This window comes from Phaeocystidibacter marisrubri (genome assembly GCF_008933165.1).
In the GTDB taxonomy this organism is placed as follows: domain Bacteria; phylum Bacteroidota; class Bacteroidia; order Flavobacteriales; family Schleiferiaceae; genus Phaeocystidibacter; species Phaeocystidibacter marisrubri.
In genome coordinates this window covers 230,686-461,371 of sequence record NZ_WBVQ01000001.1, presented here as the reverse complement: position 1 = coordinate 461,371, position 230,686 = coordinate 230,686, and the positions used below count along the sequence as shown (strand labels likewise).

The 230,686-nt window shown below is 44.7% G+C and carries 198 protein-coding genes, 5 tRNA genes and 1 other RNA gene (2 of these 204 running past the window's edge); 117 read left to right on the top strand and 87 right to left on the bottom strand.

Annotated elements, in window-relative coordinates; translation table 11 throughout:
• The 24 genes from nusG to secDF form a co-directional block, all read right to left on the bottom strand.
• Positions 1-27, bottom strand: the 5' end (the start) of a protein-coding gene (gene nusG, locus F8C82_RS02030) for a transcription termination/antitermination protein NusG (protein ID WP_151691767.1). It extends 522 nt beyond the left edge of the window; only the first 27 of its 549 coding nucleotides appear in the window; the start codon lies at positions 25-27; its stop codon lies off the left edge, out of view.
• Positions 28-47: 20 nt separating this feature from the next.
• Positions 48-239: a preprotein translocase subunit SecE gene (gene secE, locus F8C82_RS02025; protein ID WP_151691766.1), complete on the bottom strand. Its 192-nt coding sequence runs from the start codon at positions 237-239 to the stop codon at positions 48-50.
• 18 nt (positions 240-257) lie between these two features.
• Positions 258-330 (bottom strand) — tRNA-Trp (locus F8C82_RS02020).
• 63 nt (positions 331-393) lie between these two features.
• Positions 394-1,581 (bottom strand): elongation factor Tu, encoded by a 1,188-nt coding sequence (tuf, locus tag F8C82_RS02015; RefSeq protein WP_151691765.1) that lies wholly within the window; start codon positions 1,579-1,581, stop codon positions 394-396.
• 53 nt (positions 1,582-1,634) lie between these two features.
• A tRNA-Thr gene (locus F8C82_RS02010) sits at positions 1,635-1,706 on the bottom strand.
• A gap of 27 nt (positions 1,707-1,733) precedes the next feature.
• Positions 1,734-1,806, bottom strand: a tRNA-Gly gene (locus F8C82_RS02005).
• Between the two features lie 69 nt (positions 1,807-1,875).
• Positions 1,876-1,956, bottom strand: a tRNA-Tyr gene (locus F8C82_RS02000).
• A gap of 49 nt (positions 1,957-2,005) precedes the next feature.
• Positions 2,006-2,078: transfer RNA gene (locus F8C82_RS01995), tRNA-Thr, on the bottom strand.
• A 266-nt stretch (positions 2,079-2,344) separates the two neighbouring features.
• Positions 2,345-2,644 carry a ribosome hibernation-promoting factor, HPF/YfiA family gene (hpf, locus tag F8C82_RS01990; RefSeq protein ID WP_151691764.1) on the bottom strand — a complete coding sequence of 100 codons (300 nt, stop codon included), beginning with the start codon at positions 2,642-2,644 and terminating at the stop codon, positions 2,345-2,347.
• A 12-nt stretch (positions 2,645-2,656) separates the two neighbouring features.
• Complete coding sequence (locus F8C82_RS01985) at positions 2,657-3,541, bottom strand: tyrosine-type recombinase/integrase (RefSeq protein ID WP_151691763.1); 885 nt, start codon at positions 3,539-3,541, stop codon at positions 2,657-2,659.
• A 63-nt stretch (positions 3,542-3,604) separates the two neighbouring features.
• The gene (rpsU, locus tag F8C82_RS01980; protein ID WP_151691762.1) at positions 3,605-3,799 is read right to left on the bottom strand and encodes a 30S ribosomal protein S21; all 195 of its coding nucleotides are present in this window, start codon (positions 3,797-3,799) and stop codon (positions 3,605-3,607) included.
• 63 nt (positions 3,800-3,862) lie between these two features.
• Positions 3,863-4,918 (bottom strand): hypothetical protein, encoded by a 1,056-nt coding sequence (locus F8C82_RS01975; RefSeq protein WP_151691761.1) that lies wholly within the window; start codon positions 4,916-4,918, stop codon positions 3,863-3,865.
• A gap of 78 nt (positions 4,919-4,996) precedes the next feature.
• Positions 4,997-6,808 (bottom strand): amino acid carrier protein, encoded by a 1,812-nt coding sequence (locus F8C82_RS01970; protein WP_151691760.1) that lies wholly within the window; start codon positions 6,806-6,808, stop codon positions 4,997-4,999.
• A gap of 328 nt (positions 6,809-7,136) precedes the next feature.
• Complete coding sequence (locus F8C82_RS01960) at positions 7,137-8,324, bottom strand: DUF2851 family protein (protein WP_170266120.1); 1,188 nt, start codon at positions 8,322-8,324, stop codon at positions 7,137-7,139.
• Between the two features lie 142 nt (positions 8,325-8,466).
• Positions 8,467-9,441, bottom strand: a complete 975-nt coding sequence (locus tag F8C82_RS01955) for a T9SS type B sorting domain-containing protein (protein WP_151691757.1) — start codon at positions 9,439-9,441, stop codon at positions 8,467-8,469.
• 110 nt (positions 9,442-9,551) lie between these two features.
• The gene (locus F8C82_RS01950; RefSeq protein WP_151691756.1) at positions 9,552-10,211 is read right to left on the bottom strand and encodes a hypothetical protein; all 660 of its coding nucleotides are present in this window, start codon (positions 10,209-10,211) and stop codon (positions 9,552-9,554) included.
• Positions 10,212-10,519: 308 nt separating this feature from the next.
• Positions 10,520-11,338 (bottom strand): orotidine-5'-phosphate decarboxylase, encoded by an 819-nt coding sequence (gene pyrF / locus F8C82_RS01945; protein WP_151691755.1) that lies wholly within the window; start codon positions 11,336-11,338, stop codon positions 10,520-10,522.
• Entirely contained in the window at positions 11,338-12,423 is a 1,086-nt protein-coding gene (prfA, locus tag F8C82_RS01940; protein ID WP_151691754.1) for a peptide chain release factor 1, read from the bottom strand. Before prfA ends, pyrF begins: the two co-directional genes overlap by 1 nt.
• The gene (locus tag F8C82_RS01935) at positions 12,420-13,595 is read right to left on the bottom strand and encodes an AIR synthase related protein (RefSeq protein ID WP_151691753.1); all 1,176 of its coding nucleotides are present in this window, start codon (positions 13,593-13,595) and stop codon (positions 12,420-12,422) included. The genes prfA and F8C82_RS01935 overlap by 4 nt, the downstream gene beginning before the upstream one ends.
• Before the next feature lie 59 nt (positions 13,596-13,654).
• Positions 13,655-16,174, bottom strand: a complete 2,520-nt coding sequence (locus F8C82_RS01930) for an OmpA family protein (RefSeq protein WP_151691752.1) — start codon at positions 16,172-16,174, stop codon at positions 13,655-13,657.
• Positions 16,175-16,297: 123 nt separating this feature from the next.
• A complete protein-coding gene (locus F8C82_RS01925) occupies positions 16,298-18,487 on the bottom strand; it encodes a glutamine synthetase III family protein (protein ID WP_151691751.1) in 2,190 nt (729 codons plus the stop codon).
• Positions 18,488-18,651: 164 nt separating this feature from the next.
• The gene (locus F8C82_RS01920; RefSeq protein ID WP_151691750.1) at positions 18,652-19,593 is read right to left on the bottom strand and encodes a calcium/sodium antiporter; all 942 of its coding nucleotides are present in this window, start codon (positions 19,591-19,593) and stop codon (positions 18,652-18,654) included.
• Positions 19,594-19,866 (bottom strand): Sec-independent protein translocase subunit TatA/TatB, encoded by a 273-nt coding sequence (locus F8C82_RS01915; protein WP_151691749.1) that lies wholly within the window; start codon positions 19,864-19,866, stop codon positions 19,594-19,596.
• 109 nt (positions 19,867-19,975) lie between these two features.
• Positions 19,976-23,077 (bottom strand): protein translocase subunit SecDF, encoded by a 3,102-nt coding sequence (gene secDF / locus F8C82_RS01910; protein ID WP_151691748.1) that lies wholly within the window; start codon positions 23,075-23,077, stop codon positions 19,976-19,978.
• A 146-nt stretch (positions 23,078-23,223) separates the two neighbouring features.
• On the opposite strand from secDF, the gene F8C82_RS01905 reads away from it, so the two are divergent.
• Both F8C82_RS01905 and F8C82_RS01900 read left to right on the top strand, forming a co-directional pair.
• Positions 23,224-25,932: a T9SS type A sorting domain-containing protein gene (locus F8C82_RS01905; protein WP_151691747.1), complete on the top strand. Its 2,709-nt coding sequence runs from the start codon at positions 23,224-23,226 to the stop codon at positions 25,930-25,932.
• Positions 25,929-26,345 (top strand): thiol-disulfide oxidoreductase DCC family protein, encoded by a 417-nt coding sequence (locus F8C82_RS01900; RefSeq protein ID WP_151691746.1) that lies wholly within the window; start codon positions 25,929-25,931, stop codon positions 26,343-26,345. The genes F8C82_RS01905 and F8C82_RS01900 overlap by 4 nt, the downstream gene beginning before the upstream one ends.
• A 48-nt stretch (positions 26,346-26,393) precedes the next feature.
• Here F8C82_RS01900 and mdh read toward each other — a convergent pair whose 3' ends face one another.
• From mdh to F8C82_RS01880, 4 genes are all read right to left on the bottom strand, one after another.
• The gene (gene mdh, locus F8C82_RS01895) at positions 26,394-27,320 is read right to left on the bottom strand and encodes a malate dehydrogenase (RefSeq protein WP_151691745.1); all 927 of its coding nucleotides are present in this window, start codon (positions 27,318-27,320) and stop codon (positions 26,394-26,396) included.
• Between the two features lie 241 nt (positions 27,321-27,561).
• Entirely contained in the window at positions 27,562-29,502 is a 1,941-nt protein-coding gene (gene gyrB / locus F8C82_RS01890) for a DNA topoisomerase (ATP-hydrolyzing) subunit B (RefSeq protein WP_151691744.1), read from the bottom strand.
• Positions 29,503-29,658: 156 nt separating this feature from the next.
• A complete protein-coding gene (locus F8C82_RS01885) occupies positions 29,659-31,380 on the bottom strand; it encodes a TonB-dependent receptor (protein ID WP_151691743.1) in 1,722 nt (573 codons plus the stop codon).
• Complete coding sequence (locus F8C82_RS01880; RefSeq protein ID WP_151691742.1) at positions 31,377-34,466, bottom strand: tetratricopeptide repeat protein; 3,090 nt, start codon at positions 34,464-34,466, stop codon at positions 31,377-31,379. The genes F8C82_RS01885 and F8C82_RS01880 overlap by 4 nt, the downstream gene beginning before the upstream one ends.
• A gap of 190 nt (positions 34,467-34,656) precedes the next feature.
• Between F8C82_RS01880 and F8C82_RS01875 the strand changes: the two genes are divergently transcribed.
• Together F8C82_RS01875 and F8C82_RS01870 are read left to right on the top strand one after the other, a co-directional pair.
• Positions 34,657-35,343 carry a cell division ATP-binding protein FtsE gene (locus tag F8C82_RS01875; protein ID WP_151691741.1) on the top strand — a complete coding sequence of 229 codons (687 nt, stop codon included), beginning with the start codon at positions 34,657-34,659 and terminating at the stop codon, positions 35,341-35,343.
• Between the two features lie 2 nt (positions 35,344-35,345).
• Entirely contained in the window at positions 35,346-36,260 is a 915-nt protein-coding gene (locus tag F8C82_RS01870; protein ID WP_151691740.1) for a glycosyltransferase, read from the top strand.
• Here the strand turns inward: F8C82_RS01870 and F8C82_RS01865 are convergent.
• Positions 36,203-37,321 carry a glycosyltransferase gene (locus F8C82_RS01865; RefSeq protein WP_170266119.1) on the bottom strand — a complete coding sequence of 373 codons (1,119 nt, stop codon included), beginning with the start codon at positions 37,319-37,321 and terminating at the stop codon, positions 36,203-36,205. The genes F8C82_RS01870 and F8C82_RS01865 overlap by 58 nt on opposite strands.
• A gap of 269 nt (positions 37,322-37,590) precedes the next feature.
• Between F8C82_RS01865 and F8C82_RS01860 the strand changes: the two genes are divergently transcribed.
• Positions 37,591-38,796 carry an S-adenosylmethionine:tRNA ribosyltransferase-isomerase gene (locus F8C82_RS01860; RefSeq protein WP_151691738.1) on the top strand — a complete coding sequence of 402 codons (1,206 nt, stop codon included), beginning with the start codon at positions 37,591-37,593 and terminating at the stop codon, positions 38,794-38,796.
• Positions 38,765-39,937 (top strand): hypothetical protein, encoded by a 1,173-nt coding sequence (locus F8C82_RS01855; protein WP_151691737.1) that lies wholly within the window; start codon positions 38,765-38,767, stop codon positions 39,935-39,937. Before F8C82_RS01860 ends, F8C82_RS01855 begins: the two co-directional genes overlap by 32 nt.
• Here F8C82_RS01855 and F8C82_RS01850 read toward each other — a convergent pair.
• Positions 39,913-40,692 (bottom strand): phosphatase PAP2 family protein, encoded by a 780-nt coding sequence (locus tag F8C82_RS01850; RefSeq protein WP_151691736.1) that lies wholly within the window; start codon positions 40,690-40,692, stop codon positions 39,913-39,915. The genes F8C82_RS01855 and F8C82_RS01850 overlap by 25 nt on opposite strands.
• Positions 40,693-40,695: 3 nt before the next feature.
• On the opposite strand from F8C82_RS01850, the gene F8C82_RS01845 reads away from it, so the two are divergent.
• Entirely contained in the window at positions 40,696-41,712 is a 1,017-nt protein-coding gene (locus F8C82_RS01845; protein WP_151691735.1) for an endonuclease/exonuclease/phosphatase family protein, read from the top strand.
• 68 nt (positions 41,713-41,780) lie between these two features.
• Positions 41,781-42,740, top strand: coding sequence for a hypothetical protein (locus tag F8C82_RS01840; RefSeq protein ID WP_151691734.1), 960 nt, complete (start codon positions 41,781-41,783; stop codon positions 42,738-42,740).
• 69 nt (positions 42,741-42,809) lie between these two features.
• Here the strand turns inward: F8C82_RS01840 and F8C82_RS01835 are convergent, their stop codons facing one another.
• The 6 genes from F8C82_RS01835 to rlmH form a co-directional block, all read right to left on the bottom strand.
• Entirely contained in the window at positions 42,810-43,199 is a 390-nt protein-coding gene (locus tag F8C82_RS01835) for a hypothetical protein (RefSeq protein ID WP_151691733.1), read from the bottom strand.
• Positions 43,200-43,309: 110 nt separating this feature from the next.
• Entirely contained in the window at positions 43,310-45,076 is a 1,767-nt protein-coding gene (gene yidC, locus F8C82_RS01830) for a membrane protein insertase YidC (RefSeq protein WP_151691732.1), read from the bottom strand.
• A 9-nt stretch (positions 45,077-45,085) separates the two neighbouring features.
• The gene (locus F8C82_RS01825) at positions 45,086-46,705 is read right to left on the bottom strand and encodes a CTP synthase (protein ID WP_151692900.1); all 1,620 of its coding nucleotides are present in this window, start codon (positions 46,703-46,705) and stop codon (positions 45,086-45,088) included.
• 81 nt (positions 46,706-46,786) lie between these two features.
• The gene (locus F8C82_RS01820) at positions 46,787-49,114 is read right to left on the bottom strand and encodes a TonB-dependent receptor (RefSeq protein WP_170266118.1); all 2,328 of its coding nucleotides are present in this window, start codon (positions 49,112-49,114) and stop codon (positions 46,787-46,789) included.
• Between the two features lie 79 nt (positions 49,115-49,193).
• Complete coding sequence (holA, locus tag F8C82_RS01815; protein ID WP_151691730.1) at positions 49,194-50,192, bottom strand: DNA polymerase III subunit delta; 999 nt, start codon at positions 50,190-50,192, stop codon at positions 49,194-49,196.
• A gap of 47 nt (positions 50,193-50,239) precedes the next feature.
• Complete coding sequence (gene rlmH / locus F8C82_RS01810) at positions 50,240-50,713, bottom strand: 23S rRNA (pseudouridine(1915)-N(3))-methyltransferase RlmH (protein ID WP_151691729.1); 474 nt, start codon at positions 50,711-50,713, stop codon at positions 50,240-50,242.
• Positions 50,714-50,776: 63 nt separating this feature from the next.
• Here rlmH and nadC point away from each other — a divergent pair, with 63 nt between their 5' ends.
• Entirely contained in the window at positions 50,777-51,628 is an 852-nt protein-coding gene (gene nadC / locus F8C82_RS01805; RefSeq protein WP_151691728.1) for a carboxylating nicotinate-nucleotide diphosphorylase, read from the top strand.
• Positions 51,625-52,566 (top strand): YihY/virulence factor BrkB family protein, encoded by a 942-nt coding sequence (locus F8C82_RS01800; protein ID WP_151691727.1) that lies wholly within the window; start codon positions 51,625-51,627, stop codon positions 52,564-52,566. The genes nadC and F8C82_RS01800 overlap by 4 nt, the downstream gene beginning before the upstream one ends.
• 54 nt (positions 52,567-52,620) lie before the next feature.
• On the opposite strand, the gene F8C82_RS01795 is transcribed toward F8C82_RS01800, so the two are convergent.
• On the bottom strand, positions 52,621-53,529 hold the full coding sequence (locus tag F8C82_RS01795) for a DUF6263 family protein (RefSeq protein WP_151691726.1): 909 nt from the start codon (positions 53,527-53,529) through the stop codon (positions 52,621-52,623).
• Between the two features lie 150 nt (positions 53,530-53,679).
• Here F8C82_RS01795 and F8C82_RS01790 point away from each other — a divergent pair, with 150 nt between their 5' ends.
• A complete protein-coding gene (locus F8C82_RS01790; protein ID WP_151691725.1) occupies positions 53,680-54,123 on the top strand; it encodes a DUF2147 domain-containing protein in 444 nt (147 codons plus the stop codon).
• On the opposite strand, the gene F8C82_RS01785 is transcribed toward F8C82_RS01790, so the two are convergent.
• From F8C82_RS01785 to F8C82_RS01775, 3 genes are all read right to left on the bottom strand, one after another.
• Positions 54,124-56,565, bottom strand: coding sequence for a LamG-like jellyroll fold domain-containing protein (locus F8C82_RS01785; protein ID WP_151691724.1), 2,442 nt, complete (start codon positions 56,563-56,565; stop codon positions 54,124-54,126). It lies immediately after the preceding gene.
• Between the two features lie 119 nt (positions 56,566-56,684).
• Entirely contained in the window at positions 56,685-58,154 is a 1,470-nt protein-coding gene (locus F8C82_RS01780; RefSeq protein WP_151691723.1) for a lipopolysaccharide biosynthesis protein, read from the bottom strand.
• A 12-nt stretch (positions 58,155-58,166) separates the two neighbouring features.
• Positions 58,167-59,003, bottom strand: a complete 837-nt coding sequence (locus tag F8C82_RS01775) for a sulfotransferase family protein (protein WP_170266117.1) — start codon at positions 59,001-59,003, stop codon at positions 58,167-58,169.
• Positions 59,004-59,107: 104 nt separating this feature from the next.
• Between F8C82_RS01775 and F8C82_RS01770 the strand changes: the two genes are divergently transcribed.
• Both F8C82_RS01770 and F8C82_RS01765 read left to right on the top strand, forming a co-directional pair.
• The gene (locus F8C82_RS01770) at positions 59,108-61,576 is read left to right on the top strand and encodes a hypothetical protein (protein WP_151691721.1); all 2,469 of its coding nucleotides are present in this window, start codon (positions 59,108-59,110) and stop codon (positions 61,574-61,576) included.
• Positions 61,577-61,578: 2 nt separating this feature from the next.
• Entirely contained in the window at positions 61,579-62,508 is a 930-nt protein-coding gene (locus tag F8C82_RS01765) for a glycosyltransferase family 2 protein (RefSeq protein WP_151691720.1), read from the top strand.
• On the opposite strand, the gene F8C82_RS01760 is transcribed toward F8C82_RS01765, so the two are convergent.
• The 6 genes from F8C82_RS01760 to rpmH form a co-directional block, all read right to left on the bottom strand.
• Complete coding sequence (locus F8C82_RS01760; RefSeq protein ID WP_151691719.1) at positions 62,496-63,401, bottom strand: hypothetical protein; 906 nt, start codon at positions 63,399-63,401, stop codon at positions 62,496-62,498. The genes F8C82_RS01765 and F8C82_RS01760 overlap by 13 nt on opposite strands.
• Positions 63,402-63,416: 15 nt before the next feature.
• The gene (locus tag F8C82_RS01755; RefSeq protein ID WP_151691718.1) at positions 63,417-64,310 is read right to left on the bottom strand and encodes a sulfotransferase domain-containing protein; all 894 of its coding nucleotides are present in this window, start codon (positions 64,308-64,310) and stop codon (positions 63,417-63,419) included.
• 171 nt (positions 64,311-64,481) lie between these two features.
• Positions 64,482-65,531, bottom strand: a complete 1,050-nt coding sequence (locus F8C82_RS01750) for a class I SAM-dependent methyltransferase (RefSeq protein WP_151691717.1) — start codon at positions 65,529-65,531, stop codon at positions 64,482-64,484.
• 64 nt (positions 65,532-65,595) lie between these two features.
• Positions 65,596-65,847: a DUF4834 family protein gene (locus F8C82_RS01745; RefSeq protein ID WP_151691716.1), complete on the bottom strand. Its 252-nt coding sequence runs from the start codon at positions 65,845-65,847 to the stop codon at positions 65,596-65,598.
• Between the two features lie 3 nt (positions 65,848-65,850).
• Entirely contained in the window at positions 65,851-68,700 is a 2,850-nt protein-coding gene (gene carB / locus F8C82_RS01740) for a carbamoyl-phosphate synthase large subunit (RefSeq protein ID WP_151691715.1), read from the bottom strand.
• A 108-nt stretch (positions 68,701-68,808) separates the two neighbouring features.
• Positions 68,809-68,967, bottom strand: coding sequence for a 50S ribosomal protein L34 (rpmH, locus tag F8C82_RS01735; RefSeq protein WP_151691714.1), 159 nt, complete (start codon positions 68,965-68,967; stop codon positions 68,809-68,811).
• A gap of 234 nt (positions 68,968-69,201) precedes the next feature.
• Here rpmH and F8C82_RS01730 point away from each other — a divergent pair, with 234 nt between their 5' ends.
• The 8 genes from F8C82_RS01730 to F8C82_RS01695 all read left to right on the top strand — a co-directional run bounded on the left by F8C82_RS01730 (position 69,202) and on the right by F8C82_RS01695 (position 77,210).
• On the top strand, positions 69,202-69,990 hold the full coding sequence (locus F8C82_RS01730; protein WP_170266116.1) for an SDR family NAD(P)-dependent oxidoreductase: 789 nt from the start codon (positions 69,202-69,204) through the stop codon (positions 69,988-69,990).
• 3 nt (positions 69,991-69,993) lie between these two features.
• A complete protein-coding gene (locus F8C82_RS01725; protein ID WP_151691712.1) occupies positions 69,994-70,827 on the top strand; it encodes a 2OG-Fe(II) oxygenase in 834 nt (277 codons plus the stop codon).
• Between the two features lie 78 nt (positions 70,828-70,905).
• Complete coding sequence (locus tag F8C82_RS01720) at positions 70,906-72,096, top strand: Kelch repeat-containing protein (RefSeq protein WP_151691711.1); 1,191 nt, start codon at positions 70,906-70,908, stop codon at positions 72,094-72,096.
• 33 nt (positions 72,097-72,129) lie between these two features.
• Entirely contained in the window at positions 72,130-73,044 is a 915-nt protein-coding gene (locus tag F8C82_RS01715; RefSeq protein ID WP_151691710.1) for a hypothetical protein, read from the top strand.
• Between the two features lie 67 nt (positions 73,045-73,111).
• The gene (locus F8C82_RS01710) at positions 73,112-73,528 is read left to right on the top strand and encodes a DUF1801 domain-containing protein (protein ID WP_151691709.1); all 417 of its coding nucleotides are present in this window, start codon (positions 73,112-73,114) and stop codon (positions 73,526-73,528) included.
• A 128-nt stretch (positions 73,529-73,656) separates the two neighbouring features.
• Complete coding sequence (locus F8C82_RS01705) at positions 73,657-74,328, top strand: hypothetical protein (protein WP_151691708.1); 672 nt, start codon at positions 73,657-73,659, stop codon at positions 74,326-74,328.
• A gap of 63 nt (positions 74,329-74,391) precedes the next feature.
• Complete coding sequence (locus F8C82_RS01700; protein ID WP_151691707.1) at positions 74,392-76,212, top strand: ABC transporter ATP-binding protein; 1,821 nt, start codon at positions 74,392-74,394, stop codon at positions 76,210-76,212.
• Positions 76,212-77,210, top strand: coding sequence for a glutaminyl-peptide cyclotransferase (locus F8C82_RS01695; protein ID WP_151691706.1), 999 nt, complete (start codon positions 76,212-76,214; stop codon positions 77,208-77,210). Before F8C82_RS01700 ends, F8C82_RS01695 begins: the two co-directional genes overlap by 1 nt.
• Here F8C82_RS01695 and F8C82_RS01690 read toward each other — a convergent pair whose 3' ends face one another.
• The 4 genes from F8C82_RS01690 to F8C82_RS01675 form a co-directional block, all read right to left on the bottom strand.
• Positions 77,211-77,522 carry an FtsB family cell division protein gene (locus tag F8C82_RS01690; RefSeq protein ID WP_151691705.1) on the bottom strand — a complete coding sequence of 104 codons (312 nt, stop codon included), beginning with the start codon at positions 77,520-77,522 and terminating at the stop codon, positions 77,211-77,213.
• Between the two features lie 466 nt (positions 77,523-77,988).
• A complete protein-coding gene (locus tag F8C82_RS01685) occupies positions 77,989-78,552 on the bottom strand; it encodes a hypothetical protein (RefSeq protein ID WP_151691704.1) in 564 nt (187 codons plus the stop codon).
• Between the two features lie 58 nt (positions 78,553-78,610).
• Entirely contained in the window at positions 78,611-78,898 is a 288-nt protein-coding gene (locus F8C82_RS01680; RefSeq protein WP_151691703.1) for a hypothetical protein, read from the bottom strand.
• Between the two features lie 6 nt (positions 78,899-78,904).
• Positions 78,905-79,558, bottom strand: a complete 654-nt coding sequence (locus F8C82_RS01675) for a hypothetical protein (RefSeq protein WP_151691702.1) — start codon at positions 79,556-79,558, stop codon at positions 78,905-78,907.
• Between the two features lie 189 nt (positions 79,559-79,747).
• On the opposite strand from F8C82_RS01675, the gene F8C82_RS01670 reads away from it, so the two are divergent.
• Together F8C82_RS01670 and scpA are read left to right on the top strand one after the other, a co-directional pair.
• Positions 79,748-81,133, top strand: coding sequence for a methylmalonyl-CoA mutase family protein (locus F8C82_RS01670; protein ID WP_170266115.1), 1,386 nt, complete (start codon positions 79,748-79,750; stop codon positions 81,131-81,133).
• A gap of 2 nt (positions 81,134-81,135) precedes the next feature.
• On the top strand, positions 81,136-83,268 hold the full coding sequence (scpA, locus tag F8C82_RS01665) for a methylmalonyl-CoA mutase (protein ID WP_151691700.1): 2,133 nt from the start codon (positions 81,136-81,138) through the stop codon (positions 83,266-83,268).
• A gap of 76 nt (positions 83,269-83,344) precedes the next feature.
• On the opposite strand, the gene F8C82_RS01660 is transcribed toward scpA, so the two are convergent.
• Positions 83,345-84,805: an arylsulfatase gene (locus tag F8C82_RS01660; protein ID WP_223279410.1), complete on the bottom strand. Its 1,461-nt coding sequence runs from the start codon at positions 84,803-84,805 to the stop codon at positions 83,345-83,347.
• Between the two features lie 194 nt (positions 84,806-84,999).
• On the opposite strand from F8C82_RS01660, the gene F8C82_RS01655 reads away from it, so the two are divergent.
• Together F8C82_RS01655 and meaB are read left to right on the top strand one after the other, a co-directional pair.
• Positions 85,000-85,326, top strand: coding sequence for a YbaB/EbfC family nucleoid-associated protein (locus F8C82_RS01655; protein ID WP_151691699.1), 327 nt, complete (start codon positions 85,000-85,002; stop codon positions 85,324-85,326).
• 7 nt (positions 85,327-85,333) lie between these two features.
• The gene (gene meaB, locus F8C82_RS01650) at positions 85,334-86,398 is read left to right on the top strand and encodes a methylmalonyl Co-A mutase-associated GTPase MeaB (RefSeq protein ID WP_151691698.1); all 1,065 of its coding nucleotides are present in this window, start codon (positions 85,334-85,336) and stop codon (positions 86,396-86,398) included.
• Here meaB and F8C82_RS01645 read toward each other — a convergent pair.
• Positions 86,395-86,916, bottom strand: a complete 522-nt coding sequence (locus F8C82_RS01645) for a DUF7935 family protein (RefSeq protein ID WP_151691697.1) — start codon at positions 86,914-86,916, stop codon at positions 86,395-86,397. The two genes, meaB and F8C82_RS01645, sit on opposite strands and share 4 nt — an antisense overlap.
• 107 nt (positions 86,917-87,023) lie before the next feature.
• On the opposite strand from F8C82_RS01645, the gene F8C82_RS01640 reads away from it, so the two are divergent.
• The 5 genes from F8C82_RS01640 to F8C82_RS01620 all read left to right on the top strand — a co-directional run bounded on the left by F8C82_RS01640 (position 87,024) and on the right by F8C82_RS01620 (position 92,513).
• A complete protein-coding gene (locus F8C82_RS01640; protein ID WP_151691696.1) occupies positions 87,024-88,223 on the top strand; it encodes a pyridoxal phosphate-dependent aminotransferase in 1,200 nt (399 codons plus the stop codon).
• A gap of 4 nt (positions 88,224-88,227) precedes the next feature.
• Entirely contained in the window at positions 88,228-90,060 is a 1,833-nt protein-coding gene (locus F8C82_RS01635) for a TrkH family potassium uptake protein (protein WP_151691695.1), read from the top strand.
• A gap of 103 nt (positions 90,061-90,163) precedes the next feature.
• Entirely contained in the window at positions 90,164-90,889 is a 726-nt protein-coding gene (gene ubiE / locus F8C82_RS01630) for a bifunctional demethylmenaquinone methyltransferase/2-methoxy-6-polyprenyl-1,4-benzoquinol methylase UbiE (RefSeq protein WP_151691694.1), read from the top strand.
• A gap of 24 nt (positions 90,890-90,913) precedes the next feature.
• Positions 90,914-91,612: a type IX secretion/gliding motility protein PorT/SprT gene (gene porT, locus F8C82_RS01625; RefSeq protein ID WP_151691693.1), complete on the top strand. Its 699-nt coding sequence runs from the start codon at positions 90,914-90,916 to the stop codon at positions 91,610-91,612.
• A 1-nt stretch (position 91,613) separates the two neighbouring features.
• Positions 91,614-92,513 carry a DMT family transporter gene (locus tag F8C82_RS01620; RefSeq protein ID WP_223279409.1) on the top strand — a complete coding sequence of 300 codons (900 nt, stop codon included), beginning with the start codon at positions 91,614-91,616 and terminating at the stop codon, positions 92,511-92,513.
• Here F8C82_RS01620 and F8C82_RS01615 read toward each other — a convergent pair.
• A complete protein-coding gene (locus F8C82_RS01615; protein WP_151691692.1) occupies positions 92,500-93,234 on the bottom strand; it encodes a TrmH family RNA methyltransferase in 735 nt (244 codons plus the stop codon). The two genes, F8C82_RS01620 and F8C82_RS01615, sit on opposite strands and share 14 nt — an antisense overlap.
• Positions 93,235-93,264: 30 nt before the next feature.
• Here F8C82_RS01615 and tamL point away from each other — a divergent pair, with 30 nt between their 5' ends.
• From tamL to rpe, 8 genes are all read left to right on the top strand, one after another.
• Positions 93,265-95,565: a translocation and assembly module lipoprotein TamL gene (gene tamL / locus F8C82_RS01610; protein ID WP_151691691.1), complete on the top strand. Its 2,301-nt coding sequence runs from the start codon at positions 93,265-93,267 to the stop codon at positions 95,563-95,565.
• Positions 95,566-95,725: 160 nt separating this feature from the next.
• Positions 95,726-96,784: a class I fructose-bisphosphate aldolase gene (locus F8C82_RS01605; protein ID WP_151691690.1), complete on the top strand. Its 1,059-nt coding sequence runs from the start codon at positions 95,726-95,728 to the stop codon at positions 96,782-96,784.
• Between the two features lie 19 nt (positions 96,785-96,803).
• On the top strand, positions 96,804-97,652 hold the full coding sequence (gene accD, locus F8C82_RS01600; protein ID WP_151691689.1) for an acetyl-CoA carboxylase, carboxyltransferase subunit beta: 849 nt from the start codon (positions 96,804-96,806) through the stop codon (positions 97,650-97,652).
• 84 nt (positions 97,653-97,736) lie between these two features.
• Positions 97,737-98,006, top strand: coding sequence for a 30S ribosomal protein S15 (rpsO, locus tag F8C82_RS01595; RefSeq protein ID WP_151691688.1), 270 nt, complete (start codon positions 97,737-97,739; stop codon positions 98,004-98,006).
• Positions 98,007-98,091: 85 nt separating this feature from the next.
• On the top strand, positions 98,092-100,227 hold the full coding sequence (locus F8C82_RS01590; protein ID WP_151691687.1) for a polyribonucleotide nucleotidyltransferase: 2,136 nt from the start codon (positions 98,092-98,094) through the stop codon (positions 100,225-100,227).
• A 53-nt stretch (positions 100,228-100,280) separates the two neighbouring features.
• The gene (locus F8C82_RS01585; protein ID WP_151691686.1) at positions 100,281-101,144 is read left to right on the top strand and encodes a sigma-70 family RNA polymerase sigma factor; all 864 of its coding nucleotides are present in this window, start codon (positions 100,281-100,283) and stop codon (positions 101,142-101,144) included.
• A gap of 143 nt (positions 101,145-101,287) precedes the next feature.
• Positions 101,288-102,667 (top strand): MBL fold metallo-hydrolase RNA specificity domain-containing protein, encoded by a 1,380-nt coding sequence (locus F8C82_RS01580; RefSeq protein WP_151691685.1) that lies wholly within the window; start codon positions 101,288-101,290, stop codon positions 102,665-102,667.
• An 88-nt stretch (positions 102,668-102,755) separates the two neighbouring features.
• Positions 102,756-103,403 carry a ribulose-phosphate 3-epimerase gene (gene rpe / locus F8C82_RS01575; RefSeq protein ID WP_151691684.1) on the top strand — a complete coding sequence of 216 codons (648 nt, stop codon included), beginning with the start codon at positions 102,756-102,758 and terminating at the stop codon, positions 103,401-103,403.
• A gap of 64 nt (positions 103,404-103,467) precedes the next feature.
• Here the strand turns inward: rpe and F8C82_RS01570 are convergent, their stop codons facing one another.
• The gene (locus F8C82_RS01570) at positions 103,468-104,700 is read right to left on the bottom strand and encodes an NAD(P)-dependent oxidoreductase (protein ID WP_308419984.1); all 1,233 of its coding nucleotides are present in this window, start codon (positions 104,698-104,700) and stop codon (positions 103,468-103,470) included.
• A 176-nt stretch (positions 104,701-104,876) separates the two neighbouring features.
• Here F8C82_RS01570 and ssrA point away from each other — a divergent pair.
• Positions 104,877-105,275, top strand: a transfer-messenger RNA (tmRNA) gene (gene ssrA, locus F8C82_RS01565).
• Between the two features lie 247 nt (positions 105,276-105,522).
• On the opposite strand, the gene rsgA is transcribed toward ssrA, so the two are convergent.
• Positions 105,523-106,599 (bottom strand): ribosome small subunit-dependent GTPase A, encoded by a 1,077-nt coding sequence (gene rsgA, locus F8C82_RS01560; protein WP_151691683.1) that lies wholly within the window; start codon positions 106,597-106,599, stop codon positions 105,523-105,525.
• Between the two features lie 399 nt (positions 106,600-106,998).
• Between rsgA and F8C82_RS01555 the strand changes: the two genes are divergently transcribed.
• Complete coding sequence (locus F8C82_RS01555; RefSeq protein WP_151691682.1) at positions 106,999-108,354, top strand: T9SS type A sorting domain-containing protein; 1,356 nt, start codon at positions 106,999-107,001, stop codon at positions 108,352-108,354.
• A 55-nt stretch (positions 108,355-108,409) separates the two neighbouring features.
• On the opposite strand, the gene F8C82_RS01550 is transcribed toward F8C82_RS01555, so the two are convergent.
• The 3 genes from F8C82_RS01550 to F8C82_RS01540 form a co-directional block, all read right to left on the bottom strand.
• Positions 108,410-109,060, bottom strand: a complete 651-nt coding sequence (locus F8C82_RS01550; RefSeq protein ID WP_151691681.1) for a response regulator — start codon at positions 109,058-109,060, stop codon at positions 108,410-108,412.
• On the bottom strand, positions 109,057-110,874 hold the full coding sequence (locus tag F8C82_RS01545; protein WP_151691680.1) for a tetratricopeptide repeat-containing sensor histidine kinase: 1,818 nt from the start codon (positions 110,872-110,874) through the stop codon (positions 109,057-109,059). The genes F8C82_RS01550 and F8C82_RS01545 overlap by 4 nt, the downstream gene beginning before the upstream one ends.
• A 278-nt stretch (positions 110,875-111,152) precedes the next feature.
• Positions 111,153-111,959, bottom strand: a complete 807-nt coding sequence (locus tag F8C82_RS01540) for an alpha/beta hydrolase (RefSeq protein WP_151691679.1) — start codon at positions 111,957-111,959, stop codon at positions 111,153-111,155.
• A gap of 76 nt (positions 111,960-112,035) precedes the next feature.
• Here F8C82_RS01540 and F8C82_RS01535 point away from each other — a divergent pair, with 76 nt between their 5' ends.
• Entirely contained in the window at positions 112,036-112,581 is a 546-nt protein-coding gene (locus F8C82_RS01535; RefSeq protein WP_151691678.1) for a lysozyme inhibitor LprI family protein, read from the top strand.
• 34 nt (positions 112,582-112,615) lie between these two features.
• A complete protein-coding gene (locus tag F8C82_RS01530; RefSeq protein WP_151691677.1) occupies positions 112,616-113,410 on the top strand; it encodes a cation transporter in 795 nt (264 codons plus the stop codon).
• Positions 113,411-113,483: 73 nt separating this feature from the next.
• Here the strand turns inward: F8C82_RS01530 and F8C82_RS01525 are convergent, their stop codons facing one another.
• The 5 genes from F8C82_RS01525 to F8C82_RS01505 all read right to left on the bottom strand — a co-directional run bounded on the left by F8C82_RS01525 (position 113,484) and on the right by F8C82_RS01505 (position 118,176).
• The gene (locus F8C82_RS01525; protein WP_151691676.1) at positions 113,484-115,535 is read right to left on the bottom strand and encodes a sensor histidine kinase; all 2,052 of its coding nucleotides are present in this window, start codon (positions 115,533-115,535) and stop codon (positions 113,484-113,486) included.
• A gap of 63 nt (positions 115,536-115,598) precedes the next feature.
• Positions 115,599-116,261, bottom strand: coding sequence for a DUF6089 family protein (locus F8C82_RS01520; protein ID WP_151691675.1), 663 nt, complete (start codon positions 116,259-116,261; stop codon positions 115,599-115,601).
• Positions 116,262-116,310: 49 nt separating this feature from the next.
• A complete protein-coding gene (locus F8C82_RS01515; protein WP_151691674.1) occupies positions 116,311-116,997 on the bottom strand; it encodes an outer membrane beta-barrel protein in 687 nt (228 codons plus the stop codon).
• The gene (locus F8C82_RS01510; RefSeq protein ID WP_151691673.1) at positions 116,964-117,722 is read right to left on the bottom strand and encodes a YaaA family protein; all 759 of its coding nucleotides are present in this window, start codon (positions 117,720-117,722) and stop codon (positions 116,964-116,966) included. The genes F8C82_RS01515 and F8C82_RS01510 overlap by 34 nt, the downstream gene beginning before the upstream one ends.
• Positions 117,723-117,807: 85 nt before the next feature.
• On the bottom strand, positions 117,808-118,176 hold the full coding sequence (locus tag F8C82_RS01505; RefSeq protein WP_151691672.1) for a toxin-antitoxin system YwqK family antitoxin: 369 nt from the start codon (positions 118,174-118,176) through the stop codon (positions 117,808-117,810).
• Positions 118,177-118,358: 182 nt separating this feature from the next.
• On the opposite strand from F8C82_RS01505, the gene F8C82_RS01500 reads away from it, so the two are divergent.
• From F8C82_RS01500 to F8C82_RS01450, 11 genes are all read left to right on the top strand, one after another.
• Positions 118,359-119,759: a CsgG/HfaB family protein gene (locus F8C82_RS01500; RefSeq protein WP_151691671.1), complete on the top strand. Its 1,401-nt coding sequence runs from the start codon at positions 118,359-118,361 to the stop codon at positions 119,757-119,759.
• On the top strand, positions 119,759-121,120 hold the full coding sequence (locus F8C82_RS01495; RefSeq protein WP_151691670.1) for an LPP20 family lipoprotein: 1,362 nt from the start codon (positions 119,759-119,761) through the stop codon (positions 121,118-121,120). The genes F8C82_RS01500 and F8C82_RS01495 overlap by 1 nt, the downstream gene beginning before the upstream one ends.
• A gap of 79 nt (positions 121,121-121,199) precedes the next feature.
• Positions 121,200-121,658: a MarR family winged helix-turn-helix transcriptional regulator gene (locus tag F8C82_RS01490; RefSeq protein WP_151691669.1), complete on the top strand. Its 459-nt coding sequence runs from the start codon at positions 121,200-121,202 to the stop codon at positions 121,656-121,658.
• A complete protein-coding gene (locus F8C82_RS01485; protein ID WP_151691668.1) occupies positions 121,639-124,044 on the top strand; it encodes a 3-hydroxyacyl-CoA dehydrogenase/enoyl-CoA hydratase family protein in 2,406 nt (801 codons plus the stop codon). The genes F8C82_RS01490 and F8C82_RS01485 overlap by 20 nt, the downstream gene beginning before the upstream one ends.
• 13 nt (positions 124,045-124,057) lie before the next feature.
• Positions 124,058-125,236: an acetyl-CoA C-acyltransferase gene (locus tag F8C82_RS01480; RefSeq protein WP_151691667.1), complete on the top strand. Its 1,179-nt coding sequence runs from the start codon at positions 124,058-124,060 to the stop codon at positions 125,234-125,236.
• A 16-nt stretch (positions 125,237-125,252) separates the two neighbouring features.
• Complete coding sequence (locus tag F8C82_RS01475) at positions 125,253-127,046, top strand: acyl-CoA dehydrogenase family protein (protein WP_151691666.1); 1,794 nt, start codon at positions 125,253-125,255, stop codon at positions 127,044-127,046.
• Between the two features lie 144 nt (positions 127,047-127,190).
• Positions 127,191-129,227, top strand: a complete 2,037-nt coding sequence (locus F8C82_RS01470; protein ID WP_151691665.1) for a M3 family metallopeptidase — start codon at positions 127,191-127,193, stop codon at positions 129,225-129,227.
• A 34-nt stretch (positions 129,228-129,261) separates the two neighbouring features.
• Entirely contained in the window at positions 129,262-130,029 is a 768-nt protein-coding gene (rsmA, locus tag F8C82_RS01465) for a 16S rRNA (adenine(1518)-N(6)/adenine(1519)-N(6))-dimethyltransferase RsmA (protein ID WP_151691664.1), read from the top strand.
• Positions 130,026-131,378, top strand: coding sequence for a magnesium transporter (gene mgtE, locus F8C82_RS01460; protein WP_151691663.1), 1,353 nt, complete (start codon positions 130,026-130,028; stop codon positions 131,376-131,378). The genes rsmA and mgtE overlap by 4 nt, the downstream gene beginning before the upstream one ends.
• 11 nt (positions 131,379-131,389) lie before the next feature.
• Positions 131,390-132,232: a hypothetical protein gene (locus F8C82_RS01455; RefSeq protein WP_151691662.1), complete on the top strand. Its 843-nt coding sequence runs from the start codon at positions 131,390-131,392 to the stop codon at positions 132,230-132,232.
• The gene (locus F8C82_RS01450; protein WP_151691661.1) at positions 132,229-133,161 is read left to right on the top strand and encodes an NAD(P)-dependent oxidoreductase; all 933 of its coding nucleotides are present in this window, start codon (positions 132,229-132,231) and stop codon (positions 133,159-133,161) included. Before F8C82_RS01455 ends, F8C82_RS01450 begins: the two co-directional genes overlap by 4 nt.
• A 228-nt stretch (positions 133,162-133,389) precedes the next feature.
• On the opposite strand, the gene F8C82_RS01445 is transcribed toward F8C82_RS01450, so the two are convergent.
• The 4 genes from F8C82_RS01445 to lysA all read right to left on the bottom strand — a co-directional run bounded on the left by F8C82_RS01445 (position 133,390) and on the right by lysA (position 138,277).
• The gene (locus tag F8C82_RS01445; protein ID WP_151691660.1) at positions 133,390-135,201 is read right to left on the bottom strand and encodes a GNAT family N-acyltransferase; all 1,812 of its coding nucleotides are present in this window, start codon (positions 135,199-135,201) and stop codon (positions 133,390-133,392) included.
• 78 nt (positions 135,202-135,279) lie between these two features.
• A complete protein-coding gene (locus F8C82_RS01440; protein WP_151691659.1) occupies positions 135,280-136,551 on the bottom strand; it encodes an aspartate kinase in 1,272 nt (423 codons plus the stop codon).
• Complete coding sequence (locus tag F8C82_RS01435; RefSeq protein ID WP_151691658.1) at positions 136,548-137,057, bottom strand: GNAT family N-acetyltransferase; 510 nt, start codon at positions 137,055-137,057, stop codon at positions 136,548-136,550. The genes F8C82_RS01440 and F8C82_RS01435 overlap by 4 nt, the downstream gene beginning before the upstream one ends.
• A complete protein-coding gene (gene lysA, locus F8C82_RS01430; RefSeq protein WP_151691657.1) occupies positions 137,033-138,277 on the bottom strand; it encodes a diaminopimelate decarboxylase in 1,245 nt (414 codons plus the stop codon). The genes F8C82_RS01435 and lysA overlap by 25 nt, the downstream gene beginning before the upstream one ends.
• Positions 138,278-138,446: 169 nt before the next feature.
• Here lysA and F8C82_RS01425 point away from each other — a divergent pair, with 169 nt between their 5' ends.
• The 4 genes from F8C82_RS01425 to F8C82_RS01410 all read left to right on the top strand — a co-directional run bounded on the left by F8C82_RS01425 (position 138,447) and on the right by F8C82_RS01410 (position 144,090).
• Positions 138,447-138,758 (top strand): hypothetical protein, encoded by a 312-nt coding sequence (locus tag F8C82_RS01425; RefSeq protein ID WP_151691656.1) that lies wholly within the window; start codon positions 138,447-138,449, stop codon positions 138,756-138,758.
• A 57-nt stretch (positions 138,759-138,815) separates the two neighbouring features.
• Positions 138,816-139,823, top strand: a complete 1,008-nt coding sequence (fbp, locus tag F8C82_RS01420) for a class 1 fructose-bisphosphatase (protein WP_151691655.1) — start codon at positions 138,816-138,818, stop codon at positions 139,821-139,823.
• Positions 139,824-139,830: 7 nt separating this feature from the next.
• Positions 139,831-143,178, top strand: coding sequence for a transcription-repair coupling factor (gene mfd / locus F8C82_RS01415; protein WP_151691654.1), 3,348 nt, complete (start codon positions 139,831-139,833; stop codon positions 143,176-143,178).
• A gap of 522 nt (positions 143,179-143,700) precedes the next feature.
• Positions 143,701-144,090, top strand: a complete 390-nt coding sequence (locus F8C82_RS01410) for a hypothetical protein (protein WP_151691653.1) — start codon at positions 143,701-143,703, stop codon at positions 144,088-144,090.
• Positions 144,091-144,109: 19 nt separating this feature from the next.
• Here the strand turns inward: F8C82_RS01410 and F8C82_RS01405 are convergent, their stop codons facing one another.
• Positions 144,110-146,080, bottom strand: a complete 1,971-nt coding sequence (locus F8C82_RS01405) for a tetratricopeptide repeat protein (RefSeq protein ID WP_151691652.1) — start codon at positions 146,078-146,080, stop codon at positions 144,110-144,112.
• 35 nt (positions 146,081-146,115) lie between these two features.
• On the opposite strand from F8C82_RS01405, the gene F8C82_RS01400 reads away from it, so the two are divergent.
• The 24 genes from F8C82_RS01400 to F8C82_RS01285 all read left to right on the top strand — a co-directional run bounded on the left by F8C82_RS01400 (position 146,116) and on the right by F8C82_RS01285 (position 168,590).
• Positions 146,116-146,844, top strand: coding sequence for a LytR/AlgR family response regulator transcription factor (locus F8C82_RS01400; RefSeq protein ID WP_151691651.1), 729 nt, complete (start codon positions 146,116-146,118; stop codon positions 146,842-146,844).
• Between the two features lie 82 nt (positions 146,845-146,926).
• Positions 146,927-147,772 carry a hypothetical protein gene (locus F8C82_RS01395; protein WP_151691650.1) on the top strand — a complete coding sequence of 282 codons (846 nt, stop codon included), beginning with the start codon at positions 146,927-146,929 and terminating at the stop codon, positions 147,770-147,772.
• Positions 147,772-150,450, top strand: coding sequence for a hypothetical protein (locus tag F8C82_RS01390; RefSeq protein ID WP_151691649.1), 2,679 nt, complete (start codon positions 147,772-147,774; stop codon positions 150,448-150,450). Before F8C82_RS01395 ends, F8C82_RS01390 begins: the two co-directional genes overlap by 1 nt.
• 20 nt (positions 150,451-150,470) lie before the next feature.
• On the top strand, positions 150,471-150,806 hold the full coding sequence (locus F8C82_RS01385) for an HNH endonuclease signature motif containing protein (protein ID WP_151691648.1): 336 nt from the start codon (positions 150,471-150,473) through the stop codon (positions 150,804-150,806).
• 23 nt (positions 150,807-150,829) lie between these two features.
• Entirely contained in the window at positions 150,830-151,033 is a 204-nt protein-coding gene (locus F8C82_RS01380) for a hypothetical protein (RefSeq protein WP_151691647.1), read from the top strand.
• 9 nt (positions 151,034-151,042) lie between these two features.
• A complete protein-coding gene (locus F8C82_RS01375; protein ID WP_151691646.1) occupies positions 151,043-152,236 on the top strand; it encodes a hypothetical protein in 1,194 nt (397 codons plus the stop codon).
• A gap of 1 nt (position 152,237) precedes the next feature.
• Positions 152,238-152,465, top strand: a complete 228-nt coding sequence (locus F8C82_RS14980) for a DUF3761 domain-containing protein (RefSeq protein ID WP_151691645.1) — start codon at positions 152,238-152,240, stop codon at positions 152,463-152,465.
• Complete coding sequence (locus tag F8C82_RS01365) at positions 152,389-153,540, top strand: type I restriction endonuclease (protein WP_308419986.1); 1,152 nt, start codon at positions 152,389-152,391, stop codon at positions 153,538-153,540. Before F8C82_RS14980 ends, F8C82_RS01365 begins: the two co-directional genes overlap by 77 nt.
• Before the next feature lie 96 nt (positions 153,541-153,636).
• Positions 153,637-154,689, top strand: a complete 1,053-nt coding sequence (locus tag F8C82_RS01360) for a hypothetical protein (RefSeq protein ID WP_151691643.1) — start codon at positions 153,637-153,639, stop codon at positions 154,687-154,689.
• Positions 154,690-154,705: 16 nt separating this feature from the next.
• A complete protein-coding gene (locus tag F8C82_RS01355) occupies positions 154,706-155,098 on the top strand; it encodes a hypothetical protein (RefSeq protein ID WP_151691642.1) in 393 nt (130 codons plus the stop codon).
• Positions 155,099-155,107: 9 nt separating this feature from the next.
• Positions 155,108-156,382 (top strand): ABC transporter permease, encoded by a 1,275-nt coding sequence (locus tag F8C82_RS01350; RefSeq protein ID WP_151691641.1) that lies wholly within the window; start codon positions 155,108-155,110, stop codon positions 156,380-156,382.
• On the top strand, positions 156,375-157,292 hold the full coding sequence (locus F8C82_RS01345; RefSeq protein ID WP_151691640.1) for a hypothetical protein: 918 nt from the start codon (positions 156,375-156,377) through the stop codon (positions 157,290-157,292). The genes F8C82_RS01350 and F8C82_RS01345 overlap by 8 nt, the downstream gene beginning before the upstream one ends.
• Positions 157,293-157,432: 140 nt before the next feature.
• Positions 157,433-158,011, top strand: coding sequence for a DinB family protein (locus tag F8C82_RS01340; protein WP_151691639.1), 579 nt, complete (start codon positions 157,433-157,435; stop codon positions 158,009-158,011).
• 66 nt (positions 158,012-158,077) lie between these two features.
• Positions 158,078-159,001: an ABC transporter ATP-binding protein gene (locus F8C82_RS01335; RefSeq protein WP_151691638.1), complete on the top strand. Its 924-nt coding sequence runs from the start codon at positions 158,078-158,080 to the stop codon at positions 158,999-159,001.
• Positions 158,998-160,302, top strand: a complete 1,305-nt coding sequence (locus tag F8C82_RS01330; RefSeq protein WP_151691637.1) for an ABC transporter permease — start codon at positions 158,998-159,000, stop codon at positions 160,300-160,302. The genes F8C82_RS01335 and F8C82_RS01330 overlap by 4 nt, the downstream gene beginning before the upstream one ends.
• Positions 160,303-160,308: 6 nt before the next feature.
• On the top strand, positions 160,309-161,202 hold the full coding sequence (locus F8C82_RS01325; RefSeq protein WP_151691636.1) for a mechanosensitive ion channel family protein: 894 nt from the start codon (positions 160,309-160,311) through the stop codon (positions 161,200-161,202).
• Entirely contained in the window at positions 161,199-162,116 is a 918-nt protein-coding gene (locus F8C82_RS01320) for a Ppx/GppA phosphatase family protein (RefSeq protein ID WP_151691635.1), read from the top strand. Before F8C82_RS01325 ends, F8C82_RS01320 begins: the two co-directional genes overlap by 4 nt.
• 1 nt (position 162,117) lies before the next feature.
• Positions 162,118-163,281 carry a sigma-54-dependent transcriptional regulator gene (locus F8C82_RS01315; protein WP_151691634.1) on the top strand — a complete coding sequence of 388 codons (1,164 nt, stop codon included), beginning with the start codon at positions 162,118-162,120 and terminating at the stop codon, positions 163,279-163,281.
• 170 nt (positions 163,282-163,451) lie between these two features.
• A complete protein-coding gene (locus tag F8C82_RS01310; protein WP_151691633.1) occupies positions 163,452-164,090 on the top strand; it encodes a porin family protein in 639 nt (212 codons plus the stop codon).
• Between the two features lie 114 nt (positions 164,091-164,204).
• The gene (locus F8C82_RS01305) at positions 164,205-164,438 is read left to right on the top strand and encodes a hypothetical protein (protein ID WP_188477451.1); all 234 of its coding nucleotides are present in this window, start codon (positions 164,205-164,207) and stop codon (positions 164,436-164,438) included.
• A 94-nt stretch (positions 164,439-164,532) separates the two neighbouring features.
• A complete protein-coding gene (locus F8C82_RS01300; RefSeq protein WP_229732424.1) occupies positions 164,533-165,819 on the top strand; it encodes an MATE family efflux transporter in 1,287 nt (428 codons plus the stop codon).
• 121 nt (positions 165,820-165,940) lie between these two features.
• Positions 165,941-166,354, top strand: a complete 414-nt coding sequence (locus F8C82_RS01295) for a nuclear transport factor 2 family protein (RefSeq protein ID WP_170266113.1) — start codon at positions 165,941-165,943, stop codon at positions 166,352-166,354.
• A gap of 87 nt (positions 166,355-166,441) precedes the next feature.
• Positions 166,442-167,464, top strand: a complete 1,023-nt coding sequence (locus tag F8C82_RS01290; protein ID WP_151691629.1) for a glycosyltransferase family 4 protein — start codon at positions 166,442-166,444, stop codon at positions 167,462-167,464.
• Positions 167,465-167,501: 37 nt separating this feature from the next.
• Entirely contained in the window at positions 167,502-168,590 is a 1,089-nt protein-coding gene (locus tag F8C82_RS01285; protein ID WP_151691628.1) for a DUF1972 domain-containing protein, read from the top strand.
• A 1-nt stretch (position 168,591) separates the two neighbouring features.
• Here the strand turns inward: F8C82_RS01285 and F8C82_RS01280 are convergent, their stop codons facing one another.
• From F8C82_RS01280 to F8C82_RS01270, 3 genes are all read right to left on the bottom strand, one after another.
• The gene (locus F8C82_RS01280; protein WP_151691627.1) at positions 168,592-169,212 is read right to left on the bottom strand and encodes a 2OG-Fe(II) oxygenase; all 621 of its coding nucleotides are present in this window, start codon (positions 169,210-169,212) and stop codon (positions 168,592-168,594) included.
• Positions 169,213-169,277: 65 nt separating this feature from the next.
• Positions 169,278-170,636, bottom strand: a complete 1,359-nt coding sequence (locus tag F8C82_RS01275; RefSeq protein WP_151691626.1) for an exopolysaccharide biosynthesis polyprenyl glycosylphosphotransferase — start codon at positions 170,634-170,636, stop codon at positions 169,278-169,280.
• A gap of 7 nt (positions 170,637-170,643) precedes the next feature.
• Positions 170,644-173,040: a M1 family aminopeptidase gene (locus F8C82_RS01270; RefSeq protein WP_170266112.1), complete on the bottom strand. Its 2,397-nt coding sequence runs from the start codon at positions 173,038-173,040 to the stop codon at positions 170,644-170,646.
• A 79-nt stretch (positions 173,041-173,119) separates the two neighbouring features.
• On the opposite strand from F8C82_RS01270, the gene recG reads away from it, so the two are divergent.
• From recG to F8C82_RS01230, 8 genes are all read left to right on the top strand, one after another.
• On the top strand, positions 173,120-175,225 hold the full coding sequence (recG, locus tag F8C82_RS01265) for an ATP-dependent DNA helicase RecG (RefSeq protein WP_151691624.1): 2,106 nt from the start codon (positions 173,120-173,122) through the stop codon (positions 175,223-175,225).
• Between the two features lie 75 nt (positions 175,226-175,300).
• On the top strand, positions 175,301-176,185 hold the full coding sequence (locus tag F8C82_RS01260; protein WP_151691623.1) for a C1 family peptidase: 885 nt from the start codon (positions 175,301-175,303) through the stop codon (positions 176,183-176,185).
• 93 nt (positions 176,186-176,278) lie between these two features.
• A complete protein-coding gene (locus F8C82_RS01255) occupies positions 176,279-176,920 on the top strand; it encodes a YqaA family protein (RefSeq protein WP_151691622.1) in 642 nt (213 codons plus the stop codon).
• Between the two features lie 92 nt (positions 176,921-177,012).
• Positions 177,013-179,451: a phenylalanine--tRNA ligase subunit beta gene (pheT, locus tag F8C82_RS01250; RefSeq protein ID WP_151691621.1), complete on the top strand. Its 2,439-nt coding sequence runs from the start codon at positions 177,013-177,015 to the stop codon at positions 179,449-179,451.
• Between the two features lie 4 nt (positions 179,452-179,455).
• Positions 179,456-180,358, top strand: coding sequence for a histone deacetylase family protein (locus F8C82_RS01245; protein WP_151691620.1), 903 nt, complete (start codon positions 179,456-179,458; stop codon positions 180,356-180,358).
• Positions 180,359-180,405: 47 nt separating this feature from the next.
• Positions 180,406-183,519, top strand: coding sequence for a sensor histidine kinase (locus F8C82_RS01240; RefSeq protein WP_170266111.1), 3,114 nt, complete (start codon positions 180,406-180,408; stop codon positions 183,517-183,519).
• Between the two features lie 20 nt (positions 183,520-183,539).
• Positions 183,540-184,268 carry a LytR/AlgR family response regulator transcription factor gene (locus tag F8C82_RS01235; protein WP_151691618.1) on the top strand — a complete coding sequence of 243 codons (729 nt, stop codon included), beginning with the start codon at positions 183,540-183,542 and terminating at the stop codon, positions 184,266-184,268.
• 715 nt (positions 184,269-184,983) lie between these two features.
• Positions 184,984-185,256: a hypothetical protein gene (locus F8C82_RS01230; RefSeq protein WP_151691617.1), complete on the top strand. Its 273-nt coding sequence runs from the start codon at positions 184,984-184,986 to the stop codon at positions 185,254-185,256.
• Positions 185,257-185,662: 406 nt separating this feature from the next.
• Here F8C82_RS01230 and purL read toward each other — a convergent pair whose 3' ends face one another.
• Positions 185,663-187,897: a phosphoribosylformylglycinamidine synthase subunit PurL gene (gene purL, locus F8C82_RS01225; RefSeq protein ID WP_151692897.1), complete on the bottom strand. Its 2,235-nt coding sequence runs from the start codon at positions 187,895-187,897 to the stop codon at positions 185,663-185,665.
• A gap of 119 nt (positions 187,898-188,016) precedes the next feature.
• Between purL and F8C82_RS01220 the strand changes: the two genes are divergently transcribed.
• From F8C82_RS01220 to F8C82_RS01210, 3 genes are read left to right on the top strand one after another with little or no spacing between them, the layout of a single operon-like run.
• Positions 188,017-189,657: an amidohydrolase gene (locus F8C82_RS01220; protein WP_151691616.1), complete on the top strand. Its 1,641-nt coding sequence runs from the start codon at positions 188,017-188,019 to the stop codon at positions 189,655-189,657.
• Positions 189,658-189,691: 34 nt separating this feature from the next.
• Positions 189,692-191,473, top strand: coding sequence for an AMP-dependent synthetase/ligase (locus F8C82_RS01215; RefSeq protein WP_151691615.1), 1,782 nt, complete (start codon positions 189,692-189,694; stop codon positions 191,471-191,473).
• Positions 191,474-191,483: 10 nt separating this feature from the next.
• Positions 191,484-191,924: a copper resistance protein NlpE N-terminal domain-containing protein gene (locus F8C82_RS01210; RefSeq protein ID WP_170266110.1), complete on the top strand. Its 441-nt coding sequence runs from the start codon at positions 191,484-191,486 to the stop codon at positions 191,922-191,924.
• A 2-nt stretch (positions 191,925-191,926) separates the two neighbouring features.
• Here the strand turns inward: F8C82_RS01210 and F8C82_RS01205 are convergent, their stop codons facing one another.
• The 4 genes from F8C82_RS01205 to F8C82_RS01190 are packed head-to-tail and all read right to left on the bottom strand — an operon-like array spanning position 191,927 to position 196,729.
• Entirely contained in the window at positions 191,927-192,994 is a 1,068-nt protein-coding gene (locus F8C82_RS01205; protein ID WP_151691613.1) for a cytochrome-c peroxidase, read from the bottom strand.
• 57 nt (positions 192,995-193,051) lie between these two features.
• Complete coding sequence (locus F8C82_RS01200; RefSeq protein WP_151691612.1) at positions 193,052-194,098, bottom strand: RluA family pseudouridine synthase; 1,047 nt, start codon at positions 194,096-194,098, stop codon at positions 193,052-193,054.
• The gene (locus F8C82_RS01195) at positions 194,098-195,900 is read right to left on the bottom strand and encodes a T9SS type A sorting domain-containing protein (protein WP_170266109.1); all 1,803 of its coding nucleotides are present in this window, start codon (positions 195,898-195,900) and stop codon (positions 194,098-194,100) included. The genes F8C82_RS01200 and F8C82_RS01195 overlap by 1 nt, the downstream gene beginning before the upstream one ends.
• Positions 195,890-196,729: a PASTA domain-containing protein gene (locus F8C82_RS01190; protein WP_151691610.1), complete on the bottom strand. Its 840-nt coding sequence runs from the start codon at positions 196,727-196,729 to the stop codon at positions 195,890-195,892. Before F8C82_RS01190 ends, F8C82_RS01195 begins: the two co-directional genes overlap by 11 nt.
• A 120-nt stretch (positions 196,730-196,849) precedes the next feature.
• Here F8C82_RS01190 and F8C82_RS01185 point away from each other — a divergent pair, with 120 nt between their 5' ends.
• Both F8C82_RS01185 and coaD read left to right on the top strand, forming a co-directional pair.
• Positions 196,850-197,845, top strand: coding sequence for a D-alanine--D-alanine ligase (locus F8C82_RS01185; protein ID WP_151691609.1), 996 nt, complete (start codon positions 196,850-196,852; stop codon positions 197,843-197,845).
• A gap of 2 nt (positions 197,846-197,847) precedes the next feature.
• Positions 197,848-198,312 carry a pantetheine-phosphate adenylyltransferase gene (gene coaD / locus F8C82_RS01180; RefSeq protein ID WP_151691608.1) on the top strand — a complete coding sequence of 155 codons (465 nt, stop codon included), beginning with the start codon at positions 197,848-197,850 and terminating at the stop codon, positions 198,310-198,312.
• On the opposite strand, the gene F8C82_RS01175 is transcribed toward coaD, so the two are convergent.
• Positions 198,277-198,888 carry an NUDIX hydrolase gene (locus tag F8C82_RS01175; RefSeq protein WP_170266108.1) on the bottom strand — a complete coding sequence of 204 codons (612 nt, stop codon included), beginning with the start codon at positions 198,886-198,888 and terminating at the stop codon, positions 198,277-198,279. The genes coaD and F8C82_RS01175 overlap by 36 nt on opposite strands.
• Positions 198,889-198,895: 7 nt before the next feature.
• Between F8C82_RS01175 and pyrE the strand changes: the two genes are divergently transcribed.
• Both pyrE and F8C82_RS01165 read left to right on the top strand, forming a co-directional pair.
• Entirely contained in the window at positions 198,896-199,537 is a 642-nt protein-coding gene (gene pyrE / locus F8C82_RS01170; protein ID WP_151691606.1) for an orotate phosphoribosyltransferase, read from the top strand.
• A 4-nt stretch (positions 199,538-199,541) separates the two neighbouring features.
• Positions 199,542-199,934 (top strand): SRPBCC family protein, encoded by a 393-nt coding sequence (locus tag F8C82_RS01165; protein ID WP_151691605.1) that lies wholly within the window; start codon positions 199,542-199,544, stop codon positions 199,932-199,934.
• Here the strand turns inward: F8C82_RS01165 and F8C82_RS01160 are convergent.
• Positions 199,931-200,665 carry a biotin--[acetyl-CoA-carboxylase] ligase gene (locus tag F8C82_RS01160; RefSeq protein ID WP_170266107.1) on the bottom strand — a complete coding sequence of 245 codons (735 nt, stop codon included), beginning with the start codon at positions 200,663-200,665 and terminating at the stop codon, positions 199,931-199,933. The two genes, F8C82_RS01165 and F8C82_RS01160, sit on opposite strands and share 4 nt — an antisense overlap.
• A gap of 81 nt (positions 200,666-200,746) precedes the next feature.
• Here F8C82_RS01160 and rsfS point away from each other — a divergent pair, with 81 nt between their 5' ends.
• The 6 genes from rsfS to F8C82_RS01130 all read left to right on the top strand — a co-directional run bounded on the left by rsfS (position 200,747) and on the right by F8C82_RS01130 (position 205,846).
• On the top strand, positions 200,747-201,112 hold the full coding sequence (gene rsfS / locus F8C82_RS01155) for a ribosome silencing factor (protein ID WP_151691603.1): 366 nt from the start codon (positions 200,747-200,749) through the stop codon (positions 201,110-201,112).
• A gap of 2 nt (positions 201,113-201,114) precedes the next feature.
• Positions 201,115-203,277: an ATP-dependent zinc metalloprotease FtsH gene (ftsH, locus tag F8C82_RS01150; RefSeq protein ID WP_151691602.1), complete on the top strand. Its 2,163-nt coding sequence runs from the start codon at positions 201,115-201,117 to the stop codon at positions 203,275-203,277.
• A gap of 70 nt (positions 203,278-203,347) precedes the next feature.
• The gene (locus tag F8C82_RS01145) at positions 203,348-203,983 is read left to right on the top strand and encodes an LUD domain-containing protein (protein WP_151691601.1); all 636 of its coding nucleotides are present in this window, start codon (positions 203,348-203,350) and stop codon (positions 203,981-203,983) included.
• Complete coding sequence (locus F8C82_RS01140) at positions 203,980-204,786, top strand: phosphatidate cytidylyltransferase (protein ID WP_151691600.1); 807 nt, start codon at positions 203,980-203,982, stop codon at positions 204,784-204,786. The genes F8C82_RS01145 and F8C82_RS01140 overlap by 4 nt, the downstream gene beginning before the upstream one ends.
• Before the next feature lie 8 nt (positions 204,787-204,794).
• Positions 204,795-205,445 carry a phosphatidylserine decarboxylase family protein gene (locus F8C82_RS01135; RefSeq protein ID WP_151691599.1) on the top strand — a complete coding sequence of 217 codons (651 nt, stop codon included), beginning with the start codon at positions 204,795-204,797 and terminating at the stop codon, positions 205,443-205,445.
• Positions 205,446-205,534: 89 nt separating this feature from the next.
• Positions 205,535-205,846, top strand: coding sequence for an acyl-CoA-binding protein (locus F8C82_RS01130; protein WP_151691598.1), 312 nt, complete (start codon positions 205,535-205,537; stop codon positions 205,844-205,846).
• A 13-nt stretch (positions 205,847-205,859) separates the two neighbouring features.
• On the opposite strand, the gene cmk is transcribed toward F8C82_RS01130, so the two are convergent.
• The 5 genes from cmk to F8C82_RS01105 all read right to left on the bottom strand — a co-directional run bounded on the left by cmk (position 205,860) and on the right by F8C82_RS01105 (position 211,827).
• Positions 205,860-206,564, bottom strand: a complete 705-nt coding sequence (gene cmk, locus F8C82_RS01125) for a (d)CMP kinase (protein WP_151691597.1) — start codon at positions 206,562-206,564, stop codon at positions 205,860-205,862.
• A complete protein-coding gene (gene porQ / locus F8C82_RS01120; RefSeq protein ID WP_151691596.1) occupies positions 206,564-207,598 on the bottom strand; it encodes a type IX secretion system protein PorQ in 1,035 nt (344 codons plus the stop codon). The genes cmk and porQ overlap by 1 nt, the downstream gene beginning before the upstream one ends.
• 47 nt (positions 207,599-207,645) lie before the next feature.
• On the bottom strand, positions 207,646-210,114 hold the full coding sequence (gene lon / locus F8C82_RS01115) for an endopeptidase La (RefSeq protein WP_223279408.1): 2,469 nt from the start codon (positions 210,112-210,114) through the stop codon (positions 207,646-207,648).
• 178 nt (positions 210,115-210,292) lie between these two features.
• Positions 210,293-211,471 (bottom strand): GlmU family protein, encoded by a 1,179-nt coding sequence (locus tag F8C82_RS01110; RefSeq protein WP_151691594.1) that lies wholly within the window; start codon positions 211,469-211,471, stop codon positions 210,293-210,295.
• A 104-nt stretch (positions 211,472-211,575) separates the two neighbouring features.
• A complete protein-coding gene (locus F8C82_RS01105) occupies positions 211,576-211,827 on the bottom strand; it encodes a type B 50S ribosomal protein L31 (protein WP_151691593.1) in 252 nt (83 codons plus the stop codon).
• A 147-nt stretch (positions 211,828-211,974) separates the two neighbouring features.
• Here F8C82_RS01105 and F8C82_RS01100 point away from each other — a divergent pair, with 147 nt between their 5' ends.
• Complete coding sequence (locus tag F8C82_RS01100) at positions 211,975-213,438, top strand: right-handed parallel beta-helix repeat-containing protein (RefSeq protein WP_151691592.1); 1,464 nt, start codon at positions 211,975-211,977, stop codon at positions 213,436-213,438.
• On the opposite strand, the gene F8C82_RS01095 is transcribed toward F8C82_RS01100, so the two are convergent.
• A complete protein-coding gene (locus F8C82_RS01095) occupies positions 213,435-214,478 on the bottom strand; it encodes an acyl-CoA reductase (RefSeq protein ID WP_151691591.1) in 1,044 nt (347 codons plus the stop codon). The genes F8C82_RS01100 and F8C82_RS01095 overlap by 4 nt on opposite strands.
• 45 nt (positions 214,479-214,523) lie before the next feature.
• Here F8C82_RS01095 and F8C82_RS01090 point away from each other — a divergent pair, with 45 nt between their 5' ends.
• The 9 genes from F8C82_RS01090 to F8C82_RS01050 all read left to right on the top strand — a co-directional run bounded on the left by F8C82_RS01090 (position 214,524) and on the right by F8C82_RS01050 (position 222,141).
• A complete protein-coding gene (locus F8C82_RS01090; protein ID WP_151691590.1) occupies positions 214,524-214,871 on the top strand; it encodes a 4Fe-4S binding protein in 348 nt (115 codons plus the stop codon).
• 99 nt (positions 214,872-214,970) lie between these two features.
• Positions 214,971-215,882 (top strand): hypothetical protein, encoded by a 912-nt coding sequence (locus F8C82_RS01085; RefSeq protein ID WP_151691589.1) that lies wholly within the window; start codon positions 214,971-214,973, stop codon positions 215,880-215,882.
• 87 nt (positions 215,883-215,969) lie between these two features.
• Positions 215,970-217,037, top strand: coding sequence for a 3-phosphoserine/phosphohydroxythreonine transaminase (gene serC / locus F8C82_RS01080; protein ID WP_151691588.1), 1,068 nt, complete (start codon positions 215,970-215,972; stop codon positions 217,035-217,037).
• Between the two features lie 18 nt (positions 217,038-217,055).
• A complete protein-coding gene (locus tag F8C82_RS01075) occupies positions 217,056-218,009 on the top strand; it encodes a D-2-hydroxyacid dehydrogenase (protein WP_151691587.1) in 954 nt (317 codons plus the stop codon).
• A gap of 106 nt (positions 218,010-218,115) precedes the next feature.
• The gene (locus F8C82_RS01070) at positions 218,116-219,042 is read left to right on the top strand and encodes an energy transducer TonB (RefSeq protein ID WP_170266106.1); all 927 of its coding nucleotides are present in this window, start codon (positions 218,116-218,118) and stop codon (positions 219,040-219,042) included.
• A 97-nt stretch (positions 219,043-219,139) separates the two neighbouring features.
• Positions 219,140-219,814, top strand: a complete 675-nt coding sequence (locus F8C82_RS01065; RefSeq protein WP_151691585.1) for a DUF1361 domain-containing protein — start codon at positions 219,140-219,142, stop codon at positions 219,812-219,814.
• A 56-nt stretch (positions 219,815-219,870) separates the two neighbouring features.
• Positions 219,871-220,248: a hypothetical protein gene (locus tag F8C82_RS01060; RefSeq protein WP_151691584.1), complete on the top strand. Its 378-nt coding sequence runs from the start codon at positions 219,871-219,873 to the stop codon at positions 220,246-220,248.
• A gap of 53 nt (positions 220,249-220,301) precedes the next feature.
• Positions 220,302-221,138 (top strand): HAEPLYID family protein, encoded by an 837-nt coding sequence (locus tag F8C82_RS01055; protein ID WP_151691583.1) that lies wholly within the window; start codon positions 220,302-220,304, stop codon positions 221,136-221,138.
• A 76-nt stretch (positions 221,139-221,214) separates the two neighbouring features.
• Positions 221,215-222,141, top strand: a complete 927-nt coding sequence (locus F8C82_RS01050; protein ID WP_151691582.1) for an NAD(P)/FAD-dependent oxidoreductase — start codon at positions 221,215-221,217, stop codon at positions 222,139-222,141.
• Here the strand turns inward: F8C82_RS01050 and F8C82_RS01045 are convergent.
• Both F8C82_RS01045 and F8C82_RS01040 read right to left on the bottom strand, forming a co-directional pair.
• Positions 222,134-222,820, bottom strand: a complete 687-nt coding sequence (locus F8C82_RS01045) for a LytR/AlgR family response regulator transcription factor (protein ID WP_151691581.1) — start codon at positions 222,818-222,820, stop codon at positions 222,134-222,136. The two genes, F8C82_RS01050 and F8C82_RS01045, sit on opposite strands and share 8 nt — an antisense overlap.
• A complete protein-coding gene (locus tag F8C82_RS01040) occupies positions 222,817-223,851 on the bottom strand; it encodes a sensor histidine kinase (protein WP_151691580.1) in 1,035 nt (344 codons plus the stop codon). Before F8C82_RS01040 ends, F8C82_RS01045 begins: the two co-directional genes overlap by 4 nt.
• Positions 223,852-223,944: 93 nt before the next feature.
• On the opposite strand from F8C82_RS01040, the gene F8C82_RS01035 reads away from it, so the two are divergent.
• From F8C82_RS01035 to F8C82_RS01020, 4 genes are all read left to right on the top strand, one after another.
• Positions 223,945-226,431, top strand: a complete 2,487-nt coding sequence (locus F8C82_RS01035; RefSeq protein ID WP_223279407.1) for an outer membrane beta-barrel family protein — start codon at positions 223,945-223,947, stop codon at positions 226,429-226,431.
• 19 nt (positions 226,432-226,450) lie between these two features.
• Positions 226,451-226,954 carry a hypothetical protein gene (locus tag F8C82_RS01030; protein WP_151691579.1) on the top strand — a complete coding sequence of 168 codons (504 nt, stop codon included), beginning with the start codon at positions 226,451-226,453 and terminating at the stop codon, positions 226,952-226,954.
• 147 nt (positions 226,955-227,101) lie between these two features.
• Complete coding sequence (locus tag F8C82_RS01025) at positions 227,102-228,328, top strand: DUF1015 domain-containing protein (protein ID WP_151691578.1); 1,227 nt, start codon at positions 227,102-227,104, stop codon at positions 228,326-228,328.
• A gap of 7 nt (positions 228,329-228,335) precedes the next feature.
• Complete coding sequence (locus F8C82_RS01020; protein WP_151691577.1) at positions 228,336-229,001, top strand: YggS family pyridoxal phosphate-dependent enzyme; 666 nt, start codon at positions 228,336-228,338, stop codon at positions 228,999-229,001.
• Here F8C82_RS01020 and F8C82_RS01015 read toward each other — a convergent pair.
• Positions 228,995-229,645: a hypothetical protein gene (locus F8C82_RS01015; protein ID WP_151691576.1), complete on the bottom strand. Its 651-nt coding sequence runs from the start codon at positions 229,643-229,645 to the stop codon at positions 228,995-228,997. The two genes, F8C82_RS01020 and F8C82_RS01015, sit on opposite strands and share 7 nt — an antisense overlap.
• Positions 229,646-229,784: 139 nt before the next feature.
• Between F8C82_RS01015 and F8C82_RS01010 the strand changes: the two genes are divergently transcribed.
• Positions 229,785-230,686 carry the 5' portion of an exonuclease domain-containing protein gene (locus F8C82_RS01010; RefSeq protein ID WP_151691575.1) on the top strand. The gene runs 436 nt beyond the window's last position, so the window shows 902 of its 1,338 coding nt (coding positions 1-902); the start codon lies at positions 229,785-229,787; the stop codon falls past the right edge of the window.

Sequence of the window (230,686 nt, the reverse complement as noted above, 5' to 3'; positions counted from 1 at the left end):
TACGTACCACTTTTTACCGTCACTCATAGTAGTTAGCGCCTGGGATATTAAAAGAGACCTCTAACGAACGAAAGGACTCCTTGAATCGCTTCATCCATTCCAAAAACAAGAAGGGCAAAAATGATGGATGCAATAACCACCAACACTGTGCTCTTTTGCAAATCACTCATGGTAGGCCATGTTGCCTTTTGAGCGAATTCCTCATATGAGGTCTGTAGGTATCCTTTGATCTTATTCATTGTGCTTATGCTAGCTTGCACGGGTGGAGAGACTCGAACTCCCAACTTGCGGTTTTGGAGACCGCTGCTCTGCCAATTGAACTACACCCGTATTACGGCGGAAAGGTATCCCGTATTTCTACGGAACACCTTTGCCGAAAATCTATCTATCGAATTACTCGAGGATTTCAGTAACCTGACCTGCACCAACTGTACGGCCACCTTCGCGAATCGCGAAACGAAGACCTTTGTTGATTGCAACTGGAGCGATAAGGTCTACAGTGATAGTAAGGTTATCACCAGGCATTACCATTTCTACTCCATCAGGAAGGTGAATCTCACCAGTAACGTCAGTAGTACGCAAGTAGAACTGAGGACGGTACTTGTTGTGGAAAGGAGTGTGGCGACCACCTTCTTCTTTCTTCAAGATATAAACCTCAGCCTTAAATTTGTTGTGTGGAGTGATTGAAGCAGGCTTACAAATCACCATACCACGACGGATATCTTTCTTCTCAATACCGCGAAGTAGGATACCTACGTTATCACCAGCTTCACCTGTGTCAAGGATCTTACGGAACATCTCAACACCAGTGATAGTTGAAGTCAACTTCTCGTCACCGAAACCGATGATTTCTACTGGATCACCTGTGTTAGCAATACCAGTCTCAATACGACCAGTAGCTACTGTACCACGACCAGTGATTGAGAATACGTCCTCGATAGGCATCAAGAATGGCTTATCCTTGTCGCGCTCTGGCTCTTGGATGTATTCGTCAACAGCTTCCATCAACTTCATAACGGTATCAACCCACTTACCTTCACCGTTCAATGCACCAAGTGCAGAACCTGAAATAACTGGAGCGTTGTCTCCGTCATACTCGTAGAAAGAAAGTAGATCGCGTACTTCCATCTCAACTAGTTCAAGTAGCTCTTCGTCGTCTACCATGTCAACTTTGTTCAAGAAGACAACGATACGAGGAATACCTACCTGACGTCCAAGAAGGATGTGCTCACGAGTTTGTGGCATAGGACCGTCAGTAGCAGCAACTACCAAGATAGCACCGTCCATCTGAGCAGCACCTGTTACCATGTTCTTAACGTAGTCAGCGTGACCTGGACAGTCAACGTGAGCATAGTGACGGTTAGCCGTCTCGTACTCTACGTGTGACGTGTTGATCGTGATACCACGTTCTTTTTCTTCTGGTGCGTTATCGATTGAATCGAAATCGCGCTTTTGGCCAAAACCTGCTTCTGCCAATACTGTAGTAATAGCAGCAGTCAAAGTAGTTTTACCGTGGTCAACGTGACCAATCGTTCCAATGTTCAAGTGCGGCTTGGAACGTACAAAATTCTCCTTTGCCATGATGAGTCGTCTTTTTATTAAATGAACCCGAAAGACTTAAAAAACAATCTTAGAGCCAATGAGGGGAATTGAACCCCTGACCTTTTCCTTACCAAGGAAACGCTCTACCCCTGAGCTACATCGGCTTACCCGGCGCCCCCAGGGAAGCCCAGAGCGGAAGACGGGATTCGAACCCGCGGCCCTCAGCTTGGAAGGCTGATGCTCTACCAACTGAGCTACTTCCGCATAACCAACACAGTAAGGTTCAACCAAACATACCCGTTCCCGAGCGCTTAATCAAACCTCAATGCCTTGTGGGGAGAGCAGGATTCGAACCTGCGAAGGTTTCCCAACGGATTTACAGTCCGTCCTCGTTGGCCGCTTGAGTATCTCCCCATTCCAAAATTCAATACATAAAGAACTTTCCAGTTTCCCGGAAAATTTGAGCCTGTAGACGGACTCGAACCGCCGACCGGCTGATTACAAATCAGCTGCTCTACCAACTGAGCTATACAGGCTTGTCGTTTTCGGCGTAATGCCGCATTATTCCTAAGAACACGCCGTCATTTCTTTCGGCTTTTTCTAAGGGACTGCAAATGTATGAAAGATTCCTATTCGTACAAGTGTAGTCCGATATTTTTTTCTTCGAATCTAACTTGATCACTCTTTAAAAGAACACCGCATCATTCCCGAAGCGGGGGCAAAAATACACTTTTGTTTGTTCCCTCAAAATAGTTGCAAAAAAAATCCCCCAAAAAATGGGGGATTGTAGTGTTGATAGGCCTTAGACGCCTCTGAGCTTGGCTTTGTGCTTGTCCAATTGTCGCCTTAATGCATCTGCAGCTAGGTCTGTAGCTTCTTCAAATGAAGTGCATTCCTTCTTGACCATCAGGTCGTTACCCGGCACGTTCACACGTACTTCAACAATCTTGTTCTCACGCGTGTGATTGTTATCCACTTTTAGAAATACTTCTCCATCTATAATGCGATCGTAAAATTGATCCAACTTGTCCATTCGTTGCTGAATGAAGTCTACCAATTTTTGATCCACCTTGAAGTTGACAGATTGAACTTGAACTTTCATGTGCGTCGCTTTTTAAGATTCCCTATCCCGTGGGTGAGAATCGTTATACACTGATTTAATTTGATCTATGGAACTGTGGGTATACACCTGCGTAGCGGCTAAACTGCTGTGGCCTAATAATTCTTTAATTGTTTGCAGGTCTGCGCCCATGTTTAAGAGATGTGTGGCAAATGTGTGCCGTAATACATGTGGGCTCTTTTTTTCTACTGAGCTTACCTTACTAATATAGTGCACTACCCGATTATAAACAAACTTTGGATCGAGCATTTTGCCGCGATTTGACTGGAATATATAGGAATTTTCGCCGCTGTCATTTTGACGATATACCTCCATACTATGCAACCAATTATCATTCACAGGGATATACCTCTCTTTGTTCCGCTTTCCAATAACCTTGATGACTTTCCTGCCCCAATCAATATCCCCCCATTTCAATCCAATTAATTCGGATCTACGCATGCCGGTCATATAAAAGGTGAGCATCATCAGTCTATCCCTAACGCCATCCTCCTCTTCTTCATATATGGTGGGGTCAAGAATTTTCTCCATGTCGTTCTCAGGTACCGCACGAACAATTCGCTTGGGAACTTTCATGCTCTTGATGGGTTGCATCGGAGATTTCTCTATCTCTGAAATCCGCAAGAGAAATTTGTAAAAGGAACGCAAACTGGAAAGTTTACGATTGATGGACTTGGCTTCCATCCCCTCTTCACTCATGTCCATCATCCAATCTCGTATCATGGAGGTTTTCGACTGAGCAATGTCGTCTAGATCATACTGAAACCGACACCAGGCTTCAAACTGTTCTAAATCATTTGAATAGGCCGTGAGTGTATGAGAAGAAGATCGCTTCTCTACTTCTAAGTATTCTATAAATGCACGTGTGGATGGACTCATAAATAAAAAGGTCGTCCTAATTTAAGCATTAGGACGACCTTCTATATAGTGAGACGGAGAATATTATTCTTCGTCGTTTGTACGTAACTGTTGTACGTAAGCCGCTTTAATCATCTGAGCGCGACGTGCTACGGATGGCTTGGTGAATTGCTGACGGCCGCGGAGCTGACGCATGGTACCTGTGCGGTCAAATTTACGCTTGTAACGCTTTAACGCGCGATCAATGCTCTCTCCTTCTTTTACTTGTACTACTAACATGTGCGTGACACCTCCTCTCTTTAGGGCGACAAAAGTAGATGTAATTATCTAAACTGGCAATGTTTATTTGAAATATTGAGAGACCCTGCCAATGTCTCGATCTGTCCACCCTTCTAGCCCCTTCAAATCTACCACGCTTTGAATGGGACGAACACGTGTCCTATAATACTCCACTGACCTAGCCCTATCCCAACCGATATAGGGATGTCGTGCCAAGTCCTTTATTTCTTCAACGTTCAAATCTCTCTTCTCTACCTCCTCTAATTCCAATTGAAAGGAGGAAAGACTATGAACCGTGGAACTGTCCAATCCTGCTTCATACAATTGCTCTAACTTCACATACCCTCCCAAGCGTTGACCATATCGCTTCCACTTCATCACTTCCCAAGGAGATGCGATTTGCGCATGAACCATTCGTGTGCTGTCAAGTTGATTTACCCGAATGATAACTACAGTGGTAGACTTTTCAAACTGAAGCTGCCCCTTCCATTGATCGAACCAAAGCGAGTCGGGCCGTATCCATGCCACAAATTCCGATGATGTAGATATTTCTCTTCCTGACGACACTATCCTCATCCATCTCTCTTTTGCCCAAGGAGACAAACCGGTTCTTTCCAGCAAACTATCGGTGACATGATTGACAGCTATCGGAAATGTAGGGTGTGAAGCAAACGGACTCTCCCGACTCATTTCCTGATAATGGGTTTTCTCCACTTTCATCATTCGAGAACTTATTATCACTTGCCACACACTATCACCCACCCTCAATCTCTGTAAATCTGATGACTGCCGTATTGCTCCACCTGCTGCAAAATACCTCGACAAGCGCGTGGAATCTTGTGCGGACATCCCCAGTTTTCTCCAAGCCCGAAGTGAAGTGGTATCTGAATAGAAAGGTTGAATGTCCTTCAGTGAATCTAAAAGCGCTAATTCTCTCACATGCTTCACTTTCAAAATGGAGTCTAGCACGCTTTGATAATCAACCGTTTCAAGATCTGAAGTTCGATGCACCGAAAACCAATAATATCCCAGCCAAAATAAAATAGGAAAGCCAAAGGCAAAGATTAACCTCTTGCGTTCTGATTTCTTGATATGGAAGTATAAAAAAAAGCGCCACATACCGCTAAGGTGATGTGACGCTTTGTATCAAGCCGTTAAGTAGACGTTTACAATCGACTGCAAACGGTTCTTATCAAATTACGCTTTTACTTTATCAGGGGTTCTAAACAGTTTGCCCGCTTTCAAATCCTTGATATACTGAGCGAGGTCGTTCTTCACTTCACCCGACATAATCAACAAGCCTGTAATATTCGGGAATGCCATAGCCAAGTTCATCATATCCGAGAAATCAATTACAGCTCCAAGTCCAACAGTAGAACCAATCACTACAAAAACAAGGAAAAGAAGTTTGTAGGTGATCTCCATTTTCTTGGTCTCTCCAAAGATGAAGGTCCATGCTTTCAATCCGTAGTACGACCACGAGATCATAGTAGAGAAGGCAAATAGGAAAATGGCAATTACAAGTACAAACGGGAACCAATCAATCACAGTCGCAAACGCATCTGAAGTCAACTGAGCTCCTCCAATTCCTTGTACCATGTGCATATCTGTGAAGATGAGTACCAATGCTGTTAGTGTACACACTACAACCGTGTCGATAAATGGCTCTAGCAACGCAACAAAACCTTCCGCCACTGGATGTTTGGTCTTTGCAGCTGAGTGTGCAATAGCCGCAGATCCAACACCCGCTTCGTTAGAGAAAGCCGCACGTCTAAACCCTTGGATCAATACCCCGATGAAACCACCTTTGAGTGCATCTGCATCAAAAGCTCCATCGATGATAGCACCAAATGCTGCTCCAAGATGATCGATGTGAGAGAACACAACCACTAAAGCTGCGATGATATAGATGACCGCCATCAAAGGAACGATCTTCTCAGTAACTCGGGCAATACTCTTAATACCTCCAATAATTACGATGCCGACAAGGATTGCAAGGATAATTCCGAAGTAAAACCCCTTGCCCGCCAATTCTGGAAACTGTCCAGCCAACTGCTCATAAGCCTGGTTAGCTTGAAACATATTCCCTCCGCCGAAAGAGGCTCCAATGGCTAGAATGGCAAACATACCTGCTAACACCTTTCCTAGCGCGCCAAGATTCTTTCCTTCTAAACCTCTTCTCAGATAGTGCATTGGACCACCAGAAACAGAACCGTCTTCGTTAATGGTTCTGTACTTAACACCGAGAGTACATTCAACGAACTTGGAAGACATTCCTAGAAGACCAGCGACTATCATCCAAAAAGTAGCACCTGGACCACCTACCGAAATGGCTACCGCTACCCCTGCAATGTTCCCTAATCCAACAGTGGCAGAAACAGCTGTGGCCAAGGCTTGGAAATGCGTAACCTCACCGGGCGCATTCGGCTCATCGTATTTACCTCTGGCCAATTGAATGGCATGCTTAAACCCTCTTACGTTGATAAACTTCATCCTCAGGGTGAAAAACAATGCACCCAATACCAACCAAACTACAATAAAAGGGATGCTTTTGGTTTGAATATCACCGTTGGCATGACGTGCTGGTTCTCCGTTATCGTCATAAATGACATTGTCATACAAGCCCAAGGCTGCAAATGGATCCCCCAACAATACAGAACCTACCCCTCCAACAATGGGAGTAAAGGCTCCATTAAATTTTTCGGCTATTGACTCACTGGGAATTTCGAACTCTTGCGAAACTTCATTTCCCTCTGCATCTACTACTCGAATTGAATGACCAACTCCTTCTGTTAACTTAAATGCTTGTTTGGCTTCTGTGCTTGTATTCTGATCTGACCAATAATACGTGTAAGGGGCTACGCCTCCCGCAACATGAACAGTAGCATGTGCGTCATTGATTTCTCCAGATTCGGAATTGTGGATTTCAATATTATCAATCTTTAAAGGAGTTTGACCATAGGCCACTCCTGCAATCGCCACACTGAGGATAGTGAGTAATTTCTTCATAGAGTAAATTTTCGGTAGGAAGGGATGCTTTTTGATCATCCAATAATCCAATTATCAGATAACTAAATCCTTCAATTGTCCCCAAAACTAGTGATACGATGCTCTCGAGCCAAATTATAGGTCGAAGATGGACGCACGCTTTTGAGAGACTTCATCTTTCAATCGTAAAATAAAAGCCAAGATTAAGTAGACAATCAGAGGAGATCCCAGTGTAATAAAGGAGGTGTAAATAAAGAAAATGCGAATCCTAGAGGGTCGTATTCCCAAGCGTTCCCCCATTCGGTGGCAAACTTCGAAGCCTCTTCTCTCAAATTCTCCTTTCAACCTTTCAATCATACTTTATCTTTTTGAGATGATATCTACCTATCGCACAATTTACACATTTTTTGTACCTACAATACGCTTCTGACAATTCAATAATGGCTTGAGAATCATTTGCCGTAACTACCACTATGCCTTTCGCAACGAATTGATCGACGATTTTGTTTTGATCAGGCTTCAATTCGTTCCAACTGAAAGTATCTTCCTCCCATCCTCCGAGCTGTCCTATTACTTTGGCGAGGGGATACATATTAATCAGCCAAGTATTTCGAATTTGAACACCGGGAACCACACCACCGTATTCTTCATCCCAAACCTCCTCTGGTCGATTCACGATATCCACTAGGTGTACTTTCTTTAGATAGAATCGAACATAAATCCAACGCGCCCATTGCACCACCCTCACTCTCGGAAAGGAAGTGGGACGCATTTTTCCATATTTCCACCACGAACCATCCAATGGCTGTACTCCCCACAAGTTGAACCAATGAAACTCATCAAAAGGTTCAAGTCCGCTCATACTCAACAACCATTTGGAAAATTCTGTCCATGTCCATTCTTTCCGAAACACCTTGTACCATGGAACCTGATTGGCCAATTGCCGCATCGGTTCGGAATTGAGTGGCTTACCAAAGGCATCGGCGCTAACAACAATCTCGGCGAGCATGATATCGCCAAACTTGGATTCCAAAATCTCCTGTCCTAACTCTTCCTTGCGACGATACCGCCTCTTTGCCAAGGTTTCCAACCATTCCTCTACCGTCTGCTTTGGGGTTTCAGGTAAAACGTCTTCACAGGGTATTCGGCCTTTTACACTCACCCATCTTTCATATTCAAACTGAAAAAGCGACAAGACTTCAGAGTTGAGAATTACCGTAGGAACCCTATAAGGCTCCGATGCAGATCGATAAAGCGGCTCGTCGTCTTCACATACCACGTGAAGGATCACATTGGAATAAGCCGAGTCGGTTTGGTGACCGTGTTTTGACCAATCTGATGAGCGCAGGTGCATTTCCACATTCCCCACCCAAGTGGTTCCATTGATGCGAACCACCGCATTGGAAAAATCTGGACCACTAGCATCGTTCCACTTCCCTTGATCAATAACCATAACATCCTCCCCTGTAGTAGATTGGAGTCTCTTCTGAATGAAGTGTCCGGTGTACCAGATGAACTGAATATACTCTTCTAACATGCACTCAATCTCCCAAATAGAAGAGTCAATAGACGCAAACAATCGTATACAAACGAATGCAAATGGTACGGGCATAAAAACGGAAAGCGACTAACCAAGTTAGCCGCTTTCTCCCCCTAAATAGATCCGATCAGGTCTCAAGTCATCGGATCACAGTTATCGGTCCACCGAACTCCTTCTTGTGATTATACGTTGTATAAGCGCTGGCTCTAAACGTATACACTCCAGGTGCTACGGTATTTCCCTGATAGGTTCCATCCCATCCGGAAGGGTTCTCATCATCCCAATGGGCGATAATGGTTCCCCATCTATCATAAATCGTCACTTCATATTTCAGGTAGCCCAAACCTTCGAACTTCCATATGTCATTCAGGCCATCTCCATTTGGAGAAAATGCAGTCGGAGCATGAACTCTAAATTCATCTTCTACCCAAAGTCGGTGATTCAATGTATCGCTACACATTCCTGAAGATGCGATAATTTGTAATTCATTCCAACCCACTTGGCTAAAAGTCATATCCATGCTCAAACCTGACCCCATCCAAAGGGAGTTCAAATACCAATCTACGGTTTCAGATTGATTTCCCATGTATTGGAAATTCACTAAGGAACCTGCAGATAAAGTATCGGACTGTGCATCGGTATCTACTGAAATCACTGGAACGTCTAATACACGAACTAGATGAAACACAGTATCATTTTCACATTCATCATTCAAAGCCACCCTAAAAATGGTGGTATCGCGCTTTGCTACAAACCCAATGGTATTGGTTGAATCTCCACTGTTCCAAATGAACTTACCTGTATTCTTAGAATCAATGGCATTAAGTTCAACAAACTGTCCTCTACAAGCATAGCTTGGCCCCGTAATAAAGGTTGAGTTAGGTTCTGCGATGAACACCTGACCTTTGATGGTATCTCCTACACAACCGTCAGATGAAGTTTCAACTACATAGGTATCGTAAAGTCCCTGTTGACGTGGCCAGTCTACGGTGATATCCGAAGTCCCCTGTCCGTTCAATATCGTCCCCGCACTCACATACCAATGATAGGTAGCGCCCGATGTTGCCGGTACCGCTAGGTTGGAGGGCCCACCCAGTGCACAGATCGTATCCACGATCTGTGCTTGGGCTGTCCCTGCAAAGGCACTGAGTAAAGCGATTATAATATGTAGGCGATATCGACGCACCGAGGTTCGTTCTGAATGTTGTTAACTTCAGTGAAATCCTAGTAGTGGAAGATGCCACCTGTTGTAGGCTTAGCATTGATGGTTACTGTAGCTGGAGTTACGCCAGTCACATCACCTGAACAACCGTTTGCATCACTTACACTTACCACGCTGATGCTCGTTGTACCCGGCGCAAAGGCCGCTACTTTAACGGTTGCATTTGCATTAGAAACTTGATAGTTGTAGGTGTTTGTTCCGTCAGACAATACGATGTCCCAAGGAGCCGTTCCGGTTAACGTAAAGTTCACACTGGATGAGTCATTTTCACAGACTTGATCTCCAGTAAGAGCAATGGTAGGTAGTGGATTAAGGATGATGTCCAAGTAAACGGTGTCACCGTAACATCCATCAGCGCTTTGTTCTATCGCGTAAATTCGAGTAGAGCCATCTGCGCTACCCCAGTCAATTTCAATGGTAGAATTATTTGAGCTCACTGAGTTATCAATGGTACCCAATGGCGTATAACCTGAGGCAAATCCCCAAGCGAAGGTAGAGGTTGGATCTGCTCCTGTAATGCCGTAGGTAACGTCTTGTGATTCTACACACAAAGTGTCGGTGGTCGTTACTTGTGCTGAAGCCGCTACAGAAATTAGCCAAAAGAGACCAACGAAGAAGGCCGTACTTTTCCAGTTCGAGTTGAGAGTAGTCAAAGTTCTCATTGCAGTGATTTTTGGTAGTTTTTCGAATAAAAAATTAGCAGTCCAGGTCTCATTTACGAACTAACTAGTTCTTCGGATTTCATAGGTTAGTATTTATCCGCACCACTAAATTGCTATCCACACCACTGGCAGACAACAAGACCTTTCCTACAAAGCCGACAACATTTGTAAGAATTTCCTGAGGCTGTGATGAATATTCTTACAAACGGCATGACCAAGTACACTTTCTCCTACAACCGCCCAATCACTAGGCATAAAAAAAGGCGGACCCAAACGAGTCCGCCTTTCAATTTATTGTCTGAATTAACTTACGCAAAAGCGCCTGCCATTTCCATTTTCAGCTTCTCTGCTGCTCTACCTGCCGCCTCTGCGAAATCATCACCACTTGAAGCGTAGATAACACCTCTTGAAGCGTTAATTAACAAGCCATATATGCCTTTGACACAGCCCGCTTCCACCACTTCAGCCGCAGAACCTCCTTGTGCTCCAACACCTGGAACTAGGAAGAAGGTTTCTGGATATCTCGATCTGATCTTTGCCAATTCATCTGGACGTGTTGCCCCTACTACAAACATGAGTTCGTCATTGGGAATCCAACTGGCCACAGAGTCCATCACAGACTGACTTACAGCAAGACCATTGCTCAACTCCAACTTTTGAATGTCATCGGCGCCTGGATTTGAAGTCAGGCCAAGTACGATAACCCATTTCCCTTTTCTACCAGAAAAAGGCTGTACAGAGTCCTTGCCCATATAAGGTGCAACGGTAATAGCATCGCAGTTTAAAGTGTCCAAGAAAGCCTTGGCATAACGCGCTGCGGTGTTTCCGATATCCCCGCGTTTTGCATCAGCAATCACCATGTGCTTGGGATAATTCTCTTTGATGTACGACACGGTCTTCTCAAAAGACTTCCAGCCTTCAAGCCCATACGCCTCATAAAACGCCGTATTGGGTTTGTAGGCTACACAATGCGCTGCAGTGGCATCAATAATAGCCTTATTGAAAGCGAAGATGGGATCTTCATTCGAAAGAAGATGTGTAGGAATCTTGTCCAAATCGGTGTCTAATCCTACACAGAGTAAACTTTTTGTCTCTTCAATATGAGCGACAATTTCATTCCTATTCATCATCCGTAGCTTTCCGTTCCTTCTTTTAAGCGCTCTGTATTCTCTGCCATCTTCAGCTCATCCAAAAAGGTTTGAATATCGCCGTTCAATACGTCAGGCAAATTGTGAACGGTAAGACCAATTCGGTGATCGGTTACACGTCCTTGCGGGAAGTTATAGGTTCTGATCTTAGCAGATCGGTCACCTGTTGAAACCAAGGTCTTGCGCTTGGCAGCAATTTCATCATTGTGCTTCTGCAACTCGAGGTCGTAGATTCTTGAGCGCAACACCTTCATGGCTTGCTCCAAGTTCTTGTGTTGGGAACGACCATCTTGACATTCCACCACAATCCCAGTAGGAAGGTGAGTTAGACGAATGGCACTTTCGGTTTTGTTCACGTGTTGACCACCTGCACCACTTGCTCGGAAGGTGTCTCTTCGGATGTCATTAGTATTGATATCGACATCCACTTCCTCTGCTTCAGGCAATACGGCTACAGAGGCCGCTGAAGTGTGTACACGGCCTTGACTTTCTGTAGAAGGGACACGCTGAACGCGGTGAACCCCACTCTCGTATTTCAATGTTCCGTAAACATCTTCGCCGGTAATGGCTACCGCGATTTCTTTGTAACCACCAACAGTGCCTTCATTGGAGTTTACCAACTCCATTTTCCAACCGCGACCTTCCACATAGCGCTGGTACATTCTGAAGAGATCTCCAGCAAACAAACTGGCTTCATCTCCTCCTGTACCCGCTCGGATCTCTAAAACAGCATTCTTGCTGTCTTCCGGATCTTTGGGAATCAACATCCATTTGATGTCTTCTTCAAGCTGCTCAAGCTGTTCTTTCGATTCTTCAAGCTCCATCTGAGCCAGCTCGACAAATTCAGGATCTCCTCCCTCTGCAATTACACTTTGAGCTTCTTCAATCTGCTCGTGTAATTGGATATACTTATCTCTAGCCTCTGCAATGGGCTTCAGCTCTTTGTACTCCTTGTGCAATCGCACATAGCGCTCGTGATCTGAGGCGATATCAGGTTGAACGATCAAATCGTTCACCTCGTCGTATCGCTGACGAATGCCATTTAATCTATCTAATGTGCTCATTTACCGTAGGTAAAAGTTCCATGCTCACTTGTAATGGTAAGGTGAGGTTGTTCCGACTCCTCTACTCTTCCCACAATCTGCGCTTCAATACCGTATTTCTGTGCAATATCGATGATCGCTTGAGCTGCATTCTCATTCATGTAAAGCTCCATCCGGTGCCCCATGTTGAATACTTGATACATCTCTTCCCATGAAGTACCACTCTCCTTTTGAATCAGGCTAAACAGTGGTGGAGTTGGGAAAAGATTGTCCTTGATAATATGCCCACCATTCACGAAATGAAGAATCTTAGTTTGAGCTCCACCTGAACAGTGAATCATTCCGTGAATATCTCCTCTATGGTGGTTCAAAATTTCTTTGATGACAGGCGCGTAACTACGGGTTGGCGAAAGGACCAATTGTCCAGCAGTTCTTCCAGTACCCTCTACTTCTTCAGTAAGAGACACGCTACCGGAGTACACTAGATCAGATGGTACGGCAGGATCAAAACTCTCTGGATATTTCTCTGCTACGAGTTTATTGAAGACGTCGTGACGTGCCGAAGTAAGTCCATTACTTCCCATTCCACCATTGTAGTGATCTTCATAGGTAGCCTGACCATAACTCGATAGGCCAACAATTACATCACCCGGACGAATGTTCGCATTGTCAATCACTTCGTCGCGACGCATTCTAGCGACTACTGTACTATCCACAATGATGGTTCTTACAAGGTCGCCTACATCAGCGGTCTCTCCACCTGTTGATACGATATCAACTCCGTGTTTACGAAAGTCTTCCAACAACTCTTCATTTCCTTGAATGATCGCTGAGATGACTTCACCTGGAATAAGGTTCTTGTTACGACCGATGGTTGAAGAGAGAAGAATATTCTCAGTTGCACCTACACAAAGTAGATCGTCGATGTTCATCACCAACGCATCTTGTGCAATGCCCTTCCAAACAGAAATGTCTCCTGTTTCCTTCCAATATACATAGGCGAGTGACGATTTTGTACCGGCACCATCCGCATGCATAACCAAGCAGTGGTCTTCACTTCCTGTCAAATAATCAGGAATGATCTTACAGAATGCTTTAGGGAATAAACCCTTATCAACATTGGCAATGGCCTTGTGAACTTCTTCTTTACCAGAAGAAACTCCTCTTTCTGCGTAACGTGAACTCTTTTCCATGGGGCAAAAATACAAAAGCGCCCCGCAATGCAGGGCGCTTCCATGATAGTAATATCTGATTATTCGATTTCGATGTAGCGACCTGGCCACAACTGATCTTCATCAACATCAGGATTCAATTCTTCAAGTGTATCGGCATCCATACCGAGTTTCTCTGCAATTTTATCCCAATCGTCTCCTCGTTCACACTGGTAGTGCGTTCTGTCGAACTCACTGTAATCAGCGCCTGGAGTCACTTTCAAAATCATTCCTGGCAATACACGCACTCCGCGCATTCCTCCATTCAACTCTTTAATATCACGAACCGATACATTGTATTCACGAGCAATACGACCGAGTGATTCACGTCCCTGTACTTCGTGTAGCTTAGGCTCAAGAACTACTTCTTCCTCCTCTGCTTCAATCACTTCGCCATCTTCTCCAACTGGAGCTGAAGGAACGTAATCGTCTCTCAACACCTTCATATCGGTACGACGGTTCAATTGATTCGCCTTGTCTTGAATTTCCTTGCTCTGACGCTTAATCCAAGCTTCGGTCAACTCCTGACCATCTTCGAAATCATCGCTGTACAATCCGTCGTATCCTTCTGGAATAGTACGTGGTTCAGTCTCACCTTTACCTACCGCAGTCAAGCGATCTGGAGAAATTCCTTTAGAGATCAAATAGCTCACACAAGTATCTGCACGATGTTTCGAAAGAATTAAGTTCTTATCAGCATCATCGGTGTAATCCGTATGTGAACGAAGTTCGATTGTGATGTTCGGGTTACGGTTCAAGATATCAACCACTGTATCCAATGCAGCTTGAGAAGCTGGAGTCAAGTCCCACTTCGCCGTAGCAAAGAGTACGTTAGGAAGAATAATTGGAACGTCAATCGGCTCAATTTTCGGACTGAGCGCAATATTGTGGATATAGTAATCCCCCTGAGGATCTTTTACTAATTCATGTGCCGCAAGCGGAATATCAACCGTAGTTGTGCTCACTTCTCCAGAGAAGAACTTCGCCTTAGAGTAAGTCAATTTGTAAACTACTCCTTCTTCCAATTGATTGCGGTCGAACATATAGTAACCATCCGCATCGGTATTTACGACAATTGGAGCCTCGCCACCTTCGAGAGTAACGGTAACTTGAGGAACTGGCTTGCCGTCTTTCGAGCTAACAATAGTACCTGAAATCGTGTATTCCAAAGGAACCAAGTACACCTCATAAAGGTCTGTCCCTCCTCTGTGGTCATCGCGCTCTGAGTAGGTAGAAGCCATATAACCATGAGCCGCTTGATCTCCTGGATCGAAGATCAAACCATGATCATCGGCAGGTGAGTTGATAGGCCACTTCATGTTTTCGGCTTCGCCTTCTGGCATACCATCTTCACCCAATTTCACTCTCCAAACATCCAAACCTCCCATACCTGGAAGGCCGTTTGAGGAGAAGTAAAGGTAACCGTCGCCATGAACACGTGGAAAAAGTTCATCACCACCTGTGTTCACAATTGGACCCAAGTTGGTAGGCGTATTCCACTTTCTCTCACGGCGATTGTACGTCGTCATCCAAATATCTCTACTGTCTTCCACAGAACCTGGAAGTGCACCTGCGAAGTAAAGAATGGTATTGTCTTCGCTCAAGCTTGGGTGACCTACTGAATATGTGCTATCTGGAGCTAGAACTACTGGCTCTGCAGGCAACCAGTTGGTACCTGAACGCTTGGCCACATAAATCGCACAACCTAAGTGAGCGCGCTTTTCACGTGGACAACGAGTAAAGTACATCTCCTTCATCATCTTGTCGAAGCAAAGTGCACTCTCGTGATAATCGGTGTTGATAATTTCCTCTTCGCCATCAATCTGAACTGGTGCAGACCAAGAAACTTCTTCTGGAGCGCTGCTTCTGCGACCTCTTGCGCGAGAGGCACGTTGCTGTTCAATCATGAAGATATCGGTAAAACCAGCTTGGCTCCATCCGTCTTCTTCATTTCCAGTAGCTTCTTCGCGGTTTGAAACGAAATAAAGCATTTCCGTTTCTCTCCCCATCTTACCGGCATAGGCTGGAGCAAGCTCCTCATCGCGGGTATTCAAGTCGCGACCCATGTTAGTAACTTGATAACGGGTAGGCGGATTTTCCATCCAATCTACGGCTTGGCGACAAGAACGGATGCCTTGTTCACCGCGCAAATCGGCTGGTACGAGCTGACGATACTCTTCATATTTACCAATGGCGTCTTCATATTCACCTTGGTTTTTGAGCATGTCTGCTTCGCGGAGGACACAAATAGGTCCATAATCTAAACTGAAAGCTCTACTGTACTGTCTTTCTGCAGAACGGTAATCCTGCATGTACTTGTAACATTCTGCAAGTTTGAATGTAATCTCGGCCTTCTCACTCTTGGAGTTAGCCTCAGAATAAGCATCTTTAAACAACTCAGCAGCAATAGCAAACTCGCGAGCATCGTAGTACTCGTCGGCTTCTTTATGCTCGTCTGCCCGTGGGTCTTGATCCTCTCCTGAACCAGTATCCTGAGCCATTACTGGTAGGCTACACATCATAACAAGAGCCAATAGGCTGGCGAATCGCGTGTATTTCATAAAATATAATCTGCGTTCTAGACTGTGCGAAAGTCGCTAAAATAGCCATTTGCGGCTTTAAAAAAAATTCCCCGACCAAGAGATGGACGGGGAATTATCAACTTTCGGAAAAGTCACACCATATTATCGTGTGAAAAGTAGCTCTCTGAACTTAGGCAATGGCCACATTTCATCGTCTACTAACAGCTCCAATTTATCAGCGTGATAGCGGATCGTTTCCATGATTGGCTTAACAGTATCGCAGTAGGCAATAGCCATTTCACGTGTATCAGTAAGGGCATTCGCCTTCTTGCGCGCTTCAATCATCGCTTTCTTTTCAGAAATGATCACCGTCACGTGCTTTGATATCTCAGAAATCATATCCAACTGAGCCTGAGCCATTGATTTGTAAGTCTTCTCGTCGAACAAATCTTTCAAGCGCTGCACACTCTCAATCAAAGTACTTTGGTAGCGAATTGCCGTTGGAATAACGTGGTTACCCGCAATATCACCCAATACTCTAGATTCAATTTGAATTCTCTTTTGGTATTCTTCCAAAAGAATCTCGTGACGAGCTTCTACTTCTACTCGGTTCAATACGCCGTTTTCTTCAAAAATGCGGATAGCTTCTTCGGTTACCATGAAGTCCAACGCACGCGGGGTGTCAGGAACGTTGTTCAAGCCGCGCTTAGCTGCTTCTTCTTTCCATGCATCCCCGTAGCCATCGCCTTCAAAACGAATCTTCTTAGACGCTTTGATGTAGTCTTTCAACACGTTGAAGATGGCATCGTCTTTCTTCATGCCGTTTTTGATCAAGGCATCTACGTCCGACTTAAACTTGCGAAGTTGATCGGCCATGATAGCGTTGAGAACGGTCATAGGCTGCGCACAGTTCGCCTGTGACCCCACAGCGCGGAACTCGAACTTATTACCTGTAAACGCGAACGGTGAAGTACGGTTACGGTCGGTGTTGTCCAATAGGATTTCAGGAATCTTACCTACTACGTTAAGCTTGAGGTCAGTCTTTGCTTGTGGGCTAAGTTTACCAGACTCCAAACGCTCCAATTCGTCCAATACGGCAGAGAGTTGCTCGCCGATAAATACAGATATAATCGCAGGAGGAGCTTCGTTTGCACCCAAGCGGTGATCGTTACCTGCAGACGCGATAGTAGCGCGAAGCATGTCGGCGTGATCGTGAACTGCCTTGATGGTGTTAATAAAGAAGGTAAGGAACTGTAGGTTGCTCTTAGGCGTCTTACCCGGTTGAAGCAAGTTTACCCCCGTATCCGTTGCAAGTGACCAGTTGTTATGCTTTCCTGAACCATTTACTCCCGCAAAAGGCTTTTCGTGAAGAAGTACGCGGAAATTATGGCGACGTGCCACTTTCTCCATCAAGTCCATGAAGAGTGAATTGTGGTCAACGGCCACGTTTGCCTCTTCAAAGATTGGAGCAAATTCATATTGTGAAGGAGCTACTTCATTGTGACGCGTTTTGATAGGAATACCCAAACGCAATGCTTCAAACTCAATTTCTTGCATGAACTGAATCACACGCTCTGGAATACTTCCAAAGTAATGATCATCAAGCTGCTGACCTTTTGCTGGACCGTGACCTAGAAGTGCACGACCTGCCAAAGCCATATCCGGACGTCCGTTAAAGAATGCGCTATCCACCAAGAAGTATTCTTGCTCCCAACCGAGAGTCGCATTTACTTTCTTAACGTTCTTATCGAAGTACTGAGCTACATCTGTAGCTGCTTGATCCACACTTTGAAGAGCTCTTAAGAGAGGAGTCTTAAAATCGAGTGCTTCACCTGTGTATGAAACGAAAATGGTTGGAATACAAAGAGTAGTTCCAATCACAAAAGCAGGAGAAGTAGGATCCCATGCTGTATAACCACGCGCTTCAAATGTGTTGCGGATACCTCCATTTGGGAAGCTCGATGCATCGGGTTCTTGCTGAACCAACATGCCACCGCTAAATTTCTCAATTGCATCTCCATCTTCTGTTGGCTCGAAGAATGAATCGTGCTTTTCTGCTGTACCACCTGTTAGCGGTTGGAACCAGTGTGTATAATGCGTAGCACCCTTGCTAACTGCCCAGGCTTTCATTCCTGCTGCAACTTGATCCGCAACTTCACGGTCAATCTTAGCTCCGAGATCGATGGCTGAACGTACACTTCTGTACGCCTCCTTTGTCATGTAAGCCCTCATGGACTTATCATTAAAGACGTGTGAACCAAAGTAGTCAGAAACACGACCCGCATTTGGTGTAAAGTTCACCGGTTTGCGATTCATAGTTTCCTCAATACAAAAGAAACGAATTGTGGACATGGTAAATTGAGTATTGAATTTTACGCCACAAAGATATTAGAATCATGGGGGTGTAGCCCGAAAAGAATGTAAATTTTTTGCAAACATGTGTTGAAAAGAGGGGGTGACTCAGAAAAATCAACCGTTTTACAGCTAAACACCCTATTGAAAAATGATGATAGTGGTTAATGTGCTATCAAGAGATACACATAGAGGATATACGCGGCGAGCAATAGGATACCCTCTACCCTTCCAATATGCGCTTTTGTGAAGTAGCGCATCAAAGGCCATAGTGCTAAAGCAAAGCCCAACATCCACCACAAATCAAAATCCACTGTATCACTGCTCAGTACAGGAATATCCGTAATAATCGAACTAAAGCCGAGCACCGATAGAATGTTGAAGATATTGGAACCGACCACATTCCCAATCGCCATTTCCTTCTCTCCTTTTTTAGCAGCAATCAGCGAAGCGGCCAATTCTGGAATGCTAGTACCGAAAGCGACTACAGTAAGTGACACCACTCTTTCTTCTATGCCCAAATGCAAGGCCGTCTCCACCGCACCAAGTACCAAGAACTCTGCACCGTAACGGAGGGCAACCACACTGAGAATAAGGAGAAGTATTAATGTCCATATAGATTTTTTCGCCACCGATGGGTCGAGATCTACTTCGGCACTCTTACTCTTCTTGTTGTCGCGAATCTTGAGGATGATGTAGCTGACGAGTCCGGCAACTAAGATGAGACCCTCAACGGATGAAAGAGTTCCATCCAAAATGAAAAAGCCCAAAAGGGCACTTGAAAAAATCATGACCCACCAATCTGATCGGTAGGCCAACCAAGTAACCGGTAGAGAAAAACCAATAGCAGTGATACCGAGGATCAATCCGATGTTGGCAATATTTGAACCAATGACATTTCCCAGGGCAATGTCTGGGTGTCCGGTAAAAGAAGCGCGAACGCTAACGATGAGTTCAGGAGCGCTGGTGGCAAAACTAACGATGGTCAATCCTACTATCAGAGGAGTGATCTTCATCTTTAATGCGATGCCCGAAGCACCGCGAACTAAAAACTCCCCTCCAACTAAAAGGAGAGCCAAGCCCAATAGAATCCAGAGAACGGCCATTTACAATTTGGTTGATCTACGTACAGAATCTGTAAGATCGTCCAACGCCTTTTTTCCTTCAGAAATAGCGTCACGTGCTTCGCGAATGTCATCGTTTGAGTTAGCGCTGTTATTGATATCGCGCTTGATCTCATTCGTAGCATTGCGAACGTACTTCACCCCCTGTCCCAAACCTTTGGCGATTTCAGGAATTTGTTTCGAACCAAAAAACATCACCACTACAAGGAGGATGACCATGATTTCTGGCATGCTGATGAAAAGAAAAGTACCCATGACTTAGTATTGACTATGCAAAAGTAGGAATCTTATTGCCACCCTCCCTACTAAAATGAAAGAAGGTCGCACAATGGCGACCTTCTTCTAATATGCGGTAAAGAAACGATTACTTGTCGTCTTCTTTATCTGATTTCGTTGCATCGAACATCACCGGTGTTGCAACGAACAACGATGAATACGTACCTACAAGAACACCCACGGTAATGGCGAAAATGAATCCGCGAATAGAGTCACCACCGAAGAACAAGATGATCAACAATACAACCATGGTAGTCATGGAAGTGTTCACCGTACGGCTAAGTGTTCCGTTCATTGCAGAGTTCAAGATGCTGCTCATTGCGCGCTTCTTGTGGTAGTGGCCGAAGTACTCACGAACGCGGTCGAATACAACCACGGTATCATTCAATGAGTAACCAATCACTGTAAGGATAGCCGCAACGAATGCTTGATCTACCTCCAACTGGAACGGCAAAACACCGTCGAAAATGGAGAAGATACCGAACACGATAATTACGTCGTGAAGCAATGCTGCAACCGCACCCAAAGAGTATTGCCACTTGCTGAATCGAATGAGGATGTACAAGAAGATGGCAAGTAGGGAGAACAATACCGCCCAGAATGCATCGCGCTCGATGTCATCTGCAATGGTAGGCCCCACCTGACGACTCGCTACGAGACCGATGGCCTCATCACCTTGAGCCATGAATACCTCTTCGCTCACAGGAGTTTTGAAGAATCCTTTCACCCCTTCGTATACTTTGTGCTGAATTTCAGCGTCAACACCTGTTTCAGCAACTTTGTACTTGGTTGTCAAGACAATTTGAGAAGATTCTCCCAAGGTCTTTACAATTGGAGTGTACACTTCCCCATCATCATCAACAAGCTGTGCACCCACACTCTCGCCAATCTCCGTAATATCTACAGGTTGATCAAAGCGAATCGTGTAGCTACGACCACCGACAAAGTCCACACCTTGATTCAATCCTTTCGTAAAGAGTGAACCTAAGGAAATAACGATAAGAATTGCACTGATAACGTAAGCAGTCTTACGCTTTCCAATGATGTCGAAGTTTACATTCTTCATCCATCCATCAGAAAACTTCGTACTGAAAGTAACCTTTGCCTTCTTGCTCAATCTCCATTCGTAAACCAAACGAGTAACGAAAATCGCACAGAACAATGAACTGAGGATACCGATAATCAATGTAGTTGCGAAACCACGGATAGGACCTGTACCGAATACGTAAAGGATAATCGCAGTGATCAAGGTCGTTAAGTTCGCATCGATAATCGCACTATAAGAGTACTTGTAACCATCGCGGATAGCCAATCTAACATCCTTACCGTTTGATAGTTCTTCACGGATACGCTCGTAGATAATTACGTTCGCATCTACCGCCATACCAATGGTTAGAACGATACCTGCCATACCAGGAAGGGTAAGAACGGCCTTCATACTTGCCAACATACCAAAGATGAAGAGCATGTTGAGAATAAGCGAGATATCAGCAACGATACCTGCGAAGTTGTAGTAAAGAATCATGTACAACATCACTACAATAAGAGCGATGAGGAAAGAGTTGAAGGAAGCGCGAATCGCCTCTTCACCGAGGGTTGGTCCAACTACCTCTGATTGAACAATGTGAGTTGGCACTGGAAGCTTACCCGCACGAAGTACGGTAGCAAGGTCTTTTGCTTCTTCTACAGTGAATGAACCAGAAATCTCTGTACGACCACCTGGAATCTCGCTGTTCACACTTGGTGCAGAGTAAACCACTCCGTCCAATGTAATAGCGATATAACCACGCTTACCGTTACCATCAAGTTGAGATGGGTGACCTGGTACATCGAAAATATCTTGCTCTTCCGCCAAGCGACCGGTAAGTTGCTTCCAAAGGTTAGAACCCACGGCGTTCATGGCAATGCTCACATTTGGTCGACCCATTTGGTCAAAGTCCTGACGAGCATCGGTAATCACATCACCTTCCAATTCTGGAGAGTTATCACGGTTACCTGCAAGCGCCACCAAGCCAACAAAGTTTGAACCTTTGGTTGGACGGTTCCATGCCCACTTCACATAGCGGAATTGAGCAGGGAGAAGCGAGCGAATCTCCGGCATACGGAGGTAGCTGTTAATCAAAGCGGTATCCTTCACCTGTGCATAACCGATGAATGGACCTGCTTGCCAACTGTTGTTCTGATCTAGATTTGGCGAGAAGATTGTCCAAATTGGGTTGAACATATTCTGAAGAGAATCCGCCTCAGCCATAGCCGCTGCAGAGTCAACCTCAGTGGTTTCACCTGTTGAATCTTCTTCAATACCTGCGAATTCGGAAGCGTCGAAACCACTATCGGTAGAATCTGAAGCCGATTGTGCTGCTACCGCTTTCTTGAACTCTTCTGGTACTTCAACAATACCGCGAAGACGCTCATTCACGTCAGACAGATAGTTTCCAATTTCATAGGCCTTGTAAGCCTTCCAGAACTCCAATCGCGCCGTTTGTTGAAGGATTTCCTTCACGCGCTCTGGATCTTTCACACCTGGAAGTTCAACCAAAATTCGACCTGAACCTTCCAAACGCTGAACGTTTGGTTGAATCACACCAAATTGGTCAATACGAGCTTTCAAGACTGTATACACCTCGTCTACCGCATCACTTACGTACTGCGAAACGAGTGTTTTAACTTGATCGTTTGTAGCGTTAAACCCAATGCGCTCAGTAATTCTCTGAGTGCCAAAGAAGCCTGGATCCGCGTACTTACGTACTCCTCCTGACTTAGCTAGGATAGCGTCAAATTCTTGGAAAAATAGGTCAACATAAGCATCTTGACTGCTTGTTGATGCTGAATCTGTGCGGGCCAAAGCCTGCATAAACATTGGATCCTGAGTATCATCTGCAAGTAGATGCAAGATGTCGCGAACGGAAACTTCCATGATAACGTTCATACCTCCTCGAAGGTCCAAACCAAGGTTAAGCTCCCGATCCTTCACTTCGGCATATGTATAGGTCATTGACTCAAAGCCAAGACTATATACCTCTTGGGTCAACATAGAATCCAAGTAGTTCTGCTTGCGTTCGGCATCTCCTGCCGCAACTTCAGTTGCGTCGTTCTCCACCTGGTTGGCGAAGTACGTGAAGGAGAGTTCCCACAAACAAACTACAGCGAAGACGATCGCAAATAAGCGGATCACGCCTTTGTTCTGCATGATAGCGTGTTTTTAGCGTAAAGGGTTTTCGAATAACGCGCAAATATATAGAACTTCATTTCATATATCCCAATTTCCGTTTACTCATTCCAACCCCATTGAAATCAACTATTTTTATACATTCACATTGCGATAAAACTTTACACATGAAATATAAGCTACTCACCGCTCTATCTCTGTTGGGCATAACCACGTTTGCCCAGCAAACAACGAAGTTTGAAGAATTCCTTCAGCCCGATGTATTGGTGAATGGCACTACGCTTAAGAATGCCTTTTCAGGAGGCCTTCTATCCCCCCAATTCAACGAGATTGATTTGAACCTAGATGGTCAGATGGATTTGTTGGTATTTGACCGGGATGGTAATGTTCTTCTGCCTTTCGTTGCCACAGGATCTGGTTCGAATACTCATTATAAGTTCGCTCCTGAGTACAGAAAGGCCTTCCCAGAGGTAGTAAACTTTCTCGTAACAGCAGATTTTAACTGCGATGGGAAGATGGATATTTTTACCAGCAGATTGCAAGTGGCTATCGCAGTGTACGAAAATACGAGCACCACAGAATTGTCATTTAATTACGCCTTGGGGAATGATCCGTATTTAATGACGGATTTTATGAACGGAACAGACGGCAACGTCTATGTTTCTTCTATTGATGTTCCAGCTATTGTAGATGTGGACGGTGATGGCGACCTCGATATTTTGTCGTTTGAAACCAATGGTGTCCAAATCTACTTTCACGAAAACGTGAGTCCCAACCACTGTGGACTAGATTACTTGGTTACTCAAGATTGTTGGGGAGGTTTTCGAGAAGATTTAAACAGCAATGCCATTGAACTAGACGCGTGCATTACAGGTGCTGCTCCTCCGCAAGATCAACCAGAAGATGGGATGCACAGCGGTAGCACAATTTTGTCTTTCGACATCGACAACGACGGATTACACGATATGGTTTTGGGTGATGTTTCGTTCTCTACCGCGGTTCTTGCGATGAATGATGGAACTCCAGACAGCGCCTATATGAACTCACAGTCCATTCAATGGGCTCCAGATGGAAGCGTTCCAATTGACGTATTCCGATTCCCTTCTTTCTACTATCTGGATATTGATTTTGATGGGAAAAAGGATTTCATCACCGCTCCTAACGATATCGGCGTAAAGAACTTAAACCAGATTTGGACCTACCACAACAACTCATCTACCGCACAACCAAACTTCACTTTTACCGATAGCTCATTCCTTCAATCTTCTATGATTGATATGGGAGAAGGAGCGCATCCAACGTTTGTAGATTTGAATGGTGACAATGCTCTAGATATCGTGGTTGGAAATCGTGGAGTGTGGCACCCTGGAGGCGACTATGAATCCTCACTTTGGTACTTCAGAAATACTTCGAGTGGTGGTACAATCTCCTTTGAACTTGTCACTAAAAACCTAATATCAACAGCTGGTCTAAGCAATCCAACAGGTTACTACCCTGCTTTTGGAGATTTAGATGGTGATAACGACCAAGACCTCATTGTTGGACTAACAGATGGCACATTGCTCTATTACCTCAACACAGGAAGTATTCTAACCCCACAATTCACCCTACAATCTACTAGCTTCCAGTCCATTGATGTTGGATCTAACGCTGCTCCTGATTTGTTCGACATTGACGGCGACGGTCAGCTTGACTTAGTGATCGGCGAAAAGGATGGGTATATCAATTACTACCACAATTCCAATGGTACGTTTACTTTGGTAACCAATAGGTTTGGTGGCATTAACGCCGATCAAGCGGGCAATTCTCCGGGCTATTCCATGCCTCGTTTCTACGATTTCAACGGGAAGGAACAATTGATGGTCGGCAGTAAATCTTTCGGCATTACTCAATTCGATTCAGCAAGTTCCATTGTGGGCCAGCCAGCCTTTACCCAAGCCACTTTTGGTACGGGAAACACGTCTACCACCGGTTTTGAACTTACCCCGCTAGGCGCAGAGAAAAGAACGGGCAGGAATCAACTTCTATTCACGGCTCAAGAGCTTCAATCCATGGGCTTTACGGTAGGTCAAATCGAAGACATCGCATTCAACGTCTCTACGAATAACACCTCCAACAGCATCACGAATGGGATTATTGTTCGAATGAAAAACTCGTCGATGACAGAGTTAACCGCATTTGAAACCGGACTCACTGAAGTTTATAACGAACAATTACCGGTTTCTCCAGGATGGAACACCATCACCCTTCAAGAGCCTTTTGTATGGGATGGCACTTCAAACCTCGTCGTTGAAATTTGCTTCAGCAAAAACCTCCCCTTGGTAAACAATGATGTAGCTGCAACAGATGTAGGCTTTGGAGCGAATGCCTACGGTGATATTACGGGATACAACAACAACACTTCAAATGGTTGTGCTCAACCTTACAAGGCCGTATCTACACTTCGTCCAAATACGAGAATGACCATTCGCCCGATGACGCCTAGCGCAGGAGAGGTCCTTTCTGGTTGGGGCTATATGAATGCCGATTTTGCGGATCTCGACCTCGACGGTTTTCCTGAGATGTTGATAGGCGTGAACAATGGAGGAGTATTGTTGATGAAAGGGGAAAAGTATGATATCAGCATTCGCGAACCCAATACATTGACTCAGGCATCCATATATCCGAACCCAACAACGGGAAGAATCGTGGTAGACCTAGAGAACATCGATGGAGTTGGCTATCAAATCATTGATTTGAATGGTAAAGTTCACGCGAGAGGTGAATTCTCCCCATCCGGAGAACTAGATCTCTCTTCATGGAACACCGGAGTTTACATCCTTCAGATGGTAATCGACGGTAGCCCCACCTATGCCAAGATCATCTTACAAAAATGACACACGAATGGAAAGAGGCCTCAGGGCCTCTTCTTTTTTACGACGGACACTGTGCTTTGTGCAATGGCGCCGTATCCTTTATTCTCAAGCGCGATGTTCGCGTTCAATTCAAGATGGCTCCTCTTCAGGGAGTTACAGCACAATCATTTCTAAATAAGCACCCAGAATTGGCCGGCTTAGATTCTCTCATTCTATTGCACAATGGGAAGGTTTACACCCAGTCTGATGCCGCACTTCGCTGTGCTAGTATTATTGGAAGAGGTTGGCAGTTGACCAAGATCTTCTACCTCATTCCAAGAGGGTTTCGCAATTGGGTGTATGACGGAATTGCAAAGGTGCGTTACCGTTGGTTTGGCAAGTACGAAGCTTGCCCCCTCCCACCCCCTGAATGGCGTTCTCAATTTTTGCCATAAAAAAACCCCGACGATTAACGCCGGGGTTACTTATCTATTAGGCTCTTTTTAGAGCTCTAGAGCGTTGTTCATGTTGCGAACAGCTTCTGCACTCTTGTCAAAGAGAGCTTGCTCTTCAGCATTCAACTTGTAGTCAACGATTTCTTCCCAACCATTGCGACCAATAACAACAGGTACACCTTGGCAGATATCAGTTTGACCGTATTCACCTTCTAGGTAAACAGAACATGGCATGACCTTCTTTTGGTCGCGCACAATGGCTTCAACCAAAGCGGCACCAGCAGCACCAGGAGCATACCAAGCCGAAGTACCCAAAAGACCTGTAAGTGTAGCACCACCTACCATCGTTTCTTTCGCGACTTTCTCCAATTCTTCAGCAGAAAGGAAGTTAGAAGCTGGGGCACTGTTCTTGGTTGCCAAACGAGTCAATGGAAGCATAGTAGTATCACCGTGACCGGCAATAACAACACCTTGTACATCATTTGGATTGCAGTTCATCGCTTCAGACAAGCGGTACTTGAAGCGTGCGCTATCAAGAATACCACCCATACCGATCACGCGGTTCTTAGGAAGACCCGACGTTTTAACGGCGAGGTAAGTCATCGTATCCATTGGGTTAGAAATAACCACAATGATAGCCTCTGGAGAATGCTTGAGTACATTTTCTGTAACCGACTTAACGATACCTGCGTTAGTACCAATTAGCTCTTCACGCGTCATACCTGGCTTACGAGGAATACCAGAAGTGATCACAACAACAGATGAACCTGCTGTTTTAGAGTAATCGTTTGTAGAACCGATAACAGTAGAATTGAACCCGTTCAAAGTGGCACATTGGTTAAGGTCCATCGCCTTACCTTCTGCAAAACCTTCTTTGATATCGAGCAATACGATTTCATCGGCAAGCTCCTTCATAGCAGCGTATTCAGCAACACTAGCTCCTACGTTTCCAGCTCCGATCACAGAAATCTTCATGGGAAATATGGTATTAAATGAAAATTTGATTTTGGGACTGTAAAGGTACATCACAGATAGGTCTTATAATAGTGAACAGGGCGTTAATCTATCGCAAGTTCCTCTAAATGGGAGTATTGAATGGTGATGTTCACGCTCTTCGCCCTGCTTCTACATCTGAAATACTCCGTTCTCCCTTCGTGCCTATAAAAAAACCCCGACGAAATTCGTCGGGGTTCTTACTCAGCTTCAACGTCTGAAGTTAGACGTCAATTTTTGCATATTTCGCGTTCTTCTCGATGAACTCCCTACGAGGTGGAACATCGTCACCCATAAGCATTGAGAAGATTCGATCTGCTTCGGCAGCGTTTTCGATCGTTACTTGTTTCAACGTTCTGTGTTCTGGATTGAGCGTTGTATCCCACAACTGTGAGGCGTTCATCTCACCCAGACCTTTGTAACGCTGAATAGCTACTCCAGATTCTGAATCGCCACCCAATTCACGCGCTACAACCTCGCGTTGATCTTCGTTCCACGCATACTGCTGTTTATTGCCCTTCTTGAGCAAGTACAACGGTGGTGATGCGATATAAATATATCCGCTTTCAATCAACTCCTTCATATAACGGAAGAAGAAGGTCAAAATCAAAGTAGCAATGTGAGAACCGTCAACGTCGGCATCACACATAATTACAATCTTGTGATAACGGAGTTTTTCTGTATTCAGAGCCTTGCTATCTTCTTCGGTACCCACACTCACCCCAAGGGCCGTGAAGATGTTACGAATTTCTTCGTTTTCGAAGATTTTGTGATGCATGGCCTTCTCTACGTTCAGAATCTTACCACGCAATGGAAGAATTGCTTGGAACTTTCTATCGCGACCTTGTTTTGCCGTTCCACCCGCGGAGTCACCCTCTACTAGGAAGATTTCACATGCAGCTGGATCGGTTTCTGAACAGTCGGATAGTTTACCTGGCAATCCCGTAGAAGACATTACCGTCTTTCTCTGAACCATTTCACGAGCCTTACGTGCCGCAACACGAGCTCTTGCAGCCAAGATCACCTTTTGAACGATCATCTTCGCTTCATTCGGGTTCTCTTCGAGGAAGTTCGTGAGCATTTCACCCACCAACTGATCTACAGCACCACTCACCTCGCTGTTACCCAACTTGGTCTTGGTCTGTCCTTCAAATTGAGGCTCCATCACCTTAACTGAGATCACAGCCGTAAGTCCTTCACGGAAGTCATCACCAGCAACCTCAACCTTCTCTTTGGTTAAGATTCCACTCTCGTCTGCATATTTCTTAAGCGTACGAGTAAGCGCTCTACGGAAACCCGCAAGGTGAGTACCACCTTCATGCGTGTTAATGTTGTTCACATAAGAGTGAATGTTCTCTGCGTAGCTAGTGTTGTAGTGCATCGCCACTTCAACAGGAATATCATTGCGCTCACCTTCCATAAAGATCACGCGAGGCATCATCTTTTCTCTGTTCTGGTCGATAAACTCAACGAACTCTGCCAAGCCTCCTTCAGAGAAGAATCGCTCGGAAGTGAAGTTCCCATCGTCATCTTTTGAACGCTCATCTGTCAACGTGATGCTAATTCCTCTATTGAGGAACGCTAATTCACGCATACGTGCAGCGAGGATATCAAACTGGTATACCGTTTCGTAGAAAATAGACGCATCCGGTTGGAAAGTCACTACAGTACCGCGATAATCGGTCTCTCCAACTTCCTTTACAGGATACTTCGGAACACCAATCGAGTATTCTTGCTCGTATTTCTTTCCATTTCTGTGTACTTCTACCTTGAGATCGGTACTCAATGCATTCACACAAGATACACCCACACCGTGCAAACCACCCGAAACCTTGTAGGAATCTTTGTCGAATTTACCACCGGCGTGAAGCACAGTCATTACTACTTCAAGAGCAGAACGACCTTCTTTCTCGTGCATGTCCACAGGAATACCACGACCATCATCTTTAACAGTGATGGAATTTCCTTCGTGAATCGTAACGAAAATATTGCTGGCGTGCCCTGCCAATGCTTCGTCAATGGAGTTATCCACGACCTCATATACCAAGTGGTGTAGACCTTTAACACCCACATCACCGATATACATAGCAGGACGCTTGCGCACGGCCTCCAGACCTTCTAAGACCTGGATACTCGAGGCGCCGTATTCTTTCTTTTCTTCCATTCGTCTGTACAGTTTTACAAAAAGCCGTAAAACACAAAAATAACCATTACAATGAAGAAGAGGGGTTTACCCCCTCTCCAAAAACCGCGTTTTTCAACATTTTTATCAACACTGAGCTATTTTAAGGCTCTAAGTGTAGGCAGATAGACTTTTCTACTAAAATCGTAGAGCAAGTCCCAAAATAAAGCGTGTACCCTGAGCAGGGTATCCATACCACAGATCGTAATCTTGATTAAGTATGTTGTTGACACTCAAGTACGCACTCAAGAATTTGTTGTAACGGTACTCTGTGTAAAGCCTCCAATCATAGAAGGTAGGCATTTGAGCGGCCTCAAGATCCTCGTTGTCACCAAAACCAATTCTAGGTCCAGTAATCGTAAAGTCTGTTTTCAGTACAATCTTCTCTTTCCAAGTGTAAGCCGCATGAATCCCCCCTTTGAAGTCTGGCAAGTGATAGGCGATCTTCTCCTCTTCTCTTCCGTAGGCAAATACAGATGCATCTGCACTCACTTCAATTCCCGAAGGGTGATGATAGGTCAATTCTACTCGTGGAGAGAATACACTCATATCCGCATATTCAACATTTAAGTAAGGATCGAATCCTGTAAAGTAGGTTGCTGAATCTCTGTAGAAGAGTGCTCGGTTGGAGTAGATATTGTAATCCGCTTGAATGTTGTATCCAAAACGGCGACTAATTCTTCCGCTAAAGCCGAGGTATACCTTATTCACTCCTGTAGGTTGAACGAGGGTTCCTGGGGCGATATAAGGATTGAGAGTACTGATGACGTCGAGGCCATTCAAATCAACATCTCCAACCCATCCACCAAAGATGTTCAACACATCTCTTACCAAAGGCAATTCCGCCTTTAGATCGGGGAAGAAGTACAGTTTATTCACCGCTTGATCTTGGGTGAACTCTACTGAAGTCATGTTGGAACCCACAAACGCTAAGTTCAACCCAACCGTAAAGTAAATACCGTTGGTTTCCTTTCTCACATGTGGCTTGAATCGAATAGCATAGGCAGATGTGGAAGTACTGTCGGCCGCATAATTGAGATAATCTGCACCCACTCCCAAGTAAAGATCTAAGTCGCCTGCGGGAATGGTCCAATCCGACATCGCACTCACGAAGTTCTCACTCGCCCCGTATCGATCGTGTAAAAAGTAGTAACGAGCTCCAATACCTCTAAACGGATCGTTTCCACGGTTGGTGGTTCGCTCATAGCGAGCAGACGCCCCATACTTGTAGTAACGCTGGCGAGAAGGATCAGAATCAGTAAGCGTTTCATTCAAGCCGGCCATCTTCTCAATTCCATAATAACTGATGTCTCTCAAGTTGAGATCGATGTCGGCCTTTAAGCGCCAACGGGTATTTACATTCACTATTCCCGCACGAAGCTGGTTATTCATGGTGTAGTTATCGTTGAACACCGATCGGTCGCGCAAAGCACCGGTTGCAGTACTAAAGTGATCCAGTGCCAAAGACCAAGATGTGCTAACACTTCTAGAATTGGCGAGAATCAAGCTAAACTCTGGAGTAGTGTAGTTCCCCATGCCCAGCTTGACCATGTTCTCAGGCAATCGCTCGATCTTTGTTGTCGTAATTTGAGCGGCTGGAATCGGATCCAATTCCACCTTGGTCTGAACAATCCTGGGAGAGAAATCGTAGTCGACTTCTATTTTTTTAGTAGTTGTATCCTCGTAGTTCGGTTGCTGACTCAGCTTGTTTGCAGAGCGAACAGTGGCTTCATATCGTTCAAATACTTTCACCTCAACGTTGCCCACGCTCTCTTCTCCACCCGTAGGTTGACCTTGGGCGAAGGCCGTAGAACTCAGTACGACCGTCGCTATAACTGATAATCTTGCTGCAATTCTCATTGGTCGTTCATTTCAGGTTCGTCAATATCTTCCACATCGTCCAAGTTGATTTGAATCTCGGTGGTGTCCGTCTTTCCCGCCTCTTTATTAGCTTCCGCTATTTGGATTTTCTCCTTCAGAGCTCTTGCCCTTTGTACCACTTCTTCATTGTACTTCTCATCAATGATGAAGTCGAGCGTATATTGAGCTTGGAAAATATCATCGAGTTTCCAGTAATTCTCTCCCAAGGTGAGCAAGGCTTCATATCTCCACTTTTGATACGAAGGAAGGTTGTCAATCATCCAAAATATCTCTTCGTTCGATTCCTTGTATTGTCCCTCCATAGAGTGCCACAAGGCTACATGGTAACTGGCCTCTGCTCGTGCTTGTCCCGTAGCAGAATCGCGAAGCACCACATAAATTCGACGAGATTCCTCGAATCGATCTAGTTTCCACAACCCTCTCGCTTGGATCAGCAATCCCGCATTTCTATTTTGCTCCGTGAGGTTTGGATCCTTCAAGGTAATTTCAGCATAATTAACCGCTTGGTTCCACAGTTGAAGTTCAGCTGCTGCTTTCATTCGCCCTACACTGGCCGCGCGATAACGATCCGCATTCTGGGCAGATTGAATGACTTGATTATAGTTGGCAATCGCATCATCGTATCGAGCATCTGCCATCGCCAAATGGCCGAGCTGCAACCAAGCAACTTCTGAATAATCGTTCTCTGGTCCGGCAACTACTGCCTCATAGGCCTTTCTGGCCTTGCGGATATCGTTCGCCTTAAGTGCACATTCTGCTAAGTAGTTGTTGGCCTTAATCATGAAGATTCCATCAGGAAAACGCTGCAAGTAAGTTTCAAAGGCTGGAATAGCTTCTTCACAACTACCCAATCCATACTTCTCATAGGCCGAGGTGTATACGGTAGAATCTAGAGATGCTCTCTGAATATCCACAAAAGAAATCGACTCTACCCAATCCAAGTAATCCTCAATCTTACCTGCTCTATCGTACACTACTCGAGCAAAGCTGATTGCCTCACGTGCTTCATCTGTACTTGGATAGCGCTCCACAATTTCCTTGAAGGCATCAATCGACTTGTTGTAATCTCTATTGTTGCGGTGAATAATGGCAATTTGCAACAAGGCTCTTCTGGATTGAACCGAATTCGGATACAACTCCAAGAACTTGTTGAAGACCTCTAATGCCTCACTGTTCTTATCCATTCGAAGCAAGGTTGCTCCTAATTCGTAGCGGGCATCTGCAATTTGATTAGACGAAGGATAGGTGGTGAGCATTCGTCTCAATTCGGCTACCTTCTGTTCGTTCTGCCCATTCAACCCATAAGAAAGTGCTCGCTGGAATGAAGCGTAATCCGACTCCCTTCCTCTTCCAGAAATATACTTGGTATAATTAGGTATAGCCTGTGCGTATCTGCCTTGCATAAAGTACGAATCCCCCAAACGCAGGTTGGCGTCTTGTACTCTCGCGGCATCAGCTCTTCGGTTCTCCACAAATAAGCGGAACGCCGTTGCAGCAGCGTCATATTTCTCCATCATAAAGTGAGAGTAGGCCACATTGTATTGAGAAATCGGGAACTCCGACATTCCATACGCTCCTGTCTGATTTTGAAATACCGTGTATTCATCCAAAGCCGCTTGGTAATCCTTTCTTCGGTAGTGAATCTCGCCCAACCAGAAGTGAGAAAGCGCAGCGGTAGCAGAATTGATAGGGTAACGCAAACTAATCGTAAATGACTCAGCTGCCCTTCCCCACTGCGTTGCATTGTACAACTCCACACCTCGATAATAGGCTACCTTCTGATAGGCTTCACGCATAACCACGCTGCTCAACCCTGTAGCTTCAATGGCTTCCAAGGCATTCTCGTAATCTTTGGTGGTGATGTACAAGTTGGCCAATAACTCATTCACTTCATTCTTGTGAATGGAGTTCGGATACTTCTCTTTGAAATTCGACAGTGCATTGATGGCATTGTCAAATGGATTCGCCAACTCATACGAGAGCTTGGCATAATTGAAGTGAGCTTCCTCTACAATGGCTGGATCGCCTTGAGCTTCCATAGTTGCCTTAAAGGCAGAAAGTGCATTTTGCTTCTGACCTTCTTTTAGGTAACAATCAGCCAAGAGATAAAAGGCCGGTTGAGCCAACTCACGTGAATTGGCCGTTACCTTGTTCAAGCTCTCTAATGCCTCGGCATATCGACCAGCAGCATGTAAACACACCCCTAATTGATAGTGCTCTTTTTGACGCATCGCACCATCTCGCTCACGATACATTTCCAAGTATGGAAGTGCCTCAACGTATTGCTTTCTTCTGAAATACGCCTGAGCAACCAACTTCGCAATTTCCGCACTGCGAGTAGGTGTAGCATGGTCTAGCAGTTGATTACCCACTTCGAAAAGCTGGTCGTCATCTCCTGTTTGATAATAGATTTGAGCAAGGTAATAAGGAACCATCTGCCCAAAAGAAGGATCGTCTTTGAGCCCTTCAAATTCGCGCTTCGCCGTCACATAGTTGCTGTCGGCATAATTTAAGTGTGCATAGTAGTACTTTGCAGAAGGCGCCAGCGAAGAGCTGCCATCCTTGATTTCGCGAAACGCCGCTTTTGCCTCTGGAGATTGTTCCAACATAAAGTGAGAATACCCCTTCTTGAAATAGTACGTGGCTTTATCGTTTGCTCGCATTTCACGAACATCCATCTTATCCAACCACTCCAAAGCATTGCGGTAGCGTTTGCGGTTGAAGAGATAATCCGCGGTTGCCCACAATGCATCATATCGATACGAGCTTGTTGGGTGCTCCGCTAGAAAATCACTCACGCGATCTTCCGCATCTCTATTCATCAACTTTACCGCACACATCGCACGGTGAAAAGCCGCTTTCTCCACAAGGTCTGTTTTTTCATTCGGTGAATGATCAATCACTTCTTCGAAGCGTTCTGCAGCCGCAGCATACATTTGTTGATCATAAAGCACCTTCCCATCATCATACACCTTGGTCAACGACAGCTCCCAATCTGTTAGCTGAGCAAAGGCGGAAACCGTTGCCAACGCTAGGAAACTCAAGGTCCAACACAATTTTTTCATTGAGACGGATTTCGGATTAATGCATCAAAGTTAGCAGACTGAAAGATGCCTTTACAGTCTTTCTCATACAGTTATTCAACGTCAATTGTTAGCAGCTATTCCATTTAGAATCGAAAGGATTGCTCATTTGTTATATCCTATGATGCACTTAAATTCGTTCCTTTGTTACAGACTCACCAAATTGACCGCAATGAGCGACTCATCGATTCTTTCTCTAAATAATGCACAGATTCATCAAGGCGAACACTTGGTGCTACACGACGTGAACATCAATATAGACAAGGGACAATTCGTCTATCTAATTGGTCAAACAGGTGCGGGGAAATCTAGCTTGCTCAAAACCTTGTATGGCGATCTCCCTTTGAAAACGGGAAGCGGCTCTATTGTGGGGATTGATCTTACACAGCTCAAGGAAAAAGAGATTCCAACACTCAGAAGAAAGATCGGTATCGTCTTCCAAGATTTTCAACTTCTCACTGATAGAAGTGTAGACGAAAACCTCAAGTTTGTTTTGAAAGCTACGGGCTGGAAGGACAAAAAGCAGATGGAGAAGCGCATTCAAGAGGTGCTGAGCAAAGTGGGTATGGCCACGAAAGGTCACAAAATGCCTCATCAGATGTCGGGCGGTGAACAACAGCGCGTTGCTATTGCGCGTGCCTTGCTCAACGATCCTGAATTGATTTTGGCCGATGAGCCCACGGGTAACTTAGACCCACGAACATCCGAGGAAATTATGATTCTACTCTCTGAAATTTGTCAGAATGGTAGAGCAATCCTCATGGCTACCCACGATTATTCCCTCATTCTCAAATTCCCTTTCAATACCTGGAAGTGTGAAGACGGAAAGGTGATTGAAACGGTTCAAAGCACCCTGTAAAAGTGATTTCTATTCTCATCCCAACGTACGATGAGGACGTTACCGCTTTGGCGACCGCGCTCTCAAAACAAGCCAAAGCCCTAGACGAGAAGGCAGAAGTTCTGATCTGCGACCAAGCTCCCAACGGTTCGCATCAATTGAGCAACCTCAAGTTGAACGCGCTGAGCAATGTGGAATATCTACTTTGGAATGAGAAATCTGGACGTTCTGCCAATAGAAATTATCTAGCCGAACGCGCTTCAAATGAATGGCTGCTATTCCTAGACAGCGATACGCAGGTGATAAGTGATGACTTTTTAAAATCTTTTGCAGATCGCAAGGAGAAAGGCCACGCGATATGCGGCAAGATGGTTTATTCTGAAGAGGATCCTGGCCCCGAAATGCGCCTGCGTTGGAAATACGGACGAGCACGTGAAATGAAATCGGCCAAGCAGAGAAATGTTCGCCCCTTCAGCTCTTTCCTATCCTATTGCTTCCTCATCCACAAGCGCGATTTTGACAAGGTAAAATTCGACGAACAGATTGTAGAATACGGACACGAAGACACCCTTTTCGGCAAGCGATTGGCTCACGAGTTTATCACGCCTATTCACACCGACATCCCACTTCTACACACTGGACTTATTCCACCATCCAACTTCTTAGACAAAGTTCGACAGTCGGTTCGCAGTTTGAATCAACTTACGGAGAGAGGGTTAGTAGATGAAGACTTCAAGCTCTACCATACGCAACAGCGCTTGGCAAAATACCGATTTGACTATTTGCTGGCTCTATTCTACCGAATCTTCCACAAAGCGATGGAAGCTCAGCTATGTGGCGCCCACCCCTCTTTGATGGTGCTAGACCTCTACAAGCTGTCCTATTTCTGCACGTTCAGAAAAGGGGTGAAAACCTCTTCCAAAACCTTGCGTTCTTGATTCCATGTGAGCTCACTTTGCGCTCGTTTTATGCCTTCCGCATACTTTTCCACTCCGGCGTTCCGCATCTCTTCAATAGCCTCTGCAATTGCACTTGGGCTGGAAGAATCTACCGTAATGCCTACGCGATATTCGTCAACAATGCGCTTCACTTCAACCACCTTAGAGGTAATAACCGGAATTCCGGTATGCAAATAGTCGAAGAGTTTATTGGGTAAGCTGAATTGATAATTGATGGAGGTTGGTTTGTCTAAGCTCAAGCCTACATTAGCAAGAGCGGTGTACCCCAACAATTCCGAATACGGAACCTTTCCAACAAACACCACTTTCTCACGAATACCGCGTTTATCCACTTCCTCTTTCAACTTTGGAACTGCATCGCCATTCCCTACAATGAGGAGTACCACATCCGACAACGACGCCACCGCTTCAAGTGCTTCCTCCATCCCTCTGTCTACATTTATTCCTGCCCCTTGATTGATGACGACAAAAGCACTCTCTGGAATGCCGATAGCCTCTCGAGTGGTTGGAACAACACGTTCGGGGCGCTTACCGATGTTGCGCACAATCGCTGGACTTTCTCCACCGTAGGCCTTCACTAAAAGTGAAGCTATGGACGCATTTACCGTGATGCGAGCCTTGGCCTTTGGATAAAACTTCTGCTCTATCCACTTCCAAGTTTTAATAACCGCCGGTCGGTCTTGAATTTCTGGAACACCCGTAAAGAACTCATGGCTGTCATATACAAATGGCACTGACTTCAGCGAAGCGCACGTTCCGATGGCGAGCAGTGTATCTGCGTCATTCGCCAGGTACATATCGTACTTGTTGAACAGCAAATGCCAAAACAGTCGAAGGTTGTAGCTCGCATAAAAAGCAGCACCTGTGCGAAAGGGAAGAACAAAGCGAATGGTTTTGTAATTGGGATTAAAAGGAACACTCGTCGGCAATTTTCTTCCGATAAAAGTGACTTCAAAACCCAAATTCTGAAGAGTGTCAATGGTACGTTGAACTCTTTGATCTGTAGAAAGGTCGTTCGTTACTGCAATGGCTATTCGCATAGAGCAAAGAACGCAAAACATCCCCAAGTTTCTTATGTCCGAGCATTCTTACGAATTCTTTTGCCTGAAAATGTGATACTTGTAATCACTATTACACCAACCAGCTCTTTGAGCACTAAGGAAGATAAGTATGCTCCTCACAAACGACCCTCTCGTGATCGGAATTAGTCTAGCGATTCTCGGTCTCTCTTTATTAGTAGGATTAACTCCTTTAGCCAAGAGGCCTAGAAAGCAGTAATCGACGTGTATCTTTGCGCCAAACTTTTGGCATGCACCCCAAGGATATACAGATTGAACAATTCACTTACGAGCTTCCAGAAGACCGTATCGCACAGCATCCTTTGGATCGCAGAGATGCTTCCAAGCTGCTGGTATTTAGAAATGGGGAGATTACCGACGAGGTATTTTCTGCCATTCCCGATAGTCTACCCGAAGATAGCTTGCTCGTATTCAATGAAACGAAGGTCATTCGCGCCCGACTCATTTCGCCGAGAGGTGAAGGAATGCGCCCCATTGAAATCTTCTGTTTAGATCCGTTGAATAAAGACATTGAGTCTTCCATGTCGGCCACAGGTGAAGTGAGCTATATCTGCCTCGTTGGCAATGCCAAGAAATGGAAAGATCAAGTTCTCACTTGGAATGATCCATCCGGTCGACCTCTTCTCCATGCTGAAAAACTGGGGAGAGACGGTGCCAATTTCCACATTCGATTCTTTTGGGAGGGCCCTTTGCATTTTGCTGCCATCCTCGAAGAACTGGGACACATTCCACTTCCTCCATACATGCATCGCTCAGAAGAACCTGAGGATGTAAATCGATACCAAACGGTTTACGCCACTCGCGACGGCTCAGTTGCGGCTCCCACTGCTGGACTTCATTTCACCAACAACGTATTGCAACGAATTGAAGAAAAGGGAATTGAATTAGGAAGAGTTATTCTTCACGTAGGCGCTGGGACATTTAAGCCTGTGAGTGCTGATAGAATGGAAGATCACGACATGCATTCGGAGGCCTTTGAAGTTTCAACCAACCTCCTTCGCTCCATCCTCCAATCTCCAAACGTTACTGCTGTTGGAACAACCTCCACCCGCACCTTGGAGTCCTTGTATTGGTTGGGATTGAAAGCGCTAAATGGAGAAGAACTTGACTTCCATCAACTCTTTGTTGACCAATGGGAGCCATACACACACACGGACTTTCCCTCCTCACAAGATGCACTGAGCGCATTGCTGAAGAACGCTACCGAAGCGGGCATTACAACCTTAAGAGGAAGAACCCAAATCATTATTGCTCCGGGCTATACATTTAGAGTCATATCGCAGCTGATCACCAATTTCCATCAACCCGGCAGCACCTTGATCCTTTTGGTAGCCGCTGCATTAGGAGATCGATGGAAAGATGTATATCAACATGCACTTACAAACGACTACAGATTCTTGAGTTATGGCGACAGTTCGCTTCTTTATCTTTCTTAGTCTACTCTCTGTTGCCAGTGCTGCTCAATCTCACAAGGCCTTTGAGCTAACCGATTCACTCCACGAAGCCAGCGGTATGGCAACAGACGGAACCTACGTCTGGTTCATTAATGACAGTGGCAATGCTCCTCTCTTGTTTGAATACAAGGGAGAGACTTATATGGGAGCTTATCCCATAGCCGCCCGAAACAGAGATTGGGAGGCTTTAACGATGGATAGAGAGGGAAACTTATTCCTCTGTGATATCGGTAATAACCGAAACGATGTTCCGCTTCGCGTCATTTACAAGATTGATAGGAACGCGTTGAATCATTCCTTTAAGACACTCTTTCCCGACACCTTTTCCGTTTACATTCCAGTAGGTTTCCCTGTGAGTGAGGCTCATCGCGATTACGATTGGGAAAGCTGTGTTTATCACTCTGGACATCTTCACACCTTTAGCAAGAATAGAAGGGAGCATTTTGATGGAGAAATAGTCCACTTTCAACTGAACCATATCTACCAAAAGAAGGATACCGCTGTTGCGAGAGACACTACCCATTGGGGAACTCTACTTCGTGAATCGTATTGGATTACCGATGCCACGCTCAGCAATGACCGAAGGCACTTATTCTTACTAACCTCCAATGCAGTACTCGCTTTTTTAGACTTCCCAGAGGACCGATTCTTTGAGGGATACCAAATGATCTTTCCCCTAGGAGACCTCTCTCAAAAAGAGGCCATTACCGCTTGGAACGACAGTACTTTACTCATAGCCGATGAAAGACACCCGCTTCTCGGTGGTGGAAATGTGTACACTTTATATGTCAAGAGGGAATTGGAGGAATACGAAGCTATGCGAAGAGCAGAAGTCCACCTCGACTCCAAGGTGATAGACTCAACGCTCACCATCCGTGTTGAGCCGATAGTTACCACGAAAGTGTATGTCACCTTGTATGCGGATAATGGAACGGTCGTGAAGCAGGTTTCACTGGGTGAAGCTCCCTCCAATGAACTATCTGAATTTGTAGTAGATGTAAACGAACTACCCGTTGGACACTATGTACTGAACGTTGCTTGTGGACGAATTCCACACGGATTCTTTCTAAAAAAGCCGTTTGTTTCTAAGACAGAAAATCAGTCGATAGACCAAGACAAGTAAATGCCATTCCCACTTGGCGCAATGGTCAGTTGAGAATCGGTTTTAACGATGGTTCTTCCGATGTACCAGCCCAGAGCGGCTCCAATAAACACATCCGAAGCCCAGTGTTTGTCATCATTCATTCTCGACAAGGCTGTGAGTCCGGCCACCGAATATAACCCCACTTGCAACCAGGGTCGGTCGGAATACGCATGTGCATACACACTAGCCACGGCAAAGGCGGTAGAAGTATGTCCGCTGGGAAAACCATCATTCTCAAAAGTCAATGCATAAGGGCCATACCAGAGATCGTCGCGCCCCGATTCGTAAGGGCGACTTCTGTGGGTAAGCTGCTTCAGCACAAATGTGGCTCCCGCGGTTAACACGTAAGCTTTAGCCGCCTGCAACGAGGTTCTTCGAAGTTTTTCATCCTTAAAAGCCCAACCTGCTCCATAGGCAATCGCGGTTGCCCCCATCGAATAGTAGCCACTTCCGAAAGGTTCAGCTATATATTTGGAGAGATTGTCTGTAGTCGGAGATCGAAAACCTTGAACGCTTTCTCGAATCGCCTCATCTTGCGTGTAAAGAGCCACACCTCCCACAAGCACACCACTCGCCACCCACCAATCTGACGTTTCCCATCGGGTCAAATTCACAACATCTATCGGTGTTTCATACCAACCTCGCCAATAGGTACTATCTGCCTGAGCAAAGGAGGTGTTTGAAAATAGCACTGTGAGAATGGGCAGTGCTAATATGAGATTGCTGAACTTCATGGAATGCTAAGGTATATCATTCTTCTACTTCTTTTCAACCTGGAATTACACGCTCAAGAGCGAAATGACCATCCATTCATTCAACTGGTTTGGTACAACGTTGAGAATGCCTTCGACACGATAGACTCCCCCATCACCCATGATGCGGAATATCTTCCTCAATCGGACAAAAAGTGGACATCCCGGAGATACTGGACCAAGCTCAATCGAATTAGTAAAGTGCTACGCAATGCCACGGGGTGGAATCCTCCCGACATCATTGCATTAGGAGAGGTCGAAAATGCAGACGTACTGTATCATATCTCTACAAGGCCAGCACTGTTAGGTGCCAACTACCGAGTCATTCACTATGAAAGTCCAGATTACCGCGGCATAGATGTCGGCATCCTCTACAATCCCAACGTTATTCAGATGTTCGTTTCGCGGGCTATCCCAATTGATTTCCCCAATCATCCCCAAAAGCGAACTCGAGATCTACTACTAGCATCGGGTACACTTGCCTCAGGCGACACCCTGCATATCATTGCCGCTCACTGGCCCTCTCGAAGAGGCGGCAAAGAACACTCAGAACCCTTCAGAATTCGTGCTGCACAAATTTGTGCCGATGTGGTAGACTCTTTGGCAAGGCACTCCCAGAATCTGAACCTTATCATTACGGGAGACTTTAACGATGGGCCACACGATGCTTCCATCGACACCTTGATCCAGGCACGACGGGTAAAACTGAACAACGCAATGAGAGAGATGCCCTCTACGTTGGGGACCCATCGATATGGAGCTGAGTGGGAGTATCTCGATCAATGGATGTATTCCGAGAATTTGCAAAACGGCCCGATTCAAGTTGATACTACGTATATCTATTACAATCCTAGTATGATAGAACCTGTTACGTCCTTACCAGGCTTCCGACCGAAGCGAAGTTGGAATGGCAATTTCTTTACGAATGGATACTCAGACCACCTGCCTATCGTTCTAATACTCAATGACAGAACGCAGGGAGAAAATAATAGTGTGCATTGAGAAAATCGCCACTATTAAGTGGATGTAAAATTTCTATCTTGCACAATTCAATGACAAACACAAATCGAATGAAACGTCTCAATTGGAAATTGATGTTCGCACTACCACTAGCTATGGCAACATTAGCTAGTTGTGATCCAGATGAGGATAACGGCGTTGATAAATCTTATCCAACCGAAAACATAACCCTGAGCAAGACACAGAACGTGTACGTTGCCGAGCTTACCGCAGTCGATTGTGGTTCATGCACTCCCACTCGTGAAATCATGGAAGTAATGAAGGCTCAAAACCCGGGTAGAATTGTTCCAATTTCACTTCATGCTGACACGCTTTATGTTGAAGCAGCTGATGCAGTAGGAGCGGCTTTGGGTATCGATCAATCCAACCCACAACTTCTCTTCTTAAACCAGGTTCAAGTGGGTGTTGGGGTGAATCCGTTCGAAGAACTGAACGCGATGATTGAAGCGAACCTTCCACCTTCCATCATTGTGGGGCATGCCACTAAAGAAGTAGACTCTGCTTGGTTGGTCTATCCAAAAGTGGAATTCTACACTGACCTACAGGGAGATTACTACATTCAGAGCTACATCTTGATGTCCAATATAGAGGCTAAGCCTTACGGTTCTATCGACTTGACACAAGCGAGTGGCGATCCCAGAATTTCAGCAGGAACCAATGGTGCACCAACAACTTGGACAGCAGACGGTGGTAAAGTTGACAGTGCTACTTTCCTCTTTGGACCTGGTGACATCTACATGCACGAAGATGTACTTCTCGCTGCAGGCGTAAATGACACCAACGTATACGGAATTCCACTAAGCACAATCAGTCCTTTGGGAGCCAAGTACTTCATAGGAGATGTTTTCGGAACAAAGTACACACCAATGGAAATTGTGATCCCGAAACCAGATTTCGATATGCCTGCTTACCTAAATGCTGACTTGAAAGTGGTCACCATTATTTGGGAAAAATTCGCAGGATCTCCAGATGTATATGCGTACATCAACGGATACTATTCGGAGTTTTGACCTTCCAATCGTCCTTATAAAAAAAGCCTCGCAGTTGCGGGGCTTTTTTTATGGGGCAGGGCATCCCTTCTACTCTTCAAACGACACATTCAAATCTCCACTTGCCATGTACTCCACCACCACGGATCGATTCTCCAAATGAGTAGCGAGATCTGACTGCTTCATATGAAGAACTGGTGCTTGAAACCAGTCCATTCGAGTTACACCATGAGCAACCAAAGTTTGGTTCTCGGGATTGATCTCAATGACACCGGAAGCTTCAATAAACTTCAAATTGAAAAAGTTATCTACTCTTCCCCCCTCCTCTAATACAATAATGCCTGAGTCGGTGTGAGACGTTACACTACCCGTCGTGGTAAATTCTACTTTGGGTTGTTCACGCTCCACTGTCACTGTTTGATCTTGTGCGTATGTGAGTCCGCCAAAAAGCACTGCGAAGGTCAATAGTATGCGTTTCATCGTCTGCGAAATTTTGAGATAGTAACGTACAGATTAACAACAAAGTACAAAAAAAGCCCCCTACAGATTGTAGAGGGCTTCATTTTAACAGTGTTGAATGCGAATTCGCATTACTTATTCATGCGACGCATGCGGCGGTTTCCTTCGCCTCCTTGCTGTTCTTCCATCGCCTTGTTCAAGCGCTGTTGGAATTTACTTTGCTTCTTCGGCTTCTCTTTATTCGCTTGGAGCTTAGCGTGAATGGCATCGTCATCAATAAAGGAACGAATGGCAAACTGCTGACCAAAGGTGATGAGGTTGGCTACCAAGTAATAGTACGACAAACCAGCTGGATAATTGTTAAAGAAGAACAACATCACAAATGGCATGAGGTAGATAATTACCTTCATTTGAGGCATTTGGCTATTTGAACCTGTAAGTTGCTGGTTCATGTACGAATACATGAAAGTAGAGATCGCCATCAAAATGGTGAACAAACTCACGTGGTCTCCATAAATTGGAATTTCAAACGGCAAGCGCAAAATTGAATCGTAGCTTGATAAATCCGAAGCCCACAAGAAGCTTTGCTGACGAAGCTCAATGGACGCTGGGAAGAATCGGAACATTGCAATCAAAATAGGCAACTGCAACAACTGAGGGATACAACCACCCAATGGATTTACACCCGCTTTGCGGTAGAGTTCCATAACCGCCTGTTGCTTCTTCATCGGATCTTGATCCTTATACTCTTCGTTGATCTCGTCAATTTCTGGCTTTAGAACTCTCATTTTAGCCATGGAACGATACGAAGTGAAAGTAAATGGCATCAACACCATCTTGATCATCAAAGCCATCAAAAGGATGATGAGGCCATAGTTCAATCCGTAGCCATTCAACCAGTCGAACACCTTCACAACTACGCCACGTGAAATCCAACCAAAGATTCCCCATCCAAAGTCGATGAGTTGATCATACTCTTGGTCGTATTCTTTGAGGATGTGGTACTTATTTGGACCTACGTAGTAATACATAGGAACCTCAAACTTCCCATTTACAGTTTGGATGTGAATGGAAGAGTTCATTTGCTTGGTGTACCCAGGAACGCTCAACATGCGTACGCCCATGGTTGCACTGTCAAATCTACCTTGAGCGGTAAGGATTTGAGAGAAGTACTGTTGAGAATTGGCGATCCAGCGTAGATTCTTGCTAGATTCAACATCATCACCAGACATAGAAAGAGATTCCATGTCTCCATCTTCAATCTCCCAGTAGGAAACACCTGTTTTCTGGTTCTCAAGATCCAGCGACTTCTCGTGTTGGAATGCCGAAACATCCCAATCTAAAGAAAGCGGCTTCGGAGAATCTACTGCACCACTCACTTTGAAGTCCACTTGATACTCATCTGGACGAAGCGACCAAGTCAAGGTTAAGGGTCCATTAGGCGTAGTCGTAGTAAGCGACAGTGATGTAGCTGTGTTCTCCACCACATCAAACCAAGCCGTTCCAGAATTCCAATCGCCCAAAGTGAAATCCATCACTTGATTCTCCTTTACCATGTAAAGAGGCATGGAGTCGTGCGTTTGGTAATCCTTTACAAGAGCTTCAACCACTTGAGCACCTCGATCAGAAATCGTAAAGCTCAATACATTGTTCTCGATAGAATACGTCTGAACTTCTCGCTCAAGTACTGCAGTAGTATCTGGCGTGCGCAAGGTATCAACGGCAATAGCTGTATCGCTTACAACAACACTTTCTTCCGTTAATACTTCGGCAGGCTGCTCTTGAGGAGTTGCGGGAGTCTCATCACTAGAATTGGTGAATGAGAAATACATGAAAATCAAACCAATCAGTACTAGACCAATGATTTGAGTTTTATCAAAGGAGGGTTTGTTCTCCATTACATTTTATTACTGATTCTTCGCATATTCTACAGCAGCGCCAACAAATCCAACAAACAATGGGTGTGGATTTGCCACTGTACTCTTGTATTCTGGGTGGAATTGAACACCAATGAACCAAGGGTGAGAATCGATTTCTACAATTTCAACTAGACCGGTTTCAGGATTGACACCACTTGGGCGTAAACCGGCATTCTTCAAATCTTCGAGGTAAGCATTGTTGAATTCAAAACGATGACGATGACGCTCTGAAATCTGCTTTCTCTTATATACTTGGAATACTTTGCTTCCCTCATCAAGGTCACATGCTTGTGCTCCTAAACGCATGGTTCCCCCCATATCGCTAACCTGCTTTTGCTCTTCCATAAGGTCGATAACAGGGTCAGGAGTATTAGGATTAACTTCTGTTGAGTTAGCCTCAGGCTTGTTCAGCACATTGCGGGCATATTCAATAACGGAAGCTTGCATTCCGAAACAAATCCCAAAGAATGGAATTTCATTCTCTCTTGCATAGCGAACTGCCTCGATCTTCCCCTCAAATCCTCGCTCCCCAAAACCTGGTGCTACAAGAACTCCATCAAGGTCTCGCAACAGTCTCGAAACGTTATCTGGCTCTAAATCCTCACTGTGAATCCAGCGAACATTTACAGTCGTTTCATTGTGTGCTCCCGCATGAACAAGAGCTTCGTAAATAGACTTGTACGAATCCTTCAACTCAACGTATTTCCCGATGAGGCCAATTTCAACCTCGTGCTTCGGGTATTTCAATTTGTAAAGGAAATCTTTCCAACGCGACAAATCAGGCTCTCCCGTAACCGGTAGCTCCAATTTGCGAAGAACAACCTCATCCAGTTTTTCCTTGCGCATCAATACTGGAACCTCATAAATCGTCTCGGCATCGAGAGATTCAATTACGGCTTCTTTCGTCACGTTGCAGAACAGGGCCAACTTGCGACGAATATCGTCTCCTAAATGATGCTCACTTCTACAAACGAGCACATCCGGTTGAACACCGCTCTCTTGAAGCAATTTCACAGAGTGCTGTGTGGGCTTGGTTTTCAATTCACCTGTAGCACCCAACATAGGCACCAAGGTCAAGTGAACCACCAAACAGTCACTTCCCAACTCCCAACGCAACTGACGAACAGTTTCGATGTAAGGCAATGCCTCAATGTCACCCACTGTACCACCAATCTCGGTGATTACAATTTCGAACTCACCCGTATTGCCTAGTTTTTTGATTCGACTTTTTATCTCATCTGTGATGTGAGGAATAACTTGAACCGTTTTGCCCAAGTAATCTCCACGACGCTCTTTGTCAATCACAGATTGATAGATACGACCTGTAGTAACGTTGTTGGCCTGGGAGGTAGGACGGTTTAGGAATCGCTCGTAGTGACCTAAGTCTAGGTCGGTCTCTGCCCCATCGTCCGTAACAAAACACTCACCGTGCTCGTAGGGATTAAGGGTTCCCGGATCAATATTGATGTAGGGATCCAACTTTTGGATGGTTACAGAATAACCTCGCGCTTGAAGCAAGGTGGCTAAGGAAGATGAAATAATTCCTTTACCCAAAGAAGATGTAACCCCTCCGGTTACGAAAATGTACTTAGTGTTGGACTGCCCCATAATCTTGCTCGCTTCAAAAAATCTCGGCAAAAATAGGGAAATGCCTTGGGACCCAAAACCTACTTTGGGTCCTTTCTGACATTAAAAACTGTAAGAGACAATTAACGTAGGCATAAACGGAAGCTGATTCACGCGTTTACGCTCTGCTGTGTCGTAATAAAAGATGTTAGCACGGTTGTAAACATTGGTTGCAGCAAATGAAGCTTCCAATGCTTGGTGATCGCCAAACTTCCATGCTTTCTTAATGGTCACGTCCATTCTGTGGTACGTTGGGAGTCGACTACTGTTGAGATCGCCATACAATGTACCAACGGATCCATTCTCCGTAGTGTACGGATAAGACACATCAGGAGCACCGTCTGGTTGAGTCCATGGCAACTGCTGATAATACCCTGCAATTGGGGTGAAAGGGAAACCTGTACCCAAGTTCCAACGGACATTTACTTCCCAACTCAAATCACTACCAAATCTGTACGTCCCTACGATGTTGGTATTGTGTCTTCTGTCAAAAACAGGATTGTACACTTGTTTACCGTCATCACGGGTAACCTTAGCATAAGAGTAAGTCGCCCAAAGACTCCACTTTCGCGTGTTGTACTTCATCAACACATCAAAGCCGTAGGCGTAACCATGCTCGGTGATATAGCTCTTGCGGTAGTAAGCATCTCTATCGCTGTACGAAGGATCATCTGGGTAAATCTTGTTTCGGTTAACGGTAGTCACCTGACGAAAATCTTTGATGTACCCTTCTAAATCTAAAGTGAGGTTATTCAATAAATCGATTTCGGTACCGAGTACATAGTGATTCGCCGTTTGCAAACGCGTATCGTCTAGTGATTCGTCGTACGAATACGGCTTCTCGTCAGGAGACGACAAGAATCCGTAGAACAAGTTAACCACATCTCTATCACTGGTAGCGGCCAAAAGGTTTTGGGAATACATTCCGGCAGCACCCTTAAATCGCAACCACTCTGTTGCATTGTACTTCATACCGATACGTGGCTCAACTCTAAACTTAGAAAGCGTACTGTAGTAGTGCATGCGCAATCCCGGCTCAATCAAGAATCGCCCCGCCTCGAGTTTGTATTGGAAGTAAGCCCCAATCTCTGACGTGTTTTGTTCCTGAGAAAGCACTCGACCTGCACTGTTGGTGTAAGCAAAGTTTGTATTGTAACCGATTACTTCGAGACCATAACGCAACTCGTCGAAGTCACGCAAGAAATACTTGAAATCGAGTCCGCCATTGAATCCTGAAATGGAACTATTACGCGGACGACCCTCATATTCATTCGATGCAATATCGTAGTTACTAAAGGCAAAATTACCTGAGATAATCACTCGTGAAGAAGGAGGAACAGCAGTGAAGTTGGCACCATAGCCATAGCTATCCCAACCAATGCTTCTATTTCCAGCAAACTGTACATTATCTGAAAAGTTGAAACCGAAAAAGTTCACTTCAGACCCCGTGCTGGTTTGATATGAAAACTTACCATAAACGTCTTCAAACTCAAAAGGAAGTCCGTTGTACTCCGTATTTACATAGGGATAGAACAACTTTGAACTTTCAGAGAGAAAAGACTTTTTGTAACTCACCAATGCCGACATCGGAGAAAAGCCGTTCGAATTTTTCTTGCCGATCGGAACTTCCAATAAGGCCTTCCCCATATAGGTGCTCGCACTTACTTTACCAGCCACTCGCTGACGGTTACCCGCTCTCGTACGAACATCCAAAACAGAACTATTTCTACTCCCATACTCGGCATTGAATCCGGCTGAATACACTTCAGCTGAGCGGAGAATATCTGTGTCAAAAACAGAGAAGAAACCAATACTGTGGAAAGGGTTGTAAAGCACCATCCCGTCCAACAAAGTAAGGTTCTGGATAGGTGCACCTCCTCGAATGTAAAGCTGACCTCCTTGATCACCTGTAGTTACAACCCCTGGCAATACCTGAAGGGCTCTCACCAAATCCGGTTCACCTCCAATAGAGAACTGCTGAATATTCTTCATGGAGAGGTTCGTCACCGCAGTAAGAACTTTCGTTTGGCGAACCTGACGTTCAGCGCTCACTTCTACTGCAGCCAACACCTCTGAAGATTCTTCCAAGTAGAATTGTACTGTATTAATTTTATTCCCACGGACGGTCACTTCGCGGGTTTCCGTTACATATCCAATATAACTCACCTCAAGCGTATAGGTTCCTGGCTCGAGCTCATTAATCTGGAAGTAACCGTCAATATCGGTTACGGCGCCTCCCGGTTTGTCAACAATCTTTACGCCAACAAAAGGAAGCGGAGCTTGTGAAGATTTCTCATAAACATTACCACGAATGGTACCTTGAGCTAGCGCTGCCACTCCGGAGAGCAACATTAAAACTGTGACTAAAAGTCTCGTTTTGGGGTAATTCATCAATACAAGTTTCTTAAGCAGAAGGCTCCAAAAATAGGAAACCATACGAGGCTAACGACAAAATAGGTCAGTAGGTTTGTCAATGAAGAATCTTAAAGAGCAATTCTCTTAAAATATCTTCATGCGAAATATCTCCTCCCCCTAGTCCTTTGGATCTTCCATCAGCTTCTCGGATATAGCCAACAATTCGCAAGCACTTGTTCATGTTGTAGCGCTTGGCGGCCTGCAAGTAGTCCTTTGCGAAGTAGGGATTTACTCGGAGTGCTCCAGCAATCTCTTGTGGGCTTTTCCCTGGGTGGGAGTGAACAATCATCACTTTGGTGAAAAAGCTAAATACCAATGAAATAGTAACCACCAGTGGATTGTCCTTAGGATTTTGTGCAAAGTAGTGCACAATCTTATTGGCCTTGAGGATATCACCTTCACCAAGGGCCTTTTGTAATTCGAAGTTGTTATAATCTTTGCTGATACCGATGTTGCGCTCAATCACATCCGCTGAAATCTCTCCACCTTTCGGCACAACGAGCATCAGTTTCTCAATTTCCTGATTCATCCGCCCCAAGTCGCTCCCCACAAACTCTGTGAGTAAGGCTACGGCCTTAGGTGAAACCTTGTAACCGCCTTCACGAATCATATTGGACACCCAATCTGCAACTTGATTATCGTACAACTTCTTGCTTTCAAAGAGTACGTGACTCTTCGCGAGTACTTTCGCCAAGGCCTTTCTCTTATCTAGCTTTTTGTACTTGTAAGCAATCACCAAAACCGTGCTGGGCTGCGGCTGCTCTGCGTAGGATTTCAAATCCTCTATGTTTCGAATGTGCTGAGCTTCTTTCACCACCACCACCTGCTTGTCCGACATCATGGGAAAGCGCTTGGCCTCTGATATGATATCTTGAGCTGAAACGTCTTTGCCGTAAAGTACACTTTGGTTGAAACCTCTTTCGGATTCGTCAAGTACTTCCTCCTCTATTCTGTCGACAATCGCGTCGATGAAATACGGTTCCTCGCCCATCAAAAAATAGATGGGGCGATAGATCTTCTTATTTAGTTCAGATTGAATTGCCTCAAAGGTCATGGGCCAAAGATAGTGGAAGGATTGACTTTTGTATCAAGATTGAAACCTCAATCGTGATGATAAGGTTCGTTTTTGAAAATCGTGAAAGCACGGTAAATCTGCTCCGTGAAAAAAAGGCGAATCATCTGATGGCTGAACGTCATGTCACTCAAGCTCAACAAGGCATTGGCCCGAGCGTAAACTTCATCTGAAAATCCGAAGGGCCCGCCGACCATAAATACAATCGTAGAAGGACCTGCATTCATCCATTTCTGCAGTTGCTCCGAAAAACCTCTACTCGAATAGCGCTTGCCATTCTCATCTAAGAGCACTAAAAAATCCGAAGGACCAATGGTTTTTAGCAACTCCTGCCCTTCCGCAATATTCTGCTCTGAAGCATTGCGGTTCTTCATCCCCTTTAAATCTGGAATCTCCTGTATAGAGTACTTCGCGTACCTCTTTAGTCGCTTTAGGTAGACTTCAATGCCCTCTTTCAGATAAGATTCAGAAGTTTTTCCCATTACGCGCAATACGATATCCATGAATTTGTCTCTTTGGAATGAAAGTTATGTACTTTGCAATGATAGCGAAAAACCCCTGTTCCAATGAAGCTAAAAGACATTCCACATCTCGAAAGACTTATAGATCAAGCGCTAAGAGAAGATGTTGGCAATGGTGATCACAGCGCTCTGTGCTGTATTCCGAAAGACCATATTGGCAAAGCTCACCTTTTGATAAAAGAAAGTGGAATTGTAGCCGGTGTTGAATTGGCTGAAATGATCCTCCATCAGGTGGATAACTCCATTGTTGTTGAACGCTTCATTGAAGACGGAACAGCAGTTTCACCAGGAGATGTAGTCTTCATCGCCGAAGGCCCCACTGTTTCCCTTTTGGAAGCCGAACGACTCTTGCTCAACTTCATGCAAAGATTGAGTGGAGTTGCCACTAAAACAAACCATTTTGTACGCCTGATCGATGGGACCAAGGCAAAGGTGCTCGACACGCGAAAAACAACTCCGGGACTTCGTTATCTCGAAAAATGGGCTGTTGTTCAGGGCGGTGGAACGAATCACCGGATGGGGTTGTTTGATATGATTATGTTGAAAGACAATCACATCGACTTTGCCGGTGGGATTCCCGAGGCGGTAAAAAGTGCCACTGACTATTTGAAGGCAAAGAATTTGAGCATTCCTATTGAAGTGGAAACGCGAAATATGGATGAAGTTCGACAAGTTTTGGCTTGTTCGGGAGTGCAACGCGTTATGCTCGACAACTTTTCTACGGAGCTCACACGAGAGGCCGTGGCTTTAATTGACGGTAGATTAGAAGTAGAGAGTTCTGGAGGAATCAATGAAAACACCATTCGTTCCTATGCAGAATGCGGAGTTGACTTTATTTCTGTAGGTGCATTAACACATAGTGTATACGGACTAGACATGAGCTTTAAAGCTATATGAGCACACTCGATCAAATAAAGGAATATGGCCTTTCCATTTGGCAGGGGATCATTCAGCAATCCAAGCGAATCATCCTTCCATTTTTTGATGGGCTAAGCCTATTTGACGTAAGTAGCTTCTTCTTTAAAGGTCTATTTGAAGGGGTGATTACAACGCGAGCAGGTTCTACTTCATGGAGCTTCTTTCTCGCGATGTTTCCGGCTATCATCTTTATCTTCAACCTCATTCCATACATTCCTATCGACGGAATGAACGAGGAAATCTTCCTCATCCTAAAAGAGGTGTTACCGCCAACTACCTACGAATTGGTAAGTAGCACCATAGAAGACATCCTCACCCATCGAAGAGCCGACCTCCTTTCCTACACCTTCATCGCAACGATTTTCTTTGCGACAAATGGAACCATGTCGCTCATATCCAACTTTAACATCTCCTTCCACCAACTGGAATCACGCGCCTTTTGGCAGCAATACCTAGTTGCTCTTGGACTAACCGTTGTATTGGGATTGTTGATTATCATTGGAGTTGCAGCCGTTCTATTCAGTACGAACTTCACCGAGTGGATGGTGGCTAAGGAATACCTCCCCGAGCGTTTCACCGACCTCATTCAAATCGGTCGTTATCTCATCTTGATGGTCGTTATGTTCCTAGCCATCTCAATGATCTTCTACTATGGACCGTCCAAAAAGAGAGAATGGCGATTGTTTTCACCTGGCGCCATCATGGCTACAGTTTTGATCATCCTTTCCTCTTTCGCCTTCTCCTTCTATGTAGACAACTTTTCCAATTACAACCGACTCTACGGTTCCATTGGTGCTTTGCTCGTAATTATGTTGTGGATCTACATCAACTCCATCGGACTCATTGTGGGATTCGAATTGAACGCAAGTATTGCGGGAGCAAAAAAGCGAAGGAACAGGCTGGATACTCTGGAATAAAAAAATCCCGACTCGATGAGTCGGGATTTTATTTTGCTTCCAAAAATGGAGGACTTACTCTACCGTAGTACTCATTTTATATCCACCACCAATCTTCATTTCCATGTTGTTGGCGCCCATATTGATTTGAGAAGTGAAGTCCATAGTTCCCTCTGACGATTGAATCCAGCCCGTAGCTTTATCAATGGTCATGGTTCCATTCATGGTTCCACTGATTTCAACTCCCGGCATACCACCTTCAGCCACTTCAGCCACACCTTCTGATGAAAGTACAACTGTCGTTTCAGTAATTTCTTTTACAGTGTAATTGGTTACCACATTCAACGGCATAACGCTTTGCATTGCTACATCCGTCACCCAAGTTGAGCCTACTTCAACGGCTTCTTCTGGGTAGGACATGTTGTTCAAGCCAAATTGAGATTGAATCTGATCACCGGTCATTTGATTCATCATCATTGCCTTAATCATTGGAGCTTGAGCAGAATCTGCATAGCCCATTTTGTCAATCATATTGTCAACGAATGATTCCATGTTCGCGATGCCTACAAGGTTTCCGCGATCGGTCAATTCCATTTCAATCTCAGAACCCACCATAGAGTGATAGGTCTTTTCTTCATTAGACAACTCATGATCCACATTATCACTATCGTAGTTCACATTCATGGTGTCCATTGACATATCCATTTGAACTCTACCGATGGTCATTTTCATCAATTGGTTCCCCTCTTCTGTGGGAGCCATTCCTTCAATACCCAAGGCGAATTCCATTTGAGTATTCATCTCCTTCACCTCATTGTTCATAAGGTTGGTGATTGCTACTTTCATGTCTAATTCCGAGGTAGTTGTTGCCTTGTAATTCTCGTTGAGATTAAGGCGAAGGGTAGTAGGTTCTTGCGAACAAGAACTCAAAAATAGCATGGCGCCTACAGCAGGAACCCATGCGAGTGCAGATCTTAGAGTCATCAATGTTGTAATTAGTTATTCTGGCATGGCGAAGATAGGGTTGAGAAGTGAAAGTCTTCAAAAACCGTATTTTTTCTTGCTCTTCCACTTTTCAATTCCCTTTTAGAACTTCTACCTTAGAGAACATCATTTAAAACTGAATATTGCACTATGAAGTATGCCCTAACACTGGTTGCAAGTTTATTTATTAGCCTCTCAGCACTTGCACAAAACCCAGACGCCATTTTAGGTGTGTGGCTCAATGAACCTGGAGATGCCAAGGTTGAAATCTACAAGCAAAATGGCAAGTATTTCGGAAAGATCATTTGGTTGAAAAACGACAAAGAAGAAGACGGTTCTTCTCCCAATAGAGATAACAACAACCCGGACGAAAGCCTTCGCAACCGACGAGTAATCGGAATTAACATCCTCAAAAATCTCGTTTGGGATGCCGACGATCAAGAGTACGACGACGGTGAAATTTACGATCCGCGTTCTGGAAGTACCTATTCACTTTATGGCTATATCCAAAACGACGGAAAGCTTTTCCTAAAGGGCTACATTGGGTTTAGCTTGATTGGTAGAAGTACCATCTGGACGCGATCTAGCAAGTAATTACCTCAACAAGGTTACATATCCTGAACGGGTAAAGGTCTCGTCGATGTACGACTTTCCCGTCAGGATATACGAATAGACACCTAGCGGAGAACCATCCGCATTCCAGTAATCGCCATTGGTTGTTGTCTCAAACACTACGTTCCCCCAGCGGTCAACAATCACCAACCGGAATTCAGCTACACCTTCAAACCTGAATTCAAATACGTCATTGAGTCCATCTCCATTAGGGGTGAACGCCGTTGGGAAATAAACGATGGGTTCACAGATTACTTCGTCTACAAAGAAATCAACATTATAGGAACCACATGGCGTTGTTCCTGTTGCTGTATAAATTCCTGGCGTAGTAACGGTTGTAGATTCCCCCACATCACCGTTAGACCACGTAATGTTATTGATGTAGAGATCGTCAATGACTCCGCGCACAGTCAAATCCACCGATTCATTCCGACACAAGTTAACCGACACATCGGGAGCATTGGTCAACCCAGTAAGCTCAAATACATAAGCGGTATCGTAATCAAAACAGCCTCCATTGAAAGCTTGCACCCAGTATGTTCCTCCACTGGTTACTGTAATGGAGGTTCCAGATTGGCCGTTGGACCAATAGGCACTGTCCATTCCAGCAGCGGCCACCGACAAGACAACACTACCTCCTGTACAGAAGGTACTGGTATCCGTAACGGAAGCAGTAATGCTCGTTGTAGTTAGGGTAAGTGAATCAGCCATAGAGCAAGAGTTCCATTCAAAGGTCACCCAATAGGTTCCCGGTTGGGAAGCCGTGATGGAATTTGCGGAACTCCCAGTGCTCCAAGTGATATTTTGAGCTGAGTTGGGTATGGATAAAGTAATGGCATCACCAATACATATCGTGGTATCATTTCCCAATGAGAAATTCTGACTTTGAGCAGATGCAACATAAATCGAATCGTAATACCAACACGAATTAGACTGCCCTGTGTAGGCATAGTACCAACCCGGCTGACTCACCGTTCGTGTTACTCCGCTCACCCCATCAGTCCAATACACAGTATCAATAGGCGGTCGATTCACATAGGGATAGACCGAAATTGAACCTATGTTCCCGCACATAAACGCCGAATCTGGCAAAGCATTCCCATCAAGGACAGTATCTCTAAAAACCTCAAAGGTGTCGGTTACGGTTTTACAATTGGTTGTAAGTGTCAGCCAATGCCTTCCTGGTCCCGGGTTCTGAATTCTCCGTGTAGTTTGTCCCGTACTCCAGAGGAAGGTTCCCCCCACCACCGGAGGTGCAGTGAGCATACTTGAATCACAGGCCGGATAAGGCCCCAACTCCAAATCGGCAAACTGGCCTGGATCGAATAGAAACTCACGATAGATATCGGAAAAGTACAGGGTTTGAGTAACGGCAGTGGTAGACCATGTTCCCATATTCGCCGGTGCCCTGGAATAGATAGAGGACATAGGAGGATTGATATACACCTGTCCAGAGATATTAGGCTGCGCCGGATTGGTAGCGATAAACCGACCAAAGTGACCAATGGTATCACACAATGAGCCAATACCTTGATCTTGATCTGGATGAGCACCAATGAAGTAAGCATGTACGCCGTCAGGCGCTCCCGTATTATTAGAAACGGTTAGTGAAACGCCACTTGGCGAAGTCATGGTAACTGTTCCGATCCCATAAAAGTAAACACTAGTATCACCCAGCGGAGCGGCTGAAATCCCTTTAGAAAATCCCGACCCCGCGGTGTACGTCAAGTCGTTATTGTTAGGAGATAAATCTGGAATAGTAGTGGATGTGCCATCCATTCTCCAATACGCTTCAAGTCCTATTTCGTTGCCTCGAAGCTTCTGACACATGAGTTGTCGGATTTCTGCAAGCGTAAGGGTGCGTGACCAAACAGACATTTCATCCAACTGACCATTCAAGTAATTGGTAGCCTGTTGATTTACCATCATCCCCACTCCCACAGTTCCTGTAGCTGGACGGTGATAAGTAGAAGGTCCTGTTCCACTCGTTGCAGTTGTTAGACTTCTTCCATTCAAATAGATTGAACCCGTGGTTGGCCCCGTCATATTCACAGCTACATGTACCCATTTCCCAATAACTCCTGGAGCTGCTGCGGTGATGGTCCTTCTACCAAAGGAGGTGAATCCATTGTTGTTTCCTGTTGAAACCGTTATCTCACCGCTTGAGTTATAAGCAATTCGTATCCCAGAATATCCACCAGAAATCACACTGGAACAAAAGATGGGGTTATTTGAACTCGAGAAGGCATTGAGCTTCATCCAAAATGAAACGGTGAAAGGATAATTCAAATTGGAAAGAGAGCTACCTGTGCTTTGAGGGTAAGACGAGGAGGTTCCTGTTCCCACCAAAGCATCTCCACTGGAAGATTGTCCAAATAGCAGCAGAGAGAAGCAAACAAAAATTGTTGTGAAAAGGGTCTTCAAGACACAGTCGTTTAGAGAGATAACGTATGTAAGATAAAAAACGATGGGTAGAATTATTCACGTTCAACGAGAATTCATCTCCCCCATTATTCTTCCAGCTTATTCGATGAGTAACAGTACTAGTTAAAAAGTTTTCCGAGGAGAGGTAGCTTCTGTAACATGACTGAAAACTCTTGAAGCGGACTAAAGAATTTCAAGTACAACAGCGTTGCTATGAGTATCACCACATCTTTAAGGATGGTTGTGGTGTAAGTAATGGGAAATGGGACTAGTGCAATCGCGAGAATTACAGCACCAAACAGCAGAAGTGGTACATGTCTCTTCTCAAAGCCGTGAATTTTAAATTTCATGTAAACGAAAACACTTCGCACCACATTACTCAAAACAAGTGTCATCGCAAGCGCGAGTGCAATTCCCACTAAACCATATTCATCGATGAGGAAATACGCCAATGCGATCTGGAACACCAAATTCCCTATTCCGAAATACAAGTTGAATTGATAAAAATCGGAATTAGAAATGATGTTGGCATTCACTCCAGAGATGTAATCAAACAGCTTACCCAAGCCCATTATGAGGATCAGAGTCTTTGCGATGTAGTAACTATCGTCCTTGAAAAAATTCAAGAGAATATCAATGTTCACCAAAATCAAACTGAGAATAAAAACACCCAGGAAGAATTGGGAAAGACTTGATTTCTTGTACACTCCTTCCACTTTATCCATTTCATGATTTCCCATCATCATGGAAACCGTGGATGTAGTGGCGTTCATCACTGCGCGACCGGGCATCTCAACCACAGAATAAATGTTCTTCGCAAAGGCAAAAATCGCCACGATCTCAAGTCCAAATGCCCCCCCAACTATAGCAGTCATAATCTGACTCTGTGCAGTAGAACTCACGTTGGTAAGACCTATCACTCTTCCAAATTTCACGAACTCACGCTTCTCTTCTTTCGCAAACACATCGGTATTCAACTCCACCTTCTCCTTGCGAAGGATATAGAACAGTAGAATACCGAAGTTTAGAACATAGACACCAATCATTACCGATAGAAAGACCGGCATACTGAAGCCATAAAAGTACTGAGATAGCAAAACCGCAGTGGAAGAAAGTCGCAGTGTGATATTATTCACCCAAAGTGGAATATGTGATTGATGACGTGCCGTTGCTATCGACTGTCCCAAATCGAACATAAACACAGCTCCAATCATAATCACAAACAAGTGGTAGTAACTCAGAAAGAGGTCACTGTCCTTTGTGAAGTTGGCAATTTCCTGTGGGAAGATGAGTAAGAGGCCAAATCCTAGAATGGCGTTCAAGGTCATTCGCTTGAACACGAACCCGAGCAAGGCTTCCGCTTTAGTGGTGAACCTAGGCAGCAAGCGGGTGATAATTCGCGTATTCCCAAATTGAATCAAGGGAACAATCATCATGGAATAGCCATAATACAGCTCAATCAATCCCCAATACTCTTTGGTATCGATAAAGATGAGTGGAAAGAGAATCCCCTTATTCACAAGGCCAATTACTTGACCCAGCTGAAGACCAATGAGGTTGAGGACACTCTGTTTTCTGATTTTACCCATGAAGTGGACGAATCAATCCCATAATTGTAAAGGCAAATAGGGAATGAGCTGTTGCAACTCCTCTCTGTCCGCCCTCTTTTCCGATTTCAACGTTGCTAACAAAGCACGCTCTGCATCGGTCATTTCAGGAAGTACATCTGAATTGAACTTCATATAAAGAGGAAGGAGTAGTTTTTGAACTCCATGAGGAATGTAACGCTGAACCTTCAATCCAAATTGGTGCAAGCCACCTGATTTTATCTTAACCGTCTTGTTGCGATGTTCAAAGTCGAAGTTGGAATAAAAATCCGAATCGATGTCTAAGAAGTTAGAAATATCAGAGAGAACGGCTTCTTTATTGCGCATCAAATCTTCAAAGAGATACACGCGTACTCGCTCATGTCCCCATTGTTCTAGCCACTTCGACAAATGCAATGAGTAGTCGGCCAAACGATGCCAATCCTCTTTTTTACAGTAATCTTCAAATGTGGTTTGCTTCCCGTTCAAACGATAGCGAATCATGCGGTAGTGAGAGAACATTTGCATGCTGGGCTCTCGAAGCAAGAAAATCATTTTGGGTTGAGTGGGAAGATTCATCAATTCCGTTCGAGCATTGTCGCAGTACAGATAATGCGCCGTTGCTTCAAACGCCTTTTGATGAGCTGAAGCTGCTTGGAAATACTTCGCATAAACAGAAACGTCGTCCTTTGAACAGTGTGGGCCGGGTCCAAAATTATTCTTGGCATCGGAGTAAAAGAAGGTCTCTTTAACGGGAGAGCCATATACCTCCGGATGCGCAGCTAGCCAGAAGTACAGCGAGCTCGTTCCACACTTTGGAGCACCTCCAATGATAAATTCAGGCAGTTTCAAAATTGACGATTCTGTAGTTATTGATGTTCTCTAAGAGTACTGCAAGAAAAGAATTATCCGTACTATTGTTCACAATGTTATCGAACAAAATAAACGCCTAGTTTATGCAGACCGTATTCAAGACGTGGATTCTCCCGATTCTTGCTCTTATCCTATTGAATGTCATCTACTTCTACCCTGCTCTCACTGGAAAAGTACTGAGTCAGGATGATGAAATGCTCGGACTCGCAAAGCGACATGAAATTTCTGAATATCGCGAGGCCCACGGTGAAGAACCACTTTGGACCAATGCCATGTTCAGCGGCATGCCAACATTTCAGATCACTACTAACTATCCGAACAACGGTATTACCTACCTGAAACAAGTGATTTCACTTCTCGGGAAACCTAGCCGTATCTACATCTTCGCATCGATGATGATCATGTTCTTCATCATGCTGCGAGCATTGAGCGTCCGACCATGGATTGCCGTCGCCGGATCTCTGGCCTTTGCCTTTTCTGCATTCTTCGTGATTTCCTTTGCCGCTGGTCACATTGCCAAGGTACACGCAGCAGCATATATCGCTCCACTGGTAGCGGGTGTGATACTCACGCTTCGTGGAAAATGGAAACTGGGATTAATCCTAACCCTGATTGGTGCTGGCCTTTCCATTCAAACCAACCACTTCCAGATTACCTATTACTCAGCATTTATCTTGGCAGCCATTGTCATTACGGAAGGGGTTTACGCCGTAAAAAATGGGGTGATTGGCACCTTTGCCAAGCGCCTCGGTTTGGTGATGATTGCTGGATTGATTGCGATTGGACCCAATATTGGCAACTTGTGGAGCACGTACACGTACACACAAGAATCCATGCGCGGTGGACATTCAGCCTTGAATGAAAACAGCGGAGATTCAGAAGCCAAAGGCCTCGATTTTGAATATGCCATGAGTTGGTCCTATAGTCCGCTTGAAACCATGGGATTATTCATCCCTAACATTATGGGTGGAGGTGCAAAGCAATCCTATGAAGGCACAGACACCTACGATTTCCTCTACCGAAACTTTAGTCAGCAAGCTCGCGGCGACCAAGCCGTTGAAATGTCGAACCGCTACGCCGGAAGCGTGATGTACTGGGGCGAACAGAGCTTGGTAAACGGTGCCTATTACGTGGGTGCTGTATTGTTCTTCTTGATTGTGTTTGGATTTCAAGCCATGGAAGATCGATTGAAATGGGCTCTCCTTGGTGTGACTGTCATCAGTGTATTCATGGCATGGGGGCATCACTTTGAATCCTTCAACCGAATTCTGTTCAACCACCTTCCATTGTACGACAAGTTCCGCGTTCCTTCCATGGCACTTCTCATTGTGTTCTTTACCATTCCACTGGTAGCATCTTTGGGTTTAGAGCGACTCTTCTCTGGAAAGTTGAGCAGTGAACAATCGACCAAACTTCTGAAGAGATCTCTTTACATAACGGGTGGAATAGCCGTATTCTTCGCAGTCATTGGACCTGCCTTCTTCTCTTTTGAAGGAGCAAATGATGGCCGATTTGCGCAACAACTGGACATGTCGAAAGTAATTGGAGATAGACAGGCATTGATGCGCAGTTCTGCGTTTACTTCCCTACTCTTCATCGCAGCGACCTTTGCCGCTCTCTGGTTCTATGTTAAAGGAAGCCTTAAGCCTACCTATGCGCTGCTAGCCATTGTAGCATTGGTTGTGGTAGATTTATGGAAATTCGACAAAGATCAGTTGGGTAAAGAAGAGTGGTTGCCAGAACGAGAGTTTGCTCAAACATTCGCTCCATCTGCTGCCGATCAAATGATTTTGAAAGACAAGGATATTCACTACCGCGTGTTCAACACCACGGCGGGATTGACTTCCGACAGCTACACTTCTTACTATCACAAGTCGATTGGTGGTTACCACGGTGCTAAATTAGCGAGATATCAAGACCTCATTGACGAACAGTTGAGCAAGGGGAATATCTCATGTTTCAATATGCTCAATGCAAAGTGGTTCATTCAAGCAAATGGCCAAAACGGCAAGGTTGCGGTTCCGAATCCAAATGCCTGTGGTAACGCTTGGTTCCCATCTTCAGTGACCTTTGTTGACAACACGGTAGAAGAAATGCGAGCCATGGATGAATTCAACCCTCAAGTTGAAGTCATTGCTCAATCGTCCCTTCAAGAGAACATAGATGGTTTTGTTTTTGCCCCAGACAGCACGGTAAATCGTTCCATTGTACTTGAATCCTACGACCCTAAGCACATGGTGTACAAGTCGCAAAACTCAGGTGGTGATGCCCTCGCTGTATTCTCTGAAATTTACTACACCCCTACCAATCAAGCTTGGCAGGCTTATGTAGATGGTGAAGCGGTAGATCACTACCGTGTAAACTACCTACTACGGTCTATGGTGGTTCCAAGTGGAAATCACACCATAGAATTCGTGTTTGAGCCGAAAACATATTATGCGGGTGAGAAAATCGACTTGGGAATGAGCATTCTGTTCTATGGAATCATTGCCCTACTGGGATTCATGATTTACCGCGATTCAAAAAGCAAAACTGAGAGTAGCGAAGCCTAAGCATGGAAAATCCTATTCTATCGGTTATCGTTTGTACGTATAACCGTGAGCGATATATTCTTCGAAATCTCGAATGTCTGTTACAGCAAACACTCGACAAATCGAAGTACGAAGTGGTTCTGGTCAACAACAACAGCCCAGATAACACCGATGCTATTTGTAAGGAGTTCATAGCGGCACATCCAGACTTGCGCGTAACCTATTCCATTGAATACAATCAAGGTCATACATGGGCAAGGAATAGAGGTATTGCCGAGTCCAAAGGAAAATACCTCGCGTTTATTGACGATGATGCCTTTGTTCGTCCTGAATACTGCGAAGAAACCATCCGATTCTTTGAAGAGAATCCAAAAGTAGATGTCATTGGCGGCAAGCTCTATCCGCTCTACGATGATTGTGATGAACCCAAGTGGATGAGCAAATGGCTGCTTCCATTGGTGGCTGCTCTCGATATGGGCGATCAACCCAAAGCCTTTGCCAAGCGAAAATTTCCAACGGGAGCGAATATGGCGTACCGCAAGGAGTGTTTCGACAAAGCAGGAGTGTTTGATGTGGAGCTAGGGCGAAGAGGAGATGGTCTTGAAGGTGGAGATGAGAAAGACATGGTCTTCCGTATCAAGAAAGTTGGAGGACTCGTGTACTACGCTCCTAAAGTTGTGGTCGATCACATCATTCCACCTAAGCGCATCACCATGGAATACGTCAAAGGCCTGGCAATGGGAGTTGGTGGACATGAGCGAACACGACTTCAAAAAGAAGGTGCGGGCGCTATGGTCATCAAATGGATGCTGGAGCTCGTTAAGATTGGTGGGACAGCCCTACTCTATCTTAGCTTTCTCTTGAAAGGTCAGCACATCAAAGGCTGGACACTTGTCAAGTTTCGCTATTGGGTAGTGATGGGGCTTTTAGGCGCTAAGCCTCACCAAGGATAAACTGGAAGTTTTTCTGCCAAACGTGAAGTCTCCGAAGCCGCGTAAATCTGATATTCTGGATCAATTTTATGCAGCTCATCCTGTAGCAAATAGATGTATTCATCCACGGGAAGACACCCAAATCTCGATGTAATCTTCTTATCTGCAACGGCGTGAATCGTCTGATTCTTTCCGGATTCTTCATGAATTCGCTTCAAGTTTTTCATCACTTCAGCTGAGTGATCCAAAAACTGAGGAGCTTCATAAAAATATCTCGGGTCATTCATATCCACCCCGACTAGCACCAGCTTTTTATACCCTAAGCGGATGCCCATGTCCAGATAAACACTTAGCGACGACGAATAGTGAAGCAGTTTGTTCAAGTCTTCACTGGCCACCGATTTGCGAATGTATTTTTTGATGATACGCTCATTTACCGTGTGGAGGGTAAAGGGAACATTGATGTACACATCTTCTTCTTTCCACGGATACTCTGAACTGTCAAATTTCCGCTGACTCGCTAGACCGCTATGCAAGAAAAAGGGGATTGAAAAGAGATCGGGATTGGCAGCGTGGATGGCCTTAATCTGAGCTTGAACCATTTGCGGATCATACCCTACCTCATAGCCATAGATATCCGGCACAAAGGGATGAAAAAACCAGTTATTGAACCCGAGGCTGAAATTATTCCCAATTAGATCCCAATGAGAATCCTTGAGAAGATTGACGGAATATCCACTGCCTAGTAAGAAAAAGACATCTCCCTTCTTACCAGAAAAGTGAGTTCTTCTCCAGTCTTCTGGAGTTTGCCTACCGTACTCATTGAGTTTCTTAAGGGAAGTATTGTACAGCCATTCATCATACAATGCCCACATTCCCGATTCACTCAGGAATTGCTTGACCAATCCTTTCATTGTTTCAAAAATGGATTAAAAGCCCAGGTAATCCGAATTTTCTAAGCCAAAGACAGCGGCAATTTGACGAATTCTCGCTCTTTGTGCCTCCGTTAATTCATCGGTCCCACGTCCCTTTTTTCCCTTGTTAAAGTTTACGCCGCCACCCGAAGAAATTTCTTCAATCACCTCCTTGGGATCACGGACTAGTTCGCGGTCTAAAAACTCTTCCGACATTTCGATCATCTCTTGTTCTTGATTCGAAATAAACTCATCATAGTTAATGAAGTGAACGTCAAACTCATTCGCCGCACTCTTCCAAGAAGAGTAAAAATTCAAATACTGCGCAGCAAACAGCTCAATTGTAATATCGGTTTGCACTTCCTTACTCGATGAAAGAAAGCGTTCCAGTCCACTGTCTGACATCAATTCACGTGCTCCTTTATCGCGCACAATCATGTCGCGTCTGGAGATCAGCGTATCGCCCAAATTTCGATAACTCACCAATACCTTTGGATGTGTATTTCTAAGCATTTCAAGGACGTACTTATCAGCAACCGCATGACAATGCGAAACGGTAAGCTGATTCTCTAACAGAGCACCAACCAATCTAGGAAAGTACAAATCTCCAGAACCTTTGTTGAAACCTACCCAATACTCTTCTGCCTCAAAAACTTTGGAAACCAGCTTGTTGATGTACAAACTTGCCGATTTGGGCTGTGCAAAATACAAGATGGTATTATCTCCACCTTCTTGAATTTCATCTGGAAGAATTTCCGGCTGACCCTCAAGAGCAGATTCTACTTCTTTGGCTCCCCATTCGTCTGGCGACAAATCATTCCACTCCCTCATATTGGGATTGAACTGTTTGTCGATGATGGGTGGAATAAGCCCTTTCTTACGCGCTGTCTTGATCGTCTTCTTAATCATGTTCTCTCGTTCTATGATGGATGGGAGCGTATTGCATTGGGAATCGAGGTAAACAGAGAGAGCATAGGAAAACATACACCTGCAATACAACCCAAAAAAATCGTGTTGCTGCTAAGTTATCGTGAATTAATAGGTCCTCAAAGGAATTGGACTGAAAGTGAAGAGATTAAACTACCCCACCTTCTTAGCTATGACCAGAGTTCGAGGCGCTACCAAATCCGCCAACTGAGCATCGGGATAAAGATTGCGTACTTGAGCAAGCACTTCTCCAGACACCATTCGTGCATGTTGTTCGCGAGAATATGGAATAATGGATAGAATCTCAAAATCTGCGGCCTTTAGATGCTGAATCAATTGAGCCCGGGTCATGCGGTTAAGCCCATTCGTAAAGAAAGACATGGCCATATCCTTTTCCTCTGGTCGAAACTCATCGATGTACCGTTCAAAATCTTCAACAGAGAGACGAGCGTGTCCCCACACAAAATCTAAGGTACACTTGCTGTGCCCTCCATTTAGGCTAAAGAAAGAGTTGTATTCATGGACAATCAATCCACCTGGCTTCAATATTCGGCTCATTTCTGCAATGGCCTTGGCAGGATCATGAATGTGCTCTAGTACATCCCAGCTGCAAATCACATCATGACTCGCGTCTGGCACTACAGAATTACAGATGTCATCATTGACAAACTCAACCTTCTCTCTAGATGAGAAACGAGCAGCTAGTTGCTGGCGGATAGTGGCCAAATAATCGTCAACATCAGCTAGACGATCTTCTGTTACACCGGTTGTATGAGCACTTACCTTAAATCCAGTAAATTCAGTAGCTGTAACACTTTTGGCTCCTGCTTCGGCAATAGAGAAGGAACAACCTCCCGAGTGACATCCCACTTCCATCACTTTGGAAGCACTCAAGTCGATATTCTCTGCATCGAGAGTAGTAAGTAAGCGATTGACGGCAATTTCCCCGTTGAGCTTGAAGGTGTTGATCATTTCAGGGGTAATTTCCTTTCGAACCCCTGAAATCCCTTGTCGCCACTTCGGCTTCACATAGGTGCGCAAGCCCTCTAGCAAGTGATGTTCATTACCAAAACTATCAACAAAAACTCCTTTTAGAGGTAGTTCATCGAGAGCTATAGGCTTTTCAAAAACACTTTGAAGGTATTTACTCTGACGAGCTTTATCTATTCCTTTTCTTACAAGGCTATCTAAAATTCCTTTCATTTGAGGGTAGCAGTATATATTGATCCCCCAAGTTGGAAATTTCAATTGAACCTCACAAACGAGATCAGTCTTTTACTTCTTCAAAATCAACTTCTTCCCCTACATCATCGCGAATAACGCTTTTTGTTTGACGTGGGTCGTAGTTAATAATCACCTCTTGTTCACGCCTTTCTCGGCGCTGAGATTGCGAAGCTTCACGAGGACGACGAGTGTTCATTCCCTCGCTTTTAGCACGGCGAGTGGCCGCCATTCGATCCAAGAATCGAAAGACGAGCCACGCCAATGCTATAAAAAATATGGTGCGTAGTATCTGCACGTTTTACTTGCTTAGGTACAAGTTTCTCTCTCCGTAAATCTTCTTAAAGACAGGATCTTTCAAGCTTTCGATGAAGTGAATCTTTTCACCTGTAGATCGCATTTGCGGACCGAGGTTTTTGTTCACATTCGGGAATTTGTCAAAGGAGAATACTGGCATCTTAATCGCCCAACCCTTTAGTTCAGGTTTGAACTCAAAATCAGTCACTTTCTTCTCACCCAACATCACTTTAGTTGCGTAGTTCACATACGGTTCTCCATACGCCTTACAGATGAATGGAACGGTACGAGATGCGCGCGGGTTCGCTTCGATGATGTATACGGTATCATCTTTAACTGCAAACTGAATGTTGATCAATCCAACCGTGTTCAAAGCCTTGGCAATAGTAACCGTGTGGTCTTTGATCTGCTGCATCACCAAATCACCTAAATTGAATGGAGGAAGCGTTGCATTGGAGTCACCAGAGTGAACGCCACATGGTTCTACATGCTCCATAATTCCGATGATGTAAACATTCTCACCATCACAAATGGCATCCGCTTCTGCTTCAATCGCTCCGTCTAGGTAATGGTCGAGCAACACGCGGTTCCCAGGGAAATCTTTGAACAACTCAACTACATGCGTTTCGAGTTCTTCGTGATTGATCACAATCTTCATCCCCGCTCCACCCAATACGTAGGATGGACGGACCAAGATTGGATAGCCCAAGTTTTCAGCTACACCTCTCGCCTCATCAGCATTGGTGATCACGTCAAATTCAGGGTAAGGAATATTACACTCTTTCAACGTATTAGAGAAGCGACCGCGATCTTCCGCAAGGTCAAGTGCATCGTAGCTGGTTCCAAGAATTGGAATACCAAAGCGCTCGAGCTTTTCAGCCAACTTCAATGCTGTTTGTCCTCCCAGCTGAACGATAACCCCTTTAGGCTTCTCGTGGAGGATGATATCGTAAATATGCTCCCAGAATACCGGCTCGAAGTACAACTTATCGGCTGTATCAAAGTCGGTAGAAACCGTTTCTGGGTTACAGTTAATCATGATGGTTTCATACCCACACTCTTTGGCAGCCAATACGCCGTGAACACAGCAGTAATCGAACTCAATACCCTGACCAATTCGGTTTGGACCAGAACCTAGTACAATTACTTTCTCTTTGTCGCTCACTACGCTTTCGTTCTCTGCGTAAGGCTCAACACCCGGAGCGTCCATGCTCAATTCGAAAGTTGAGTAGTAGTATGGAGTTTGTGCAGGGAATTCAGCAGCACAGGTGTCTACCAATTTCCAAACACGATTGATTCCCATTTCCGTACGCTTGCTGTGAACTTCACTTTCCAAGCAGTGCATCATGTGACCAATTTGACGATCGGCAAAGCCTTTCATCTTCGCATCGAGAAGAAGTTCTCTCGGAATACTCGTCAAGTTGTGCTTTTCAATCTCGCGCTGAAGGAGCATAAGCTCTTCAATCTGACGCAAGAACCACATATCGATTCGCGTAATCTCATGGATTCTACGCAATGGAATTCCCATTTGCATCGCATCGTAAAGTACGAATACGCGATCCCAAGAAGCATACTCTAACTTGTGAAGGATGGTTTCTTGATTTGAGAGACCCTTGCCATCGGCACCGAGACCGTTGCGCTTCACTTCCAAACTTTGTGCTGCTTTGTGCAGCGCTTCTTGGAAGGAACGACCGATTCCCATTACTTCACCTACCGACTTCATTTGGATTCCCAAGCGGCGGTCGGCTCCTTCAAACTTGTCGAAGTTCCAACGAGGAATCTTTACGATCACGTAATCCAATGTTGGCTCGAAATACGCGGTAGTAGTTTTAGTGATCTGGTTGAACAATTCATCCAACGTGTAGCCGATCGCCAATTTCGCAGCAATCTTTGCAATTGGGTAACCTGTAGCTTTAGAAGCCAAGGCCGATGAGCGAGATACACGTGGATTAATTTCAATCGCCACAATATCTTCCTTCTCATCTGGACTCACTGCGAACTGAACGTTACATCCACCCGCAAAATTTCCGATAGATCGCATCATGTGAATCGCCATATCACGCATGCGCTGATACGTGCGATCCGATAATGTCATTGCCGGAGCGACTGTAATGGAATCACCTGTATGGATTCCCATTGGATCCATGTTCTCAATAGAACAGATGATAATAACGTTGTCGTTCTTATCGCGAAGGAGCTCCAACTCGTATTCTTTCCATCCGAGTAGAGCTTTATCAATCATCACTTCGTGAATCGGAGAAATCTCCAAACCACGTTGCAATGCTGTTTCAAATTCTTCTTTCGTGTGCACAAAAGTCGCTCCTGCACCACCAAGCGTGTAGCTAGCGCGTACACAGAGTGGGTAGCCGAATTCTTGTGCTACTTCCTTACCCTTGAGGTAAGAAGTTGCGGTTGACGCAGGAGCCATGCCAACTCCAATTTTCTCCATCAACAAACGGAACTCCTCACGGTCTTCGGTAATGTTGATCGCGTCGATATCTACACCAATAATTTTAACGCCATGCTCTTCCCAAAGCCCTTGCTTGTCGGCTTCAATACACAAGTTCAATGCGGTTTGTCCACCCATTGTAGGAAGAACTGCGTCAATCTTGCGTTCCTTCAAAATCTTCTCTAGAGATTCAATTTCTAGAGGAAGGAGGTAAACGTGATCAGCAACTACTTCATCCGTCATAATCGTAGCCGGATTAGAGTTGATAAGTGTCACCTCGATTCCCTCCTCACGCAATGATCGTGAAGCTTGAGAACCCGAATAGTCAAACTCACAAGCTTGACCAATTACAATTGGACCTGAACCGATAATAAGAACAGATCCGATAGATGTATCTTTTGGCATGTTACTGATGTTTAGACAGATGTTCTAAGGTACGAGTTGCATTTGAGTAGGCACAAAAAAAAGGTGTTACCAACGGCAACACCTCTAAATTGATATCTACATCACATATCAGCCTTTGTAATTTCCTTCGTCTGATACAGTGAGTCTCTTTCTACCCTTTGCGCGACGAGCGGCAAGGACACGACGTCCATTAGCGGACTCCATGCGCTCACGGAAACCGTGCTTGTTCTTTCTCTTGCGATTCGAAGGTTGATACGTGCGTTTCATGTCTATCTATGCTTTGAACTTGGACCTCTTGTCTCCAATTGGGGTGCAAATATAAGCGACTTCTTTTAAATACAAAGAGGGAGTATAAATATTTCTATTATCTCTCCATGCTTTTCCGGTATTCCACCACCAATTTGGCGCAAAGATGCAATAACATGCTGAATATCGAAGCATTCAATCGTCAAATTGACGCACTCCATCCTCTATCCTCCCATCGTTATGTACATTTGGCACATGCAGAATTCTACTCGTGTATATTGGATTACTGGCGCCTCTTCGGGAATAGGAGAAGCTACAGCCTTGCAACTAGCTTGTGTCGGGCACAAAGTGATACTCTCTGCCCGCAGAGCAGACGAGTTGAAACGCGTCATGGGGCTTTGCCCAAACCCCAACAATATTGCAGTTGTTCCACTGAACCTTTCGGAACACGAAAAAGCCAGCGAATGGGCAAAGGCTGCCATTTCTGCCTTTGGGCATATTGACGTGGTAATAAGCAATGGTGGAATTGGCCAGTTTGGAGCCGTAGAAGATAATTCTTGGGAGGTTGAAAAGACCATCATAGATATCAACCTTCTTGGCACCATGGCACTGGTACGCTCCGTACTTCCTCATATGCTAGAACGCAAGTCGGGCAAGATCGTTGGCATTGCTTCCATTGCTGGTAAATTTGGTCAGCGTAATCTTGCGGCATACTCGGCCAGTAAAGCAGGAGTTATCCTATGGATGGAAAGTTTGAGAGAAGAAGTATTCAACCGTGGAATATCTGTTCAAGTGATTAGTCCAGGATTCATTCAAACCAATGTAACACTGAACAGTTTGAATGCATCTGGCCAAAAACTCGGAGTAAATTCAAAAGCTCAAGAAAACGGCATGCCTGCTGAAGAGTTCGCGCGCAAGCTGATGAAAGTCATTCGTGGAGATAAATTCCACCACTACATTGGTCGACGAGAATTACTAGCCATTCCAATTCATACCTTCGCAAGAGGGTTATTGTATAAACTATTACGCCGCTCATACCGTTGAGATATGGAAGCTACAACAGATATCATGAAGCACATCAATCCTAAGTATACTTCGGCAGAAGCCATTGCTGAGCTCCGAAAGCAATTCGACAACGGTCATCCTTGCCGCCATTTGGTGCTCGATGATTTCTTCGACAGCGAAGCAGCCGACACGATGTTTGCCAACTTCCCCTCTCTCGAATCACTCAATGTGAAGCGAAAAAGCCTAAACGAGAATAAATCTGAGGATTACCATTTTGAAAGATGGAATCCCGTTTTTGGTGAGGTACGGGACACCGTTCAAAGCGATGAATTCGCGAAATTCATGTCGCAGATCACTGGGATTGAAGGCTTGAAAACCACGCCAGACTCCCTAGGCTCAGGTGTTCACCAAGGTGGTCAAGGTAGTTATGTTGATGTTCACATCGATGTCAACTACAATCCAGAAACCAACTTGTGGCGTCGTATCAATCTCTTGGTTTACCTCAACAAAGAGTGGAAAGAAGAATACGGTGGTCATTTAGAGTTGTGGGATAAGGAGATGAAAGTTTGCGAACAGCGCGTAGCTCCATCTCACAATCGTGCAGTCATTTTCTATACGGATGAAAACTCGCCACACGGATATTCCAAAATCAACATCCCCGAAGGAGAGTCTAGAAAATCTTTCTACACCTATTTCTACACTGAAGTTGGGGAGGGATTCCGCTACAGCGATAGTCGTTTCATCTCACGTCCAGACGACTCTGCAGCCCGTAAAGCTGCTACATCTGTAAAAGAGGCCATCAAGATTAATGCAAAGCGATTCCTCAAAGCCTTGGGCGTGAAAAGCCTTGATTTCCAAGACAAAAACAAATATTAGAAGGCGATAGAGCTGTCTGCGTTTGTTGCGTGGTTGATTTGAGGTGATTAACTTCACCACGAGACCTAAAACAATCGTATGAAGCCCACCCTGAGCACGGCGCTTTTACTAACGCTCTCGTTCGCGTCTTTTGGACAATGGACGGAGCTCAACCTATTTCCCGGAACGTTAAGAGATGATGGTCTTGTGCTTCAAGGTCATCATGACGTGTATGTAGGCACGGGAATAGATGCATCCTACAACAACCTCAACTCCTTTCAGCATTTTTCCGATGCCGCTTCTCAACCGAACTGGCTTCCGGGCGTAGCTATGCCTAACGGTGCAGAACGTCAAGCAGCCATAGGTGTTTCCGATTCTATCCATGGTTATGTTTTTGGCGGACTAACCCAAGGTGTATCGCGAAATGACTTGTGGGAATTCAATTACTCCAATCAAATTTGGAGTCCATTGGCCAATCTACCCGATTCCGGAAGATATGGCGCTGCTGGCTTTCTTCTAAAGGGACATGTTTACGTTGTGAGCGGGGACGAATCTGGATCCGCTTCTTGTTCCGAGATTTGGAAGTACTCCATCGCTAACAACACTTGGTCGCTGTACGGCCAAACGCCTTTCGGCTCTAGATGGAGGTCGGCATACATCACCTCCGACTCTCTCGGCTATCTCTTTGGTGGAGTCGATTCAACGGGAGCGTATCGACCAGAACTCTATTCATTCTCACCCAGCCACGGATGGACAGAGATCGGTCAGCATCCCGCAGGAGGGCTTGCATTCTCTGCCATGGTAGCTATAGATGATCGATTGTACATTTTTGGAGGAAGCGATGCCAGCGGACAATATTCCAATGAACTGTGGTACTTCAACACCCAAGAACTTACTTGGCACAGCGAAACACCTTTACCCGATCATGGCTTGAGAGAAGTAATGGCGTGGACCTTGAACAAGGCCTTTTATTTAACCTTCGGCCTCAGAAGTGATGGAACTCGCTCCGCCAAAACCTGGCGCTTTCTCCCAAGTTTCTCTGCAACCGAAGTCGCTCGGAAAGAGATTCAGCTTTCTCCAACTTTGGCCAATAGCGAAATATTCATTCAACATCCAGCTCCTATTCTAGACACTGTTCAGTTGATCTCGGAGAATGGGATCATCCTCCAAACGTACACAAGGTATCCCATCAATCAGAAGATCGATGTATCAGAATTAGCCAATGGCGTATACCAAGTTCGAATCCTTCATCACGGAGTAACAGAGATGCTAAGGTTTGTTAAAATATAGAAGGATGCGATGGATACATTGTAGTTTACGTTCATGAAACACACTATTCTCCTACTCGCATTGCTATTCAGTCTGACGAGCCTTTCGCAAAACATAGAGCGCTACACCACATCTTCCGCAGAGGGAATACTCCTCTTACCCGAAGGAGAAGTTCTCGGGTTAATCATCAGAGATTTTTCCGAGCTACCGGAATTGCCTGTTCGATACACCTATCAGTTCACGCCATTGGCACTTCAGGATTCAATGGCGGTCTTCGTCACCCGAACTTCTGCTTACTATCCCGATTTATATCTAAACGACGACGGCCCTAAACGACTAGACTCCTTACTGCATCAACTCTTTGAAAAGCATCCAGAAATCCCAAGTAAAAACACCTTCATCGGAGGAATATCTGCAAGTGGTACTCGGGCATTGAGGTACACGGAATACTGCAATTCTGGAAAGTCGATGTACGGTTACAAAATGAAAGGATGTTTTGCAGTTGACCCTCCGCTCGACCTTGAGAGATTCTTTCAAACCTGCGTCAAAATCTTAGAACGAAACCACGAAATAAGCAATATATGGGAGTGCAACTTAATCACCGAGACCTTACTCACTCATCTTGAAGGCACTCCCTCTGAGCAATATGACAAGTATGTTGATGCTTCAGTTTACAGCTACTCTTCACCCGACGAACCCCAAATTGCCCCGTACCTAGAAACTCCCATTATACTCATCCATGAGCCAGATGTTGAATGGTGGGTTGAAAATAGAATGGCCGCCTCAGCAGAATCAAACATGACAGATGTGAGTGCCTTCTACGTTGCGTTGGTTAGTCAAGGGCATTCGGACGCCACTCTCATCAACACAAGAGATCGCGGATACGACGTAAATGGCAACAGAAAACCACACTCTTGGTCCATTGTAAATGAGCCGGAGCTGATCGATTGGATCAAGTCGAAATTGTAAGAATCTAGCTCTTGCTTTAAATGTCTGATATGCATATTTTAAGGAACGCACTTAACACTTGTTCCGCATGTCCAGACACGAAGCTCGCCTAGCCACTGAAGCTGACATTCTATCGACCGCTTATACCGATTCGCAACGTGAAGATTGCAAGACGCTGTTAGAAATAATGAGCGAGGTAACAGGTATGAAGGCCCAATTGTGGGGAGATCGATTGATAGGATTTGGAAGCTATCAGTACAAATACCCTTCGGGAAGAGAGGGCAAATGGTTCTATACTGGGTTCTCTGCTCGCAAGAACAAACTGAGTATTTCCATCAATTCTGGATTGCAAAATCACAGCGCATTACTTCAAAAGCTCGGCAAGTTCAAAACGGGAGCAGCTTGCTTGTATGTATCCCGACTGTCCGATGTGCACATTCCAACGTTGCGCGAATTGATTCACTCCTCGTATTCAGAGATGAAGATGAAATATGAAGACGATTGAGATAGGGAGAACGGATATCAAACCTAATTCTGCCTTTGTGGAACCTTGGCAAGAACACGAAGCACTTAACCGATAAGATTGACGATTCGATTCTAATTCATTAGTTTCGAACATCAATTTTGCAGGATATGAAACGCATCACTCTCTCTGTATTCGCGTTGCTATGTGGATACCTTTCAACAGCACAATCCCAAGACACCATTATTACCCTAGAAGGTGACACATCCTTGGTAAAAGTAATCTCCATTTCAGACAACGAAGTGAGTTATGAACTTCCCAATTCCAGGGGAGTGACAATAACGAAGTCACTTTCCACCATTGAGTCGGTTGGATTTTCTGATTCTAATATGGACGATTATCTAGCTCCGAATAACACGTTGATGAACGAGTCATTCTACATCTACAGTGGTTATTTTCATAATTCAAGGTTTATAATCACCAATCCCGTTCTCGGATTTGGAGCAGACTGGTACTTTTATAAGGGATTTGGCATTGATCTAGACTGGGGCATTGGCCTGAATGACCAACCAGAAACACTTTCCTTAATTCAATTTGGAATTAGAGCAAAGTATAGAATCAATTCAACCACCAACAATTGGTTTACCACTCAAAGTATTGGTGTTCGCACCTTTCAACTGAATAGAGCCGGTGACCCGTCCGACTTAATTTATGAGTTTACAACCGCTGTGGGATATACTTTCAACTCGGGCATCGAATTGACCTTAGCGATCCCGCTCGGAGTAAATAAATACACATTCTTGAATGTGGCTCCACAACTGAGAATTGGTTTCAGGTTTTAAAAATTAGAGGCTTCGGCCTCTTTTTTTATGCTCGTTTAGAGAAGAACATCGACCTTTGCCGCCATGCAAAAAGATGAGAAGAAAGCTAAACGACTTTCGAAGGATTCGATTCGTCAGATTTTTAAGCTTTACGAATACATACGCCCATTCCGAGGAGTATTTGCTCTAGGAATGGTTTTCTTGATTTTATCTTCCCTAGCCAACCTTGCGTTTCCTATGCTCATGGGGGAGCTCATTCTCCCACCTCCCAATGCTACAGAAGGCGAAGTTGTCAATAACCTCTTACCTCAAAGCGGTGGAAGTATCAACATAGACGCTATCAACAAAACGGCACTGCAACTCATCGCCCTCTTGTTAGCACAAGCCCTGTTCAGTTATGGTCGTGTTCGCACCTTTGTTTACGTCACAGAAAATGCACTTGCTCGCTTGCGTCAAGTTACATACGAGCATCTTATCAAACTCCCTATTCAGTTCTTCAACCAACGAAGAGTTGGTGAATTGAACTCTCGTATTTCTAGTGATATCACTCAGCTGCAGGAAACCATGACCACAACACTTGCCGAGTTTGTGCGTCAGCTTATCATCATTATTGGCGGGGTCACTTTGATGGTCATCACATCTTGGAAATTGGCCCTTTTCACCTTGGCCATTCTTCCTCCCATGGTTCTGTTGGCCGTATTCTTTGGCCGATTCATTCGGAAATATTCCAAGCAATTTCAAGCTGAAGTAGCCGAAAGCAACACGATTGTTGAAGAGAGCTTACAAGGGATTTACAACGTAAAAGCCTTTGCTAACGAATTCCTTGAAATAACGAGATACCGCAAGAAGACTTCGGAAGTTGCCCAAACGGGAATTAAAGGAGGAAGCTACCGTGCTGCCTTTTCATCGTTTATGGTTGTAGGGATGTTTGGTGCGATTGTGGCCATCATCTGGAAAGCTGCTACCCTTATTGAACAAGGCCATCTTGAACACGGCGACTTGGTTTCCTTCATCCTATTGGCCGGATTCGTTGGAGGTTCTATTGCGGGATTTGCAGACGTTTACGCCCGAGTTCAAAAGGCTGTTGGCGCAACGGAAGAGTTGATGAAAATTCTCGACGAAGAAACGGAAGATCTAGACTATCATCCTTCCCCTATTCCAGGGTTTAAAGGAGATGTAGCATTTATAAACGTAACCTTCGCCTATCCAACCCGTCCAGATACCGATGTAGTTCGCAACCTTTCCTTTACCGCAAACTCTGGAGATCAAATCGCATTGGTAGGACCTTCAGGTGCCGGAAAATCAACACTCGTTCAATTGATCATGCGATTCTTTGAACCGTCCAATGGCGAGATACAGTTCGATGGTAAGCCAGCTAACCAATACAACTTATCGGTACTGCGAAACCACATGGCTGTTGTTCCTCAAGACGTATTCCTATTTGGCGGAACCATTCGTGAGAACATCGCTTATGGAAAAAGTGAAGCTACGGAAGAAGAAATCATCGAAGCCGCGAAAAAAGCCAATGCCTGGAAGTTCATTTCTGAATTTTCTTCTGGCCTTGAAACAATTGTAGGTGAACGCGGTGTTCAATTATCCGGTGGTCAGCGTCAGCGTATTGCCATTGCAAGAGCGGTACTCAAAGACCCAGCTATTCTTATTTTGGATGAAGCCACATCCGCACTTGATTCAGAATCGGAACGTCTGGTTCAAGAAGCTCTCGACAAATTGATGGTGGGTAGAACCACTATTGTGATTGCTCATAGATTGTCTACCGTAAGAAGTGCAGATAAGATCTTAGTGATGGAGAATGGTCAGATTATCGAGAGTGGCAATCACTACGAACTCTCAGAAAATAAAGAGGGATTGTACTATCAACTCTCATCCATGCAATTTGCCAACTAATGAAGAAGCTTCTCTTTCTACTAAGCTTTTTATCCCTTCTAGCGTGTACTCCTGAAAAGCTCAAGATGCACACGCAATTGTCTACTTCAGGATACAATTTCAATCGTGGAATGAAGATTGACTTGAAAGTGGAACACAATGGAGATGGATTGATTGTAAAGAGTGGAACGAAGGTCATTTCAAACAACGGAATATTTACCATCCCAGCCGATGCTAAATATGGAACCAATCACTTCATCATTACCACGTATAGAAATGAGGACAGTCTTTCTTACCCAGTTGAGTGCTTTGTTGTTCCGTCCGAGAAATCAACAACTATCGCCTACGAAGTGGTCAACACCTACCCTCATCCTTCCGAATTATTTACACAAGGATTCACCCTTTCTGGCGACTTAATTATTGAGAGTTCTGGTCAATATGGTCAATCGGCCTTGAGTACTTACAAATTGGGCAGTCGCAAAATCCTCCAACAACACAAACTACCAGAATCTTGGTTTGCCGAGGGTATGACCTTATTAGATGACACCATTTATCAAGTGACTTGGCGCGAAGGAAAATGCATGAAGTACACGTGGAATGGAAGTGAGTTCACCCCTATTAAGGAGCACGATTTCAAAATTAGAGAAGGCTGGGGGTTATCGGCCTACAACCATCAACTAGTATGGACCGATGGAACACAGAACATTCGATTTGTAGATCCATTTTCCCTTACCACAGTTTCCACTAAAGAGTCGATGAACAGCGATGGGTATTTCGGGAACCTAAACGAAACGGAGATCTACAAAGGCTACTTAGCCGCCAACATATGGCAATCAGATCGAATTGTTTTTATCGATTTGGAATCGGGTGCTTCTACTCGACACCTAGATCTTACGGAAATTGCCATCCAACACGATGACCAAGGCACACTGAATGGAATTGCTGTCAGAGGAGAAAACCTTCTGATTACGGGTAAAAATTGGGATGTGATTTACGAATTGAAGTTGGACTGGAAGTAACTACTCTTCCTCTGTTTCAATCAAGAAAACTTCTTCACCTTCCTTGTGCATCCAGTATTGCTCTCGAGCGAATTTCTCTAGCTTCTCTGGATCACTTTCTAATTCCTCTAGCTCCCGCTTATTCTGCTCAAGATCCGACTGATAGTTGGTTTTACCTTGTTCCAATGCTTCGATCTGCTTGTTCAGCTCCCTGTGAAGAAGAAAGGAATTTCGATCGAGAAAAGAAATCCACACCACAAAGACGATAGTTGCGAGAACATATTTGTTGCTCAACATCTTAAACCATCGTTTTTTGCGCCACTTCTTAAGCATATATCAAAAGTAACGCATCTGATTACGGACTATTTGAGGTTGAAGATGGAGTTATTCACAACGGTCGGTTGGTGGTTGGCGTTCGGGGGTTAAGGACTGATGGTGGATCTTGGATGGTGGATTGCTGGTGTTTGGGACTGGCGTCATACGCTTATCATCAAGTAAGGCATTCTTTTGGTGGTCTTCGCCCCCGGGGACAGCACCCCTGTCCCCAGCTTCAAGTTAGCCATTCCCAAATTGAGCTTCGGCAATCTCACAAGTGAAATTTTAATTCACAGCGACTAGCCGATAGTAAACGTTTACCGCACGACTAATACAAAGTCCTCTTCGTAAATTGATAACGGGGAAGCGGGAGCGCCCCCGGGCAGAACCGAGGCTGCCAAAGAGATCACGGTATCTAAATCCATTCTCCTCATTTTTTCATTTTCACGCTTCACGATCTCGGCTCTCCTTCTTTTCTCACTCCTCACTCTCCTACCATCACTGACAATTCCTTTAATCGATCGGAATCTGGAAAATCGCGTTTGTATTCTTTATAAACTTCTTCTGCTACAGTTGGATCTAATCTACTCGATGTTGCTAAAATCAATGCTTGCTTCACATAATTAAAGCGGACTGCCTCAAGATCTGGACGCAGTTCTACCGCCTTTTTATAATTCGTATAAGCAAGCCAACTATTACCTCTCGACTCGTAAGTAAAGCCTGAATTTATGTAGTCTTGAACGCCCATGTTCCTTTCTGTCGACATATGATATTCTTGTGGAGAATCTGGAGCTCTCCACAACGAAGGGTAATCAAGTGACTTAAAAAGTAATGGACTCATCACGAGCACCACAAATCCCAAAACACCAACACCAATTAAACGTTTTATACGTTGGGTCTTCCGCCTATTCTTATACTCGTCCCTGATTTGCTTTAATTGTTGGGGAGTGGCCGTTGGTAGATTTTGTAATCGTCGATTTCTCTCTTCCTTTGAAATTGTCCTAGCCAAAGGATGACCGTCAATCCAACGAACGCGCTTGCGAAGCATATTCGCATTGTTTCGCAGAGTGATGATCATGGATACAACCGATCCTCCAAAGCCCATATCAGTCGGTTAATAGTAACATTATCAAAAAAATCACCACTGCCAGTGCCAGCGTTGCACTGATTCGCTTTATCGCTCTATTCCTTCTGTTCTTTTCGGATTGCTCTGAAATGGCAGCCAAAACTTTCGGATCTGCAGGCTCTATTGTCGTGGGTTGAATCTTAGCTCTTAAACCAATCATATCCTTAACCGGCTGCTTTCTCCTGCCAGCTAACGTATTCATTCGTGCCACTTTGCGATTGCGAAGTTGCTTCAACTGCTCTAAACCATTTGTTCCAGAATACCCCATTAATCTCTATTTACTCGAAAGTACCATCTCCCCTAACTCTACTCTCATCGAACCGTTAGGAAAAGCGGAAACATATTCTTCCCAAGCCGTTAGAAGAAGTTTTTGGTTTACCGTTTTCTGTCCTTTCACAAAATTTAAAGTTGATAAGACATATTGATTCGCCAAGTCCTCATTATCCATTCTCAATCGCCACAGGTGTTTATACAACCCCATAGCTCCAAAGTAATCCCCCGTACGCATCATTGATTCTGCTCGAGGTAGTTCTTGTGCAAGTTCCAACCTCAACGCTTCATTTCTCTTTCGGTTAATTACAATTTGTTCCGCTTGAGAAATTTGAACTTCGCCCGACTTGAAATTCAACTCATTCGTAATAGCAGACATCATATAGAATAGCCCAGCGACAACTACAGCAGACCCTACAAACACCAATGCACTCAGCATTTTTGTCCTACCTCGATCTGCGACATTCTGTGCTCTAATGCTAGCTAAAAGCTCAGGTGAAGCAACCGGTTGATTTATTCGGCGACGTTCCCTTTCTTCTGCGGAAGCTATGCGCTTAAGCACAGGTTGACCTCCCAACTTCTTCGTTCTCTCCAACAATGATTGATTGGAACGAAGCGATTGGATCATCGCCATAACTGAAACTCCAACACCTAACATCTGAATGTTTATGAATACGTCCTTGGGGAATCTCTGAATGCAGAGATTATGAGAGCCTCTTAAAAATACAAAAAAATATCGATTCTTTCAGAACCGTGATGCCGCGTAGACACCTCTATGCAAACGAACGAAGCATGCTTATCTAACTGCTATACCTTACCTTTACGGCAAATCACGAAATCTCGATTCATGTCAAATTCGAGCCTAACTTTTCAAGAGTTTCCCGCTGCTTCAAAGGCAGAATGGATTGCGAAAATTGAAAAGGAATTGAAAGGTGGAAATTTCGAAGATCTCTTTACACACTATGGAGGAGATATTACACTTTCACCCACTTATCATTCCGAGGACTTACCCAGCGCAGCTGCAGTCCCTACCCGCACTTCAAAAATTGTCGATACCATTGAAGGTATTTATGTAGATGATGCCAGCGAAGGAAATAAAGCCATCTTAGACGTCCTTAATAAGGGGTGCAGTGGAGTTATGCTCTATCTGAAAAAAGGAGTTCAATTAGCCCCTCTCTTGGCAGATGTTTTGATTGAACACATCACAGTTCACTATGTGTCTAATGGAGAAGCTAGCAATGTTCAATCCCAGTTATTGGACATCATTACTGAACGCGGTTTGAATCCAGCAGAAATTCGAGGTTCTATCAATGTTGATCCCATCGAAAACCTGGCAAGAACAGGTGAGTGGTTTTCTTCGGAAGAATCAGATTTCAACACACTTGAGTCGCTCATAAACTCTCCGCTGAAAAGCATGAATAACCTCGCTGTTAATGCGAATATCTACCACAATGCAGGCGCGAGTGCTGCAACCGAACTCGGACTCACGCTAGCTCATGCCCACGAGTTTATTGGAAGATGGGGATCATCTGCATTTAGCCACACTACATTCAACATGGCCATCGGCAAGTCTTATCTTCTCGAAGTTGCCAAGTTCCGAGCGCTACGTTCGCTTTGGGCTAAAGTAGGTGAAGCCTACGAAACGGAAGCTGCCGCACACATTTATGCAGAAACAGGACTTCGCAATAAGACCATTTTCGATCCTAATGTAAATATGCTCCGTACAACCACAGAAGCCATGAGCGCGCTGATTGGCGGTGTGGATGAGGTTTGTGTTCAACCCTATGACATCACCTTCCGGGAGTCGACACCTCAGGCGAGACGAGTGGCCCGCAATCAAGCCTTAGTGATGCAATACGAGGCTTTCGTGACTAAAGTGAATGACCCCGCCGCAGGTAGTTATGCGATTGAAAACCTCACCAACGACCTCTGTGAAGAAGCTTGGAAAGTATTCCGAGAAATAGAAGCTAAAGGTGGAATGATTGAAGCGCTGAAATCGGGATTTGTTCAAGAACTGATAGAAAGAGAAGCTGCCATTGAGCAAGAACTATACAACGAGGGCAAGATCATCCTTGTAGGAACCAACAAGTTCCCCAACGCTGCTGAGAAAATGTCGAAAGAAGCTACGACTCCACTCTTTGCCTCTGATAATAGCGAGGGAAAAGTAATTCGCAAAATTGTCGCTCGCAGACTCTCAGAAGCAGAGGAACAAACTAGACTTAAAGCCGAGTAAATATGGGAAAAGTAGACTTTAGCAACACTACTTGGTCGGCTCCAAAGCACAGCCCTAAACCAATCGACGCCTCAGATTGGAAAACCTCTGAAGGCATAGAAATAAAGAAGCAATACACAGCAGACGATGCGGGTGATTTGAAGCACTTGAACTATGTTTCAGGAATCGCTCCTTACCTCCGTGGCCCTTATGGTTCAATGTATGTTCAACGACCATGGACAATTCGTCAATACGCCGGTTTCTCCACCGCAGAAGAATCGAATGCGTTCTATCGCAGAAACCTAGCTGCAGGACAAAAAGGTCTTTCGGTGGCCTTCGACTTGGCCACACACCGTGGTTATGATTCCGACCATCCACGAGTGGTTGGCGATGTAGGTAAAGCCGGAGTTGCCATTGACAGTGTAGAGGACATGAAGGTTCTCTTTGATCAGATTCCACTCGACGAAATGTCGGTTTCAATGACGATGAACGGAGCTGTGATTCCTGTAATGGCTTTCTACATTGTAGCCGCAGAAGAACAAGGTGTAAGCACGGAACAACTTTCGGGGACAATCCAAAACGATATTCTCAAAGAGTTCATGGTGCGCAACACCTACATCTATCCTCCCAAACACAGCATGCGCATCATCGCAGACATCTTCGAATACACTTCGAAAAAGATGCCTCGATTCAACTCCATTTCCATCTCTGGCTACCACATGCAAGAAGCAGGTGCAACAGCTGATTTGGAGCTCGCATACACTCTAGCAGACGGCTTGGAATACATTCGAACAGGACTTGCTGCAGGAATTGATATTGATGATTTTGCCCCTCGTCTTTCCTTTTTCTGGGCGATTGGCATGAATCATTTTATGGAGATTGCCAAGATGAGAGCCGCACGTATGATTTGGGCGAAACTCGTAAAAGAGTTCAATCCAAAGAATGCAAAATCAATGGCTTTGCGTACGCATTCTCAAACTTCTGGATGGAGTTTGACCGAGCAAGATCCTTTCAACAACGTTGCGAGAACCTCTATAGAAGCGCTGGCCGCTGCTTTCGGAGGAACACAGAGTTTGCACACCAATGCATTGGATGAAGCCATCGCTCTTCCAACCGACTTCTCAGCGCGTATCGCACGTAACACACAGCTACACCTTCAACTGGAAACAGGCATTACTAAAACCGTTGACCCATGGGCAGGCAGCTATTACGTTGAAACACTTACAGCCGAGATTGCCGATAAGGCTTGGGCGCTGATTCTAGAAGTGGAAGAACACGGCGGTATGACCAAAGCGATTGAAGCGGGAATTCCAAAAATGCGAATTGAAGAAGCTGCTGCTAGAAAGCAGGCGCGTATTGACAGTGGAGCAGATATCATCGTAGGTGTTAATGCTTTCCAGCCAGACTCTGCAGACCCTATTGATATTCTTGAGGTAGATAACACTAAGGTGCTTCATTCTCAAATTGAGCGCCTTAAATTGCTTCGAGACAAAAGAAACGAAGCTGAAACCCAAGCTGCGCTTGCCAAACTAGCGAACGCTGCCAATGGCGGAGAAGGCAACTTGCTTGAGCTTGCCGTGGAAGCTGCTCGTCACCGCGCAACTCTCGGTGAGATTAGCGACGCCATGGAAAAGAGTTTTGGTAGATATACCGCGACCATCCATTCCATCGCAGGGGTATATGCCAACGAAATTAAATCTAACCCTATGTTCGAAGAAGCACGCGCCAAAGCGGATGAATTCGCACAGCTCGAAGGTCGCCGTCCACGTATTATGGTGGCCAAAATGGGACAAGATGGACACGACCGTGGTGCAAAAGTGGTGGCCACTAGCTTTGCCGACTTGGGATTTGACGTGGATATTGGGCCATTGTTCCAAACTCCAGCAGAAGCAGCGAAACAAGCCGTAGAAAATGATGTTCACATCCTAGGTGTTAGTTCTCTCGCTGCTGGTCACAAAACCTTGGTACCACAGGTAATTGCAGAACTGGAAAAACTAGGTAGACCTGACATTATGGTAGTTGTTGGAGGGGTGATTCCTCAACAGGATTACAATTACCTCTATGAAGCTGGCGTAGTAGGGATCTTCGGTCCTGGTACGGTGATCGCTTCAGCAGCTAGCAAGATTCTAGATGTAATGATTGAGAGCGCTAAATGAGCGCACTTCTTATAAACACAGAAAGCCCGATTGCTGATGCAATCGGGCTTTCTTTTTGGGATAAAGCAATTACATGCTATTGATGTGTGCTCGATCGCATAATCTTATTCACCGCCTCATTGACGTTCAACGAAGCAGCCTCTTGACGAGGTGGGAATTCACGGAAGGTTTCCAAGTGATCCCTCAAAATACCAATAGCTGGCTGCAATGTCCAAGACTTCTGCATTATCAAATGGAAGCCTGTGACATCATCGTACTTTTCGTAAGGATCCTTTCTAAGGTTGAACAGCTGAGGCATAGTGTGGGTAACCATGTCGTCAAAGTAACGCTCCTTTGTTGCAAAGTGCATCTTCCAAGGTCCTACTCGCAAAGCAGTTAAGCTAGATTCATAATAATAGAAGAAAACATTGCGTGCCGATTCGTCAGACTCGCCTCTCCAATAATCCCAGTTGTTGTATCCATCAATATGAACCTTATAAGTCATATTGCCGATCTTCTTCCCTTCTTTCAGTTCTTCAGTTAGATCATCTTCACCAAGAGCAGCCATAACGGTTGGAACTACGTCTTCGTGAGAAGAAATGCCATTGCGGATTAACCCTGCAGGAATGTGCCCTGGCCATCTGACCATGAAAGGAGCGCGAACACCGCCCTCATAGGTGGTCATTTTCTCGCCTCGGAATTGCGTTACGCCCGCATGTGGCCATGTGCTTTGTTCCGGACCGTTGTCCGTTGTATAAATCACAATGGTATTCTCATCAATTCCCAGTTCTTCCAAATAATCTAACAACTGACCTACATGTCCATCGTGTTCTATTAAACCGTGACCAAATAAGTCCAAATCTGTGCTAATATCCGTAGCAAGATTGGCTGATTCCTCCTTGAGGTGCGTATACACATGCATACGGCTGGTGGCATGCCAAATAAAGAATGGCTCGTCCGCATCGACCGCTTCTTTCATAAAGTTCTTAGAACGCGCTACAAGCTCCTCATCAAAGGTTTTCATGCGCTCACTGGTCAACTGACCAACATCTTCAATTCTACCATCTGAATACGAATGGATAATTCCACGAGGTCCGTACTGCTCAAGAAAAGCAGGGTCTGAAGGGTAATCCGCTTGTTCAGGCTCTTCGGAGACATTTAAGTGGTAGAGGTTTCCGTAGAATTCATCAAAACCGTGCGCGGTTGGAAGATGTTCATCTAAGTCGCCCAAGTGATTCTTCCCAAACTGTCCCGTCCTGTACCCAAGTGGTTTGAGCAGCTCGGCAAGTGTAGGGTCCTCTTTCTTAATCCCCAGTGGATTTCCAGGCTGACCGACGGTTGTAAGTCCAGTTCGTACGGGATATTGCCCCGTGATGAAAGCCGCTCTACCAGCGGTGCAACTAGGCTGAGCATAATGATCCGTGAATATCGCTCCTTCTTTTGCTATTCGATCAATATTAGGAGTGGGATATTGCATACCCAAAGTGTAACAGCTCAGTGAATTAGGCGCCACATCGTCTACCATAATAACGAGGATATATAGGTCTATCCTGAGCATAGCCCACAAGGGATAAAAGCGCAAGTGCCGCTGCTGAAAGAAATTGAAATTTTATGTGCTTCATAAATTGTTGGATAAGGTTTCTTCTAAAGTACAAAAAGGAAAAATCAATACCCATAGACCAGGAAGAAGGCGCTCTACCACCCCTTCATTCAACTGAACGCATCTTATCTTTGCTGAAAACACATGCACCCATGTTTGGAGGAATGAAAGATATGATGGCTCAATTGCAGCAAGCCCAAGCTAAAGTGGAAGAAGCTAAAGCTAGATTGGACACCATTACTGTTGAAGGTAAATCGAGCAACGGCAAGGTTGTAGCTGTAGTGACAGGCAATAGAAAAGTGGTTGACTTAACCATTGACAGCAGTTTGGAAGACACCGAAGAAATTGCCGACCTTGTGGTGATTGCTATGAATGATGCTCTCGCCAAGGCAGAAAGTGTAAACGAAGCTGAAATGGGAGCTGCTGCTAAATCATCAATGCCGAATATCCCAGGAATGGGAGGAATGTTCGGAAAGTAAAAATCCAATGGACGAGCAGAAGAAGTCTTCCGCTTTAAGCGAAGTTGCAGGTGTTGAAGGTCAATCCTCCATCAACCCTAATCTGTCACATTTCAAGCACAAACGACAGAGAGAAGATTCAACATCGCTCGTTGAAAGAATGCGCGAAGGTGATCGATCTGCTCTAAGTAGAGCGATTACCATAGTTGAAAGTACTCGTCCAGCAGATTATCCTCTAGCCGACGAGCTGGTAACGGCTTGTTTACCCCATTCTGGGAAAAGTATTCGAATTGGAATTACAGGAGTTCCCGGTGTTGGCAAAAGCACGTTCATTGAACGCTTCGGCCGACAGTGGATAGAAAAAGGCCACAAGGTAGCTGTGCTTGCTGTTGATCCTAGTTCGGCAAAAACCGGAGGAAGCATCCTCGGCGATAAAACACGCATGAATCTTCTATCTCAAGAAGAAGATGCCTTCATCCGCCCCAGTCCAAGTGCGGGAAGTTTGGGTGGCGTTGCTCGAAAAACTCGAGAATCAATCATTCTATGTGAAGCCGCTGGATACGACATCATCATCATTGAAACAGTAGGGGTTGGACAGTCTGAAATCAGTGTAAAGCGGATGGTCGATTTGTTTGTTCTCCTGCTCCTTCCTGGCGCTGGCGACGAATTGCAGGGCATCAAGCGTGGCATTATGGAAATGGCCGATGTCATCTTTCTGAACAAAGCCGATAGCGGACAGGAACGAAAGGCACAACTCGCCGCAGGAGAGGTTCGAAGAGCCCTTAAACTCTATCCAGAAGATCCCCGTGGATGGACTGTTCCTGTTCAACCCATATCCGCCATGGATGGAACTGGACTCCCGGAAGCACTAGATGAAATCGAAAAATTCCAACGACACATGACCCTCAAGGGACACTGGGATCAATTGAGATCTGAACAAGCTGCATGGTGGTTTGACGACACGGTTGGTGAATTCCTAAAAGCACATTGGTTTGCTCAAGAAGACAAAAAAGCGGCTTATGAAGCCGCTTTAAAGAGTGTATCGACTGGCGAAATGAGTCCACTCGCAGCCGCAAGAAAATTGTTTTCTTAAAATTCTCTGTACGCTTCGTTCTTGAGAAAGTGAATGGCATTTCGAGTCGGAAATGTCCCCAACTCCATGGCGTGCTCCAAAATCTTCTTACTCAAATCTACTCCTGTAGCATTTGCAGGGAGTTGCGCTGCAACGCGATTAACGATGCTCACTGTTGCAGATTTTGCTGTGACAACCATTTGCCAAGCTTCTTCTGAAACGTAAATCTGCTGACTCAAGTTGTATTCAAACTCATTGCGAATAGCCTTCAATAAGAGAGACTGATACTCAGAAGCCGTCAAACCTTTAGCCGGAGTTCGAACCAACAAGCTATTTGGAGTAATGCGCTCTAGAAAGAGCGTGATGCGCTCAAAGGCCTGCATTCGAATGGGTAACGCCTGCTTCTGAGCCTCTTTACGAATAAAGTAAGCCCTTCTGTTCTCCTCATTTTCCGTGAAATTGGAAAGCATGAGATAGGCTAGAAGCAGCATGAGAAGTGCAGGGAAAGTATATTTCAGTATCTCGAGAAAAATCTCCATTGGTAGCTATTTTGAAAGGAACACAAATATCGAAAAAAAAATGCCCTGCCGATATCTATCCTCACACTTCTGAAAACCTTTACATTTGTTGTTTAATTCGCTGAAATATGACTGAACAGCTCTCAACGCGTGTACAAGCGTTGGAACTTCCGATGACAATTGAAATGTCCAAGAAGAGTCGCGAGCTTGCGGCTAAAGGAGTAGACGTAATTAGTTTGAGCCTAGGTGAGCCGGATTTTGATACTCCAGACTTCATCAAAGAAGCGGCTATCGAAGGCATCCACCAAAATTACAGTCACTACATGCCGGTTCCGGGTTTTACCGACTTGCGTGAAGCTATAGCAGCGAAATTTAAGCGTGATAACCACCTCACCTATGGGGTTGATCAAATCATTGTAAGTACCGGAGCCAAACAAACATTGGCAAACCTAATGCTCAGCTTGATTGAGCCCGGCGACGAGGTAATCATCCCCGCTCCGTATTGGGTGAGCTATTTAGATATGGTGAAGTTTTGCGAAGGTGTTCCTGTAGTTGTTGAGAGCAGCATCGAAACAGGCTACAAAATCACACCAGAGCAATTGGAAGCATCGATTACGGATAAGTCGAAATTGATGATTTTCTCTTCTCCGAATAACCCTTCAGGCGCAATGTACAGCGAAAGCGAGCTCGAAGGATTGGCACGTGTTCTCCGCAAATACCCGAACATCTTTGTAATTAGTGACGAGATCTACGAATTGATTCAATACGGCTACAAGCACACCAGTATTGCTTCATTAGACGGAATGTACGATCGCACCGCTACCGTGAATGGATTGTCGAAAGGCTTCGCCATGACGGGCTGGAGAATTGGTTACATGGGCGCCCCTGCTTGGGTAGCAAAAGCATGTGACAAAGTTCAAAGTCAGTTTACTAGCGGCACCAATAGCATTGCACAACGCGCTGCCATCGCAGCCGTTTCTACTGAGCCTTCACAGATTCAATACATGATTGATGCCTTCACTGAACGACGCACCAAGATGCTGAATTGGCTAGGTTCGCTGCCAGGATTTAGAACAAGTAACCCAGAAGGTGCGTTCTATGTATTTGCCGAAATTTCTGAATTGATCGGAAAATCATTCAACGGTAAAGTAATTGAAAACGACATGGACCTCTGCATCTACTTCCTCGAAGAAGGACATGTGAGCAGTGTTCCAGGTTCGGCCTTTGGTCTACCAGGTCACATTCGCTTTAGTTACGCCGCTTCCATCAGCGAATTGGAAGAAGCCTACAAGCGACTGGCGGTAGCCATTGATAATTTGAGCGCATAATCCTATGTCAGATTCGCTGAAGAGACGAGTCAATGCCTTTCGAGAACGGGTCAACATCAAACTGTATGACAGTAGAGATCGCGTTTTAAAAGACTTGCGCACCGCTGGGGTGCTCATTTCTTCATTGACCATCTTCGTGCTTATCTATTTTCACGGATTCCAACTGGATCTGCCAGAAAGGGCGGTTGTGGAGTTCACCGTGAAGTTCTCCATCGGATTCTATCTACTCAAATATGTGATTGAGTTCATTTATTCCTTTTCGCCTATTCAACACCTGAAGGAGACGAAATGGGAAGGAATACTCATGGCTTTCCTGTTCCTAAACATCTTATCCATCAACATCTTCGGGACCGAGATCATGGGTTTCTTAGGAGGAGTAATTGGGATGGAAACCCTCGATCAATTCTTTATCCTCTTTATTCAGGGGTACTTTCTACTCATCGTATTCTTAGAATTGGGAAAGGCCAGTACTTTTCTGCCCTTTGCCTCATTGAGCCCTCCTGCCCTTCTGGCCTTGTCGTTTATTTTTCTGATTCTGATTGGAAGTGGACTACTTATGCTGCCAGAGATGACGGTACCCGGGAAGGTTCTGACATACGGTGAAGCCCTGTTTACGAGCATATCCGCCAGTTGTGTTACAGGGCTTCAAGTGGTAGATACGGCCACCCACTTCTCATTCAAGGGGCAATTTTTAATTATGTTGCTCTTCCAATTGGGAGGCTTGAATATCATCTCCTTTGCCACCTTCTTTGCCATTTTCACCAAAAAGGGAATCGGCATCCGTCACCAGAGTTTGATTCAAGCGAACTACAGCAATGAATCCCTCACTTCAAGCGCAGAACTCTTCCGAAAGATCATCCGCTTCACCTTTCAAATTGAAGCACTCGGTGCCTTGCTCATTTTCTTTAGCTGGGGAGATCACATGACCTTCAACTCTTTGGGGCAACGAATTTTCTACAGCTTCTTCCACTCCATTTCAGCATTCAACAACGCAGGATTCTCCCTCTTCACCAATGGTTTAATGGAGTCTCCGATTCAGCAATCCTACTTGCTTCACATCGTCATTGCGTGTATCATTATTTTCGGCGGACTCGGCTTTGGAACCATCAAAGATCTATTCACCTTGCGACAAGTTCGTGAGCGGATGCAGAAGCCTTGGAAGACGCTGACAACGGGATCAAAAATTTCACTGTACTCAACAGGAGTCCTCTTGGCGCTGGGGTTCATTGTGTTCTTTGCACTCGAATACAACAATACGTTGAGCAATACCTCAACGAGTTCCAAGGTGGTTACTTCCTTCTTCCAATCGGTTACCACAAGAACAGCTGGATTTAATACGGTAGATATAGGTTCTCTTACTCTACCTGTACTCATCTTTTTTATCTTTTTGATGTTCATTGGAGCATCAACTGGATCTACAGGGGGAGGTATTAAAACGAGTACGTTTGCACTTGTGTTCCTCTCCGCTTGGGCTACCATTCGAGGAAAGAAAAAGGTTGAAATCTTCAAACAGACCATTCCATGGGAGTTGCTTAACCGCGCGTTTAGCATCTTCTTGTTCTCGGCTACTACCATGCTTGTCGGTATATTCATTCTGGCTATATCCGATTCGCATTTGGGATTAGCTCGACTCGCTTTTGAGGAAGTGAGTGCCTTTTGTACTGTGGGACTTTCAACGGGAATAACGGCGGAACTCAGCGGAATGGGAAAAGCCGTGATTATGGTCTCCATGTTTATCGGTAGAATTGGAACCATCACTCTTGCCTTTGCCTTGAGCAGTCGCAAGCGAGAGTCGAACGACTATAAGTATCCGAAGGCCAACTTCATGGTGGGTTGATGGAGAAGATCAACATCTTTCCTGTAGATAGTGTAAACCTTCTTCAAGCTAAATCGTTTACCTACCTTTGCACCCGTTTTCATACACGCAATAATTGCACACTATGGCCGAAGTAAAGCCTTACGCCTCTAAGGAGGGATCTAAAAAGCAGCAAGTAGCTGAGATGTTCGACAACATTTCTGCACGCTACGATTTCCTCAATCACTTCCTTTCTATGGGAATTGACAAGGGATGGAGACGTAAAGTAGTACGCATGATTGGGGCGAAAAACCCAAGCACCATATTGGATATAGCCACAGGAACAGGTGACCTCGCCATTGCCCTATCTAAAATTCCAAACACTCAAATTACCGGTTTGGATCTTTCTGCGGGCATGTTGAAAGTGGGAGAAGAAAAGATTGAAAAGAAAGGACTTACTTCTCAAATTTCCCTTCAACAAGGAGATTCTGAAAACCTACCTTTTGAAGACAATTCATTTGATGCTATTACCGTAGCCTTTGGTGTGCGCAACTTTGAAAACCTCGAAAAAGGACTGAGCGAAATACACCGCGTGGTTAAGCCCGGTGGAACCATTGCAGTGTTAGAATTCTCTCAACCAACAGGTTTCCCTTTTAAACAAGTATATCGCTTTTACTTCAAGTACATCCTTCCTACCATTGGTAGATTGGTGAGTAAAGACGAATCGGCATATACCTATCTTCCTGAATCGGTAGATGCTTTCCCTTATGGAGATCGCTTTGTTCAAATCTTGAATAAACTCGGATTTAAAAAGCCAGTTGCCAAAGAAGTTACCTTCGGCGTAGCAACAATTTACACGGCTACAAAATAAGATGCTCTCAGCATCGTTCTCCCCATGTTGAAACACTTTAAGTACATATTCCTTTTTCTTCTTGCCACCTCTTCACTCATTTCGAAGGGACAGTCAAGGAACCTGCGTTTGTATGACCAAAGACCTATTCACTTTGGTTTCTATGTAGGTATCAACATGTACGACTTTCAATTGAGGATGAAGGAGGACATTTCCCAAGTAGCCGACTTCTACGGAGTTCGCTCTGAAGTGAGTCCTGGTTACAGCATCGGTATTGTTTCGGATCTACGCTTAGGTCACCACCTCAACTTTCGTTTTCTTCCCTCATTCGTGAATACGGAGAGAACGCTTTACTTTGACATGGTGAACAAATACAGCGGGGAGAGATTGATCCAAGAACGAAAGATTGAAAGCTCGCTCGTTCAAGCTCCATTTGAACTGAAACTGAAATCTGACCGAATTGAAAACCACAGATGGTACGTTCTTACGGGCATCACTTTTTCATTCGACCTTGCCTCTAAAGAAAAAGTAGAAGACGATTTGATCTTCAAATTGAAGTCATCCGACCTTTCTTATGATTTCGGCGTTGGAATGGACATCTACTTTGAGTACTTCAAACTCTCTCCACAGATCAAAGCATTTTTTGGGGTGAATGACCTCACCGTTCAAGACGGAACCGTTCCTGTTTCTGGTCTAGAAAGTACCCGCACCCGAGGAATACTTTTCTGCCTCACTTTCGAATAAGATGAATGCATTTGCTAGGCATCGAGAACGACTCTTAAGCACAGACAAGAGTCGAGCGGTTGTATTCATGCTCATTTCTGTGGTGTGCTTCTCAGCCATGAACTTGGTTGTGAAATTCTTGGGAAACATACCCGCTCCAGAATTGGTCTTCTTCCGAAGTGTGGTTTCATTCACCTTGAGCTTGTATTTCATCAAGCGTCGGAACCTGAGTCCATTCGGGAACAACAAAAAATGGTTAATAGCCAGAGGAGTCTTCGGAGTTACTGCTCTCACCACCTTCTTTTACACACTTCAGGAGCTTCCACTCGCCACAGCCATCACGCTGCAATACCTTTCCCCTATTTTCACAGCAATTTTCGCCACCCAGCTCCTCGGTGAAAAAGTAAAATCCTATCAATGGTTGTTCTTCCTGATCTCCTTTGCAGGAATCGCCATGATCAAAGGATTCAACGAAGATGTAGATTTGAAGTTCTTGCTACTCGGCGTGATGAGCGCGGTTTTTGCGGGATTAGCCTACAATGCGATTGGCAAGGTAAAACACACCGACAATCCCGTCGTGGTGGTATTCTACTTTCCCTTAATCGCAACACCTATCATGGGAGTAGTGAGCATTTTCTACTGGGTACAACCCATAGGATGGGAATGGTTATTATTGATATTGATGGGCGTTCTTACGCAAATCGCTCAGGTATATATGACCAAAGCATTCCAATCGAGTGCCATCAGCGGACTAACGGGGATGAAATACTTGGGGGTGGTATTCGCACTTGGATTCGATTTCTTCATCTTCCATGTAGCCTATCAACCCATGGCACTTTTGGGAATTGGCCTTGTGATCGCAGGGGTTCTTCTCAACCTATTCTTTAAACCGAGAAAGACCAAGAAGATTAAGGTCGGTTGATTTCTGCCAAGAGAATTCCGGTAGCCATGGCCACATTGAGACTTTCAGGACCATGCTCACCAAATCTTGGGATACTTACCACATTTTTAGAGAGTTCAACGAGTTCGTCACTCGGCCCTACTCCCTCATTCCCCATAATCAAAACACAATCGGAAGCCCAATTCACGGAATAGTGGGATTCCCCGTCCATATCCGCTACATAGGCTTTACCTCCTTCACTCACAAAGGTAGAAACCGCATCTGGGAGATGACAAATTTTGGGACGAACTCGAGCGAGGGATCCCATGGACGATTGTACCACTTTGGGATTCCAAATGTCTACACAGTCTTCAGATATCCACACTTCATCCATTCCAAACCAATCTGCCAACCGAATGATGGTTCCCATATTTCCAGGATCTCTTACCCCATCCAATGCGAGCACTCTCCCCTCCATCTGAATCGATTCAACGGTGGGCATTTCGAACACAGCCAATACGGTATTTGCGGTTTCGAGCCGACTTATCCCTTTCATTTCTGCAGGAGAAATGCGTACCGGTTCCCCTTGAATTCCTTTGGGAACTTCGTACGAATCTGTGGCAAACCAATATTTACGCACAAAGCCAGCAATTAAGAATTCCTCAACTACCTTAGGGGTCTCAGCAATAAATACCCCTTCTTTGTACCGAAATTTCTTTTGTTGAAATTGGTTAATTCGTTTGGTGTCATTCTTGCTGATCACGGCTCGATCCGGTTAACTTTGTAGACGTCTATGATAAAAACTCTGCTTCGATACTTTGGACTGTTGGTCCTGTTTCTCTCGCTTGGTGCGTGCAATTTAGGCAAATGGATGCCTGAAGGCGAATACCGGCTAGATAAAAACACCATCGAAGTAGACGGAAAGGATGCTCCAGACAACGTTTATAACATCATCAAGCAGAAGCCTGCTCCTACTGGAGAAAACTGGATTTACACTTGGGGAAACCCCAATAAGGAAAAGGGCTTTAGCCGATGGGTATCCGATCGAGGTACTCCACCTACCGTCCTGAACTTGTCGCTTGTACAGCGTACCCAAACACAGCTTGGATACTACTATTTTAGCAAGGGATATTTCTACAACGTGGTTTCCTATGAGATCGTCCGCGACTCTTCCGACCGAGATGCTGAAGTGATCTACAACGTTCATCTTGGCCCTCAGTACCACATCTCTGATTTCGAGTATGTGATTCCCAGCGAAGCCATTGTAGGACTCACCATGCGAGATACTGTCAATCGCATCATTTCTCCTGGCGATCCTTACGACGAGGGAAAACTTGAAGAAGAGCGAGCGAGAATTGCCACATATTTTCGAAACAACGGCTTCTACGGATTCAGCAAAGATTGGATTAGCTACACCGCCGACACGACCATGGGCAATCAACAAGTGAAGGTGATCGTGGAAATCATGGATAGGCCCATCCGAACAGAAGATAGCACCTACACTGTTCCTCATCAGCTGTATACAATCGGAGAAGTCTACATCGATTACGATTTTAACTACCTCCAGCCTAAGGCAACGTATAACGACACCATTATTTACAAAGGCTACGATTTCCTCATCCGAGAAGAGGAGACCTATCACCCTCATTTGATTACCCGAGCCATACACTTCAAGAATGGTGATACCTACAACGCTACTTCGGTGAAAAACAGTTACACGCACTTGAGTTCCTTGGGTGTCTTTGGAGCCTCTGAAATTGAATTCAACCTTCGCACGGACACCAACGTAATTGATGCATACGTCCGACTAACACCCCTTCCAAAACGTTCCTTTACTGCCCAGATGGAAGGAACCAACACCTCAGGAAACTATGGCATTGCGGGAAATATCACACTCCTCAACCGAAACCTGTTTGGAGCGGGAGAAATATTTGATTTGAGTCTCAAAGGAGGTATTCAAGCTCAGGTGAATTACAGTCAGGCTGAAGACAACAACCTCTTCAACACCTACGAACTGGGTGCAGAGACAGGGATTACTTTTTCAAGATTTCTCATTCCACTTCGGTTCCAAGAGAGATTCCCGAAGCGGATGCGTCCCACCACACGCATCAACACCTCCTATAGTCAACAAACCCGTATTGAATTTCAACGCCGAATTTGGAAAGTCGGCATGAGCTACCAATGGAAAGAGAGCGATGAAAAGACTTGGCAGTGGGCGGTTTTGGACTTCAACTATGTGAACCTACTCGACGCCGACGATCAGTACATCAACTCCCTATTCTTTAAAACGGGATTTCAAGACAACTTGATTTTGGCCCAGCGAATCACCTACACCTACGCTCCATTTGATCGTCCCAATGCTATTAGCCGACACTTTTTACGAGGTTCCTTTGAAGGTTCGGGTAATGCGCTCTGGGTTGCGGATCGCCTCACTGGTTTTACCAAAGATCCTGAAACCGGCCAGGGTATGCTCATGGACGTTCCCTACGCACAGTACATTCGCGCTGATTTGGATTATCGTCACTACTTGCGCACGGGGCTCAACTCCCTATTTGTAACCCGTGCCTTTGCTGGGGTGACCTACAACTACGGAAACTCTCCATTCCTTCCACCTTTCGAGAAAAACTATCTGGCGGGTGGTTCACAAGATATCCGTGGGTGGATCGCCTATCGATTAGGTCCGGGAGGGCTACCCAATGTTGTTTACGACACGGCCAATTATGCCGCCGTAGCTCCCGTAAAACTGATGATTAACCTCGAGCAGCGGTTCAAACTTATCGGTAACCTAAACGGTGCATGCTTCGTGGACATCGGTAATGTATGGTTGTTCAACCGTGATTACAGAAGCAGCGATATCCCAGGTATTCCCGACGATGTGATTGAAACCATGAAATTCAATTACAAGACCTTTATTCGTCAGAGTGCGGTGGGTACGGGGCTAGGTTTGCGCTATGACTTCGGCTTCTTCCAACTGCGATTAGACGGGGGGATAAAAGTCTGGGACCCAACGGAGCCCGAAGGGCGACAATATGTGTTGGACGGACTTCAATGGAGAACCGTTACCTTCAACTTCGCACTGGGCTATCCTTTTTAATTAGCCTCTTCTCTCTCGATTCGGCTAAACTTACTACTTTAGGCCACTTGAACTCGAAAGATTAAGCGAACACAGATTAGGCCTTTCTCCACCGGGTAAAAAGTTCTAATTTTGCCATCTATCCTACGGGAAATTGAAAATCGACTAAACAAATTATCCTATGTCATACGCTAAAATCCAGGAGCTTCTGGGTAAAGACGCCAGCTATTTGTTGGAGCACGAGAGTAAGACTATTTCGAAAGATCAAATTCACCTTCCTGGAGGAGACTTTGTAGATCGCATGTTTAGAGACACCAACCGCAGTATTCCTGTATTGAGAAGTCTTGAAACACTCTACGGAAACGGCCGCCTAGCAAACTCAGGTTACTTGAGCATCCTTCCTGTTGACCAAGGCATTGAACACAGTGCGGGTGCATCTTTCGCTCCAAACCCAATCTATTTCGATCCTGAAAACATCGTTAAGTTGGCGATTGAGGCGGAATGTAACGCAGTAGCTTCCACCTTTGGTGTATTGGCTTCTGTTTCTAGAAAATACGCACACAAGATTCCATTCGTAGTTAAGATCAACCACAACGAGTTCCTTTCACATCCTGCTCAGTACGATCAAACAATGTATGGCAGCGTTGAAGACGCTTGGAACATGGGAGCTGTTGCTGTGGGTGCAACCGTATATTTCGGTGCAGAAGAATCTCGTCGTCAACTTTTAGAAGTTGCTGAGGCATTTGAGCGCGCTCACGAGTTGGGTATGGCTACCATCCTTTGGTGCTACACACGTAACCCGGGCTTCAAGAAAGATGGAGTAGATTACCATACTGCAGCTGACTTGACTGCCCAGGCGAATCACTTGGGTGTAACGATTCAAGCCGATATCATCAAACAAAAACTTCCTACCAACAACGGAGGATATACCAATATCAATTTCGGAAAAACTCACCCTAAGGTGTATTCTGAATTGAGCAGCGATCACCCAATTGACTTGACGCGTTACCAAGTGGCTAACTGTTACATGGGACGTATTGGCTTGATTAACTCAGGTGGTGCATCAGCGGGTGACAGTGATTTGGCAGAAGCCGTTTCTACTGCTGTAATCAACAAAAGAGCCGGTGGTCAAGGATTGATCCTTGGTCGTAAAGCATTCCAACGTCCAATGAAAGAAGGTGTTGAGCTTCTCAACACGGTACAGGACGTTTACTTGAGCGACGAAATCACTATCGCATAATCGAATAAAACAACACCGTATGGGTTGGTTTAAAAGAGATAAAGAGGGAATTACCACAAGCACGGAAGACAAGAAGGAAACCCCGGAAGGTCTATGGCATAAGTGTCCAAAGTGTAAGGTAATTGTCTCGGTAGAAGAGCATCAGCAGCATCTTTGGGTATGTGGAAACTGTGGTTACCACGACAAAATTGACGCAGCTGAATACTTTAGCTTCTTGTTTGACAATGGAAAATGGACTGAACTCGATGCCAACATGACATCGGTGGATCCATTAGAATTTAGCGATACCAAGAAGTACGTTGACAGACTTGAACAAGGCAAGAAGAAATCTGGATTGAAAGATGCGGTAACCACGGGTTACGGCGAAATGGACGGCATTCCAGTAACGATTGCAGCCATGAACTTCCGCTTCATCGGAGGCTCGATGGGATCTGTAGTAGGTGAAAAGATTGCTCGCGCTATAGATCACGCATTGAAGAACAATCAAGCATTCATCATGATTAGCAAGTCCGGAGGGGCTCGTATGATGGAAGCTGCATTCTCTTTGATGCAGATGGCCAAGACTTCTGCTAAACTCACCTTACTCGACAAAGCGGGATTGCCCTACATTTCATTGCTAACCGATCCAACCACGGGTGGAGTTACGGCTAGTTTTGCCATGTTGGGAGACATCAATATCGCTGAGCCAGGTGCCTTGATTGGTTTTGCGGGACCACGTGTTGTAAAAGAAACCATCGGTAAAGACCTTCCAGAGGGATTCCAAACCTCTGAATTCTTGCTTGAACATGGTTTCTTAGACTTCGTAACCGAACGCAAAAAACTCAAGCACAAAATGAGTCAGTTCTTGAGAATGTCACAAAAATCATAACAACAAGCTAGGCATTAAAGATTTTGCTATCTTTGCAGCCTTGTTTAATACAAGTACATCAATAACATCTAATACGATTTAGGAATGTATTTATCTTCAGAAAAGAAGGCTGAGATCTTCGCAGAGCACGGAACAGGTGCTAATGACACAGGATCAGCAGAAGGTCAGATCGCATTGTTTACTTTCAGAATTGCTCACCTTACTGAGCACTTGAAGAAAAACAGAAAAGATTTTAACACCGAGCGTTCATTGGTAGCATTGGTGGGTAAGCGTCGTAAATTGCTTAACTACCTTTACAAAAATGATATCGAGCGTTACCGCGCAATCATCGAAAAGCTTGGTCTACGTAAATAAGATCAAATCGACTAGCGAGAAAGGCAATTCAATGAATTGCCTTTTCGCGTATAATATTGTTTCTAATTGTAACTGAATCGAATTCATGATTCCTACTCCCATAACGCAAGAGATCAAACTCGCTGACGGACGCACTATCACTATTGAAACTGGCAAATTGGCTCGCCAAGCTGACGGTTCTGTAGTTGTGAAAATGGGCGGCACTATGTTGCTTGCCACCGTTGTGTCTAGCAAAGAAGCTAAAGATGGAGTGGATTTCCTTCCACTCACCGTAGAATACCGCGAGAAGTTCTCCGCAACAGGTCGTGTACCGGGAGGTTTTATCAAGCGTGAAGGACGTCCATCTGATGACGAAATCCTTACCATGCGATTGGTAGACCGCGTTCTTCGTCCGATTTTCCCTAAAGATTATCACGCTGACACACAGGTAATCATCAGTTTGATTTCATTTGATCCAGAGGTTGCACCAGACGCATTGGCTGGTTTGGCGGCTTCAGCGGCTATCTCTGTTTCGGATATTCCTTTCAACGGACCAATCAGTGAAGTGCGTGTTGCACGCATCGACGGTGAGTTCGTAATCAACCCTAGCCCGTCCGACAAAGACCGCGCTGATATCGATATGATGATCGGTGGTTCTAAAGAGAGCATCGTGATGGTTGAGGGTGAAATGGATGAAGTGAGCGAAGAGGAAATGCTTCAAGCTATCGAAGTTGCTCACAAGGCAATTATCGAGCAATGTGAAGCGCAAGAAGCGCTTGCAGCTCAGGTTCCATCTACTGCTACCAAAAGAGAATACAGTCACGAAACGCACGATGAAGAGTTGCGCGAAACAGTGATGAAGGCTACATACGACAAGTGCTATGCGGTTGCTTCAGAAGGCAATCCGAACAAGCACGAGCGCTCGGCAGCCTTTAAGGCCATCTTCGAAGAGTACATTTCAGATTGGTCTGAGGAAGAACTCGCTGAAAAGCTCGGTCTTGCTAAAACATACTTCCACGAGGCTGAATACCACGCTGTTCGCAATTGTTTATTGGACAAAGGAGTTCGCCTTGACGGTCGTAAAACTTCAGAAATTCGTCCAATTTGGACAGAGGTAGATTACCTTCCAGGTGGTCACGGTTCTGCTATCTTCACACGTGGTGAAACACAATCCCTTACTACGGTAACATTGGGTACTAGCCTTGACGTGAACAAGATTGACAACGCGACTTACACTGGACACGAGAAATTCTACCTTCACTATAACTTCCCTCCGTTCTCAACGGGTGAAGCTCGTCCTATCCGCGGAACTAGCCGTCGTGAAATTGGCCACGGTAACTTGGCTCAACGCGCATTGAAGGCTGTAATTCCTGCAGACTCTCCGTACACCATCCGCATCGTTTCTGAAATTCTTGAATCAAACGGTTCGTCTTCTATGGCAACGGTTTGTGCAGGAACTCTTGCACTGATGGACGCTGGTATTCCTATCCGCAAGCCCGTTTCAGGTATTGCCATGGGATTGATCACCGACAAAGAAACAGGGAAGTATCAGATCCTATCGGATATCTTGGGTGATGAAGATCACTTGGGAGATATGGACTTTAAAGTTACAGGTACTCGCGACGGTATCACTGCATGTCAGATGGACCTCAAGATTACTGGTATTAGCGCGCAAGTGATGAAAGAAGCACTTGCTCAAGCTCGTGAAGGACGTCTTCACATCATGGGTGAAATGACTAAATCAATCAGCGAGCCTCGTACTCAGTTGAAACCAAATGCACCTAAGATTGTTGTAGTAGAGATTCCTAAGAGCTTTATCGGTGCCGTTATCGGACCAGGTGGAAAAGTAATTCAGGCTCTCCAAGCAGAAACTGGAACTACGATCTCTATCGAAGAAGATGGCGACAAAGGCATCGTTGAGATTTCAGGTGTTGACCAAGAAGGTATGGACTTTGCTATTAAGCGCATCAAAGAAATCGCATTCGTTCCTACGATTGGCGAAACATACGAAGGCGTTGTTAAAGGCATCCAAGCATTTGGCGCATTCATCGAAATCGGTCACAACACCCAGGGCTTGCTCCACGTATCTGAAATTGATCACAAGCGCATCGAAGATGTGAGCAAAGTGTTCAAAGAAGGAGATCGTGTTAAAGTAAAATTGCTAGCCATGGACGAGAAGGGCAAGATGAAATTGTCGCGTAAAGCATTGCTTCCGAAGCCAGAAGGCGACGACAAGAAGTAAAACATTATACGGACATTCATCGTTCCATTAATCCATAGTATTCGATTGGACATATGAGACAGTTAAAGATCACAAAACAGGTCACCAATAGAGAGACCGCTTCCCTCGACAAATACCTACAAGAAATTGGTAAGGTAGAATTGATTACTGCAGAAGAAGAGGTGGAGTTGGCTCAACGCATTAAGGCGGGAGACCAAATTGCTTTGGAGAAATTGACCAAGGCTAACCTCCGTTTTGTGGTTTCAGTAGCGAAGCAATACCAAAACCAAGGTTTGACTTTGCCTGACCTCATCAACGAAGGAAACCTCGGTTTGATTAAGGCCGCACAGCGCTTTGATGAAACTCGTGGTTTTAAATTCATCTCTTACGCGGTATGGTGGATTCGTCAGTCTATCCTTCAAGCATTGGCTGAACAATCACGTATCGTTCGTCTTCCACTCAACAAGATTGGATCCATCAACAAAATCAACAAGGCATACGCTCAGTTGGAACAAGAGCACGAAAGAGCTCCGTCTGCTGCTGAGATTGCTGAAATGTTGGAGATGGGCGAATCTGACGTAAAAGAGAGCATGCGTAACTCGGGTCGTCACGTATCCATGGACGCTCCTCTGGTTGAAGGTGAAGACAGCAACTTGTACGACGTATTAAATTCTTCGGATTCACCGAATCCAGATGAAGATTTGATGCACGATTCTCTTCGTACCGAGATCGAAAGATCATTGGCTACCCTTACTCCACGTGAAGGTGATGTTATTCGCCTCTACTTTGGTTTGAATGGTCAGCATCCAATGACACTTGAAGAAATTGGTGAGAAATTTGATCTAACTCGCGAACGCGTTCGTCAGATCAAAGAGAAGGCGATTCGTCGTTTGAAACACACATCAAGAAGTAAGATCCTCAAGACTTACTTGGGATAATTACGAATTGTAATTGGTTGAAAGGCTCTTCGAAAGAAGGGCCTTTTTTTGTGGCGAAACAGTCTGAAACATGATTTCCATCATCGAACTTCAATATTGATTCTTTGTACCTTACAGAATAGTCAAACTGTAAGATAATCGACATGAAATCAGAAGTTTCTCCCCGCGTTCTCGTTCAATTCTTAGGTGCTTCTGGAACGGTAACCGGATCCAAGTACCTCATTCATGTTGATGACCACAAGATTCTAGTGGATTGCGGATTGTTTCAAGGGTTGAAGAAACTGCGATTGCTCAACTGGGAGGGCATCCCCACTCCCATCCACGAAATTGATTACGTGCTGCTCACCCACGGTCACCTCGATCACTGCGGATATCTTCCACGATTGGTTAAGAAGGGATATGACAAGACCATTCTAGGTACCGAACCTACTCTAAACATAGCGGCTATTGTACTGAGAGATAGCGCCAAAATTCAAGAGGAAACAGCAAGAAAGGCCAACGCCGAACAATTCACCATACACTCCCCTGCTGAACCGCTGTATTCCGTTAAAGACGCAGAACATACCATAGAGAAATTCCGTCCTGTAGAAGAAGGGGAATGGAAAGACTTATTCAATGGTGTATCTGTTCGCTTTCAACACGTGGGACACATCATTGGCGCGTCCTTCATCGAACTAGATATTCACGGGAAACGATATGTCTTCTCTGGAGATGTGGGCCGTAAAAACGATTGGCTCTTGACCGATCCCAAAAAGCCAAAACGCGCCGATGTACTATTTGTTGAAAGCACATATGGAGACCGAATTCATCCCACCGACGACCCTCTCTTGATCCTCCAAACCCACATTCAAAAAACGTTGGAACGTAAAGGAACCGTCATCATTCCCTGCTTTGCTGTAGAGCGAGCTCAAACCATCATGTACTTGCTCTGGAAGCTCAAGTCGTCTGGACAAATTATGGACGTACCCATGGTAATGGACAGTCCGATGGGAGGTAACGTATTGGACGTTTTTGGTCGATTAGTGGATTCACACGTCCTAAAACCCGATGAATTCGCCCAAATGAAAGAGAGTTTTTGGATAGTGCAGGATATTCGTGAAACCAAATTGATAGTAGCTTCCAATGAACCAAAAATCATTGTGGCCGGCAGCGGCATGCTTTCTGGAGGTAGAGTCCTCACTTATTTAGAACGATATTTAGCCAAGAAAGAAACCACCATTATTCTCTCGGGATTTCAAGCTGCCGGAACTAGAGGTCGAGCATTGTTAGACGGCGCTAAAAACCTCAAGATTTATGGAAACTACTATCCTACCCGAGCGGAGGTGTACAACATGGAAGTTCTATCTTCTCATGCCGACCAAGATGAGTTACTGGATTGGTTGAACGAGATTGAATCCACTCCCGAAAGAGTTTTTATCGTGCATGGTGAGCCGCAAGCTGCCGACACATTTAGGCGAGTATTGAAAGATACCTATCACTGGAATGCTGAGATTCCCGAGCTCTATCAAATCGTTCAGCTTTAACCTCCCGACAAAATACTCAGCACTTGACACATAGGTTCTTTTGAGAACTCGTCTCGCCGTTTGTACCTTTGCCAAAAATTTTTACGACATGGCTATTATCGCCCCTTCCATCCTTGCAGCCGACTTTGCCAATCTTCAACGCGACTCAGAAATGGTGAATCGCAGTGAAGCAGATTGGTTTCACATCGATGTAATGGACGGAGTATTTGTACCGAACATCTCGTTCGGAATGCCCGTAATTCAAGCGATTAAACGCCATGCGAAAAAAACCATGGACGTTCACTTGATGATTGTTCAACCCGAGCGTTACATCGAGGAATTCAAGAAAGTAGGGGCCGATATTTTGACCGTTCACTACGAAGCTTCTACGCATCTTCACCGCACACTTCAGGCTATTAAAGCAGCCGGCATGCAAGCGGGTGTTGCCCTCAACCCACACACCAATGTGAACGTACTAGAAGATACCATTGAAGACATCGACTTGGTTTGTTTGATGTCAGTAAACCCAGGCTTTGGTGGTCAAAAGTTCATTGAGCGAACCTACGAGAAAGTGCGTGCACTCAGAAAAATGATTGATGAGCGCGGTGCATCTACCAAAATTGAAATTGATGGAGGCGTGACCACAGCCAACGCGAAAGCTCTCATTGAGGCAGGTGCCGACGTACTTGTGGCGGGTTCTTTCGTTTTCAGCAGTGAAAACCCAGAAGCGACCATTGCCGATCTTAAGAAGATCTAAGGAAGAATATTTCCATAGAAAAAGGCGCTCAATGAGCGCCTTTTTTATTTCTGCAATTAGAGAATCACTCCTCTTCTTCCTCCTCTTCATTTACCCATTTTTGAAGGTATTTGAAGTGAGAAGTCAGCTCTCCATCTTTTGTCTCTGTAGCTTTCGCTATGATATTGTCCTTGTCTCCTGTAAGCAACTCTGGAAAGATCTTATCGAGAAGCTCTCTTCCAAATCCTTCTGAAGCATCTCTAGGAAGCTCACAAGGCAAATTATCCACGGCCTGCACGCCAATACTGCCCTCTGTTCCCAATGGAACCTCCTTTTCTGTTGCAGGATCATAGGCATAGAATGGGTTGGCAATGGTAGATGGTCGAAGTGTTGAAGCAACAGGCCCATCAATGTCACATGAAATATCAGAAACAAAAGAAATATTGAACTCAGGCTTCTTGATATCGTCTCTTGTGAAAATATAAGGCGACCCCTCCCCCCAATAATGACACGCTAAATACATATCTGCATTCACTGCAAAACGCATAAAATCACTTTCGTAACTCTCTGGATTTTGGTAGAAATCATTTCGAGTGGCCACCAATCCATCAATGCGCTTATTGTAGTCTAGCACGCCCAATTGGCAGAACACAGGGTGATCAAATTCGCTTTCGGTAAACTGACGAGCAGAGACCTTTTCGATGTTCAGCGAATTGAGGACTTCCATGGCACCTTTCGCCACACGTCCTTGTCCTGTCATTACAATCTTGAAATGCTCTGGTAGGTTCACTTTGGAAAATTCCTCTTCCATTTCCGCTCTGTCGTGGCACTCATGAGCGGGTCGCAATTCGTATCTACCGGTTGCTGCACCATATCCACGGAAACCGTTATAGGCTCCCACAATACCTGCGTATCTTCCAAAACCGATCAATCGTGTACCGTTTGTGCCTTTCAGCACTTCATAGTCGATTAATTCAATCTCCTTTTCTAAGATACTTTGCAACAAATGTCTGTTGTACGGTTGTTTTTTGAAGGTATGTGAGAAGAACATATATGCCTTTCCAGGAATCAGCATATCTACAGGTACCTCCTTCACTCCTAACAATAAATCGCAATCCTTCACATCGTCTACAACTTCAACGCCAGCCGCCCGATACTCATCATCTGTAAAAGCTCTAATGGGACTACTCTGAGCAACAATGCGAACATTTGGAAAGGATTCCATCAATTCGACACATTGTTGCGGACTCATCGGCACTCTTTTATCGGGTGGATTTTTTCCTTCTCGAATTAAGCCGATTTTCACGATTTGGGTCATGGGTGTGGATTGAGATGCGAAATTCGACAATATTCGGCAAAGAGTGAAATATATTGTAACACTTCGCGTATAACTCACAAAGAAGTGTAACCGTGACGCTAAAAAACACACAAACTGTTAAGGTGAATAATACTTGTCAATGGTATGCTTTCTACCTAACTTTGTAAGTTCCTTCTGGGGCTGACTGGTTTTGACAGCAAGATGAAGGAGTGTGTAAGCATGCCGAGCCATGAGGTTTACGCTCGTTAAACAGGAGCTTCATTTTTATAACAGGCGAAAATAACTACGCGCTTGCCGCTTAATCCATTCGATAGAAGGATTTAGCTAATCCCGTACAAGGTACGGGAGTGAGCCATCTCTCAGAATCCCTGACCAGCGGAGTCTGATCCAGAGGTGTTGTAAAAGTTGGGATAGAATTATTGGTGGTACGGAGGTAATTCGAAATTTAGTACCTAAGCTCAAAGGTAGGGTGTCCGCTCCCAGCCCTGAGTCGAAAACCCAATAGTGGAATAAGCATGTAGAAAGCCCATTGTTTCCTTGTTTGGACAGGGGTTCGACTCCCCTCAGCTCCACTAGAAAAATAAATCCCACATCACGACTTAAGCAGTGATGATGGGATTTTTTATTGAGCTCAACTGAGCTTGCTCAAAGTTGAGTGATCTTAAAAATGCCATTGCATCGACCTTAAGGATATCTGGGATTTTCTTGCTTGAGCACCGGAACCGCTATCCAGGAACGGAGGGCGGACGCAAGAGGAGAACACTCCCGATATTTGTACAAGAAAAACCCCCGGCAATTATTTGTCGGGGGTTCTTTGTTCAATCATCTCTTCCACTTCTTCTTCTCCTGCATCGTTTGCTTAATCATCTTGCCGAATTGTTTTTCCTTCTTTCGGCGTTCATGAAGGGAAGTGGTAAATCGCTCTTGCTCCCTGTTGAGCTTCATATAGTTTTCATACAGCTCGGGATCAAGCGCTCCTGATTCGATGGCTGCAAGAACGGCACATCCAACTTCAGCCTGATGAGAACAGTCTTTAAACTTGCAATCCTCAGCCAACATCTGGATAGGATGAAAAGTCAATTCTAACCCTTTCTTGCTATCGGCAATTCCCACTTCTCGAATCCCTGGATTGTCAATCATGAAGCTACCATTCGGAAGTTGCACGATTTCTCGATGTGTCGTAGTGTGCTTACCCCTCTGAACACTCTCACTAATCTCGCTTGTTCCAAAAAGTTCACTTCCAGAAAGTGCATTGATTAAACTTGACTTTCCAACACCAGAAGATCCCAACATACAATAGGTAGCATTCGACTCCATCAAGGCTTGCAAGCTATCCAAACCTCCTGGTTCATGTGTACTTGTATACAATGTCTGCACGCCTCTGAATCTATCTTGAATCAACTTCTTGAACTCTGAAAGTTCAACTTCACTCGCCAAGTCAATCTTGTTTAAGACAACAATTGGCACAATCCCAGAATCGTGGCAAATAGTCAAATACCGTTCAATTCTGTTCAGACTGAAATCCCGTCCAACAGCTTGAACAATGAGGGCATAGTCGATATTCGCAGCAATGATCTGAAAATCATCCTTTCCACCCACCGCTTTTCTTTTCAAGATGGTTTGCCGAGGTAAAACGTGATGAATGATTCCACTACTTCCATCAAACTCTTGAAACAATACCCAATCGCCTACTGCGGGTAAGGAAAGTCGACTGGTAGCAGAATACCTCAAATTACCCAATAACTCTCCCGTTATCTGATCATTTTCGGCTTGGATGATATATCGATCTTTATGCTCTTGAACCACCCTGCCCATCCTTAGAGAAAGGTGACTCATCTCTTTTTTGATTTCGCTTACGATTTTCTCGTAATCGATTTTTTTGGTTGAATTACTTCCCATGAGAATTCATTTAGCTCGAGAAAGCGATGGCTATATCGCCAGGTTTCTCTCGATGCAATTTGTCGGATACTGAAAATTCAATCTCCAATAAAAATAAACATTGTGAATACCGTCACTTCCCGAGCTGTAGAAACTCGGACGGTCGGTTAACTAGAAAATGGATAGCGAGAAGACGATTGCCTTGACAAGCCATCCCTTAAACCGACTCAGCAGATGCTTTATGACGAATAGAAGTAATCATTCAGCAAAAGTGAGATTTCTTTTTGAAAGACTCTGTAACCTAAGCTACTAAAATCCTAACCTCTGAGGAGCTTCGCCATTGATTGATCAAAATACGGCATATGTCGTATTTCACAAACCCGCATGAGATAGGAGCTTTGTCTGTATAAATCTAAGCACATGAAACACCTGTTTACTCTTATTCTTGTTTGTGTATTTGCCTTGAATGGATACGGTCAATTTTGGACGCGGACTAACGCTTCCATTGCTGCCACCGGAACGGATGCACGAATGCTTGCAACTCATTGTGGCGACACTGTTTTTGGCGTAGCTCCTACCTCTCAAGGCTACTTTCTAACCGTTTCGACTGATAAAGGTGCAACGTGGTCAAGTGGTCAGCCAATTTTCGATACATTGATTGATGGATATACACCAAAGATTGCTGCCATTTACGGCATTCATGACCGTCTATATGCAACCATCAGCTTAGCGAACTCAATCTATTACAATATTTACTACTATTCGGAAGACTTGGGGAACAGTTGGACGGTAGACACAGCCGGACTAGCACGCTCTTTTAACCCGGCATACATTCATCCCTTTGAGATATCTGAGTTGAGTAATGGTTACATGGTGGCTTACAACTCGCTTCAAGGAGCGTATTTCAAACACAAGAGCGGCTCTACCTGGGTTCATCAACCCACATCAAGCTCATGGACGGGAACGTACAACCTCGATTTCACCTATTTCGGAAATACCTGGTATGCCTTGAACAACGCAAACCAGTCCACTGGAGAAGTTTTGAACCGTTCAACAGATAATGGACAAACTTGGTCAACCGTAAATATTAGTGGCCTACCATCTACCTTCACTCCATACAATCTTGTGAGCAATCACGATGACAAAATGTACATTTCTGGAAGTATTGCGGGCACTACACCTAACCGCTTGTACTACTCTGACGATAACGGAGTTACTTGGGACTCTACCAACACGGCTACCTATGGCCAATACACTTACGGCAGTGTTTATATGAGGGATCTTTACGCGGTTGAAGATTACGTTTTCACTACTTTCTATCCAACAACGGGTGATACAGTATCCCGCATTCTAACATCCAACACGGCGATTCCAAACTTCTCTTTGTGCGACGTATCTGGACTTCCAATCTATGCTGCTAACATTTTCTCATTAGCACCTCCCATCTTAAATTACTTCAGCATAGATGATAAACTGTTCATTACTTACTCAGACGACATCTACACTTCCACTCCAGGATTTGTGGGAACAGATCCAGGTATTGGAATGGTAGAGAACAGTGGTACATCATTCAAGGTTTACCCGAATCCCGCCGAAAATGTCATTCACATTGAAGCTGAAAAGGACGAAACAGTTCGCGTATATGATATGAGTGGCCAAATCGTAGACTCGTTTAATGTTCACGCAGGTGAAAACACCGTAGAATTGGACATTCCGAACGGACTATACTTTATTAATATGGGGAATCTCTTTGAACGACTTGTGATCAACAAGTAAGGGCCTCACTCAACCTAAAAAACCAATAAAGGGGACTAGCAATAGCTCCCCTTTTTCATATCAGATTATTTCGCTGTGCAAGCCGGACAGCCTCTAGCTTGGAATGGACTTGAAGCTTCTTATAAATATTCTCAATGTGCTTTCTAACCGTCGGTGGTGAAATAAATAAATTTTCGGCAATAGCTTTGTAGTCCAGTCCTTTACTCACTTGTAGTAGAACGTCGGTTTCGCGATTAGTAAGCTTGACTTGCGCGAACTCCGCTTCTTCCTTAAAGGTGTCCACATTGCGTAAAAGCTGCAACGATTTGCGCGCTATAGACGGCGTCATTGCGGCTCCTCCACCAAGGGTTTGTAAGATGCCCTCATGCAAATCCTGAGGAGATACATCCTTGAGCAAATACCCATCTGCACCTGCTTGTATCGCATCAAAAATTTCTTGATCGCTATCCACCACGGTTAACATCACTACCTTGATTTGCGGATGTTTCTCCTTTAGTCTCTTTGTGACTTCTATACCATTCATTCCTGGCATCTGAACATCCATGAGAACCAGATCCACTTTCTGTCCTGGAACGTACTCCAGAAAATCACATCCATCTTGAAAAACGCCCTTCAAGTGAAAGTCTGAAGAAAGCGATAACTTATCTTCAATCGCCTGCGCCATCAAAACGCTGTCATCTACGATAACTATTGAAAATGAACTCATTCCGTAATCGCTGAGAGGATTAAAGTCACTTGCGTTCCCTCTGTGGAAGAATGAACACTCAACTTTCCATTCAAATCTTGTGAGCGTTTCTTCATCGTTTGCATCCCATTTCCTCGTTTAGGATAATCTCCCAACCCCACACCATCATCAGAAATTGTAAACGAAAGCTCATCGCCTTGCTGTGAAAGTGTTACCTCAATTTTCTTCGCCTTCGCATGCTTCATCGCATTATTCACTGCCTCCTGAATAATGCGATAAACCCCCATTCCTTCTTTGGAATTGAAGTGGATAGTACTGGAATCATCCAATTCATTGTTGAACTCAAAACGAACACCTTGCATGGATTGTCCGGCTTGATTCACAAAGTTGACCAGCCTATTCGAAAGATCTTCTATGGTGATATCCGCTGTATTCATTGCCCAAATAGTGTCTCGCAACTCTCGAATCGTGTCTCGTGTGAAGGAACTGATTCTCTCTAGCCTTGTTTCAACCATCATGTTATCATCTTCACTCAATACCTGCTTTACAGAATCAATGGAAGAAATCACAAAAGTGAGCTGGGTACCGATGTTATCATGTAAATCTCTCGATATCTCCATCCGCAAATCTTGCAATCGATTTTGATTTTCAATGGTAATCTTTGCCAACTTCAACTCTGCTTCTTGCTTTATTTTGGCCTGACGCAATCGCTGTTGTTTATAGATCAATATCCCTATCAAGAGAAGTAGAAAAGAGGAAACTGACAATGCGTATATCCAATAATTCTGCTTCTGAATTTCACTCTTCTGTAGCAAGATTTGATTCTCGCGCTCTACCGACTGATACTTTTCACTCAATTCATCAACTCGCACTTGATTCGCCACTTGATCCAGACTATCACTCAAGTTGGTTTTCCTTTCCAGAAGGGCAATCGCCTGTTCAAAATCACCTAACGCTTTTCGGTTAGAAATGGCGATGTCCAATGCATATTGCTGAATATCTGCAAAACTCAACTTTTCAGACAACTCAAAACATTGATTGAGGTGGGCATCAGACAACTCATATTCGCCTTTCTCATGGTAAAGCTCCCCCAGCGCATAGTGATTTAACATGAGGGCAAATTCATCTCTCATGTTTTCACGATACTCCAAAGCCCTTAACAAATACTCCTCACTTAGCTCTAAACTGTCTTGCTGAAGGTAATTGTAACCGATAAACTCAAGAGAGTATCCAATTCCAACCGAATCTCCTCTTACCAATTGGATCTTTAGTGATGCTTGGTATTCATGGAGAGCCTTTCGTGTTTCTCCCATGTTTTCATATACTGCTCCCCTCTCATTTAATATTCTAGCTCTCCCTTCGTCATCGTCCATTTCATCATGTATCGCAAAGGCTTGAGAGTAGTACCACAACGCTTTCTCGTGATTCTGAAGCTTACGATGTATCCGAGCAATTGCATCGAGAACCCTAGCACTTTCCAATGGCTCCTCCATCTCCTTATAAAGTTCTAAAGCCTTGAGGTAATAGCTCAAGGCAGAGTCCATAACAAAGAGTTTCTGATATGAATAACCTACTGCTTCAGAGAAATATGCCTGATCCTTAATATTGGATTTCAAAGCCAATTCAAGTCCGCCATGCGCCGCCCACTGAGCTATTTTAAATTGGGAGAGTTTGTACGCTTCAAAAGTTTTTTGATACTCGTTCAGCTTATCATTCGTCCCTGTGTGTGAATAGATTAACGAGGACAAACTATCTATAGACGACTGATAATTTGAAGGATAAGCGAAAGTGAGTAAGCCCCAACTGATAAAAAGCGCCGTGATGTAAAATCTCATGGAATCGGAATTGGTAGCCGAAAGATAAATGTTTCACCCTTCAATTAGAAAGTGAAAATTCATATGAATTGATGTATTAATGAATCACAGCCACAAGTCCTGAACACTATTCCGACTTTATTACTAGAATGAATGCAGAGCCCGTTTTACTGAAGGAGTGCTCAGCGAAATCATCACCCTACTCAAAAACGAGGATCAGCCTGAAGCACTTGATAGCGGAACAGGTATAGTTAAAGCAAAAAGAACACATTGTTTGTAAAACGTTTATGATTGAGCACTCACATCTCTTCAAACGCCTTGTACACTGCTAAATGAAGCACATCTCCATGATCACATTCGGGGAAATACGCGAAATGTACGCGTGCAGAATTTGAATCCAGTGCGCTGAGTTTTGCATTTAGAGCCTGAGCTGTTTCACGCATCACAGGGTGTTCGTTTCCCACTCCGATAAATACTTGGTTCATAGACAAAGAATCTATTTCAAATTCAAGTAAGGACTGTTGATCCCACCACAAACTCGGACTAACTATGATGTAATCCTCAAACATCTGAGGTCGCTTCATCAATATTTCGGTCGCAAGTAATCCACCTAAAGATTGTCCGATTATGGTGCGGTGATCTGATGTTCTGTAACGGGATGAAATGAATGGAATCAACTCCTCTTCAAGGTAATTCATGAAATTCTCCGAACCTCCAGAGGTCGGAAGATCTGCTTTATCCTCGGCAACAGTAGTGGGAAAAGTGAAATCTCTTTGTCTGTCTACATTCGAAATTCCAACAACAATAGACTCAGGAAGCAAATCAATCCAAGGCATACTTCCAAATTGCACGAGTCCAACAATGTGAATGAAATCCTCATCCATCGAACCATCGAAAACATAAATCACAGGATAGTTATTTAGCGAATCTGGATGATACGACTCGGGTAGATAGACGTTTACTTCCCTTTCCTCCCCTAATTGATCTGAAAAGATGGTCAACCTTTCTCCTATCACTAAATCCGCTTCACTTGTCAATTTTGCGGTTTGAGCCAGTGAACCGCAAAAACTCCAAACGCCAAAAACAAGAATTAAAAGGACCTTCATGAAATCGTCTTTTTATCATTCTGAGCAGAGATACTAAAATTAATACAGGTATTTTGATCTTGATTATCTTCATTCAATGAAACGATATCTCCTCCTCATCTCCCTGCTATCCATGGCCTGTTTCGGTCAAAAGCCAAGACCAGTATCTGCTAAAGATTCCACGCAAGTTAGGGAACAAGTAAACCAAAGAGTATCTACTCTGGGTGAAGCTTTAGCTAAAACCAATGAATGGAATGAAGTTTCTATTGCTTTTCAAGTAGACACTTCTGCTATTGAACAGCGCTTGAGGTTATACTTAGATATTGATTACTCAACGAGCGGAATGATAAAGTACACCTTGGGTGCAGAAGAAGCTTACGATCAGTTACTGAACAAATACTATCGACTTCTATTGGATAAACTGAATGAGGAAGACCAGAGTACATTAATTCAAGCTCAGAATTACTGGCAGCTATACCGTGAGTCGGAACGGACCTTGAACAGAAAACTTTCCAATGAGGATTACTCAGGAGGTGGAAGTATTCAAGCTGTTTTCACAGCTTCGCGATATTTGGCGATAACCAAGGCTCGAGTTCTTGAGCTTTACCGTTATTTGTTGAGATTTGAGAACGTCACTGATTGAATCGGATCAAATTCATGCTACTAAAGAATACTGAATGAATCGCTCTACCTTCTTAATCACACAAATGGATTGCCCTTCAGAGGAGAACCTCATCCGCATGAAGCTTGAGGGGATTTCGAACATTGCACATCTAGAATTTGACATTCCAAATCGCGAGTTGGCCGTGTTTCATGAAGCGGGTTCAGAAGAAATTGAACACGCCCTTGAAGCGCTAAAACTTGGAAGCAAACTCATTTCTACTGAAACCACAGAGCGCTCCGACTTTGACAGTGATTCTCACCAAAGAAAACTCCTTTGGAGTGTGTTGGGAATCAACTTTGCCTTTTTCATCATTGAGATGATTACTGGGATTTTCTCCCGATCTATGGGATTGGTGGCAGATAGTTTAGATATGCTAGCGGATAGTTTTGTGTATGGCATAAGCCTCTTGGCGGTGGGCAGCACCGTAGTTCGAAAGAAACAAATCGCCAAAATTGCCGGCTATTTTCAAATTCTACTAGCCGTGGTTGGTTTTGCTGAGGTGAGCAGACGTTTTATTATTGGTGAAGAACTCCCTGATTTTACCACGATGTTGGTGGTCTCCATTTTCGCGCTTGGCGCAAATACGCTTTGCCTTTACATCCTTCAAAAATCTAAAAACTCTAAGGAGGCGCACATGCAGGCCAGCATGATTTTCACCTCCAACGATGTGATCATCAATCTCGGTGTCATCGTGGCGAGTATTGCGGTATTCTTCACAAAATCCAACCTACCCGACTTGTTAGTGGGTACCATTGTTTTTGTGCTTGTTATCCGTGGGGCACTTCGAATATTGAAATTAGGAAAGTAGACTGTAGGCTCCGGTCACCCAGCACCAGTCACCAGTCACCAGTCACCAGTCACCAGTCACCCGACACCCTCTCTTATTTCGCTTTAGGGAACTGAACGGTCACCTTGGTACCTACACCAATCTCGCTCTCCATGAAGATTTTTCCGTCGTTTAGTCTGATGAATTCCATCACCAACTGAATACCGGTTCCTGTGCCTGTTTCTCGCTCGGTTCCTCGCGTTGAATCGAATACTTGCTCCTGAAGGATCTGATCTACTCGTCCAGTACTCATTCCCACGCCATGATCCTCTACAGAACAATACACGAAATCAGAATCTTGCTTCACTTCAAAAATCACTTCAGATTCCCTGTTGGAAAACTTGGCTGCATTGCTCAGTAAATTGCGGAAGATCGTTCCCATGTGACTCTTATCCCCCAAGATTAAAGGCGGAGGTTCAGGACAAATCATCCTACACTCAATTTTCTTTCGATTGTACTGCTCTTCAACCAGATTATAGGCATTCTGAAAAGACTCTCGAACATTCACACTCCCTTTAGAAGAAGTGATTCCCTTGTCCATTTGAGCGCGTGCCCAAACCAATACTTCCGTGAGGTTTCCTAACGATTTATCAACGCTCTCATTGATCTTCTCAAAAAAGGCGCGCTGCTCATTCTCGCGAATCTCACCTTCAAGGATTAACTCTGTTACCGATTTGACTTGAGCTAGAGGAGAGCGCAGGTCATGACTGATCAAAGCCAACAATTTGTCTTTGTCTAGATTGGAACGTTCTAGTAATTTTTGGTTGTATTCTAGGAACTGTTTTTGGACGTCCAGTTCTTTATTCTTTTGAATGATCTCAGAGTTACGAATAGCTAAAGCTTCATTCAATTTATTGCGTCTTTGTCCGCTTTTCCATTGGATGTACAAGGCAATGGCCGCTGCCAAAGCCAGCGCGATGGACAACATGAGAAGAGCCGTGTTTCTTTCGAGTGTTAGATCTTGAATGGCTTGCTGATGACTGAGTTTCGCCGCGCGTTCTCGCTCCATTTTGAGGTCTTCCTCGAGCATCACGATGTCGAAGTTGTCATTCAACACATTGTCGCTCATAGCCTTGATGGAATCAGAATACGTCAAGGCCAACTTCCAATCTTCTTCACTCCGAGCGAGGCGCTCCATTCGTCTGAAGACATAACGTTTAGCACCTACCAAACCATATTCCCTACACAATCCAGCTGATTCCTGAAGAAGTCTCCAAGCCCTTTCAGACTCCCCTTGACCATAATAGCTAATCGCTCTTGCGGTTTGGAAATAAACCGTTGCTAGAACATCACCAATTCGCTCTGCCAACACCATGGCAGAATCGGCATAAGCCATGGCCAGTTGATATTTGCCTTGCGCATTGTAGACATCTGCCATAGCTGCTAAAGCAAAAGATCGTTCGCTTTCTCCAGTTTCGTATTTGAGGTTGTATTCTATTGCAAGTTTTGCCAAGATCAAAGCGGTATCTAGCTCCCCAAGCTCCACTCGAATATTGGAAAGGTGCATGTACAAACTCGGCAAGCCCATGGAATCATTTGTCAAGAGCGTTTGTGCAATGGCCTCATCACAAATGGCAGCAGCCTTCTTGTACTCTTCAAGCTCGGTATGAATAAGAGAAAGGCCATAGTTCACCGTAGATAATCCCCAGTAATTCTTCGACTTCGTAAAAATATTCTTAGCGAGAATGTATTGCCTTGCCGCCCGATCGTACATCCCAATCTCGTTGTACAGCGTACCGATATAATTGGAGTTGTAGGCTAGTGAGACCGAATCATCTATCGACTCATATACCTCGCGCGCTAGAAAGAAATAATGAAGGGCCGAATCATAGCGAGATACCATGTAGTAGGAATCACCAATCACTTCATAGAGATACCCCAATTCATCTTTGGGTAGTTCCTGCTTAGTCTGAGCGAGCAATTCTCGGGCAACGGTTCGAACCGAATCTGGACGATCACGTACGAACCAATACATATCCCAAATCTGATCGGACACTTCAGCCGTATCGATGGGTGGTACAACCACGGCATTGCTCACAAAAGTGCATACCATGGCTAGACCGAGCAGAATGCTCCGCAGGCGATATTTGAGTATAGAAGTTGTCAAGTAGTTGCTATCGCAACAAATATAAGGTATTCGCTGACTTAACAATCAGTAAATACAACCAGATCAAAGGAATTGATAGGCATAGCCAATTCGAATACCACCATAGCCATCCGTTCCATTGTCTTCGGGAAGAGAAAATCCTTCCACTAGATCAGAGTATAGATAGTGCCCCATGAACTCTAAAGTGAGAACTGACACTCGATTGAGGCGAAATTTAAGCCCCCCTCCTAAACCGAGATTGAAGCCTCCGTTCGTACCTGGGTAAAGTTCTGCTCCATCCGAAAGTTGCATTCCTTCAGGATAAAATGCGTGTACCCAAGTGGCACCTCCACTCACTTTCAGGAAAAAAGTAGAGCGGTGCGATTGATAATACTTCCCAAACTTTCTAAAGTGGTAGATGATATGACCATTCCACTCTACAATATCCGAATTGAAGGAAAGTCCGCGATTGGGATTGTCGTGATTGGCATCATCTGCGGATACAGTTCCGTAGCCTAACCGAGAGCCCATACCCCATTTGGGGCCAAAATAATGAGTATAATCTAAGGAGGCATAATAGCCCATTTCCAAGAGAAGCGTTCCTGGATCAAGATTCGTTGTGATCTCTCCGTTATAGTTCATCGTTCCTACCGAGAGTTGAAGTTCTTGATAACGAAGTGAGCGTTGACCATGGAGAGAAATGGTACAACCGAGTCCTATACTTAAGAGGAAAATCAATTTACGCATGTAGCTACAACGATTAAATCACAAAGATAGTCCAACGAAGGTAGATGATTTAATACGTTCCTCGTTTGAGGATGCTCATGAAAGAATATCGAACGCGAAGTCCTCCGTAAATGTCGGGTGCATTCTCCACTCCATCGTACCGAAACCCTTCCAATCTATCGCTGTGCATAATAGATCCGTTCAACTCAATCGCAAGACCTTGGGTAAGACTCAGCTTGAACTTTGCTCCAATGCCAAAGTTAAGAATGCCGTTCATCGTTGTCCCTTCCGTAAAAGTGGTGTTTGACGGTGTATACTGCGATCCGTAATTGTAGGTCTGAACCGCTGCTACGCCCCCGCCCAAAGCGAAATAGGGAACCCAATGGGTAGCGCGTCTAAATCGGCCATACGACCATAAATTCACGGTCAAATGAAGTTCCGCTGTAGCTAAACTCGATCGGACTTCCAGGCCCCTTCTAACATTTGTATGATTCTCATCGGCCGCATAAATCCATCCTAAATTCACATTCCCACCAATACCGATGTAGGGACCAAAAAAATACTCTGCCTGAACGCCAATTTGAGGTCTAGCTTCGCGGAAAATGTTGGGAATTGGGTCAGTCGCTATTTCCGACGAGGAACTCAAGGTTCCCACAAAAGGGCCAAATTCCCAATAGGATAATCTTCCTTGAGCCAATCCTCCTTGAGAAAAAGCGATTAGAATTAATGCGACTGCGGCTTTCTTGAAAACACCCATAATTGGTTCTTCGAAGCATCTTCATTTAAAGAATACCCCTCTAGGTTGAATTGTTTGATTTCAGCGACTTCAGAAATCGAGTTCTGAACAATCCACCTTGCGAAAATACCACGGGCACGTTTCGCGAAGAATGACACAGTTTTAAGTTTACCGCTCACTTCTTCCTTGAAATCAACTCGGATAGAATTCTCTTTGTAGATTTTTGGCAAAATGGAATAGTACTCCGAACTCGTTAAATCAATATAAACCTCACCTTCTGCTATTGGCAGCAAGTTCGATTCGAACGTCTTTTTCCAAAACACCGAGAGAGATTTCCCATTCACTGAAACATCATCCTTGAGATCCAATCGATACGGCTGTACAGCATCCGTACCGCGCAACATACCGTACAATCCACTCATCACAATTCCGTTCTGAGCCGCCTTGACACGCTGCGTATTTGAAAGGGTAACGAAATCAAGTCCATCGTAAACATCCCCTTGAAATAATTCAATGGCAGACAAAACATCGGTATTGGACTCTCCCCAAGAATCCCAAGTGCGATAAACTTCTGCCCCGAGCACATCAGAAAGAGTGAGTCTCTTTTTCAACACATTCTCAGAGTACGACTTCACCACCTTAGCTACTCTCTCCGATTCGGATTGATAATGCGGAAGGGTACTGGGTTCGAAGTCGCAAATCGACTGCGTTTGCTGACGCTTGGAAGGGCTTAAGATGAACTTCATAAAATTTGAAAGGCCGAATATACAGACATAAAAAAATCGCCCCAACACTTGAGGCGATTTAAGTTTCAACTGATATCGTTTGGCTCTATTCTACAGCCACCCAACGATTCACCGTTGTTCGAACATTGTCTACGTATTCAATCTGGTAAAGCATATCGCCACCACCGGCTCTATACAACCAAATGCCTTCTTTCTCTCCGTTCACATATTCACCGGCGCTAATCAAATCGCCTGCTTCATTGTACTGACGGTACTCACCATGTGGCTTATTCGCAAGGTAAGATCCCGTTTCTTTCACCTGACCATCTTGATAAAATGCAATCATCTCGATGTAGTTTCCGTAAACGGTATATTGAGTTTTTGTCTGTCCGTTCTCGTAAGTCTCTGTTCTTACTTCCTGTGCGAAGAGTAAGCCTCCCGCCAACATCATCGCAATCGTCATTAATCTTTTCATATCTATATCTTATAAGTGTTCTATTGTCTCCTCTGTTACTGTAAATATAAGCGACGGATTCATCAAAATCAACATTTGCGTTACATAATATTAACATTGAGGTAACATTGGGTAAGGATAACGTGATGGCATCACTTTTGTTTTAACTGCTAGCAAGTACATTTGTGTTAAATCGAATCGCCTTGAAAAACTATTACATCATATTACCCCTACTCATCTTGAGTATTTTCCTTTCTGCCTGCAGCGGCTCAAAGAAGATGTTTAAGCGTGGGCAAGAGTTAGAAGAAGCCGGAATGTACGAACAGGCGGCCCTTGCCTACATGGACGCCTTGAGAAGAGACAACGACAACATCGAAGCTCTCATCGCTTTGAAGAGCACTGCTCAAATTGTAGTAGATGAGAAGTACGGAGAATTTTTTAGAGCCGTTCAAGGAGGCGATGACAAACTAGCCATTCAGAGTTATCGCGAAGCAGAGAGCTTTAGAGAACGTCTTAGTCAGTACAATGTTAACATTGCTCGACCAGCCGGACACGAGGCGGACTACGAGCAAGCGAGAGATCGCTATTGTGAGGTTAGATACCAAGAAGGTAGAAGCGCTTTAGGAGCAAAAGAATTCTCGAAAGCGGAAGCCATTTTCCGGGAAATAAACGCGCTCAAATCCGATTTCAAAGACGTGCCTCAGCTCTTGAGACTGAGTCAAGCTAGACCGCTTTACAACAGCGCCATGGAAGCATTTGACGCTCGCAAATACAGACTAGCCTACCGACTTTTTGATCAACTCGAATCACAACACGGCGAATTTGAGAACAGCGCGAACCTGAAAGCTACCGCCCTTAGAAATGGGCAGTTTGGTTTGGGGTTGATGAATTTTGAAAACCACACGAACTACGGCGGCGTTGAAGCGCTTATATCCAGCAGAGTAACCCGAATTCTCCAAGAAAAAAACGACCCCTTCTTGAAATTGATTGATCGCTCGATGATTAGTCAATTAACAGATGAACAAATTAGAGCCATGCAAGGTCAGAGCGACCCTACCACTGCTGCGGAAGCTGGGAAACTGGTGGGAGCCAGAGCCATCTTGGTTGGAGAACTCGTGAGTATGAGTGTAGAGGAAGGCAACATGCAGAGGTCACGCAGGCCGGGATACATCGGTAGAAATGTCACTCGCACCAACAGTGAAGGCGAAAGATACACCGTGATGACTTACAGCAAGGTTTGGTACTATCACGTGGAGCAAGCTTCTAAGGTCAATGCCATCTTCCAATTCAAGTTGGTAGATGTAGAAACTGGAGAAATTTTGGCAACCAACGCCATTAATGTAAGCGAAGACGATCAAGTGGAATACGCTCAATACAATGGCGAAACGCGCTTCCTGTACATGGGAGATTGGACAACCATGGATCGCGACAAGGAAGGTGACAGAGTCTTAAATGATTCCAGAAATAAAAGAACCTTAGACAATCAGCTCAGAGCGAGAACTCAGCTCAACTCTATTGAAGACATGAAAGAAAGTGTATTCAATAAAATTTCAGAACAAGTAGCATCAGAGGTTTACAATAGCTACATGAACATTCAGGATTAATGCCACTCTCAATAAAATCATTTGCTTTAACTGCACTCACTCTTCTCCTTTTTGCCTCATGTGGAAGTAAAAAGGAGATCAGTAATGGACAGCCTAAACCAGAATGGGTTCAATCCAAACCGATTGATCCGTTCTATTACATCGGCATCGGCGTTTCACCTATTCAGGCGGATGGCAGTCACCTTCAACGGGCAAAGAGCAATGCACTTTCCGACCTTTCCAGCGAAATCTCTGTAGAGATTAGTGCCACTAGCTTGCTCTATCAGATGGAGCAAAATCAAAGATTTAGAGAAGAGTTTAGAGCACAAACCGAATTAAACTCACTAGAGACCGTTGATGGCTACGAACTTGTTGGCAGCTATGAAGCGGATGGTTACTATTGGATTCAATACCGATTAGACAAGGCATCTTACGCTTCACAACGAGCGGCCCGCAAACAGACTGCGGTAGATCGTGCGAAATCTTACTACGACCTCGCACTCGAATCGCGTAAAGCACATAAAATACAAGAATCACTTACCCATACTCTTACTGCATTGGCTGAGCTCAAGCTCTACTTGAACGAACCCATTTCGGCCAACGGAGTGGATGGAGATTTCGGCATTCGCCTTTACACTTTCGTCAATGAGCTAGTGAGCGAAATCCAGATCAAGCCCATGATGGAGCGTGTTACTATCGTTCGCTATGACGCACAAGCCGAGCAGAGTTGGTTCTTTGAAACCACCACAAAAGACGGTTCTCCATTAGAGAACATACCAGTCTATTTATACTATACTGGAGGTTTCTTACGAGAAAATCAAGTTCGAAGTGATGCACTTGGTCGCATCTTCACTTCACTACCTAAAGCGGAAACCAACGCAGAGCACGAGCGATTAGAGGCCGATATCAACTTTGTAGCTATTGCCGAAAGCGCTACTCGTGATCCATTGTTGCGAATGCTTCTCACCCGGCAATTTGGCGACAGAGCCGAAATAAAAGTGGATGTTCGCGCACCAGCCGTTTACATGGAGAGTGATGAGCGCATTGAAAGCAATCCATTGCCGAACCCTCCCATTGAGCAGTCGCTACGAAGCTTCTTATTGAGCAATCAATTCACTACTACACCGTACAAGGAACATGCTGATTTGTGGATAGAAATCCACGCCGTTGCAACCGCATATGGAACTCGAGATCAAATGCACCTCTCTAGATTATCAGGTGAAATAGTGGTCAAGGACAAAACTGGTCGACTTCTACGCAGTTTCCCGCTTTCCAGTTTCCAAGGTGTTCAACTCTCTGAACAACTGGCAGGACAAGATGCGTATCGCCGAGCCATCCGAGAGCTCGAAGATCATGAATTCAGGAAGTTACTGATTCAATAACCTGAATATCGAACAAATTTAAGACTGAAACACAGGGGTTTCTGTATAAGATTTATTATGTTTGAGCAAAACATTTCTTATGCGCCCCGAAGAAACTGTAGATTTTCACATCAAGTTTACTTGGCAGGGAATTGCGCGTTGGTACAACGATTATGCGGCTCAGTTTGATACGACAATGGCAACCGGTTATGTGTTGCTGAACGTCGATCAAGAAAACGGTACACCAAGTACTAGTCTGGGACCTAAAATGGGAATGGAACCGACTAGCCTCTCTCGCCTTCTCAAAGTAATGGAAGAGCGCAACCTCATCCGGAGAGCTCCGCATCCGGAAGATGGTCGCGTTGTCCTGATTTTCCTTACTGATTTTGGTATTGAACAGCGTGAACACGCTAAAGAAGCTGTATTGAAATTCAACCGTGCGGTAAAAGAAAAAGTATCGAAGACGGATTTGAATGGCTTCTTCAGGACCATGAATAAGATCAATATTTTAATAGAACAACTCAACGAAGAACTTCATCATGAAGAGAACCATTCGTAAAGCGGCCGTATTGGGTTCCGGCATTATGGGAAGTCGCATTGCCTGTCATCTTGCCAACAAAGGCGTTGAGGTATTGCTACTCGACATCCCGCCAAGGGAACTCAATGAAAGAGAAAGCGCCAAAGGCCTAACGCTAGAAGATCCATCTGTAAGAAATCGAATTGCCGATGAAAACTTACAGAATGCAGTAAAATCTAACCCTTCTCCGTTATTCGACAAGGCATATGCCAACCGAATCAAAACGGGCAACTTTGATGATCACCTTTCTAAAATCAGCGATGTTGATTGGGTTATCGAAGTTGTTGTTGAAAGACTAGACATCAAACAACAGCTCTTTGAGCGCGTGGAGAAATACCGCAAACCTGGAACATTGATTACCAGTAACACCTCCGGTATTCCCATTCACTTAATGACCGAAGGAAGAAGTGATGATTTCAAAGCCCATTTCTGCGGCACTCACTTCTTCAATCCTCCGCGTTATTTACGCCTATTGGAAATCATTCCAACGCCTCACACAAAAAGCGAAGTGGTCGATTTCTTTATGGAATACGGCGACCTCTACCTCGGTAAAACCACGGTACTCGCTAAAGACACACCTGCTTTCATTGCCAACCGAATTGGCATCTATGGAATTATGGACCTCTTCCATCAAGTGAAAGAGCTAGATATGACCATTGAGGAGGTTGACAAACTCACTGGCACGTTGGTAGGCCGACCTAAATCTGCTACCTTCAGAACATGTGACGTTGTGGGATTAGACACTCTTGTTCACGTAGCCAACGGCCTGCATAAAGCGTGTCCAGACGACGAGAAAAACGAAGTTTTCGCCTTGCCTTCTTTCATTGACAAAATGATGGAAAACCAATGGCTTGGTGATAAAACTCGTCAGGGTTTCTACAAAAAAGTAAAAAACGAAGACGGATCGAGTGAGATCTTGGCCATGGACCTCAACACCATGGAATACTCCTCAAAGAAACGCGTTAAGTTCCCTTCACTCGAAGCTGCGAAACCCGTTACGGATCTCAAGGAGAGAATTGCTTTCCTGGCTAAATACAAAGACAAAGCAGGCGAATTTTACCGTCGATCGTATGCCGGGCTCTTCGCATATGTAACCAATAGAATCCCAGAAATCTCTGACGAATTGTTCCGCATTGATCAGGCGATGAGAGCCGGATTTGGATGGGAATTGGGGCCGTTTGAACTCTGGGATGCCGTTGGCCTCGACAATGGATTGAAATACATTGAAGAACGCGGTGAAACGGCAGCCGACTGGGTTGCAAAAATGAAGAAGAACGGTGTTTCTAGCTTCTACAAAACCGAAGGAGGCGTACGTTATTACTACGACGTTCAGACCGAAGAGTACAAAGCTATCCCAGGACAAGATGCATACATCATCCTAGACACCATTCGCGAAACCAAAACGGTATGGGCGAACAAGGAAAGCTCAATTATCGACTTGGGAGACGGAATCTTAAACTTCGAGATACGCTCTAAAATGAACTCTTTGGGCAGTGGCGTACTCGCGGGGTTAAACAAGGCCATTGATATGGCTGAGAAGGACTATCGAGGACTCGTCATTGGGAACCAAGGAACCAACTTTAGCGTAGGAGCAAACTTGGCTATGATCTTCATGATGGCTATTGAACAAGAGTGGGACGAACTCAATTTTGCCATCAAGTACTTCCAAGATACCATGATGCGTGTGCGATACAGCGACATTCCTGTTGTGGTTGCCCCGCACGGCATGAGCTTGGGTGGAGGCTGTGAAATGACTCTCCACGCAGATGCCGTACAAGCCGCAGCTGAAACCTACATGGGATTGGTTGAATTTGGCGTTGGTGTTATTCCGGGTGGTGGTGGAACAAAAGAACTCACACTCCGTGCGAGCGACCGCTACTTGAAGGATGACGTAGAACTCAACAGCTACCGAGAGAACTTCTTGAATATCGGTATGGCCAAGGTAGCAACCTCTGCGACTGAAGCCATGAATATGGGTTACCTCATCAAAGGAAGAGACCATATCAGCATGAACATCGATCGTCAGATTCAAGATGCAAAGAGAAAGGCCATTTTGCTCGCTGACATGGGATATCAACGTCCTATTGAAAGAACAGACATCAAAGTTTTGGGTCAGCAATCACTCGGTATGTTCCGTGTGGGCGCGTTCCAAATGATGGAAGGTCATTACATCTCAGAGCACGATCTCAAGATGACCGAAAAGCTTGGATGGGTAATGTCAGGTGGAGATCTATCCGAACCGACATTAGTAAGCGAACAATACTTACTCAAGCTTGAACGCGAAGCCTTCCTTAGTCTTTGCGGTGAGAAGAAGACTCTTGAAAGAATACAACATATGCTGAAGACGGGTAAACCGCTTCGCAACTAAAACGAGTATCAGAATGAATGCATATATCGTAGCAGGATATAGAAGTGCCGTTGGCAAAGCTTCAAGAGGAAGTCTGCGTTTTTACCGACCAGATGATCTTGCCGCGGATGTCATCAAGCACTTGATGAACAACCTCCCCGATTTCGACAAATCACAAATTGATGATGTGATTGTTGGAAACGCTATGCCGGAAGGGGAACAAGGCTTGAACGTGGGTAGACTAATCTCTTTGATTGGCTTAGACACTGTTGATGTTCCAGGCGTTACCGTGAACCGATACTGCTCATCAGGATTGGAAACCATCGCCATGGCTGCGGCTAAAATCAACGCAGGAATGGCGGATGCCATCATTGCGGGCGGATCCGAATCTATGAGCTTCATCCCAATGGGAGGTTGGAAAGTGGCTCCCAACTACAAGTTGGCTAAAGAGCACGCTGACTACTACAACAACATGGGATTAACCGCCGAGGCTGTCGCTCAAAAGTACAAAGTGAGCCGAGAAGATCAGGATCTCTTCGCCTACCAGTCGCACCAAAAGGCCATCCAAGCCATTAAAACGGGGCGCTTTAACGACGATATCGCTCCCATCAATGTAGAGTACAAGTACTTGAATGAGAAGGAAAAAATCGATACCAAGAACTTTGTATTTGATACGGATGAAGGCCCTAGAGCGGACACTTCTATTGAGGCCCTGTCTCGCCTACGTCCTGTGTTTGCTACAGGCGGAAGCGTAACCGCGGGAAACTCATCCCAGACATCAGACGGTGCGGCCTTTGTATTTGTGGTAAGTGAAAAGTTCTTGGAAGAACACAACCTCACTCCTATCGCCAGACTGGTTAGCTATTCCGTTGCGGGTGTTGAACCTAGAATTATGGGCATCGGTCCGGTGAAAGCCATACCTAAAGCACTGGAGCAAGCCAACCTAAAATTAAACGACATTGATTTGATTGAGTTGAATGAGGCTTTTGCCGCACAATCGCTCGCAGTATTGCGCGAACTCGACATCAATCAAGACATCGTGAACGTGAACGGTGGAGCCATTTCGCTCGGTCACCCACTCGGTTGTACCGGAGGAAAGCTAACGGTTCAAGTATTGAATGAATTGGCCAAACGCGATCAGAAATACGGCATGGTTACCATGTGTGTAGGTACAGGCCAAGGTGCTGCAGGTATTTTCGAAAGACTGAATTAAAACACACATCCAAACGATGAGTACAGATAAGAACTTCATTAAAGGCGGAGAGTTTCTCATCCGCGACATCGAGCCAAATGATATTTTCATTCCTGAAGAATTCAGCGAAGAACAACTCATGATGGCTCAGGCTACGACCGACTTCATCGACAAAGAAGTTTGGCCTAATAAAGCTCGATTTGAAAACAAGGATTACGCTTTCACTCTAGAAGTGATGAAGAAGGCCGGTGAACTCGGACTTCTCGGCATTTCAGTTCCAGAGGAGTACGGCGGATTGGGAATGGGTTTTAACACAGGAATGTTAGTGTGTGACCGAATTTCAGGAGCCACCGGATCCCTTTCTACCGCTTATGGCGCTCATACCGGAATCGGCACACTCCCTATTCTACTATACGGAAATGAAGAGCAAAAACAGAAATACCTCCCAAAACTCGCTTCGGGCGAATGGATTGGAGCCTACTGTTTGACAGAGCCTGGTGCGGGTTCCGATGCAAACTCTGGTAGAACGAAGGCAGAATTGTCCGATGACGGCAAGAGCTACGTTATCAACGGACAAAAAATGTGGATTTCAAATGCTGGTTATGCGGATCTCTTCATTGTATTTGCCAGAATTGAAGACGATAAAAACATTACGGGTTTCATCGTAGAAAAAGGCGTCGAGGGACTAACCCTAGGAGACGAGGAGCACAAAATGGGTATCCGTGCTTCTTCTACTCGTCAGGTATTCTTCAACAACGTAACCATTCCAGTGGGCAACCTACTCGGTGAGAGAAATGGCGGTTTCAAAATTGCCATGAACGCTCTAAACGTAGGTCGCATTAAATTATCAGCAGCTTGCTTAGACGCTAACCGCAGAGGCATCAGTGTATCCATCAAATACGCCAACGAGCGCGAGCAATTCAAAACACCAATTTCAAGTTTCGGTGCCATCCAGTCGAAGTTTGCCGATATGGCTGCTAAGCATTTCGCTACTGAAAGTGCATCCTACAGAGCGGGTCAGGATATTGAAGACAATATTGCGCGCCTTACTGCAGAAGGAGTTGACCCACAAGAGGCAAAACTCAAAGGGGTGGAAGAATACGCCATCGAATGTGCCATTATGAAAGTGCACACTTCAGAGGCCAGCACTTTCATTGCCGATGAAGCTGTTCAAATTCATGGAGGTATGGGCTTCTCTGCAGACACGACCGTAGAGAGCGCCTATCGCGATGTTCGAATCGCTCGTATTTACGAAGGAACGAACGAAATCAACCGCATGCTTACCGTTGGTATGTTGTTGAAGAAAGCGATGAAGGGTGAGCTAGATCTAATGTCACCCGCCATGAAGGTAGCAGGGGAACTCATGGAAATCCCTGATTTCGACACACCAGATTATAGTCAACCACTAAGTGAGGAAGCGGAACTTCTCGGCAAAATGAAGAAGGCCATTCTAATGGTAGCAGGCAAGGCTGTTGAAACCTTCGGAATGAATGTAGAAGAAGAGCAGGAAGTACTGATGTCTGTTGCCGACATGATCATCGAAACGTATGTGGCTCAGAGTGCCGTACTTCGCGCGGCAAAACTGACTCAATCAGGACATGCCAATGCAGAGGCCGCTCGTGAAATGGCTCGTCTCTACATGTATTTCGCAACTGAAAAACTTCATCTTGCAGGCAAAGAGGCCATCTACGCCTTCACCGAAGGAGATGAACAACGCATGATGCTAATGGGACTGCGCAGATTTACCAAATGGCAAAATCCACCAAATCCCAAAGAGCTTCGCCGCAGTATTGCCAAGCGCATTATTGAAGCGAACAAATATCCATTCTAAGGAATTTGAGTTTGTGAATGAGAAGTCGTCCAATCGGGCGACTTTTTTCATTCTCCCCTATTTATCTTCAGAATAATTCAACCCATTAAAACCTTGTGCATACCTTCCGGGTTGAACATCTTTGCATACCGAAAAATAGAAGATATGAAGTCACCATTGCTTCCTCCCTACCATACTCCATTTGACACTGTTCCTTTCAACACCATTCAACCTGATCAATTCGAACCCGCAATTGATCAAGCGATTGAAATGGCCAATAAGAGAATTGCTGCCATCACCTCACTAGAGACACCTACTTTTCAGAATACCATTGAAGCTTTGGAATTCTGTTCGCTCGAATTAAACCGAGTGGCTGAAGTGTTCTTTAATCTCAATTCTGCAGAGACAAACGACAGCATTCAAGCCCTTGCTCGCAACATCTCCCCTAAGCTTTCCGCATTTGGGAATGATGTCTTGCTCAATGCCGATTTGTTTGCTAAAGTCGATGCGGTCTATCAATCAAGAGAAGAACTCGACTTAACCCCAGAGGGTGCTCGACTTCTAGAAAAAACATGGAAGTCTTTTACGCGAAACGGCGCAGGATTGGACGACGAAGGTAAGGTGAAACTTCGCGAAATCGACGAGAAGCTCAGCACGCTAGGGCTCCAATTCGGAGAACACGTACTAGCTGATACCCAAGCATTCACACTCCACATCACCGATGAAAACGAACTTTCGGGCTTACCTGAGTCAGCTCGTGACATGGCCGCAGAGACCGCTTCTGAAAAAGGATTAGAAGGATGGGTATTTACATTAGATTATCCGTCGTATATGGCCTTCATGACCTACGCCGACCACAGAGAGTTGCGCAAAAAAATGTGGACAGCCTTCGGAAAGCGCGGGAACAATGACAATGAAAACAACAATACCGAGATTATTCGTCAGATCTCCCAATTACGGGCAGAACGCGCCAATTTGCTCGGCTTTGAAAGTCATGCCCAATTCGTTTTAGCAGAACGCATGGCCGAGAAGCCAGAAACCGTAGAAGAATTCCTAGCGGATCTCAAATCTAAATCTCTTGATGCTGCAAAGACGGATGTAGCTGAAGTAGCAGAATTCGCCTCGAAATTAGATGGGTTGGAAACACTCGAAAGATGGGATTTCGGCTATTACTCTGAAAAGCTCAAGAAAGAGAAATTCAACATCGACGACGAGTTATTGAAACCATACTTCGCCCTTGAAAATGTATTAGAGGGAGCCTTCACCGTTGCTGGCAAACTGTATGGATTGAAATTCGAAGAGCGCAAGGACCTTCCTGTCTATCACGAAGAAGTAAGAACTTTTGAAGTAAAAGACATCCACAACAACCTACAAGCCATTTTCTATACCGATTTCCACCCTAGAAGTGGTAAACGCAATGGCGCCTGGATGACTTCTTACAAGAGCCAATACATTTTAAACGGCGAGGAACATCGTCCACATATAAGCATCGTTTGCAACTTCTCTCGACCTACCAAATCAAAACCAGCGTTACTCACTTTTCAGGAAGTCACCACTCTCTTCCATGAGTTTGGTCACGCTCTACACGGCATGTTAGCCGAAGGAACTTACCCAGGTTTAACCGGAACCAACGTCTACTGGGACTTCGTTGAACTTCCATCTCAGATTATGGAAAACTGGTGTTATCAACCCGAAGCGTTAGCACTCTTTGCCAAACACTACGAAACTGGAGAGATCATCCCAACAGAATACGTAGAGAAAATTCGCGAGAGCGCTACCTTCCTGGAAGGGTATGCTACGGTTCGTCAGTTGAGTTTTGGATTGATTGATATGGCTTGGCACAACAGAAGCACAGGCGTTGAAGGGGATCTTGAATCCTTTGAAAAAGAGGTAATCCAAGAACTCGAACTCTTCCCTACTTCTGTAGAAATGATGATGTCTACAGCCTTTTCTCACATCTTCCAAGGCGGATACAGTGCTGGATACTACAGCTACAAATGGGCAGAAGTATTGGATGCCGATGCTTTTGAATCTTTCCTTGAAGAAGGCCTCTTCAACCCTGAAACTGCGTTGAGGTTCAAGAAATTACTATCTAGTGGTGGAACCGTACACCCTATGGATCTATATGTGGAATTCAAAGGAAGTGAACCAACCCCTGACGCATTGTTGAGAAGAGCTGGACTACTCCCAAAAACCGTGTAGTGCTGGCTCAATCAAATTGCAATACCTTTGAGGCATGACAAAAGTCCGCGCTAAAAAGCACCTAGGTCAGCACTTCCTCAAAGACGAATCCATTGCGGAAAGAATTGCCAATTCTCTTTCAGGAGAAGGCTATACTCGCATCTTGGAAATCGGCCCAGGCATGGGAGTTCTCACTCAATTCTTACTCAAACAACCGATTGAAACATGGGTAGTTGAGGTAGATGGAGAGTCTGTAACCTGGCTACAAGCACACTTTCCAAAATTGAGTGATAAGATCATTCACAAGGACTTTTTACGCTTTGATTTCTCCAGCATTTTTGGTGACGAACCCTATGCCGTAATTGGAAACTTTCCGTACAACATTAGTTCACAGATTGTTTTCAAAGTATTAGATGAACGCGACTCGATTCCTGAATTTGCCGGGATGTTCCAAAAGGAAGTCGCCTATCGAATTGCGACAAAACCCGGCTCGAAAGACTACGGAATCCTCTCAGTACTTTGTCAGGCCTACTACGACGTGGAATACCTCTTCACCGTAGACGAGCATGTCTTTGATCCACCGCCCAAAGTAAAAAGCGGTGTCATGACTATGAAGCGGAAAGACACTCCACCCGATGTTGACTTTAAGAAGTTTAAAACCGTTGTAAAAACGGCTTTTAACCAACGAAGAAAGACCTTGAGGAACGCTGTCAAATCCTTAACTTTCGACCACACGCCAGAGACTGAAGCCATGCTCGGTCTTCGAGCAGAACAATTGGGATATCGAGAATTCATTCAACTGACCAACGCCCTGAAGCTATGAGCTTTGAACTCACCCAAGAATACCTCAACGAGATCAACGACCTCTTAGAGGAAGGTAAATCAGCAGAAGTAGCCGAACAACTTTCGGAGCTACACCCCGCTGATATTGCCGAAATTCTGGAAGAGTTAAACAAGGATGAAGTCATTGACATTACCGAAAACCTCAACTCCGACTTACTCGGTGAGGTTCTCGTTCAATTAGATGAAGACTCTCGAAAAGACGTTCTCGACACATACACCGGTAAAGAAATTGCGGAAGAGGTTGTAGAAAACCTCGATTCCGATGATGCAGCCGACTTGATTTCAGAGCTTTCTGAAGAAAAGAAACTCGAGGTACTATCAAACCTAGAGGATGTTGAGCAAGCCAAGCAAATTGCCAACCTTCTAACCCACGCTGAAGATACCGCAGGTGCCTTGATGGCAACCGAATTAGTCAAAGTAAATCACAACTGGACAGTGATGCGTTGTGTAGGCGAAATGCGCCGACAAGCAGAAGACGTAGAGCAGGTTCACGCTGTCTATGTAGTTGACAACAATGACATACTTCTGGGAACTCTAAGTTTAAAAAAGCTTCTAACCACATCTACCAAAACCCCCATAAAGGAAGTTTACAACAATAAATTCCAATCTGTAAAATCAACTACAGAAAACGAAGAAGTTGCACGAATGATGCAGAAGTACGACATGTTTGTGGTACCTGTTGTAGATGAAATGGGAAGATTATTGGGGCGAATCACCCTGGATGACGTTCTCGACTTTATCAAAGAAGAAGCCGACAGAGATTACCAACTTGCTTCTGGTTTGAGTGAAGACGTAGACAGTAGCGATACCGTTTTTAACCTTACACGCGCTCGTCTCCCATGGCTTCTCATCGGACTAATGGGAGGAGTGATTGCAGCTTCCGTTATTGGTCAGAATGAAGACGAACTGAGTGCCATTCCTCAATTGGCATTCTTCATCCCACTGATCGCGGCAATGGGCGGAAATGTCGGCGTACAATCTTCAGCCATTGTTGTGCAAGCCTTGGCCAACCAGACCTTTTCAGAGAACATCGTCAAGAAGCTCACGAAAGAGCTTAGCGTAGGCTTGGTCAACGGATTGATCTGTGCACTTGTCATTTTTGGAGTGAGCTTGGTTATTGGATACTCTCAAGCTCTAGCCCTTACGGTGAGTTTAGCCCTTCTAACCGTCATCATTTTCGCTAGTCTTTTCGGCACATCTGTTCCGCTTATCCTCGACAAATACAAGATTGATCCCGCCCTAGCGACAGGTCCATTTATCACAACCGCCAACGACGTTCTCGGCCTTTTTATCTACTTTGGAATAGGAAAAGCTATTCTTGGATTCTAAAACCTGACGTTATGCGTTATCTCTCCTTGTTCTTATTATCCATAAGTTCTCTTTTGTCATTGGGACAAAATGATACCGCTACGGCCCATATCCTCCCCTATTTCGAACCCTTTCACTCCGATAGACCTGGATTCACCTATGATGCAAAGCATCTAAGAAGCGGAATCATCGTACAATCTGGAGCAAGTCAGTTTACTGATGAAAACAACCGCCTATTGGGATTCAACGCGAGACTCAGGTGGGGAACTTGTATCGGGGAAATTGATTTCTTCGCTGGATCTAGCCAGAACAGCCAAGACTTTAGCACTTCCAGCTCCACCTTGGTCTATGATCGATTCTCATTTGCATCTAGTTCTAACGTGGGAATGGGGTACCGATACAGTCTAAGCTTTGGTGAGAGTTTTACCCTTGGAGCATTGGCTCAAGCCAGCTATTCTCGAAATACGACGCAACATAATTGGACGGAATACAGGATTCAACCAGACACGGCCATTCTCTTTAATTTTGATTACCTCAGCAAGTCCAACCGCGGTTCTGCAAGTGTTTACCTTAACGTAAACTACCAGATCAGTGAGAGTTTTGGCATTGCCTCTAGCATTGGATATATCCAACCTCGATTTGAAGCCTACTTGGGTAATTTTAGCGCAACGCTTAACGTGCATTACAACTACCATAATTTCGGCGTTTTTGCTGAAGGCATGATGAGTGATATAGGATCTTCTAGCTTTCAAATACAAACAGGCGCAAGCTATTTGCTAGGTAACAACTTTGCACTAGACGCCTTCGTTTCTTCTTTGGATGGAGATTATGACCATCTCGTTTGGAGTGCGGGCTTTACTTACTACATGCGATGAAAGTACTGATCATTGACTCCACTCATCCTTTACTAGAAGAAACGCTTCACAAGAACGGATTTGAACTTGTTGATGGAACGGGGTGGAACAAAGAAGAAGTACTGGAAAATATATCCGATTTTACTGGTGTAGTAGTACGCAGTAAATTCCCCATTGATGAGGCCTTCTTTCGTGCCGCGACATCGCTAAAATGCATTGGCAGGTTTGGAGCTGGTTTGGAAAATATCGATCTGGATGCCGCGGAACGTCACAATGTAACCTGCTTCAACGTTCCCGAAGGCAATCGACAAGCCGTAGCTGAACACGCATTAGCCCTTCTACTCAATCTCATGAACCATATTCGAATCGCCGATATTGAAGTCAGACATGGCCTTTGGAAGCGTCATGAAAACACAGGAGAAGAGCTATCTGGAAAAACAGTAGGCATTATTGGACTTGGCAACATGGGAAGTGCCTTTGCTAACGTACTTCGTGGTTTCAACGTTCAACTACTCGCCAATGATCCTTACAAAACCGACTGGCCAGAAAATATTAAGTCCGTTTCTCTTGATGAGCTCGCATCGAAGGCAGATGTCGTTTCCATCCACGTTCCACTTACTGAAGAGACCCGTGGAATGATAAATAAGACTTTCTTCAACCGTTTGGATAAACCCATCTACCTTTTAAATACCGCCCGTGGTCCCGTTTTAAAAACGCAAGATCTTCTTAAAGCTTTAGACAAAGGTCAGGTAAAGGGAGCTGGTTTAGACGTGTTGGAATTTGAAAGTAGTGCGTTTAAACTCCAAATTGAAGAGAATCCAGTTTTCCAGAAACTGGTTCAAGACGACCGAGTTCTTCTTTCTCCTCACATTGGAGGTTGGACTGTAGAGGCTTTTGAAAAAATGGCTCTGTACTTGGCGGAAAAGATGATAAAACATCTTAAGTCCTAAACACCTTTTCAAAATTAATTTCAAGAGGGGAGCTCACGCTCCCTCCCGATCTCAAGTTCGGCAATCCTGTGGTGAAAGCACCTTAATTCATCTTCTTAGATATCCACACGAAACGTTATAAACTAAGTGTTTACACACGTTTATCATACGGCTATTGGGGAATGATTTCGTACTTTAACTCGGGGAGGAGGCTTGGTGGCCCCTGTATGAGAGGTGTAAAATCGAAAGCTATTTCCTGCCTTCTTGCTTCGTTGCCTCTTCCAACTCTTCCAAAACTGGCTGAATGGTTTGCTCTGGTAAGTCGTTGATATCTATATACATAAACCCATCGATGGAGTTATTAAACTTCGGATCTACGTTGAAGCACACAATCTTCGCATTCTGCTTGATGTACTTCTTGAAGAGAACTGGAAACCTCATGTTCCCTGGCTCTACTTCGTCGATAAAACGATCAAACTTATTCAAATCATCGCCAGAAGAGTTGCGAATAAATTTCTCATCCTCTTCGCTCAGGCGTACTCGAAACTCTTTACGTGGGTGAATGTGTTTTCCCAATTCTGCATCAAAGAAGTGATGCTGAACATACGAAATCATCATAGCCTTAGAGAATTTCGAGAACTGGTTTGAAATACTCACACAGCCAGTCAAGTACCTCACTTTATCCGGATTTCGGAGAATAACATGCACAATACCTTTCCACAACAAGAAGAGAGGCATTGGTTTTTGTTGATATTCTTCGATGATAAATGCACGCCCCATTTCCAACGACTTACTGAAAATTGGGAAGGCATCTTCTTCAATTCGGAATAGGCTATTGACATAGAATCCCTTAATCCCGTTCTCTTTGTAAATATCCGCACCCATACCGAGACGGTAGGCACCGGCAATTCGCTGTGCTTGATTATCCCACAAAAACAAGTGCAAATACACTTGATCATAATCGTCCAAATCGGTTTCCTCATTCGTTCCTTCTCCCACCTTTCGGAAGGTGATCTCACGAAGTCGACCAATTTCTCTCAGAATATTCGGAATATCAGGTGCAGCGGCACAGAACACTTCAAAGGTTCTAAACTCTGTCATCCTACCACCTTTCTCCCTCAAGTCTTCAATCTCATCCCAAATGAGTTGCTGAGGAGTCTCGGAGACAATGGGAGCAGGAGCCTTTGGAGGTCTACTCACTACTTTTTTTAGACGCTCAAGTCGAGTAGGATCTTCTAATGGAGAGGACAAACGATAGGTACGCTCTCTCAGTAATTCCATGGTTTCGACTGAGTTCTTGCATTCTTCCATCTCCTTCTTCTCGACAGGCTTACCCACCCGGACAAGTATTTGCTTGTTCCGCTGAGTGAGTAATTCACTCGGTAGCTTAGCCGTTTGAAGGGTACTAGATAGAGATGCTAGGACATAAAACAGCGAAGAGTTCTTAGCCTTGAAGTAGACAGGAACAACAGGCACACCCATCTTCTCGATCAGCTTAATTGCGCCATCTTGCCACTCTCTATCAATTACTTTTCGCTCGCCAAACTTATAGGCACTCACTTCACCTGCTGGAAAAATGCCTAAACCATGACCATCTTTTAAATGTTGAATCGCTTCTTTCAATCCCGTTGAACTGTTGAAAGCATCTTTTCGAGTTTCGAATGGATTCACAGCAATAAACTGATCCTCCAATGTTTCAATCTTCTTCAACAAGAAATTCGCCATCACCTTGTAGTCCGGGCGAACCATTGAGATAATCTTCAAAAGAACCAAGCCGTCAATTCCCCCCAAAGGGTGATTGGAAACGGTAATAAAGGGTCCTTCTTTCGGAATTCGCTTTAACTCATCTTCAAAGTAGTTGAATTCAATTTCCAACTCTTCAAATACGGCATCAATAAAGTCAATTCCAGTCTTATCACCGAAGCGTTCATACAGAGCGTTGACTTCAGTGAGCTTAGTGATATCCATGATTACCCCTGCCAACCAACTCATCCCGATCTTGTCGAGCTTTGCTGCTTTAGCTAGGTCATTCTTGGCTACAAGTTGTTTGGTCTGCTTCATGCTACAAACAAAGGTAACAATTCGGGGTATCGAAATTCAATTATGGCCCAACGCAGGCACTTGCAGTTATCAACAAGGTTATTGTACTTCTTTGAGCACCATTTGATGGGTATGTCGAGTGACTTGTTCAAGGAAGACCTCTCCTCTGTTCTTTATAGAATTCACAGCAGCCGCGTCGTAGTGACGAATGGTGTAAAGGGTTAAATCCTCGTTGTGCTTCACGGTAAAATCACCGCGTAATTCTTCTAACAACTGAGGAATAAGAATAGGATCATTATTGATAGAAAATGAAGAACTTACTGCTGAATTCTGCATGAGGTTAACGGCGACACCAATCTTGTGGAAGGTTTGATAAATCTTGGAGAGATGATTTTCGACAATAAAAGCAAGATCTCGTGTGCTCAAGGTTATTAACACTTGATTGCCTTTTCGAATGAAACAAGGCGACATAGGCACAAGTGATTTCCCTTGTTGAATAGATGTCCCAGGTGCAGTAGGGTTAACAAAGCTTCGCACTCGTAAGGGAATTTCCTTTCGCTGTAATGGCTGTATCGTCTTGGGGTGAATCACGGAAGCTCCGTAGTAGGCTAGCTCAATCGCTTCCCTAAAGGAAATGGTTTGCAGTTGAATTACATCGTCAAAAACCTTTGGATCACCCGTCAAGACGCCTGGAACATCTTTCCAGATACACACTTCAGCGGCGTTGAGAACGAAGGCCATCACGGCAGCCGTATAATCGGAACCTTCTCGTCCCAAAGTGGTGGGTTTTCCCGATTCTGTTGCGCCCAGAAAACCTTGAATCACATGAACGCCTTTGGGCGTTACCGCCTCACGAACGCGTATTTCCGTCTTCTCAAAATCTACGGTGGCCCTTCTGTGATCGGCATTCGTCACAATCAGCTCCTGTGCATTTTGCCAAGTAGAGTCAATACCCATCTCTTTTAGATAAGCATCTACAATTTGAGTGGAGAGCATCTCACCAAAACCAATGAGTCGATCATAAAGTTCTCCATATTTCTCGTCTACACGAAGAGTTGCTTGCGAACGCATTTCGGTAAACATTCCTTCTATGGAAGACCAAACAGGATGAGAGGCACCAAAGAGTTCTTCGACAATTACCCGGTGAAAATCAATCACTACCTGAATGGAGGAATGCAATAGCGACTCATCCTTACTCATGATAGCCGCGATTACCGTTTCCAGGGCATTTGTTGTTTTTCCCATTGCAGAAACCACAACCACTAAAGGCTCTTCCGCATGGTTCACTATGATCTCAGAAACGTTGCGTACGGCTGCAGCATCTTTCACTGAAGCTCCACCGAATTTATATACGCGAAACACATCGCTCATGACTCAACTTCTTTTATCTCCTCAATGAATCGGTAATCAAACGATTCAATTTCTGACTTATACATTCTGCATTGCCACCATGATTTCTCAATCACAGCTCCCATACTTTCATAGAATTTCACAGCTGGAGTATTCCAGTCGAGAACTTCCCAACCCAATCTGCGAGCTCCTCTTCTATCGGATTCAAAGATCACCCACTCCAATAGCATTCTACCTATGCCTCTTCCTCTAAATTCAGGAATAACGAAAAGGTCTTCAAGGTGAATAAACGGTCCTTTCCACGTGCTATAGCGCTCGTAGAACAAGGCCATACCCACGGTCTTTCCGTCGATGGCCGCAAGGAAAACTTCAAATCTGGATTCGGAGTAGTGTCGTTGGAGATCTTCAATCGAAATTTCAACCGCATCCGGTTCTTTCTCAAAAATCGCAAGTTGTTGAATGAGGTAATGAACGTCCGTTAGGTCGCCCAATTCTGCTTTTCTTAACTCAATGCGTTTTGGTTCCATTCAATCTCAATCTGATCACGAAGTAAATCGTTCAATTCCTGTCTTCGGCGAATTAGCCTGTATTCACCATTGATGTACATCACCTCCGCAGGAAGAAGTCGGCTGTTGTAATTGCTCGCCATGGACATCACATAGGCACCTGCATTGCGGAATGCTAGGATGTCACCTTGACGAACTTCTGGAAGCGGACGATCCCAAGCAAAGGTGTCGGTTTCGCAAATGTAACCGACTACTGAATAAATACGCTGTTTTCCGTCGGGATTCGACAAATTGTCGATATGATGGTAGGAATCATAGAACATTGGACGAATGAAATGATTCAATCCACTATCTACCCCAACGAAAACCGTGCTGGTGGTTTGCTTAATAACTTGTGAGGTAGTTAAGAAGGTACCCGCTTCTGATACTAAGAACTTTCCCGGTTCAAAAATCAGCTCCAATTCTCTACCGTAATTCTCGCAGAATTCATTGAAGAGCCCACACATCTTTTCACCAAGCTCTTCGATATCCGTTTCAAGATCATTTGGCTTGTAGGCCACTTTGAAACCCGAACCAAAATCGATGTACTCTAAATGTGGGAAGTCCATCGCTAAGTCGAGAAGAATTTGAGCGCCTGTCAAGAAGACTTGAACATCTAGGATTTCGCTTCCCGTGTGCATGTGCAGGCCATCAATACGCAAGCCGTAATGGTCTACGATGCGGTGCAGATGACGCATTTGATGAACGGATATACCAAACTTACTATCAATGTGTCCGGTACTAATCTTGTGGTTGCCCCCCGCCAAGATATGTGGATTGATTCGGATACCAATAGGCACTCTATCCCCGTAAATCGCGCCTAGCTCCTCCAATATAGATAGGTTATCTACATTGATGTGAACACCCAATCGAATGGCCTCTTCATATTCAGCTAGGCCAACGCTATTCGGAGTAAAAAGGATTTCTCGTGGATCAAACCCAGCGTGCAAGGCAAGTTTCACTTCTTCAATGGAAACGGCATCGAAACCGGCTCCCAATTGTTGGATGAACTTCCAAATGTTCACATTGGACAGCGACTTTCCTGCAAAGTGAATGCGCGTTGCACAGCGGTTGAACGCCTGACGAAGTCGTTTGTACTGTCTTTCGATTACAACGGTGTCGTATACAAACAACGGTGATCCAAATTCTGTAACTAGCGCTTCAGCATTCTCTGAACTCCAAACAATTGATGTCTGATCCATGATTCCTTTCAATTAATGGTGCAAAAGTAAATCGACCTATTGCACCAAGCAAGGGTTCTGAACGCATTGAACTAAAATATAACATCATGTTTATTATTTCACAAGACCATGAATGAAAATTTTAGAAAGGCGGTACAATGATTGAACTATCAGCCTAAAACCATAAACGATGAAATTTATCACATTCACTCTTCTCCTCATTGCCACATCCTGCGGAATGCAACACTACCGATATTCAAAACGTATCCACAGATTTAACAATGAGCATATCTCAACAGCGATCTATGAACTTGGCCCTAATTACACGATCAAAACAGACCCCATTATTGGCAAAGTTTACACTTGGAGAAACGCTACTTACTTATCTGGCTCCATAGACACATCGGGGAACTATTCTCCTCCTGTTTACAACATGAGGTTTATCCATTTATACACAAATACAGGCGATACAGTAACGAACGGAATATATTCGATTCGATAGACCCTCCCCTTTTTCATTCTACATCGCTATCTTTGTCGGGCTCAGAAAAAACCCATCATGCAAAGACCCACTACATTAGGAGAATTCATTGTTGAAAAGCAAAGTGAATTCCCATACGCAACAGGAGAACTATCTCAACTCCTTACCTCCATTCGTTTAGCCGCAAAAGTGGTTAACCGTGAAATCAACAAGGCGGGTCTTGTAGATATTTTAGGAGCAGTTGGCGCCGAAAACATTCAAGGTGAAAACCAGATGAAATTGGACGTTTTTGCGAACGACACTTTTATTAGCGCCATGCGCGCCATGGGAGAAGTTTGTGGTGTGGGAAGTGAGGAATTGGAAGATTTCATCGCTTTCAATGACGAAATTCACAAAGAAGCGAAGTACGTCGTACTGATGGATCCACTTGATGGATCTTCAAACATCGACGTAAATGTGTCGGTTGGTACGATCTTCAGTATCTACCGCAGAGTTTCTCCAGAAGGAACGCCTGTTCAATTGGAAGATTTCTTGCAGCCTGGCAATAAACAAGTAGCCGCTGGTTATGTTGTTTACGGTTCATCAACTATGTTGGTGTATACAACAGGTCACGGTGTAAACGGATTCACGCTTGACCCTTCTATTGGTGTTTTCTGCCTTTCTCACCCTCAAATGAAAATTCCTGAAGAGGGTAGAATTTACTCCGTGAATGAAGGGAACTACGCACACTTTCATGGTGGAGTGAAGAAGTACATCAAGTATTGTCAAGAGGTTGATGAAGCCACAAATCGCCCATATACCTCTAGATATATTGGATCCTTGGTAAGTGATTTCCACAGAAACCTATTAAAGGGAGGAATCTACATCTACCCTACAGGAACCAAGGCACCTAAAGGTAAATTGAGACTGTTGTACGAATGCAATCCACTGGCCTTTATCGCTGAACAAGCAGGTGGAAAAGCATCTGATGGAGAAAATAGAATTTTGGATATCCAGCCCGAAGAATTGCATCAACGTGTACCGTATTTCATCGGTTCTCCTAAAATGGTAGAAACTGCTGAAGCTTTTATTCGAGCGGAAGAATAACAAACATTTGAACGCGAAAGAATTACTCTCGCTTTACGCCGAACAACCACTGGTTCAAAAGTGGATATCTAAGATCCAAGACACCCCCTCTGGAGTGGCCCTTGGACTAGACGGCGTGCCCGGATCTTTCCTATCTGTACTTACAGCTACCTCCTATTTGAGTAGCCAAACCCCTATTCTTCTTATCCTTACCGATAAGGAAGAGGCGGCGTATGTTCTGAATGATCTAGAAAAATTAGTCGGTGATAAAGACGTACTCTTCTATCCAGGATCTTATCGAAGACCCTATGAAGTTGATGGTACGAACAATGCCAATATCCTGCTTCGCGCCGAGGTGCTCAACCGCATTTCTAACCGTCGAAAGTCGCCACTCATTGTCTCCTACGCCGATGCCATCTTTGAACAGGTTATCACCAAGAAGGAGCTTCGAGCAAATACACTTCAAGTAAAGACAGGCGATAAACTGAACATCGACTTTCTAAACGAAACGCTTTTCGAATACCACTTTGAACGTGTCGACTTTGTTACGGATCCTGGTCAATTTAGTATTCGTGGGGGGATTGCCGATGTCTTTAGCTTCGCGCACGACCATCCTGTACGTATCGAGTTCTTTGGCAATGAAGTAGACTCGATTCGAACCTTTGACGTGGAAACTCAGCTCTCCATCGACCCCATCAAGAAAATGGAAATTGTCCCGAATGTGGACAACAAAAAGGTGCTTGAAACCCGCCAGAGTTTCTTGGAATACGTGCCAGAAAACACCACTGTTTGGGTAAAAGATGCTAGCACAACGGGGCAGATCCTAGACAAGCTCTACGATAAGGCTGAGGAAATCTATGCCACCTTGTCGTCCGATATCAATCACTACAAACCTTATCAACTCTTTACCAATAGTCAGACTTTTGGGGAAAACTTGAAAAGTTTCAAGGTTGTAGAATTCGGTTCCAAGCAATACCCAACACAGGAGCGATTCTCTTTTAGCGGACAACCTCAGCCGAGCTTTAATAAAAACTTTGAGCTCCTAACTGACACGCTCAATGCGAACACCAAACGCGGTTGGACCAATTACATCTTATGCGGGAGTCAGCAGCAAATTGAACGTTTCCACTCCATTTTTGAAGACATCGGAGCCGAAGTAAAGTTCACTCCTGTACTCGGTGCCCTTCACGAAGGTTGGGAAGACACTGAACGCCAAATGTCGTTCTATACCGATCATCAAATCTTTGAACGATACCAAAGGTTCCGCCTCAAGAACGGTTTTGAGAAGAAACAGAGTATCACTTTAAAAGAGCTCAACAGCTTACAATACGGTGATTATGTAACACACATAGATCACGGTATCGGCAAATTCGGTGGACTTCAAAAGATCGATGTGAATGGCAAGACGCAAGAGGCCATTAAGTTGATTTATCGCGACTCGGATACGCTTTACATCTCTATTCACTCGCTTCACAAGATCTCCAAATACAATTCCAAAGACGGTACCGCACCAGCTGTTCACAAACTCGGTTCACCGGTTTGGAATAATCTCAAGAACAAAACCAAGAAGAAGGTTAAAGAGATTGCGTACGACCTTATTCGATTGTACGCCAAAAGGAAAGAAGCCAAGGGCTTTTCATTCTCGCCAGACAGCTACCTTCAACATGAACTGGAAGCATCATTCGTGTACGAAGATACTCCAGATCAATACAAGGCTACGCAAGACGTGAAAATGGATATGGAGAAAACCATACCAATGGATCGCTTGGTTTGTGGCGATGTAGGATTCGGCAAGACCGAAGTGGCCATACGCGCGGCGTTTAAAGCAGCCACTGACGGAAAGCAAGTTGCAGTGCTCGTTCCAACCACCATTCTCGCCTTTCAACACCACAAAACCTTTTCGGAGCGATTAAAGGATTTTCCAGTTCGAATCGACTATTTAAACCGCTTCAAGAGCGCAGCTAAGACAAAAGCCACACTTGCGGATTTGGCGGACGGAAAAATCGACATCATCATCGGTACCCACAAATTAGTAGGAAAGGATGTCAAGTTCAAAGACCTTGGGCTTCTCATTATTGATGAAGAACAGAAATTTGGTGTAGCGGTAAAAGACAAGTTGAAAACACTTCGAGTGAACGTAGACACCCTTACGCTCACGGCTACGCCAATTCCGCGCACCCTTCAATTTTCATTGATGGCCGCTCGCGATTTAAGCGTAATCAACACCCCGCCTCCCAACAGACAGCCCATTGAAACAGAACTGATAGGGTTCAATGAAGAAGCCATTCGAGATGCGATTATGTACGAAGTTAGTCGAGGTGGCCAGGTCTTCTTCATCCATAATCGAATTCAAAATATCCGAGAAGTAGCGGGCACTCTACAGCGACTTTGCCCGGATGTCCGCTTTGGCATTGGACATGGCCAAATGGACGGCAAGAAGCTAGAAGACATGATGCTCAGTTTCATGGAAGGCGAATTCGACGTACTTATATCCACCACCATTATTGAAAGTGGATTGGACGTTCCCAATGCCAACACCATCATCATCAACCACGCACAGAATTTTGGATTGAGTGACCTCCATCAAATGCGAGGTCGTGTTGGTAGAGGTAACAAGAAAGCCTTTTGCAAACTCATCACCCCTCCTCTCGGAACGCTCCCAGATGAATCGAGAAAACGCCTTCAAGCTATCGAACAGTTCAGTGATTTGGGAAGTGGATTTAAAATCGCTCTTCGCGATCTTGAAATCCGTGGAGCTGGGGATATGCTAGGTGCCGAACAGTCTGGATTTATCACAGACATGGGCATGGACGCCTACCAGAAAATCCTTGCAGAAGCCGTAGAAGAACTCAAAGAAACCGAGTTCAAAGACCTTTATCAAGACGAGCTAAAGTCGGGCAAATACGTCAAAGAGTGCCAGCTCGACACCGACTTAGAAATTCTAATTCCAGACGAATACGTAAACAATATTGAAGAGCGCTTGCGCCTATATCGAGAGCTCGACTCTCTTGAATCGGCGGAAGAATTGGATCAATTTAGAGAAGGACTTATCGACCGTTTTGGCGAATTGCCTCAACCCGTAGAAGACCTCATCAACTCTATGCACCTGCGGTGGATTGGTCAAAACCTTGGCTTTGAAAAGATCGTCATCAAGATGGGTAAGTTCATTGGTTACTTTACTTCTAAAAAAGACAGTGAATACTTCGATAGCCCCCTCTTCCAAGGCATGCTCAACTTTGTTGCCACACAGCACAAACGAGCACAAATGAAGCAGAAAAACGATCGTCTTAGCTTGGTGATTTCCAATGTGAAAGACATCAATGAAGCCATGAGCTTCCTTCAGCCACTCGCTTTGCAAGAAGAAGTGTCATCGTAATTCACTCCGTCGAAAACTCAAATCCCGCACTTATCAGGCGGGATTTTTTTTTGCTCTATTTCTCACCTATTGCCTCCTGCAGACTCATGGACTGTGCGTCTCATTGCGCTTCACATCTTTCCGCGGGTTCCCGCGGGTTTTACGCGGGAATCATTTCTTCAACGCCCGTTCAGACCACCTTATCCCTACCTGTACTTTAGTCTCAGATTTAAGATCACAAATCACGAGTTCAGAACCTCTAACATGTACAACTAGAGTAAAAGACGAAGAGTTCCGATCAATCCCTTCTTCTGTTCTGAGCATCATTTGGAATGCAAAACTTTCCAATTCGAGTCTTCTGAGGAAAAGACGACAAAAAGAAAGTAGCCCCATTCCTCCTTCCTCACAACCGGCGGCTGTTTGCTCAGCTCGGTCCCAATGTCATGCTATGACAATCCGCGCTTAGCGGGAAATTGGAGGGGATAACTATGCTCAGCAAACATCTGCTTTTCAAGGATTTAATTCATTAAAAAGTAGATAACCATGAAATCATTAAATAAAAAATTCTTTGCCGTGGCCTTTGCATTCTCATTGGCAATTGGTCTAAGCAGTTGTGAAAATGTTATCACAGAAGACTACCCATCAGATGGCGTTGCCGTGAGTATGGGTGGGGAAGATACAGATCGTCCAATTCTAATTGGATTAGTGATTGACAGCGAAGAAGAGCCCATCTATCCTTCTGAGTTGATCTTGTATGATGATCTCACGTCTTCCGTCGTGGACACAGCTCATGCGGATGCTTCTGGTAAGTTCCGATTTGATCCACTGGACTCTGGATACTATTACGTTGATGTACTAGTCTCCAACGTATCCGTCGTGACTTCCAGCGTAATTGAAGTTCAAGACAGTACGTACGTGATTATTCAAAAATAATCCACTTACCGGCGACTTCTCAAGAGGTCGCCGGTTCTTTTTTGATCACCAAACTAGCCCGTGTCCCTTCCTGAAATTCAAGCTTGAACTCCGCCTTCAATTGTTTGGCAAAAATCTCCACGAGTTCTAATCCTTCCGAGCCTTTCTTCTCTGTAATGTTCACGTTCCACCCAGCCCCATTATCATGAATGGTGAGATAGAGCGTACCCGACTCTTCTTTCAGAGAAACCTTTAATAAAGGCGCTGAATTCCCCTTAAAAGCATATTTGAACGCATTGTTTATCAACTCATTCACAATCAACCCTGTTAAGGTTGCTTGGCTGGGGTTTACCTCTATCTCTTCTACATCCCATTCCACCTTCAAATTCGGGATCTCCACCTTGTAGTTTTGATAATTGAGCTCTACCAATTCTTGAACATATTCAGTAAAATTCAACTCTTCTTTGGTGTTGGACAATTTTTGATTGATCATCATAATCGCATCCACACGACTTAGCCCTTGCTTCAAGAGGTCTTGTTCACCTGGAGCCTTTGCAAATCGCTCCTGAAATCGAAATAAGTTAATCAGTGTTTGAAGAGAATTCTTGGTTCGATGCTGTAATTCTCTTCTCTTCACCTCTTGCCATCGCGCATGTTTCTTACTTTGATTGTATAGTCTTCCAAAGAGAACTAATAAGATGGCCGACGATATAAATCCCGTTAGGAGCCACCGTTTCTCAGCTCTTTCTTTTTCGGCTTGAAGTCTGTTGAGCTTACTCTCCTCGTGCAACAATCTGTTCTGCTGCTCAAGTTCTTTGAGCTCAAACATAGCGGTCATTCGCTCCGTGATTTCGCGCTTGTTCTCGTCGTTCAGTAATTCATTTACCTCCTTGTACTTCGTCAATGCTGCAAATGCCGACTTGAAATCTCCCACTTTCGCATAAAGGCGCTGTTGAATTTCATAGTTCTGTAAAAGAATGATCAAATAGTCTTCCTCTTCAGCTAAAGCGGCCCCTTCATTGAGCACCTCCTTAGCATTCTCATACTCCCCTAAGGCCAAATACAAGTCTCCAAATTGGGTGAGTGTATGAGCAACACCTGTCTTGTCTTTCTTCTTTCGCTTTAGCCTAATTGATTCTTGATAGTAAAACCTTGCCTTTTCATTATCACCCAAGGCATGATACACCTCAGCCATATTACCAATGGTTGTCGCTTTATATGCAGAATCTCCTGTAGCTAAAGACTGCTCGTAGTATGCAAGTGCTTTGGGATAGTCCTTTAATTGCTTGTACGTGTTGCCAATGTCTTGTAAACTGGACGACATCTCACGTACCTCTCCATTCTCTCTGAACATTTCAAGGGCTTTCTTGTGATTGAAAAGAGACAATGAGTCCTTCTCAACCTCTCGAAAAGCATTAGCCAGAGTCTGATAAGCTCTCGCCAAATATCTTTGATTGCTGTCAGCTTCAAAAAGGCGAATAGCGATATTCAACTGTCCAATCGACTCATCGAACAGCCCCATTTCTTTGAAATTGAGACCGAGGTTGTAATGGAGCACGGCATCACCACCGTGATATCCCAGCGAATCCCCAATCTGCAAAGCTTCCAAATAGTACCGATTTGCTTTTCTTCGTTCGCCTACTTGTGAGAGTGTGCCCCCAATGCTACTAACAGACAAAAAAAGTAGATCACCATACCCGTTCGAATAAGCAATCTGCTGACACTTTTCAAAAATCTCAAAGGATTCTGCAAGCGAATCCTGAAGATAAGCTGATCTGCCAGCTTGCAACAATAAATGACACCCTTGCTCGTCTTGAAAACGTTCAGAAAGCTCCATGTAGGCATGATAGGCTAGGTCGTATTCCTTATTCTTGAACAAACTATCAGCTCGCTGCACATCCTGCTCTATGATACTTGTAGATTGACCCTTACTTGTCACACAAGTGAATAGGATCATATATACAAGCAGCGAAATAGGACGATTCACTGCGTAGTACAATATGTAATTCAAATCTTTACTTTTGGAGGGTTAAAAGTAGTATAGGTATGAACTCAAAGATATTAATTGTAGAGGATGATATCCTAACTGCTGCAAACCTCGCTTCACTTTTAGAAGCTTCTGCGTATCAAACTTGTGAGGCAAATACCCCTGAAGATGCGTGGGAAAAATTCCTTGATTTCCAACCAGATTTAGTAATCATGGATATAGACTTGAGTAGCGATACGGATGGTATAGAACTCTCAGCACGATTCAATCAGCAACAGAAAACCTCTATTCTTTACCTAACCGACAAAACAGACGAACGCATCATTCAGAAAGCCAGAGACGTACATCATTCGTACTACATGAATAAACCCTTCGCCGCCCCCCTACTTCTCTCTCAAGTCGACCTCATTTTAAAGCAATCCAAAAGCTCACCAGTCACTACTCCAGCTATCAAAGCCTTGTTCATTAAGGAAAAAGCGAACGAGTCGCAGAAGAGAAAAATACCCTACGACGACATTCACTACATCAAGGCGTCTAGGGCCTATAGTGAGATTTACCACTCGCCAAACCATGCCTCACCTCTTCTCAAAGTTGACGTCTCAAAAAGCATGGCTGCCATCCTTCAGAAACTACCTGGCGACCAGTTTATTCAAGTGCATCGTTCCTACGCCGTAAACATCAACAAAATTGATTCCTACGACCGCGGCGAACTGATCCTTGCGGACCACACTATTCCCATAGGTGAAAACTACAAGACCAAAATTTCGGAAATCTTAAACCTCCTTTAGGAAAAGTCTATTCCGCTTTCGGAAAACCCGCACCACGGTGCTTCTATAAGTCGCTTTACTTCGACAAAGAAAGTAAACGACTATGCCCAACTATTCTGTACTACACCTAGAGATACTCTTAGAAGTATCTGCCCACAAAGCTGACGTAGGTCAACTCGACAAAGGTGGATTTGAAAAGATCAGTACGAAAATTGCCGAAGAAGTCAAAGGTGGCTCTTTTTCCTCTCCAATTACCCCAAGATACTTACAAGATCTCCTTAGTAAGTTGACAAAAGCCAACGAACAAAGTGAAGAATCTATTGGTATCAATCAAGATTACGCTGACTCACTTTCTGAATTCATTGGCTTAAAGAGTTTTCACAACTTCCAACAGTGTGTGGAACAATGGAAATCGGCATTCTCACAATTAGCGTTAAAAGCTGACAAAGAATTTAAAGTCAACGTAGTACACAACCCGGCCGACTCTATTGAGCATGGTGATATTCAAGACGCTCTTCAAAAATCAAATCTGAAATTCATTTGGGTCAGTTCGAAAGATGAGGGCAACCTAGCCTTCGAAGATCCTGCTTCATTTCACATTATTTTGACAGGAAGTAACTCCGCAATCGTAAATGAGATTCAAGCGCTTCCAGAAAACGCCAGCCTTCCCACCACTCCTATATATCTATATCATCCAGAAACAGATTCTCTACTGAGAGAACTGCCTGTTGAATGGCAGAAAAAGCCCATTCTCAATCCTCAGAACATTCAAGTGGCTCTAGCTATTCTGCATAGAATAACCCTCTATAAAGAACAATCTGCATCCAAAAATGAACGCACAAATTCAGTGGCGGATTCTGGGCTTGTAATTCTTGGGGAGAATACTCAGATCACAGCAGAATACTTTTCAGGTCGTGATATGACCATCAACATTAACCAGAAAGATTGATGGAAAATTCACAAACAAATACCACTCGAGAAACGCATATAGAGAATTCGCAAATTCATGCGAAATACTCCGCTATAGGTGACATTCACATACATAGAGAAAAAGATCAGCCTTCTTTCTCCAAGCCGAACCTGAATGCATATTCAGCTGCTCATTACATACAGCCCACCTTTACAACCACAGCCTTTGAAAAACTAGTAAGAGGTAAAATCCTTATAGTAGCCGGAGGAACGGGCTTTGACAAGAGCAGCTTCATTCGCCATCTTGCATCTTCCCTCGTTAAAAACTCAGAAGACCTCACACCAAGAGAACTAATTCAGAATGAAGAAAAGCTGAGCCTCTTTTCAAGCTTAGCAGCATTTGACTCCCCTTCCGTCTTCATCATTGATGAAGCGCATCCTAGAATTTTCGATCACAATTTGAAAAGATTTCTCTCGATTGCAGAGAAAGGACACTATATCCTTGTTACCACCGACAGCACGGTGGACACATGGGACACCCTAGAGGCATTTGCGGATAAGTGTTGGTTCAACATACCCAACGAGCCTCACTACGAACCGTCGGTCCTGGCAGACTTTACCGAAAGGCAATTTGATAGAGTGCAAGACAAATTATCGGATTCAGTTCGCCATATGTTGCTAACCGAATCCTCTGCCCAAAACATATCCATCTTAAAGCTCGCCCGTAGATTTAGCTCGCCCGAACAAATTCTAATGTTTCTCCATCTCCTTTCTGACGGAGAAAATTACACAGAAGAAAAACTAGACGAACTCATTACTTCGGTCACATCCTCTGGCTCTGGACTCTCGATCTGGTTTAAGAACCTCAGCCAAAAAGAACAACTCGTTGCGCTTGGAATGGCCTTGCTAGATGGAATGTATGACGACCAATTCTTCTCTTGTATGCAAGAGTTCGTGGCTGAATTTTGGCAACACCGCGATCCCCAATTGCTATCTCTCGACTACTGTGACATTGATTTCATCCTACCCTTCTTTGCATTGGAAGACATCAATGAAGAAAAGAGGTTAATCCGAAGTCGAAACTCTGCTCAACATCTGGAAATCATTGCCGTGGCATGGAATAACTACAAGAGACACATCTTGGTCACTTTGCCCTTGCTCAAGCAATCGGTGGTGGATACCGTAAACCCAAAAGAATCGAACTGGGAAAAATATGGCACTCGAGAACGAAGGATGACACTTCGCCAAGCCATTGGAGACACACTGAGCAATATCGGACTCTTGTCTTTCCACATGGTTGAAACGATTTTCCTTGAGTTGGCCTCCTATCAAAACATCATTATTCAAAGAGTGGCCGCCAAGGCGATGGCGCGCTGGAGAGAACTCGAACATGATGACCTTTACTTCAACACTGTCTTCAATTGGCAAACCGACGATCGCATTCACTCGCTGATGTCGAGCATCCGATACAACAGCAAGGACAACCAGCCAGACGGGACATCAAAGGACAATTCCGTTTCCTACATCAAAGCGACGATTGCCCTATCACTTTCGTACGCCGCAAATTACGACAGCCCCAACGACTTAGATGAACGATTTATCGAAGCGCTGAGAACGATCACTAAAGATCAAGATCCGCTTGCAATCAGCCGCCTCTCTGAATCCTTACCTCGAATCATACAACATCACAGTCGACAACTGATAGATGTCTTAGAGGAATTCACCGTCATCGACGATCTGCAAATCCCCATTGCAATTGGACTTCAACGAGCATACGACTACTATCCTGAGATGGTAAGAGAGACTCTATATAATTGGTTCGATTCAGCCGCAGATTCAACTTCTCAAGATAATAGAAGACAGAAACTCACCCTGCGGGATAAACTAATTGTGACGGTATTGGAAACCTTTCAACGAATCCCTTACCACAATGATGGAAGTGATATCATTTCATTGGATGACGTCTTTAATCGTCTTGCCATTCTCATCCGTCAAGAGAAGCGTTCGAGCCTGGTGAAGGTCATTAATCACACAGCAGGTACTCTGATTGGACAGAATTTCGAAATTGGAAAAAAGTACTTCACGACGCTGTATGACCTCTCTGTAGAAGAGAATAGAAAAACATTATCCGATCTGCTTTTGGTGATCTACTTCGAGCAGCGAAAACTTCAAGAAACCGACTCGGAATACAAGATTGAGATCGGTGAGAATACGATTCCTGCGTGGATGAATCTATCCAATCGCACCATCACTCCAGTTGAAAAACTCATGATTGAATGGATTGACGACTCCAATCTCGAAATAAAGAAAATGGGGTCGTCTGCCTTCATCCGATTCATTGATCAGTTGGACCATGTTGAGCAACTTACCATTGAGGAGATGAAGCGCGAACTGTTGCGTCAACGAATGGAAAGAGAAGAGCGCAAGCGCGAACAACAACGGAAAGCGGCAGATCAAGCCAAACAGCTTCTTGCGAATCTAAACTTCACACCTTCATTCTATCAACAATTCACTTTGTGGAAAAGGATACACGTCTTCTTATTCCTACTCTTCAAACCTCGCCAACAACGAATTGTATTCAAAGAATTATTCAAGAGTATTCTCACAAACCCATCCTACCATCCGGAATATAAGCACGCCTATTTGTGGAAGTTGAAAATGAGCTCAAACCCACTAACCATCAAGATGGCGGAATGGTGCCAGAAGTTTCTTGATTAACCTCAAATATCCTTTAACACATGCGAACTCCTCTTATGAAAAGAAAGGCCAACTCAACCGCACACGGCGATCGATTCTCAGATGAAAGAATAGAAGCCGTGTGGAAAAAGGCCACCGTGGTTGCGGGAGTAGATCCCTCCAAAAGAAGAAAAGATTCATGCGGCGCATGGATTGAATTCGAAAAATATGGCCATACCATCGACAATGGAACCGGATGGGAGGTCGATCACATCATTCCCGTATCAAAAGGAGGCGGAGACGAAATCTCCAACCTTCAACCGCTTCAATGGCAAAACAATCGCTCAAAGGGAAACGACTCTCCCGCTTCCAACTTCTGCATTATCAAAGCCCGATAAATGATTCTATAAATATCAATGTCATGAATAAACAAACCCACTCTTTCCCAGCTCTCGTCTCTTTCTTCATACCGGGACTCGGTCAATTGATTAAAGGTGAAGTTCTAAAAGGCATCCTCATTTGGATTGTAGGAGGAATTGCAGCCTTTTTTCTGCTATGGACCATCATCATTCCTTTTGGAATATGGGCCTGGAACGTATACGACGCCTACACTTCAAATCCGTAATTCATCTGAATGCGAAACTATAAGGCAAAATACCTAGCGCTCGGAAGTGTTAACATCCATTACGGACTCAAACATCTGAGATCTAGTCTTCCCTTATGGTCAGGGTTGGTCATTATTCTTTTTATAATTTCTATCAGTCTCTTCCTTCCCTGTCCCACCGCGAGCCAGTACCGACTTTTCAGAGTTTGCGCCTCCATTGGATTAGCTTCCTTTGGTAGTGCCATACCTGGAGCATTCAAGCTAAATGCTTCTGGCATTGTTAAGATCGTTACCGGGCTCGCGGTATTTTTAGTCGCCTACTTCTCCAATCCCAACACCATCATCATACGTGATAATTGCGATAGTACTTCTACTCTTCGCGGACTTGTCATGTACAACGAGCGCCCTCTTCCCGATGTAAAAATCTCATCGGCTCTTCTCAATCAATCGGATCTCACCAATAACTCTGGAGAGTTTGACATCCAATATGACACCCATCAAGCGCTCCCTTTGAAGCTGAGGTTCGAGTTTGAGAACATCGACACCACCATCACTTTCGACTCCTTCCCTACCAACCAGCCTTTGGTAATTCAACTTCGCGACACCCTTCCTGTACTCGACAGTAAAACCATCAATGAACAGATTCGCGCATACTTGGATCAATTTGAACAAAAGATTACTGCCGATCATTTACAAGAATTCCATGAAAAGAATGGAACACCTTCCAACCTTACAGAGATCAGCAACAGATATAAGGCATTTGACCGAATTTCTTCGAGATACCGAAATAGGATGGTATTTACGAATGGATTCAACACACTTTCTACCCAGAGGAGTATTCGCGCGGCAGGAATTCAAATGGACCCTATGAATCCCTATCACGCCTATTGGTTATCCAATTCTGCCGCCTTCATCTACAAGGATGTCCGAATCACAAAAGAGATTCCTCTTCAAATTGATTTCTCCTTTGCATTCATCAATACCAACGAGGTTGACTTCTCTATTTCTCGAATAGAAGAACGTACAGCTACAGAATGCGTAGTCACCACTCTATTTGAAGAAAACATTCGACTGGTTAAAACCTCTGTTCACTTTGATGAATACGGAGAACGATTGAAACTTCAAGAGACCGAATTCAAAGGAATGCGACCAGTGGAAGAATTCGTGTTCCGATATGAAAGAGGCAGATGGAAACTGAAATACACCATCAACACTTACAACTAAAATGCTTCAACACCTGAATTACATAAGCCTCACACTGCTCCTTGTCACCTGCTCTATCAATCCGGCATCTCCTCCAACAGAAGATGCCTACTTCAAAGATGCCGTACCATGCGACTCCATCGTAGGCTCGAGAATAGGGGCAATTTGTAAGGATGGCACCTACAGCAAATCTACCGGCTCAGGCACCTGCTCCCATCACGGAGGCGTGCGGGTTTGGTTGTGTAAATAACTCTAATACAAACGAAATCATGGAATTACAGAATCAACTCAAAGCATTGGGTGAAAAAATAGAACAGCTAAAAGAGAAAATTCATACTGAGGAGTCTACCAAACACGCCTTCGTACTCCCCTTCATTGCTTCCTTAGGATATGACACCTTCAATCCTCTCGAAGTTATTCCTGAATACACGGCGGACATCGGATTGAAGAAAGGGGAAAAAGTAGATTACGCCATCTTCCAAAAAGGAGAACCCATTCTTATCATTGAATGTAAGCACTGGAAAGAAGACTTGAATGTTCACAATTCACAACTCTTCCGATACTTTCACACCACGAAGACGCGCTTTGCCCTTCTGACCAACGGTATTGAATTTCGATTCTATACCGATCTTGAAAACGCAAATAAGATGGACGAGAAGCCTTTTCTCGAATTCAACATCTGCGACGTAAAAGAGGCCACCATCAACGAGATTGCAAAATTTCACAAGTCGAATTTTGACGTTGATACCATTCTCACCAACGCGAGTTCTTTGAAGTATATCAAAGAATTGAAATACCAATTCAACGAAGAACTCAAATCTCCCTCTCCTGGTTTTGTACGTCTATTAACATCCAAAGTGTATTCTGGCAGGATAACCGAAAAGGTGATGACCGAATTTCAGGAGCTGGTTCAAAAAGCAGCCTCTCAAACAATTAGCGAACGGGTAAACGACCGACTAAATTCTGCACTCAACAAAGAGTTGGAGATCCGTCAGCAAGAAGAGATCGACACAGAGCCTGTCAGTAAAATAGTAACAACGGAAGAAGAAAGCGAAGCCTTCAAAATTGTAGTGGCCATTCTTCGACGCAAAATTCCCGTTGAACGAATCGCGATGAGAGACACCCAATCCTATTGCGGCGTTCTACTAGACGACAACAATCGAAAACCACTCTGCCGCTTTCACTTCAACGGTACCACCAAGTATTTGGGAACTTTCAATATGGAGAAAAAAGAAACTCGCCATCCATTGGAGAGCCTTGAGCAGATCTACGATTTCCAATCCGTCTTATTAGTATCTGCAGACAATTACGCGGAAATGCAATAGGGCATCTCGGAAACAAATACCTACCCTTAGGAAAAAACCAGCGCACAACACAACTGATTATCATGTACTTACACCTACAAAACAAACCTCCTCCTTATGAAACTGCCTGTAATCACCCTTCTTTTATCTACCCTCTCATTCTTTGCGTACGCACAGGACAACCTTGAGATTGTAAAAGTTCAACAAACACAGTCTTTCTACCTCAACAACTCCACTAGAGCTGCAATTGGAACTGGAGATAATCGCACATACTTAGCCCTTTCACTCCCCGAAAACACCATTGAATGGTATTACGCATTTCGCGCGGTGAAAGAGAGCTCTTCGGAAAGCCTAAACCTCTTCTCTCAACTCATTGAAGCATTAGAGCCCTCTGGGATTTCCTCCTCTCTATTTAACTCAATGACTGTCCCAGAAGGAAATGTTCGTTGCAACATCTATGTGACAGACGAATCAAACGCCATACAATTCAGTAAGCATCTTGCCTCCAGCCATTGGACTACTGGCACTCGTGAAAACTACTCTCAGGGAATTGTACGGATAAACGACCCCATTCAGCCCACCTTATACCTCTGCTTTGAGAATCCGAATGTTTGGGAAGGACTGACATTATATGTAGAAGTAACAGCACTTGTCAAGAAAAATAACGAGTCCGAGGAAGGAAACATTCAACCCGAAGAAACAGCCAACGAAGTGGATGCCATTGCAGAAGGTGTTAGTGGGCTGATTGATGCATTTCAGAGTTACCGAACGGAAAGACGGGAGAATGCAGAAGCACGTGAAACTGCGCAAAACTACTCCAATGCGAGTTGGGTGTTTTATGAAGCTGGAGACTTCAGCACATCTATCGAATATGTTCAAAAGGCACTAGAACTTGTAGATCATCCGGAGTTGCACTTCAACCAAGGCCTGTCTCAATGGTGTGCTGGACTAAGAAAGGAAAGCACAGAATCCTATCTAGCGGGGATCAACCTCATCAACGATCTCGACTCCAAAGAGGACGCATTGGAAGTACTCCAAAATGCAATCGACAATATTGCGAAAGGTAGGCAAGAATACCACTTCTTCAGTGAAGACCCGCCTGCCCTTAAACTGCTACAATTGAAATTTAACTCCGTCTTCGAGCTCAGACGATGGAGTGATAGACACTAACCTAGATCAACCACCTATGAAGATTACATCAGAAATCAAAGGACACTTTTTGCGCCTCTATCAAATGGCCATGACAGATGGAGATTTTTCGGCTGAGGAATGGAAAACCCTTTATCAGTTCGCCTTAGAAAGAGGAATATCGGAGATAGAACTAGACCGCGTTCTTCTATCTACAACCGGCTCTTTGGACATCCCCGATTCTATAGAGACCCGTGTGGAATATCTCTACGATTTAACCCGTATGATTTGGGCCGACGGAAAAGTGACGCCAGATGAAAGAGAAACACTCATCAAGTATGTTAGAAAGTTTCAATTCAAAGAAGAGAATGTAACTGCCTTAGCGGATTATCTCATTGAAAAAGTGAGGGCTGGGATCAGTAAAGACGCCTTATTACTCGAACTTAAATAACCCTCTGATATGGACTATTCATTAAAAGATCTCACCTTGATCTATCCCAACCACGTTGATGAGCCCCAGGCGAAAAAAACAACTGTTGAATCAAAAGGTATTCGCGAGTCATATTTCGATAGAGGCCTTGATGATTCTAGAGTATCCATGGGACGCGCGGCAAGTTTTGCAGCAAGTTTGGAGGATCTGTATCAATCCGTTAAGGACGAATGCCGTAGCAATTTGGATGAACAAAAAGAATTAAAACGACCAACCGTAGAACAACAGAATCGAGTCCTCACCGATATCATTAAAAAGGAGACCTACAGAGATATCAAGCAAAAGGAATGTGACAATTTGAAGTCGAAAACGCAACAAATTGATCAAGACATTGCTTCGGTAAAAATCCATCCAGCTCGCCATGGACTACAAGCTGATAAGCGACCAAAGGCTCAATTCTACATCGGACTTTCCGTGCTGATTCCAATTTCGATTTACTTGTTTGTGTTCTACATTTCCGCTTCCTATTCCGCCTTCTTCAAGGAGTTTAGAACCGATAGTCTTACCGCCGCCATTTTTGATGCCCGAGCATTATCCAAGGCCTTCAACGACGGACTTCTAGAAGCAGTTTTTGTCTGCACGATCCCCTTTGCATTTATGGGACTAGGGTATCTCATTCACATGTTTATGAAGAACAAGTCGACTGTAAAAGTGGCCATCCTTATTGGCATCACCTTTATTTTTGATGTGATCCTTGCCTACCAGATTGACAAGAACGTTTATGAGTTCACACGAACCCTCAATTCTCCTGCTCACAATTTGGGGTTTGCTCTTCAAAATGCTCAATTCTGGGGAATCATCTTTGCTGGTTTTGTAGTCTACCTCATCTGGGGCCTTGTTTTTGACTTCACCATGAAAGAGTTCCACAACATGGATAAAGTGAATCGCTTCATCCGAAAACTGAAGGAAGACAAACTCAATTTCGAAAACAGACTCCGCGAAATGACCACTTCTGTAGAAATTGTAACCGCTGAAATCGCTTCGCTCAATGAAGTTGTACATGAGCTGCAAGGACGAATTGATGGATTCATCTTTCCAAAACAAAAATACATGGTGATCCACAGTTCCTATGTGAATGGATGGAATCGAGGAATATCTACCACTCATTCACTCATGGAAAATGAAAAAACCCGATTGGTACAAGCTTGCAATGAGGTTGAAAAAGCTCACTTGAACAAATACGAGCTAACTGGCGATCAACAAGAACAAGTGTATTACGGCTCTAACCCTGATTCTGATGTATAAAGCTATAACTCTGCTGTTCACCGGGTTGATGACAGCACCATCCAGCTTCCCTTACTATGGGAGTCCAATGGATCAGCATGGCGCAATTTCTATGATGCCTGAGGAATCGATCGTCGCTCCGAGTGTCAATTTGAATATTAGTATCCTGATTGATCTATCGGATAGGATTGATCCTGGAAAATACCCGAACCCAACCATGGAGTTCTATCAAAGGGACACGGGACATATCGGTTCCATTGTTCGAGCATTTAAACATCATGTAGCGCAGAAGAGAATCATTCAAATAGATGATCGTCTGAGCACATACATCGATCCGCTTCCCCACGAGCCGGAAATAGCCAGACATCTTTCAGCCTTGCGGATTGAGCTAAATAGAAATACTATCACACGTGAAGTATTGGCCCAAATTCCAATTCAATACGCCGAAAACACAGCTAAGATTTACAATCAGGCCATAACCGACAACCACTTCATAGGTTCCGATATTTGGCGATTCTTTAAAAGTCGGGTGAAGGACTATTGTACGAGATCGAATGCGAAAAACATTGTCGTCATACTTACAGACGGCTACATGTACCACCCTCGTTCGATGGCATCTGAAGGTGGTCGAAGAATGAGTATTGGCCGTCAGACTTTCAAAGAACTAGGATTGAACACCTCCGATTGGAAAACCATTATGGAAAGACGTGATTTTGGATTCTTTCCAACGGGCAATGACTTGAATGGAACCAAGATTCTCTTATTAGGCCTCAATCCAAACCCAGAGAATCCTTTTGAAGAAGAAGTACTGAAAGCATATTGGACCCAATGGTTCACAGAGATGGGAGTCGAGGAAAGTGACATCCTCATTAAGAGTAGCGATCTTCCTATCAACCTCAACCAATCTATACAAGAGTTCATCCTCAAGTGATGCACAAAGAAAATGGTGTAAAAAACATCTTCTCACTTCAACCTAAAATCACTCTGAACTTCATCCGCCCATTGATTGTTGATCAGGTCTAGACCATTCAACCTACTTTTGTCCTCCTATTCTAATTTGAATACAAAGAGATGACTCAGCACGAATTTGGGCAACGCATTATTGATGATCTTCAACAACTTCAAAAGCAAATAGAAACCTCATTCTATTACTTGGAAGCAGAGCAACTCAACGCCAAGCCTTCGGAGGAACAATGGAGTATTCTTCAGTGTATTGAGCACATCAACCTCACCAACGAGCAATACATCAAAGCGTTTCGAAGAGCAGAAGAAAAGGCAAACTCGGCGGATCGGGCACAATCTTCCTATAAAATGGGTTGGATAGGCAAGTTGATGTCGAATGCCATGCGTCCGAAAAATGGAGTGATTCGATACAAGATGAAGACCTTCGACAGCCTTGTGCCGTTGAACCAAAAAGACCCTAAAGCTCGACTAGTAGAGCACGTTGTTTTTGAGAAATTCTCGCAAGATTGCGCTGAATTAGAGCGATTGATCAAAGCCACAGAAGACTACAACTGGAATCGCATCAAAGTCCAAACGCTATTGGGCAAATGGCTCAAGCTGAAATTGGGGGATGCGTATGCATTTGTACTCGCTCATTCACAACGACATGTTGAACAAGCCATGAAACTTTCTGCGGAAATGTTTTAATAGCATTGCTCAAACTTGTACGAAGTGTTGGCTATGGCTAACTTAGAGCCATAACCAACAAAATATATGGACGCACATTTAGAAGCGATTTCCATCAACAAATCCTACGAAGGCCACCACGCCCTTACCGATCTAAGTCTTCAAATTCCGAAAGGAAGCATATTCGGGTTGCTGGGTCCTAATGGAGCTGGAAAAACGAGCTTTATTCGCATTATTAACCAGATCACTGCACCTGATTCTGGAAAACTACTACTCAACGGCAAACCTCTAACGGCCAACGACATTGGCAAAATTGGATACTTACCCGAAGAGCGCGGATTGTATAAGAAAATGAAGGTCGGAGAACAGGCCATGTATCTCTGTCGACTCAAAGGACTTTCCAACTCTGAAGCAAAAGCCAAGCTCAAGCATTGGTTTGAACGCTTTGAAATCACTGATTGGTGGGATAAGAAGATTGAAGAACTCAGTAAGGGTATGGCCCAAAAAGTTCAATTCATCGTCACCGTTCTTCACCAACCAGAACTCCTCATTTTCGACGAACCGTTTACCGGCTTCGACCCGATCAATACGGAATTGATCAAAAGTGAAATCAAGCGCCTCAACAACGAAGGTGCTACCATCATTTTCTCAACGCACCGAATGGAAAGTGTGGAGGAAATTTGTGATCACATCGCATTGATTAACAAATCGAGAAAAATCTTGGAAGGCCCTCTAAAATCGGTTCAAGACGACTATCGAACCAATACCTATCGCGTGGCTTATGTCGGAGATGTAAATCAGGTTACGTCAAAAATCAAAGAGTCGTTTACCCTGGTAGACGATCACTCTTGGCATGACCATAGAGAAGCCACGGTAAAACTGCCAGATGGCACAAAACCCAATGCCTTGCTGGAAGCCTTGCTTCCCCTTGCAACCATAGACCACTTTGAGGAAGTAATCCCAAGTGTGAATGACATCTTTATTCGCAACGTTCAAAACCGAGAATCATGAATAAGACTTGGCTCATCATTCAACGTGAGTTCAGTTCTCGCGTAAAAAAACGTTCCTTCCTAATTATGACCATCTTGGGGCCTATTCTATTCGGCGCCCTGATGATTGCTCCAGCCCTCATCGCCTCTATCCCAGAAGGTCCAAAGGTGTTGGTGGTTCTAGATGAAAGTGCGCTTTTGACAGGAAGTCCTGGCGACGACATGCATGAACTTCGCTATCTAGATCCAAAGCAATATGACAAGGATAAAGCACTTGAACTCCTGGATTCACAGGAAGATTTAGATGCACTTTTCTACATCCCAGTGAGTCCTTCAGGAGATCCAGATTTTTGGAAGAGAAACGCATCGGTATATGGCAAAGAAGACATCTCTTTGAGTTTGGAAGAATACTGTAGTGAGAAACTAGAAACCGCCATTCTGGAACACAAACTCCTCGCAGAAAACGTCAACCCAGAGGTGGTAGCAAATGCAAGAACCAAGGTAAAACTAAAGACTTTCAACCTCTCGGAAAGCACAGAAACCGAGAGTGTAACTGAAGTAAAGATCGTTGTGGGTTATGCCGCTGGTTTCATGATCTACATCTTCATTTTCTTGTATGCTGCGCAGATTATGCGTGGAGTTATTGAGGAGAAGTCGAATCGCATCGTCGAAGTCTTGATTTCATCCGTAAAACCTTTCCAACTCATGGTTGGGAAAGTTGTAGGAATTGGCTTTGTAGGTGTACTACAATTCACCATTTGGGTGGTACTTTCCATGGTCATATTCCAAGCAACTACAGGGATGATGATGGCTGATCAACTCGATCCAGAAAAAATTGCCGCGGGCGAACAAGTGAATGAAACAGCACAGATGATATTCAACCAAATCACTTCGCTTCCGATTTCTGAAATCCTTCTGGGCTTCTTGTTCTACTTTATTGGAGGCTACATGCTTTACGGTGCTTTGTTTGCCGCTGTAGGCGCAGCGGTTGACAGTGAAACGGATACACAACAGTTCATGACCCCACTAGTGATTCCGTTGGTTCTAGCGCTAATTGTTAGCTCTAGCGTAATTGAAAACCCTCACTCCGACTTGGCCTTTTGGTTCTCCATGGTTCCATTTACTTCCCCTATTGTCATGATGGTTAGAATTCCTTTTGACGTTCCAACTTGGCAGTTGATCCTCAGCATGGTGTTGCTCATTGGCGGCTTCTTGGGAACCACATGGATTGCAGGAAGAATTTATCGAGTGGGAATCTTGATGTACGGCAAAAAGACTTCGTACAAGGAAATCTGGAAATGGATTCGCTATCGACCTATTTAAAATTCAATGAGAGAAAAACTCACATCTATTCTTGAGTATCAGTTCTTCAATGCGGAAATCGGAGAGCGCACGTACTCCTTTTCGGTACTTGAAGTGGTCATTATCCTCTTTATTATCGGGATTACGCGCGCTGCTATTTGGTTGATTCAACGAGCCCTTGATAACCGAGTTCAGCGAAAACGCATTGATCCGGGTAAGGCCTATGCGATTACTCAAATACTCAAATACCTGCTTTGGACAATATCCATCATTTACTGCTTGGATTATCTCGGTGTAAAGATCACCGTGCTCTTGGCCGGCTCCACGGCGCTATTTGTAGGATTGGGTCTGGGACTTCAAGATGCTTTTAAGGACTTTGTCTCCGGGTTCATCATTCTTATGGAGCGGACCGTTACCGTAGGTGACATTGTAGAGGTAGATGGAATTATTGGAAAAGTTCTGGAGGTGGGATTGAGAACCACGCTCGTTCAAACGAGGGACGATATCTACATGATAATTCCGAACCAAAAATTGACCAATGAGCATGTAATCAACTGGAGTCAGAGCAAGAAAGTCACCCGATTCAGCATTGGTGTGGGCGTAGCATATGGCTCAGACACCCGCCTTGTGGAAAAACTACTCCTCGATGCAGTAAATGAACACAAGATGATTTCTAAAACTCCTGCGCCCACGGTTCAATTTATCGACTTCGGCAATAGTTCTCTTGATTTCAAGATCTTCTTCTACAGTGCAAACCTCTTCAGAATTGAAGCCGTAAAAAGCGACGTTCGATACATCATCGATCAGAAATTCAGAGAGAATAACATCACGATTCCATTCCCTCAACGCGACCTTTGGGTGAGAGACTATCCAAGAACTGGAAGTCCCTTAGAGCCGGAATCTAAAGAAAATAACGAATGAGAATTGCCATCATAGATTTAGGCACGAACACCTTCAATTTGTTGGTACGTGATACCGATGAAGGCACCACCTTGCACAACGACAAGATTCCCGTGAAACTCGGCAAAGGAGGAATTACAGATGGCAAAATCGCTCCAGATGCATTTGACCGTGGCATTGAAGCGATGATCACACATCGCTCTACCGCTGCAGATTTAGGGGTCGATCAAATACTAGCATTTGCCACCAGTGCGGTAAGAAGCGCAGCAAATGGTGACGAATTTGTGAAAGCCGTCTTTGAAGCCACTCAAATCCAAGTTGAAGTGATTGGTGGACTTCGCGAAGCTGAACTCATATTTAAAGGCGTTCAACAAGCAGTGGAGATTGGTGACGAACCGGTACTAATTATGGATATTGGCGGGGGGAGCACTGAGTTTGTTTTGGGAAATAAAAACGAAGTCTTCTGGGCGAATAGTTATGAATTGGGAGTAACCCGTCTCTTAGACCTATTCAAACCCCACAACCCCATACTACCGCAGCAAGCCATGCAAATTAGAGAGTACATTAAAAGTGCTCTTGAAGATTTGATGGAAGCCTATCAAAAACATCCTGCTAAAATGTTAATTGGATCAAGCGGATCCTTTGATACATTGTACGATGTACTCGCATTGCGCCATGGTAGAGCTCCTCTTCAAAGTGGCCAAATCAGCGGTAGCTTTGATGAAGGTGAACTCCGAATCTTGATCAATGATTTGATTGCGGCAGACACCAAAGAGCGTTTAGAGATGCCGGGAATGTTAGAAATGCGAGCAGAAATGATTCACCTCGCTGGCATTCAAATCGCTTTGGTACTCGATTTGCTAAGCATAGAAAAAATCAGACTGTCTACCTACTCCATGAAGGAAGGGGTATATGCAGAAAGAACAAAAAAATAAGATGGCTAACATCCTCATAATTGAAGACGAAAAAGCAATACGCAATGTGTTGCGAAACATCATTGCAGAAGAGAATAACTCCTTTTCCGTAGATGATGCGGAACACGGAAAAGCAGGGCTAGATCTCATGGCTGAAAAGTCATACGACCTTGTTCTCTGTGATATTAAAATGCCCGGGATGGATGGCATTGAAGTTCTTGACAAGATCATGAGTCTCTATCCCGACACAGCGGTGGTAATGATTTCAGGGCACGGCGATATAGAAACAGCTGTGGACTGTATCAAAAAAGGGGCATACGACTTCATCTCGAAACCGCCTGATTTGAATCGACTGTTGAACACCGTTCGCAACGCGCTAGACCGTACACAACTTGCCACAGAGGTGAAAGTCCTCAAAAAGAAAGTGAGCAAAAAGTACGAGATGATTGGCGACTCAGGCTCTCTATCTGAGGTAAAAGATATGATAGAGAAAGTAGCACCTACCGAAGCCAGAGTACTCATCATGGGACCAAATGGTTCTGGTAAAGAACTCGTAGCACATCACCTCCACGAGAAGAGCGAGAGATCTAAAGCTCCAATGATTGAAGTGAACTGTGCAGCCATTCCTTCTGAATTGATTGAAAGCGAACTTTTTGGCCACAAGAAAGGCGCCTTCACTTCTGCGGTGAAAGACAGAAAAGGCAAGTTCGAATTGGCCGATGGAGGAACTCTATTTCTAGATGAAATCGGTGACATGAGCCTTAGTGCACAAGCAAAGGTTCTGCGAGCTCTTCAAGAAAGCAAGATTACTCCTGTGGGAGGCGACAAAGAAATCAAGGTAAATGTTCGCGTTCTTGCAGCCACCAATAAAGATCTACAAAAGGAAATAGCAGACGGAAAATTCAGAGAAGATCTCTACCATCGCTTGTCTGTCATTGTAATTCGCGTACCCGGACTAAACGACCGCAAAGAAGACATCCCTCAACTAGCGGAACATTTTGGAGAGAAAATCTCTGAAGAACAAGGTATTGCTCCCAAGAAGATCAATGCCGATGCTATCAAAGCCTTACAGGCGTTTGATTGGACTGGAAATATCCGCGAATTCCGAAATGTGATGGAAAGACTCTACATCCTTTGTGGACCGGAAATCACAGGTACTGACGTAGAACAATACGCCCGAAAGTAATGTCGTAAAGACACTTCTAACAATCTTCTTACAACTCCCGTCACCACTAGGTTTCGGGAGTTTTTCTTTTGCGTTATTAACAAAGCCTCGTTAATTACACTTCTTCTCATCTAGTAAATATCCTTCCATTGCGACCTAAATTGAGATATTAACTCTTAAAAACAATTGTTATGAAAAAGGCATTACTAACAGCCGGACTCGCATTGTTTGGCCTAAGCGCCTCCGCTCAATGGAACGAAGGATCAATTATGGCCACTGGAAATTTAGGTTTTAGTACAGGTGGAACTGCAGAAGATGATGGCACCAGCTCTACCGATATTTTCTCGAACAGTGCATTCAATATTGGAATCACTGGTGGCTATTTCATCCAAGACAACCTAGCGGTTGGTATTGGTTTAGGCTATGCTAATACTTCTGTTACGGTCGAGCCTATAGAAACAGAAACTACCACGAGCATGCTAACCTACGGATTGTTCGGTCGATACTATGTTCCTTACAACGACAAGTTCTCTATGTACGGTCAACTTTCCATCGGCTTCGGTTCTGGAGGACAAACAATAACCGACAACATTAACGACGCCACAGCAGAGACAGACATGAGTGCTCTTAATGCTGGATTAGGCGTTGGCCTCACTTACTTTGTCAACGATATGTTCTTCCTTGATGCGAGTTACGGATTCTTAGGATACTCCTCTTCAACAACAACAGAAGATCCAGGTGGAAACAATGAGTTAAAGACAACCACATCAAATTTCGGTTTGGATCTCGACCTATCATCGATTGCCTTCGGTGTAGGTGTACTCTTCTAAACCAATACCATAGAACAGAGAGCCGCTTCCATCGAAGCGGCTTTTTTTGTATTCAAAACCCGAGTCATAACCTACATTTTTCTCTACATTTGCCCCTCAAATCAGAGACAAGAAATCATGGTGCCTAAGTTCCTCATTGGCGACAATACAGATTTTCCGGATGCCATTTACATCATCCACAACGAATTCCCTCGATTCATTATGAATTTGGAGAATGACGAAGTTGAATGGTTTGATGATATATCTGGCGAGGCGGAAGAAGACGTCACCGCAGAGGTTTCCACACTTATTGAAGAAGCAGAATCGTTCTACCAACGGGAGGTAGAACGGTATGAACAACAATCATAATAATTGAATCCCGCACTTGCGGGATTTTTTTTTGACCATGCTAAAGGCACCCAAATCAGAATACATAAAAAACATCAACCTAGCATATCCGGTTATGATCGGATCTCTAGGTCAAATCCTCGTGGGGGTAATCGACAGCTTAATGGTTGGCCAAATTGGAGCCATCCCACTCGCTGCTATTTCCTTCGCGAATAGTCTACTGGCCATTCCACTCGTATTTGGAATTGGCGTAGCCTATGGACTCACCCCTCTTGTGGCAAATGCGGATGGAGCGGGGAATAAAAAGAAATCCACTCGTTTATTCAAGAACGGGTTGATCATCAACATCATCATCGGTGTATGGATGGTGGGCACACTCATGTCCGTGCGAAATATGATGGACGCTTTTGGGCAAGATCCAGAAGTGGTTGTCAATGCGATTCCTTATTTCACGGTCGTTGCACTCTCCTTCTTCCCTCTTCAAATTTTCTTTACATACAAGCAGTTTACAGAGGGATTAAGCGACACTAAAGCGGCCATGCGTTTGAGCTTGATTGCAAACGGCGTGAACGTATTTCTCAACTGGGTATTCATTTTTGGAAACCTCGGTTTTGAACCTATGGGGATGGTTGGAGCTGGATGGGCTACGCTCTACAGCCGAATCTTCATGACCATTACTATGGTTCTATGGGTTCATGGCAAACAGAAATACCATGAGTACATGCAGTACTGGAGAGCTACTAAAATCAAGTGGACCGACATGAAGGAAATCCTACGCATTGGTGTGCCTTCAGGATTTCAATACATCTTTGAAGTAGGTGCGTTTGCCTCTGCTTCTGTGATTATTGGAACGATCAGTGCAAATGATCAAGCAGCTCACCAGATTGCCATTTCCCTCGCTTCCATCAGCTACATGGCAGCTTCAGGCTTTGGTGCAGCAGCAACAGTTCGGGTGAGCAATCAGCTGGGCAAGAAAGATTATCCTACCCTCAAAATTGCCTCTACCACAATCTTTGAAATGACCGTCATTTTCATGACTGTTACCGGAATCATTTACCTCGCGGGTAGAAACTTCTTTCCTGCGTTCTTTAACGACGACATCAATGTAACCAGCGTTGCAGCACAATTGCTCATCGTTGCCACCGTGTTCCAAATCAGCGACGGTGTTCAGGTTACCGCCCTAGGTGCATTGCGCGGTTTGGGAGATGTGAAATTCCCAACTTGGGTAACTTTCATCTCGTATTGGATCATTGCATTGCCGGTTGGGTACCTGTTAGGTGTCGTTCTAGAATACGGTGCTATTGGGGTCTGGATTGGACTTGCAATTGGACTTGGAGTTTCTGGATTCACCCTTTGGTATCGATTTAATCAGAAAGTTAAACATCTTCTCTCAAGCCTTTAATTACAAGGCTTGAGAGTTCTTTTTCCTCAGTGAAATCCAAAGTCCTACGCAGGGCCGTATATGGTTTGGCACGATGATTGAAAATCGTGTTCTTGAAGTACTACTTATAAAAACCTTCACCATGTACGCAGTAGCCCTAAAATCAAATCAGAAGCAAGAGGAAATACTCAACCTCCTTCAAACTTGGTTGAGTGGAGTAAAGAATGGAGTAACCGATAAGATTGTATCGTGTTATTCTAAGAATGCCGCACTCTGGGGTTCGATCACGCATCGATTGCGCTGCGACGAACAGGGAATTCGGAATTACTTCAACGAATTTATCAGTTCTGAAAAACACAACCTCGAGGTTTCTTTCCGTGAAATTGACATCAAAGAAATCGCAGGCCTACCTGTAGTTTCAGGAGTTTATGTCTTCACTTGGTTAGACGACGACGGAAAGAAAATGGCCATGCCCGCTCGATACACGTTCGTCCTCAACAATAGAAACGGCAAGTGGAAGATTGAAGATCACCACTCTTCACTCCTCCCTTCTTAAGATACCAATCCAAATCATGAATTTTTGTGATTGAAACCCCGGAGTTTTCCGGGGTTTTCTTTTGCCTATTTTTTGCATCTTGGCTGAATGAAAATTGCCTTCGTTACTCGTTCTACGCTTTTCATTCAACCAGGAGGAGACACCCAACAGGTTGAGCAATCTGCAGCGGAGCTCTCACAACTGGGAGTTCAAGTGGATGTTATCACGAATCAGCGAAATGTGGACTTGAGCGAGTATGATTTGGTACACTTCTTCAACTTAGGTCGACCTGCAGATTTGATTCGCCACAGGAACTGGGATGCCGTTCCACTTTTCATCAGCACCATTTGGGTAGAATACAACAATTCAAACCGAATGGAAACGCTAAAAACCCTGGCAAGAGGAATCCTTGGCAACGATAGAATTCCGCCGTTTTCGTACTTGACAGCGGGACAGGAAAAGTCCATGCAGCAAATCCTCCAACGAGCTGACTTGCTCATCACTACCACAGAAAAGGAAGTCATGAGACTACAACAGGCTTTTGGCGATATAGCTCCAACCTACGTTGTTCCACCAGGAATCAATCGCAGCTACTCAGAAGAACTTCCCGAAGAACGTGAGGAGCGAAGAGGGGTGCTGGTAGTGGGGCGATTTGAAGAAATTAAAAATCAAAAAAGAGCCATCGAAGGATTGGCTCAACTCCACGAGAATATCACATTTGTAGGCGATGCGGCCAGCAATAATCCCAGCTATCTCACAGAGTGTAAAAAACTAGCTACCAACAACATGTCCTTTCGCCCTCACTCTTCCATGGAGGCTCTAAAAATGCTGTATCGATCACATAAAGTGGTCCTCGTTCCAAGTACATTTGAGACTTTTGGATTAACGGCTTTAGAGGGACTATCTCAAGGTTGTGAAGTAGTGCTTTCGACCTCGGCAGGAGCCTATGAATTGTTGAAAGACTATGTCCACGCCATCAACCCATTGGCTCCAGATGATATTGCTAGAGGTGTTGAAGAAGCGCTGCAAACACCTACATCTTCAAGTGGAAGAGCGTATGCATGCCAGTACACCTGGAAACGAGCAGCAGAAACACTTCACAAACTTTATGAAACGCGGTTGAACGCTTAATTAACTACCTTTCCAGTCCATTAACCTGAACCAGAATATGAGAATTGGCATCATTGGGTCTCGCGGCATTCCCAATAGATATGGAGGATTTGAAGAATTAGCCGAGCAGCTTTCGGTTCGACTCGTCAAAATGGGACACTCTGTATTCGTATACAACGGTCACCGCCACCCCTATGCCAACAAAGAGTTCAAGGGAGTTCGAATTATCCATAAATACGACCCCGAGCACCGGTTTGGAACAGTTGGACAATTCATCTACGACTTCAACCAAATCTTTGATGCACACTGGAGACAATTCGATGTCATTCTACAATTAGGGTACACCTCCAGTGGGATATGGCAATGGATGTTGCCCAAAAGTGCTCGGATTGTAACCAACATGGACGGATTGGAATGGAAGCGCAGTAAGTACAACAAGCTCACGCAAAAATTCTTGTTGAGATCTGAGCGATGGGCCGCTCGCCATTCTCACCTCATGGTTGGCGACAATATCGCCATTGAGAAATACCTACACGATAAATTTGGCGGACAAGCAGTGTTCATCCCTTACGGAGCCGACATATTAAAGTCGCCTAACCCAGCGGTATTGGAACCCTACAGTATTCAACCGGGCGAATACAATCTTCTCATCGCTCGAATGGAGCCTGAAAACCACATTCGAGAAATTCTTTCGGGAGTTAAATATGCTGCATCTCAACGAATAACCCTCGTGATGGGCAATCTCGACACAAAATATGGTCAGGAGCTTATACGAGATTTTAAAGATGCTCGAATTCGCTTTCTCAATGCGGAATACAACAAGGAAATTGTAGATAACCTCAGGCATCATTGTCACCTCTATTTTCACGGTCACAGCGTAGGCGGAACAAATCCATCTCTACTAGAGGCCATGGCATGCGGTGCTACAATCGTTGCACACGACAATCCATTCAACCGATCTGTCACCGACGAAAACGCCTATTACTTCAGCAATTCCGATGAAGTATCCCATTGGATTGACACCGTTGAAAAAGACGATAAGACATTACAGATGATCAAGCGAAACACCAACGCGATTCGCGAAAAGTACAACTGGAAGTCGATAGCTGAACAGTACGAACTCGTCTTTAGCCAAGTTCGGATTTAACTCACAAGAAGGTTAAGCCGACAGGTTGATCCAACAACCATCCCGTTAGGCTGTATCGCGCGCGATTGCACTCCAGAACCTCGTGTTCAATTTCGGATCTGAAACACACCAACTTCCCTGCTTCTGGAAGAATGAAGACGGGATCTTTACCTTCCAAATAAATAGCCAACTGTCCACCATCTTCCTCCTCCCAATCGGGATTTAAGTAGAGAACAAAGCTGATCACTCGATGGGGATTGTTCTTAAATCGATCCGAATGACGAGCATATCTAGTACCTTTTGGATAGACCGCAAAATGGATCTCGTATTCCTTCAGGCCAAGAAAACACGTATAATTTAGAAAATTCTGAAGTTCCTCCATGCGCTGGAGATAGGACTTAATACTGGGAGCTGTATCCTCATTATCAATCCACAAAATCTCATCCCCTCGAATGTCTTTTTCGAGTTGATATTCAATCTGCTTCCCAATACCTGCTCTTCGAAATTCGCCTTCTTCTTTGTGTCGAATGGCTATGTCGCGAATAGCTAACGCTTCATCCCGAGACACAAAATTGGGAATCGAGAAGTAACCTGTATCTGCTAATCCATCAGCGATACGGTCAAACAACGATAATGCTGACATTTGACTACAAATGTACTACCGGAAAGAGACAAATGATTCGAGAAAATGGAAATAAATAACCAGAACTAAACTCCTGACTTCCTACCTGTTACCATATTCCAAATGGTCCAGAAGAAGATTTTAACATCGAGTAAGAGCGACCAATGCTCTAGGTAATACACATCTGCGTTCACGCGATCTGACATATCTGTATCTTCCTTAGTTTCACCGCGATACCCCATCACTTGAGCCATACCGGTAATTCCCGGCTTCACCCAATGACGAACCATGAAGGCCTCTACCTTGTGACGGTAACTCTCGGTATGGGCGATCATATGCGGACGTGGGCCTACAATGCTCATCTGCCCTAGCAACACATTGATAAACTGAGGCAACTCGTCAAGGTTGTGCTTTCGTAAAAAACGGCCAACACGTGTAATGCGCGTGTCCTGTGCCGATGCTTGTACACTCTCATCTCCATGGTTCACCACCATGGTTCGCAACTTCAGACAAGTGAACTCTTCACCGTTCAACCCCGATCTCACCTGACCAAAGAAGGGGTTGCCCTTAGAATCCAATCGAATAATAACCGCAAGAAGTGGCAAAAACCACGAAAGCACTCCGAGAACAATAATGGTTGAAAACACGATATCAAACGTTCGCTTTATGACGCGACTATGCCAATAACCAAGCGGCTCTTTTCGAGGAATAAGTACCGGAATTTCCCCCATCAAATCCACGCGAGCATGTCGGATATTGGTCCACTTTAAATCGGGCAAAAAGCGGAATCGAATTCCCTCTTGTTCTGCCAGAACATACCACTGATCAATGGACTCATCTCCACGCAGGAGTGAAACGTACATTTCAGCAGGTCGTACTCCCGAGGCCAGCATTTCTGCCGCTTCCTCAGGTGTTTTGGGAGATGTAATGACGCGATAGCCATACTCGGGATGATGGTCTAATTCCTTTTGAAAATCCGCAATTGCGTTTCCATTTCCCACCAACCAAACTGATCGCGCGTATTTCCCCTTCTTTTGCCAAGATCTCCAGAACGAAATAAAAACCCCTCGAAAGATGAGTATTCCCATTGTGAAGCTCGAGTAAAAATAGATCAAGAAGAGACGCGAATAATATTCCCCCTTTAAACTAACAGCGAGAATGGCGAATAATATTCCGTGTGCAGCAAGCGCGTTCATTGCCCTACCGAGTGCCGTCCGAATCTCCGTGCCAGGTCGGAGATTGTAAATCCCCAGTCCTACACCAATCAAGGACCAACTCAAGTTAAAGAACACCAACAACTGGATGTAGTAGTTGTAATACTCTTCATTCTCTACTCGTAAATCGTCAAAACGCAACCAAGCGGACACGGCGAAGCTGGCATTAAGTAATACCAAATCACCCAGCCACTGTAGGATGCGTAGTAATTTGTCGCTTCTATCGTTCAAGAGATGATTAGTCTAGGTCCAATTGGATGTCTAAGATACGTTCAACTCTTGCAATATCATCTGGATGAGCATCCTTGAGCGCAAATTGTATCTCACGGATCTCGCGATTTCGGTTCATGGTGCTCAAATATTCCTTTGCCCTTTTCACCGCTGCGTTGCGAAGGTGTCGATGTCTGCTCGTCAAGGCAGCGTATTGAATCTCTCGTAAATCTTCACCTGAATATTTCAACATAGACAGGTAATCCCATGCCGATTGTCGGATGTCATTCGAATAACTAGGCCCTGCAAAATCGAGTAAGCGCGGCAGACCGGCTACATCCGAACGCCCTTTGATGGCTACAGTCAAATACGCACAGAACAAGTCAATATCGTGATCCAATCCACCACTTCGCGTATCCAGTGCTTCTAGCACATCTGGGATGGAATTCCTGTTTGAACCTATGATTGAAAATGCCACTTTGAGTGCGTTTGCATCACTCAAAGAAGAAGTGTCGCGAAGGGCCAAAATCATTCCATCAACCTGCTTTTCATCAAGTTCTGAGAACGGAAAAAGACGAGCAAAATGCCCTACACTGTTAATGTCCTCAGAAAGAATCATCGCCATGAACATGATTTCCTCAAAGTTCTCTGGTCGCTCTTTAGCTGCGCGAGACATCAGTGAATCCCGAGTACACTGAGGACCAATATCCATCATCAACCCAGCTAAATCGCGAAAGTACTCCGATTCGAGATCTATTTGAGAAACCACCCTCGCTTGAGTGTATGGAGAGCACATCATTGCCATGTTAATCGCCATAGAGTCGGGCAATTCGATTTTCCAGTCAATGGGATAATGATGGTACGGATCAAACTCTACAACTGTCCAGCGATCTTCAAATCGAAACAGCTCGCTCCAAGTATCCTTTTCAAAGTTGATAAATCGATCTTCATATTCAAACTCATCCTTCCAAATGCGAACATGAAGGCGGTGTATAGGAAGTGGTTCACCCCATTTATTCCATTGCTTTGCACGAATGACTAGTGCCTTGGTAGATTCGTCAATTTGGTAGTCAACATATCCGGTAGATTCATGCGGTTTCTCCACATACGCTGCAAAAAAATCATCGAGCTCACACTCACATGTTTCTTCCATTACATTCTTAAACGTAGAGGTGGTCACTAAACCGAAGGCATTCTGCTCCAAGTATCGGACAATGGCGCTGTCAAAAACGGTCGTACCTACTTCGTGCTCTAAAGCTCGCAAGGTCAATGCCCCCAATTGATAGAATCGGTGGCTTCCGGCCTTGGAATGTTGAAGCGGAAAAGCGTCAACCTCATTAGCCGTTCGAACCAAATCGAGGGCTTTCATCCATTCATAAGTGTAGTGCTCATGCCCAAACACAGCTCGCTCTGCTTCCATTTGGTAATATGTTGCAAAACCTTCATGCAACCAGAAATCATGTGAACTTGGAACGGTTACCAAATCTCCAAACCAATGATGCGCTAACTCATGAGCGTTCACATACACATAGTTTCTATCTGCAAAACTTGCGCTATCTGCAATGAACACCTCTGAAAAGATGGTCATACACGTATTCTCCATGGCGCCGTGTGGAAAGTTTGCCACAGGAGCTTGGCGGTAGGCACTCCACACAAAAGGATAGCCAATTCGATCGTTCAGATACGTCCAAACTTGATCGTTTGCATAGTAAGTGGTTGGATAGGCATCATCTAAATCTTCATACATATAAACCGCTCTAAACGGCGATTCCCCTACAACAGTTTCATGATACTTCCCTATTACAAAGGCCATTAAATAAGAAGAATGTGGATGATGCATGACGTATGTCCAGGTGGTCATTTCCGCCCCTTCACTAGCTTTAGAAACAAGCTCACCATTAGCTAGGACTTGGAAATCACTATCAAATGTGATACTCAAAGACGTCATTAGCTTGTCATTCTGAGCATCCACATGCGGAAGCCAATGTCGGTGATCAATCCCCTGACCCTGAGTAAATATCTGCCTACGGGCCTTTCCAGACGGATCATCCCATCCATTAAAATACACCCCTTTGAAGGGCCGAGAAGAAAAGTCGATTTCTATTTCCGACTCTTCCCATTCACTCGATGGACGCAGCACGATACCTTGCTCTTCCCTACTCCAAGTCACTTCCCCACCATTAAATCGAGGCGGGTTAACCACAGAAATGGACGGTTTTGCATCCAGCCAAATGGAGTCGGTTCGCTCCATTTTATGCACATACAAATGGACGGTTCCCTCTACAATCCCATCTTCTGGTTCAAAAAACAGATCTGCATGGAGACTATCCTGATCTACTATTAATTCACGCGGAACAGCGTCATCTACTTCATATTGTTGGGCACTCAAAGAGAGTGGTATACAAAGGAGCAAGTACTTTAACATGCTTTCGAAGATAGAATTTTCCCATTTCAGTGAAGTGAAAAAGGCCACCATATCAAAGGAATTCATCATTTTTGGGTACATGGAGAGAGATCTTCTCAAAACACCGATAGAATTCTTGAAAGGCGTTGGTCCAGCAAAGGCTGATGCTCTGAAAACGGAAATGGGCATCCACACATTTGAGGACCTGCTACATACTTACCCGTTTCGATACATTGACCGCTCTAAGTTCTATACGGTAAATGAGCTTCAATCTGCGGCCGCCGAAGTTCAGCTGAGAGGAAGAATCACTTCTATGCAAGAAATAGGTGCTGCCCGAAAAAAACGACTAGTAGCTCAGTTTGAAGATGCTACAGGCCGAGTTGAATTGGTGTGGTTCAAAGGAGCACAATGGATTGCGAAATCCCTTCAAATGGGGAAGGAATACGTCCTATTTGGCAAGCCCAATTACTTTAAAGGCAAGTACTCCTTTCCTCATCCAGAATTGGAACTCGCGGAAGATTTCACAAAATCTCCCATACAAGGACTTCAACCGGTTTACAACAGCACGGAAAAACTGACGAACAAGGGATTAAATGCCCGAGGTATTTCGAAACTCACCCGCGTACTCCTACCACAAGTCAAGGGTTTGATTCGGGAAAATTTACCGAGCCGAATTCTTGAACATTACAAATGGCCAAGTAGAGAAGCCGCCCTGTTTGAAGTTCATTTCCCTCAGTCGCTGGAACGACTGGAGATCGCCAGGAACCGCCTAAAATTTGAGGAGTTCTACTTCATTCAAATAGCTCTCTTACTTCAAAAGGACCTGAAGACCAAGCAGACTCCGGGACAAGTATTTGGAGAAGTTGGAGACACCTTCAACAACTTCTACAAAAACAACTTACCCTTCGAATTAACAGGTGCCCAAAAGAGAGTACTCAAGGAAATTCGGAGTGATAGCAGAAGCGGTAAGCACATGAATCGTTTGGTTCAAGGAGATGTGGGATCGGGAAAAACCGTAGTTGCACTCTTGAGCATGTTGATTGCCATCGATAACGGTTTCCAAGCCTGTCTGATGGCTCCAACAGAAATTCTCGCACAGCAACACTACAACGGACTTGCCGAACTACTGGAGGGAACCCCCGTTCGAATTGCCTTGCTCACGGGAAGCACAAAAACCGCGAGACGAAAAGAGATACATGCCGATCTTCTCAACGGACAATTGGACATTCTAGTGGGAACCCACGCCCTTATTGAACCCACTGTGAAGTTTAGGAATCTGGGTTTGGCTGTAATTGATGAACAGCATCGATTTGGAGTTGCTCAAAGGGCCAAACTGTGGAAGAAGAACACCATTCCCCCACACATTCTCATCATGACCGCTACGCCAATTCCACGAACCCTAGCCATGAGCTTGTATGGCGATTTGGACATCAGCGTAATTGATGAATTACCTCCAGGCCGACAGCCCATCAAAACGGTGCATCGATACGACAGTAATCGATTGCAGGTATTCGGATTCATGAAAGATGAAATCGCGAAAGGAAGACAGTGTTATGTGGTCTATCCCCTCATTGAGGAGAGTTCTACGATGGATTACAAGGATTTGGAAGATGGATATGAAAGTATCTGTAGAGAATTTCCTCGTCCAGAGTATCAAGTGAGCATCGTTCATGGCAGAATGAAAGCCGAAGACAAGGATGCAGAAATGCAGCGATTTGCCAAAGGTGAAACCCAAATCATGGTAGCCACCACCGTTATTGAAGTCGGTGTAAACGTTCCCAACGCCAGCTTGATGATCATCGAAAGCTCCGAGCGATTTGGCCTCAGTCAACTTCACCAATTGAGAGGGCGTGTGGGCAGAGGTGCCGAACAAAGCTATTGCATCTTGATGACAGGCAACAAACTGAGCAACGAAGCAAAAACGCGATTGGAAACCATGGTTCGCACGAACGACGGCTTTGAGATTGCCGATGTAGACCTGCAACTCAGAGGTCCGGGCGACCTCATGGGGACGCGCCAAAGTGGAATGTTGGATTTAAAGATTGCCAACTTGTCAAAAGATGGACAACTCCTTCAATTGGCAAGGAAAGAAGCCGAAGGCCTCCTCCAAGAAGACCCTAGATTGGAAAAGCCGGAACACGCTCAAACCAGAACGTTCTTTGTAGCACAAAACAAAGGCAAAGTTCACTGGAGTAAAATCTCTTAAAACTATCTTCGAGATTTTCTATCTTCGGTAGACTAGCGTTCGTTATCAGAACGTTAGAAGAATTAAACTACACTCGTGCGCTTACATCTCATTCTCTGGACACTCATTGCAAGTTTGGCATTGTCGCTTTCGCTGTCGGCACAACGAGCGAATGGTCTTCGTTTTGCAAACCAAGAAGACTACGTTCAGATCGAGAAGGCATCCATTCAGCTCCTCAAGAACGTCCCTTCGGAATTCGATTTGAGCAAGTGGTTTCCCAAGCCAGGAGATCAGGGTAGTCAGGCTTCCTGCGTAGGATGGGCCTTGGCATACGGCCTGAAATCGTATCAAGAAGCTCGCAGACTCCAACGCCCACCCACCGAGCAAGACCACGTGTTTAGTCCAGCCTTCATTTACAATCAGATAAGCGACAACTGTTACAGTGGGTCGAATTTGCGGGAAGCCTTAGAGCTCATGCGAAGAAGTGGTGTAGCTCCCATGACCAGCTTTCCATACGACGATGAAGATTGCTCTAAAATCCCTGGAAACTCCATTAAAGTTGAGGCCAAAGCATACGTCATTGGCGGATGGAAAAGAGTAGAATACCGGAATGAAGGACAGATGAAAACCTTTCTCGTTCATGGCAAACCCGTTGTGGTAGGCTTAGAAACAGACACGTGGTTCGACAACCTTTCCGACGGAGAAGTTTATCGCGTTTCTTCCAACCGATATACGGGTGGTCACGCTGTGGTTGTTATTGGTTATGACGACAGAAGAGGCGCCTATAAAATCCTCAACTCTTGGGGTGAAGACTGGGGCGAGAATGGATATGGATGGATTGCCTATGAACTCTTCGAAAAAGTGGTACATGAAGCCTATATCGTTGAAGACGCAGATGTAGATCGACGTCCATCCAAAAAGCACAAAAAGGGAGGCAAGCCCATCGACGTTGGCTATATTCCAGAAGAGAGCAAAATTTAGAGAAAGGGAGTAATTATTCTATAGGGTAAACTTTCTCCGCTGTCCGTTTGTTTCTAAATTGCACATCCACCTTACAAAAATCGCTGTTCACGGATGTCCTCAACGGATCAAGTATATCTCAAGATGTCGCCAATCAAAAAGTTTTGGAACAGACAGATTACCCTTCATCGTTACTTTCGTATTTCGGGTGGTTATAAATTTATGGGGAAAAACCTTCTGCGGTTACTCCTCTTTCTAGCCGTATTTGCAGCGGCAGCTTGGTTACTGAATAAGTACGTTTTTAACTTCAGTGATTTTTCTGAAGAAATCACTGAAAAGTACAGCACATGGGCTGTCATTTCTTGGCTTTTTGCCAGCGAAGTAATTGTAGGCGTACTTCCTCCCGAGGCCTTCATAGTTTGGGCGAAATCGTTCCCCCAACCCTACTTGATGGTAGGCATACTTGCGACAGTGAGCTATGCCGGCGGTTTGATCTCTTTCATCATTGGAACCCGACTCTACCGTTTACCTAGAATCCACGATTGGGTGGATCAAAAATTCAGTCTTCAAATCAAACAAATTAAAAAATATGGCGGTCTGCTTATCGCTATCGCCGCCCTTACCCCACTCCCCTATCCTCTCATCTCTATGATTGCAGGGTTAGCGGGAATTCGAATGAGCTTGTTCGCCCGGGTTGCATTAATTCGATACGTTCGTTTCTTCATTTGGGCCGGCGTCTTATTCGGAACTTTTTGAGAGGTAATTTACATTGCTCTCACCACTTCCATCTTCGTTGAACACTATGTACCTTTGTGCCTTTACAATATCGGCCTTGAAATAATATTCTCATGACAATCAGCTACAGCTGGCTTCGCAGATATCTCAACTTTGATCCTGCAGTCGTTACACCCACTCTAGTTTCTGAAATTCTTACTCGCACCGGACTTGAGGTGGAGGGAATGGAAGAAATTGAATCCATAAAAGGCGGATTAAAAGGCGTAGTGATTGGAAAGGTGCTTACCTGCGAGCAACATCCAGATGCCGATCGATTGAAAGTGACCACGGTAGATGTTGGCGGTGATGAACCTATAAACATCGTATGTGGTGCTCCTAACGTTGCCGCTGGACAATATGTTCCGGTTGCTACCATTGGTGCTGTTCTTTACCCAGGAGGAGGTGAAGAGGCCCTGAAGATCAAAAAGGGTAAAATCCGTGGGAGCGTTAGTGAAGGAATGATTTGTGCCGAAGACGAACTCGGCATGGGCGTTAGTCATGACGGTATTCTAGTGTTGGAAGAAACCACAGTAGGTACTCCGGCTGCAGAATACTTCAACATCGAAAACGATATTGTATTTGAAATCGGACTCACCCCAAATCGCACAGACGCATTGGGTCATTACGGCGTGGCGCGCGACTTGCGTGCAGGTTTGCTTCGCGATGGAATAGAAACTCAACTCTCCCTTCCGAGTGTAGTGGCATTTACTCCCGAACACAAAGAGCGTCCATTCAAACTCACGATAGAAGACACCGAAGGATGTCCGCAGTTCTACGGAGTTACCCTCACCGATGTTAAGGTTGGCGAATCTCCTTCTTGGTTGAAAAACGCCCTTCTGAGCATTGGACTTCAACCCGTAAACAACATTGTTGACGTCACCAATTTTGTTCTGCACGAAACAGGTCACCCACTTCACGCTTACGATGGAGACAAAGTGGCCAACGATCACTTACTTGTCCGTACCCTTCCAAAAGGAACTAAGTTCATCACTTTGGATGAGAAAGAACGCACCTTGGACGCATCGGATTTGATGATTGCCGACAGCAATGGCGGCAAGTGCATTGCAGGTGTATTCGGCGGACTTGATTCGGGCGTATCGAATGGAACCACAACTGTATTCTTAGAAGCGGCGTGGTTTAATCCAGTTCGAATTCGCAAAACGGCCAAGCGTCACGCTTTGAACACCGACGCATCATTCCGCTATGAAAGGGGCGTTGATCCTGCTTTAACGGAATATGCTTTGAAGCGAGCTGCACTTCTCATGTGCGAAGTTGCCGGTGCTAAAATTGGCTCCGACATCGTTTCGGAAGTCACCCAGAAATTTGAAGAACCACAGATCCATCTCTCCTACAAGCGTATCAACGCCTTATTGGGGCAAGCCATTCCAAGAGAAGACATCCTATCCATTCTCGACTCCCTTGAATTTCGAATCATTGGGGAAAATGGCGATGCACTTCACGTAGCCGTGCCTCTTTATCGATGGGACGTTACTCGCGAAGCTGATGTGGTAGAAGAAATCCTGAGAATCTTCGGATTTGACAACATCGAATTTCCAGAGGGCATGCGCATGAACTTGCCACATAATGAACCTCGCCACCCGGATGACCTCCGTCGTTTGGCAGCTAGCACCCTTGCTGGAATTGGACTTTCTGAGATCATGAATAACTCGCTCACCAAGCGCAGTTACTACGAAGACAACACAGACTTCCCAATTGAAAACTGTGTAGACATCCTCAACCCATTGAGTCAAGATCTAGGCGTCATGAGAATGACCCTTCTATTGGGTGGATTGGAAACGATAGCATACAACCGAAATCGTCAGCAAAAAACCATTCGTGCTTTTGAGTTCGGAAATGTGTACCGCAAAAATGAGAGCGAAAAGTACAGTGAAAACAAGCGTCTTGGCATATGGGTGAGCGGCCCACGTCAAGCTGCGCACTGGTCTACTCCTTCCACAGATAGTAGCTTCTTCACCCTCAAGGGCATTGTAGAAGCCTTCCTCGGCAGATTCAACCTCAACTTCTTCTACAAAACGCTAGGGGAAAACGGTGTATTGGCAGATGGACTTGAACTCAATGTTCAAGGTAGAGCAGTAGGAACGCTGGGGTATGTATCAAGAAAGTACATGAAAATGTGCGACATTGACGAAGTTGTATTTTACGCAGATATCGATTGGGACATGCTCGTCACCATGATTACTCGTAGCGTGGTGAAGTACGCAGATCTACCTAAAACTTTTGCCGTTCAACGCGACTTGGCTCTTTTGGTAGACACTTCCGTACAGTATGCTGATCTCGAAAAAATCGCAAAGCGCACCGAAAAGAAATGGCTCAAAGAGGTTGACCTTTTTGACGTCTACGAAGGAAAAAATCTTCCTGAAGGCAAAAAGAGCTACGGATTGAGATTCACCATTTTGGATGCCGAAAAGACTTTGAACGACAAGCAGCTCGATCAAACCATGGCAAAAATCCAATCGGCCTTGGAACGTGAATTCCAAGCTGAGTTGAGATAATACCATGTTCAAGGTAGCATTTGACCCCATCTATTGTCATCCCCTTCCGGAAGGACATAGATTTCCCATGGCCAAATACGAGCTACTGCCCGAACAACTGATTCGCGAAGGAACCCTCTCTGAATCCCAGTTTTTTGCTCCAGATGCATTGGAAGAGGATCGAATTGTCCGAACGCACGACAAGACTTACTGGGAACAACTAAGAGATGGTACGCTGGACCGAAAAGCGCAAAGGAAAATCGGATTCCCACACAGCGATCAGTTGGTAAAACGAGAAACCATTATCTGTAGAGGGACGGTAATGAATGCTGAATACGCATTGGCAAATGGAGTTTCCTTCAACATCGCAGGAGGAACTCATCATGCCTATGCTGCATCGGGTGAAGGTTTTTGCCTCTTAAATGACAATGCTATTGCAGCCCACCATCTAATAGACTACCATCTAATGGAGCGAATCCTAGTAGTGGATTTAGATGTGCACCAAGGAAACGGTACCGCTCGCATATTTGAGAATGAACCACGCGTCTTCACCTTCAGCATGCATGGTGAAAAAAATTACCCGCTACACAAAGAAAAAAGTGACCTCGACATAGAGTTGCCTGACGGAATTAGCGATAGTGCCTATCTCTCTATTCTGGACAGGAATTTAAAGGAGCTCATTCAACGAATTGAACCGCAGTTTATCTTCTTTCAATCAGGGGTAGATGTATTGGCTAGCGACAAACTTGGCCGACTGGGTTTGAGCATAGAAGGCTGTAAATCGAGGGATCGATTGGTGTTTGAAACCTGTATTGCGAATGAAATCCCTGTAGCGGTGAGCATGGGAGGCGGATACTCCGAACGACTTTCAGACATTATAGAAGCACACGCAAACACCTATAGAATAGCGTCTTTTCTCTATTCCTAATTAGAGAACATCTTCTATATTTGAGAGTGCTACGAAACATGACTCTCATGAGGAGACTTACTACTTCCAATTTTCAAATGAAGGCCTTGTTTTCCAAGGCATCATCATTCTACCTCTCCTCGTATTCCCTTTTTAGCATCGGCTTCGTCATCATTCTGTTCAGCACGGCGGTAAGAGGACAACAACCGTGGATGGATCAGTCCACACAACAACTTCCAGCTCGTGAAGTATACCACGTGGTTGAGGACTCCATTGGCGTTAAATACGTCTGTACGGAGCAAGGTGCCTTTGCCATGTATGGATCCAAAGTGATTCCGCTTGACAAAAGTTCGAACGGCGAACTTTCTACTATTTACAATTTACACGTCGATCCCATTGGACGAATTTGGGCATTAACCGCCTCATCTGGAGTCTTTTATCTAGACAAAGGGGTTTGGGTTGCCCCTCCGTTTAACGACGACTTGAACAAAAAAACACCTCGAAGCCACTTCGTATACTACATGTGGGTGTCCGAGGATGGAAATCACCTCATATTCGACTTGTATGCAAATGACTTATCCTTTGCTACGTGCAGCTTTACGGATGACAAAATTGAAATCCATACACCAATTGTAGAAGAGAGGTTTCGGGTTACACCGGCCATTATTGAGAGAGACGGGAAAGATATCTTTCACTTAATGATGGGGGGACTAGATCGATACATCTCCCGAACAGTTGGATTCAAAAATCTAAACGATTCGAACCGAAGAATAGACACCTCGTTTGTTTCTGCGTGGGGTGAAAAATTGAAGATTAGGTACATGAATCACAGCGACCTAAAGAAGCTCTGTGATTCAGAACCTCCCCCAAGACGGAGTCGGATTTCTTTGGTTGATCAACTAGACTCTAGTGGCGTTGAACGTCATTTTATCACCACCCAGCACACCCTTTTTGAAATACTCGAGAATGGGGATATCAAGGCTGCTCCCATCTTATTCTGTGACCACGTAGCCTTTCGGGTTATTGACAACGAACTCTATTGCTGCACACTGTCGGATGGAATTACTCGCTATGCTCTGAAAGGTGGAGAGCTCGTTCAGACGGGGCATTTTTTTGACAACCAAAGCATCTCTGACATCTATAAGACGAAGTCGGGATACTATTGGATTTGCGACATTAATGAAGGACTGAGAATCATTCCAAACATCAATTTGACGAATTATGAAGTCCAAGATTTAACTTTCCCTAATCGGCTCACTCGACCTTTTCATTATTACAATGGGCTCTTTTACGCAGCTGTTTCAGACACCATCTACAGTCTGCAATTAACGTCCTCCGACTTATCTATAGTCAAGAAAGTACCAATTCCGTATCGACCTATCGTAAACAGCCGATTTCATCGATCTCATTGGCAAGACAGCGTACTGAACGACCTGTTTCTTACCACTTCTATCACACACCCTGAGCACCATCGAATTTGGTCTATTTTCCCTGCGGGAAGAGAAAAATCTTTTCCCTTTTTGGGCACTTCATTCCTAACTAAAAGCACCGCTAATTCAGATTGGACTAAGTATTATGTACTAAATGAAGGAAAATTATTCTCTGTCGATACCCAACATGTTTTCACAGAGGAAGTTTCCATTCCAAGCGACTCTTCATTCATCATTGATTTTTCACTATCCAACGATAGTATCGATTACGTCTTAACTGAACGAAACCTCTACAGAAAAACGAACTCTAGCTATTTGCCACTGCTCAACGAAGAGCTTCAAAATAGCATCAAGACATCACAACTCTACAAGTTAGGCGCAGATTGGTTAGTACTGCCTTCCTATAACGATGGAATCTATCTGTTAGGTGCAGATACCACCATCCACTTAACGGCTCAAAACTATTTACCCAGCGACTATACCATCTCCGTAAGCACCTATAAAAACGTGCTTATTACCGCATCCGAGAAGAGTCTATTCGTCTTGGTAATGAAGGGAAACGAAATTGCCTATTGTAGAATTCTTCCGCTACACGACTATGTTGCAGAAAATTCCATTCGAGAGATAATTCCAGGAGATACGAGCATCTTCGTCTTCCATGGAAATCAAGTGCTAAAGGCACCTTTGGAGTACATTATGAATCTGCCAGATGACGTTCAATTGAACTACTCCAATCTACGGGTAAATGGAATCGAGGCTGCATTAGATGAAAACAATCACCTCAACCTTAATCGAGGGACAGCGTATATCTCCGTTAAAATCCTATCCGCCAATTCCGTTCAAAATCGGGGTCAATTGCTGCGATGGAGATTAACGCCTGACGCCCCATGGGAATACGATGAATCTGGCGATCTCAGTTTCTCAAATCTGCGCTATGGAAGCTACAATCTTGAAGTCCAATTACGCAGTGAGTATGGCGTCTGGAGCAACATTCAATCCATCTTCACTTTCCAAATTCGCCCTTTTATAACTGACACATGGTGGTTCTGGACCCTGTTGACCTCCCCTCTACTCATCATTCTCGCCATCGCTATTATCGTAAACGAAAGGCGAAAAAAGCAAGATAAGCAGCTCATTGAATCCAATATGGCCACCTTGAAGATGCAAATCAATCCGCATTTCATTTTCAATGCTTTTAACTCCATTCAGTACCTCATCAACAGCAACCGAAACAGCACTGCTTCTGAGTACTTAAAACGACTCGCCGTACTGATACGAAAAACCATCAGCAGACCCGACTTACACCGCGTTTCTCTGGAAGAGGAAATTCAATATCTCGATGAGTTCATGAGTATTGAGTTACTCCGACTGGAGGATTGTTTCGATTTCATCATAGAGATCGATTCAGACATCAATACGAAAACCACTTTTGTGCCTCCCATGCTCATCCAACCTTTACTAGAAAATGCAGTTTGGCATGGAGTAAGTAACAAAACCAATAGAGGCATCGTTAAACTCATAATCAAACGACAATTAAATACGATAGAAATTCACATCACCGATAACGGAGATGGATTCCCTCTCTCAGAATGGCGAGCGATGAAGCAAGGCATTTCAAACAAGGGATCCCTCGGTTTGAGGAATGTGCTCCAGAGGTTGGAATTATTAGCAGCGCTATATGAGAAAACGTACGAGCTCGAATTGCGCCCTGAAAATACTGGAACACACTTTGTGATGACTATCGGACTTTAACCCCCTAGCAATCTAACCTCATGAAATGCATTTTGGTTGATGACGAACCTCACGCAAGAGCCCTACTGAAAAACTTGATTTCTTCTTCAAAGTACGAATTGGAGATAGTGGGAGAGGCTTCCGATGTTGACACTGCCATAGAGATTCTCCTGTTCGAAAAACCGGATATCCTGTTTTTGGACATCCGAATAAAGAAACGACTGGGCTTTGAAGTACTAGACCGATTTCCCAATCCTGAATTCAAGATCGTTTTCACTACGGCATACGATGAATACGCCTTAGACGCCTTTGAATATGCCGCTGTGCATTACATGTTAAAACCGTACGACCAGCAGACACTAGACAACGCGATTCAACGATGTATTTCTGCTTCTGGTGGCACTTTTTCCACGCAAAAACTTACCGAACATCTAAACGGAAATGGAGTCTCTCATATGTTGAGTATTCCGAACCGGTCAGGCACCGTTCGGTATCCCACCAAAGACATCCTCTATCTCATTGGCTCAGGATCATACACCGAAATTTACCTTACCAAAGGCAGAACGGTTCTGGCCTCCAAGTCCATAGGACATTTTGGCGAACTCATTCAAGATTACGCATTCATGCGATGCCACAAGAAGTACATCATCAATACCGCTCATGTAGTGAATTACGAAAAAGGCATGCAAGCGAGCGTGACCATGACCGATGGAAGAGCCCTAGAAGTTTCAAGAACGCATAAGTCGGAGGCGGCAAAACGACTTCTTTAAGGATTAAATGCAGTTTATAAATTGAAACATGCAGTTGGTAAAATAATCCAACACGCTCTCATTTTGGATTATCATATTTGAATGTGCGAATACGAAACGCCTCGTTCTTTTCTCAATCTCCTACTCTCTCATGCATGACCAAATTCGTCATGTACTAGAAAGGAACAGAGGTAAACTCTAAACTCTCTCTTAGGCTCCGATACACTTTGATTGACTATCATTGGGGGGTACCGGACAGAACCCAGAGAGATAGGTGGCTCTGGGTTTGGCATACGTATTCGCACAAAAAAGCCCTCCGATTTACATCGGAGGGCTTTTTCTTTTCCTCTATCTCGTCGAGTAAAAATGACCTCGCTTTATGCTCGCAGTGGTTCGTAAAAACATACTAGCTGGCTAGCGGATAATTGATGGATGTGATCTCGATCGCTGTAAGAGCAATTGTTCCAGCGACAATGTGTTCATTTAACCGCTGTTCTTGAGAACGGAGCTGTCATAGCTACTTAAGCCCCCAAGAGTATTCAAGACGTCTAATACGTCCATTTTTTGAAGACAACTCAATAAAACGATTTCAGAATATATGTGTGAAATAAAATGAATATTACTGCATAGTTGTTTAATTTTAAACCATTAGCTAAAATATATCACTATAAGAAAACTGATAAACGCATTCAATTCGAAAGCAAGGGTAGGTCGCGGGTTGGCTGGGACCTTAATCATGAGCACGGCTCTTGGTGGTATAATCGCTGGAGTTGGTATGCAATCCATGGGGGCTTGGCCTAAATGGCTAGGCGGTAATGATGTAAGTGACGAAGGTTGTAGTTGTCAGGATTACAAACCCGTGAATGAAGAGCGCAACTTTCACTGGCTGATTTGCCCGATAAAATGTGCTTGGGGATGGAGAGACACAGGCATGCAGACCACTGCCATTATCCACTATGATTATTCATGTGAAGAGCATGGTCATCAAGTCGTTCTCCAAAAGAACTGAACAAGCAGTTTGTTGAAATAAATCCTCTTAGGGAGCAGTCTATCCCGTCGCTGATTAAGTTAATGTCAATTCACGAGAAGCGGAAGGAATGCGGATTGGCGAAAGAATATTGGGTCGTTAAAGAATACAATGAAGACTGTGAATATCCATGTTTCTATAATTTATATCCAAGCTTCACGCACCGTAATAAAGGATGAATATGACACCGCGGAAAATGCCATGGATGTCATTCTAATTGACAAAAGCACAGTAACCAATACCAGCCTCTCCTCTATAGGTAGTTGACTCCAGAGAATGCAAAACAAAACAGCCACTGGAACTTCATCCAATGGCTGTTATAAATCAAAGTAGTTTGAATATCTAAAGATAAGTCTCCTATCTAGGTCGAGACAATATCAAGTATGACTTAGTGCTGGAAATACTTGCCGATAGCATTATCGTATTTGTCTTTCCACTCGCTTACTTCTCCCCAATCCTCATCATCGATACGGATGGAACCTTTTGTAACATGACCGAGCAAATCGAACTCAACACCGTTTAGCATCATCAAGTCGATGAACTCATCTTCGTGATCCGAATCTACAGTAACTACTGCACGGCTCTGACCTTCGCCAAACAACCAGGCATCCTTGCGAATGGCTGCGTCACTTGTAACGTCAAAACCTAATCCAGAGCTCATTGCACTTTCGAGAAGTGAAACGAACAATCCACCTTCACTCACATCGTGAGCGGAACGAAGAACCCCCTTGCGGATGAGCATCTTGATTTGCTCTTGGTTCGCGTATTCCTCTTCTAGACTAAAGTATGGCACTGGAGACTTCTCAATCTTGTGGTATTTTACCAAGTACTCAGATTGAGAAATATCGTTGCGGTTCTCACCGATCAAATAAATCAAGTGACCTTTCTCCTTGAATGGAATTGTAGTGATATGCTTCTTGTCTTCTACCAATCCAATCATACCGATGGTAGGCGTAGGGAAAACAGGCTCAGTGCGATCCTTCAACACCGTTTGGTTGTAGAAGCTAACGTTACCACCGGTTACCGGAGTTGTAAACTTCTCACACGCCTCAGACATCCCTTTGATGGCGCCTACAAACTGCCAATACACTTCTGGATTGTATGGATTTCCAAAGTTCAAACAGTTGGTAATCGCAGAAGGAACACCCCCCGAAACTACAATGTTACGAGCTGCTTCAGAAACCGCAATCATGGTACCCACTTTCGGGTCGGCATGCACATAACGGCTATTACAGTCTACTGTCATTGCGATACCGCGGTTCGTATCTTTAATGTTTACAATCGGCGCATCTGTTGGGCCATTTGTAGACATATTTACCGTACCCACCATGCTGTCATATTGCTCATAAATGAACTTCTTAGACGCAATGTTTGGTGAGGTGATCACCGTTTCTGCTGCTGCTTTCAAATCTGCAGGAACAGTAACTGAATTGATATCGAATTCTTTGTATTCGTTGAAGTAAGCAGGCTCACGTGTTTCTCGGTAATACACTGGAGCACCTCCGCCAAGAACCAACGGTTCTGCTGGTGTGGTTGCCACCAATTCTTCTCCCCAATAGTATTCGAGAAGATCACCTTCAATCACTTCACCGATCTGCTCACAGTGGATATCCCACTTGTCAAAAATCTTCTGTACGTCAGCTTCGCGGCCTTTTTCCACGATTACAAGCATGCGCTCTTGAGATTCTGAAAGTAGAATCTCCCAAGGTTCCATTCCGTCTTGACGAGTTGGAACTTTATCTAACCATAGGCGCATACCCAAGCCTCCACCTGCACTCATCTCTGATGAAGAACAAGTAATACCGGCTGCACCCATATCTTGCATTCCCACAACAGCACCGCTCTTCGCTAGTTCCATTGTAGCTTCTAACAACAACTTCTCTTGGAATGGATCACCTACTTGAACGCTTGGAATGTCGTTTGCTGAATCTTCGCTCAGATCCTTTGAAGCAAACGCGGCACCGTGAATACCGTCACGCCCCGTAGCAGATCCTACGATGAATACAGGGTTACCCACTCCTCCACTCTTGGCAGAGATTTGGCCACCTACTTCTACAATACCTGCAGAGAAAGCATTCACCAATGGATTTTGGTTGTAACAAGAGTCGAAGTACACTTCTCCTCCAACCGTTGGAATACCGAAAGAGTTACCGTAATCGCCGATCCCCTTCACTACACCTTTCACCAACCACTGTGTTCTCGCACTTTCAATATCGCCAAAACGAAGCGAGTTCAATTGTGCAATTGGACGTGCTCCCATGGTGAAGATATCGCGATTGATTCCACCTACACCCGTTGCCGCACCTTGGTAAGGCTCAATAGCAGAAGGGTGGTTGTGTGATTCAATCTTAAAGGCACATGCCAAACCGTCTCCAATATCAACAAGACCAGCATTCTCTTCACCTGCTTTAACAAGCATATGAGGTCCGTCTTTAGGTAGGGTTTTGAGCCAAACAATAGAATTCTTGTAGCTACAGTGCTCACTCCACATTACTGAGTAAATACTCAACTCAGTGAAGTTAGGTGTGCGTCCTAGAATGCTGACAATCTTATCAAACTCCTCTGGAAGTAATCCTAATTCCTTTGCAGTTTCTACAGTGGTTTCAACAGTGCTGACCGACATGTGCAATTGCTTTTCGTATGGACTGCAAAAGTAGTCATATTCACCCGATGTTCCACATTCAATACAATACATATCTACCTGTGGTACATTCCAACTTCAATATTCAATACATTGGATGCATGAAAAGTCAACTCCTCTTTGCCTTGAGCGCTTGCATCGCCACTCTGTGTTCCTGCAATAGTCCGGTACAACCTGGACGCGCCGATTTCGTTCTAGAACATGCCGACATTGTTTACCCAGACAGTATTTGTCGGGATTGCAACATTGCCGTGATTGATGGTAAAATAGAAAGTATTTACCCCAGCAGCTCTGATGAAAAATGGGTAGGTAAGGAATACCTCAACGTAAGAAGACAATTTGTCTATCCCGGATTTATCGACGCCCACACGCACTTCATGGCCTATGGCCTCGGTAAGTACAAAGTAGACCTCACTGGAACGAAATCCTGGGAAGATGTAGTTCGCAGAACGGTGCAGTTTGCCAAAGATCATCCCGAATTGACTTTTATTGAAGGTAGAGGTTGGGACCAGAATGACTGGGAAGACTCATCATTCCCAACCAATGATTCATTGAATTTCCACTTCCCAAACATACAGGTTGTGCTGACACGCGTTGATGGTCATGCCGTTATTGTAAACGACTACGCCCTTGCTCAATCCAACTACATTCCCGGGGAAGAAATTGAAGGTGGACTTGTGCACGCTCCCAACGATAAACCCACTGGAGTATTGATTGACAACGCAATCAATCTATTGAACCTTCCTCCACACTCGCGAGCTCAGCAGATTGAAGCCCTCTTAGAAGCCGAGAAAGACTGTTTTAAGGCAGGACTCACCTCCGTTGTAGAAGCTGGACTTCCTCGTGAATCTATAGAACTGATTGATTCACTTCAGCAAGCCGGTATCCTAAAAATGCAAGTGTATGCCATGGTTTCAGACTCTCCTGAAGCTTTGGATTACTACTGTGAGCGCGGACCGTATAAATCAGACCGCCTCAATGTTAGAAGCTTCAAATTTTATGGAGATGGTGCTTTGGGCTCTCGCGGGGCTTGTCTCATTCATCCTTATCACGACGCTCCGAATGAAAGAGGCTTCCTCCTACACGACCCAGAACATTTCAGAAGCGCGGCTGCCCGTTTGGCCAAAGCGGGGTTCCAAATGAACACACATGCCATTGGCGACAGTGCCAATCGTCTCATCCTTGATATTTACGGTAAGTTTTGCACCCCAGAGAATGACCTGCGATGGAGAATTGAACACGCTCAAGTAATGGACTCTTCCGATTTTGCATACTTCAATACCTACGGAATCATTCCTTCTGTTCAGCCTACCCATGCCACAAGTGATATGCCTTGGGCGGAAAATCGACTAGGACCCGAAAGAATCCAATACGCCTATGCCTATCAACGTTTGTTGGATGAGGCTGGACTCCTTGCCCTAGGTACCGATTTCCCAGTAGAAGACATCAGTCCCATTGAAACCTTCTATGCCGCCACGATCCGAAAAGATGGAATTGGATATCCTCCCGAAGGATTCCAAATGGAAAACGCCATTGGACGTGTAGACGCATTAAAAGGCATGACCATTTGGGCCGCTTATGCATGCTTTGAAGAAAGCGAAAAAGGCAGCATCGAAGCGGGAAAGTGGGCAGACTTTACTATTTTAGACAAGAACCTACTTCGTATAAAATCGGATAAAATACTATCTACCAAAGTTTTAACAACTGTGGTTCACGGCGAGGTAGTATACAAAATGTATTAAGTACGCATAAGACTAGCCCAAATAGCAGAATATCATGAACAAACCCACTCGTCTTTTTGATTTTCCCCACTATCAATTGGCGAACTCCCCTCTTCCCGATGCTATTGCCACAAAAGTCAATGGTGAATGGATCAAGGTAAGTACGCAGGAGTACGTTGATAATGCCGGACATATTGCTTCCGCCCTTATCGAAAAGGGAATTCAACCCAAGGATAAGATCGCCATCATCAGTTCCAACAACCGCTGGGAATGGAACGTGATGGACATTGGTATTTTACAAGCTGGCGCTATTGATGTTCCCATGTATCCCACTGCATCAGAAGATGATTATGCTTATATCTTCAATGAAGCAGAGGTGAAGATGTGTTTCGTGAGCAATCTCGAACTCTACGAAAAGGTTAAGCGAGTTCAAGCTGAATGTCCCAACCTCAAAGAGATCTATATTTTCGATAATGAATCGGGCATTCCAAATTGGGCAGAAATTCTTGAACTGGGAAAAGCAAACCCACATCCAGAAGAAATGCAAAAACGCATGGATGCGGTTGAGAAAGACGATTTGGCGACACTGATCTATACCTCGGGAACTACGGGGCGCCCCAAGGGGGTAATGTTGAGTCACTGGAACATTGTTTCTAACGTTCTAGATTGTCAAGACCGACTCCCCCTCGACACCAACGGAAGAGCCATTAGCTTCCTTCCACTATGTCATATTTTTGAGCGAATGCTCATTTACTTGTACGCCTATTCTGGTGTACCACTTTATTATGCAGAATCACTCGACACCATTGGGGATAATATTCGCGAAGTGAAGCCAGTCATCTTTACGGCTGTACCACGACTTCTCGAAAAGGTGTTCGATAAAATCATGCTGACTGGTTCTGAGCTTACCGGCATCAAAAGAGCTCTGTTCTTCTGGGCTGTATCATTGGGCGAGAAATATGATGTGAAGGGTACCAGTGCGTTCTACAACTTCCAACTCAGTATTGCACGAAAACTGATCTTTAGTAAATGGCAGCAGGCCTTGGGTGGAAATGTGAAGGCAATTGCTTCAGGTTCTGCGGCATTAAACCCTCGTCTCGCTCGAATCTTCCTCGCCGCGGGCATCAATATTCAAGAGGGATATGGATTGACCGAAACCTCTCCAGTAATTGCGGTAAACTGTCCACTGAACGATGGAACACGCATTGGAACCGTAGGTCGTCCGATCAACAATGTTGAAGTGAAGATTGCAGAAGATGGAGAGATCCTTGCAAAAGGACCAAACATCATGATGGGCTACTACAAGCAGCCTGAAAAGACTCGTGAAGTTCTTACCGAAGACGGCTGGTTTCACACTGGAGATATTGGTGAGATTGTAGAAGGGCAATACTTGAAAATCACTGACCGTAAAAAAGAGATGTTCAAAACATCCGGTGGGAAGTATGTCGCTCCTCAAATCATGGAAAACTCCTTCAAAGAGTCGCGCTTCATCGAGCAAATCATGGTAATTGGCGAAGGTGAAAAACACCCTGCAGCCTTTGTTCAGCCTGACTTTGCATTTTTAAAGGACTGGTGCGAGCGAAAGAACATTCCTTTCACTTCAAACGAGGAGATTGTAAAAGATCAGCGCGTGATAGATCGCATCAAAGTAGAGATCGATCACACCAACGAACGATACGGAAATTGGGAACGTGTGAAGAAGTTTGAGCTCACTCCAAACATTTGGAGTACAGAAGGCGGTGAACTCACCCCTAAGCTGAGCTTGCGCAGAAAGCCGATCAAGCAGAAATACAAAGACTTATACAAGAACATTTATGGTCACGAGCCATTTATTTAAACGAGTAGGTATGGTAGCGGTTGTTCTAGGAATGACCGCTTGCCAAAATCCTGACACGAAGCCTCAAACTGCTCCTCCCAACTCCCCTCCCATTCAATACGTCGGGCATTTACCTTGTGCCGATTGCGAAAGCATTACCACCACGATTGCACTGAATTCTACAGCCATTGGCGAATACTCTGATGTAGTATTTGCTGAAATTTACGAGGGTACGTCAGATGGCGATCAGCCCTTTGCCGAGGTTTGTACAGCAGTGATTGTAAATCGTTGGTATCAAGACTCAACCAGAGAGGGTAAAATCCTCACTCTTTTTCCAGAAGATCAAGCCAATCAACAGCACTATCTCTTTCAAGAGTCATCTCTCTTAAAATTAGATAGAGACTTGAATAAAATAGAAAGCACGTATCCTTACGAATTAACACTTACCTATTCACCCGAAACGGAGGAATAAGTCTATTCAAATGGATCGGCAAAGGCCGTATCGGTAAGGAACGTTGGATCACTCAAGGTGTAGAGAAATGCGAGAAGTGCATCTTTCTCTTGCTGGGTCCAGTTTCTACTTTCACCCGGATTCTTCATGTTCGGATCTAACGTGTAGGAACTATGCCCTCCGCTATTGTAGTGTTCTAGAACTTGGAACAAGTTTTGGAAACGCCCATCGTGCATGTATGGATAGGTATACTCCACATTGCGCAAGGATGGAATTTTAAACTTCGCTCTATCCAATGTATCTCCCGTGACTCCTTCTCTACCGGAACCCGGAGTTAAAATGGAATCTAGTCCATTGTTGCTGAATTGAAGCGTTCCAAATGCACCAAACAAGTTCCCTGTTGCGGCATCACCATGACAGTGGAAACAATCCCCACGCTCTGAGCTGAAAATAGTGTAACCCAACTGCTCCTCTGGAGTGAATTGGTACTGTCCCTTGAGGTATTGATCAAACTTACTATTGGAGCTAATCAACATACGCTCAAATTGAGCAATAGCCTTGGCCGCATTCTCCTTCGTAAAGCTGTTAGGACCAAATGCCGCATTGAACATGTATTGATAAGCTGAATCCGATTCTAACTTCATGAGAACCTTGTCCCATGTAGTGTGCATTTCAATCGGATTGATGACAGGCTCTATGGCTTGAGCTTCTAGGCTAGGGCTTCTTCCATCCCAAAAAAAGTGATCTTGCCAAGCCAAGTTGAAGAGTACCATGGCATTCATATCCCCTGCAACACCATCAATTCCAGTGCTAGTCGCGTTGAAATCGGCGAAGCCAAAGTCTTGAAAGTGACAACCGGCGCAAGCCAAAGTGTTGTCATCACTTAGGCGTTTATCATAGAAGAGATGTCTACCCAACCGAACGCCTTCTTCAGTAGTGGGGTTGTCTCCCGGAATAGATGGAGCTGGGAAATTATCTGGAGTAGGGAAATCGATATACGTGACATCTGGCCCAATGGTTGATTCTTCAAATCGATCAGGCTGACAAGCCACAAAGCTCAACACTCCAACAACTACGATCCACTTCTTCATTCTCTAAATTTAGGAAGTCAACAGCACAACCACCGTGTTTAAAGTCACAGATTTATTCTACTCCTGTCGAGATTGAGTATACGTTCTAAACTTCTCTATCACCGTTTGCATATCCTCAGGAATCTCTCTTACAAACTCCATGCGCTCTCCTGTAGTCGGATGATCAAAAGCCAATCGTCTTGCATGTAGGGCTTGTCGCGGACAAGCATCAAAACAATTCTGAACAAACTGCTTGTATTTGGTGAAGAGTGTCCCTTTCAAAATCTTATCTCCCCCATACTCTTCATCGTTGAAAAGTGGATGCCCAATAAATTTGAAATGCGCTCTAATCTGATGGGTTCTTCCGGTTTCCAGTTTACAACTAACCACCGTTACATATCCCAATCTCTCTAAAACCTTATAATGGGTTACCGCATGCTTGCCGTGATCTCCTTCAGGGAACACCGACATTACTTTGCGGTTCTTCAAACTTCTTCCAATATTTCCCGTAATGGTACCTTCATCTTCTTCCACATTCCCCCAAACAATGGCAATGTATTCGCGATCTGTGGTGCGATCAGCAAACTGCTTTGCCAAATGGGTTAGGGATTCTTCTGTTACTGCAGCAACGAGAATCCCCGAAGTGTTCTTATCCAAACGGTGGACCAACCCTGGACGACGATCACCATTGGCTGTTGGGAGATTATCGAACAAAAACATAAGTGCATTGACCAAGGTACCGGTGTAGTTTCCAACTCCAGGGTGGACAACCAGACCCGCTTCCTTATTAAGCACGACAACATCCTCATCACGATAGAGGATGTCTAGGGGAATATCTTCAGGCCCCACCTCATATTCGGTAGGCGGGTAAGAAAGAACCAAGGTCACAACATCACCTGGTTTCACTTTGTAATTACTCTTTACAGCAACCCCATTTACATGAACCGAACCTTCCTCTGCCGCACTCTGAATGCGGTTTCTAGAGGTGTTCTCCATGTGACCTTGTAGAAATTTATCAACTCGAACTATACTTTGGCCCGGGTCAGCTACAATTTTGAAGTGCTCAAACTGCTCTTCCGTTCTATCTCCATTTTCAGCTTCACCTGCGGCGTAATTCTCAACCATTAGTTCTGAATGATAATTTTCAGGGAGTAGACTTCACTCCCATTCACTAGCCTGCAAAGGTAGACTCCTGAATCTAAAGAAGAGAGGTCTATCTCTTCTCCATTTTGAATCTCATCTGACCAATAGATTCTTCCACTCAAATCGAGCACAGATAAATTAGCCGATGTCCATTCGTTGAGCTTCACTCGGAAGATTCCGTTGGAAGGATTTGGATAGATGACGGCGCGCTCAACTTCGTCCCATTCCCTCACTGAAATATCGGTGGGGTGATACTTGAAATAGGGTCTCATCATCAAGTGACTATTCTTTTCAAGAGACGGAAACCAATTCACACCATCTCCGTAAATGATCTGATTCAAACTGTCGGTGTTTCTATCCAAGCCTATGGTAAGTGGAACCGTAGAAAGTTGTTTCACTCCTATATACACGGTACCGTTGATATACAGACCCGATGTATCAAGTTCGTAAGAATAAAACTGATTCTGCGCTCCCGCGTACTGCGGATAATAAATGGAATCCGACAGATAGCGAATGGTACCAGGAGCATTGTTCTGGAAGTTGAAGACTACGATTTGGAAAGGCGATCTGCTTTGATTAGCCCCTGCTTCCCCAAAGTACATCTGAAACCCCTTTACCGTATCGCTCAACAAAGGTTGGAAGCGATAGAGAATGTATGAATTCGATTGTGTAAGTCCGTATACGCGTTCAGCTGATCCATCATCAAAAGCGTACACATTTGAAAATCGTTGGGTGTGGACAATGGTATCGTTCTTCTGAATTCCAACTGCGTTGGCATCGCCAGACAACCATGTTTCCAGAGTCACATTCGTCTCTTGTGTCACAGATTTATTGATACTTCCCGTCGCAACTGGCAATGTATACGTTAAGTTCTGATTGTGATCTAGACTCGAATTCACCGTGTTGTCGACATTTCCATCAATCACACTACCATCTTGGTAGAGGTTGTAATTTCTCAGATACAACTGCCAACCACCAACAGGAGCTGGACCATTTCGGCGATACAGCAAATCGAGCGAACTTTTAAACTGGGAATTGGTCATGTGAAACCAAGGCACCTGCGTAAACTTATCAATCAAACTTGGAAGTGGAAGAGTAACGGCAGGATCTTCAATCACCGTATCCTGAGGAGATCGAAACGACTCCATGGACAAGTAGTCAATATTCCACACATCAAAGGCGCCATTAAGCGCTCCATATGTTCCAATTCTAAAGCGGAATCCATCCTTCAACCACTTGGGATTGTTGGCCGAAATAGCAGCCCACCGCCATTCATCATTTTGAAGTTGACCACCTCGAACGCTCCATACTCTTTCCCAACGGGCAGAGTCTACATGCCAAAAATCAACCACCAAACTATCGTTGCTCTCAGGCGCTTCACCATATCCTCCCTCTTGGTACATGAAGTTCAAGTAAGGTGAGGTAGCAGTGGATAAATCGAGAAAAGCCGAAGTCACCACATCGGCTAGGGTATCGCTTCCTGCATGACTTAGATCATAAGCTCTACCACCTTCGTTCAAACCGTCTAGAGTAAGGACACCCCTACTCGGCTGATTAATCGGAAAGGTGTTGTTTACATACCCTTTGGCATCCGACCATCTGCGCGTATTTGGAAATCCCACCGCTCCGCTAAAGTCATCTTTAAAAGGCAGATTCAGCGTATCCCCCGTTTTCATCAGTGGGGCTGGACTTTGTGGTCGATAAGTGGGAACTCCTATCACTTCCTGTTGAGCCACGGAAGAAATAGAGAGCATAGAAAGTATAAAGAGCGTTTTAATCCGCATTTTCAATGAAGCTAGTAGAATCTGGTTCTGTTTGAGGCAATAACGGATTAGCAGGGATTTTCGTGTAATCATCGGTCAACCAAACATCCACACCATCTCCCATTCGAATCACGGATTCGAGGGTTGGAATAGGGGTTTGTTTGTAGACGCGAGCATTCGCTGTATCAGTTACGGTTTCATCGTATAAAATAGCGCCAGTATTCAGCATTCTCGAACGAAGGACAAAGGATACCGAATCGGCTACCAATCCATAGAGAGACGGAACGCCAATTCGCTCATCGCTGAGCCCCATACCGAGCACGAGGTCAAAGCGAGTGCCCTTTTCGTATTTCTGCCCTGTTTCCACTTTGTTTCCATTCAACTCTACAGCGAGTACGTTGTCCTTTCCGATATCCGGGACGTAGCGGACCTTGCCCACTTTAAAACCTCTACTCTCCAATCGGAAAGCAGCATCGGTTCTTGGAATATCAATAATATCAGGAAGGGCGAGTTTACGCTCGTGCAATGGATTAAGGGTGAGCTTGATGGTTCTATCTCGCTTCACCTCACTGCCTGCCTTGGGGTACTGTTGAACTACGGATCCAGGAGGATAGCTCTTCTTGAATTCAGAGGAATCCATCACCTCAAAGGTGAGCTCCAAAGCCGACAATTCGTTCTCCACTTGAGAGAGGGAATACGTTGACAAATCTGGAACTACCACCACTTCACCGTGATCGGTAATAGCCGATAGGTACTTTTGAAGAAAGTAAATTCCCAATACGGCAACCACTACTATCACCACCGCATTAATCGCGAAGGTTTTACTCTTTAGAAAGCGAACAATTTTCATAAGCACTAATTCGAGTCAAAGATAGACATATCGTTTAAGCGAGTGCTATCGTTTTATGTGAGGATTGATGGTAGATACGCCTACCTTAACTACATTCGCTGAATCGCATTCATCAAACTTATGAAGAAGAACGTTGGCATTTTGATGGGGGGATATTCCTCCGAGTTTGAAATCTCAATCTTGAGTGGACAAACCGTTTACAACAACTTGGATCGATCACTTTATACGCCTTTTGCCATTCACATCTTGAAAGATAGATGGGTTTTGGTTGAAGACGGAGTGGAGTATGCCATCGACAAGAACGATTTCTCCGCTCAAATGAACGGTGAAAAAATCACCTTCGATTTGCTCTTCAATGCCATTCACGGCAATCCAGGGGAAGATGGCATTTTACAGGGTTACCTGCAATTGCTGAACATTCCTCAAACCTCTTGTGATGTGTTTGAATCGGCCTTGACATTCAACAAAGCAGAATGCAACCGCGTATTAAGTGACTTCGGAGTTCGCGTGGCTCCATCCATCTACCTACACCCTGGTGAAGACGTGGATCCTGCCTTGGTTACCAAACTGCTCAATTTCCCCGTTTTCGTCAAGCCTAGTCGCTCGGGCAGCAGCTTTGGCGTAAGTAGAGTTGAAAATCCTGGAGATTTAGAAGAAGCCGTAAAATTTGCTCGAACCGAAGACCAACGGGTAGTGATTGAGCAAGGAGTAATTGGAACGGAAGTTGGCTGTGGCGTGTACGCAAAAGATGGAAAGGCAGAGATTCTCGCGCTCACAGAAATCGTTCCCAAGAAGTCCTTTTTTGATTACGAAGCAAAATACCAAGGAGCCTCTGAAGAAATCACACCAGCTCGAGTTTCTGCGGAAGTTGAAAGTGAAATTCGGAACATCACGGCAAAAGTGTATGAACTCCTCCACTTAAAAGGTGTTGTAAGGGCAGACTACATTGTAGAACAGACAAGCGGACTTCCATACCTAATTGAAGTGAACACCGTTCCAGGCCTCTCTCCTGCGAGCATTGTTCCGCAACAAGTGAGACATGCAGGAATGAGCTTGACAGACTTTTTTACCTTAGTCCTCGAAGAAACCCGTCGCAACGCGACAAAAGGAGCTTAACCATGGCACGCACCGCCCTATTCCCCGGTTCATTTGACCCCATTACATTGGGACATGAGAACATCATTCGCAGAGCGCTTCCGCTTTTTGACAAGATCATTATTGCCGTTGGTGAAAATGCGAACAAGCAATATATGTTCCCCTTGGAGAAGAGAATGGAGTGGATTCGTCAAACTTTTGAGGGAGATAGCAAGGTTGAAGTGGCAACCTACAGCGGACTTACCATCGATTTCGCGGTAGAAAAAGGGGTTGATTTTCTGTTGAGAGGGATTCGAAACCCAGCCGATTTTGAGTTTGAAAAGGCCATTGCACAGGCCAATCGCGAGATGAACCCCAACTTAGAAACGGTTTTCCTGCTCACTTCGGCTCGATATGCCTACATCTCTTCCAGTATTGTTCGGGATGTATTTCGCAACAATGGAGATCACAGTCTATTTGTACCGAAATCGATACGTCTCGAGAAGTGACTTAATAGATGGGTAGGTGTTGTTTTCTACCTGTGCCCAATCAACTTCCTTCAACCAAACCGTTTCTGTGATGTCCTCTTCAATTTGAGGAGCTAATTCTGGGCGACCTTCCACACGCATCAAATACCAATACGTACGTTTCAACACCGGGGTTTCTCCCATCTTGTACGTGTGATATGTAGAAGGAAATTCCTCGACAATCGTATGTCCCGTTAGACTGCACTCTTCTTCCACTTCTCGAAGCGCGCATTCGCGAACATCCTCCCCTTCTTCCAATTTCCCTTTCGGCAAATCCCACTTTCCCAAGCGATGAATGAAGAGGACCTCACCCAACGTATTTCGCACTAATCCTCCAGCTGCTTCAATGTGTCGGTATCTCTTTCCGATGTAGTTCCAAAGCTCTTCTGGCGCTTCCGTTACCACATACAAATGCATGTTCTTTGGCTTAGAAACAATGGTATCCCAATGTTTATCCAACCAAATTCTCGGGTCTTCAGTCACTTCCACCACTTTGCCAATGGCAGGTGCCTTTCTCGTGATGTGAACAGTAAGATCGTTGATGAAAATCGTGTACATTTGCGACATGGTTTTGAACGCTGACACCGCTGATAAGACTGCGGAATTCCTTTTGCAAATAAAGGCAATCAAATTACAACCTGAGCAACCTTTTACTTGGGCTTCAGGATGGAAATCTCCAATTTACTGTGACAACCGTATGAGCTTGTCCTACCCTGCTATCCGCAACTACCTTCGTAGTGCCATGGCAACTGTGGTAGAAGAGCACTACCCCTCTGCAGATGTAATTGCAGGTGTGGCAACTGGAGCTATTGCTCTTGGGGCCTTGGTGGCAGAGCAACTCGGACTTCCTTTTGTGTACGTTCGTGGCAAGGCTAAAGATCATGGGAGACAAAACTTGATCGAAGGGCACTTGCCTGAAGGTGCAAATGTGGTTGTGATTGAAGATCTCGTTTCTACGGGAATGAGTTCACTTCAAGCCGTTGATGCGCTTCGAGCTGCTGGATCAAGAGTTTTGGGTATGGGTGCCATTTTCACCTATGGGTTCAACGTTTCTGAAGAAGCTTTTGAAAAGGCCAACTGCCAGCTTGTCACACTTAGCGATTATGAACACCTCATCGACAAAGCTGTTGAAGGTGGTTACGTGGACAAATCACAAGAGCGCACACTTGCTCAATGGAGAGTTGACCCTTCCAACTGGAACAAATAATAGCATGAATACACATATCGAAGGACGTCAAGTCCATATCAACAAGCCAAGAACAGAAGTTTTCTCTCACTTGAGCACCCCGGCCAATTTTAGTGATATCATGCCGGATGATGTTCAAAAATTTGAATCGGGAGACGATTGGTTTCTGTTTGAATTGAAAGGTCTTCCGGCAGTGAAGATGAAAGTGGCAGAATTGAGTCCTTCAGATAAGATCGTGTTGAAGTCGGCTAGCGATAAACTCAACTTTGAACTCGTAGGCACACTAACGGACGAGAACGATGGCACCGCCGCACAACTTCACTTTCACGGCGAGTTCAACGCCATGTTGAAAATGATGGTTACTAAGCCATTGACCAATTTCCTTGGAAAATTGAGCGACAAGCTCGAGCAGCTTTAAGGCAAATACTTCACTTCCTTTAAATCGTAGGCATGCTTGCTTCCATCAGAATGAAGCAAGATTTGCCTACCGTGATTGTCGATATCCGAAAAAAGCGCGGTAAACTCCTGATCACCTGATCGGTACTTGCCTATTCTGGCATATGCCACACAGGAGTTGAGGTATTCTTTCTTGGGAGATATCCCCGTTTGCAAAATTTTAGTCAGTGCGGATTGAATGCTTTCACTGATGGATTCTCGAACGAGCGAAAGATCGAACGGTTTTCCACATTCAAGCACGAGAGACGTTGCATTTAATGAAGAATCAAATTGAGTTTGGTTCACGTTTAGCCCGAGGCCAACAACCAATCGCTGAACATATCCCCCTCGAACTACGGGCTCTATCAGCAATCCAGCCATCTTCTTACCGCTCACCCAAATATCGTTGGGCCATTTCAGTTGAACTGGCAAATGTGGCTTTAGCGCTTGAAGAATAGCCAAACTAATCGCCATATTTAAGTCGAACACGCGGGCGGCGGGCCATGAAATAGAGGGGGTAATCAATGTCATTAACAAATTTTCACCTGGAAAATCCTGCCATGTTGTCCCTTGCTGTCCACGTCCTTTTGTTTGAGTGTCAGTGCTTAAGACTAAAAAATGTTCAATTTTTTCCGACTCTAATACACTAGATGCCATAGCATTAGTAGACGCTATAGACTGAAAATGCCGATATTCGATACCTCGTTTGAGCATGACAGCAAATATAAACCGTGTACGTGGCACTCTGTTTGCGCAAGCGAAAATCACTAATATTGATTGAGAAATATACGCTTCATGCAAGACCAGCCGTCGCATTCTGCGCTGATCGAACAAATCATCGAAGGCATCCAAGACAACAAGGGGCAAGACATCACAGTTCTCGACTTACGCGAGTTAGAGAACTCTGTGTGTGATTACTTTGTTATTGCCTCAGGTACATCGAACACGCAGGTAAAATCCATTTCTGAAGCTGTTGAAAAACGGGTTCGTGAGCAACTCGGCGATAAGCCTTGGCACGTTGAAGGAGCAGACCGCTCCGAATGGGTGCTCATGGATTACGTCAATGCAGTCGTTCACATCTTCAGGGGTGAGGCGAGAGAATTCTACGACCTTGAAAGTTTGTGGGGAGACGCAATTGCTACTCACATAGAAACAAAATAATAATGGAGAACAAAGACGAAAAACGTCAACTAGACAAGCTCAAAGAGCAGTTCTCAAAGAAAAATGAGAACGGTGGTGGGAATCGTCGTAAAAACGACCCAAAACGCAAGCCTAACCTCTACTGGGTTTATGGTTTTGTGATTCTATTCCTGCTTGGCATTAATTTCTTTGCCGACAATTCCACTTCTTCTAAAGATGTGAACTTCCACACACTGACCACTTGGATCAAGGCGAACGAAGTTGCCAAGGTTCAAATCGTCAATAAGGAAGAAATTCGCGTGTTTATCACGGATAGCGCATTGACCAACGACAAGCAATTTGAAGACGTTGCGAAGAATGTAATTGGAGATGAACTCAACAAAGGTCCTCATTACGTCTTCATCATGCCTATTGAGTCGTTCGAAACTCGATTGGACAATTTCTACGAAGAGAACCCACAGATTGCTGAAAAGCACGGTGAAATTCTTCGTGATTACCGCAATGAACCCAATATTTGGGGCGATCTCATCGTGTGGTTCGTTCCCCTTCTATTCTTCGTAGTCATCTGGATTTTCTTGATGAGAAGAATGGGCGGAGGTGCCGGTGGCGCAGGTAGCCAAATCTTCAACATCGGTAAATCTAAAGCTCAGATTTACGACAAGGACACGAAAGTTCGAGTTACGTTCCAAAACGTAGCTGGAATGGAAGGTGCCAAAGAAGAAGTCCTTGAAATTGTAGACTTCCTTAAGAATCCACAGAAATACAGCAACCTAGGTGGTAAAATCCCAAGAGGCGTATTGCTCTCAGGCCCTCCGGGCACTGGTAAAACTCTTTTGGCCAAAGCCGTTGCTGGCGAAGCTAAGGTTCCATTCTTTAGTTTGAGTGGTTCGGACTTCGTTGAGATGTTTGTAGGTGTAGGTGCCTCCAGGGTGCGCGACCTCTTCCGTCAGGCGAAGGAGAAGTCACCATGTATCATCTTTATCGACGAGATTGATGCCATTGGTAGAGCTCGTGGTAAGAGTAATTTCTCCGGCGGCAACGACGAACGTGAGAACACGTTGAACCAACTCCTTACAGAAATGGATGGTTTTGGCACCAACGAACACGTCATTGTAATGGGCGCAACAAACCGTGCAGACATCCTAGACCGCGCCTTGATGCGTGCAGGACGTTTTGACCGTTTGATTTATGTTGACCTTCCAGAACTGAACGAAAGAAAGGAAATTTTCCAAGTTCACTTGAAGCCTATTCGCGTATCTGATGATATCGACGTAGATCTTCTAGCGCGTCAAACGCCAGGTTTCTCTGGTGCTGATATTGCGAACGTATGTAACGAAGCAGCATTGGTAGCCGCTCGTAAGAACAAGAAGGTTGTAGAGAAACAAGACTTCCTCGATGCGGTAGATCGTATTGTAGGTGGATTGGAGAAGAAATCGAAGCTCATCACTCCAGATGAGAAGAAAACCATCGCTTATCACGAAGCGGGACACGCAACCGTTAGCTGGTTGTTGGAACATGCTTCTCCACTGGTAAAAGTAACCATCGTTCCTCGTGGACGCAGTCTTGGAGCCGCTTGGTATCTTCCTGAAGAGCGTCAGATCACTACGGCAGAACAGATGTTGGACGAGATGGCCGCTACCCTAGGTGGTCGTGCTGCAGAAGAGGTAATCTTCGGAAAAATCAGCACAGGTGCCTTGAGCGACTTGGAAAAAGTGACCAAGCAAGCCCGTGCAATGGTAACCGTTTACGGACTCAACCGTCGCATTGGAAATGTGACGTATTACGACTCTACCGGCCAAAATGAATTCACATTCGACAAGCCATATAGCGAACAAACCGCTCAAGCTATCGATGAAGAAATCAGAAGCATTATCGAAGAGCAATACGATCGCGCTGTGAAGCTCCTGAGCGACAATCGCGACAAGCTTACCGAGCTTGCTGAAACACTTCTTGAGAAAGAAGTGATCTTCAAAGAGAACCTAGAAGGCATCTTTGGCAAGCGTCCATGGCTTGATAGAGCAGCTAGACTCGAAAAAAGTGAGCAAGATGTAGCAAAACCTGAAGCTCCTAAAGAAAACGTCGATTCGACTGATTCTGAGGGTGTTAAAATCGGAGAAAGCAACGTTAAATCGGAGTCGGATGCCTCAAATGAGGATTCCTCACAACGCGATGTTGAAACTTCCTGATTTATAGTTTTTTGATATCCTCCTTTTTTGGGTACTTTGTACTCTGTCCAAATAAGGAAGATTAAAGTATATGGGTCACAAAGGGAAACCGGGTTTATTCGGTAAATTCTTCTCCGTCTTAAGCGGTAAGCCTGACGAGAGTCGAGAAGACGACACTCCTGAGAAGTCACCTTATGCTCCTAAAGAAGAAGAGCCCATCGATTTGCGCTTTGTACAAACGTACACGCAAAACGGTGGGCACTTTCTATATTGTGAAACCTTGGAAGAGGCTTACATCAATGTGAAGAAGATTTGCACAGAGGCCAAAATCCAACATTTGTTCACTCCAGAGCAATCCATCTCCTCCTCTCTTAAGAAACTCGACTTACCTGTTCAAGAAGATAATCCATCCATCTCTGATGGGATTTGCACCACCTGTGAAGCACTCGTTGCATTCAATGGTGGAATCATGGTTACCGATTATCAATTGGGCATTTACAAGATTTCTGAACTTCCAGAAACACACATTCTTCTTGCCCGCACCAGTCAGGTTGTAGATAGTTTGAGTTCCGGAATGAGCAGAATCAATAACACCTACAGAGAGAAGCGCCCCAATCAAATTACAACCTTGAAAGGTGCACTTTCTGAATCTGTTCGTCAGGCTTCTGCCGACCCCAATAAGAATAGATCACTCTATCTCTTGTTGATTGAAGACGATCTCCAATGAGTGAACTTATTAAGCGCGGCCTCTATGGGGCCATCTACGTGGCAGTGATTCTTGCCTCTATTCTCGTTGATAGCATGCTCACTTTTGCACTCATGGGAATCATGGGCGTTGTGGGTTTCTTTGAAATGAGAAAACTCACGTCCAACCATCGTATCTACTACTCTTCCCTTTTGGGAATTTTGATCCTATGGGGCACATCAGCCTATCAATTCATTTATGGTACCGGCCTCAATCTCGCTCCCGCTATCGTAGCATCTGTGGTAGCCATTTTCGTTCAGCACATTTGGGCCAGCGATTCCGAGATCACTACGGCTAGAATGAGCAACTCGGTACTGGCAGTTGCCTACTTGGCTCTCCCCATATCCTTGGCTCCTTGGTTCACCGTAGACAGTTATGGCTTCTTTGACGCCACCCTACTCCTGGGATTGTTTGTCATGATTTGGACCAATGACACCTTTGCTTACTTGGTTGGAAAATCCATAGGAAAGCACCGCTTACACGAAAGACTATCTCCAAAGAAAAGTGTAGAAGGATTTGTAGGAGGGATGGCCTTTGCCATACTAGCTGGTTATCTCTTTCACGTTTACACCATTACCGAATACACCCTTTCCGATTGGATATTCTTCGGACTCATTTCCAGCATTGGAGGAACCATGGGCGACTTGTTTGAAAGTGCCCTGAAGCGCTCTGCTAAGGTGAAAGATTCTGGGAAATTCATACCAGGACACGGCGGACTATTGGATAGAATCGACAGCTTTTTGTTCGTTGTGCCCATGGTCTGGCTATATTTGTACATTCTATAATTCCTACCATGAAATTACACCCGGAAGGTCGCAAGCCACTATTTGTCGCGTTGCTCATTTTTGCAGCACTCAACTTTCTCTTCAGCTTTATAGGAATAGATTGGTTAGAGGGACTCTTACTGATCGCCTCAGGGATTCTGTATGGATTCATGGTGTACTTCTTTCGTCACCCTGCTCGATTTACCAATGTGGAACCCCATCAACTGATTGCTCCAGCTGACGGAAAGGTTGTTGCCATTCAAGAAGTGGAAGAAACCGAATACTTCAACGACAAGAGAATTCAGGTATCTATTTTCATGTCGCCACTCAACGTCCACGTGAACCGCTTCCCAATTGGTGGAATCGTGAAATACTCCAAACATCACCCAGGTGCATTCTTGGTAGCATGGCATCCAAAGTCGAGCACATTGAATGAAAGAACAACTGTAGTTGTACAAGCCGACAATGGTGTTGAAGTGATGCATCGCCAAATCGCAGGCGCCGTAGCACGTAGAATTATCAATTACGCGAAGCCCAATACTAAAGTCGCTACAGGCGACCAGTGTGGATTTATCCGATTCGGATCTCGCGTAGATATCCTGCTTCCTCTGGATGCTAAAATCAAGGTTGAAATTGGTCAGAGACCGATTGGAGGAGAAACCATCTTAGCAGAAATTTAATCCTCTGTTGATATGTCTGTTAATAGTAGAACAAACGGACATTCTGCACATGGAAGCGAATTTTTATATTTTTGTTCAAAAGCCACAGCATGGATGTAAAGGACTTGAATCTCGAATTCAAGAAATATGTAGAGCTTGGAAGGACGATGCCCAAGCAAGCTCCCGATCGCATGCTCATTGCGTATGGTTACTTTAAGCAGGCAACTGAAGGTGACAATACCAATGACAGGCCTACTTCCAATTCCGATATTGTACGCACTTTCATGCACGATCAGTGGAAACGACTTCGCGGAATGACACGTGAAGAGGCAATGAAGAAATATATCTCCTTTATCAAGGAAATGCTGATGGAAGCTGATGAGCCTTTGCAATATGCCTCAGCGACTCAATCCAATTCTTAAGAGTAATCAACCTTTACTCTTCTCCCCTTTTTTCGATTTCAATATGAGCCCAAGACAGTGCGATCTTGAATTGCTCATCTAGCGTAATATCTGAGTTGTCCAACAGTCTAGCATCATCGGCTGCCACCAATGGCCCCACCTCTCTATTACTATCAATCACATCCCTCTCCTGCAAGTTTTCCGCCACCTCAGCAAAACTAACTTCTTCGCCTTTTGCCAATAGTTCTTCGTAGCGCCTCTGAGCGCGAACCTCTGAACGAGCGGTCATGAAGATCTTCAATTCTGCATTTGGAAATACGACGGTTCCGATATCACGGCCATCCATTACCACTCCACCAGCTTGCCCCATCTTCTGTTGTTGTTCAACTAGATTCGCCCTTACTGCAGGGATGGCACTCACATAGCTCACCTTCGAGGAAACGCCCATGGTGCGAATCTCATCCTCTACGTCTACTCCATTCAACGTGGCCCGGTTTGAACCGTTCTCGCCGCGCACAAATCCAATCTCACAATTCCGAACCGCCTCTGCAATTGCATCGCTATCCAGATGATTCAAATCCGTGAGTAATTGGGCGTTCAAGGCACACAGTGTTGCGCATCGATACATGGCGCCCGTATCTACGTAGAGATAGGATAGTGATGATGCCAAACGCTTAGCGAGAGTGCTTTTCCCCGTTGATGAGTGGCCATCAATGGCAATGGTGATCGATACTGACATTATGAACCGAAGTCTTCTAGATCTACCGTAATGCCCAAGTGGTGCATTCTGCCGGCCACATGTACATATCGGTTAGCGTAATTGATGTGGAATTTACTGAGCTTCAATCCTATTCCAAAAGTGAGACCCGCGGAAGTTCTTCTCGACGGAATCGACATTTCTCCTGCCCGTCTAAAACTGTATCCGAGCTGAAAGTTCAATCGTCTACCCAAATTTAAATCTCCACTAACGGAAAAGTGACGAAGCAGCTTATCTCCAAAATTGAGTTCATCGTACGTTTGATCTCCCGTCACTTGATCCTGTGAAACGCGATTGGGATCAAAGTAGGTGAGATCCCATTTCTGTAAGTTCTCAAGTTGAATGGTCCAACGGAAAGGCAAATGTTCAAATCGATTGGAAACTGCGAATTGGACTTCGAATGGAAGAGGTTCTAACTGTCCCGCATACGAGGTCAGTTGTGAGCCTGCATTCTTAGCAATGAGGGCAAACGCAAATCGACTTTTAGGTATTTGATATACCGCGGCTAAATCCACACCAAATCCAAAACTGGTGTACGACTCATAAACGGAATTGATCAGTTTAAAACTCGCGCCAAACTGCCAATTGGAATCGAGGTGATAGGCGTATGTACCATTCAACAATTGATCAGATGCACGGAATGTTCCCGTGGGATTGCCCACCACATCCGTACCGTCAAACGATCCATAATCGAGATAGCGAAACCCCAGCATCACATACTGTCGTTCTGCCACCCCAAAGGCATAGGCCCCTTCGGCTGCATTAATGCCACCGGGGAGTCCAACATATCCAATGGAAATCTGCTTCTTGTGCTCTTCTCGAAGAAGTGCCGGATTCAACCATACAAATTGAACGTCACTTTCTACCGAAGCAATAGAAGCTTGCGCAAGCGCACTCGGTCGTGCTGAAGGCGACAAATTCAGAAACGAATAGGTTGACGATCCACCGAGCTGACCGTACAACGGTGAGCCGGCAATACACAATAAAAACAGTGATTGCGCAAATCTTCGAAGCATAGCGGGAAGGTAGTTTTTTCCTACCAAAGAACGTATGGAAGGCTAAATTATTGGTTGTCCTTTGAACCTTCCACCGTCTTAGGGAGAAGATCCTTAGCTCCCTTCACTTTTTGCTTCGTCAATGCCAATTCCACCACTTCTGCCATTTCCCGAACAAAGTGGAAATCCATCCCTTTGATGTATTCTGGATTGATCTCCTCGATGTCCTTACGGTTGTCTTCACAAAGAATAATCTCCTTGATGTCAGAACGCTTGGCAGCGAGAATCTTCTCCTTAATCCCTCCAACTGGCAACACTTTTCCGCGCAAGGTAATTTCCCCCGTCATAGCGAGTTTAGCCTTCACTTTTCGCTGAGTGAACAAACTCGCAAGGGCCGTTAATAAAGTAATACCTGCAGAAGGACCATCTTTTGGAACCGCACCTTCAGGAACGTGAATATTTACATCCCACTGTTTGAAAGCTTCGAAAGGAATATCAAATTCATCTGAATGCGACTTTAAGTAAGCCATCGCAATGGTGGCACTTTCTTTCATCACATCCCCGAGATTCCCAGTGATTACCGTTCTCCCAGTTCCTTTGCTCAATGAGCTCTCAATGAAGAGAATATCACCTCCAACAGGCGTCCATGCCAAACCTGTAACCACACCGGCTACATCGTTTCCTTGATACTTATCTCTTGTAAATCGAGGAGCTTTCAAAATTCCTCGGATTTCATCGTTGGTCACTTTTGGAGAATACTCTTCCTCCATCGCTACACTTTTAGCAGCGTGACGCACCAATCGGGCCAATTGCTTCTCCAAGGAACGCACACCCGATTCGCGCGTATATGATTCTACTACAGTAGCCAGTTCTTTTTTGCCAATCACCGATTGAGTTTTCTTCAACCCGTGGTCTCTTAGCAGCTTTGGCCAAAGGTGACGTTTGCCAATTTCAACTTTCTCTTCCAGCGTATATCCGGTGATATCAATAATCTCCATTCTATCGCGAAGGGCCGGTTGGATGCTACCCAAGTTATTGGCGGTAGCAATGAAGAGCACTTTGGAAAGGTCGTATCCCAATTCAAGGAAATTGTCGTAGAACGCGTTGTTTTGCTCGGGGTCGAGTACTTCCAACATCGCTGAACTTGGATCTCCTTGTCCGCCGTAGGTCAGTTTGTCAATTTCGTCAAGAACAAACACCGGATTAGATGTTCCCGCTTTCTTCAAGCTTTGAATAATTCTACCCGGCATGGCGCCAATGTAGGTTTTACGGTGACCTCTAATCTCCGCCTCATCCCGCAGTCCGCCTAAGCTAATTCGGATATACTCTCTACCTAACGCTTCGGCCACACTCTTGCCCAAGCTGGTTTTACCCACACCTGGAGGACCGTATAAGCAGAGAATCGGGCTCTTCATGTCGTTCTTCAATTTGAGAACGGCGAGATACTCGATAATACGCTCTTTCACCTCTTCCAAACCGTAGTGATCGCGATCTAGAATCTTACGTGCTCTCTTCAGATCGAAATTGTCTTTCGAGAATTCATTCCATGGAAGATCCAAAAGGAGTTCCAAGTAATTTCTCTGAATACTGTATTCCGGAACTTGTGGATTCAGGCGTTGCATCTTCGACAATTCCTTGTCGAAGTGAGCCGCTGTTTTCTCATCCCACTTCTTGGCCTTAGCACGAGCACGCATTTCTTCAATTTCAGCTTCTGAGCTATTCCCACCCAATTCCTCTTGAATGGTTCGCATTTGCTGTTGAAGGAAGTACTCTCTTTGCTGTTGATCGAATTCCGAACGAACCTTAGTCTGGATCTCGTTCTTCACTTCCAACATTTGAAGTTCAAGCGTGAGTTGCTTCAATACAATCTTAGCACGCTCTGTCATGGAATCAGTCTCCAGCAAATCTTGCTTGCCTTCCACTTCCATGCTCATGTTAGAGGCGATGAAGTGCAGCAAGAATCGATCGCTCTTGATGTTCTTCAGAGCAACTTGTGCTTCTGTTGGAATGTGCGGACTTTCTTCAATAATCTGATTGGCCAACTCTTTTACCGAGCTCATGATTTTGTGGAACTCGGCATCGTTCTCGGCCACTTCCTCTTCTCCTAGAAGTTCAATCTTGGCTCTGTGATAAGGTTCTGTTCCGATGATCTCAACGATGCGGAATCGACGCTTGCCCTGTAAAATGATGGTCGTGTTTCCATCTGGCATTTTGAAACTGCGAACAATACTCGCAATGGTACCCACTTCATAGATATCCCCAAATCCGGGATCTTCCGTAGATGCATCGCGTTGTCCTACAACTCCAATCAATTTGGTTGAACTCGCCTGAACGTCTTTTATCAAGCGAATGGATTTATCTCTACCTGCTGTAATCGGTGAAACCACTCCAGGAAATAGAACCGTATTACGCAGTGGTAAAATGGCAATTTCTGTAGGTATTTCCGATTCATTCAGTTCATTCTCGGCCTCTGAGGTTACCAACGGAATAAACTCCGTTTCTTCGCCTAATAAGTGAGTCAATGACAGCTTGTCCATATTGTATATGATCTCTCGATCGAATTTGTCTTGTTGGGTCATATTGACAGAAACACTTCCTACCCATCAAATAGATATACGTATTTCTGACACTTGCCGCTTAAGGTCAAGCGCCGTGCCAATAGAATAAATCGGAAAAAATGTCGGAATTGAGCAATCGCTAGGGAAGCTCTGTCAGCTAAAAGTTGCGATTGGATTCGGTTTCGCGATAGAGATGTTCATACATGGCCAACATGTCATCTGTGAGTGGGATTCCTCTGCGCTCCATCACCAACTCCATGGTTTTGGTCGCCTTGTCAATTCGGTACTCCGTAAATCCACTGGCTCCCCCCCAAGCGAAGCTTGGCACAAAATTCCTCGGAAATCCCGAACCGTAAATGTTGGAACTCACGCCCACAACTGTTCCCGTATTGAACATGGTGTTGATGCCGCACTTGCTGTGATCGCCCATGATGAGGCCACAGAATTGAAGTCCGGTCTTCTCAAATCCTCCCTTTACATAACTCCACAAACGAACTTCGTCGTAGTTGTTCTTGAGGTTGGAGTTGTTTGAATCTGCACCGATATTACACCATTCACCCAACACCGCGTTTCCCAAAAATCCATCGTGCCCCTTATTGGAATATCCAATGATAACGGAATTACTCACTTCTCCCCCCACTTTGGAATGAGGTCCGATGGTGGTTGGTCCGTAAATCTTTGCTCCGAGTTTGAGAGTGGAGTGTTCACACATCGCCAATCCTCCACGCACTAAAGCCCCCTCCATGATTTCAGCATCGGCACCGAGGTAAATTGGACCGGTGGTTGAATTCAACACTGCCGCTTCCACTTTCGCTCCTTCCTCCAAGAAAATGCGATCCCCAATTACCGTATTTGTCTTTGAAATAGGAGCCGAAGTTCTGCCCTCCGTAATGAAGTTAAAATCACGCTCTAGTTCAGCTCCGTTTTTGGAGAAGATATCCCAAGGACGAGAAATCTGGGTAAACTCAGAACCGTATTCTATTCGATCCAAATTTTCCGGAGAGTGAACATCTGCCACTCGATCAGAAGGGAGTCGAGCTGCCAACAACAACTCTCCTGCAAAGAGACCTTGTCCCGTTTTGAGTTCGATGATTTTTGACAACAAACGCATATCGGGACAAATGGAACCATCCACCAAAATATTGTCAGCCGTCACCTTCATAGGAAACAGCGACGTCATGTACGACTGTGTGAGATATGAAGCCTTCAGCTCCAAGCGCTTCTCCCATTTCTCAGCAATGGTTAAGATACCAACTCTCAGTTTTGCAACTGGACGAGTAAACGTAAGTGGCAACAAGTGGTTTCTTACCGGACCGTCGAATAATATGAGATTCATGGAGATAGATTTTGGATCACGAAGTTAGCATTTCACGGGAAAGTATAAACGAAAAAAGGCCACCCGAATGGGTAGCCTTTCTATTTCGTAGAAGAGATATTCTCTTACTTCTTGAATTTCGCGTAACGGTTGCGGAACTTGTCCACACGACCTGCTGTATCGATCATCTTCACCTTACCAGTGTAGAAAGGGTGAGAGTATGAAGAGATTTCCATTTTTACCAATGGGTACTCAACACCGTCGATCTCGATAGTATCTTTTGTGTTAGCACAAGAACGAGTGATGAAAGTATCCTCAGTTCCCATGTCTTTAAAACAAACGAGACGATAGTTCTCTGGGTGAATTCCTTGTTTCATAGTGCGCTTCTTTATTAAGTGAGGATTTGGCCCCACTCCCTTTATTGTTTCCTTTAGCAGACGGCAAAATTAGAGTAAAATTTCATATCTACAACAATTGACGGGATACAATGTCAGATAAATTGTTGCGTTGAATATCTTTGACACATGAAGCGACTCCTTCCACTCTTTATATTGATAGTCACCCTAGTAGCATTTTCCTCTTGCCGAAAGGATCAAACTTTTGCGAGGAAAGGCGTGACCTTGGGTTTATCTGCCGATACGATCTTTCTCGATACGGTTTTTACTCAAGTGGGATCCTCCACTCGTACGCTTCGCGTGAACAATCCTACCGACGAAGATATTTACATCGATCGCATCTTCCTAGCTAAGGGCCCCAATAGCTACTATCGCCTCAATGTAAACGGAACCCCAACCAAGGATATTTCTGATGTGGAACTTCTAGCCAACGACAGCATCACGATTCTCATTGAAGTGACAGCCGATGTTGGAATGGCGAACGAATTGCTCTATACCGACTCCATTGTTCTTCAAACGATGGGTAGAACACAGGACGTCGATTTGGTCACACTCACCAAAGATGCTCACTTCTATTATCCTACCGGATCGTTTAACAATGGTGCCATCCCTTATTCCGTCATAGACTGCAACGCTACATGGGGTCCAGACAAACCCCATGTGATTTACGGATATGCCGTTGTAGACAGCCTGTGTACACTCACCATTCTTCCGGGTACTGAAATTCACTTTCATTCGGGAAGTGGATTGTGGGTTTACAAAGGAGGCTCTCTTCAAATTGACCCTAACAACACTGGACAGATCGAAACGAACCCGGTAATTATTCAAGGGGATCGTCTAGAACCTTTCTATGAAAATGTAGCCGGGCAATGGGGCGGAGCCCTCGGAGGTATCTTCATTCAAAATGGAAGTACCAATAACTTGATTCAAAACGCCATCATCAAGAATAGTACAATTGCGCTTTTGGTGGATAGCACCGCTTCTACCACACCAAATCTCGTGGTTCGAAATACCCAAGTTTTGAATAGCAGCAGAGTGGGTATTTATGGAGGTTTTGCAAACATTCAAGCCGAAAACGTAGTGGTGGGCAACAGCGGTGTATACGGACTCTACGCATTGGGAGGTCGATATTCCTTTACCCATTGCACCTTTGCCAACTATTCGATTGGCGGTAGAAGCACACCAACCATCGGACTCTTTAACTACTACGAAAACAACATAGGTCAGCGTTTCACCAGAGACGTGTTAGCTGCGAATTTCCGCAATACCATTGTATACGGTTCTCGAAGAGTGGAGTTCGGATTGGGCTATGAACCTTCTGGAAACTTAGAGTTCAATTTCAACACGTGTTTTCTCCGATTGGCTGAAAATCCTTTCGATGGTTCTTTCGACAGGGAAGACCCTACTCGATTCACCAACTGCGAGCTCGATGAGAATCCGCGGTTCGTGAACTATCAAAACTTCAACTACAAATTGGACAGCATTTCTCCCGCGTTGAATGTGGCGAATCCTACTTTTGCTCAACAGGTTCCAACGGACATCTTGAAAGTAGACCGTACATCAACCCCAGATGTAGGAGCTTACGAACGTTAGATCGTGCTCAAGAACGTTACGGTATCCACCCCATCTGCATAATCCCAAAGCTTAGGACTTTGTGATTCGCCGAATGGAACAACGGCGAGTTTTTCAGAAGACACGTTCCCCACAACACATTGAATGGAATCAGCTTTCTCTTCGAGTTGACGTACCACCGTGTCTATATCCGAGTAGCGCTCATAGTGGATCACTGAAACTGGAGTTGACATGCGCTCGCCCTCTTTCAAAACGACAAACCCATTTTCTAAGAACGTCTCTCGATCTAACAAAAAAAGCGCACGGTGGTAATCGTAATTGTTAGCGTACTTATTATTTTGAACCACCTCTTGATACGGCAACCAAGCCTCAAAAATTCGGTTTAAGTCAAAGTCGGCAGGAAGGTAAAGTTTGCTGACATTTCTACACCCGAGTCCGAAATAGCGAAAGATATCCTTCCCCAATTCTTCAATGGTAGATGGATCTTCATCCCCTTTTAAGACAGCAACACTCTTTCTGTTCTTACGAATGATATTGGGGTATTTGCCAAAGTAGTGCTCAAAGTATCTAGCGGTATTATCTGAACCGGTTGCGATAACTGCATCTATATCCTTGAGTCGCTCTACAATCTCAATTTGCTCGTTCAATGGGCCAAGCTGCTTGAGAAGAATAGGAAGCAAACGCGCGTCGTCACTGCTCATTTTCACCTTGGCCACGTGCCCCGTTAAGGTGATGGTTAGCAAATCGTGCAATCCTACTAGCGGAATATTACCCGCCATTACAATTCCAACCACTTTCGATGTGGTGGGTTCGAAGCTCGAACGCGGGTACTTTTCTACCCAAGTTGACAAAGATTCTTCAGACAAAGCCTTCGCCCACTCCCCCAAAGCGTGTAACACCTCCGACTTATCGAACCATCCATTGTGATGTACGTCAGTATTCACAACCCTCATCAACTCTTCGTTCCAGCCCGTTTGAGGCTCATCGAGGTTCGATAAAAATCGAGTTAAATGCGTCCCTAAATTATTCCATGCAGCAAAGCGGTCTTCAAACTTCAACATCCGATGTCTCTTTGTTAACTTTGCGCAAAGGTAAAACAATGCACCATGGCCATTAAAATAACTGACGAGTGTATTAACTGCGGAGCCTGCGAGCCCGAATGTCCGAACAACGCCATCTATGAAGGCGCAATGGAATGGAGATTTAGCGACGGAACAGACCTCACTGGAAATATCGTAACGCCTAACGGCAACTCATATAATGCGGACGAAGCCCAAGAACCTGTTGATTATGATGTTTATTACATCGTAACCGACAAGTGTACCGAGTGTCATGGCTTCCACGAAGAACCTCAGTGTGCTGAAGTTTGTCCTGTTGATTGTTGTGTTCCTGATGAAGATCACGTAGAAACCGACGATCAATTGAACGCTAAGAAAGAGTTCATGCACTTATAAAAATTTTCGGGGCGTCGCGGAGACGAAACTCTCAGCTTGCAAAAAATGCGGCGCCTCGATTTTTTATACCACGCCCCCCGTTCTCAACGTTACGCTAACATGGGTTTACGATTTACAATTCTCCTTTCGCTTATCAGCACGTTGAGTTTTAGTCAGACCAACGCAGATAGCCTCTACCAGGTTATAAAGCCAAAGCTGATTAAAAATGGGCAGCTTCTCCTCGCATTACCCGTAGAACACCAGCGCGATTCTGCCGCTGCTTTGTTTTTGGAAGATCTCTTGACGCTTGTGAAAGTGGAAGAGGCCATGGAGTTCAACTACGCCCCCATTCGAAATTTATCCGTGCAGCGATCGGACGATGAAAAAGTCTGCATCCTCACCTACCTCATCCCTAGAGCTGGAGGCCGATATACCCATGTAGGCATCTTGATGTACGAAGATGAAGAAGACGAGTACCACTCTGTTCAGCTCACGGACAATTCAATGAATGCAGAATACCGTCCACTAAAGCCGTCTAGTTGGCATGGTGGCTTGTACTACGACCTCATTCAAAAAAAGGTAGAAGGTCGAGCTGTTTATTTTCTGTTGGGATATAGAGCGGTGAATCCAAACGTTCATGAAAAATTCGTGGATGTGCTCGACTTGTCGAATGATAGAGTACAGTTTGGACTCCCGGTTTTTTACATCGAAGAATTCAACGATCGCGTATTCCGTCAGGCACCCTATCGACTGAGAATGCAGTATTCGGGAAGAATCACTGCGGTTCTGCGATGGAGCGACGACTATGACGGCATTGTGATGGATCATGTGAGTCCTCCCGACGCCAGTCAGAAAGGCCTATACCTTAACTACGGCCCCGACTTCTCCTATGATGGATTGAAGTGGAAAGATGAAATGTGGCATTTGGAATCTGAGATCAACTTCCAAAACGACACCCAGACTCCACCAGCTGGACAAAATGTTCCAACGGGACTTTCTCCAGCCCGCCCAAGAACAAATGGCGGTCGCTGATTTCACCCCTAGTTAACCTTCTGTGCACATTCAATTTGCTACTTTTGCGGCAACAATTCGCAATAGACAAAGGCAATTGAATTTATTATGAAGAAGCACAATTTCTCAGCTGGTCCTTGTATTCTCCCACAAGAGGTGTTGAAGCAAGCGTCTGAAGCCGTACTTAATTTCGATAATCTCGATCTTTCGTTGATTGAAATCTCTCACCGCTCAAAGAACTTCGTAAGCGTAATGGACGAAGCGATCTCTTTGGTGAAAGAGCTTCTTCAACTTCCAGAGGGATATTCTCCAATGTTCCTCCAAGGCGGTGCTAGTCTCGAATTCCTAATGGTTCCATACAACTTGATGAAGCAAGGTGGTAAAGCAGCCTATTTGGAAACCGGTGTATGGGCTAAAAAAGCACGTCAAGAAGCGGAAGCTATGGGAGAGGTTGTAGTGGTTGGAAATTCAGCCGACAAAAACTACAGCTACATTCCTAAAGGATATACCATTCCATCGGATGTGGACTACTTCCACTGCACTTCGAACAACACCATCTATGGAACCCAAATAAAAGCGTTCCCTAAGGTTGACACATTGAATGTATGCGATATGTCTTCTGACATCTTCAGCCGTCAGATCGACTTCACTCAATTTGACCTTATCTATGCAGGTGCTCAAAAGAACATGGGTCCTGCCGGGACAACCCTCGTAGTCGTTAAGGATGAAATCTTGGGTAAAACCGGACGTCAAATCCCTACCATGTTAGACTACACCACTCATATCAGCAAGGAGTCCATGTTCAACACACCACCGGTATTCGCCGTGTATGTGAGCATGTTAACCCTTCGTTGGTTGAAAGAGAACGGCGGTATTTCTTGGATTGAAAACATCAATAACCAAAAAGCTCAATTGCTTTACAGTGAAATTGATCGCAATCCATTGTTCACTGGAACTGCTGAAGTAGAAGACCGTTCCAACATGAACGCTTGTTTCTTGTTGAACGATGAAGCGGGCAAAGACAAATTCGAAGCCATGCTAAAAGAAGGTGGAATCAACGGATTGAATGGTCACCGTTCGGTTGGAGGTTACCGCGCTTCTATGTACAATGCACTTCCACTTGAAAGCGTTCAAGCCCTAGTAGATATCATGCGCGAATTTGAGCGTCAATCATAAAAGACTAAAATCAGAGCAATGAAAATTTTAGCAAACGACGGACTAGCCGCAAACGGGAGAGACGCACTTGTTACCGCAGGTCACGAAGTTCTTGAAGTAACCGTAGCGCAAGACCAACTTGCCACCTACATCAAAGAGAACAACGTAGATGTACTTCTCGTACGCAGTGCCACCAAGGTTCGCAAAGATCTTATCGACGCTTGCCCGAATCTTAAAATGATTGGTCGCGGTGGTGTTGGCATGGACAACATCGATGTAGAATATGCTCGCGAAAAGGGAATCACCGTATTCAACACCCCAGCTTCTTCTTCTCAAAGTGTAGCTGAAATGGTGATGGCTCACTTGTGGGGCATGGTTCGTTTCCTTCACGATAGCAACCGTCAGATGCCATTGGAAGGCGAAACCCGCTTCAAGGAATTGAAGAAAGCATACGGCAAGGGAATCGAGCTTCAAGGAAAAACTTTGGGCATTATCGGATTTGGCCGCATTGGACAGGCGCTTGCTAAAATGGCCTTGGGCATCGGTATGAACGTAATTATGCACGACCGCAACAGCGGAAATGCAACGGTTACACTCTCCTTTGCCAATGGAGCTACATTGGATATGGACGTAGAAAATTGTTCGATGAACGACCTTCTCGCTAAGTCTGACTTCATTTCACTTCACGTAAGTGGCGCAGGAGAAACCATCATTGGTGCAGACCAACTCAACCAAATGAAGAAGGGATCTTACATCGTGAATACCGCTCGCGGTGGCACCATTGACGAAGTTGCGCTTATTGACGCTTTGGAATCGGGTCACATTGCAGGTGCTGCACTCGACGTATTTGTAGACGAGCCAACTCCGGCTATGCAAGTATTGATGAACAGCAAAATTTCACTTACGCCTCACATTGGTGCGGCTACCGTGGAAGCTCAATCGCGTATCGCAATGGAAATTGCCGATACCATTAATGAAGCCGTATTGGCGTAATTAGCCAATTCGCTATAGATCAGAAGCCTCCTAGTCACTAGGGGGCTTTTTTTATGCCATTTCGGCGCGATGTTTGTGTTCTATGCGACACTATAAACTACACTCCATGAAAGCCCTTTCTGCGAAAATCAATACTCCCTGCCACGAAGACTGGAACAAAATGAAAGTGGGTATGCATTCTAGGCATTGCGACTCCTGCGCCAAAAGCGTGATGGATTTCACCCAAATGAGCAGAGATGAAATCATTGAGTTCCTCCTTACCCATCGAAATCAATCCGTTTGTGGCCGAATGCACCAAGGACAAATGGACTTCCATGCCCCTGACATTCTCGTAACAATTCACGCACTTTCTAAGAGGAAAATCAGTCGAAACAATGCGTTCTTCATGCTTTCACTCAGTTCATGGTTACTCGTGAGTTGCACCAATCCTCAATCAGATGCTCCTGTTACATCTTCCTATCCAACCGACTACACAACTAAGGTGATGACTCCTATAACGGATATCTCACACACCGACAGCACACAAACAGATTCGATTACACCTTCTACCAGCACCACCAACGATACTAAGACTCACCCTAATCCCATAGATATCCCCACCGTTGGAGATATCCAAGTACTGACAGGAGAAGTAGCCATAGACCACCCCGTCGAAGCCCCACCGCCAGATTCCTTGTATCCAGGTTTTGCCTGGGATCAGTCCCAAAGAGACACCATTGTTCGATTTCCAGAAAAGATGGCCGAATACCCTGGGGGTGCAGAAAAGTTGATCAGCGATCTCAGAAGTAAAATGACATATCCCGCCTATGAGAAAGAGGGTGAGATTGAAGGAACCATCTATGTTCAGTTCATCGTCTCTTCTACTGGAGTTGTGAGTCACCCAGAAGTTCTCCGCGATGTGACGGATGCTTTAAACTTCAAGAAAGAGGCTCTGCGTATCATCTCTGAAATGCCCCGTTGGATACCCGCTGTTCATCAAGGAAAAAATGTTCCGAGTTATTTCGTGCTACCCATCAAATTCCAATTGCCGTAAATCCACTTTCTAAACAATTGTTAAGGTTGATAGGTAGAGATAAGCAATTCCCTTCTCTGTCGTTGAACGAGTGTATTCTCCTCAACCTCTACATAAAATGACCCTGCTTACAACGCTAAAATCTTCAGGTAGAATTTCTGAATTGACTTTACTTGGAACCTTTTCTCTTCTCTGCACAGCACTGAGTCTATTCCGAGTGTATTACACCCAAAGCTTTGGTTACCTATTCCTGAATTGGAATCTGTTCTTGGCCTTTGTCCCTTGGGCAATTTCAACACTATTTATCCTTTACCCACGCACACAAAAATCAAAGTGGAAAGTTGGATTCATGGCGGCAACATGGGTTCTCTTCTTTCCCAACGCACCATATATCTTAACCGATCTCTTCCATCTATCGCTTCATTCAGCCATGCCCATCTGGTACGACTTAGTGCTCATTCTCACTTTTGCATGGACCGGATTACTCTTTGGAATGATGAGTCTTAGGGACATTCAAAAAATTCTAGCTGTGCGAATTTCACCGCTTGTGATTAAGGCGCTTACAGTCTTCTTCCTCTTCACCAGCGCATTCGGAATTTATATAGGTCGGTATTTAAGGTGGAACAGTTGGGACATTTTACACCACCCCAGTGCTCTCTTTGCCGACCTCCTTCAACGAGTAGCCCACCCTACTGAGCATCCAAGGACTTGGGGGATGACCATCACATTGGGAATTTTTCTAAACATCGTGTATTGGACCTTCACCCATCTTAGAGCCGAGAAGAAATTATAAGATTGTATTAACAAATTGGATAAAAGAAGAGCGGTGAACATTCCTTAATCTTGCACATGCTTCAGTTCATTCGAACAAATGCTATGATGAAGATCACTTGGATCTTTATGGCTGTGCATCTCCTCAACATGAGTGTAGATGTGGCTGATGATAAGTGTATTTCTACCGCTGAAGCTGTGCAATTTAATGAGTGGGACAGTTTGATGGAACTCGTTCTTGAAGGTGCCATTGGGGTTGAAAACGCGTTTGAAGAATCATCCTCCGACGAGGATCCAAACCCTACAACTTTCAAGCTTCAACAATTCCTTCCTCACAGCACCGAAACTCACTCTATACTAACCTTCTCCAAGAGGCCTTCACCAAATTCTGGTTACCGCAGTCCGGATCTAGAAGAAGGTTTTGGAAGAACTGTAACTCCCCCACCTCAGGTTTAATACGAAAATCTGCGCCTCCTGTAGGCATCACATTTCGAATTAAAACCTGTAGTATGAAAAATCAAATTGCAGCAACTCTCCTGTTGCTGTCTTCTACGTATGCACTTGCGCAAGTAGACCCCGCACGAGCGGATAGCCTTTACATTCTTGAAGTTGAAGACGGACAATCGCCAGATAAAGTCCTACATGCCGAACCGCTCTACATTGATCTGATACGCGACCTCGGCGCGAGAAAAGGAGAACGCGAATGGAACCTTGGCTTTGGATTGGCCGACAACACTTCTCACGATAAGTACGAAGCGCTTGTTGAATATGAATGGGCGCCCATCGACCGGCTGGGACTAGAAGTTGAAATTCCATTCAGCTTTCACTCTCCGCTTTCGGAATCTTCTATAGACTCCATACCGGGGAACAAGATGGAAAGTTTAAAAGTGGCCACACAATGGTCCTTTTACGTCAATGAGCGCATCTCCACTTCCATGGCACTGGGATACATCCACGAATTTGAGTTGTCCGATTTCCGTTCTTATTCCGAACAGTTCTATACGGGAAACCTGTACAATCCCTTCCTCGTTATTGCCAAGCGTTGGGGCACCTCTTTCCATACCATGATTTACACCGGACCAAGGTTCAGTCAACATTTTGGTCAAAGTGATCTCCACTTCTCCTATGAATTCCATCCCAGTTTCCACTATATGATTCCGGGAACTAGCAACTTTCTTGGTCTTGAATCCAACATGTACTTCGCCGATGAAAATCACATTACCCTTCGACCTCAAATGCGGCTTGAAATAGCGCATGGTTTTAAAGTAGGTATCATTGCGGGCATCCCTGTAAACCGAAAAGAGGAACGCTTTAGCACCTTCTTGCGACTCATTTGGGAACCTTGATTACAAATTCCATTAATGCAACAATGTTGCATTAATGGAATTCTTTTCTACCTTAGCTGTCTAACAACTACACACCATGAAAGGAGAGAACACCTATGAGGTAATCATCATTGGAGGCAGTAATGCGGGTCTATCCGCAGCCATGTCTTTGGGAAGATCTTTGCGAAAGGTTCTAGTGATTGATAGTGGTAAACCCTGCAATGCCCCCACGCCTTATTCACACAACTTTCTCACGAGAGATGGAGCCACACCCGAAGAAATCTCCACCATTGCAAAAGAACAAGTGCTTTCCTACCCGAGCGTACACTTCCAAGAGGGATTGGCACAATCAGCAGAAAAGAAAGAGGATGGATCTTTTGACGTGACATTAGACAACGGTCAAATGATCTCTGCTCAGAAATTGGTGATAGCCACTGGGATGAAAGACATTCTACCTCAAATTCCGGGATTCCAAGAATGCTGGGGAAAATCTGTCATCCACTGTCCGTATTGCCACGGGTACGAAGTTCACCACACCAAAACAGGCGTTTTAGCCAATGGCGAAAGGAGCTACGAATTCGCGTCTATGATTCAACATTGGACCGATGACTTGACCCTTTTCACCAACGGTGTTGCCGACCTCACCAACGAAGAGCGATCCAACTTATCACAACTAAATGTCGCCATAGATGAACGCCCGATACAGATTCTTCACCATGTAAATGGACAAATCGAAAAAATTGAATTTGAAGATCAATCCACTTTCGCTCTACATGCATTGTATGCCGCTGTTCCGACAGAGCAACACAGCACAATGGCATCGGAGTTGGGTTGTCTAATTACCGAGGCAGGCTACATCGAGGTAGACCCCTTCCAAAAAACTACGGTTGAAGGTGTGTATGCCGTTGGCGATTGCACATCGCCTTTCCGCAAAGTGTCCATTGCTGTGGCTTCGGGTTCCATTTGCGGCGCTGCACTCAATCGTGAGATGATTCAAGAAGACATTGAGCGGAAAATCAGCTGAGTATCCTAGACAAGAAATCGTCCTTATACGCTCTACCAATAGGTAATTCTACTCCTGATTTGGTGTAAACACGATTGCCTGAAATCTTTTCAATTTGCTCTGTATTCAGCAAATACGATTTATGAATTCGTGTAAATCCAAGATTGTCCAATTTCTGCTCCCAGGAAGTCAATGAATCCTGTGACAAATACACTTTATCTCCCACATTTACTTCGGTATAATCCATATCGGAGTGAATGTGTGTGATGTCTGCGCTATTCACTTTTACCCAATCGAAACCCACCTTGATAAACATAGGCTGAGAAGCAGCGGCCTCGCTTTTCTGCGGGAGTTCTTGTGGAACTTTGGAAACCGCCTTCACAAATCGCTCAAAAGAGAAGGGCTTGACCAAATAATCTACCACGTTGTATTCATACCCTTGCAGGGCATACTCCGTAAATGCCGTGGTCAGAATAACTCGTGGAGGGTTTTGTAAAGAAGCCAAAAAATCCATCCCGTTTATCTTCGGTAAGTTGACGTCCAAGAACATCAAATCCACAGGTTCCGACTTCAAGTACTCCATCGCTTGAATCGCATTATTGAAAACCTCGCGGAGATCCAAATAGTCAACATCAGCGATAAACTTCTTTAGCACCCGTTGAGCTGGAGCCTGATCTTCGATGACAATACAGCGAATCATACCCTAGGTTTCAATTTTAAACGAAGATTCACCGTGTAGCGATCTCCTTCAGCCTTCACTTTCAATTCGTGCTTATCCGGATAGAGAAGCTTCAAGCGCTTCTTCACATTCAACAGGCCAATTCCATGTGCCAGGTCATCTGCGTTCGATTCGTCGGAATAGGTGTTCTCGCATTGGAACACCAACTCCTCCTCTTCCATGTGAAGATGGATGGAGATGTGAATGTTATCGTGCATGCTAGATGAACTGTGCTTCACAGCATTCTCAATAAATACAATGAGGATGAGCGGAGCAATCTGAAAATTGGCATCCATCCTTCCTACATCAACATGAATCTCTCCGCGATCTTCAATTTGCAATGCACTGAGCTGAATGAAATTCTGAAGTTGTTCTACCTCCTTTTGAATTGAAACATACTCCTCTTTGCATTCGTACAGCATGTACCGCAAAACTCCAGAGAGCTCTAGAATGATATCAGGGGTCTTCTCTGAATGCTCCAAAGCATGGGCATAGAGATTATTCAGATTATTGAAGAGAAAATGGGGATTAATCTGGGACTTCAAATACTGCAACTCACTCTCCTTTGCCGTTAAGGCCAACTGTTCCAGCTTCCTTTGCTGATGGAAAGCATCCCAGCCGAACTTGAACCCGGTGAGAATGGTGATGGTGGGCATAGCCGCTACCAAGTTGAAGAACACACCGGGAAATTTACCCGCACGAGTGGTGGGAAAGTAGATGGCTTCTAACACTTCCTCTTCCACGTAAATCACGGCGGCAATAATGAGTAGAAGAAAAACAACAAATGGCACGTATCGCTTCTTATACAAGAACTTTGGGAGCAACCAGTAATTAATCAACATGGCTGCAATCGCATAATTCATAAAGAACGCCACCTCATATTCTTCCACATAGGTGCCCGTTGAATTGTGACGAACATCAAAAGCATAGAAAATGAAGACCGTGAACAACAGTATCACTTGAAATGCAATTTCACTCCAAACCGCTCTATCCACAACTCTTTTGTTCAACATGAAACAAAGGTAGGCACATCCAAACAAGCGCCTCAACATATTCGGTAAACGACCATTTTAAGCCCCTAGACGACATCCCATGAACACTATTCAATGTCTAAACATTATAAATGTGTCGTTAAGCGTACTCAAAGTGTCGTTTGGCGATTGAATTTAAATGATACGCAATTGCTTTACACCTTTGTACTCGATAAAATGTTCTTCATGCAACGCATCAGCAAATTTGTAATTCTCACCGTGCTTCTCGCCGTTTCTTCCTTGGGAATGGCTCAACAGAAAGGAATCACCTTTACAGGAACCGTTGTAGATGCCTCAAATTCTGAACCCCTGCCCTACACCGTTGTGGCCATCAGAAATTCTGAAACGGATGAACTGACCACAAGTGTAACCACAGATATAGAAGGTGCCTTTACCGTAAGTTCTCCTATTTCTAAAGTGTATGTGGAAATCGTCTTGATGGGATATGAAGACGTACAAATCCTTCCTTCAGTTCAATCTGGAACACAGAATTTAGGCACCATTCAAATGACAGCCTCCTCTCAGAATTTAAATGAAGTGGAGATTGTAGCTGAAAGATCTTCGGTGGAATTCCAGATGGACAAACGAGTATTTAATGTTGGCTCTGACCTTTCCACTTCTGGCATGGGAGCCATGGATGTCTTAAACAACGTCCCTTCTGTGAATGTGGATATTGAAGGACAAGTCAGCTTGAGAGGAAACAGCGGAGTTCAAATCATGATTAACGGAAAGCCATCTGTTCTATCGGATGACCCGAGCAATGCTTTAGGTACCATCACCGCGGATATGATTGAGCGCATTGAAGTGATTACGAATCCATCAGCCAAGTACCAAGCCGAAGGAACTTCAGGTATCCTCAATATTGTATTGAAGAAGGAAGAGAAGAAAGGCATGAATGGCTCTGTGAGTTTAAACACGGGATACCCAAACAATCACAGCGTGGGTGCAAGTCTGAATTACCGCACGGAGAATTTCAACTTCTTCACCCAGTTGGGAGCTGGATATCGAACTCGCCCAAATTACAATGAGAGTATTAGTCAGAATTCTAGCGACAGTCTCACGATTCAAAGCTCCGGAGAGGACTACAGAAATGAAGAGTTCTACAACATCACTTTGGGAACCGACTATTACATCAATGACCTCAACGTGATTACACTCTCTGGAAATTTCGCGTATGAAATTGAAAGTCAACCTTCCGAAACCAACTTCGAAATCTACGACCCTAAAGGCAACCTCAATTCTGCCTATTCAAGAATTGAAGAGACCTCTGCACTGAATCCGAAGTACCGCTACGATCTCCAGTATTCCAAGCAATTTGAGGATCACGAAGACCATCAGTTAATCTTTAGCACTCTTGGGCATTTCTTCGGAAAAGACCAATCTTCTGAATTCTTCAACAGTTACGAAGTAGGAACTGCCAATTTCTCGGATCAAAGAACAGCAACGAATTTCTATCAAACCGATTACACATTCAAGTTGGATTACACCGACCCACTAAGCGAGCTTTTCACGCTTGAAACAGGGGCGATGTATGAAATAAACGATGTGGGAAATGACTACTCTGTTCGCAACTTGAAAGGCTCTGTATGGGAGATCGATTCCAGTCTAACCAACGATTTCACCTATATCCAAAAAGTTTTGGCAGGCTATGTAACCGGGGCGTATGAAACCGAAAGTTGGGGAGTAAAAGTCGGCGTTCGCGTTGAAAACACTGAACTGACCACGGTTCTGGAAAACACGGGAGATAACAACTATCAGAACTATTCGAACTTGTTTCCAAGCCTACACACCCATTACAAATGGGGCAACGGCTTCTCACTTCAAGCTGGATATTCCAAGAGAATCTATCGTCCGAGATTGTGGAACCTCAATCCGTTCTTCAATATTCGAAACAACTATAATGTGAGAACAGGGAATCCAGAACTTCAACCTGAATTTGCCGATTCCTATGAATTGACGGGAATCCTTGTTCGCAATGACTACAGCATCAATGCGAGTTTGTATTACTTGTACACTACCGATGTAGTGGAGTATGTAACCCGCTATGAGAACGGGGTAAACCTCACCATGCCGATCAATATTGGGACCCGTCAGAAAGTGGGAGTTGAAGTAAACGGGAAGTGGACTGTAACGGACTGGTTCGACTTGACCGGTGATTTCAACTATGGCTACTTCACCCGTGATGCGGACTATCAATCTCAAAACTTTGATTATTCCAGCGATCAATGGGATGGAAAGCTCACCACCAAGTTTGCACTTCCAGCCGAATTTGACTTAGAAATCACCACCCGTTACAACTCGAGCTATGAAACCATTCAAGGACGAGTTTCAGGCTTTGCTTTCTTCAATGCTGGCGTTCGCAAAAAACTTTGGAACGGCAAACTGGTCATGAATCTCGGCGTGCAAGACATTTTCGCTACACGTGTCCGCGAAACCACCATCAATCAGCCGAACTACTATATGTACAACTTCTCCCAACGCGGTACCTTCCTCACCTTTGGCATCAGCTACGGTTTTGGCAAGGGAGAGGCGATGTCTTACTCGGGAGGCGGAAGACATTAATCACACCCATCCTTAGAAAATGAAAGCACACCAACGCATGCGCGTTATTCACCGATACCTGGGCTTCTTTCTCACAGGCATCATGTCAGTTTATGCATTGAGCGGTGTTGTTCTCGTATACCGAGACACGGACACATTTAAGCGAGTAGAAAATATTTCGAAAAACATCGGAGAAAATTTGGGGGAAGAAGCCCTCGGAAAAGCCCTTGAGATGCGCAGATTTCGCGTTGATAGCACAAGTGGAGCCGAAGTATTCTTCCGCGATGGCGTATACAACCGCACTACCGGAATGGCTCATTATACAGTAAAGGAAACACCCTTTGTTTTGGATCAACTCCTACATCTTCACAAAGCGACGAGCAGTCGTCCTCTGTCCTTTCTAAATGTATTCTTCGGCCTTTCCCTGCTCTTCTTTGTCATCTCAAGTTTCTGGATGTATTTCCCTGGAACCGACATCTTTAAAAAGGGAATGTATTTCACGATTGCAGGGCTCGTTTTCGCTCTGCTGCTCATCTTCATCTAATAATTAAGGGTTATTCACAGGAGTGAGTAGGCTCGTTGCATTCGTCAGGTAGTGGTGCAGCGAGCCATTTTTATTTTCAAGCCCTATTCGTTCCCTTTTATTATCCGAGGGCTTATTTGCATCTTTGCCTAGGCTCAAATCAAGGCAATGATAAAAATCTCACCTTTCCGTGCAGTTCGTCCGAAACGTCACGTAGCTAGTCTCGTAGCATCGCGTTCTTACGTGAGTTACACCGATGATCAGCTGATGGACAAGTTGGAAAACAACCCCTTTACCTTTCTTCATATCATCCATCCCGATCAATACGCGGTAGAGCGAAAGCAGGGAACCGAGAAGTATGAGATGGTGCGCGACAAGTACCGCGACTTCACCATGGAAGGCGTTTTCCAAAAAGATGAAACGGAGAGCATTTATCTCTATCAACAGCATACCCACTCGCACGTTTTCACCGGATTAATCGCGGCTGTTTCTGTTCACGATTATTTGGAAGGTCGAGTGATGATTCACGAACAGACGCTTACCCAGAGGGAAGAAATGTTCAAGGAATACCTCAAAGTTACTGGCTTCAACGCAGAACCTGTACTCCTCATGTACCCTGAAAATCATGAAGTGAATCAAGTGATGGGAAAGGTGATGGATGAACGCCCAGAATTTGAATTTACCACTACGGATAAGGTGACGCATTTCTTGTGGAAGATTGAAGACACGAACGATCTTCAGACCCTCACTACTGCGTTTTCAACCATGGACAAAATATACATTGCCGATGGTCACCACAGAAGCGCCTCCTCTGCCTTGTTGAGCGAAGAATTGACAAACGAAGGAAAGACTGGCCCGTTTGATCACTTCATGGCCTACCTCATTCCAGAAAGTGCCATTCACATTCACGGTTTCCACCGTTTGATTAAGAACACCAACTTGTCGAAGGACAGTTTCATGAAAGAACTGGAGCAATCCTTCATTGTGAGTGAATGGGGCCACAGTAAATACCATCCAGATCGCCTGCATGAAATGGGCATGTACATCGATGGAATGTGGTACACGCTTACCTCTAAACCTGGTTCGTTTAATCCAAACGACCCCATCGCTTCCTTGGACGCGGAAATCCTCAGTCGAAATGTACTTCAACCCATTCTCGGAATTTCCGATCTGCGAAATGATCCTCGCGTAGACTTTATGCCCGGAGACAAGGGATGTGACGCCATTGAAACAGCGGTAAACTCCGGCAAATTTGAAGTGGGATTTGCACTCTACGCCGTAACTACCGATCAACTCAAAAGCGTAGCAGATGCCAAATGTATTATGCCTCCCAAGAGCACATACATTGAGCCGAAATTGAGAAGTGGTCTTACCATTTATGAACTCTTAGATTAAGTTGAACATGGGATCCATTCGTGAGAACTTGAGCAGTATTCAATCTACACTTCCCAGTGAGGTATGTCTTGTTGCCGTTTCCAAAACGAAACCCATTTCCGATTTGCAAGAGGCCTATGATGCTGGGCAACGTGAATTTGGCGAGAATAAAATCCAGGAAATGACCGAAAAATGGGAGCAACTTCCCAAGGACATTCACTGGCACATGATCGGTCATGTTCAAACGAACAAAATCAAGTACATGGCTCCTTTTGTCTACCTCATTCACGGATGCGACCGTGAGAAGGTGGTGAAAGTCGTGAATAAGGAAGCCGCAAAAGTGAATCGAGTTATCGACGTTTTGCTTCAGGTTCACATTGCCGAAGAGGATTCCAAATTCGGATTTGACGAAGCTGAACTCGATGAATTGATCTCCTCTAGCCGATTGTGCGACTATCCCAATGTTCGCGTTCGCGGATTGATGGGCATGGCCACTTTCACCGACAACAAAGACCAAATTGCAAGAGAGTTCAAAGCCTTAAAGGCGCTGTTCGACAAATACGCTCCTGATTTTGGGCCTGAATTCAACACCCTATCCATGGGAATGAGTGGCGATTACCAACTCGCCGTTGAATGTGGAAGCACCATGGTTCGAGTGGGAAGCTCCATCTTTGGAGCCCGCAATTATCAATAGTCGTATTTCAACCCAAGTGTCGCCGCAAAGCGAAAGGTCACCCCTTCATACCCTGAAGAACCGAAGTAATTCACCTCTTCTTCTATGTCTTCAACATATTCTGATTTGAAGCGATAACCAACGGACATAGCAAGATCCAAGAAGTAATACTTCGATTCATCTCTCCGCCCCACTCCGAGGTTAAGTCCATACTGATTGAAGTCATATCGGTTTCGAAAATCATAATCGGCGTAATAGCGTTGACCATTCTGATTTTCTACCAACACTTGTCGAACATCGTCGTAATACGCTGTCCCATCTACCCATTGAGCAGAAGCCTGAAGAAAGTATCGTTCAGACAAATTCGCGGATGAAAAATACCGACGAACGCCCAATTCCAATCGCTGTTTATTGATATCGACTACTCTAGGTGAAAACAGATTTGGCCGAATTCCACTGCCGTAAAACAACAATGCAGAATACGGTTCCTCCGTAGGTTTCCATTCCAATTGAAAGTTGAAGTTATACAAGAAGAGATCTGTAAAGACATATCCCAAACTCACCGCGCGCGTATCGGGTTGAGCGGTTTCCTGCCCTAAACTCTGGTTTTCTCCAACACCTAGAAGGGCCATCAATAAAAGTAGAAGTGAACGAGAGAAATGCATGAATATTCCGTGAGAGAGTTGAAGTTTTCAGTCTACCTATATTGCGTACAGGCATTTAGTAAATGTACAGTCAATAATTTAAACGACAGGTAGTATACAAGTGAATACAAGATGCTCAAGATAACTTACCTTTAGCCCGATGTATGCAGTAATTGACATAGAAACCTCAGGCGGAAAGTTTGGCGAAGAGAGGATTATCGAAGTAGCCGTATTCAGATTCGACGGCAATGAAATCGTTGATCAATTCATCTCTTTAGTCAACCCAGACGCACACATTCAACCTTATGTTCAAAAGCTCACTGGGATCACTCCAAAAATGGTCCGAAGAGCGCCAAAGTTTCACGAAATAGCGAAACGATTGGTAGAAGTAACGGAGGATGCGGTTTTCGTAGCCCACAATGTCAATTTCGACTACCGCGTGGTTCAAGAAGAGTTCTCTCGATTAGGATATGACTTCCAGCGAAAGACCCTCGATACCATTACCCATGCCCAGCGCCTTATCCCCGGATTGAAAGCATATGGACTTGAAACCTTGTGCGAATCGCTCGGCATCTTGAACTCCAACCGTCATCGTGCCGATGGCGATGCTAGAGCCACGGTAAAATTGCTCGCATTACTACTCGCCAAAGACACGGAGAAAAAGATTGAGGGAATTGCTCGCAATCGTCAGGACACTACGCCAGACCACAGCTTCTCGAAGTTAACGGCCGAGTTGTACAACACTACGGGTCTCTATTACATCCACAATTCGAAAGGAGAGGTCATTTACCTCGGACAAAGTCGGAATTTGAGAAATCAAATTGATCGACACTTTCTAGCGACCAACGAACGTGCACTTCAACTTCAAGCAGAAGCCGATAGTATTCAGATTGAACCAACGGGAAGTGAATTGATCGCTCGAATTGTAGAGCATCTGGAACTGAAAAAATTGAAGCCTGCACTCAATAAGCGCACGGATAAATACACTTTGAGCCAAGGGCTTTTTATCGATGTCAACGACGACAAGTCCGTTCGATCCATTCGCGTTCAGAAAGTTAAGAA

Bases quoted from the DNA above. Each gene is read 5' to 3' on its own strand.
- carB (WP_151691715.1), bottom strand. From the start codon at position 68,700: ATGCCAAAAGATACATCTATCGGATCTGTTCTTATTATCGGTTCAGGT.
- holA (WP_151691730.1), bottom strand. From the start codon at position 50,192: ATGACCTTTGAGGCAATTCAATCTGAACTAAATAAGAAGATCTATCGC.
- F8C82_RS01090 (WP_151691590.1), top strand. From the start codon at position 214,524: ATGGCCATTAAAATAACTGACGAGTGTATTAACTGCGGAGCCTGCGAG.
- F8C82_RS01110 (WP_151691594.1), bottom strand. From the start codon at position 211,471: ATGAATCTCATATTATTCGACGGTCCGGTAAGAAACCACTTGTTGCCA.
- F8C82_RS01925 (WP_151691751.1), bottom strand. From the start codon at position 18,487: ATGTCCACAATTCGTTTCTTTTGTATTGAGGAAACTATGAATCGCAAA.
- F8C82_RS01480 (WP_151691667.1), top strand. From the start codon at position 124,058: ATGAATGCATATATCGTAGCAGGATATAGAAGTGCCGTTGGCAAAGCT.
- F8C82_RS01365 (WP_308419986.1), top strand. From the start codon at position 152,389: ATGGCACCTACAGCAAATCTACCGGCTCAGGCACCTGCTCCCATCACG.
- F8C82_RS01315 (WP_151691634.1), top strand. From the start codon at position 162,118: ATGGCTAACATCCTCATAATTGAAGACGAAAAAGCAATACGCAATGTG.
- F8C82_RS01425 (WP_151691656.1), top strand. From the start codon at position 138,447: ATGAAATTTATCACATTCACTCTTCTCCTCATTGCCACATCCTGCGGA.
- F8C82_RS01165 (WP_151691605.1), top strand. From the start codon at position 199,542: ATGAATACACATATCGAAGGACGTCAAGTCCATATCAACAAGCCAAGA.
- F8C82_RS01915 (WP_151691749.1), bottom strand. From the start codon at position 19,866: ATGGGTACTTTTCTTTTCATCAGCATGCCAGAAATCATGGTCATCCTC.
- F8C82_RS01045 (WP_151691581.1), bottom strand. From the start codon at position 222,820: ATGATTCGCTGTATTGTCATCGAAGATCAGGCTCCAGCTCAACGGGTG.
- F8C82_RS01865 (WP_170266119.1), bottom strand. From the start codon at position 37,321: ATGCGAATAGCCATTGCAGTAACGAACGACCTTTCTACAGATCAAAGA.
- F8C82_RS01700 (WP_151691707.1), top strand. From the start codon at position 74,392: ATGCAAAAAGATGAGAAGAAAGCTAAACGACTTTCGAAGGATTCGATT.
- F8C82_RS01390 (WP_151691649.1), top strand. From the start codon at position 147,772: ATGGAAAATTCACAAACAAATACCACTCGAGAAACGCATATAGAGAAT.
- scpA (WP_151691700.1), top strand. From the start codon at position 81,136: ATGGGAAAAGTAGACTTTAGCAACACTACTTGGTCGGCTCCAAAGCAC.
- F8C82_RS01880 (WP_151691742.1), bottom strand. From the start codon at position 34,466: ATGAAAAAATTGTGTTGGACCTTGAGTTTCCTAGCGTTGGCAACGGTT.
- F8C82_RS01190 (WP_151691610.1), bottom strand. From the start codon at position 196,729: ATGAAAATTGTTCGCTTTCTAAAGAGTAAAACCTTCGCGATTAATGCG.
- F8C82_RS01330 (WP_151691637.1), top strand. From the start codon at position 158,998: ATGAATAAGACTTGGCTCATCATTCAACGTGAGTTCAGTTCTCGCGTA.
- F8C82_RS01215 (WP_151691615.1), top strand. From the start codon at position 189,692: ATGAACAAACCCACTCGTCTTTTTGATTTTCCCCACTATCAATTGGCG.
- F8C82_RS01205 (WP_151691613.1), bottom strand. From the start codon at position 192,994: ATGAAGAAGTGGATCGTAGTTGTTGGAGTGTTGAGCTTTGTGGCTTGT.
- F8C82_RS01395 (WP_151691650.1), top strand. From the start codon at position 146,927: ATGCCCAACTATTCTGTACTACACCTAGAGATACTCTTAGAAGTATCT.
- F8C82_RS01970 (WP_151691760.1), bottom strand. From the start codon at position 6,808: ATGAAGAAATTACTCACTATCCTCAGTGTGGCGATTGCAGGAGTGGCC.
- F8C82_RS01495 (WP_151691670.1), top strand. From the start codon at position 119,759: ATGCCACTCTCAATAAAATCATTTGCTTTAACTGCACTCACTCTTCTC.
- pyrE (WP_151691606.1), top strand. From the start codon at position 198,896: ATGGTTTTGAACGCTGACACCGCTGATAAGACTGCGGAATTCCTTTTG.
- tamL (WP_151691691.1), top strand. From the start codon at position 93,265: ATGATAAAAACTCTGCTTCGATACTTTGGACTGTTGGTCCTGTTTCTC.
- F8C82_RS01295 (WP_170266113.1), top strand. From the start codon at position 165,941: ATGTACGCAGTAGCCCTAAAATCAAATCAGAAGCAAGAGGAAATACTC.
- F8C82_RS01440 (WP_151691659.1), bottom strand. From the start codon at position 136,551: ATGAGCGATGTGTTTCGCGTATATAAATTCGGTGGAGCTTCAGTGAAA.
- F8C82_RS01290 (WP_151691629.1), top strand. From the start codon at position 166,442: ATGAAAATTGCCTTCGTTACTCGTTCTACGCTTTTCATTCAACCAGGA.
- F8C82_RS14980 (WP_151691645.1), top strand. From the start codon at position 152,238: ATGCTTCAACACCTGAATTACATAAGCCTCACACTGCTCCTTGTCACC.
- F8C82_RS01725 (WP_151691712.1), top strand. From the start codon at position 69,994: ATGGAAGCTACAACAGATATCATGAAGCACATCAATCCTAAGTATACT.
- F8C82_RS01690 (WP_151691705.1), bottom strand. From the start codon at position 77,522: ATGCTTAAGAAGTGGCGCAAAAAACGATGGTTTAAGATGTTGAGCAAC.
- F8C82_RS01300 (WP_229732424.1), top strand. From the start codon at position 164,533: ATGATCGGATCTCTAGGTCAAATCCTCGTGGGGGTAATCGACAGCTTA.
- F8C82_RS01510 (WP_151691673.1), bottom strand. From the start codon at position 117,722: ATGAAGTTCATCTTAAGCCCTTCCAAGCGTCAGCAAACGCAGTCGATT.
- F8C82_RS01160 (WP_170266107.1), bottom strand. From the start codon at position 200,665: ATGCTCAAACGAGGTATCGAATATCGGCATTTTCAGTCTATAGCGTCT.
- F8C82_RS01360 (WP_151691643.1), top strand. From the start codon at position 153,637: ATGAAACTGCCTGTAATCACCCTTCTTTTATCTACCCTCTCATTCTTT.
- F8C82_RS01540 (WP_151691679.1), bottom strand. From the start codon at position 111,959: ATGAAGGTCCTTTTAATTCTTGTTTTTGGCGTTTGGAGTTTTTGCGGT.
- F8C82_RS01020 (WP_151691577.1), top strand. From the start codon at position 228,336: ATGGGATCCATTCGTGAGAACTTGAGCAGTATTCAATCTACACTTCCC.
- hpf (WP_151691764.1), bottom strand. From the start codon at position 2,644: ATGAAAGTTCAAGTTCAATCTGTCAACTTCAAGGTGGATCAAAAATTG.
- F8C82_RS01105 (WP_151691593.1), bottom strand. From the start codon at position 211,827: ATGAAACAAGGAATTCACCCAGAGAACTATCGTCTCGTTTGTTTTAAA.
- F8C82_RS01760 (WP_151691719.1), bottom strand. From the start codon at position 63,401: ATGAAAGGATTGGTCAAGCAATTCCTGAGTGAATCGGGAATGTGGGCA.
- yidC (WP_151691732.1), bottom strand. From the start codon at position 45,076: ATGGAGAACAAACCCTCCTTTGATAAAACTCAAATCATTGGTCTAGTA.
- F8C82_RS01680 (WP_151691703.1), bottom strand. From the start codon at position 78,898: ATGGGGTATTCTGGAACAAATGGTTTAGAGCAGTTGAAGCAACTTCGC.
- F8C82_RS01875 (WP_151691741.1), top strand. From the start codon at position 34,657: ATGAGCGACTCATCGATTCTTTCTCTAAATAATGCACAGATTCATCAA.
- F8C82_RS01985 (WP_151691763.1), bottom strand. From the start codon at position 3,541: ATGAGTCCATCCACACGTGCATTTATAGAATACTTAGAAGTAGAGAAG.
- F8C82_RS01950 (WP_151691756.1), bottom strand. From the start codon at position 10,211: ATGAGAACTTTGACTACTCTCAACTCGAACTGGAAAAGTACGGCCTTC.
- F8C82_RS01930 (WP_151691752.1), bottom strand. From the start codon at position 16,174: ATGAAATACACGCGATTCGCCAGCCTATTGGCTCTTGTTATGATGTGT.
- ftsH (WP_151691602.1), top strand. From the start codon at position 201,115: ATGGAGAACAAAGACGAAAAACGTCAACTAGACAAGCTCAAAGAGCAG.
- F8C82_RS01140 (WP_151691600.1), top strand. From the start codon at position 203,980: ATGAGTGAACTTATTAAGCGCGGCCTCTATGGGGCCATCTACGTGGCA.
- recG (WP_151691624.1), top strand. From the start codon at position 173,120: ATGGAGAGAGATCTTCTCAAAACACCGATAGAATTCTTGAAAGGCGTT.
- F8C82_RS01335 (WP_151691638.1), top strand. From the start codon at position 158,078: ATGGACGCACATTTAGAAGCGATTTCCATCAACAAATCCTACGAAGGC.
- F8C82_RS01545 (WP_151691680.1), bottom strand. From the start codon at position 110,874: ATGAGATTTTACATCACGGCGCTTTTTATCAGTTGGGGCTTACTCACT.
- F8C82_RS01235 (WP_151691618.1), top strand. From the start codon at position 183,540: ATGAAATGCATTTTGGTTGATGACGAACCTCACGCAAGAGCCCTACTG.
- F8C82_RS01455 (WP_151691662.1), top strand. From the start codon at position 131,390: ATGCGTTATCTCTCCTTGTTCTTATTATCCATAAGTTCTCTTTTGTCA.
- accD (WP_151691689.1), top strand. From the start codon at position 96,804: ATGGGTTGGTTTAAAAGAGATAAAGAGGGAATTACCACAAGCACGGAA.
- F8C82_RS01715 (WP_151691710.1), top strand. From the start codon at position 72,130: ATGAAACACACTATTCTCCTACTCGCATTGCTATTCAGTCTGACGAGC.
- F8C82_RS01850 (WP_151691736.1), bottom strand. From the start codon at position 40,692: ATGAAGTTCAGCAATCTCATATTAGCACTGCCCATTCTCACAGTGCTA.
- tuf (WP_151691765.1), bottom strand. From the start codon at position 1,581: ATGGCAAAGGAGAATTTTGTACGTTCCAAGCCGCACTTGAACATTGGA.
- F8C82_RS01410 (WP_151691653.1), top strand. From the start codon at position 143,701: ATGAAATCATTAAATAAAAAATTCTTTGCCGTGGCCTTTGCATTCTCA.
- F8C82_RS01835 (WP_151691733.1), bottom strand. From the start codon at position 43,199: ATGAAACGCATACTATTGACCTTCGCAGTGCTTTTTGGCGGACTCACA.
- F8C82_RS01400 (WP_151691651.1), top strand. From the start codon at position 146,116: ATGAACTCAAAGATATTAATTGTAGAGGATGATATCCTAACTGCTGCA.
- F8C82_RS01285 (WP_151691628.1), top strand. From the start codon at position 167,502: ATGAGAATTGGCATCATTGGGTCTCGCGGCATTCCCAATAGATATGGA.
- F8C82_RS01050 (WP_151691582.1), top strand. From the start codon at position 221,215: ATGAAAGGAGAGAACACCTATGAGGTAATCATCATTGGAGGCAGTAAT.
- secDF (WP_151691748.1), bottom strand. From the start codon at position 23,077: ATGCAGAACAAAGGCGTGATCCGCTTATTTGCGATCGTCTTCGCTGTA.
- rpmH (WP_151691714.1), bottom strand. From the start codon at position 68,967: ATGAAACGCACGTATCAACCTTCGAATCGCAAGAGAAAGAACAAGCAC.
- F8C82_RS01555 (WP_151691682.1), top strand. From the start codon at position 106,999: ATGAAACACCTGTTTACTCTTATTCTTGTTTGTGTATTTGCCTTGAAT.
- F8C82_RS01375 (WP_151691646.1), top strand. From the start codon at position 151,043: ATGCGAAACTATAAGGCAAAATACCTAGCGCTCGGAAGTGTTAACATC.
- F8C82_RS01620 (WP_223279409.1), top strand. From the start codon at position 91,614: ATGAATGCATTTGCTAGGCATCGAGAACGACTCTTAAGCACAGACAAG.
- rsfS (WP_151691603.1), top strand. From the start codon at position 200,747: ATGCAAGACCAGCCGTCGCATTCTGCGCTGATCGAACAAATCATCGAA.
- F8C82_RS01720 (WP_151691711.1), top strand. From the start codon at position 70,906: ATGAAGCCCACCCTGAGCACGGCGCTTTTACTAACGCTCTCGTTCGCG.
- F8C82_RS01780 (WP_151691723.1), bottom strand. From the start codon at position 58,154: ATGGGTAAAATCAGAAAACAGAGTGTCCTCAACCTCATTGGTCTTCAG.
- rsgA (WP_151691683.1), bottom strand. From the start codon at position 106,599: ATGGGAAGTAATTCAACCAAAAAAATCGATTACGAGAAAATCGTAAGC.
- gyrB (WP_151691744.1), bottom strand. From the start codon at position 29,502: ATGGAAGAAAAGAAAGAATACGGCGCCTCGAGTATCCAGGTCTTAGAA.
- prfA (WP_151691754.1), bottom strand. From the start codon at position 12,423: ATGAGCACATTAGATAGATTAAATGGCATTCGTCAGCGATACGACGAG.
- F8C82_RS01675 (WP_151691702.1), bottom strand. From the start codon at position 79,558: ATGTTAGGTGTTGGAGTTTCAGTTATGGCGATGATCCAATCGCTTCGT.
- lysA (WP_151691657.1), bottom strand. From the start codon at position 138,277: ATGGATCAGACATCAATTGTTTGGAGTTCAGAGAATGCTGAAGCGCTA.
- F8C82_RS01710 (WP_151691709.1), top strand. From the start codon at position 73,112: ATGTCCAGACACGAAGCTCGCCTAGCCACTGAAGCTGACATTCTATCG.
- lon (WP_223279408.1), bottom strand. From the start codon at position 210,114: ATGGACAAGCTGTCATTGACTCACTTATTAGGCGAAGAAACGGAGTTT.
- F8C82_RS01210 (WP_170266110.1), top strand. From the start codon at position 191,484: ATGGTAGCGGTTGTTCTAGGAATGACCGCTTGCCAAAATCCTGACACG.
- F8C82_RS01800 (WP_151691727.1), top strand. From the start codon at position 51,625: ATGAGCACACTCGATCAAATAAAGGAATATGGCCTTTCCATTTGGCAG.
- secE (WP_151691766.1), bottom strand. From the start codon at position 239: ATGAATAAGATCAAAGGATACCTACAGACCTCATATGAGGAATTCGCT.
- F8C82_RS01310 (WP_151691633.1), top strand. From the start codon at position 163,452: ATGAAAAAGGCATTACTAACAGCCGGACTCGCATTGTTTGGCCTAAGC.
- F8C82_RS01820 (WP_170266118.1), bottom strand. From the start codon at position 49,114: ATGAATTACCCCAAAACGAGACTTTTAGTCACAGTTTTAATGTTGCTC.
- F8C82_RS01765 (WP_151691720.1), top strand. From the start codon at position 61,579: ATGGAAAATCCTATTCTATCGGTTATCGTTTGTACGTATAACCGTGAG.
- F8C82_RS01570 (WP_308419984.1), bottom strand. From the start codon at position 104,700: ATGACCCAAATCGTGAAAATCGGCTTAATTCGAGAAGGAAAAAATCCA.
- F8C82_RS01030 (WP_151691579.1), top strand. From the start codon at position 226,451: ATGAAAGCACACCAACGCATGCGCGTTATTCACCGATACCTGGGCTTC.
- F8C82_RS01385 (WP_151691648.1), top strand. From the start codon at position 150,471: ATGCGAACTCCTCTTATGAAAAGAAAGGCCAACTCAACCGCACACGGC.
- F8C82_RS01445 (WP_151691660.1), bottom strand. From the start codon at position 135,201: ATGAAGCAGACCAAACAACTTGTAGCCAAGAATGACCTAGCTAAAGCA.
- F8C82_RS01635 (WP_151691695.1), top strand. From the start codon at position 88,228: ATGTCAGATTCGCTGAAGAGACGAGTCAATGCCTTTCGAGAACGGGTC.
- F8C82_RS01640 (WP_151691696.1), top strand. From the start codon at position 87,024: ATGACTGAACAGCTCTCAACGCGTGTACAAGCGTTGGAACTTCCGATG.
- cmk (WP_151691597.1), bottom strand. From the start codon at position 206,564: ATGTCAGTATCGATCACCATTGCCATTGATGGCCACTCATCAACGGGG.
- F8C82_RS01535 (WP_151691678.1), top strand. From the start codon at position 112,036: ATGAAACGATATCTCCTCCTCATCTCCCTGCTATCCATGGCCTGTTTC.
- F8C82_RS01905 (WP_151691747.1), top strand. From the start codon at position 23,224: ATGAAATATAAGCTACTCACCGCTCTATCTCTGTTGGGCATAACCACG.
- F8C82_RS01100 (WP_151691592.1), top strand. From the start codon at position 211,975: ATGAAGCGACTCCTTCCACTCTTTATATTGATAGTCACCCTAGTAGCA.
- F8C82_RS01845 (WP_151691735.1), top strand. From the start codon at position 40,696: ATGCTAAGGTATATCATTCTTCTACTTCTTTTCAACCTGGAATTACAC.
- F8C82_RS01065 (WP_151691585.1), top strand. From the start codon at position 219,140: ATGACCCTGCTTACAACGCTAAAATCTTCAGGTAGAATTTCTGAATTG.
- F8C82_RS01070 (WP_170266106.1), top strand. From the start codon at position 218,116: ATGAAAGCCCTTTCTGCGAAAATCAATACTCCCTGCCACGAAGACTGG.
- F8C82_RS01085 (WP_151691589.1), top strand. From the start codon at position 214,971: ATGGGTTTACGATTTACAATTCTCCTTTCGCTTATCAGCACGTTGAGT.
- F8C82_RS01660 (WP_223279410.1), bottom strand. From the start codon at position 84,805: ATGCTCAGGATAGACCTATATATCCTCGTTATTATGGTAGACGATGTG.
- F8C82_RS01695 (WP_151691706.1), top strand. From the start codon at position 76,212: ATGAAGAAGCTTCTCTTTCTACTAAGCTTTTTATCCCTTCTAGCGTGT.
- nadC (WP_151691728.1), top strand. From the start codon at position 50,777: ATGAAGCTAAAAGACATTCCACATCTCGAAAGACTTATAGATCAAGCG.
- F8C82_RS01320 (WP_151691635.1), top strand. From the start codon at position 161,199: ATGAGAATTGCCATCATAGATTTAGGCACGAACACCTTCAATTTGTTG.
- F8C82_RS01270 (WP_170266112.1), bottom strand. From the start codon at position 173,040: ATGTTAAAGTACTTGCTCCTTTGTATACCACTCTCTTTGAGTGCCCAA.
- F8C82_RS01645 (WP_151691697.1), bottom strand. From the start codon at position 86,916: ATGGAGATTTTTCTCGAGATACTGAAATATACTTTCCCTGCACTTCTC.
- F8C82_RS01655 (WP_151691699.1), top strand. From the start codon at position 85,000: ATGTTTGGAGGAATGAAAGATATGATGGCTCAATTGCAGCAAGCCCAA.
- F8C82_RS01435 (WP_151691658.1), bottom strand. From the start codon at position 137,057: ATGGAACCAAAACGCATTGAGTTAAGAAAAGCAGAATTGGGCGACCTA.
- mgtE (WP_151691663.1), top strand. From the start codon at position 130,026: ATGAGCTTTGAACTCACCCAAGAATACCTCAACGAGATCAACGACCTC.
- porQ (WP_151691596.1), bottom strand. From the start codon at position 207,598: ATGCTTCGAAGATTTGCGCAATCACTGTTTTTATTGTGTATTGCCGGC.
- F8C82_RS01185 (WP_151691609.1), top strand. From the start codon at position 196,850: ATGAAGAAGAACGTTGGCATTTTGATGGGGGGATATTCCTCCGAGTTT.
- F8C82_RS01515 (WP_151691674.1), bottom strand. From the start codon at position 116,997: ATGGGTGTTTTCAAGAAAGCCGCAGTCGCATTAATTCTAATCGCTTTT.
- rpe (WP_151691684.1), top strand. From the start codon at position 102,756: ATGGCTATTATCGCCCCTTCCATCCTTGCAGCCGACTTTGCCAATCTT.
- F8C82_RS01590 (WP_151691687.1), top strand. From the start codon at position 98,092: ATGATTCCTACTCCCATAACGCAAGAGATCAAACTCGCTGACGGACGC.
- F8C82_RS01670 (WP_170266115.1), top strand. From the start codon at position 79,748: ATGTCAAATTCGAGCCTAACTTTTCAAGAGTTTCCCGCTGCTTCAAAG.
- F8C82_RS01550 (WP_151691681.1), bottom strand. From the start codon at position 109,060: ATGAGTTCATTTTCAATAGTTATCGTAGATGACAGCGTTTTGATGGCG.
- F8C82_RS01505 (WP_151691672.1), bottom strand. From the start codon at position 118,176: ATGAAAAGATTAATGACGATTGCGATGATGTTGGCGGGAGGCTTACTC.
- serC (WP_151691588.1), top strand. From the start codon at position 215,970: ATGAAGAAGCACAATTTCTCAGCTGGTCCTTGTATTCTCCCACAAGAG.
- F8C82_RS01220 (WP_151691616.1), top strand. From the start codon at position 188,017: ATGAAAAGTCAACTCCTCTTTGCCTTGAGCGCTTGCATCGCCACTCTG.
- coaD (WP_151691608.1), top strand. From the start codon at position 197,848: ATGGCACGCACCGCCCTATTCCCCGGTTCATTTGACCCCATTACATTG.
- F8C82_RS01175 (WP_170266108.1), bottom strand. From the start codon at position 198,888: ATGTACACGATTTTCATCAACGATCTTACTGTTCACATCACGAGAAAG.
- F8C82_RS01770 (WP_151691721.1), top strand. From the start codon at position 59,108: ATGCAGACCGTATTCAAGACGTGGATTCTCCCGATTCTTGCTCTTATC.
- rsmA (WP_151691664.1), top strand. From the start codon at position 129,262: ATGACAAAAGTCCGCGCTAAAAAGCACCTAGGTCAGCACTTCCTCAAA.
- F8C82_RS01860 (WP_151691738.1), top strand. From the start codon at position 37,591: ATGCACCCCAAGGATATACAGATTGAACAATTCACTTACGAGCTTCCA.
- F8C82_RS01900 (WP_151691746.1), top strand. From the start codon at position 25,929: ATGACACACGAATGGAAAGAGGCCTCAGGGCCTCTTCTTTTTTACGAC.
- F8C82_RS01490 (WP_151691669.1), top strand. From the start codon at position 121,200: ATGCGCCCCGAAGAAACTGTAGATTTTCACATCAAGTTTACTTGGCAG.
- F8C82_RS01885 (WP_151691743.1), bottom strand. From the start codon at position 31,380: ATGAGAATTGCAGCAAGATTATCAGTTATAGCGACGGTCGTACTGAGT.
- F8C82_RS01355 (WP_151691642.1), top strand. From the start codon at position 154,706: ATGAAGATTACATCAGAAATCAAAGGACACTTTTTGCGCCTCTATCAA.
- F8C82_RS01135 (WP_151691599.1), top strand. From the start codon at position 204,795: ATGAAATTACACCCGGAAGGTCGCAAGCCACTATTTGTCGCGTTGCTC.
- F8C82_RS01035 (WP_223279407.1), top strand. From the start codon at position 223,945: ATGTCTAAACATTATAAATGTGTCGTTAAGCGTACTCAAAGTGTCGTT.
- rpsO (WP_151691688.1), top strand. From the start codon at position 97,737: ATGTATTTATCTTCAGAAAAGAAGGCTGAGATCTTCGCAGAGCACGGA.
- F8C82_RS01475 (WP_151691666.1), top strand. From the start codon at position 125,253: ATGAGTACAGATAAGAACTTCATTAAAGGCGGAGAGTTTCTCATCCGC.
- F8C82_RS01795 (WP_151691726.1), bottom strand. From the start codon at position 53,529: ATGACTCTAAGATCTGCACTCGCATGGGTTCCTGCTGTAGGCGCCATG.
- F8C82_RS01025 (WP_151691578.1), top strand. From the start codon at position 227,102: ATGATAAAAATCTCACCTTTCCGTGCAGTTCGTCCGAAACGTCACGTA.
- F8C82_RS01935 (WP_151691753.1), bottom strand. From the start codon at position 13,595: ATGGAAAAGAGTTCACGTTACGCAGAAAGAGGAGTTTCTTCTGGTAAA.
- pyrF (WP_151691755.1), bottom strand. From the start codon at position 11,338: ATGAATAGGAATGAAATTGTCGCTCATATTGAAGAGACAAAAAGTTTA.
- F8C82_RS01585 (WP_151691686.1), top strand. From the start codon at position 100,281: ATGAGACAGTTAAAGATCACAAAACAGGTCACCAATAGAGAGACCGCT.
- F8C82_RS01530 (WP_151691677.1), top strand. From the start codon at position 112,616: ATGAATCGCTCTACCTTCTTAATCACACAAATGGATTGCCCTTCAGAG.
- F8C82_RS01825 (WP_151692900.1), bottom strand. From the start codon at position 46,705: ATGGGGCAGTCCAACACTAAGTACATTTTCGTAACCGGAGGGGTTACA.
- F8C82_RS01975 (WP_151691761.1), bottom strand. From the start codon at position 4,918: ATGTGGCGCTTTTTTTTATACTTCCATATCAAGAAATCAGAACGCAAG.
- rlmH (WP_151691729.1), bottom strand. From the start codon at position 50,713: ATGGATATCGTATTGCGCGTAATGGGAAAAACTTCTGAATCTTATCTG.
- meaB (WP_151691698.1), top strand. From the start codon at position 85,334: ATGGACGAGCAGAAGAAGTCTTCCGCTTTAAGCGAAGTTGCAGGTGTT.
- F8C82_RS01040 (WP_151691580.1), bottom strand. From the start codon at position 223,851: ATGTTGAACAAAAGAGTTGTGGATAGAGCGGTTTGGAGTGAAATTGCA.
- F8C82_RS01230 (WP_151691617.1), top strand. From the start codon at position 184,984: ATGAGCACGGCTCTTGGTGGTATAATCGCTGGAGTTGGTATGCAATCC.
- pheT (WP_151691621.1), top strand. From the start codon at position 177,013: ATGACAATCAGCTACAGCTGGCTTCGCAGATATCTCAACTTTGATCCT.
- F8C82_RS01200 (WP_151691612.1), bottom strand. From the start codon at position 194,098: ATGGTTGAGAATTACGCCGCAGGTGAAGCTGAAAATGGAGATAGAACG.
- F8C82_RS01485 (WP_151691668.1), top strand. From the start codon at position 121,639: ATGAAGAGAACCATTCGTAAAGCGGCCGTATTGGGTTCCGGCATTATG.
- F8C82_RS01470 (WP_151691665.1), top strand. From the start codon at position 127,191: ATGAAGTCACCATTGCTTCCTCCCTACCATACTCCATTTGACACTGTT.
- F8C82_RS01520 (WP_151691675.1), bottom strand. From the start codon at position 116,261: ATGCGTAAATTGATTTTCCTCTTAAGTATAGGACTCGGTTGTACCATT.
- F8C82_RS01280 (WP_151691627.1), bottom strand. From the start codon at position 169,212: ATGTCAGCATTATCGTTGTTTGACCGTATCGCTGATGGATTAGCAGAT.
- F8C82_RS01730 (WP_170266116.1), top strand. From the start codon at position 69,202: ATGCAGAATTCTACTCGTGTATATTGGATTACTGGCGCCTCTTCGGGA.
- F8C82_RS01255 (WP_151691622.1), top strand. From the start codon at position 176,279: ATGTCCTCAACGGATCAAGTATATCTCAAGATGTCGCCAATCAAAAAG.
- F8C82_RS01350 (WP_151691641.1), top strand. From the start codon at position 155,108: ATGGACTATTCATTAAAAGATCTCACCTTGATCTATCCCAACCACGTT.
- F8C82_RS01840 (WP_151691734.1), top strand. From the start codon at position 41,781: ATGAAACGTCTCAATTGGAAATTGATGTTCGCACTACCACTAGCTATG.
- fbp (WP_151691655.1), top strand. From the start codon at position 138,816: ATGCAAAGACCCACTACATTAGGAGAATTCATTGTTGAAAAGCAAAGT.
- F8C82_RS01685 (WP_151691704.1), bottom strand. From the start codon at position 78,552: ATGCTTCGCAAGCGCGTTCGTTGGATTGACGGTCATCCTTTGGCTAGG.
- F8C82_RS01750 (WP_151691717.1), bottom strand. From the start codon at position 65,531: ATGAAAGGAATTTTAGATAGCCTTGTAAGAAAAGGAATAGATAAAGCT.
- mdh (WP_151691745.1), bottom strand. From the start codon at position 27,320: ATGAAGATTTCTGTGATCGGAGCTGGAAACGTAGGAGCTAGTGTTGCT.
- F8C82_RS01450 (WP_151691661.1), top strand. From the start codon at position 132,229: ATGAAAGTACTGATCATTGACTCCACTCATCCTTTACTAGAAGAAACG.
- F8C82_RS01340 (WP_151691639.1), top strand. From the start codon at position 157,433: ATGACTCAGCACGAATTTGGGCAACGCATTATTGATGATCTTCAACAA.
- ubiE (WP_151691694.1), top strand. From the start codon at position 90,164: ATGGCCGAAGTAAAGCCTTACGCCTCTAAGGAGGGATCTAAAAAGCAG.
- F8C82_RS01580 (WP_151691685.1), top strand. From the start codon at position 101,288: ATGAAATCAGAAGTTTCTCCCCGCGTTCTCGTTCAATTCTTAGGTGCT.
- F8C82_RS01960 (WP_170266120.1), bottom strand. From the start codon at position 8,324: ATGTTAGAAGAGTATATTCAGTTCATCTGGTACACCGGACACTTCATT.
- purL (WP_151692897.1), bottom strand. From the start codon at position 187,897: ATGTCGGTCAGCACTGTTGAAACCACTGTAGAAACTGCAAAGGAATTA.
- F8C82_RS01055 (WP_151691583.1), top strand. From the start codon at position 220,302: ATGAAAAATCAAATTGCAGCAACTCTCCTGTTGCTGTCTTCTACGTAT.
- F8C82_RS01245 (WP_151691620.1), top strand. From the start codon at position 179,456: ATGTTCAAGGTAGCATTTGACCCCATCTATTGTCATCCCCTTCCGGAA.
- F8C82_RS01060 (WP_151691584.1), top strand. From the start codon at position 219,871: ATGCTTCAGTTCATTCGAACAAATGCTATGATGAAGATCACTTGGATC.
- F8C82_RS01705 (WP_151691708.1), top strand. From the start codon at position 73,657: ATGAAACGCATCACTCTCTCTGTATTCGCGTTGCTATGTGGATACCTT.
- F8C82_RS01380 (WP_151691647.1), top strand. From the start codon at position 150,830: ATGAATAAACAAACCCACTCTTTCCCAGCTCTCGTCTCTTTCTTCATA.
- F8C82_RS01130 (WP_151691598.1), top strand. From the start codon at position 205,535: ATGGATGTAAAGGACTTGAATCTCGAATTCAAGAAATATGTAGAGCTT.
- F8C82_RS01920 (WP_151691750.1), bottom strand. From the start codon at position 19,593: ATGGCCGTTCTCTGGATTCTATTGGGCTTGGCTCTCCTTTTAGTTGGA.
- porT (WP_151691693.1), top strand. From the start codon at position 90,914: ATGTTGAAACACTTTAAGTACATATTCCTTTTTCTTCTTGCCACCTCT.
- F8C82_RS01345 (WP_151691640.1), top strand. From the start codon at position 156,375: ATGTATAAAGCTATAACTCTGCTGTTCACCGGGTTGATGACAGCACCA.
- rpsU (WP_151691762.1), bottom strand. From the start codon at position 3,799: ATGTTAGTAGTACAAGTAAAAGAAGGAGAGAGCATTGATCGCGCGTTA.
- F8C82_RS01755 (WP_151691718.1), bottom strand. From the start codon at position 64,310: ATGATTAAGAAGACGATCAAGACAGCGCGTAAGAAAGGGCTTATTCCA.
- F8C82_RS01015 (WP_151691576.1), bottom strand. From the start codon at position 229,645: ATGCATTTCTCTCGTTCACTTCTACTTTTATTGATGGCCCTTCTAGGT.
- F8C82_RS01075 (WP_151691587.1), top strand. From the start codon at position 217,056: ATGAAAATTTTAGCAAACGACGGACTAGCCGCAAACGGGAGAGACGCA.
- F8C82_RS01790 (WP_151691725.1), top strand. From the start codon at position 53,680: ATGAAGTATGCCCTAACACTGGTTGCAAGTTTATTTATTAGCCTCTCA.
- F8C82_RS01095 (WP_151691591.1), bottom strand. From the start codon at position 214,478: ATGTTGAAGTTTGAAGACCGCTTTGCTGCATGGAATAATTTAGGGACG.
- F8C82_RS01240 (WP_170266111.1), top strand. From the start codon at position 180,406: ATGAGGAGACTTACTACTTCCAATTTTCAAATGAAGGCCTTGTTTTCC.
- F8C82_RS01855 (WP_151691737.1), top strand. From the start codon at position 38,765: ATGGCGACAGTTCGCTTCTTTATCTTTCTTAGTCTACTCTCTGTTGCC.
- F8C82_RS01325 (WP_151691636.1), top strand. From the start codon at position 160,309: ATGAGAGAAAAACTCACATCTATTCTTGAGTATCAGTTCTTCAATGCG.
- F8C82_RS01605 (WP_151691690.1), top strand. From the start codon at position 95,726: ATGTCATACGCTAAAATCCAGGAGCTTCTGGGTAAAGACGCCAGCTAT.
- F8C82_RS01145 (WP_151691601.1), top strand. From the start codon at position 203,348: ATGGGTCACAAAGGGAAACCGGGTTTATTCGGTAAATTCTTCTCCGTC.
- F8C82_RS01195 (WP_170266109.1), bottom strand. From the start codon at position 195,900: ATGCGGATTAAAACGCTCTTTATACTTTCTATGCTCTCTATTTCTTCC.